We start from the raw sequence: 230,686 nt of genomic DNA on the forward strand, positions 1-230,686 counted from the left end.
CATGTCGGCTATTCCAAGAAGATCGTGCCGGTGGTCGTGGCCACCAACTGGGGCGGGGCGCTGCTCGCCTGGGCCTTCGCACCCTACTGGATGCTCCTGCTGCTGCTCGGGACCAGCGAGGCGACGGCGCTGCTCGGCGTTCTCGTCAGTCTCGCCTCGATCGGGCTGACGGTGCGGCTGATCTATGTCGCCACCGGCAAGGACATCGGCGGCGCATCCGCAGTGACGGCGCTGATGGTCGTCTGCTCGCTGGTCAGCTACGGCGCGGTCATGGACCTCACGGGCGTGCCGCTGGTCTGACCAGCGGTCAGGCTGGGTCGAGCACCGCCTTGAGGAATTCGCGTGTCCGCTCCTCCTTCGGCTCGCCGAAGATCGTCGCCGGCGTGCCTTCCTCGCAGATCGTGCCGCCGTCGAAGAACAGGATCCGGTCGGAGATCTCACGGGCGAAACGCATCTCGTGGGTCACCAGCAGCATGGTCAGGTCGTGCTCCTCGGCGAGATGGCGGATGACGTTGAGGACGTCCCCGACGAGCTCGGGATCGAGCGCCGAGGTCGGCTCGTCGAACAGCATCACCTTCGGCCGCATCGCCAAAGCCCGGGCAATGCCGACGCGCTGCTGTTGGCCGCCGGAGAGCTGGCCGGGAAACTTGTCCGCCTGATCGACCAGCCCGACCATGTCGAGCAGTTCCTCGGCGCGGTCGTTGGCCTCGGCCTTCGGCAGGCCGAGCACGGTGCGCGGCGCCTCGGTGAGATTGCGCCGCACCGTCATGTGCGGGAACAGGTTGAAGTTCTGGAACACCATGCCGAGCTTTTCGCGCATGTGGCGCAGATGCGCTTCCCCGGCCGGCTTCAGCTCGCCGCCGCTCTCCTCGTGCCACAGCGGCTCGCCTTCGACCCGGACGATGCCGTCGTCGATAGTCTCCAGCGTCATCAGGATGCGCAGCACCGTCGACTTGCCGGAGCCGGACGGGCCGATGATCGTCACCTTCTCGCCCGGTTGGACGCTGAAGTTCAGTTGGTCGAGGACGGTGACCGGCCCGAAGCGCTTGACGACATTCTGAAATTCTATGATCGGCTGGGTCATCGGAGCGGCAGCCCCCTCTTCGGCAGGTTCATGTCGAGCGCCCTGACGCCGGCGGCAGCGACGAGCGTCAGGATGAGGTAAAGACCGCCGACCATGGACAGCGGGATCAAATAGTTGAACGTCCGGTCGCCGATGATCTTGGCGACGTTGAGCATCTCGAGCACGGTGACGACGGACAGGATCGGCACGTCTTTCATCATCGAGACGAGATAGTTGCCGAGGGCCGGAATGATTCGCGGGATCGCCTGCGGCAGCACGATGCGGGTGAAGCTCCGGCCGGCGGCCATGTTCAGCGCCCGGCTGGCCTCGTGCTGGCCGCGATCGACCGCCTCGAGCCCGCCGCGATACACCTCCGAGATGTAGGCGCTGTATTGCAGGCCCAGCGCCAGCGCCCCGGTCATGAAGGCCGGCAGCACGATCCCGAATTCCGGCAGGACGTAATAGAGGAAGAACAGCTGCACCAGCAGCGGCGTGTCCCGCAGGAACTCCGCGATCGCCTTGGCCGGCCAGGAGATCAGCCGCGTCGGGGCCGCCTTGAGCACCGCGAGGACGAGCCCGAGGACCAGTGCGATGACGAAGCCGAGCGCCGTCGCCTGCAGGGTGACGACCATGCCCCAGAGCAGGATCGGCAGGATCGAGACAGCAAAGGCGAGACTGCTGGAAGTGTCCCATTCGTATCCGAACAGCATGGCTTACGCTCCCGTCCGGCGCCAGCGCCCGACCGAGCGCTCGAGCAGCTTCATGAACCCGGCGAGAACCAGCGCCATGCCGAAATACATCAGCAGCACCAGCGAATAGACGGTGACGCTGTCCTGGGTGAAATTGCGGATCTGTTCGGCCCGAAAGGCGAGGTCCGCGAGGCTGATCAGCGACACCAGCGCGGTATCCTTGAGGTTCTGGATGGCGAGATTGCCGAAGGTCGGCATCATCTCCGGAATCGCTTGCGGCAGGGCGATGCGCCACATCGCCTGGCGATCGGTGAAGTTGAGGGCCTTGGCGGCCTCGAACTGGTCGCCGTGCACCGCCTGCAGCGCGCCCCGGACGACTTCCGCCCCGTAGGCGCCGATATTCAGCGCCAGCGCCAGGATGCCGACGGTCACCGGATTGAAGCGCAGGTCTATGCCGGCCGCTTCGCCCGCCAGCGGCAGCGCGAAATACAGCCAGAACAGCTGCACCAGCAGCGAGGTGCCGCGGAAGATCTCGATATAGGAGACCGACAGCCAGCGGATGGCCGTGACGCGGGACAGCCGTCCGATCCCGAAGATGAAGGCGAGTGCCGCGCCGAGCAGCATCGAGGCGACCGCGATCTGCGCGGTGACGAGGGCGCCCTCAGAGAGCGGCCCGAGATAGGCTAACCATTCCATGCGTCAGTGTTCCAACCGGCCGGTGGCCGATCCTGACGGACGACCGAAATGCGCCGGCGAGCTTCCGCCCGCCAGCGCCCCAATTCTGTCTGTGCCCAACGATCAGCTGGAGGAGTCGCAGAGCTCCTGCGTCGTGCGCTGTCCCGACCCCTCGATGTCGGCCTCGGAGAAGCCGTAGCCCGAGAGGATTTCGCGCCACTCGTCGGTCTCCTTGAACTTCGTGAGCTCCTCGTTGAAGGCGTCGCGCAATTCGGTGGAGTCGCTGGCGAAGGCGAATGCGCCCCAGCTGCGGACTTCCGCTCCGTCGATCACCGGATCCTCGAACGAGCCGGCGCTCTCCACGCCGTCATCCTTGGCGGCCAGCTCGCTGACCGTCAGGCTGGTGGCGGCATACGCATCGGCGCGGCCGGTCGAGACGGTGGAGATCGCGTCGGCGTTGCTGGCGATCGTCACCATGCGGTCTTCGGGGACGCCGAGCTTCTGCAGCATCTCCAGCTGGTCGGCGCCGGCCATGATCGCCACCTTGCCGTCATTGTCGGCGAAGGCGTCGTAGCCGTGCAGATCCTTGGGATTGCCCGCGGCGACGAGCAGACCCTCGCCATAGGAGCTGTTGGGCTCGGAATAGATCACGCTCTGGCAGCGATCCGGCAGGACGGCCATCTCGGCGGCGGCGACGTCGAAGCGATCGGCGCGCAGGCCGGGGATCAGCGAGGAAAAGTTCGTGCTCGTCCACTCGATGTCGTCGATGCCCATCTGCTCGAAGACATGCCGCGCGACGTCTGGCCCGGCACCCTTCGCTTCGCCGCTCATGTCCATGTAGCCGTAGGGAATCTCGTTCGCGACCGCGACCCGGACCGTGCCGCTTTCCTTGATTTCGGCCAGCGTCGCTGCCGATGCGGCGCCGGCGGAAAGAATAGCAGCTGAAACAGCAGTTGACAGAAACGAATTGCGAAGAATATTTGTCATGATGACTCCATCTTGGACAGTCGTCCCGGCCGGAAAACCTGCAGACCTGATCGACAGGTGCATCGGGGAACGGTTGGTTAGCACAGAATATATAGCCCGAGCAGCCATCGCGGGGCCGGTCATTCTGGCTTCGATTGAGAGCGTCAGGATATCTGCTTTGAGATGTTTTTCAACCGCCGGATGGCAGAAAGGCGGCAGCACGGCGGCAAACAAGCGCCTCGGGCGGGGCTATCCCCTTGGGGCGAAAGGCGCGGAGACACTTCGCCGGAATATTTTCAGCGCGTGCCGGTAGGGGCCGTCTCGTCGCGTGCCGGCGTATAGGCCGGCAGAGTCCGCTTCGGCGCCGTGCCGTAGGTGATCTGCGTCAGATACAGCCCGTCCGGCGGTGCCACGGGGCCGCAGCGCGTGCGGTCGCGCGCCTCGAGCGCAGAGACCAGGTCTGCCTCGCTCCAGCGGCCTTCCCCGACCAGCTTCAGCGTGCCGGCGAAGGAGCGGATCTGGTTGTGCAGGAAGGACTGCGCCCTGGCATGGATGTGGATCTCGTCGCCCGGGCCGCGGACAACGTCCAGCTGCTCCAGCGTACGGATCGGGTTCTTCGCCTGGCAATGCGCCGAGCGGAACGTGTCGAAATCATGCGTGCCGACAAGGCGCTGCGCTGCCTGGTGCATCGCCTCGACGTCGAGCGACCGCGACACCCACCAGACCCGTCCGGCCAGCAGCGCCGGCGGAGCGCGGCGGTTGAAGATGCGGTAGAGATAATGCCGCTGGCGGGCGGAGAAGCGGGCGTCGAAATCGTCAGCGACGCGCTCGACCGCCAGGATCGACACCGGCGCGTCCCGCAGATGCGCGTTCAGCGCGTCGCGCACCACGTCCGTTTCCCAGTCGCGCGCAAGATCGAGATGCGCCACCTGGCCGGTCGCATGAACCCCGGCGTCGGTGCGGCCCGCGCCGAAAAGCGTCGCCGCCTCGCCGCTGAACCCGGCCATCGCCCGCTCGATCTCCTCCTGCACCGACAGATCCGCCTTCTGGCGCTGCCAGCCGCAATAATGCGTGCCGTCATATTCGATGGTGAGCTTGTATCGGGGCATCGGTGGGAGGCGCCCTTGCTGGCAAATTCGTTCGGCTCGGTTTCGAGCCCCTTACACGGATGCGGCGGTGACCGGAACCGCGTGGCCGTCTCGGCCCTACGGCGTGCCGGCCGCCACGAGCCCGGTTCCGGCCGCGACGGCAGTGCCGCGAAGCCATTCTTCCGCCGGCATCGGCCGGCCCCCCGCTCGCTGCAGCTCCAGAAGCCGAATTGCGCCCGTGCCGCAGGCAACGAGCAGCCGGTCGTCGAGCGTCGTGCCGGCGTCGCCTGAACCTGCCTCTGCCCGGGCGCGAAGGATCTTCACCCGCTCGGTGGGGCCGCCGAGCGTCATCTCGACAAACGCGCCCGGCGCCGGGGCAAACGCGTTGATCTTCCGCGCGATGCTTTCCGCTTCGCCGCCGAAGTCAATCGCCGCCTCGGCCTTGGTCAGCTTGCGGGCATAGACGGGCTCGCGGCCGGTGCGCGCGGCGAGGGTGTCCTGATCCTCGAAGGTGAGCGTGCCGGCCTCGAGCTTCGCCAGCGCCTCGACCATCAGCCGCGCGCAGATATCTGCCAAACGGTCGTGCAGCTCGCCCGCCGTCTCGGTCTCGCCGATCGGCGTCTCGGCGGTCAGGGCGACGGGGCCGGTGTCTAGACCGGCTTCCATCCGCATCACCATCATGCCGGTGACGGCATCGCCGGCCTCGATCGCCCGCTGGATCGGCGCTGCGCCGCGCCAGCGCGGCAAGAGCGAGCCGTGGCCGTTGAGGCAGCCGAAGCGCGGCGCATCGAGGATCGCCTGCGGCAGGAGCAGGCCGTAGGCGACCACCACCCCGACATCGAGACCAAGCGCCTCAAAGGATTCCACGTCGGCCGGGTCGCGGAAATTGATCGGGCTGCGCACGGCGAGGCCGAGTTGCTCGGCCGCCACCTGCACGGGCGATGGGGTCAGCGTCAGGCCGCGCCGGCCAGCCTGGCGGGGCGGCTGGGTGTAGACCGCGGCGACGTCGTGGCCTCCCGCGACGATCGCCTGCAGTGTCGGGACGGCGAAAGCCGGGGTCCCCATGAAGCCGACGCGCAGGCTCATCCTCAGGCCGTGGTCTTGCGGGCCGCCGCCTTGGTGAACTTCTTCACCACCATGTCGCGCTTCAGCTTGGAGATGTGGTCGATGAACAGGACGCCGTTGAGATGGTCGATTTCGTGCTGCAGGCAGGTGGCGAGGATGCCGTCCGCCTTCTCCTCGTGCAGCTTGCCGTCGAGCCCGAGATAGCGGACGGTCACGCCGGCCGGCCGCTCGACCTCGGCATAATAATCGGGGATCGACAGGCAGCCTTCCTCGTAGACGTTCATCTCGTCCGATTGGGCAAGAATCTCCGGGTTGAGGTAGACGCGCGGCGCCTTCTCTTCGTCCTCCTTGGCGACGTCGATGACGAGCAGCCGCAGCGGCTCGCCCACCTGGATGGCCGCGAGGCCGATACCGGGCGCGTCGTACATCGTCGCGAGCATGTCGTCAGCGAGGCTGTTGACCGCGGCATCGACGCGCTCCACGGGCTTGGACGCCTGGCGAAGGATCGGATCGGGGAGAATGATGAGGGGTCGGATCGTCATGGCGCTCAGGTAATCGCTGGCGTCAGGCCGGTCAATCGTACTTGCAGTCCGGGAGCTGCCGCGCTGGCTAGTTACGAATGGTCATGCGACGATGTTCCTGTTTTGATCCGATTCGTTTACGAATCGCCGCTAGGGTCGCGACATGGACAGTGCCGCTTTCGCCGATTACCTCGCCCGACCCGTCGGCAGCCTCTTCGGTCACCCGGTCATGCCGACCGAGATCGCGCTGGCCGGGATCGCCCTCCTGTTCTTCTTTCTCTGGCGCAGGGCCGCGCGTCTTGCCGGCCGGGCAGGCGAGGCAGCCGAGCGGGAGGCGGAGGCCGCCGACCGGCTGGACGCGGTGCTGAAGTCCCAGGCCGAGATCACCGGACGCATGCAGACCATGGCGGAAATCTTCGGCGCGCGTCAGGCGGACCTCACCCGCACGCTGGCCGAACGCTTCGACGGGCTCACCTCCCGCGTCGGGCAGTCGATCCTGCAGACGACGCACGACACCAAGGCCTCGCTCACGGCGCTGGCGGAGCGCCTCGCCGTCATCGACCGGGCGCAGGGCGAGATCCGCGGCCTCGCCGGCGAGGTCGTCCGGCTGCAGGACATCCTGGCCAACAAGCAGTCGCGCGGCGCCTTCGGCGAGGGGCGCATGCAGGCGATCGTCGCCGACGCGCTGCCGAGCGCCGCCTATTCCTTCCAGGCGACGCTCTCCAACGGCAAGCGGGTGGATTGCCTGATCCGCATGCCGAACGGCGCCCCGAGCCTCGCCATCGACGCGAAGTTTCCGCTGGAGGCGTTCTCGGCGCTGCGCGAGGCCGGCACCGATGATGCGCGGGCCTTTGCCGCGAGCCGCATGCGACGCGACATGGACGTGCATGTGAAGGCGATCGCCGAGAAATATTTGATCCCCGGGGAGACGCAGGACACGGCCTTCCTGTTCGTGCCCTCGGAAGCCGTCTTCGCCGATCTGCACGAGCATTTCGAGGACGTGGTGCAGAAGGCGCATCGCGCCCAGGTCGTCATCGTCTCGCCCTCGCTGCTGCTTCTGTCGATCCAGGTCGTGCAGGCAATCCTCAAGGACTCGCGGATGCGGGCCGAAGCCGGCCGCATCCAGCAGGAAGTTCGCCTCCTCGCGGAGGATCTGGCGCGTCTCGACGCCCGCGTCACGGCGCTGAAGGGCCATTTCGGCCAGGCCGGGCGCGACATCGACCAGATCCTCGTGTCCACCGACAAGCTCATGCGTCGGGGCGAGCGGATCGAGGCCGTCGGGCTGGGCGACGAGGCCGGCCCGAACGCCTTGCCGCCTAGGAGCGCCGCCGTCTGACGGGCCGGCAAAGCACTGAAGTCTTGTTCAACTTCGTGTGAGCGATTCACCGCACGGAAAATTGCATACGCAACCGTCTTAAGAAAAAGTAAAAGTCTTCCGCAACCAAACGAAACTGACCGCGTTACTTCGGCTGTCACCGTTTCGTCAAAAGGGGGATGACATGTGGCGCGGGGCCAAAATCTTGTTTGCAGCGACGGCATTGGCGGCAACGCCGGTGATGTCGCAGGCACCCGCCGCGCAGCCCTCCGAACTGGCGCTGGCCTATAACGCCCAGACGGACGCCGCCTTCCGCAAGGGGCTGCAGACGCGTCTTGCTTGGACCGGTGACTATGTCGGCGCTTTCGACGGCACCATCGGTGCAACCTCCCTCAGGGCTATCCGCGATTTCCAGGCCCGCCACGGCATGGCTGCGACCGGCATCATCGACGAGCCGATGCTGAAGCTGCTGGTGGACCTCTCCGACAACGCCCAGCGGAGTCTCGGCGCGACGCTGGTCGACGACGCGGCGACGGGCGCCCGGATCCTGCTTCCGCTTTCGCTGGCAGAGGATCGCGGCGAGACAGAAGTCGGCAATGTCTGGCGCTCGGCGGACGACGGCATCGAGGTCGAGACGATCCGCATCGCCGATACAGGCCAGACCCTCAACGGGCTGTTCGAGGTCCTGAGCGAGCCGACTGGCAGCCGCACCGTCTCCGATGCGACGTTCGGGGGAGAGTGGTTCGTTGTCCGCGGCAAGGAAGCCGGCAGGAGCTACTACATGCGCTTCGCCGCCCGCGGTACCGACCTTCGCGGCTTCTCGGCATCCTACGTGGCCGACGAAGCGGACCGCCTTGCGCCTTACGTCGTGGTCGCGTCGAATTTGTTCGACCCGTTCGCCGGCGAGCCGCAGGCTCCGGTCGTCGCCGCGAACGAGCCCAATCCCTTCTCTTCGCTCCTTGCCCGCAAGCGGGAGCAGGGCGCGGGCGGGGCCGCCGACGCGCGCTATGCCATGGCTTCCATCGATCCGGCCCAGCCGAACCTCTTCGAGGTACCCGGCGAGAGCGTGCCGCAGGAAGTGCCGCCGGCACCTGCCTTCGACATGGCCGGTTCCGGCTTCCTCGTCTCGCGCGACGGCTGGCTGCTGACCAACGCGCATGTCGTCAATGCCTGCACGACGGTTCTCGTCGGGCAGAGCGACGTCGTTTCGCAGACCATCATCGACCCGGCCAACGATCTGGCGCTGATCAAGGTCGACCGGGCGCTCGGCGAGCCGCTGGAGATTTCGACTGCGAAGCCCCGGCTCGGCGAAGACATCCTCGCCCTCGGTTTCCCGCTTCGCTCGATCCTGGCAGATTCGCTCAACGTCACCCGCGGCAACGTCTCCTCGCTCCTGGGGCTGATGAACGACGAGCGTTATCTGCAGATCTCGGCTCCCGTCCAGCCCGGCAATTCGGGCGGTCCGCTGATCGATCTCGCCGGCCGAGTCGTCGGCGTGGTGACGGCAAAGCTGAACGCGGTCGCGGTGGCGGATGCGACGGGCGACATCCCGCAGTCGATCAACTTCGCGATCCGTCCGGGCGCCGCGACGGCGTTCCTTTCGGCCAACGGCATCGAATTCGAACCGGCCGACCCGAACGAGGCGCTGGCCAGCGTTCCCGATGCCACGGCCGAGGTGAAGGACTCGATCTTCCCGGTCATCTGCGTCGGCGGGTAAGCCCTTCCGGTTTCACTCAAGGCCTTATCCGGCATCGCTGCGCGGAACGCCTTGCGGCGTTCGCCCGTTGCGCCTCGTATGGGGCTGGGCCTCGACGCAATTGGAGCAGATCATGGCCTACCAAGATTCCGACTCGACGCTGATCCGCGGTCAGCAAGACAAGGACACGCTCGAGCATATCGCGCTCGACGAGACCCGCGGGCCGGCGGACCGCAGCGACAGCGACACGCAGAGCCGGCGCGAGCGCGAAAGCGCCAAGGCGGGTATTGCGCCGAACGGCCAGGAGCAGATGGCGTCGATCTTCGAGCAGAATGGCGGCAGCGACGGCGACAAGTCGGTCGAGCCGGACAAAGGGAGCTCGCCTGCCGATGCGGATGAGGGGCTCGCCCAACGGGGCCGTTCGCTTCTCGGCGAGTAAGGACTTCCGGGAGGCAGTCGCCAATTCAGGCCGCGGCTTCGCCCCGGCCTGACCATCAGCGGATGGAGCGCAGAAACGTCTTCAAATCGTCGGTGACGTAGTCGATGTGTTCGCCGTCCCGGCCCTCGTGCTCCCAGATCTCGCCGAACGTCTCCTCGAGATTGTTCGGCACGATCAGCACGGTCTGCATGCCGAGCGCCTTCGGCACTACCAGGTTGCGCGCCAGATCCTCGAACATCACCGCGCGGCCGGCATCCACCCGATGCAGGCCCATGAACTTGTCGTAGGTCTCGCTCGCCGGCTTCGGCACCAGGCCGGCCGCCACCAGATCGAAGATATCCTCGAAATGGTCGAGAATGCCGAGCTGGCGCGCCGCCCTCTCGGCATGGCCGCGATCGCCATTGGTGAAGATGAATTTGCGGCCCGGCAGCGCCTTGATCTCGTCGCCGAGGCTCGGATCTGGGTCGATCCAGGAATAGTCGATGTCGTGGACATATTGCAGGAACGCATCCGGATCGACGTCGTGCTCCTGCATCAGCCCGCGCAGCGTGGTGCCGTAACGGCGGTAGAAATCCTTCTGGACGACCCGCGCCTCGTCCGGCGGCAGTGACAGGAACTCGGCGACGAATTCCGTCATCCGCAGGTCGATCTGCGAGAACAGGTTCGAGTGGCGCGGATAGAGCGTGTTGTCGAGGTCGAACACCCAGTCGCGCACATTGGCGAAATCCTGAGGCGTCGCCTCGGCCGTCTGGCGAATCGTGTTGTGTGCGGTCATGAATTCCGAGGGGTGCGAATCTAAGGCGGCCTTGCCAAGCGCCGCCGAATGGTGGAGCGGAAGCCTGAAGCAAACCTGACAGGTCCGCCGTGCCGCTCTGGATCCCCATTACCATCGCCGCCGCCTTCCTGCAAAACCTGCGCTCCGGCCTGCAGCGACAGCTCAAGGGGCGGATGGGGTCGACAGGCGCCACCTTCGCGCGCTTCGGCTTCGGCTTTCCCTTCGCCGTCCTCTATCTTCTGGCGCTGCTGGTCGTCGGCGATCCTTCCATCCCCACGCCCAACGCGACCTTCCTCGTGGCCGTTGCGGTCGGCGGCGTGGCGCAGATTCTCGCCACCTTCCTGCTCGTCTATCTCTTCGCCTTCCGCAACTTCATGGTCGGCACGGCCTATTCCAAGACCGAGCCGGTGCAGGCGGCGATCTTCGGCCTGATCCTGCTCGGCGAGACCGTCACCTGGCTTGCCTTCGCCGCGATCCTCGCCGGCGCCTTCGGCGTCGCGCTGATCTCGGTCGCGGGGCGCGGGAATGTCAGGATCGGCAAGGCGCTGTTCTCGCGCGAGGCGGGGATCGGCGTCCTCTCGGGCGCGCTCTTCGGTATCTCGGCCGTCTGCTTTCGCGGCGCGTCCCTGTCGCTGGAGGATGGCGGCGTGCTGATCCGGGCGGCGACCACGCTGGTCTTCGCGACCGGCATCCAGACGCTGGTGATGCTCGCCTGGATGCTGCTGCGCGACCGGGCCGAGCTCGCCGCCGTCGCGCGCGCCTGGCGGCCGGCGCTGCTCGTCGGTCTGGTCGGGGTGGCCGGCTCGGCCGGCTGGTTCACTGCGATGACGCTGGAGAAGGTCGCCTATGTCCGTGCGCTGGGCCAGATCGAGCTGGTCTTCACCTTCGCCTCGTCGGTGTTCTGGTTCCGCGAGAAGATCGCCCGGCTCGAGCTCGTCGGCTGCCTGATCATCGGGGCCTCGATCCTGACGCTGCTCGGCGCGGCGACCTGACGGGTCAGCGCACGATCAGCGTGCCCGCCCCGTGCTCGGTCAAAAGTTCCAGCAGCACCGCGTGGCGGGTCTTGCCGTTGAGGATGACCACGCCGTCGACGCCGCGGTCGATCGCCTCGATGCAGGTCTCGACCTTGGGGATCATGCCGCCGGAAATTGTCCCGTCGCGGATCAGGCTGCGCGCCTCGGCGACCGACAGTTCCTTGATCAGCTGACCGCTGCGGTCGAGAACGCCCGGCACGTCGGTGAGAAACAGGAGGCGCGAGGCCTGCAGCGCGCCGGCAATGGCGCCGGCGAAGGTGTCGGCGTTGATGTTGTAGGTGGCGCCGTCGCGGCCGGGCGCGACCGGCGCGATCACCGGGATCATCTCGGAGCGCGCCAGGAGGTCGAGCAGCGTCCGGTCGACCTCGACGGGTTCGCCGACGAAGCCCAGATCGATCACCCGCTCGATGTTGGAGTCGGGATCGACGACGGTCTTCCGGGCCTTCTCGGCAAAGACCATGTTGCCGTCCTTGCCGCAGAGCCCGATCGCCCACTCGCCCTCGGCGTTGATCAGCGCGACGATCTCCTTGTTGATCGAGCCGGCGAGGACCATCTCGACGATCTTCACCGTCTCCTCGTCGGTGACCCTCAGGCCGCCCTCGAAGCGCGACTCGATCCCCAGCTGGGTCAGCATGCGGCCGATCTGCGGGCCGCCGCCATGCACGACGATCGGGTTGATGCCGGACTGCTTGAGCAGGGCGATGTCGCGGGCGAAGGCCTTGCCGAGTTCGGGATCGCCCATGGCATGGCCGCCATACTTCACGACGACGGTCTTGTTCTCGTAGGCCTGCATGAAGGGCAGGGCCTCGGCGAGCACCCGGGCGCGGCTTTCGCCGTTTTCGGTGGAGGCTTGGGTCATGAACGGTCTGCCCTGCTTATGGCGTGCCGGCGGCTTCTAGCTGGAAACGGCGGGAAGCGAAACTACCCACGCGACGGCGCAGCAAAGACGGCGAGCTGCGCCAGAGTGTCGCTCGGGCGCGAATATGGCGAGAATCGCTGGCAGGGCGTGTTTCGCGGCCAACTTATCCTCAGGCGACATCCGAGGGAGCCCGCATGCCCACCATCTTCAACCGCCTGGTGCTTTGCGCCCTCTTCGTTCTCGCCGCCTTGCCCGCTTTCGCGCAGGACAGCTGGCTTCAGGCGCGGGCACCGGGCACGCATCTCCTGATGCGCCACGCGCTCGCCCCGGGGACCGGCGACCCGGCGGGATTCGCGTTGGGCGATTGCGCCACGCAGCGCAACCTTTCAGAGGCTGGGCGCCGGCAGGCGCGGCAGATCGGCGAGCGTCTGCGCAGCAACGGCGTTGCCGTCGATGTCGTGCTGACTAGCCGCTGGTGCCGTTCGAGCGAGACCGCCGAACTGCTCGGCGTCGGACCCGTGACCTCCGAGCCGGCGATCGACACGTTCTTCCAGAACCGCCAGACGGCGCCCGACCAGACCGCAGCGCTGAAGGCGCGACTCACCGGGCTCGACGCGGCCGGACGGAAGGCCGTGCTGGTCACCCATCAGGTGAACATCACCGCGCTGACCGACATCTTCCCGGCTTCGGGCGAGATCGTGCTGATCCGCCTCGATCCGGATGGCGGGATCGGCGTTGCCGGCCGCATCCGCCCGGAATAAAGCTCAGCCTTCCACCGCCCGTTTCACGTCGTCGATCGCCGCCGGGTCCTCGATCGTCGCCGGCATGTCGAATTCGTCCCTGTCGACGATCGCCTTCATCGTGCGCCGCAGGATCTTGCCCGAACGCGTTTTCGGCAGCCGATCCACCACGATGACGCGCTTGAACGCCGCCACCGGCCCGATCCGGTCGCGCACCAGGGCGACCAGCTCGCGCTCGATTTCCGAGCGATCCTGACGGCTGGCGTTCTTCAGGACGACGAAGCCGCAGGGCAGTTCGCCCTTCAGTTCGTCGCGCATGCCGATGACGGCGCATTCGGCGACAGCCGGATGGCCGGCGACCGCCTCCTCCATCTCGCCGGTCGACAGGCGGTGGCCGGCGACGTTGATGACGTCGTCGGTGCGGCCCATCACGTAGACATAGCCTTCCTCGTCGACGAACCCGGCATCGGAGGTCGAGTAGTAACCGGGATAGGCCTCGAGATAGCTTTCGCGGAACCGGTCGTCGGCGTTCCAGAGGCTCGGCAGCGCGCCGGGCGGCAGCGGCAGCTTCAGCGCGATCGCGCCCATCTCGTTGGCTTCGACCGCCTGGCCGAACGCGTCGAGGATCCGGATGTCGAAGCCCGGCATGGCGACGCCGGGACTGCCCCGCTTGACCGGCAAGAGGCCGAGCCCCTTCGGGTTAGCGGCGATCGGCCAGCCGGATTCCGTCTGCCACCAATGGTCGATCACCGGGCAACCCAGCGCCTCTTCGGCCCAGATCAGCGTCTCGGGATCGGCACGCTCCCCGGCGAGGAACAGCGCCTCGAATTTCGACAGATCGTAGCGCGCCGGCAGCTGGCCTTCCGGATCCTCCTTCCGCATCCCTCTTATCGCCGTCGGCGCGGTGATCAGGGCCTTGGCGCCATGCTCGGCAGCAACGCGCCAGAACGCTCCGGCATCCGGGGTGCCGACCGGCTTGCCCTCGTAGAGGATGGTCGTCGCGCCGCGCAGCAGAGGCCCGTAGACGATGTAGGAATGCCCGACCACCCATCCGACATCCGAGGCGCAGAAGAAGGTCTCGCCTTCGTCGGTGTCGAAGATCGCCCGCATCGACCAGGACAGCGCGATCATGTAGCCGCCATTGTCCCGCACCACGCCCTTAGGCTTGCCGGTCGTGCCGGACGTGTAGAGGACGTAGAGCGGGTCGGTCGCCTTGACTGGCACGCAGGGAACGTCCCGGCCTGCGTCGATCGCCGCCAGGCCCGCCGCGCGCAGGGCGGCCCAGTCATGGTCGCGGCCCGAGACCATGCTGCACTCGAGTTCCAGGCGCTGCAGGATGATCGTCGCGGAGACTTTGTGGGCGGCAAGGTCGATCGCCCGGTCGAGCAGCGGCTTGTATTCGACCTTACGGGTCGGCTCGAGTCCGCAGGATGCCGACAGGATCACCTTCGGCGTCGCGTCGTCGATGCGCGTCGCCAATTCCGGCGCGGCGAAGCCGCCGAACACCACCGAATGGATGGCTCCGACCCGCGCGCAGGCCAGCATGCTGACGATCGCCTCCGGCACCATCGGCATGTAGATGAGAACCCTGTCGCCCTTGCCGACGCCGAGATCGGCGAGGGACGCCGCGAGCGCCTGAACCTCGCGCAGAAGGTCGCGATAGCTGATGTGCCGCTGGCGCCCTGTGATGGCGGAATCGTGGATCACCGCGATGGCGTCGCCGCGCCCCGCCTCGACATGCCGGTCGAGCGCGTTGAAACAGGTGTTGCATTCGCCGTCCGGGAACCAGTGCCCGTAGACGCCGGCGGCAGGGTCGAAAGCCCGCGTCGGCTTCCGTGTCCAGGTGATGTCCTCTGCAGCGGCGAGCCAGAACCCCTCCGGGTCGCGGCGCCAAGTGGCATAGGTCTCGTGGTAGCGGCTGGTCATGCGGTTCCTCCCCGACGCGCCGCCGGCTTGCCGCCGGTCTTCGTGTCGCCCGCAATCTATCGGGCCGTCGAGCGGAACGGAACTGCTGCTTTCGCCTCAGCCACAACGTCGATAGCCGTCCGCAACGAGTGCGGAGTCACCCGGAAGCGACACCTTCTTCCCTAAGGGAATATTCGGCAGCGCACTGCGCTCTTTCCCGTTGCCAGAACCCCGCAGCCGCTGCAGCATCGATCCCCGTTCAGGTTGTGGGCGGGCCGGCAGATGTCGCGACGGACAGGAAGACGTGCTGCCTTGCTGGCCTTGATCCTCGCGGCCGCAACCGCGCCGACGGATGCGCTGGGCGGTGCCTGGACCCTGCCGAAAGGAACCGGCCAGGCGATCGTCACCGGCCTCTATTCGACGGCCGACAGCATCTTCGATGCGCAGGCAAATATCGCCGAGCGACCGGATTTCGAGAAGGGCACGGTCAGCCTGCTGCTGGAATACGGCCTGACCGACAGCCTGACCCTGCTTGGCACCGGGGAATTCGGCGGTGAGCGCGACGGCAACCTGCCGGCGGCGCGGCCTGCACTGTTCGACGCCTCGCTCGGCGCCCGCCTGGCTCTGTTCGAGGACAACGGGATCGTCGTCTCCGGCCAGCTCTCGGGCCGGCTGAAACGGGCCCAGGCCGTCGGCGACGAGGGCTTTGCCGGCCTCGACTGGACCGCGCCGCAGATCGAGCCGCGGCTGCTGGCCGGCTACGGCTTCTCGCTCGGGGACTATCCCGCCTTCGTCGACACCCAGGCCGGCTATCGCCTGGCACTCGGCGACGGTCCCGACGAGGTCAGGCTCGACCTCACCTTCGGCATCAGGCCGTGGGACGACATCCTGCTGCTGGCGCAAAGCTTCTCAACCATCTCCGCCGGCGGGGACGGCGATAGCTACGCCTATCACAAGACGCAGGGGTCGCTCGTCTACGATCTCAACGACCGCTGGTCCCTCCAGGCCGGCGCCTTCGCGACGGTCGCTGGCCACAACGCCTTGCGGGAGCGGGGGCTGATCAGCGCCGTCTGGTATCGCTTCTGACCGGGGCGCTGGGCACCAGCGTCGCGGGTGCCGCTTGCTTCGGCTGGCGAGCCGGACGGCGCGTTCCGGCCGCCGCTGGGCGGCTCTCCTGCGCTGCGCCGGGCTGCGCCGCCGGTGACACCCGCCCGCTCTTCGCCGATGCCGGCAGGAACAGCGCGACGACGCCGAGCACCGAGCCGGCCGCCAGTACGGCCGCCTGGCCGTCGAGCTCCAGCGTCCACAGCGTCAGGAAGCTCACCGTCAGCCACAGCACCGGCGCCAGCGCCAGCAGGAAGCGCCAGCGCGAGCGGGTGAAGGCGAGCAGCCCCAGCGTCGCCATGGCGGTCGGATCGGGCGCGAGGCCGAACCATTCGAGGCCGTCGAACGCGCGGCCGGTGGCGGACGCCACCAGCGGATGGACGAGCAGCGTGTGCATCGTGACGATCGTGGCGACCAGCGCCCGCGGCGAATTCCGGTCGACCAACGGTTCGAGCCGCCCGGCGAGGGTCCCAAGCAGAACGAGCAGTCCGGCCTGGCCGAAGAAGAGCCATGCCGGGTAGACCGCCGCCCAGTTGATCGTCGCGTAGACGCCGAGGAAGAACAGCGTGGCCGAGAGCGCGAAGGCGGCGGCCATCACCGCGGCGGCGATGCGCATGGCGGCCCAGACCTTCATCCTGATGGCCACGAGCGTTGCGAGCCCTGCCAGCACGGTCGCCGCCGGCAGCAGCCAGAACGCGCCGTTCATCTGGGCGAACAACCCCTCATAGGTGGCGGCGTCGAACAGCAGAAAGTCCTGGAGCCGGTAGGTCGTCAGATCATCGAGCATGGTTGGGCCTTACAGGCTCTCGAAGGCGCGCGCCATCTCCGCCCTGAGCGCCGCGTCCGGCATCGGGCCCTGCGCGGCACCCATGTTCTCGCGCAGATGCCCGACGCGTCGCGTCGCCGGGATCGCGACGGTGACGGCGGGATGCGACACGATGAACTTCAGCAGGAATTGCGGCCAGTTCGCTGCGCCGATCTCGGCCGCGACGGCCGGCAGCGGCGCGCTTTGCACCGCGTCGACCAGCGCGCCCTGGCGGAACGGCCGATTGGCGATCACCGCGATGCCGCGCTCGGCGGCCAGCGGCAGGAGCCGCGCCTCGGCCTCCCGGTCGGCGATGTTGTAGGTCAGCTGGACGAAGTCGATCGGCCGCTCGCGCATGATTGCCTCGATGTCGTCGTGCCTTCGCCCGTGCGAGGTGGTGATGCCGACATGGCCGATGCGCCCTTCCGCCTTCATCGCCTCGAGCGTGTCGAGATGGCCTTCCCAGCCGAGAAGATTGTGGACCTGCATGAGGCCGAAGCGCGGCACGCCCCAGAGCGCCTGCGTCTCGGCGATCTGCGCCGGGCCGTCGTCGGCATCGGATATCCATACCTTGTCGGCGGCAAACAGCATCTCGGGAATGCCGATCTCGCGCAGGCCATGGCCGACCGTCGCCTGGGCCGAGCCATACATCGGCGAGGAATCGATCATGCCGCCGCCCATTTCGAAGAAGGCGCGCATGACGTCGGTCCGCTGCGCCAGGGCTGCCGGATCCTCGCCGACATTGAAGGTGATCCAGGTGCCGAGGCCGATGACGGGGAGGGCCATGCCCGAGGACGGGATACGCTTGGCGAAGGGCGCCTCGGCTTGCGCCCGGGCGCCGCGCGGCCATGTCGCCAGGGCCGCTGCGCCCGCTGCCGCGCCACCGATGAAGCGCCGTCGATCCATTCCCGCCATCCCTGTCTCCTTGCTGAGTACGTGCCGTGCTGGTGCAACCGCCCCTGGCCAGCCAGGTTGCAGCCTCGGCCGCGTTCACCCGATCAACAGCACTTGACCAGCCGTGTCTCTGCCTGCGCCCGATGGCGCCGCGAGGCGCATTTTGAGTTGCGTAGCTCAACCAATCCCGGCTAGCGTCCGCGCCATGGAGGACCATCCGCAGAGTACCCTGGTCGACGTCGCCCGCGAGGCCGGCGTCTCGCGTGCCACCGTCGACCGGGTCATCAACGGCCGCCCCAACGTCAAGGCCAAGACCGTCGCCAAGGTCCGCGACGCGATGGCCAGGCTGCATTACCGGCCGGACCCGCTGGCGGCGGGTCTTGCGCGGCGCTCGCGCCATCGCTTCTGCTTCGTCCTGCCCACCGGCACCAACGCCTTCATGCAGGATCTCGCCTCCCACATCGCCACGATGGGCGACTGGCTGGCACGCAACCGCGCCTTCGTCGACCGGGTCGAGGTCGACGTCTTCGACCCGCAGGCGTTGGCGACGGCGCTCGACGAACTGCCCCGCGCCTATGACGGCGTGGCGGTGGTGGCGCTGGACGATCCGCTGGTGCGGGCCGCCATCGACCGGCTGGTCGCCGACGGCGTGCCGGTGGTGACGCTCGTCTCCGACGTGCCGGCCTCGCGGCGCCTGCGCTTCGTCGGCATCGACAACAGCGCCGCCGGCCGCACGGCGGCGATGCTGCTCGGGCGCTTCCTTGCCGGGCAGAAGGGCAGCGTCGGCGTCCTCGTCGGGTCGCTGTCGCTGCGCGACCACATGGAGCGCTGCTTCGGCTTCTCGCAACTGCTTGGCCGGGAGTTCCCCGGGCTTCGCATCCTGCCGGTCATGGAGATGCGCGACGACCGCGAACTTGCGGAGACGGCCGTGCGCGACCTCCTGAAGACCCACCCTGATCTCGTGGCGCTCTACAATGCCGGCGCCGGCAACCAGGGCGTCGCGACGGCGCTCAAAGCCGCACGCAAGACGCCGCGCCTCGTCTTCGTCGCGCATGAGCTGACGCCGCTCTCGCGCGAATTGCTGCTCTCGGGCACCGCCGACGCCGTGATTGCCCAGAACCCCGGACACGAGGCGCGCTCGGCCGCCCGACTGCTCCTGTCACGCGGCCTCGACGAGGCGATCATCGCCGAGCAGGAGCGGATCCGCATCGACATCTTCCTGCGCGAGAACCTGCCCTGATCGCCGGTTATGGAATTTTTTGAGCTACGCACTTCAAAACCTTCTGGGCCTGTGCGAGGGTCCGGGCACGTTTGGCGCGATGGGAGGAAATCGATCGCGCCGCCGATGGACAGGCGCCTGGGAGGGCAATCATGAAGACGATGAAGGGGCCGGGGATCTTCCTCGCCCAGTTCGCCGGTGACGATGCGCCGTTCAACGACCTGAAGTCGATCGCCGGCTGGGCCGCCGGGCACGGCTACAAGGGCGTACAGATCCCGACCTGGGACGCGCGGCTGATCGACCTGAAGAAGGCGGCCGAGTCCAAGGACTATTGCGACGAGATCACCGGCATCTGCCGCGAGGCCGGTGTCGAAATCACCGATCTGTCGACCCATCTCCAGGGCCAGCTCGTCGCGGTGCATCCGGCCTTCGACGAGGCCTTCGATGGTTTCGCCGCGCCGGAAGTGCGCGGCAACCCGAAGGCCCGACAGGCATGGGCGGTCGACCAGCTGAAGCTGGCGGCCAAAGCCTCGGCGAATTTCGGCTTCACCAGCCACGTGACCTTCCCAGGCGCGCTCGCCTGGCCATTCCTCTATCCCTGGCCGCAGCGGCCGGCCGGGCTGATCGACACCGCGTTCGAGGAACTGGCGAAGCGCTGGGTGCCGATCCTCGACGCGTTCGACGCGGCGGGATGCGACGTCGGCTACGAGATCCATCCGGGCGAGGACGTCTTCGACGGCGCCACGTTCGAGATGTTCCTTGAAGCCTGCGGCGATCATCCGCGCTGCCAGATCAACTACGACCCGTCGCATTTCGTGCTGCAGCAGCTCGATTACCTCGAATTCATCGACATCTACCACGAGCGAATCTGCGCCTTCCACGTCAAGGACGCCGAGTTCAATCCGACTGGCCGGCAGGGCGCCTATTCCGGCTACCAGCCCTGGGTGAAGCGGGCGGCCCGCTTCCGCTCGCTGGGCGACGGCCAGGTGGATTTCGCCGGCATCTTCTCCAAGCTCGCGGAACACGACTACGATTCCTGGGCGGTGCTCGAATGGGAGTGCTGCCTGAAATCGCCCGAGCAGGGCGCGGCCGAGGGCGCGCCCTTCATCGCCGCGCACATCATCGAGGTCACCGACAAGGCCTTCGACGATTTCGCCTCCGGTGGGACTGACGAGGCGGCCAACCGCCGCATGCTCGGCATCGGCGGCTGAGGGAGGGCGGCATGGCTATCGAAGGACGCGACGAGACCCACGCGCGGCGGATCCGCTACGGCATGGTCGGCGGCGGGCAGGGCGCCTTCATCGGCGGCGTGCACCGTATCGCCGCCCGCATCGACGACCGGTTCGAGCTCGTCGCCGGCGCATTGTCGTCGACGCCGGAAAAGGCCAAGGCGTCGGCCGCCGAGATCGGCCTCGATCCGGCGCGCAGCTACGGCTCCTACGAGGAGATGGCGACGGCCGAGAAGGCCCGCGAGGACGGCATCGAGGCGGTGGCGATCGTCACGCCCAACCACATGCATTTCCCGGTGGCCAAGACCTTCCTCGATGCCGGCTTCCACGTCATCTGCGACAAGCCGATGACGACGACGCTGGCCGAGGCGCGCGAGCTGGCCGCGATCGCCCGGGCATCGGGCAAGGTGTTCGTGCTGACCCACAATTACACCGGCTATCCGATGATCCGCCAGGCGCGGGCCATGGTGGCGGCGGGCGATCTGGGCGACATCCGCGTCGTCGTCGCCGAATATGCGCAGGACTGGCTAGCCGGACGCACCGAGGACACCGGCTCCAAGCAGGCCGGCTGGCGCGTCGACCCGGAAAAGGCCGGCGCCGGCGGCGCGATCGGCGATATCGGCACCCACGCCCACAACCTCGCCTGCTTTGTCACCGGCCTGAAGGTCGAGCGGCTATCGGCCGACCTCTCCTCCTTCGTCGAGGGCCGCCGGCTCGACGACAATGCCTCGATGCTGCTGCGTTTTGCCGGCGGCGCAAAGGGCATGCTCTGGGCGAGCCAGGTCGCGGTCGGCAATGAGAACGGGCTGACGCTGCGCGTCTATGGCGACAGAGGCGGGTTGGAATGGTGCCAGGAAGAGCCGAACAAGCTCTGGTTCACCCCGCTCGGCGAGCCGAAGCGCCTCCTGACCCGCAACGGCGCCGGTGCCAACGCCGCGTCGACGTCGGTGTCGCGCCTGCCGGCCGGGCACCCTGAAGGCTATCTCGAGGGCTTTGCGACGATCTACGCCGATGCCGCGGAACTGATCCGCGCCGCCGACGAAGGCCGCGCGCCGCCGGAGGGCCTCGCGCTGCCCACCATCGAGGACGGCATCGACGGCCTCGCCTTCATCGAGGCCTGCGTCGCCTCCTCGAAGCAGGACGGCGCATGGGTCGCGCTGTGAAACCCGCCGCCGCCCCTCTCCCCCCTTGTGGGGGAGAAAGCGATTTCATCGCCTTGGGGCCGCAGGTCCCAAGCGATAGAAATCGCAAGAGAGGGGCAACTGCGCCTTCTTTCGAGGGTGAGAGCGGCGATCTACGTCCGAAACCCCTCTCTTGTCTTTTCAGCGGTTTGGACCGCGCTGCGCTTGGCCCAATTCCGCGAAAAGACGTTCTCTCCCTCAAGGGGAGAGAGGGCGCTCTGTCTTGTGCCGGCGCCGCGAAGGTGCGCACGCAATGAGCGCCCGGCCCGCCCCGATCCTCGCAGCGCGCGGCGTGCGCAAGTCGTTCGGCCCGGTCGAGGTGCTGCACGGCATCGACTTCGCGCTGCGGCCGGGCGAGGTGCATGCGCTGGTCGGCGAGAACGGCGCCGGCAAGTCGACGCTGATGAAGTGCCTGGCGGGCTATCAGAAGCCGACGAACGGCGAGATCCTGCTCAACGGCGAGCCGATCGACTTCGCCGACAGCGAGGCCGCCGAGCACGCCGGGATCGTGCTCATCCACCAGGAGTTCAATCTCGCCGAACAGCTCTCGGCGGAGGCCAACATCTTCCTCGGCCGGGAGATCAAAAAAGGCTTCTTCCTCGACTGGAAGGCGATGCGCGAGAAGGCCGGGCAGCTCCTGCGCGAGCTCGGCACGCCGATCGACACGCGGCTGCCGGTGTCGCAGCTGTCGGTGTCACAGAAGCAGATGGTCGAGATAGCCAAGGCGTTGGCCCGGAACGCGCTCGTATTGATCATGGACGAGCCGACGGCGGTGCTGACGCTGCGCGAGGCCGAGGTGCTGTTCGCGCAGATCGACCGGCTGAAGGCCGACGGCGTCGCCATCCTCTACACCTCGCACAAGCTCGACGAGATCGCCCGGGTCGCCGACGAGGTGACCGTCCTGCGCGACGGCAGCTTCGTCGCCGATGCGCCGGTCGCCGAGATGTCACCCGACCGCATGGCCGAGCTGATGGTCGGCCGCCAGCTGAGCGATCTCTTCCCGCAAAAGGACCCGGATGCCGCAGCCGAGATCGTCCTCTCGGTCCGCGACTTTTCCGTCCCCGGCCATGTCGAGACGGCGAGTTTCGACCTGCGGCGCGGCGAGATCCTCGGCTTCGCCGGGCTCGTCGGGGCCGGCCGCACCGAGCTGATGGAAGGCATCATGGGGCTGCGCCCCGCCACAGGCACGATTCAGCGGAACGGCGCCACCGTGCGCATCCGCAACCCGAAGGACGCGACGGGGCATGGGATTGGCTACCTCACCGAGGACCGCAAGGGCTGCGGCCTGCTGCTCGGCTACGGCATGCGCGAAAACCTGACGCTGCTCGGCCTCGACCGCTTCTCCGGCATCTTCGTCGACGAGAAGGCCGAGGACCAGGCGCTGGACACGGCGATCAAGCGCTTCGACATCCGCGCCGGCTCGCGCACGATCCCGGTCGGCAACCTCTCCGGCGGCAACCAGCAGAAGCTGTTGCTCGCCAAGACCATGCTGGTCGAGCCGCAGATCGTCATCCTCGACGAGCCGACCCGCGGCATCGACATCGGTACCAAGCAGCAGATCTACAATTTCATCCACCAGCTCGCCGCCGAAGGGCGGGCCGTGATCGTCATCTCCTCCGAGATGTCGGAGGTCATCGGGCTCTGCCATCGCGTCATCGTCATGCGTTCCGGCCGGCTCAACGGCGAGGTGGCTGGAGACGACGTGACGGAGGAGGCCATCGTCCGCCGGGCCATGGGACTGGAAGGAAGTGCATCGCATGTCGGCTGAAGCCAGCTCCGTCGCAAAGCCTCGGAAGGGCGTGGACTTCCACGTGCTGGGGCCGCTGGTCGCGCTGGTGGCGCTGGTCATTCTCGGCATGTCGCTGAACGACCAGTTCCTGTCTTCCGGCAACGTCACCAACGTCCTCGCCCGCTCGGCCTTCATCGGCATCATCGCGGTGGGAGCGACCTTCGTCATCACCATCGGCGGGCTCGATCTGTCGGTCGGCTCGATGGCGGCCTTCCTCGCCGGCGTCACGATCATCATCCTCAACGCCCTGGTGCCGGTGCTCGGCATTGGCTGGAACACGATCATCGTCGGCATGGCGGCCTGTCTGCTGCTCGGCCTGGCCGCCGGTTTCCTCAATGGCATCCTGATCACCGTCGGGCGGATCGAGGCCTTCATCGTGACGCTCGGCACGCTCGGCATCTTCCGTTCGCTGGTGGTCTGGCTGGCCGACGGCGGCACGCTGTCGCTGAATTTCGAGCTGCGCGAGGTCTACCGGCCGGTCTATTACGGCGGCGTCGCCGGCATCGCCTGGCCGATCATCGTCTTCGCCCTCGTCGCCATCGCCGGCGAGATCGTCATGCGCAAGACCGCCTACGGGCGGCATGCGGCGGCGGTCGGCTCCAATGCCCAGGTGGCGCGCTATTCGGCGATCCACGTCGATCGGGTGCGGCTCGCCACCTACATGCTGCAGGGCATGCTCGTCGGCATCGCGACGATCATGTACGTGCCGCGCCTCGGCTCGGCCTCCTCGACCACCGGCATCCTCTGGGAGCTCGAGGCGATCGCCGCGGTGATCATCGGCGGCACCGTCCTGAAGGGCGGTTTCGGCCGCGTCTGGGGCACGGTCGTCGGCGTGGTGATCCTCAGCCTGATCGACAACATTCTCAATCTGACGGACCTCGTCAGCCCCTATCTCAACGGGGCGATCCAGGGCGTCATCATCATTCTGGCCGTCGTCTTGCAGCGCGGCCGAAAAGGCGCGGCTTGAATTCGCGTCGCAACCGGGAGGAATGACATGAAGAAACTGATGAAACTCGCAGGAGCAGGCTTGGTCGCCGCTTCGCTGGCGCTGCCGAGCCTTGCCACCGCGCAGGATGCCGAGCCGGTGACGATCGGCGTCTCGATTCCGGCGGCCACGCATGGCTGGACCGGCGGCGTGAACTTCCACGCCCAGCAGGCGATCGACAGCCTGAAGGAGACCTATCCGCATCTGGAGTTCGTCCTCGCCACGGCGGGTGACCCGGGCAAGCAGGTCTCCGACGTCGAGGACATGATGGCGACGCGCGACATCGACGCGCTGGTCATCCTGCCGTTCGAATCCGATCCGCTGACCGGGCCGGTGAAGCGCGTCGCCGATGCCGGCAAGTGGGTGACGGTGGTGGACCGGGGTCTCGCCCAGGAGGGCATCGAGGACCTCTACGTTGCGGGCGACAACACCGCCTTCGGCCGCGTCGCCGGCGAGTACTTCAAGGAGAAGATGCCCGACGGCGGCAAGATCGTCGCGCTTCGCGGCATTCCGACGACCATCGACAACGAGCGGGTCGAGGCCTTCGAGGCCGCCCTCGAAGGCTCGAACATCGAGATCATCGGGATGGAGCACGGCGACTGGAACCGCGACAAGGCCTTCGAGGTGATGCAGGACTTCCTGTCGCGCTTCCCCGAGATCGACGCGGTCTGGGCTTCCGACGACGACATGGCGCTTGGCGTCATCGAGGCAATCAACCAGGCCGGCCGCGAGGGCGACATGTGGGTGCTCGGCGGTGCCGGCATGAAGCAGATGATCGAGCGGGTGAAGGCCGGCGACGCCATGGTCCCGGCCGACGTCACCTACCCGCCGGCGATGATTGCCACGGCGATCCGGCTGACCGCCGACCGCTTCGTGTCGCAGGCGCCGATGGAAGGCCGCTTCATCATCGGCTCAGTGCTGGTGACCCCTGAAAACGCCGACCAGTATCTCTACCCGGACTCGCCGTTCTGATCGCGAGATCCGGTCCAGGCCCGCGATATCCCAGCGGGCTTCGGCCCGTCCGTCCGGGCACCGGCGGACGGGCCTTCGTCATCGGCGCGCGCCACATGGCGCTCGCTGCCACAAGCTGCATCGAACGGGCGCGCCGCGCCCCACTTCAGGAATTGCCGTCATGACCGCAGGAAACTTCTTCAGCCAGAGCCAGCCGATCGCCTTCGCCGGCACCGACAGCCGCGATCCGCTCGCCTTCCGGTTCTATGACAAGGACCGGATGGTGATGGGCAAGCGGATGGAGGATCATCTGCGCTTCTCCGTCGCCTACTGGCATTCCTTCACCTGGCCAGGCGGCGATCCCTTCGGCGGCGAGACCTTCAACCGGCCCTGGATGCACGGCGGCGATGTGCTCGGCCTTGCCAAGCAGAAGGCCGATGTCGCCTTCGACATGTTCCGCCTCCTCGACGTGCCGTTCTTCGCCTTCCACGACGTCGACTTCGCGCCGGAAGGCGAGACGCTGCAGCAGTCGATCGACAACCTGAAGGTCATCACCGACATCTTCGAGGAGAAGATGGCGAGCGACCGCGTACGCCTGCTCTGGGGCACCGCCAATCTCTTCTCGCACCGGCGCTACATGGCCGGCGCCGCGACCAATCCCGATCCGGACGTCTTCGCCTATGCCTGCGGGCAGGTGAAGGCGGCGCTCGACGCGACGCATCGCCTCAACGGCGAGAACTACGTCTGCTGGGGCGGCCGCGAGGGCTACGAGACGCTGCTCAACACCGACATGAAGCAGGAGTTGGACCAGCTGGGCAGATTCCTGTCGATGCTCGTTGACTACAAGCACAAGATCGGCTTTGCCGGCCCGATCCTGATCGAGCCGAAGCCGAAGGAGCCGACCAAGCACCAGTACGATTTCGACGTCGCGACCGTTTTCGGCTTCCTGCAGAAATACGATCTCCTCGCCGACGTGAAGATGAACATCGAGCAGAACCACGCCATCCTCGCCGGCCATAGCTTCGATCACGAGGTCAAGCTCGCCTACGCCCACGATCTGTTCGGTTCGCTCGACATCAATCGCGGTGACGATCTGCTCGGCTGGGACACCGACCAGTTCGCCATGGACGTCAAGGAGATCACCCTGGTCTTCCACGAGATGCTGCAGCATGGCGGCTTCACCACCGGCGGGCTCAATTTCGATGCCAAGATCCGCCGCCAGTCGATCGACCCGGACGATCTGCTGATCGCCCATGTCGCGTCGATGGACGTGTGCGCCCGTGGGCTGCTGGCAGCCGAGCAGATGCTGGCCGACGGCGCGCTGAGCCAGCCGCTGGCGGACCGCTATGCCGGCTGGCAGGGCGAGGAGGCAAAGGCGATGCTCGCCGGCGAACGCACGCTCGAGACGATCGCCGACCGCGCGCTCGGCCTCGACCCGCAGCCCCGCTCCGGCCGGCAGGAATATCTGGAAGGCGTGGTCAACCGCTACGTCTGAACTTGAAGAGCGGGGGGCGATGATGAGCGACTACATCGCGATCATCCACAAGGACGCCGGAAGCGATTTCGACGTCGCCTTTCCGGACTTTCCAGGGTGCGTCAGCGCCGGGCGGACACTCAACGAAGCCCGCGCGATGGCGGAGGAAGCACTGGCTCTGCATGTCGAAGGCATGCGGGAGCAAGGGTTGGCGTTGCCTCCCCCATCATCGCGGGAAGCGGTGATGGGGGATCGCCGTCACCGTGAAGGCGTCGCGATTCGGGTGGCGGCGCCCCGGGACGAACCCGCCTGATCAGCCAGCAGACAAAGGATATTCATGACCAACTATCTCGGGCTCGACCTCGGCACGTCGTCGCTGAAGGCGCTGATCATTGGCGAGGACCAGCGGCCGATCGCCTCGGTCTCCGTGCCGCTCACCGTCGAGCGTCCGCATTTTGGCTGGTCGGAGCAGGATCCGGCCGCCTGGATCGCCGCCTGCCAGACGGCACTGGAGCGACTGAAGACCGAGCATGGCGAGGCGCTCGCCGCTGTCGCCGGCATCGGCCTCTCCGGCCACATGCACGGCGCGACGCTGCTCGGCGCCGACGAGACGGTCCTGCGGCCCTGCATCCTGTGGAACGACACCCGCAGCCACCAGGAAGCGGCCGAACTCGACGACGACGAATCCCGCGCCATCACCGGCAACATCGTCTTCCCCGGCTTCACCGCGCCGAAGCTCCTTTGGGTCGCCCGCAACGAGCCGGAGATCTACGCCAAGGTCCGGCGCGTCCTGCTGCCGAAGGATTATCTGCGGCTGTGGCTGACCGGCGAGGCGGTGTCGGAAATGTCGGACGCCGCCGGCACGGCCTGGCTCGATACCGGCCGGCGCGAATGGTCCGGCCGGATGCTGGAGAAGACCGGCCTGTCGATCGACCACATGCCGCGACTGGTCGAGGGCACGGAAGTCTCCGGCCAGCTGCGCCCCGAACTCGCCACCCGCTTCGGCCTGACGCCGGGCATCGCGGTCGCCGGCGGCGGCGGCGACAATGCCGCGTCCGCCTGCGGCGTCGGCGTCGCCGAACCCGGCACCGGCTTCCTGTCGCTCGGCACCTCGGGCGTCCTGTTCACCGCGGTCGCCGGCTATCACCCGGTGCCGGAGACGGCCCTTCACACGTTCTGCCACGCCATTCCGGGCCTGTGGCACCAGATGGGCGTGACGCTCTCGGCCGCCGGCTCGGTCGAATGGCTGTCGCAGCTCCTGAAGGAAGAGCCGGCGGCCCTCACCGGCGCGCTCGGCGAGGAACTCGGCGAGCCGGGGCGGCTGGTGTTCCTGCCGTATCTCTCGGGCGAGCGGACGCCGCACAACGATGCCGACATTCGCGGCGTCTTCGCCGGGCTCGACGCGGGCAGCGACCGCGCGGCCATGACCCGCGCCGTGCTCGAGGGCGTCGCCTTCTCGATGCGCGACAGCGTCACGGCCGGCGGCGGCACGTCGCCGCAACGGCTGATCGCCGTCGGCGCCGGCTCGCGGTCTGCCTATTGGCTGAAGCTCATGGCGACGGTGCTGGATACCGAGATCGCGCTGCCCGAGGCCGGTGATTTCGGCGCGGCCTTCGGTGCCGCCCGGCTCGGCCTCTGCGCGGCGACGGGCGAGGATCCGAAGAGCGTGATGACCGAGCCGCCGATCGCGCGCCGCTTCACGCCGGATCGCGACAAGGCCGACGCCTACGCGGCAGCCTATGAGCGCTATCGCCGGCTCTACCCGGCAGTGAAGGCGGCGATGGCCGGCTGAACCCTTCGGGCACGCGATGCGTCGGAAACGGAATGCTCTAAGCAAAAGGGGCGCCCTCTCGGCGCCCCTTTTGCTTCAGTCCTTCATCGCGCCGGGGCCGGGCGTCGCGCCTGGCGGGCACTTGCCGAGGATGATCATCCCGAGGACCTCGTCCTTGGTGACGTCGCCGGTCTTGGCGCCGCCGACCACCTGGCCGTTCTTCATCACCACGACACGGTCGGCGAGGTCGAAGACGTCGTGAATGTCGTGGCTGATCAGGAAGATGCCGATATCTTCCTTCTTCAGTTCCTTGATCAGCTCGCCGACCTGCGCGGTCTCCTGCGGCCCGAGCGCGGCGGTCGGCTCGTCCATGATCAGGATCTTGGCGTTGAACAGGATCGCCCGCGCGATGGCCACTGACTGCCGCTGGCCGCCGGAGAGCGCCTTCACCGGCTCCTTGAAGCGGCGGAAATTGGGGTTCAGCCGGCCCATGACCTTGCGGGCCTCGGCCTCCATCGCGCCGTCGTCGAGCGTTCCCCAGGGTGTCAGGATCTCGCGGCCGAGAAAGAGGTTCGCCGCGGCATCCACGTTGTCGGCCAGCGCCAGCGTTTGGTAGATCGTCTCGATCCCGTAGGCCTTGGCGTCGCGCGGATTGCCGATCGCGGCGGCCTCGCCGCGCACGAAGATCTCGCCGCTGTCGCGCTTGTAGGCACCGGACAGGATCTTGATCAGCGTCGACTTGCCGGCGCCGTTGTGGCCGAGCAGGGCAACGACCTCGCCGGGATAGAGATCGAGCGAGGCGCGTTCCACGGCATGGATGCCGCCGAACGAGATCGAGATGTCCTTCAGCTCGACCAGCGGCGCACCGCTGCGATCGACCGTGTCCGGGTGGCCGGGCCCGTGATCGGTGATGGCCTCCATCGTCGTGCTCATCCGGCCCTCCTGCGATAGACGGTATCGATCCACACGGCGACGACGAGGACGATGCCGACGACGATCGACTGCAGCGGCGAGTCGACGCCGAGAAGCACCATGCCCGACTGCAGCGACTGCATCACCAATGCGCCCAGCATCGCGCCGATGATCGTGCCGGCGCCGCCCGCCAGCGACGTGCCGCCGATCACCGCCGCGGCGATGACGTAGAGCTCGTCGAGCGTACCGAGCGCGTTGGTGGCGGCGTTGAGGCGCGCGGTGGAGATGGCCGCGCCGAGGGCTGCAAGGGCGCCCATCAGCATGAACACCTTCATCAGCACCCAGCGCGTATTGATGCCGGCGAGCTCGGCGGCTTCGGGGTTGCCGCCGATGGCGAAGACGTAGCGGCCGAAGCGGGTGCGCCGGGCGACGAAGGTCATCACGATGCCGACCACGATGGCGATGAGCACCGGCACGGCGACGCCATAGCCGATCTGCAGCCCGCCTTCGGGCGCCTCGATGCCCTGCGCCTCGGCGTAGCGACGGGCGATCGCCGACGGCCAGTGATAGCTGTTGAGGATCCAGGCGGCGCCGAGGATGACGGCACCGGCGATCGCCGCCATCGTCGCCTCCGCCCATACCGGCCGGAGCGGGAAACCGAAGCGCACGCGGCGGCGGCGGGCCATGACCAGCGATATCGCGACGGCGACGCAGGCGACGAGGGCGAGAATCCACGTCCAGGTCTCGCCGAGCGATCCCGTCGCGCCGCCGCCCATCAGCCGGAACGTGTCGTCGAGCGGGGCGACGGTGCGCCCCGAGGTCAGCCACCAGGCGCCGCCCCGCCACACGAGCAGTCCGCCCAGCGTGACGATGAAGGCCGGTACGCCGAGAAACGCGATGACGTATCCCTGCAGGCCGCCGATGGCGATGCCGATCATGACGCCGACAGCCAACGTGATGATCCAGCTGAACGGGTTGTTGAAGCCGAGCAGGCCGGGCAGGATGTCGACCTGCAGCGCGGCCATGGCCATGCCGGTGAAGCCGAGGATCGAGCCGACCGAGAGGTCGATGTTGCGGGTGACGATGACCAGCACCATGCCGGTCGCCATCACTGCGATAGAGGCGGTCTGGACGGTGAGGTTCCACAGATTGCGCGGCGTCAGGAAAATGCCGCCGGACAGGAAGTGGAAGACCACCCAGATGACCAGCAGCGCTCCGACCATGCCGAGCATGCGCGTGTCGATCTCGGTAGCGCGGATGAAGCCTTTGAGGCCGCCTTCGCCCTTGGCGCCGCCGGCGGTGGCCGTGGGTCCGGTTGTCGCTTGGCTCATGCCCGCCTCCCTGGCGGAGCTACGCGGCGCTCCCGGCTCTTGCCGCGGGGATGACGCATGCTCGGCTCGTTGCTTCTTGCTTGAACGCTATCGGGATCGGCACCGTCCGTCACGTCCGGCGGCGCCTCTTGTCCTCGACGCGCATCGACGGCCGCCCAAAGGCGGCCGCCTTTCGCTATGTCTGTCGACGGCTCAGCCGCAGGCCGGGACCGACGCTGCATCGGCGCCCTGGCAGACCACGTCCTTCGACACCCAGCCGGCATCGATGATGGTGCCGAGGTTTTCCTGGGTGATCGCCATCGGCGTCAGGAAGATCGACTGCATCTCGACGCCGTTCGGCCCGTCGCTGAAGGTCGTGACGCCCTCGATCGCGCTCATCTCGGTGCCGTCGGCGAGCTCGATGGCGATTTCCGCCGCACGCTTGCCGAGCTCGCGGGAATCCTTCCAGACCGACACGGTCTGGGTGCCGCGGGCGATGCGGTTGAGCGCGGCGAAATCGGCGTCCTGCCCGGAAACCGGCACGGAGCCGGCGAGGCCCTGGGCTTCCAGCGCGGCGATGGCGCCGCCGGCGGTGCCGTCGTTCGAGGCGACGACGGCGTCGACCTCGTTGTTGTTGGCGGTCAGGATCTGTTCCATGTTCTGCTGGGCGTTGGCGGGCAGCCAGCCGTCCGTGTAGCTCTCGCCGACATTCTTGATCTTGCCGGAATCGATGGCTTCCTTGAGCACTTCCATCTGGCCCGAGAACAGGAAATCGGCGTTCGGATCGGCGGCGGAGCCCTTGATGAAGGCGTAGTTGCCTTCCGGTGCGACCTTGAGGACTTCCTGGGCCTGGATGCGCCCGACTTCCTTGTTATCGAAGGTGATGTAGAAGGCGTCCGGGTTCTCGATCAGCCGGTCGTAACCGACCACCGGAATGCCGTTGTTCGCCGCGGCCTCGACTGCCGGGCCGATGGCGTCGGAATCCTGCGCCAGGATGATAAGGGCGTCGGCGCCCTGGCTGATCAGCGACTCGACGTCCGTGAGCTGCTTGGCGGCCGAGGACTGTGCGTCGGCGGAGATGTAGGTGGCGCCGGCGGCCTCGAGCGCTTCCTTGATGGCAGCCTCGTCGGTCTTCCAGCGCTCTTCCTGGAAGTTCGACCAGGACACGCCGACGGTCTTGCCCTCCTGCGCGGCCGCAGATCCGACGACAGCCATCGAGAATACCGCGCCGGCAAGCGCGAGCTTCAGATTCTTCATGGATTTTCCTCCCGGCGCGCAAGCGCCCGATCATTCGACGACGGCCCGTTCTCCCGGCCGATCGAGACTTTTTCCAAGCCTCGGAAAAAATGGTGACAGCAAATCTCATCCGTGTCAACGTGGCGACCACAGGCCTTGGGAACCCGCCGGGAGAGCGGGCCTTCGGCGGGAGGAAATGCCGCAAATGCTGGCCAAGACCGATGCCGACGACGTGCGCGCCCACAATCGCCACGCCGTCATCGACCATCTGAGACGCACCCCCATTTCGACCCGCAAGGCGGTCAGCGAAGCAACCGGGCTTTCCGTTTCGGCCGCTTCGGCGATCGCCACCGCGTTGCTGCGCACCGGCATCCTCGAAGAGGTGGACGACGACGGGCGGACGGCGCGGCGCGGGCGACCCGGCAAGGCGCTGGCGCTGGCTGCTTCCGCCGCGACGGTGGCGATCGGCAAGGTCGCCGTCGGCGAGGTTTCGGTGCGATTTGCCGACTACGCCGGCAATGTCCGCGGCGAGGCGCGGCGCGAATGCGATCTCTCCGATCTCGGGCGAGACGAGATCGTCGCGGCGTTGCTGGCGCTGCTCGACGAGGCCGCCGGCGAAGCGCCGCGGCCTGCCTTCGGCATGCTCATCGTCGCCGTGCAGGGCAAGACCGACAGCGGCCTTTCCCGCATCCTCTGGTCGCCGGCGCTGAGGGCGCGCGATCTCGACATCGCGACGCCGCTCGCCGCCGCTACCGGCGCCCAGGTCCAGGTCTTCAACGACTGCTCGCTGATGCCCGAGGCGTTTCGCTGGACTCCCGACTTCAGCGGCCGCGACTTCGCCACCCTGTTCATCGGCTTCGGTGTCGGCATGGGACTTCGGCTCGGCGGCTCGACCTTCCAGGGCCAGCGCTCCTCGGCGGTCGAGTTCGGCCACATCAACCACATTCCCGGCGGCGCGCGCTGCCGCTGCGGCAATCACGGCTGCGTCGAAGCCTATGCCGGCGACTATGCCATCTGGCGCCGGGCACATGGAGAGGCGGATACGGTGCCGACGCGCCGCATCAGCGACGCCGACATGCATCGCCTGGCGGCGCTGGCCCGAGAAGGGCAGGGCGCAGCGGCGACTGCCTTCGAGGAGGCGGGGCTGGCCATCGGCTACGGGCTCGGCCGGGTCTTCGCGCTGATCGACCCGCTGCCGATCGTCTTCACCGGCTCCGGCGCCCACGCCATGGACCTGCTGGAGCCGGCGATCCGCCGCGGCATCAGCGAGAGCGCGATTGACGGCTCCGGCGCCGATACCGCCTTCTCGATCGCCGAGGACGTCGACCAGCTGATCTTCTCCGCCGCGACGGCGCATGCCCTCGCCGCGCTCGACGACCGCTTTGCCCGTTTCGCCGGAACCGAGATCGAGGAGGCCGCCTGATGCTGTGTCGTATCGCACTCGCGGCGTTGGCCGCCGGACTGGCGCTGCCCGCCTTGGCAGAGGAGCCGGCCTGGAGCGAGAAGACCATCCGCGAACGCCTCGACCAGTCGGCGATCGCCGGGCCGATCATGGGGGAGGCCCTCGAGGACCTGGCACTCAAGGGCAAGGACCTCTTCGAGGCGCGCTTCACCGTGCTGGACGGCGCCGGGCGGCCGAACGCGACGCAGGCGATCGTGCCGACGGCGACGCGGCGGCCGGCCGAGCATGCCTTCCAGCGCCTCGCCGGCCCCGACGCCAATGCCTGCTCCTCCTGCCACAACGAGCCGGTGACCGGCGGGGCGGGCGGCTTCGTCGCCAATGCCTTCGTCTCGGAAGGCTTCGAGAGCGCCGAATTCGACACGCTCGACCCGCAATTCTCCAACGAACGCGGCACCAACCATCTGTTCGGTGCCGGACTGGTCGAACTGCTGGCCCGCGAGATGACCGTCGAATTGCGTGCCGGTCGGGCGGATGCGCTGCGCCGGGCTCGCGCGACGGGGGAACCGGTGCGGGTCACGCTCGTCGCCAAGGGCGTCGATTTCGGCCGCATCACCGCGCAGCCGGACGGCTCGGTCGACCTCGCGGAGCTGGACGGCGTCGACGCGGACCTCGTCATCCGCCCGTTCACCCAGAAGGGCGTGATGACCTCGCTGCGCCAGTTCACCGTCAACGCGCTGAACCAGCACCACGGCATCCAGCCGGACGAGCGCTGGGGCGCGCGCTGGACCGGCACCCAGGATTTCGATGGCGACGGATATCCGGACGAGATAGGCGCCGGGGAAGTCTCCGCGATGGTGGCGTTTCAGGCGACGCTGCCGCCGCCGATCGAGGCGGCGCCCGACGACCCGGCGTGGCGGGAAGCCGCGAGGCGCGGCCGCGCCGTCTTCGCCGAGCTCGGTTGCGAGACCTGCCATCGCCCGGCCCTGCCGCTGAAGAGCCTCGCCTTCCAGGACCCCGGCCCGGTCGACCTTGCCGGCACGCTGCGCGAGGGGGACGTCGAGCGACCCGCCGTCTACGACCTGGCGACGCTTGAATGGGCGGCGCGTCTGCCGCGCAATGCCAACGGGGACGTGCTGGTGCCGCTGTTCGGCGACCTGAAGCGCCACCGCATCGCCGACACCCGCACCGCCGACCTCGGCAACGAGACGCTGGCCCAGCGCTTCGTCGAGCGCGACGTGTTCATGACCGCCGAACTCTGGGGCCTTGCCGACACCGCGCCTTACGGCCATCGCGGCGACGTCACCACGCTGGACGAGGTGATCCGCGCCCATGGCGGCGCAGCCGAGGCGGGCGCTTCCGGCTACCGGGAGCTGCCGGAGGCCGACCGCTCGGCGCTGATCGCCTGGCTGAAGACGCTGTCGGTGGGGGAGTGAGCGAGATGGGAGCCTCTCGATATCCGTCGGAAAGTGCCGAGCGAGTTACCCCCCTCTGTCCTGCCGGACATCTCCCCCACAAGGGGGGAGATCGGCTTGCCGCCGAAGCCGCATCTCTTTCTCGTGTGCCGATCTTCGGCGGTCTCCGCCACAGGATTTCGGCGGACGCTGAAGGCCGCTTTGCTTTCCGTGACACCGGGAGCGTGGGGGCTTTTGCAGAAGAGGGCGAGACGACGAAGCTGCCGATCTCCCCCCTTGTGGGGGAGATGCCCGGCAGGGCAGAGGGGGGTAGGTCGAACCCGCCCTTCGGACCGACTGGATTCTCCGCGCGGCTCCTTACGCGCTTGGCCATCGCAGCGCTTTGCGGCCTGACCGCCACGACGGCCCAAGCCGAAACCGCACCCGGCTTCGCCGCCGACACGCCGCTCTTCCATGAGGAGGCGAAGGCGGCGGGCATCGAGCATGTCTATGGCGGGCCGTGGGAGTTCTTCGTCGGGGGCGGCGGCGCCGCCTTCGACTGCAATGGCGACCGTTTCCCGGACCTGTTCCTGGCCGGCGGCGCGGGCGAGGGCAGCTTCTACGTCAACCGCTCGCAGGCAGGCGGGACGCTCGCCTTCGAGAAGATCGCGCAGCCCGTCGACCCGAAGGACCTCGCGAGCGTCACCGGCGCCTATCCGCTGGACGTCGACCAGGACGGGTTCGAGGACCTCGTGCTGCTGCGGGTCGGGGCGAACATCCTTCTCAAGGGCGGGCCCAACTGCCACTTCGAGAAGGCAAATTTCGGCTGGGGCTTCGAGGGCGGCCGCGCCTGGACGACGGCCTTCTCGGCGATCTTCGAGCCGGGCGCATCCTTCCCGACGCTCGCCTTCGGCAATTATGTCGATCGCGCCGCGCCGGGCTCACCCTGGGGCACCTGCGCCGACAACGTCCTGATCCGCCCGCGCGAAGGCGCGACCGGGGCCCCCGACTATTCCGAGCCGCTGGCGCTGTCGCCCGGCTACTGCGCCTTGTCGATGCTGTTCACCGACTGGAACCGCTCCGGCGAGCCGGCGCTGCGCATCACCAACGACCGGCAATACTATCGCGGCGGCGCCGAGCAGCTCTGGCGGCTCGAGCCGGACCGGGCGCCGCGCCCCTACCGCAAGGCGGACGGCTGGCAACACCTGTCGATCTGGGGCATGGGCATCGCCGAGGGCGACGTCGACGGCGACGGCACGCCGGAATACGCGCTAACCTCCATGGGCGACACCAAGCTGCAGTTCCTCGACCGCGAGTTCGAGGACGCGCCGACCTATCGCGACGAGGCCTTCGACCGCGGCGCCACGGCGCACCGGCCCTATGTCGAGGACCAGGGCAAGCCCTCGACCGGCTGGCACGCCGAATTCGCCGATTTCAACAACGATACCGCGCTCGACCTGTTCATCGCCAAGGGCAATGTCGAGGCGATGCCGGACTTCGCCGCCTACGACCCGGACAATCTCCTGATGGGCGGTTTCGACGGGCGCTTCACCGAACGCGGCGAGGCGGCGGGCCTGGCGCTCGACACCAAGGGGCGGGGAGCTTTGGCGACCGACTTCAACCTCGACGGTGCGCTCGATCTGCTCGTCGTCAATCGTGGGCAACCCGCCAGCCTCTTCCGCAACCGCGGCGCCGCGACCGCCTTCGGCACGCGCCCGCTCGGCAATTTCCTCGAGGTCTCGCTCGCCCAGAAGGGTGCCAACCGCGCCGCCCTCGGCGCCAAGCTGGCCGTAAAGATCGGCACCAGGACGCTCTACCGGACGGTACAGGTCGGCGGTGGCCATGCCTCGGGCCGTTCCGGCTTCGTGCATCTCGGCCTCGGCACCGCCGAGCGCGCCGAGGTGCGGGTGCAGTGGCCGGACGGCGCGTGGAGCCACCCCTACCGGGTCTTCGCCGACAGCTTCGTCCTGATCGAGCGCGACGCGCCGGCGGCGCGCTACTGGTACCCGGACGCCGATCGTCCGGCCTTCGGCAGCGACGAGGCGGCGGCGCGCTGAGACTGGCCCCGACCTGCGGCGGGGCAATGTGCCGCGGCAATCGGCGCAACCCTCGTGTTCTTGCGGCACTTACGGAAAAGTGAGCACTTCCGCTCGGCATGCGGCACTCACCATGGGACATCGGCTTTCTAGCTAGGTGTCCCGGGCGCTGTTCGGCGCGATCGGGACGGTGCCGTCGCGAAGGCTATCATCGAAAAGGAACTACCCGTGTTGCGAGTGCCGCCGGCAGACGACGAACTGTCATTCTCCCCGACAAAGGATCGCGAAGGTACCGGCCGTCCCCCGGCGCCGGTCGCGTCCGGAATGCCCGTCGCGCTGCGCCGGCTGATCGTGCTCGTCCTCAATGTCGCAACGCTGGTCGCACTGGCTGCCGGCGTGGTGACGCTGCTGTCGGCGGATGGCGTCATCGATGCGGCCGAATGGGTCATGCTGATCGGCTTCCTCCTGGCCACGCCGTGGACGGTGCTCGGCTTCTGGAATGCCGTGATGGGCCTCGTCCTGATGCATGGTCCGGCCGATCCGGCGCGCAGCGTCTATCCGTATTTCTCGGCCGGTCCGGCAGGACGCGTTCGCAAGCTGCACAGCCGCACCGCGCTGACCGTCTTCCTGCGCAACGAGGACCCGCGCCCGATCTTCGAGCGGATCGAGGCGATGCGCATCAGCCTCGAGCGCACCGGGCTGCGCGAGCATTTCCGCTTCTTCGTGCTCAGCGACACCAGCGAGCCGAAGGTCGCGCTCGCCGAGGAAGCCGAGTTCCAGCGTTTTGCCACGGTCTTTGCCGACGACGATCCGATGCGCCCGGTCTATCGCCGCCGCATCGACAATGTCGGCTTCAAGGCCGGCAACGTCCGCGATTTCCTCGATCAATACGGCGACGATTTCGAGTTCTACCTGCCGCTCGACTCAGACAGCGTGATGTCCGGCGACGTCATGGCGCGGCTGGTCGCGACGATGGAAGCCAATCCGCGCTTCGGCATCCTCCAGAGCCTCGTCGTCGGCACGCCCGCGACCAGCGGCTTCGCGCGCATCTTCCAGTTCGGCATGCGCCATGGCATGCGCTCCTTCACCATGGGCGCCAGCTGGTGGACGGCCGATTGCGGCTCCTACTGGGGCCATAACGCCGTCATCCGCACCGGCGCCTTCCGCGATCACTGCGAGCTGCCGATCCTGCCGGGTCGCGCCCCGCTCGGTGGCCACGTGCTCAGCCACGACCAGCTCGAGGCGGTGCTGATGCGCCGCGCCGGCTACGAGGTGCGGATCGTGCCGGTCGAGACGCAGAGCTACGAGACCAGCCCGCCGACGCTGCCGGAATTCGCCAAGCGTGACCTGCGCTGGTGCCAGGGCAACATGCAGTACTGGCGCTTCCTGCGCGCCTCGGGGCTGATGGCCATCAGCCGTTTCCAGATCCTGCAGGCGATCCTCATGTACATGGCCCCGCCCGCCTGGATCGCGATGACCATCGCCGCGACCGTGAAGGGTGTGACCGGCACGTTCGACCCGGCCTATCTGCAGCTCGGCCTCGGCCTGTTCCTGACCATCTTCGTGCTGTCCATCGCGCCGAAGCTCGCCGGCATGATCGATGTGCTGGCGACCCGCGGCGCCGTCCGCGCCTATGGCGGGCCGATCCGCTTCCTCGCCTCGGCGCTGATCGAGATCCCGGTGTCGATGCTGATGGCGCCGATCGTCGCGGTCTATGTCTCGCTCTTCCTCGTGGGCCTGCCGTTCGGACGCTCGGTGACGTGGAGCGGCCAGAACCGCGACAAGCTCGGTGTCGGCTGGATCTCCGCATTCAAGGCCATGTGGCCGCAGACGCTGCTCGGCTTCGCCATGGCGGCGGTGCTTTATGCGGCCAACCCGGTAGCGCTGCTCTGGGGCGCGCCCTTCGTCGCCGGCCTGTGCCTCGCCGTGCCCTTCACCGTCATCACGGCCTCTCCCGGCTTCGGGCGGATGGTGGCACGGGCGGGTCTCTTCGCGACGCCGGAGGAATCCATCCTGCCGCGGGTGCTGCGCGGGCTGATACCGATCGAGGCGCGGCCTTGGCGCGGTATCGACGCCCGGAGCTCCCCGATGCTTCCCGCTGCCGTCCCGCTGACGGCCAAGGCCGAAGCGGGTCGTCGCTGATGCGTCTTGGCGCGGAATTGCGCGGCTGGATCGGAATCCTGAGGAGCTTGCGCGTCTATCACGGCGATCAACGCCATCACGACGGGCTGGAGCGGCTTTACCGGCCGTTCGTCAGCCCCGGCGACCTTGTATTCGATATCGGGGCCCATGTCGGGGACCGGATCAAGGTGCTCCGACGTCTCGGCGCCCGCGTGGTCGCGGTCGAGCCGCAGCCGCGGCCGGCGCGCCTGCTGCGGGCGCTGTTCGGCCGCGACGCGTCCGTGACGATCGTCCAGGCCGCAGTGGATACGGTGCCCGGCATTCTCGAACTCAGGATCAACGGCGCCAATCCGACCGTGTCCACGGCCTCGGAAAAGATGGTCGCGGCTGCGGCGGGGCACGAAGGCTGGGGCAGCGAAGTCTGGGACGAGACTGTCCGCGTCGAGGCGACGACGATCGATCGGCTGATCGTCACCCATGGCGAGCCAGCCTTCATCAAGATCGACGTCGAAGGACTGGAGGACCGGGTGCTGGCCGGGCTGAGCCGGCCGGTCAAGGTGCTGTCGTTCGAATTCACCACGCTGCAGCGCGACGTGGCGCAGCGTAGCCTCGCCCGCGCTGGCGATCTGGGATATCGGCGCTTCAACCTCTCGCTGGGTGAGACCCACGAGATGGTTTTCGAGGAGCCATGCTCACAGGACGTGATGCGCGAGAAGCTGCGGGAACTTCCGGATGCGGCCAATTCCGGCGACGTCTACTGCTTCCGCGGCAGGGGACCGTGAGCAGGGCGGCGGCTCAGCCCTCGAACAGCTGGTCGAGCATGTGGCCGCCGCGCCTTGCCTTGGTCCGCAGATAGCCGGTATTCTGGGCCGTCAGCGGGCCGAGCACCGGCGTGCGCGAGACGACGTCGATTCCGCAGGCGCGCAAATAGGCGACCTTCAGCGGATTGTTGGTCAAAAGGTCGACGCGGCTGATGTCGAGGCCGGAGAGCATGGCCGCGGCCGCCTCGTAGCGCCGTTCGTCGGCGCCGAAGCCGAGCTGCGCGTCGGCGTCGATCGTGTCGAGCCCATCGCCCTGCATGCCGTAGGCGCGCATCTTCGCCGCGATTCCTGTGCCGCGACCCTCCTGGTCGAGATAGATCAGCACACCGCCGCCGCGTTCCTCGAGGGTCTTCAGGCCGCCACGCAACTGGTCGCCGCAATCGCATTTGAGCGAGCCGAACAGGTCACCGGTGATGCAGGACGAGTGAACCCGCACCGGCACCGGCTGGCGGCGGTCGGGATCGCCGACGACGATCGCCACCTGGTCGCGCTGCGCCAGGCCGCCGCGGAAGATCACGAACTCGGCCGCACCGATGCCCTTGAGCGGCACCTCGGTTCGCGCCACGACCTCGAACCGCCCGAGCGAGGCAAGATTGGCGGCCTCGAGGTCGCCGGGTTCGAGCGAGACGGCATCGGCGAAGGCCGGATTGTCCGGCGCCACCCTGCCGCACACCACGGCCGGCAGCAGCAGCGCCAGCCGCGCGGCCGAGGCGGCTTCGGCCTCCAGCGGCCCGCCAGAGCGCCAGTCGCCCAGCCGGAAGGCCCCGCGCAGATAGCCGAGATGGCAGGCCTCGGCGAAACCGACGCCGCCGAGCGGCACCAGCGCGCCGGTCGGCGCGGTGAGGCCGAGCACGGCTGCCCGCGTCGCGGTGAGAAACAGGTCGTGACGGTTGCCGACGGCCGCCGCGAAGGCATCGAAGCCGGTCTGGTCGGCGGCATCGAGAGCGAGCGCCGCGAGCATCGCGCCGTCCTCGCCGCGGATCAGCACCGGCCGACCATAGCGCAGCTCGGCCGCTGCCCGCTCGCAGCGGATCGCTGCCGTCGACCCGGCTGCCGGCAGAAGCGCCGGCACCGCGGCGGTCTTCGCGTTGATCATCATGTTGCCCATGGCCCGTCCTCGCCTGTACTCACGCACGCATGTCGGGTCTGCCGGCGCGTACGCCAGCAGTCGATGGGAGAAACATCGTCTTCGATCCGAAAACGGCGAGAGGCGAAGCGCCGCGTTGACGCAGATGTGCAAAGCCACAGTTTCATCGCTGTCTTTCCAGCGATCGTCGCGCCCTCCCAGGGATTAGCCTTTGCATTACAGACCTCTATCAGCTCCGACGATGCCGCGTTGTCCTGCGCGGGCGGACCGCTGCGGCCGCTTCCGGGGTTCGCGCGGAATGCTCACGACATCCGGCCAAGGGCGATGACGACACTTTGTCGCGCTTTCTGGCTGGAAGCCGAAGGCCGTGCCGCGCTCCAGGAATCCTTCCTGCCGGCGCCGGCGGAGGGCGAGATCCTCGTCGCGAGCCGGTTCGGCGCGATCAGCCGCGGTACCGAGGCGCTGGTGGCGGCCGGCAAGGTGCCGGAAGGCGAATACGGGCGCATGCGCGCGCCGTTCCAGGAGGGAGATTTCCCCTTTCCGGTGAAATACGGCTACGCGGTCGTCGGCGCCATCGTCGAAGGTCCGGCCGAACGGATCGGCGAGACGGTCTTCTGCCTCTACCCGCATCAGGATCGCTTCACCGTCCCGGCCGAGGCCGCCGTGCCGGTGCCGCGGGCTGTGCCGGCCGAGCGGGCGGTGCTGGCCGCCAACATGGAGACCGCCCTCAACATCGTCTGGGACGCGAAGATCGGGCCCGGCGACCGGGTTGCGGTGGTCGGCGGCGGCCTTGTCGGCATGCTGGTCGGCAGTCTCGCCGCTCGCATTCCGGCCTGTGATGTCACCGTGGTCGACAGCAACGCCGGCCGGGCGGAAATCGCCGCCGCGCTTGGCTGCGGCTTTGCCGCGCCCGAGGATGCGCCGACCGGATGCGACGTGGTGGTCCATGCCTCGGCCAGCGAGGCGGGCCTTGCCACGGCGCTCGGCTGCGCCGGCTTCGAAGCGCGGCTCGTCGAGGCGAGCTGGTACGGCGACCGTGCCGTCGCGGTGCCGCTCGGCGGCGCGTTCCACAGCCAGCGGCTCTCGATCGTCGCCTCGCAGGTCGGCCAGTTGCCGCCGGAGCGGCGCGCGCGCTGGGACTATCGCCGGCGCCTTGCCGTGGCCCTCGACCTCCTCGCCGATCTTCGGCTCGACATCCTGATATCCGGCGAGACGCGGTTCGCCGATCTCGCCGGCGCCTATGCCGGGATCCTTTCCGACCCGGCAACGCTCTGCCATCGCATCCGATACGACTGACCCGAAAGGACTGCCCATGTTCGCCGTCGAAGTTCGCGACCACATGATGATCGCCCACAGCCTGCCGCGCGAGGTATTCGGCCCGGCCCAGGGCATGCACGGGGCGACCTTCGTGGTCGACGCGGCCTTCTTCACCGAGGACATCGACGACGATGGCCTGGCCATCGACATCGGCCTCGCGACCCAGATCCTGTCGGAGACGCTGAAGCCGCTGACCTACCAGAATCTCGACGCGCTGGAGATCTTCAACGGCAAGGTGACGACGACGGAGTTCCTGGCGCGGCACATCTTCAAGGAGATCGCTGCGCGGATCGAAGCCGGCGCCCTCGGCACAGGCGGGCAGAAGGTCGTCCGCCTGAAGATCCAGCTGCACGAATCTCACGTCGCGCGCGCCTGGTACGAGGCCGATCTTTGACGCGACCGTTGGTCTTTGCCATTCCCGGCGACATCGAGACCCGAAGCGGCGGCTATGGCTATGACCGGCGGATGCTGACGGAACTTGGCGGCCTCGGCTGGAACGTGACGCACCTGGCGCTGCCCGGGAGCTTCCCGGCGCCGACCGAAAGCGACCTGGCAGCCACGGAAGCCGCGTTCGCCGCAATACCCGACCGGACGACGGTTTTGATCGACGGGCTTGCTTTCGGGACCATGCCCGACATCGCTCGGGCCGAGGCAGGCCGGCTGAGGCTCGTGGCGCTGGTGCACCATCCACTGGCCCTCGAGGCAGGGCTCTCGGCCGATCAGCGGGACAGGCTCGAGCGCTCGGAACGGTCGGCGCTCGGCTTTGCCAAAGCGGTGGTGGTGACGAGCCCTGCCACCGCAAGTGAACTTGTCGCCAACTGGGGCGTCCCGGCCGAGCGCCTCACCGTCGTGCTGCCCGGCACCGACGCGGCGCCGCGCGCCACCAGCAGCGACGGCGCGCCGGTAATCCTCGCCATCGGCACGCTGATCCCGCGCAAGGACCACGCGACGCTGGTCGCCGCGCTCGCCCGCCTTGCCCACCGTGACTGGCGCTGCCGCATCGTTGGCGGCATGGACGCCGACCCGGCGACGACTGCGGCGCTGCGCGACCAGATCGCCGCCAGCGGCCTTGCCGATCGCATCGAACTCGCCGGCGCCCTGCCGGACGTCGCGCCGGAATACCAGCGCGCGGACATCTTCGCCCTCGCCAGCCGCTACGAGGGCTACGGCATGGTCTTCGCCGAGGCGATGGCGAACGGCCTGCCGATCGTGGCCTGTCGGGCCGGCGCGGTGGGCGACGTCGTGCCCGAAGCGGCCGGCATCCTCGTTCCGCCGGGCGACGTCACCGCCTTTGCCGACGCGCTCGGGCGGCTGCTGGTCGACGCCGACCTGCGAACAACGATGGCCGCGGCCTCCCATGCGGCCGGGCAGAAGCTGCCCTCGTGGCGCCAATCCGCAGCGACCCTATCCGCAGCCCTGGAAGGAGTGGCCCGATGAGCGGCTTCGAAGCCCGCTGGCTGGATCTGCGCGAGCCGGCCGACATTGCCGCCCGCGACACCGGGCTCCTGGAAGCGGCGGCAGCGTATCTTTTAGCCAAGCCCCACGCGCTCGCCGTCGATCTCGGCTGCGGCACCGGCTCGACGCTGCGCACGCTCGGGCCGCTGGTCCCGGGCCTGCACTGGCGGCTGGTCGACAACGATCCGGCCCTTCTGGCCGAGGCAGAGCGGCGCCGGCCGGCAGGCAGCTCGGTCGAGACGGTGCTCGCCGATCTCGGAGATCTCGATGCGCTCGAACTGAGGCCAGCCCGACTCGCTACCGCCTCGGCCCTGTTCGATCTCGCGTCGAGGAACTTCGTCGCCGGCCTCGCAAGGCGCCTCTCGCGCGAGCGCATCGGCCTCTATGCTGCGCTGAGCTATGACGGGACGATCGCCTTCGACGTGCCGCATCCGCAGGACGCGGCCATGGTGGCGCTGTTCAACGCACACCAGCGCGGCGACAAGGGTCTCGGCCCGGCGCTCGGACCGGACGCGGGCGCCGTGCTCGCCGAGGAGCTTGCCGCTAAGGGCTTCGATGTCCGTACGGCGCCAAGCCCCTGGCGGCTCGACGCCAGCATGCCGGGGCTGCAGACGAAGTTCGTCGAGGGCATCGCCGCGGCGGTGCGCGAGACCGGCGAACTAACAGAGGCCGCGATTGCTGGCTGGCTCGATGCGCGGCTTGGCGTGGTGGCGTCGAGCGGCTGCCGTGTCGGCCACCTCGACGTTCTGGCCCTGCCGCGGTAGCCGCTAGAGCATGCGCTGCAGGGTCGGATCGCGTCGCAGCACATGGTGGTGCAGCACCCCGCCGATATGCAGCGCGAACAGGACGAGGATGCTCCAGCCGAGGAAGATGTGGATGCTCTTCAGCGTCTCCGCCGCGTCCGACTTGCCGATCGGGCTCCAGACGGTGAAGAGGCCGAACCAGTCGAGCGGGAAACCGAACGCGTTGGTCGTCAGGAAGCCGATCACCGGCTGGGCGATCAGCGCGACATAGAGCAGCGCATGCACCGCCGCGGCGGTGCGTGCCTCCCAGACCGGCAGCGGCGGCCCGGGCGGCGGCGGCCGCAGCAGCCGGACGGCGAGCCGCGCCAGCATCAGCCAGAGGATCAGGAAGCCGAGCGATTCGTGCAGCATGTAGAAGCTGAGCTTGGTGTCCTCGTTGATGAACTTGATCACCATGCCGAGCGGCCAGACGGCGAGGACCAGAACGGCGACCAGCCAGTGCAGGGCGCGGGAGACGACCGGGTAGCGGCGGTCCTCGGGCAGATAGGCATCGATCGGCGTCATCGGCGGGGCTCCGTGGCGGGAGGCTGAGTGAGCTTAACCGCAGATGGCTGCGCCGCGAAGCGCCGCATTGCCACGCCCGGTCATCATTGCGCCGCGTCGATCTCGGCGCCTGTCGGCATGGCGGACTGGGCGCCGACCCTCCGGCAGGCGAGGGAACCGGCAATCACCGCCCGGCGGGCCGCATCGGGGACGGCGAGTCCTGTCGCGAGCCCGGCCGCGAGCACGCCCACGAAGGTGTCGCCGGCGCCGGTCGTGTCGACCACGGTCACTTTGTGTGCGGCGATCCTGTTAAGCGGCGCGACAGGGTCGGCGAGGATCGCGCCTTCGGCGCCCAGCGTTGCGATAACCACGATGCCATGGCGCCCGGCCAGCGCGCCGGCCTGTTCGTCTGCGCCGCCAGCGGGAAGGCCCGCAAGCTCGGCAGCGGCTGCGAGCTCGGTCTCGTTCACGACCAGGCAGTCGGTCAGCGCCAGCAGCTGCTCCAGCGTGGCCGCATCGAGCTGGCGCGGCACCGGCGCCAGGTTGACGACCACCCGCGCCCCGCAAGCGCGAGCCTTTGTCGCCGCGGCGAGGTTTTCCGTGAGCGGCGTCTCCATCTGCAGCACGAGGACGCTTCGCGCATCGAGCCGCTCATCGCCCAGCGCCTCTGCGGTGAGACGGCCATTGGCGCCGCTGGCGACGGTGATGGCGTTCTCGCCGGCGGCGTCGATGCTGATGAAGGCGCATCCGGTACGGTCCGCCGCCTTCCGGATGGCGGCAGTGCCGATGCCTTCACCGGCGAGATTGTCGATGACCGCTCCGCCCAGCGCATCCTCGCCGACCGCGCCCACCATCGCGACGCGGCCTTCGCCGCCCAGCGCCCGCGCGGCGGCGACCGCCTGGTTTGCGCCCTTGCCGCCGAAGAGCTGGTCGTAGCCCGGCGCGAGCACCGTCTCGCCGGGACGAGGGATGGTCTCGACCCGGCAGACGAGGTCGACATTCAGGGAGCCGAACACCACGACCAGCGGCGTATCCGGTTGCTCGCTCATCGCCGGATCAACCCGGATGGCGATGGATCGGGTCAACCCAATAGACCGCCTCGGGCTTCTCGACCGGGTCGATATCGGGGATGTTGACCACCACGGCCTCGTTGTCGGAGCGCACCAGCACGCATTCGAGCGGCTCGCCGGGATCGGCGTTGATCTCCTGGTGCGGCACGTAGGGCGGCACGAAGATGAAGTCGCCGGGCCCCGCCTCGGCGACGAATTCGAGCCGCTCGCCCCAGCGCATGCGCGCCTTTCCCCGAACCACGAAGATGACGCTTTCCAGGGCCCCGTGGTGATGGAAGCCGGTCTTGGCATCGGGCTCGATCGTCACCGTGCCGGCCCATATCTTCTGGGCGCCGACGCGGGCGTGGTTGATCGCCGCTTGGCGGAACATGCCAGGCGTCTGCGCCGTATTCGGATCGAGCTGGTCGCCCTTGATGACGCGCACACCGTCATGCTTCCAGCGTGGCTCGTCGGGATGGGGTTCTGTCATCAGGCTCGTCCGCGGGTCGTGGTTGCGGCAAGGCTAGCGTGCCTGCCCGCCCAGCGAAAGCCTCGGCGGCGTTCGCCTCAGGCAGCCGCGGCGCACGCGGCGCAGCGGCCGCGCAACTCGATCGTCGTCTTGGCGACGGCGAAGTCGGCCTTCTTTGCCAGCGTCTCCAGCCGGTGGATCGTGGCCTCGTCGGACAACTCGAGCACCTTGCCGCACTGCTCGCAGATGGCGAACACCGCCGCATCGTGCTCGCCATGACCGTGATGGCAGGCGACGAAGGCGTTGAGGCTCTCCAGCCGGTGGACGAGGCCGATCTCCACCAGCTTGTCGAGCGCGCGATAGACCTGCAGCGGCGCGCGCAGGCCCTCTTCGCGCAGATTGTCGAGGATCGTATAGGCGCTCAGCGGGCTGCCGGCGCGGGTCAGGGCGGTGTAGACCAGCGACTGGTTGCGCGTCAGGTCGGGGTGCGTCGAAGTCATGACCGGGCTCCGGCTCTTGTCCTGCCGCGCAACGCCAAGGCCCAGCCTGCCAGCGGCGACAGGCTGATCAGGAACAGGAGCAGTGCGGCGACGACGATGGTCGGTCCCGACGGCGTGTCCCATTGCAGCGATCCGAAAAGGCCCCCGATGGCGGCGAGAACGCCGATCGCCGCGGCCAGCACCGCCATGCCCTCCGGGCTCACGGAGAACCGCCGTGCCGCGGCTGCCGGGATGATCAGCAGCGCGGTGATCAGGAGGACGCCGACGATCTTCATCGCGATGGCGATGACCGTCGCCATCAGGACCATGAAGATGAGGTTGGCGCGCTCGGGCCGCATTCCCTCCGCGGCCGCAAGATCGACATTGACCGTCGCGGCGAAGAGCGGCCGCCAGATCGCCGCCAGCACGGCGAGCACAAGGGCGCCGCCGCCGTAGATCAGCGCGATGTCGGTGCGCGAGACCGCGAGAATGTCGCCGAACAGGAGACCCATCAGGTCCACCCGCACCCACGGCATGAAGGCGATCACCACCAGACCGACGGCGAGCGCGGAATGCGACAGCAGGCCAAGCAGCGAGTCCGAGGAGAGCGAGGCGCGGCGCTGCAGCCACAGCAGCGCCAGCGACACGAAGGCCGCCACGACGAAGACGGCCAGCGTCACGTTGACCTGCAGCAGGAAGGCGAGGGCCACGCCGAGCAGCGCGGCGTGTGACAGCGTGTCGCCGAAATAGGCGAGCCGCCGCCACACGATGAAGCAGCCGAGCGGTCCCGCGACGAGGGCGACGCCGATGGCCGCCACGAAGGCACGGGCGAGAAATCCGTCAAGCATGGATGTCCTCGGGGCGCGGCGTCCTGGCGGCAGGTTCGGCGGCGGGATCGTGGTCAGCATGGTCATGCGCCGAATGATCGTGCCCGCCGGCGCAGCTGGCCGTCACGCTGCCGTCGGCCTGGCGCACCCGTCCGTCGGGCAGATGCGTGTGGTCGTGGTGGTGGCGATAGAGAGCCAGCGCGTCGGCCGTCCGGTCGCCGAACAGCCGGCGATACTCGTCGCTGGCTGCCACGACGCTCGGCGCGCCCTGGCAGCATATATGCCCGTTGAGGCAGATGACCCGGTCGGTGGCCGCCATCACCACGTGCAGGTCGTGGGAGATCAGCAGGATGCCGCAGCCGAGCTGGTCGCGGATCGTCACGATCAGCTCGTAGAGTGCGATCTCGCCGGAGAAGTCGACGCCCTGCACCGGCTCGTCGAGAACGAGCAGCTGCGGCTTGCGCGCGATCGCCCGTGCCAGCATGGCACGCTGGAACTCGCCGCCCGACAATTCGCGCACTTCCGCGTGGCGCAGATGCGAAATGCCGGTGCTCGCCAATGCGACGCCAACCTCGTCGGGGGTTAGGCGATTGGTCAGCTGCATGAAGCGCTGGACGGTGAGCGGCATCGTCCAGTCGACGGAGATCTTCTGCGGCACGTAGCCGACCCGCAGATCGTCCGCGCGCCGCGCGGTGCCCTCGGCTGGCAGCCAGATGCCGAGCGCCATCTTCGCCGTCGTCGATTTGCCCGAGCCGTTCGGCCCGATCAGCGTGACGATCTCGCGGGGCCGGACCTCGAGGTCGACGCCGCGCACCAGCCAACGGCCCGAGCGCTGCATGCCGGCACCGGCGAGCGATACGAGAGGAGAGGGAGAAGTCATCGTGACCGATATCTGGCGGATGCGCATGGGTGCTTGAGCTTCCCTATCTCATACGTTATAGCGTTACGCAATATTGTAACGTGATAACAAAACAAGCACTTGGAGCCTTGCATGGTCCGTCGTCTCGCCCTTTCGGCCTCGCTGCTGCTGGCCACCGCAGGGATCGCCAATGCCGCCCCGAACGTCGTCGTCTCCATCAAGCCGCTGCATTCGCTCGTCGCAGCGGTGATGGAGGGTGTGAGCGAACCGTCGCTGATCGTCACGGGTGCCGGATCGCCGCACAATTACGCGCTGAAGCCGTCACAGGCCGCTGCTTTGGAGGAAGCCGATCTGATCTTCTGGATGGGCCATGAGCTGGAGACGTTCCTGGAGCGGCCGGTCGAGACGATCGGCACCGGCGCCACGGTGGTGTCCCTGATCGACGCGCCCGGCCTCAAGCTCCTGCCGTTCCGCGAAGGCGGTGCGTTCGAGGCGCATGATCACGCCCATGAGGGGCGCGCGGCCGAAGCGGCGGGCGGTCACGATCATGCCCACGAGGAAGCCGCCGGCGAGACCCACGACCATACCCACGAAGCCGAGGCTGGCGGCGAGCATCACGACCACGCCCATGAGGCGGCGGCAGGTCATTCCCACGATGACGATCACGGGGCATCGGCTTCCGAGGCGACGCACGATCACGCTCATGAAGAACCGGCCGCGGGCCACGATCATGCGCACGAGGAGGCTGCTGCCGGCGCCGGCCACAATCACGACCGTTCGCACGGAGCGTCGGAAGGCGGCCACGACCACGGCGACTTCGACCCGCATGTCTGGCTCGATCCGCAGAATGCCAAGGCGCTGGCCGCGGCCATCGGCTCGGCGCTCGCCGCCGCCGATCCGGAGAATGCCGAACGTTACGCCGCCAACACCGCCACGCTCGACCAGCGGCTCGACGCATTGACGGCAGAGGTCGAGGCCCAGCTGGAGCCGGTGAAGGATCGCGGCTTCATCGTCTTCCACGATGCCTACCACTATTTCGAGGACCGCTTCGGGCTCGAGGCGGCCGGCTCGATCACCATCAACCCCGAGACGCCTCCGGGCGCCGAGCGTGTCACGGAAATTCAGGCGCGGGTGCGCGAGCTCGGCGCGACCTGCGTCTTCGCCGAGCCTCAGTTCGAGCCGCGCATCATCTCGGTCGTTACCGAGGGCACCGAGGCGCGCACCGGTGAGCTGGATCCACTGGGCGCTGCCATCGCGGACGGGCCGGAGCTCTATTTCGAGCTGATCGAAACGATGGCGGCATCGATGCGCGAGTGCCTCGCCGACCCCAGCTGACGCTCGGCGCAGCGGCGTGCACGGTCACAGATCCGTGCCGCCTGAGGTCAGCCATTGAGCCTTCACACCCCCTCGCGCTAAGTCGGATGGTCTCTGGCGATCGGACGTGGCGGGTAGCTGTCCCGCGCATCGTCCGGCCAGAGAGCATGGGAGGGGGAGAGCCATGGCCGACGATCGGACGATCGAGGAGTTCGACTACATCGTCGCGGGGGCCGGCTCGGCGGGCTGCGTCCTCGCCAACCGCCTGTCGGCGGACCCGCGCAACCGCGTTCTGCTGCTCGAAGGCGGCGGCAAGGACAACTGGATCTGGTTCCACATCCCGGTCGGCTATCTCTTCGCCATCGGCAATCCGCGTTCCGACTGGATGTTCAAGACGGTGCCGCAGGCGGGGCTGAACGGCCGGGCCTTGGCCTATCCGCGCGGCAAGACGCTGGGCGGCTCCTCGGCGATCAACGCCATGATCTACATGCGCGGCCAGGCCGCCGACTACGATCACTGGCGCCAGCTGGGACTTACCGGCTGGGGCTGGGACGACGTCCTGCCGGTGTTCAAGGACATCGAGGACCATGTCGACGGTGAGAGCGCCTTCCACGGCGCCGGCGGCGAATGGCGGGTCGAGCACCCGCGCATCAGATGGGAGATCCTCGACCGGGTGCGCGACGCGGCGGAGGCGGCGGGCGTGCCGAAGATCGCCGACTTCAACACCGGCGACAACGAAGGCTCGGCCTATTTCCAGGTCAACCAGAAGGGCGGCCGCCGCTGGAGCGCGGCACGCGGCTTCCTGAAGCCGGCCCTGCACCGCCCGAACCTGACGGTCGCCACCGGCGTGCTCATTGAGAAGGTCGCGATCGAGAATGGCCGGGCCGTGGCGGTTCATTACCGCAGGGACGGCGAGGCGATCGAGGCTCGGGCGCGGGCCGAGATCGTGCTGTCCGCCGGCGCCGCCGGCTCGCCGCTGATCCTCGAGCGCTCCGGCATCGGCGACGGCGAGCGCCTGCGCACCCACGGGCTGGAATGCCGTCACCATCTGCCGGGCGTCGGCGAGAATTTGCAGGACCATCTGCAGATCCGGCCGATCTACAAGGTCCATGGCATCAAGACGCTGAACTCCGAATACGCCAATCTTTTCCGCCGAGCGATGATGGGCGTCGACTATGCGCTGCGCCGCCGCGGGCCGCTGACCATGGCGCCGAGCCAGGTCGGCGCCTTCGTCAAATCCGCGCCACGCTACGCCACCGCCAATCTGGAGTTCCACTTCCAGCCGCTGTCGCTCGACGACTGGGGCGCCGGCCTGCACAAATTCTCGGCCTTCACGGCAAGCGTCTGCAACCTTCGGCCGACCAGCCGCGGCCGCATCCACATGTCGGGGCCAAATTTCGATCATCCGCCGGAGATCGACCCGAACTATCTCGCCACCGACGAGGATCGCGAGGTGGCGGTCGAGAGCCTGGAATGGGCCCGCCGCATCGTCGCCCAGCCGCCGCTCGCGCGCTTTCGGCCGGAGGAGTACAAGCCCGGCGCCCATGTCGCCTCGAAGGAGGAGATGCTGGTGGCGGCCGGCGCCCTCGGCACGACGATCTTCCATCCGGTCGGCACGGCCAAGATGGGCCCCGAGGGCGACCGCATGGCGGTGCTCGACGAGCGGCTGCGCGTGCGCGGCATTGCCGGCCTGCGCGTCGCCGACGCCTCGGCCATGCCCACCATCACCTCCGGCAACACCAATTCCCCGACGATCATGATCGCGGAAAAGGCGGCGCGAATGATGCTGGCCGACGGCAGATGAAACCATCCACGACAGAATCGGACGACGCATGCTCAATCGCCGCGAATTGGTTAAACTGGTCGGCGCGCTCCCCCTCCTGGCTACGACATCGGCCAGTGCGCGAGGCCCGCAGCCGAGCCCCATCCCGGTGAGCGACCATTTCGACGGCGAACGCTTCCATAATCCGGACGACACGCCGGCCAAGGGACTGCGTGACCTGTTGCGCTGGCAGTGGAGCGGTGAGCGAACCGAGTGGCCGGACGGCTACCCCAGTCCTTTTGCCCTCGATCGTCCTCCGGCACGAGTGGATGCCGGGATGCGCGTCGTCCTGGTCGGCCATTCCAGCTTTTTCATCCAGGGCGGCGGCCTCAACATCCTGATCGATCCGGTCTGGTCGGAGCGCGCCAGCCCGGTCGCCTTTGCCGGGCCGCGGCGCAGGAACGTGCCGGGGATCGCCTTCGACGACCTGCCGGCGATCGATGTCGTGCTGGTCAGCCACAATCACTACGATCATCTGGATCGAGCCACCCTTGTCCGCCTCCAGGAGCGAGACGCGCCGCTCTTCGTGACGCCGCTCGGCAATGACCGCGTCATTCACGGCCGCGCGCGTGACATGCGGATCGTGACCGCGGACTGGGGCGACACGGTCGAGCTGGGTTCGGGCGTTTCCGTCCGGCTCGAGCCCGCCCGCCACTGGTCGACGAGAGGCCCCGGAACCCGCAATCGCGCATTGTGGTGCGCCTTCACCCTGCTTGTTGTAGGCCGGACGCTCTATTATGCGGGCGACACGGGCTTCGGCGACGGCGACCAGTTCCGGCAGGCAGCGGCCAATGCCGGCCGGATCGACCTCGCGCTGCTGCCGATCGGGGCTTACGCGCCGCGGTGGTTCATGAAGGACCAGCACATCAATCCCGAGGAAGCCGTCCGCGCCTTCCAACTGCTCGGCGCGCGACAGGCGCTCGGCTGTCATTGGGGAACGTTCCAGCTGACCGACGAGGGTGTCGCGCAACCGGCTCAGGATCTGGCGGCGGCTTTGCAGGCGCGCGACATCCCGCCCGGCAGCTTCGTCGCCGCACGCCCCGGCCAGGTCTGGACGAGCGCGTAGCCGGCAGGAGCGGCGAAGCCCTCCTCGGCCACTCCCCGTTGCGCTAGAGCGAACGGAGACCTGCGCATCACGGGCTGCCAAAGGGCAAGCCTATCTCTTCGGCCGGCTCATGGACGCGGAGGCGATAGAGTCTCGCCTGAGAGCCGGCGGCTCCCAGCAGGGCGCGCTCGTCGGTTGAGGTGACACGGACACGGCTGCCGCAGCGCGGCCCGCGACCGTATGGATAACATCTCAGATGTTATCGTACCCGCTCGAAGACGATGGAGATGCGTGTCCCATCGGGACGCTGGAAGTTCTCGAACATGCGGTCGCCCTCGACGCGCAGTTGCAGCTCGCGCGTGGTCCTGACGCTGCCGATCCAGTTCGGAAAGGTCGACCCGGTGACGCTGTTACCCTCGAAGGCGCCGTCGTCGTCGACCGTGTAGGTGCCGAAGAAGCCGATGCTGCCGGCCATGGCCGCGGCGTTCTCCTCGGCCGTTCCTCCGCCGCGCACGCTGGACGCGAAGGGCGGAAGGTCACCATTGGTCAGAACCTCCACGAAGTGCATGTCGGGCGTGAACACCAGCATTCCGTTCGGCCTCTGTCCGTAGGCGGGAATACTGCCTCCTTCGCCTTCGATCTCTGCCGAGACCATCCGCCATGTCCCCAGCAACTGGTTCGGCGCTTGCGCTTCTGCCGACGTCACCGTGAGTAAAAGCCCGAGGAGCAGCCAACCGGCCAAATGCGTTGCGCCCGTCATCGCACCGTCTCCACCGCGATCGGCGCGTCGGCACCGAGGGCCTCGGCTTTCTGGGATCGTATCGCATCCAGACGCCGTTTCAGGGCTGTCTCGATATTCTCGTAGGCGGTGCTGCCGAGCGCCAGCCGCAACGCGGGACGCGCCGCATCCCCGGCGGCGATCATGGCGTCGACACTGCGCCTGGCATCACCCTTCACGACGAAGCCGCCACTGGCCAGGGCGCGACGGATGTCGCCGGACGGCGTCGCGTCGTAGATCGGCAGCGCGTCGGCACGATCCAGCCTCGCCGCGAAGTTCGTGGACGTCGGTCCCGGCTCGACGAGGACGAAGTCGATGCCGAAGGGCGCGACTTCCTGCGCCACCGCCTCGACGAAGCCCTCGATGCCCCACTTCGTCGCGTGGTAGAGGCTGAAATTGGGATAGGCGACCTGTCCGCCCTCCGAGGAGACCTGCATGATGCGCCCGCCCCCTTGCGCCCGCAGATGCGGCAGGCTCGCTCGGATCACCCGGATCGAGCCCACGAGATTGGTCGCGATCTGCCGGTCGATCTGCGTATCCGTCACTTCTTCGGCGGCCCCGAACAGTCCGTAGCCGGCATTGCTGACGATGACGTCGATGCGGCCCATCGCCTCGAAGGCATCGGCGATCGTGCGGTTGACGGCACCGGTATCCGTGACGTCGAGCACGGCCACGTGCAGTCGCTCGCGGTGCGATTGCGCGAGCTCGTCGAGGGCCTCCTTCCGGCGGACGGTCGCGACGACGCGGTCACCGCGGGCGAGAAGCTTTTCGCTCATGGTCCGGCCAAGGCCGGACGAGGCGCCTGTGATCAGCCAGGTCTTGTTCATGGAGATCTCCTTTTCATTGGTGACCCAGATCTAGCGATTCTCCTCCGGTGCGATTAGATCATCCAATCGGCATGGCCTCGTGAAGGATTTGCACCAATGCCCAGGCCAAGCCTGGCCGAACTCACGGCCTTCGCTGCCGTGGCACGCCACCGCAGCTTCCGGCAGGCCGCCGACGCGCTGGGAACTTCGCGGTCCGCCCTCAGCCACACGGTCATCGCGCTGGAACGCACGCTCAAGGTGCGTCTCCTCAACCGCACGACCCGCAGCGTGACGCCGACGGAGGCCGGTGGCGCGCTTCTGCGGCGGCTCGCGCCGATCCTCCGAGAGCTCGACGAGGCGCTGGATGCCGTGACGGGGGAGGCGGGTGCCCTCGGCGGAACGCTCCGCATCAATTGCGGCGCGGCTGCCGCAGAGTATCTCCTGCGCTCGGTGGTGCCGGTTTTTACTGACCGCTGTCCGGGCGTGGCCCTGGATCTCGTCACCGACGGCCGCCTGATTGACATCGTCGAGGCAGGGTTTGACGCCGGGGTCCGGCTGCGCGAGTCGGTGCCGCAGGACATGATCGCCGTCCCGTTCGGCGGGACGGTGCGGTTTCTGGCGGTCGCGGCGCCAGGCTACCTCGAACGTCACGGCATCCCCATCGCGCCGGAAGATCTTCGCCGACATCGCTGCATCCGCCATCGTCTGCCGAGCGGGAAGCTCTATCGCTGGGAGTTCGAGCGGCGAGGCGAAGAGATCGTCGTCGACGTTCCCGGAACGCTGACGCTCGACGACAATCGCCTGATGGCCGCGGCGGCAACCGACGGCCTCGGTGTCGCTTTCGTGCCGGGAGCATTCGCCGCAGCCGCTCTCCGTGAAGGGCGGCTGCGCGCGGTGCTGGAGGACTGGTGCCCGTCTTACCCGGGCCTATGCCTCTATTATCCGGGCCACCGCCACGTCCCGGCCGCCCTGCGGGCGTTCATCGATGTTCTGAAAGAGGTGGACGCCGCTTAACCCAGCCGGGACGGCAATCCGCCCATTCGGCCGCCCGCATAGACCGGGACGATGGAACGCCAGACTTTCTGCCTCTCCGGTCGGTAGGAGCGCGTCAAGCGAGCCTCCGCTTGGGTATCCGAAAGCAGCCGATGCCGGGGGCACGTACCGTCAGCCTGGGGGGAAGTATCGTCGCGCGTCTGCGCGAAGATAAGAACTTTGCGCGCAGGCATGACCATGGCTGCTCATTCAGATCCCAAGAGAAGTACCGCTCAAGACGATCGGCAGAGACACATCCGACTCGAAGCGTCCAAAGCGGTCCGTGGACTCATCAACGCACCTCCAATGTCAGAAGACCGCCGCCCGCCTCATTCAGCCGTGTCAGGTAGACGGACGGGTCGAGCACCTGGAACGGAAAATACAGCCCGGCCGGCGTCGGTGGATTCCCATCGAGCCCCGTCAGGCTTTCGAGGAGCATCGACACGCCCAGTGCCGTCAGCGGTGCCGCTCCCTGTGGATGGAAAACCGCATGGCAGGTGCGGAGCGACTGGCCCGAATGACTTCGCCCGCTGAGTTCGATGATGATCTCGGTCGACTTCGCTTCGCCGCGGCGGCGGCTGGAACTGACGCCGGTCGCAATGTTGAACTGGACGTTGGGCGCGCCGGTCGCGCTCGCCAGGCCGACGACGTCGATGGACGAGAAGCCGGAGGCTTCCATCGGGGTGCCGTCGATGGCGTGGAACGACGTCGTGGCATCGTCTTCGCTGCGCCAGACATAGGCGCCGCCCTGCCTCGTGAGCGCGGCCGGCATCATCCTGTGCAGGCGCTCGAAGTCCTCGGCCACGGCCGGACCGCCGCCATCCTCTTCGTCGACGAGTGCCCCGATGACGATGTCGTCGATCCGACCGTATGCTTTGGCCGCCTCGAGGGTCGCAACCGTCGTCGCGCCGACCAGCCACTCATAGCCGAGAACGACGGGTGCCGCCGTCGGCTTCAGCATGAAGCTCCCGATCTCGGGGGCGATCTCGTAGATGCCCGAGGAAATGCCGAGATGCGGCACGCTCCGCGCCAAGGCGAACCGTAATCCGGCAAGGCGATCGTCCGAATAGAAGACGGCGACGGCGCGAACCGGGCGGTCGCCGAGGCCGAGATCGTCGGCGGTCGGGTCGAGAACGACGCCCTCCGCCTTTCCCAGCTCGGCAGCCGCTTGCCGGCCCTTGGCAAGGTCGCGACCGCCGATCAGCAGCGGGAGATCGGGGTGGCGGGACCGCAACTCGCGTGCGCTCAGGCGCCCGATCGCGCCGTAGCCTCCCATCAGAAGGATCGGATCCGGTGACATGGCAATTTTCCTTTCCCGACATATAACCTACGAAAGGTAGGTGAGAAATGCATAACCTACTTTTGGTAGTTTATGCAAATGGGGCGGACCGGATGCGCAGTGCGATCGAAAAGGGGACCAGAGAAAAGGGTTCGCGCAGGCTGTCGAAGGCCGTGCGTCGACGCCAGCTACTCGACACGGCGCTCCGCATCGTCCGGAAAGAGGGAGCGGATCGCCTGACGCTGGGCCATCTCGCCGCGTCCGCAGGCGTCTCCAAGCCGGTCGCCTACGATCATTTCGGCACCCGCTCGGTCCTGCTCATCGAACTCTACCGATGGATCGACACGGAGCGGGTGAACGCGTTCCGCGACGCCATGGCCACGGGGAACCGGAGCTTCGAAGAAACGGCCGGTATGCTCGCCGCCGCCTACATCGACTGTGCGGCCGACATGACCGACGAGTTCCATTCCGTCGGCGCCGCTCTCGCCGGCAGCGAGGAAAAGGCGGCGGTCTTCCAGGAATTGCTGGACCACTCCGTCCAGATGTTCGTGTCCGTCCTGACGCCATTCGGCGCTTTATCGTCAGAGGAGTTGGAGCGGCGTTGCGTCGGCCTCGTCGGCGCGGGCGAGGCCCTGTCGGCGGCCGTGGTGCGCGGCAAACTCGACAGGAGCGAAGCCGAGGGGGTCTTTGCGTCCATGATCAAGGGCAGCCTGGATGAGCGCCCGGCCTGAACCGGCACAAGCCCGGACCCTAGCGTGCCGGTGCGGCCGATCCGTGCGGCATGCAGAAACGGCTCGCCGTGCTGATCCTGTTCGTAGCATCAAGGGCGACCAGCCCGTTCTGACACACGTAGATCGGGTTGGCGCTGGGGGTTGCGGCGTAGCGCCGATTAACCAGGACCTGCCAGGGGCCGGGTCCGAGGAACGCCTCGCGCGGGACCCACTCGACGACGCGTTCGAGCCGCTGATCTTTCGAGCCGCTGGCAACCGCCGTCGCGATGAACTTCATGAGGCGGGGGCGGAGGGCTAGCCCCGGCGCGCTGCCTCGCTCCACTCCGGACGGGAAGATTTCGAATTCGTCCAGTCGCGGGCGCCGACGGGGGCGGACGTTCGGAAGCGGAGGGGAGGGCCACCGAGTTGATCGTTCGACCTAAGGCGAGGGCGATCTGAGAGCTGGCATGCGTCTCGTCTCCGTCTTCCTTCACTACCGCGACGCCTGGTCGAACGCCTCTCTCGCAGCCTCGACCCGACCTAAGTTCGCCTCCGCCCATATCCAGACGCCGCAGAAGGCTGCGCTCAGGCTGGCTCCCAGGTCCGTCAGCCGGTAGTCGACCCGCGGCGGCACGACGGCATGCACCGTTCGCGTCACCATCCCGTCGCGTTCCATCTGCCGAAGCGTCTGCGTCAGCATCTTCTGGCTGATGGCCCCGACATGGCGCGACAACTGGGTGAAGCGCAGCTCGCCATGCTCTGTCAGGACCTCCAGGACGATCATCGTCCACTTGTCGGCGACGCGGCCGATCAAGTCGTTGACCAGCGCCTCTACCTTCGGGTCGCTGTCGGCCGGCGGTGCGCTTTGCGCGATGCGCCGCGCCTTGCTGATGGTCGTCTCGTCGAATGGCAGGCCGGACATCCCAACGCTCTCCTTTTGGTGCGTATGGATATTTTGGGTGCCTTCTTTCTATCACATCGCAGATTGGCCAGTTGAGGTCCATCGAACCGCAACGGAAGGCGCGTATCATGAAGCAGACGGGAAACACCATCCTCATCACAGGCGGCGGCTCGGGCATCGGCGAGGCGCTGGCCCACCGATTCCACGACAAGGGCAACACCGTGATCATCGCGGGACGCCGCCAGGAGGCGCTCCAGCGAGCCTGTTCCGGGCGCGAGCGCATGTATGCCATAACGCTCGACGTGGAGAGCGCGGATGGCGTCGCCGACTTCTCCGCCCGGCTGCTAGCTGCCCACCCGACGCTCAATGTCCTCGTCAACAATGCGGGCATCATGCGCTACGAGGCGCTGGACCGCTCGCGCGACCTGACGGATACCGAGGCGACGATCACCACCAACCTGCTTGGCCCCATCCGGCTGACCGACGCCCTGATCGACCACCTCTGCGCGCAGCCTGACGCGGCCATCGTCAACGTCACGTCGGGCCTCGCTTTCGTGCCGCTCGTCGCAACGCCCACCTACAACGCCACGAAGGCGGCCATTCACTCCTACACGATCTCGATGCGCGAGGCGCTCAAGGGCCGGGTCGAGGTGATCGAGCTGGCGCCGCCCGCCGTCCAGACGGCCCTGACCCCCGGACAGGAAACCCGCGCCGCCTATCTGCCGCTCGCTGACTTCGCGGACGAGGTCATGACACTCTTCGCCCAGGAACCAACCCCGAGCGAAATCCTCGTGGAGCGCGTGCACTTCCAGCGCTTTGCCGAGGCGGAAGGCCGCTTCGACGAAACGCTCGCCCGCTTGAACGAAATGGCTGCCAAGGCGCGAGGAGACTGAGAAGACCGACTGGCGCCCGCTTCCGCATCGTTGCGACCGAAGCGGAAGTTCGAAACCCGCCCGTCCCGTCGCTGGCGCCGACGGGACGGGCGGAGTTTCAGAAGCGACGGCTCTTCACCGCTGCAGCCCCGATACGTCCCTCATAGGGTTCTCGAAGCACTTCCAGCCTCGCGGGAGTGCTCCCTCGAACGCCACACCTGCGCTTGTCATGGCGATTGGCGCTACGGGCAAAGGCGCCTCGTCGAACCGGCCGAGATTGCCGCCGGTCGCAGACGCCTATTGGAAGAAGCGATGGGATTGTTCGCAAGGTAATCTACGAAGTGCAGCGCTAGAGCCCGTCGCGGATCGGGCGTGGCAGGAACTTGCCCGAACTGATTCAGCTGGGCTTTAAGCGTGGACGCGCTGCATTGTAGTCGGTTACCCCGGTGCGCCGGCTTTGCCCGCGCATGGGCGAGAGACGAGACAGCGTCTCCTTGAGAAGCGCGTCACGCAGGCGGCCAAAAGGGAGCCGCAACTGCGGAACAAGCAGGCCGACGTGAGCGTACGGTGGACACGGCCATGCCGCCATCTGCTGCTGCGGCAAAAGCAGCATTTATCGATAGTTGAATGGTGCGCCCGAAAGGATTCGAACCTCTGACCCCCAGATTCGTAGTCTGGTGCTCTATCCAGCTGAGCTACGGGCGCGCTCGGCACACGCTTGAAGCAAAGCGTCTCGTGCCGATGCCGGGCTAACTAGCCGCTCGGGCGGATGATTGCAAGCAGGAGCGGGGCAAAATTCCGGGAGGATCGTCCGGGCCTCGTCTGCGGACGGGCAGGCGAGGGGTTCGCTCGCCCTTCGGCTTCAGACCCGCCGCCATGGGCAAGGGATGGTTCGCGTGCCGGAAGATCCCGAGCCGAGGGCGCCCGCAACGCACCGCCCGAGGCCGGGATCGAGGCCGCGCGACGACGGTTGCGGCTGGTTCCCACCCATGCGGCCCATTCCGGTCCGGTGCAGCCGGCGTCGGCGCGTCAGCCGGGCCGGTCCTCGCCAGCCAGTTCGTCTGCCCGCGCCGGCAGGTGGATCTCGAAGCGGGTGCCGGGCAGACGGCGTTCGGCGAGCGCGATACGGCCGCCATGCGCCTGGACGATCTCGGCGACGATGGCGAGACCGAGGCCTGTGCCGCCGGTGCGGGCCGAGCCCTGGAACGCCTTGAAAAGATTCTCCCTCGCCCGCGCCGGCAGGCCCGGCCCGGTGTCCTCGACGCTGATCAGCACCTCGTCCTGCGGCTCGGGCCTGGCGCCGACGGTGACGCGCCGCACCAGCGAGGGAAGGTCCGCCGCGTCGCCTTCCAGCGCCTGGACGGCGTTGCGACAGAGATTGACCAGCACCCGGTGGAACTGTCCCGGGTCGACGGCGATCTCCAGCGTGTCAGGGATGGCGTTGACGAGCTCGATGGGACCGCCCTCCGGCGGCGCCACCACCTCGAACACGTCGTCCACCAGCCGCGCCAGCCGTACGGCGCGCTTGGCCGGCGGGCTTTCTATCGCCCGGCCGTAGGACAGCACCGACTGCGTGTAGCTGAGCGCCCGGTCGAGGCTGCGCACCAGCGGCGGCACGACCTTTTGCACCCGCGGGTCGGGCACGTCCGCCAGCCGGTCGGAGACCATCTGCGCCGAGGCGAGGATGTTGCGCAGGTCGTGGTTGATCTTGGCGACGGCGAGGCCGAGATCGGCGAGGTGGCGCTGTTCGCGCAGTGTCCCGGCGAGCCGCGCCTGCATGACGGCCAGCTCCGCCTCGGCGGTGCCGATCTCGTCGCCCCGTCCGCTCGGCTGGATGATCCGGCTCGGGTCGGCCGGGTTCTGGCCGAAGCGGATCATCGCACCGGTCATCGCCTGGATCGGCCGCACCAGATAATAGCTGATCGCCGCATAGACGAGCAGCGCGGCGAAGGAGGCGATCGCCAGCGACAGGAACAGGATGTTGCGCGAGTAGATCAGCATGTCGCGCCTGAGCGGGCGTTCCGACATCACCACTTCGGCCACCAGCGTGCCGTCGCCGACAGGACCGTAGACGCGCATCGTTCGGTCGCTGCCGAACAGCAGCGTATCGAAGGCGCCGAGGACCATCGGCACGGGGTTGCGGTCGGCGAGGTCGATCTGCAGGCCGGCGACGTCGATCGTGTCGGCCCGGGCGATCAGCCGCGAGGCGCCGCCCTCGACGATCGCCACCAGCATGGCGTCGAGGGCGACGAGCAGGCTGGCGCCCTGGTCGGCCTCGAGCGCGGCGCCGATCGGCGCGTCGCCGCCCTCCGAGGCAACGCCGGCGACGGCAGCCGTCTCCAGCTTTGCCTCCAGCCAGCTTTCCCGGAAATTGGCGATCGACGGCACGAAGATCAGAACTTCGGCGAGCATGACCGCGAGCATGGTGATCACGAGAAGACGTCGGGACAGCCGGCGGCGCCCGGTGCGAGGCGGACCCTGCACCGGCGTCGTATCGTCGGCGGGACTGTTCACCGGTTGCTGCAATGAAGTGCCGTCCCCTCGCCCTTCGTCAGGTCGCGGCGAGAAGCTTGCGGCCCCGCCCCGGCGCTTTCAGCCGAATCGCCGCAGAAGGGCGACCGCACGGCGCACGAAGGGGCGCCGCGTGTAGGGCACATAGTAGGAAGTCGCAGCGCGTTTGCCAATTTCCGAGAGCGTCGGGTAGGGCGAGACGTAATCCCGCAGATCGCCGGCGCTCAGGCCCTTCCCGATGGCGAGGGACAGGAGATTTGTGATCTCGTCGGCGGCATGGCCGACGACCCCCGCTCCGACGAGCCGCCCACGCCGCCCCACGACGAGCTTGATCAGTCCTTCGGTCCGGCGCTCGGTCTGGGCCCGGTCGTTCTCGCCGTAAGGCCATGTCAGCAGTTCGGTCGTGATGCCCTGGGCGTCGGCCTCGACCGCGGTAAGACCCACCTGCCCGAGCGGCGGATCGGTGTAGGTGACACGCGGCAGCGTGTCGCGCGGGGCGCGGATCGGCAGCCGGAAAAGGATCGCCCGGACGACCAGCCCGGCATGCAGGTTGGCCAGATGGGTGAATTGCGGCCCGCCGGCGATGTCGCCGATGGCATAGGCCCGTCGGTTGCTGGTGCGCAGGTCCCGGCCGACCTTGATGCCGCGCCGGTCGTAGTCGATGCCGGCCGCCTCGAGATTCAGGCCTGCGACGTTCGGGGCCCGGCCGACCGCAACGAGGAGATGCGAGCCCTCGATCGTGGCCGTCGATCCGTCGCGGCGTTCGACCTGGATCTGGATCCTGCCCGCTTCGCCTTCGACGCGGACCACTTTCGTGCGCTCCTCGATACTGACCCCCTCGGCCCGCAACCGGTCGAGGACGACGGCGGCGAGATCGGCGTCCTCGCGGCCGAGTGCCGTCTCGCCGTCGATCACGGTGACCGCTGCGCCGAGGCGGCGATGCGCCTGCGCCATTTCAACCCCGATCGGCCCGCCGCCGATGATCACCAGATGGTCCGGGCAGGTGGTCAGGCCGAAGATCGTCTCGTTGGTGAGATGCGGTGTCGCCGACAGCCCCTCGATCGGCGGCACCAGCGGCGAGGAGCCCGCCGCGATGACGAAGCGGCGCGGCCGCACCAGGCGGCCGCCGGCGGAAACCGTGCGCGCGTCGACGAACTCGGCACTGGCCTTGAGGACGGTCACACCCAGGCTCTCGAAGCGCTCGACCGAGTCGTTCGGCGCGATCGTTGCGATGACGTCGGCGACGTGGCGCTGAACCGCGGCGAAATCGATCTGCGGCTCGCCGGCCGACACGCCGAAGCGGGGCGCTTCCCGGATCGTTGCCGCATGGTTGGCGGCGGCAAGCAGCGCCTTGGAGGGGACGCAGCCATAGTTCAGGCAGTCGCCGCCCATGCGGCCGCGCTCGATCAGCACGACGGGCACGCCGAAGGCAGCCGAGGCGGCCGCGGTGGTCAGGCCGCCGGAGCCGGCACCGATGACGCAGATGTCGGGGGTCAGGATCTCCGCCATGAGCGATCAGTCTCCTTGCGTCTCGACCTTCGTCTCGGGGCGCCGGTTCCGGAGATAGGTCTTCTTGAGGATCAGTCCGAGCACCGCGAGGGCGCCGAGGCCGATCAGCGCGTAGGTCATGTCCATCGTCACCAGCTTGGCGAGCGTGATCTCGCCCTTGCCGGCCTTGGCCAGCGCCTGGTTGATGCCGCTGCCGAGGAAAGCATAGACCATCGAGCCCGGAATGATCCCGAGAAAGGTGCTGGCGACATAGGTCCGCAGCTTCACGTCGAAGAAGGCGGGCGCGAGGTTGACCGCGACGAAGGGCAGCACCGGGGTCAGCCGCAGGACGAGCAGGTAGGCGAAGGCGTCGTCGCGGAACCCTTCGGCGAAACGGGCGAGCGAACTGCCGGCGCGCCGGCGCAGCACGTCGCCGAAGGCATGCCGGGCGGCAAGGAACAGCGCCGTGGCGCCGATCGTCGCGCCGATGACGGTCAGCGTGCCGCCGAGAAGCCAGCCGAACAGGAACCCGCCTGCCACCGTGAAGATCGCTGCCGCCGGGAAGGCGACGGCGACGAGGATCGCGTAACCGGCGATGAACCCGGCCGATGCGACGAACAGGTGATCCATGACGAGACTGCGCAACGATTCGCGGCTGTCGAGAAACGCGTGCAGCGAAATCTGCCGATGCAGCCCGGCGGCGTAGGCGACGAGCAGCGCAGCGACGATGATCGCCAGCGGCGCGAAGCGCCAGATGGTCGCCCGAGGCCGTGCGCCGTCCGCGGCGTCCGTGCTTTCCGGCTGTGCGAGGGGATCTCGTGATGACATGCTCGGTCCAGTTTTCAGGCTGGCAGGTTGGGCAACTGCCGCCTATAGGCAAGGGCGATGACGCGATCGTCGCGAGGATCACGCGGGATTGAACCGGCCGGTTCCGCCGACCGGTGATTGACTTTTCCGGCCGGCTCTTCCAATAAGCCCCCATACGAGCGGGCAGCGTCCGCGCGACAATGGATGCGCGCTCGCTTTCCGCCCTGACATCCATACTCGGAAACGACGAAGGGCCGCGCAATCGGGCGCGGAATCGCCACGATGAAACGTACCTACCAGCCGTCCCGCCTTGTTCGTAAACGCCGTCACGGGTTTCGTTCCCGCATGGCGACAACCGGTGGCCGCAAGGTGATCGCGGCGCGCCGCGCTCGCGGCCGCAAGCGGCTCTCGGCCTGACCTGACGTCGGCTGTTGGACGAGCGTCCGATGGCCGTCGGCAGAATGCGCAAGCGCGCCGAGTTCTTGGCCGCGCGCCGGGGCCGACGCCTGAACGGCCCCTGCTTCTTTATCGAGGCGCGAAACCGGGGCGACGGAACTGATCCGCGCGTCGGGCTGACCGTCACCAAGAAGGTCGGCAACTCGGTCGTGCGCAATCGTATCCGTCGTCGCCTGCGCGAGGCGATACGACTCGGCGCCGAGACCGAGATGGTTCCCGGCTTCGACTATGTGATCGTCGCCCGGCGCGAGGTCCGCGACATGCCCTTCGCCGCGTTGAAGGACGAGTTGTCCCGGCGGCTCGCTCGGACGAAACAGCCGCAAGGCGAGCCGGCGACGGCCAAACGGCGCGATCCGGAGCGTCGATCGGGGTCTGACTGATGCAGAACAACCGCAACTTCCTGATCGCCATGGCGCTGTCCATCGCCGTGCTGGTGGGCTGGCAGTTTCTGGTGATGGCGCCGCGCATGGAGGCGCAGCGCCAGATCGAGACCAGCGAGAGCGCCGCGCCGCAGAACCCGGGATCGCTGCAGACGCCGCAGACGCCCGCCGGTACCCCGCAGGACCCGGTCACCGCACCGGCCGGACGCGAGAGCGTCGTGCCGGGCGGCGACGTCGCCGCGCCCGAATCGCTCGGCCGCGAGCAGGCGCTGGCGACGACGCAGCGAATCGCGATCGACACGCCGGCCGTCTCCGGGTCCATCAACCTGACCGGCGCCCGGCTCGACGACCTTCGACTCAAGAACTATCACGAGACCGTCGACGACTCCTCGCCGACGATCGTCCTCCTGTCGCCCGAGCAGCTGGCTACCGGCTATTTCGCCGAATTCGGCTATCTCGGCCAGAACGCCGGCACGCTTCCCGGGCCTTCCACCGTATGGGAAGCCGAGGCGGGCACGACGCTGACCCCATCGACCCCCGTCACGCTGACGACCACCAACGGTGCCGGCGTGACCTTCAGCCGGCAGATCTCGGTCGACGACAAGTTCATGTTCACGGTGGAGGACACCGTCCAGAATGCCGGGGAGGCGCCGGTTACGGTGTCGCCCTACGGCCGGATCGCGCGGTACGCCAAGCCCGAGTCTGCGTCGATCTTCGTGCTCTTCGAAGGCCTCATCGGAGTGTTCGGCGAGGACGGCCTGTCGGAAGTGACGTTCTCGTCCATCGAGGATGACGGCCGCTATACGCCGCCGGCGGCCTCCAGCGGATGGATGGGCATCACCGACAAATACTGGGCGACGACGCTGGTCCCGGAGGCCGGCCGGCCATTCCAGTCGCGCTTCCTCTATCTGACGGGCCAGCGCTCGCATTATCAGACGGAATATGTTTCCGACCCGCTGACGCTCGCCCCGGGCGCTTCGGTCACCACCACCACCCGGACCTTCGCCGGGGCCAAGGTGGTCGGCGACATCGACGCCTACGAGGAGACGCTCGGCATCCAGCAGTTCGGCCAGCTGATCGACTGGGGCTGGTTCTATTTCATCACCCGGCCGATGTTCTTCGCCATCGACTGGTTCTATGCCCTGCTCGGCAATTTCGGCCTGGCCATCCTCGCCGTCACCGTCGTCCTGAAGCTGATCTTTTTCCCGCTCGCCAACAAGTCCTACAAGTCGATGGCCCGCATGAAGAACATGCAGCCGAAGATCATGGAGCTGCGCGAGCGCTACAAGGACGACCGCCAGAAGCAGCAGCAGGAGATGATGCGGATCTACAAGGAGGAGAAGATCAATCCGGCGGCCGGCTGCTGGCCGATCCTGATCCAGATCCCGGTCTTCTTCGCCCTCTACAAGGTCCTTTACGTGACGATCGAGATGCGTCACGCGCCGTTCTTCGGCTGGATCCAGGATCTGGCCGCGCCTGATCCGACCAGCCTGTTCAACCTCTTCGGGCTGATCCCGATCGATGTCCCGACCTTCCTGATGGTCGGTGTCTGGCCGATCCTGATGGGCATCACGATGTTCGTGCAGATGCGCCTCAACCCGACGCCGCCGGACCCGACGCAGCAGATGATCTTCACCTGGATGCCGGTGATCTTCACCTTCATGCTGGCGTCGTTCCCGGCTGGTCTGGTGATCTACTGGACGTGGAACAACTTCCTGTCGATCCTCCAGCAGGGCGTCATCATGAAGCGCAACGGCACCAAGATCGAGCTGTGGGACAACCTCAGGGGCATGTTCCGCAAGAAGGCGCCAGAGAGCTGATCGCCGCGCCGGCCGGCGGCAGAAACAGTCTGCCGGCCAGCGAACGGAGGGATCTTCGATGCATGGTCCTGATCCGGCCGATCCCTATCCGATGCGTGGACAAAACCGGGTCGGCTTTCTCAAGCCGCTGGTGAGTCACCCCCAGATCAAAATTGGCGACTACAGCTACTACGACGATCCGGACGGTCCGGAACGGTTTGTCGAGACATGCGTCGGCCATCTCTATCCCGAGCTCGGTGATCGTCTTGTGATCGGGCGGTTCTGCGCGATAGCTTCCGGTGTGCGGTTCATGATGAACGGCGCGAACCACGCGTTGACCGGCCTCTCGACCTATCCGTTCAACATCTTCGGGAACGGCTGGGAAAGTGGCTTCGACGTCGCCACGATCCAGGCCGGGATCCGGGGTGACACGGTTGTCGGCAACGATGTGTGGATCGGCGAACGCGCCACGATCCTGCCGGGCGTGTCGATTGGCGACGGCGCCATCGTCGCGAGCTTCGCCGTCGTGTCGCGAGACGTCGAGCCCTATGCTGTCGTTGCGGGAAACCCGGCGCGCGAAATGCGCCGGCGCTTCGACCCGAGGACGGTTGAGCGGCTGCTGAGCGTCGCATGGTGGAACTGGCCGGCCGAGAAGATCACCCGCAACCTCGACCGGATCCGGGGCGGCGATATCGAAGCACTGGAGAAGGCCCGATGAGCGTGACGAACGAGAACGCCGAAGGGCCGGCCATCGAAGCCCCGCCGCCTGCCGATCACCGGTTCTTCGCCCGCCCGTGGGTATTCGTGCGCGGCGTGCCCGCGATGAAGTTCCTGCCGCCGGAAGGCCCGCCCGAGATTGCCTTTGCCGGACGCTCGAACGTCGGCAAGTCGTCGCTGATCAATGCGCTGCTCGGCCAGAAGGGCCTGGCGCGGACGTCGAACACGCCGGGTCGGACGCAGGAGCTCAACTTCTTCGTGCCGGACGGCTACGGCGGCGAGACGCTGGAGCTGCCACCGATCGCCCTCGTCGACATGCCGGGCTACGGCTACGCCAAGGCACCCAAGGACAATGTCGACGCGTGGACGCGCCTCGTTTTCTCCTATCTGCGCGGCCGGGCGAGCCTGAAGCGTGTCTTCCTGCTGATCGATGCGCGGCACGGCATCAAAAAGAACGACGGCGACGTCATGGACCTGCTCGACAAGGCCGCGGTTTCCTACCAGATCGTCCTGACCAAGATCGACAAGATCAAGCCGCCTGCGGTCGTGAAGCTGCTCGAGGCGACCGCCCTGGGGATCGCCCGCCATCCCGCGGCCTTTCCGCGGATTCTCGCAACCTCGTCGGAAAAGACCGTCGGCCTCGACGAACTGAAGGCCGAGATCGCCTCGCTGGCGGATTGACGCCGCGTCAGGCGCCCGGCGGCAGTAGCCGCTTGCGGATCCGCTCCTCGATGCGCCGCCGCACGTCGCGATAGGCATCGAGGATCTGCTCCCGGCTGCCCGTGGCAGCGGAGGGATCGGGCATCGGCCAGAACTCGACCTCGACCGACGACGTGCCGGTGGCGTCGAGGGCGACGTGATGGGCTTCCGGCGCCATGGTGACGATCAGGTCGAAATAGCTGTCCTCGAGATCCTCGAAGCGCTGCGGCCGCCGCTCCCCGAGATCGAGCCCCTGTTCCGACAGGACGATGTCGACGAACGGGTCGCGCTGGCCGCTGCGGACCCCGGCCGAAGCGATGTAGACCGAAGCCGGCAGGATTGACCGGGCGAGCGCCTCCGCCATCGGCGAGCGGATGGCGTTCATGCCGCACAGGAACAGCACCGAGCTCGGCAGCGGCTTGGAGTCGGCCGGCTCGCTCATCGACGAGGCCCGGACTTGGTCGAGGCCGCAGGGAGGCCGCAAAACGTCGTGGTCTTGCTCGGCCGCGCCACGGCCGTCAGCTCCGCCAGTGCAGGACGCAGATCAGCGTGAACAGACGGCGGGCGGTGTCGAGGTCGACCTCGATCTTCCCCTTCAGCCGCTCCATCAGCGTCTGCGACCCGTCATTGTGGATGCCACGCCGGCCCATGTCGATCGCCTCGATCTGTTGCGGGGTCGCGCTGCGGATCGCTTCGTAATAGCTGTCGCAGATCAGGAAATAGTCCTTGATCACCCGACGGAACGGGGTGAGCGACAGGATGTGGGTCGCCACCGCCTGGCCGGCTTCGTCCTTCACGTCGAAGACCAGCCGCTTGTCGGCGAGCGACAGCTTCAGCTTGAAGCGCCCGTCTGCCGCAGCGCCGGCGGGCACGAAGTGGTTCTCCTCAATGAGGTCGAAGATAGCCACGGCCCGCTCGTGCTCGACATCGGGCGTGGCGCGGCCGATCGTCTCGTCGAGTTCGACGTCGATCAGCCGGCCGCCGGTCTGTGCTTCGGGATGTGCCATCACCGGCTCAGAGATTCAGTCGGATGGAGACGGAGCGGCCATGCGCGTCGAGGCCTTCGACACGGGCGAGCTCCATCGCAGCGGGGCCGAGCGCCCGCAGCTGCTCCGGCCCGAGCTTCAGGACCGAGGTGCGCTTGACGAAGTCGAGCACCGACAGGCCGGAGGAGAACCGCGCCGAGCGGGCGGTCGGCAACACGTGGTTGGAGCCGCCGACATAATCGCCGATGACCTCCGGCGTGTGGCGGCCGAGGAAGACGGCGCCGGCATTGCGCAAACGGGCGAACAGCGTCTCGGGGTCCTCGACCGCGAGTTCCAGGTGCTCCGGCGCGATCCGGTCGGACAGGGCAGGGGCGGCATCGAGGCTCGGCACCAGGATGATGGCGCCATGGTCCCGCCAGCTCGCGCGCGCGGTCTCGCCGCGCGAAAGCTGACCGAGCTGGCGCTCGACGGCGCCGGCGACGGCATCGGCAAAGGCGGCATCGTCGGTGATCAGGATCGACTGCGCCGCCGCGTCGTGCTCGGCCTGGCTGAGCAGGTCGGCGGCGATCCAGTCCGGATCGTTGTCGCCGTCGGCGATGACCAGGATTTCCGAGGGGCCAGCCACCATGTCGATCCCGACCGTGCCGAAGACCCGGCGCTTGGCCGCCGCGACATAGGCGTTGCCGGGCCCGACGATCTTGGCCACGGGCGAGATCGTCTCGGTGCCGTAGGCAAAGGCGGCGATCGCCTGGGCGCCGCCGATCCGGTAGATCTCGTCGACGCCGCAGAGCCGTGCGGCCGCCAGCACCAGCGGGTTGAGCGCGCCGCGCATCGCCGGCACGGCCATGGCGATGCGCTCGACGCCGGCGACCTTCGCCGGTATGGCGTTCATCAGCACCGAGGACGGGTAGCTCGCCGTGCCCCCCGGCACGTAGAGCCCGACCGATTCCACCGCGCTCCAGCGACTGCCGAGCTCGACGCCGATATCGTCCACATAGCGGTCGTCGACCGGACGCTGGCGCTCGTGGTGGCTCTTGATCCGCTCATAGGCGAGCTCGAGGGCGGCAAGCGTCTCGGGCGCGGTGGCGGCATGGGCCGCCTCGATCTCTTCCGCCCCGACACGCAGCGTCGAGGCAGTCAGCTGGAGTTCGTCGAAACGCGCGGTGAGGTCGATCAGCGCGGCGTCGCCCTCGGCGCGCACGCGGGCGATGATGTCGCGGACGGCATCGTCCACGTCGGCGGACGCTTCCCGCTTGGCACCGAGCAGCGCCCGGAAATCCGCCTCGAATCCGGCGTCCGTGCTGTTCAATCTCGATGGCACCGCGGCAATCCCTCTCTCTCGGTCGCCGAAGGGACCTCAACGCCCCGCGGCCCCCGCACTATGCGTTAGGGTCGGAACGATCATGATCCGGGCGGGCGTCGGTGCTCCAGGCGCCACCGATATCGGCGAGCTGTGCCTCGATCACCTCGACTTCCAGCCTTATCGCGGAGCCGCCGGCAAAGACAAGCTCGACGGTTCCGGACGGCGCAGCGGCTTCGGTGAACCGGATCGCCAGCAGCACCAGCACCTGTTCGCCTGCCGTCACATCGAGGTTGAGGCGCTGCACCGAGCGTACCCGATCGAAATGCAGCACCGAGCGCCGCCGCTCGTAGCTTCCCTTGCCGAAGAGCCGGAAACGGCCGCGGTCCTTGGCCGACTCCCAGACGAAGCGGTTCATCTCCATGACGAACTGCCCCGCCCGCGAACGGAAGTGGCAATCCTTCAGCTTGACGACCGCGTCCTGGCAATGGGCCGAGAGGATCGCAAGGTCGTCGGTGTCGACGGCGAGAAGGCGCAATTGGTCCATGTCGCGCGGCAATCCATTCCTGGTGAGGCCAGAGCGGCCCGTGTCAGCATGACGCGCCGCACATAGCGCGACCGGAACCGATAACAACGCGTCACAAGCCAGCCTGCGGGTACTTCAACGCTTACGGGCGCCCGTTGCCGAGCGTTAACCCTTTCCCCCTATCATCGCCGGGCAGCGATCACGAGACGGGGCGGGACGAGTTCAGATGCAGGACGAACGCGGCGGTTTCGAAGGTCAGCTCCGTCCGACCGCGGCGCGGTTTCAGGCGCTGGACGGCCTGCGCGGCATCTGCGCCCTGCTCGTGGTGCTCTTCCATGCGCCGGTCTCCGGCGCGGTCTACGAGTCGAGCTTCTTTCGCCATGGCTTCCTGTTCGTCGACTTCTTCTTCGTCCTGTCCGGCTTCGTCATCGCCCACGCCTTCCACGACAGTCTCCGGGACAAGCGGAACGGGTTCGATTTCCTGCGCGGCCGGCTGTTCCGGGTCTATCCGCTGCATCTCTTCATGCTGGCGCTCTTCGTCGGATTCGAGCTGTTCCTCCTGCTCACCCGCGGCCCCGGCGATGCGTTCCAGGGCGGCAACGACCCGGTGGCGCTCGTCCACAATCTCCTGATGACGCACTCCTTCGGCGTCCTCGACACGCTCGGCTGGAATTATCCGAGCTGGAGCATCTCCGCCGAACTCCTCGCCTACGGGCTTTTTGCGCTGGTGGTCGTCACGGTGCCGCGCGCCCTGCTGCCGATTATGGTGCTCTGTATCGTCGCCGGCATCGTCGTGATCGGCGCGGCGGAAGGCACGATCGACACGACGGTCGGCTATGGCTCGCTGCGCTGCCTGATGGGATTCTCGCTTGGCGTCATCGTCCGGCTGGTGCTCTGGCCGCGCACCGAGCAAGCCGTGCCGGCGGACCAGGGGCTGGTCTGGACCCTGACGGAACTCGCCGCCGTGGCGATGGTGGCGGTGTTCGTCACGGCGCTCGGCGGCACGATCCTGTCGCTGGCCGCGCCCTTCGTCTTCGCCTTCGCGCTCTACATCTTCGCCCATGAAGGCGGGCTCGTCAGCCGGCTGCTGCGCTCGAAGCCCGCGATCTATCTCGGTCTCGTCTCCTACTCGGTCTACCTCACCCACGCCTTCGTCATCTCCCGGGTCGAGAACGTCGCCACCGTCGTCGCCGGCAGGACCGGCTGGGAAATCTTCTCGACCGGCCTCGACGGCAAGCGCCTGCTCGGCGCCACGGAAGGCCAGGCGCTGCTGGCGCTCGGCCTGATCGTCCTCGGCACACTGGTCCTCAGCGCGCTCACCTGGCGCTTCGTCGAGCGGCCCGGCATGGCGCTCGGCCGGCGCCTGCGCGAACGCCAGGCCCGCACGGCACGGGTGGAGCGGACACTGGCCGGGGGCGCCAGACTGTCAGCCGCCGACTGAACGTCTCATCGCTGCAGCCTGTGGCAGGACAGCAGCCGCAGACCGGCGACAGCCATCCACAGGATCATCCAGATCGGGTTGGCGCGTTCGAAGAGAAAGCTCTCGAGAAACGAGTTGAGCAGCAGGAAGGCGAGGATCATCAGGAACATGTCGGCAAGGCGCTGGTCCTCTGGCGCGTTGCCGATCCTGACGTAGTCGCGCAGGGGCAGAAGGACGAGAACCAGCACGGCGAGGCAGAGGCCCGGCCAGCCGGTCGCCAGCGCGACGTCGAGAAAGCCGTTATGGCCGTTGGGACTGGAGCGCGTATCCCAGGCGAGCTCGAAATTGCGCTCCGCGCCGTAGGCGACATTGGTCTGCCAGAAGGAGTTCAGTCCGAAGCCGGTCCATTCCCGTCCCTGGAAGAGCTCCAGGGCGAACCGCCAGAGATCGGTTCGGCCGGTGAATGTCGTGCCGGGAAGGACGGCCTGGAGGATGGAGTCGAGCGTTGGCGACAGCACCGTGCCCAGCGTCAGCAGGGCCATCGCGGCAACCGCCCCGCCGACCGCGATCGCCGGCAGCAGCCTTCCGCCGAACAGCCGCAGGCCGATGACCAGGCAGGCGACAGCCGGCAGCAGGGCCGTCGCGGTCTTCGAGCCCGTCTTGAGGACGAAGAGCACCGACAGGCCGGCGATCAGCAGCCCTGTCCAGCGCTGGCCCGACCGGAACAGATAGAGCCCGCAGAAGAACAGCGCCCCCATCACCGCGCCGGCGACGTTCTTGTGGCTGTAGATGCCGCGCCAGAGGCCGGCGTGCTGCGGCTCCGTGCCGCCGCCGTCATGGATCGCGACGCCCGGCATGGCGACGATGCCGACATAGGAGAGGCCGAGGACGGCGAGCGCCGCGATGGTGAGGCAGATCCGGAAGGAGCGGGCGTCGCGCGGCAGCGACAGCGCGCCGGTGACGGCGATCATCGCCAAGATCGTGAAGGCGGCCGTCCGCAGCGCGTTCTGCGGGCTGAGGGCGAACAGCGCGCTGACCACCAGCCACGCCGCCATCAGCAGCCAGGCCGGTCGGAGCAGAGACAGCGCCACGGCCCGGCCCGTGAACATCAGGTGTCCGGCCAGAGCCACGGCCGCCAGGGCGGAATAGCCGACCTGATTGACGATATCGCCGGCGTCGCGGCTCCCCTCGAAAGAGACCGCGAACGGCGAGAACGTCATCAGCAGCAGCGTCAGCAGGCCAGCGCCGAGCACGAGACGCGTGGCGTCGACCAGCCAGGCGCTGGCGGTGCCGTGGCCGGCCGTCTCAGTTCTGGTCGGGACGGCGGTATTGCTCATTGACGATCCCGAATTCGGCGAGCAGCCGGCCTATCGCCACCTGCATCGGATAGAGGCCGGCGACGGCCGAGCCGGTGCGGGCGGCGAGCGCCGCCGACCGGAAGGGCGAGGCGGCGAGCAGGGCAGCGCTTTTGGCGAAGCGTCGTGCGCTGCCGCGGCGGCCGCCCTGGCGGCGGCGCTCGATGATGGAGGACAGCGCGCCGTTGCGCATGCCGCGGGCATTGAGCCAGGAGAACTCCATCCGGCGCGGCGGCGTCGTCTCGTGGACCGGCGCCTCGGCGCACCAGCCGAAGGTGAAGCCGCGCTCCCGGCAGCGCGAATAGAAGTCGCTGTCGCCACCGCCGATGAAGTTGAAGGCGGTGTCGAGGAAGGGCGCGCCCATCGTCTCCAGCACCTGGCGGCGGATCAGCACGTTGCCGGAGGAATAGAGGATCGGCACGGGGCCGGTGACCGCGTAATGCGGGACGAACACCGGGTGCCTCAGGAGCCGGCGGCCGGCTTCCTTCTCGAAGACCGGAATCTGGGGGCCGCCGACAATGTCTGCCGGTAGCTTCTCCGCCGTCGCGACGAGGCGCACCAGCCAGTCAGGGCCGGCTATCTCGTCGTCGTCGATCACGGCGAGGTAGCGCATCGACGGAAATTGCTCGAGGGCGGTCGACCAGCCGGCATTGTAGGCCGAGCAGTTGCCGCGCGCATGGGCGGTGATGACCAGCCCGGCGAGGGCTCCCTCGGCGAACAGCGGATCGGCGGCACGGCGGCCTTCGCCGCCCTCGGCGTCGTTCTCGATGACGATCACCGCGAAGCGCTGGGACGTCACCTGCGCCTGCAGCGACGCCAGGGTGCGCAGGAGATGCTCCGGCCTTCGAAAGGTCGGCAGCGTCACCACGACGTCGATGTCATCGCCGGACAGGCCGGGGGATACCCGTTCGATGCTGACGGCTTCGGACATTCGGCTACCGCTGATGGACGATCGTCCCCGATCAACAACAGAAGAAGGTGAAGAAACCATCGCCCCGATGGCGCCATCGGCGCTGTTCTCGCGATTTTCGCCCGCGCCGGTCTGCTAACGCGTATTTGCAGGGTGGGATTAGGGCAATGGCAATCTCGGGCTGCGATCCTGGGTGAGATCCGAGGCGGACCGGGATGGGTAGACCTGTGCATCTTCTGTTCGTTTCATCGCTGCTGCCGACGGAGAACCCGACGACCGGGTTCGAGATCGCCAACCAGGCGATCATCGCCGCCTACCGTCGTCAGGGGGTCGAGCTGAGCTTTGCCGGGTTCCGCCGTCGCGGATCCGGTGAGGCCGCCGCGGCAGGGAGCGAGGCGATCTGCCTCGGCGACATCGCGCTGGAAAATGCTGGCGCCGGCCGTGCGCAGAAGGCGCTGTGGCTCGCGGGCGCATTGGCGAGGGGGCTGCCGGTGACGGCCGCCAAGCTCGCGGGCCTGTCGCGGCGCGCGCTGCTCGCCCGGCTGGCCGAGGCGGGGCCCATCGACGGACTGGTGCTCAACTCGCTGCAGATGCCCTCCGCCTATCCGTTCCTGACAGAGTTTCCGGCGATCTTCATCGCCCACAATGTCGAGCACCGCTCGGCCGAGGAGAACGCTGCCAACGCCGGTCGCCGGACAACGCGGCTTCTCTATCGCCGCGAGGCCGCCCTGCTGCAGCGCGCCGAGCAGCGGCTCTGCCGCGAAGCTGCCGTCGTGCACACGCTGAGCGCCGAGGACGGCGCCGGCCTCGGCCTTGCGGGCAACCCGAAGTGCCTGCCGCTGGTGCTGACCGTCGGCCGCAGGCAAACGGTCGATGATGGCCACCGCGATCACGATATCGGGCTGATCGGCACCTGGAGCTGGGCGCCGAACCGCGTCGGCCTCGACTGGTTCCTTGGCGAGGTGGTGCCGCGCCTGCCAGGCGATCTCACCGTCGCCATTGCCGGCCGGCTCGACGGGCCGCCGCCGGCCACGCCGACCAATGTCGCGTTTCTCGGCCGGGTTGACGACGCGCAACGCTTCGTGCGCGGCTCGCGGGTCTTGGCGCTCGCCACCAGGGGCGGCACCGGCGTGCAGCTGAAGACCATCGAGGCGTTCGAGGAGGGCATGCCGGCCGTTGCGACGCCGCAGGCCCTGCGCGGCGTCGCAACGCTGCCGCCGAACGTCGACGTTGCCGACGATCCGGCGGAGTTCGCCGCATTGCTGGCCACACGCGTCGCGGCGGAACGGGCCGGCGCCGATATCCGGCTCGACGGCAGCGCCTTCGCCGCCTCGCAGCAAAAGGGGCTGGACGCCGGCATCGCCGCCGGGCTCGCGCTGTTCTCCCGGGGGCTCGCATTGTCGCGCAGCGTGACGGGAACGGATGGAGGGCTCCAGCCGGCCTTCGTCGGGAGCGCGAATTGACCGCGCTGACGCAGCCGCGATCGGCCGCCCCGTTGTCCCAGGCGATGATGCCGGTTCGAATGATCGCCGGCGTTGCGGTCGCCGACGCTACGGCAGGCACGGTCATCGCCGCGCTCGGCGCCTCGCTCGCCGCCGGGCAGATGACGCGCCTCGCCTTCGTCAATGCCCATTGCGTCAATCTCGTCCGCCGCGACCCGCGCTACCGAGATGCGCTGGCGCAGTTCCTGGTTCTGCCCGACGGGATCGGGATCGAGATCGCCGGGCGAATCCTCCACGGCGCGCCGTTTTGCGAAAACCTCAACGGCACCGATTTCGTGCCGCGTCTGCTCGCCTCGCTGCGCGAACCCCTGCGCGTCGCGCTGGTCGGCGGATCGCCCGGCGTCGCGGAACGTGCGGCGGCCAAGCTTGCCGCTTCCATCCCGGCGCATGTCTACCTGCCCATATCCGACGGTTATTTCGGCGCGGATCACGCCCCTGTGCTGGCATCGCTGACGACCGCGCGTCCGGACATCGTGCTCGTCGCGATGGGCGTGCCGGGTCAGGAGCTGTTCATCGCCGATCATCTCGACGACCGGCATGGCCGGCTCTTCATCGGCGTCGGCGCGCTGTTCGACTTCCTCGCCGGCAATGTCGCGCGCGCGCCGCGGGCCGTTCGCGCGCTGCGGCTCGAATGGCTCTGGCGGCTCGGGCTCGAGCCAGGCCGGCTGTGGCGCCGCTACATTCTCGGCAATCCGCTCTTTCTGCTGGAGATCTTGCGCGATAAGTTGCGGCGGAATCGGACCGCGGCCTGACGTCAGCCGGTGGGTGATGTCGGAGGAAGCTTGCAGACAGCCATCGTAACGTCGAGCTATCGCGGCGACTTAGAGCGATGTCGGCTGCTCTGCGAGAGCATCGACCGCCGCGTTACGGGCCACACCCGCCATCTGATCCTCGTCGAGTCGCGGGACGTGGCCTTGTTCCGCGGCCTTGCCGGGCCGCGTCGCGAGATCGTCGACGAGCGCGACCTGCTGCCCTTCTGGCTGCGCCCGTTTCCCGACCCGCTGTCGCTTGGCCGACGACGCTTCTGGCTGTCGCCGATGGGCCCGCCGCTACGCGGCTGGCACGTGCAGCAGCTGCGCCGCATCGCCATGGCCGCGGCGCTCGATGAAACGGTGATGGTGTCGGTCGATTCCGACGTCGTGTTCCTGCGGCCGTTCGATGTCGGCTGGTTCCACGAAGGCGAGAAGGTCCGGTTTTACCGTCGGCCCGGCGCTCTCGCGGCTCTCGAACCGGGCGCCCGCGAGGAGCATCGCAAATGGTCCCGCAAGGCCGGACAACTGCTTGGCATCGACCGCCCGGAAGAGACTGACACGGGCTACATCGCCACGCTGATCGCCTGGCGCAGCGACACGGTGCGCGAGATGCTCGGCCGCATCGAGAGCCGGACCGGGCGTTCCTGGGCGTCGGCGCTCGCGGCGACGCGCACCTTGTCCGAATGCACCCTCTACGGCCGCTTCGTCGACGAGATCGAGGCAAGGCCGGATCGGCATTCGCCGGGCGATGTCAATCTCTGTCACATGTATTGGACGGGGCAGGCCCTTGGCGCCGAGGCCCTGCACGACTTTGCCGCCGATCTCGAACCGCATCAGGTCGCGGCCGGCATCCAGTCCTTTACCGGAACCGACCCGGCGCTCATTCGCCGGGCTGCGGGGCTGGCGTGACCGGCCGCGTCATTCGAGGCGGTCGCGACCAGTCCAGCGCGGCATAGGTCGCAGCCGCCGAAACGATCCACAAGGCAAAGAACAGGCCGTTGAGGCCGAGCACCCAGCTCTCGGTCGTCGGCATCGTGCGCAGCAGCATCACCAGGAAGCCTGCCTTGATCAGGCCGACGATCGCCAGGATCAGGGCGCGCAACGTGGTCTTGCCCCGGGCGTAGAGCAACTCGCTCTCGTATTCGATGAGGTTGCGGAACGCCGGCACGGTGAGGGCGATGAGAACGAGCGGCGCCGCATCCGAGACATTCTCGCCGAGCGCCGTCGGGAAGACGTGCAGGAAGCCCCCGAGGGCCGCGAGCCCGGCGATCGAGACGATCGCGACGCCGGCCTCGACGCCCCAGCGCACCGGCCAGCGGCTGAGCAGCGTCGGGTTGCGCATCATGCGCTGCACGATCATCGTGTTGAACGAGCGGATCGGCAGCGCCGTCAGGTCGATCAGGCGCATCAGGATGGCGTAGATGCCGGCCGCCTGCGGGCCGCCCAGCGACAGCACCAGCAGCTTGTCGAGCTCCGACTGCAGATAGAAGATCACCTCCGCGCCGGCCACCGAGACGCTGTCGCGCCAGCGCGCCAGATAGAGGTCCGGGCGGAAACGCAGGCGCTGGCGCGGATAGTAGACGATCACCGCGAGGATCGCCGCCACCGCGTTGGCGCCGAGATAAGCCAGCGACCAGGTCGCCAGCGAACCGCTGCCGAGAAACAGGAAGCCAACCGCCGCCGCCGCCCGGATCGCCGAGCCGGCGATGACGATGACCGCGCCGCGGGCGAAACGGCCGAGGCCGTTATTGACGATGGTCACGATCTCGAGGCTGCGCCAGAACAGCACCTCGGCGGCGACGACAGCGGCATAGGCGCCGACACCCATCTCGCCCTTGAAGAAGGCGAGGTAGAAGCCGGCGGCCGCAATCGCGACCAGCGGCAGCGACAGGGCGAAGGCCGCGAGCAGCCCGGCCGTGTAGGCGCCGATCAGACGCGCTCGGCCGGTCGCCACGCGGTAGAGCGGCGAGACGAAGCCGAAGCCGGCGATGCGCGACAGGACGATGCCGGTGGCCGATGCCGTGGCGAAGAGGCCGAAATCGCCGACCGACAGCGCATTGGCGATGCAGACGAAATAGGCCAGCGACAGGACCAGCCGCCCGGCCGAGCCGGACAGCAGCGAAACGTAGTCGCGCACGAGGTTTAGGTTGCCCTTAAGCCTTCCCGTCCAGACTGCGATCGGCGCCATTCACGATTCCTGGAGTAGGGCACTTCGATGATCACGCATCGGCGTCTTGCCGCGCGTCGCTCGGCCGCAGCCGGCGCCGCGATTGTGCCGGAATATCCCCCGGCCGCCCATCCCACCAGTAAGGCCGCACCCTTAACGCGGCGTTCCTTCATGGCCGCGGGCGCCGGGCTCATGTTGACCGGCACCGCCGGTCGCAAAGCCCATGGCAAGTCCGAAGCCGCCGCGCCGCGCCGCGTTCCGCTCGGCGGCGCCATTCAGGCCGAATACTTCGACGCAGACCCGGCCTATCGCCAGGCGTTTCTCGACCATTGCGATCTCATCATGCCGATGAACGAGCTGAAGTTCGATCAGATACGCCCGGCGCGCGACGCCTGGAATTTCGAGCCGGCCGACCGGCTGGTCGAGTTCGCCCTGGCGAACGGCCGGCAGTCGCGCGGCACCTGCCATGTCTGGTGGAATGCGTTGCCCGCCTGGGTCGAGGCGATCGACGACGCGGGCGAGGCCGAGGCCGTGCTGGTCGAGCATGTCGAGCGGGTGACGGACCGCTATCGCGGCAAGCTCGCCGGCTGGGACGTCGTCAACGAGGTGATCGCCAACGATCCGCAGCAGGAGGGGCCGCTGCGGCGCACGGACTGGCTGCGCAAGCTCGGGCCGCGGCACATCCCGATCGCCTTTGCGGCGGCTGCGAGAACCGATCCGGCGACGCGCCTGGTGATCAACGACTACGATCTGGAATTCGTCGGCCCGCGCTTCGATGCACGCCGCGACGTGATGCTCTCCATCGTCCGGCAGTTGCAGGACGGCGGGGTCGAGGTGCACGGCGTCGGGATGCAGGGGCATCTCTACGCCGACCGGGAGATCGACAAGCCAGCGCTCGAACGCTTCCACCGCGAACTGGGTGCGCTCGGCGTCGGCCTGCTGGTCACCGAGCTCGACGTGATCGACTGGCACAGCCCTGCAGACCCGCAGACGCAGGACGCGACCGCCCATCGGCTGGTCTCGGACCTGCTCGACGCGCTGTTTGCCTGGAAGCCGCCGGAGGCGGTGATCGTCTGGGGCATCAGCGACCGCTACAGCTGGATCCCGGCGGTCCTGCCGCGGCCCGACGGCGCCCCGGATCGCCCCTTGCCGCTCGACCGTGATATGGTACCGAAGGAATGGATGCGGCTGCTGGACGAGCGGTTGAGGCGCGGTGATTGAAGCCGCTGCGCCTTAACCGTTTATTGAGCATAAAGCGCGATTTTGGCGGCTCGGGGCGATCCTGTTGTAGGACCGCTTGGCGAAGCGGTGGCAGTCCATGTTCTCGAATACCGACAGTCCCGGCACCCTCCACGCACCGCGCCACGATCGCCGGGCCGCCCAGCCCGTTCCGTCATCGACGCTTCTCGACCCGGTCTACATCATCCGCTCCGTCTGGGCGTCGAAATGGCTGATCGCCTTTACCACCGTTGTCGGGATCATGATCGCGGTCGCCGTGGCGCTGTCGACGCCCAAGCAATACACCGCGACGACCGCGATCCTCGCGGATCCGCGTGACATCAAGGTCGTCGCCAACGAGGTGACACCGAACGGCCTGCCGTCCGACGCCACGTTGGCGCTGATCGAGAGCCAGATGGCGGTGATCTATTCCAACGACGTGCTGGGCCGGGTCGTCGACGAGGCGGACCTCGTATCCGATCCCGAGTTCAACGGCACGGCGGAGACGACCTTCGGATCGCTGACGGCCTGGTTCAACGGCCTTTTCGGTGACCAGCAGCAGGTCACCACCCGTCGCCGCCTGCAGACCATCGCCAATTTCCGCCATGCCACCACCGTCTCGCGCGATCCGAAGAGCTTCGTCCTCAATCTGAGCGTCGAGACGTGGGACCCGGAGAAGTCCGCGCAACTGGTCAACCGCGTCGCCGAGACCTTCATAGACCAGCTCGGACGGGTGCAGTCCTCGACGGCACGGCGGGCCAGTGATGCGCTCTCCTCCCGTCTAGCGGAACTGCGCCAGTCCGTCGTCGAGGCCGAGCGCGCGGTCGAGGAGTACAAGTCGGCAAACGGGCTGGTGGGGGTCGGCGGCCGCCTCGTCGATGACGACTATATCCTGCGCATGAACGACCAGCTGGCGCGTTCTCGCAGCGACATCACGGCGCTTCGCGTCCGGGCCGAGCAGATGGCCAATGCCAGCGTCGACGCCGTCGTCGAGGGCTCCTTTCCGGAGGAACTCACCTCGGAGGCCTTGAGCCGGCTGCGCAATACCTATTCGGAGCTGTCGCAGCAGAGGGCGAGCCTGGCCGTGACGCTGGGGCCCAGGCACCCCCAGCTGCTGGCCAGCGAGCAGGCGCTGGATTCGGCCCGCAACGCGATCCGCCAGGAGGTCAACCGTATCGTTGCCGCGGCGCAGACCGAACTGTCGCGCGCCGAGGAGACCAATCGCAATCTCACCGCACAGATCAACGAGCTCAAGACCAAGCAGGTCGCCACCAGCGAGTCCTTCGTCAAGCTGCGCGAGCTCGAGCGCGAGGTGGAGGCATCGAGGGCGGTCTACGAGGCCTTCCTGCTCAGGGCGCGTGAGACCGGCGAGCAGGAAATGCTGAATACCGCCAATGTCCGCGTGATCTCCTCGGCCACCCCGCCGCTGGAGCCCTCCAGCGTTTCCCGCCGGGCGGTCGTCATGGTCGGGGCAATTCTCGGTCTCATGGCCGGCATCGGGCTGGCCGTCCTGTGGGCCATCATCATGCTCGTCCGCAGCATGCCGGCGGCGCGCGCGGCCGCCCCTGCGGCGCCGATTCCCACCAGCCTACGCCTTCCGGATGCAACGACCGGGTTCCGCCCGACGGTGCTTGCGGGCGCAAGCGACATGCGCCGGGAGCGTCCGGCCAACGACCGTGAGGATGCCGTAAAAAGCGATGCCGGGCACCGGGCCGAAAGGCAGGAGGACCCCGCCGAGCCGCATGATCCGGAAACGGCGCCCGGACCGGAGGCCTCGGTGGCGGCGGACTTGCCGGCGGAAGAATCGCGATCGGGCGATGCCCGCGAGCCGGAGCGGGAAGAAGCCCCGACCGAACGCCGCCGGACGTTGCGGGAGCGCATCCAGGCGCTCGCCGAGGAGCATCCGGCGCCAGCCAATCCGAGCCTCGCCCTGATCGAGGAGGACGCCGAGGTCGAGCGCCTCCAGGAAGACATTGCGGCGGTCAAGCGGCACATCGCCGAAATCCGCAGCCGGCGCCAGGCCATCTGAGGCCGCTCGCCGCCTGCAGCCTGAAGAATAGCGTCAGAAGACGCTGGCGCCCTGATCGGCGGTGCCGACCGTTGCCCGGAACGCGGCGAAGAGTTCGCGGCCCATGCCGAACTCGTTGGCCGACAGATCCGGCTGCTCGGGCATGCGTGCCTCGAACTCGGCAGCGTCGACCAGCACTTCGAGCGTGCCGGCCTCGCCGTCGAGCCGGATCAAGTCGCCTTCGCGGATCCGGGCGATCGGCCCGCCGGCCTTGGCCTCGGGGGTCACGTGGATCGCCGCCGGCACCTTGCCGCTGGCGCCCGACATCCGCCCGTCGGTGACCAGCGCGACGCGGTGGCCGCGATCGAGCAGGACGCCGAGCAGCGGCGTCAGCTTGTGCAGTTCCGGCATGCCGTTCGACTGCGGTCCCTGAAAGCGCACGACGGCGACGAAATCGGTGTTCAGGTCGCCGGCATCGAAGGCTGCCTTGAGGTCGTTCTGGTCGTGGAAGATCTTCGCCGGCGCCTCGACGACGCGCCGCTCGGGTTTCACCGCCGACACCTTGATCACGGCCTTGCCGAGATTGCCGGTCAGCATCCGAACGCCGCCATTCGAGGAGAAGGGCTGGTCCGCGGTCGTCAGCACCTTCGGATCGCCGCTGTCGCGCGGGGCATCCGCCCGGATCACCGACTGCCCGTCGATCCCGAGCTTGGCCTCGACGGCGTAGGCGCGCAGCCCGGCGCCCCAGGCCGTGCGCACGTCGTCATGCAGCAGACCGCGGTCGAGGAGTTCGCGGATCAGGAAGCCCATGCCGCCGGCGGCGTTGAAATGGTTCACGTCGGCAAGGCCGTTCGGATAGACCCGCGCAAGCAGCGGCGTCACGTCCGACAGGTCCGAGATGTCCTGCCAGCTGAGCTTGATCCCGGCGGCTGCGGCCATCGCGACGAGATGCATCGTGTGGTTCGTCGAGCCGCCCGTGGCATGTAGCCCGACGACGCCGTTGACCACAGCCCGCTCGTCGACGACGAGGCCGGCCGGCGTGTATTCGTTGCCGAGCGCGGTGATCGACAGAGCCCGCCGCGTCGCCTCGCGGGTCAGCGCGTCGCGCAGCGGCGTGTTGGGGTTGATGAAGGACGAGCCCGGCGTGTGCAGGCCCATGATCTCCATCAGCATCTGGTTGGAGTTGGCGGTGCCGTAGAAGGTGCAGGTACCGGGGCCATGGTAGGATTTCGACTCCGCCTCGAGCAGCGCGTCCCGTCCCACCTTGCCCTCGGCGTAGAGCTGGCGGATCCGGCTCTTCTCGTCGTTCGGCAGGCCGGATGTCATCGGCCCGGCCGGGATGAAGATCGCCGGCAGATGGCCGAAGGTGAGCGCCGCGATGACGAGGCCGGGCACGATCTTGTCGCAGACCCCGAGATAGACGGCGGCATCGAACATGTCGTGGCTGAGGCCGACGGCCGTCGCCATGGCGATGACGTCGCGGGAGAACAGCGACAGCTCCATCCCGGCCTGGCCCTGGGTAACGCCGTCGCACATTGCCGGAACGCCCGATGCGACCTGCGCGGTCGCGCCGACGGAGCGCGCCGTCTCGCGGATGATCTCCGGATAGCGCTCGAAGGGCTGATGCGCCGACAGCATGTCGTTATAGGCGGTGATGATGCCGAGATTGGGCGTGGCGCCCTCCGACAGCCGCGCCTTGTCCGTGGGCCCGCAGGCCGCGAAGCCATGGGCGAGATTGCCGCAGGTGAGCGTCGAGCGCTTCGGGCCATCGGCGCCCTTCCTGCGGATGCGGGCGAGGTAGGCGTCCCGCGTCGGCGCCGAGCGCTCGCGGATGCGATCGGTGATCTCTTCGATGCGGCGGTCTGCGGTCATCGTCAGGACCTCCAGTTCAAGCGGTTTCAGGGCGCCCAGAAAACGGCCAGGAGCTCGTCTCGCGGGGCGCGGAGCACGGCGCGTACCGGCATCTTGTCGACCGGACCCGGCTGGAGGGCCGCCTCGTAGACGGCAAGCTTCTCGTCGCCCTCGATATGGAGAGCGAGGAACCGCGTGTCCACGATCAGCGGCAGAGTGAGGGTCACGCGTGGCTCGACGGCGGCGGGCGCGCGGATCAAGGCGACCGGCTCGTCTGTGTCGGGGTCGATCGCGCGATCGAGATGATCGGCCCCCGGGAAGAACGAGGCTGTGTGGCCGTCGGCACCCATGCCGAGCACCGTCACGTCGAACGGACGGGCAAGCCGCAGGAAGCGCATCCGCAACTCATCGGCGACGTCCTCCGGCGCGGGGGCCTCGAGGTAGAACGGCAGGAACTGCGCCCTGGCGGCATGGCCGGTCAGCAGATGCCGCCGCACCATGGCAGCATTCGACCGTTCGTCGGTCTCCGGCACCCATCGCTCGTCGACCAGCGTGACGGTGACGCAGCCCCAGTCGATCTCCGTTTCCGCCAGGCGCTCCAAGAAGCGTTTCGGGGTCGAGCCGCCCGATACGGCAAGCGTGGCAGCGCCGCGCGTCGCGATCGCGCCGGCAAGGACCGCGGCGACGCCCGCGGCCAACGCCTCGGCGAGATCCTCGCTGGACCCATAGGAGTGAAAGGCCGGGGAGAGGGTCATGACGCGCTCAGTCCGGCTCGTGCCAGGTGCGGCCGTCCCGCTCGATCAGCGCGACGCCCGAGGAGGGACCCCAGGTTCCGGCAGTATAGCCCTGCGGCTTCATCCCCTTTTCCTCCCATCCCTGCAGGATCGGGTCGACCCATTCCCACGCGGCCTCGACCTCGTCGCGACGCATGAACAGGGTCTGGTTGCCGCGGATGACGTCCATCAGCAGTCGCTCGTAGGCATCAGGATTGCGCACCCCGAAGGATGCGGCAAAGCTCATGTCGAGCGGCACGTGCCGCAGCCGCATGCCGCCAGGGCCGGGGTCCTTGATCATCAGCCACTGCTTGACGCCCTCGTCGGGCTGCAGCCGCATGACCAGCTGGTTCTGGATGACGTTGCCAGCCGAGCCCGCGAAGATGTTGTGCGGGATCGGCCGGAAGGTGACGACGATTTCCGACATGCGCTCCGACAGGCGCTTGCCGGTGCGCAGGTAGAACGGCACGCCGGCCCAGCGCCAGTTGCCGATCTCCGCCTTGATCGCGACGAAGGTCTCCGTGTCGCTGGCGCTGTCGCCGAGATCTTCCAGATAGGAGCGGACCGCCGCTCCACCCGTCGCGCCATGCTTGTACTGGCCGCGCACGGTGCGGGTCTCGACATTGCTCTGGTCGATCGGGCGCAGCGCCCGCAGCACCTTCAGCTTCTCGTCGCGCAGCGCGTCCGAATCGAGCGAGGACGGCGGCTCCAGCGCGACCAGGCACATCAGCTGCACGATATGGTTCTGCACCATGTCGCGCAGCGCCCCGGCCTTGTCGTAGTAGCCGGCGCGGCCTTCGAGGCCGACGGATTCGGCCACGGTGATCTGCACGTGGTCGATATGGGCCGAGTTCCAGACCGGCTCGTAGAGCGCATTGGCAAAGCGCAGCGCCATCAGGTTCTGGACGGTCTCCTTGCCGAGATAGTGGTCGATGCGGAAGACCTGCTCCTCGCTGAAGTGCCGGCCGATCGTCTCGTTCAGCGCCCGGGCCGATTCGAGGTCGCGGCCGACGGGCTTCTCGACCACCAGCCGGCTCTTGTCTGTGGCAAGGCCCTTTTCGGCGATTCGTGTCGCGATGTCGGCGAACAGCGCCGGCCCGACCGCCAGGTAGAAGGCGCGGATGCGCGACGGGTCGGCCTCGTCGAGCAGGGCGCGCAGGCTGTCCCAGCCACCATCGGCCCGCGCGTCGATCTGGCGGTAGTACAGCCTCGAGAGAAACCGTTCGACCGAGGCATCGTCGATGTCCGCCGCGCCGACATGCTGGCGCAGCGCCTCGCGGGCGAAGGCGCGGTAGTCGTCGTCGCTGATCTCGCTGCGCGAGGCACCGATGATCCGTGCGTCGGCAGGAATCTGACCGTCATGGTCTCGATGGTAGAGAGCCGGCAGGAGCTTGCGCTCCGCAAGGTCTCCATTGCCACCGAAAACGACGTAGTCGAAAGGCTCGACCGGAATGATCTGGCTGGACATGCTGTGTCCCTTGTCGAAAAGCGACGCGATCGCGAGGGATCAGCCCGCTCTTTAGTCTAATCGATTGAATAATTCCACCGCTGAGAAAAAATCCCGGACGCCGTCGTCGAAGCGTCCGGGAAGCGGGAATGTATCAGGCGATCCGGCTCAGACAGCGGCCGATTTGCCGCCCTTCGCCCGCGCCAGCGCCGCCAGCATCTGGTGATCGGCAAAGGGCTTCTTGATCGATTCCACCGCGCCGGCATCCGCCGGCAGGTCCAGCGCCTCGCCGTAGCCGGTGACGAAGATGAACGGGATGTTCTTGCGGTTCAGGGGTCCGACCAGGGCGAAGCTCGTCTCGGATCCGAGATTGACGTCGAGCATGGCCATGTCCACGGCTTCCGCGTCGATGATCGCGAGGGCGTCGGCGACGCTGGCTGCGGTGAAGACCTTCGCGAGGCCCGCGTCGAGCAGGATCTGCTCCGCATCCAGTGCGATGATCATGTTGTCCTCCACGATGAGGGCGCTGAGGCCGTGGAGGCTGCCGGTTTCGGTCATTGTGGCCGCTGTCTGGGGGGCTTCCCCGATGAGGGGGCGCTGCGACGCGCCGTCCCGGAGTTGATAGTGAGAGGCCGGCAGGCCGAAACGCGCGGACAAGCCGGATAGATGATAGCTGACCTCGGCTTCGCCGCCGAGATCGTGAGGGATCGAGCGCTCGATGATGGTCGAGCCGAAACCGCGCCGGCTCGGTGGGGCGACGGGCGGTCCGCCCGTCTCGCGCCAGTCGATCCGGCACATGTCGTCGGCGTCGATATGCCAGGCCACCGTGACGGAGCCGCTGGAATCGGAGAGCGCGCCGTATTTCGCCGAGTTCGTTACCATTTCGTGGAAGACCAGCGCCAGCGTCGAGAAGGCCCGCGCCTCGACATGGATATCGGGTCCCTCGAGGCGTACGCGCCCGGCCTTGTTGCCGATATAGGCCTGCACCTCGGTCTGGATGATCTCCGAAAGGTCCTGCGCGGCAAAATTCTGCTTGGTGATCTGGTCGTGGGCACGGGCCAGCGCCTGGATGCGGCCGCCGATGATCGCCGCGAACTCGTCCACGGAGCGAACGCCGGGCCGGCTCTGCACGATCAGCGCGCGGATCAGGCTGAGGATGTTGCGGACCCGGTGGTTGAGCTCGGCGATCAGCAGTTCCTGCCGCTGGGCGGCGAGCGACTGCCGGCGTTCGGTCTCCTCGTTGAAGCGCAGCAGCACTTCGAGGATCGAGACGCGCAGCGTCTCGGCCGCCTTGTGCTCGGCCTCGGTAAAGGCCTGGGACTTGCCGCGCACCGTCTCCTGCCAGGCCTCGAAACTCTTGCGCGGCGACAGGCGCGGCCCGTTCGGCCCGAATGCCCCGATCTTCGATGCGGGATCGCCCGCCCAGTGGATCGTCTGCACGAGCTCCTTGCGGAAGAACAGCAGATAGTCGCGCGGCGACCGCGAGATGGGAATGGCAAGGACGCCGGCGACCCGGTCGGCGTAATTCTCGGCCGGGGGATGCACGGCGGCCAACTCGTCGGTGGCATAGATCCGGCTGGCCGCGGCCCGGTTGAGGAAGCGCGCCAGGGCCGGCATGTCGTCGGGCAGGGGGCAGTGGCCGAAGCTGCGCGCGGTGCCCTTGGCGTACACGGCAAATCCGTCGCAGGGCACGATCTGCCGCAGGTCGTCGGCGAAATCCGCCAGTGCCTCGACCGACGGCGTCGCCGAGACGATCTTGCCGACGAAGCGGTCGTGCAGGTCACGCACCTTCTCCTCGGCGCGCCGCTGCTCCTTCTGCAGCCGCGCCTCGATGATCAGGGAGATCATCTGGCCGAACAGCTCGGTGGTGCTCCGCAGTTCCATCGCCAGGTGACGGGCCGAATAGTGGTGCAGTGCGAACAGGCCCCAGAGCCGGCCGTCGATGACGATCGAGATCGAGAACGAGGCTGAGACGCCCATGTTCTTCAAATACTCAATGTGGATCGGCGAGACTGCGCGCAGTAGCGACAGCGACAGGTCCAGCGCCTCGCCGTTCGGATCGAGGCCCGGCTCGATGGGGACCGGCTCTGCGAGCACGTCGGCGATGATGCGGATCTGGTTGCGCACGTAGAGGGCGCGGGCCTGCTTTGGAATGTCGGTCGCCGGATAATGCAGCCCCAGGAAGCTTTCGAGACCGCTGCGCGCCGATTCCGCGACGACCTCTCCCGAATTGTCGTCGGCGAAGCGATACAGCATCACCCGGTCGAACCCGGTCACGGCCCGAAGCTGCCGCACACTCTCACGGAACAGGCCGCTGAGATCGTCGGTCCGCTGGATGCGTGCGATCAGGCTCTTGACCAGCGTGCCGGGATTTGTGGACGGGCCCTCGGCGGACGGCTCCGCCTCGATGACGATCGAATGCCCGCTGACATGGACAGCCACGTCGAACAGCCGGCCGGTGCCCAGAAGATCGAAGCCGAACAGCCTCTCGGAGCCCTCGTTGTGGGTGAGGAGTTGCAGCCGGCCGCGGATTGCGTGCATCGCGCTGGCCGGCAGCAGCGCATCGAGCGGCTCGCCCAGCAAGGTGTCGGGTGAGCCGTCGACGAATGCCCCGACATTGGCAGAGACGTGCTGGATCAGCCAGTCCATGGACGCGGCGACGAGAAAGCCGAAGCCCTGGATCCGGCCAAGCTGATGAATTGGCTCGCGGTCGCAATTGGTCAGGTCGACGGCGAACTGCGTGGGGTCGTCGCTGTGGCTCAAGACGTGGCGGCCTCCGGGTTGCGCGCGGCCCATGCGAACGCGGCTTCGAACAGGGCGAAGGCGGTTTGTGCCGCAGCGAGTGCCCGTTGCCGTGCCGTCTCCGAGATGACCCGGCCGGACAGGGCGGTCATGCGCTCCCCGAACGCGTCGGGGCCGGACGCGCCGGCCAGATAGGCCGTCGTGATGCCCGGCCAGCGGCGTGTTAGATCCTTCGTGATGAACTCCCGATGAATGAACCGGGCGCCCAGCCGCGAGCCGTCCAGTACGTAGATCAGCCCTGCCGCTTCCGGCAGATCCGGGCGGTTGAGTGCAAGAGGTTCCATGAGCACGGGAGCGAGACCCATAGCCCGCATGTCCTGCGACAGCATCGGCAGCAGCGATTGCCGCCGTGCGAGGAGCGGATCGTCCAGGCGTTGCGCCATCTGCGCAAGCACCGGCTCGATAGCCATGTGGCAGGCGTGGCTCATGCGGATGAAGCGGTGGTAGTCCGAGGCGTCGGGGGCCTCGGTCATTCGGGCGAAATGGCTGTCGAGGCGCTGATGCGGGGTTTCTGTCGCGTGCCGCAGCAGGGCGCGCAGGGGCGCGCCTGCCCGGGCACTCGCCAAGCCGGGATTCGCAACAGGACAGGAAGCCGCATCGTTCATCAGATCCAAGGGAATGCCTTGATAAGGCAAGTCTTTCAAGGCCGTGTCAGGCAGCAACGCAACCCCGCGCAGAGGTCTCCCGCTGTTGGCGGGCTGACAGATGGTGCCTCGCTTTCGCCTTCGCCAGTCCGGCAGCACGCATGTCGCGAACGGCGAACACCGGTTGCGCGTTGCAACTTTCTCGAAAGCGCTGATCTGACTATGGAATTGGGGTCGCGAAGATTCTGGGTCGGTCGGGAGTTGCGAACACGACTCCGGAAATATTCCCCTGTCACAAACGCTTAGCCGGAAACGGAAAAAGTCACGTTCGCCGACGTCAAAGCCGGTCGCGCAGCGAGAACCACGTCATTGCCATGAACAGCAGCGGCGACCGCCATCGCCTTCCGCCGGGAAAGGCCGGGATCCGCAGCGCCTCGAACGCCGCAAGCCCATCGCGATTGCTGCCGGTGACACGGTCTGCGTAGAGACGACCGGCGAAGTTGGCCAGCATCACCCCGTGGCCCGAATAGCCGCCGATCGAGGTGATTCCCGGCTCCACTTCCCGGACATAGGGCAGGCGTTCCATGGTGATGCCGACCGAGCCACCCCAGGCATGCGTCAGCCGGACCTCCTTCAGCTGCGGATAGACCTCGCCGATCTGCCGTCGCAAGTGACGCGTCATGTCGCCGGTAGCGGCGGTATACGCTTCCCGTCCGCCGAACAGCAGCCGCCCGTCGCCGCTCTTGCGGAAGTAGCGGACGACGAAGCGGGAATCGGCGCAGGCCTCGCCGCCCGGAAGGATCGCGTCGGGATCGGCCAACGGCTCGGTCGCGCCGATGAACGAGCCGATCGGCATGACATGCGCGTCGACCTTCGCGTTGAGACCGGTGCCGTAGGCGTTGACGGCGATCAGCGCCCGATCGGCCGTGACCTCGCCGGCGGCAGTGTGGGCGATTACCCGCCCGTCCCGGTGTTCCAGCTTCTCCACGTGCGTTGCCTCGAACAGCAGCGCGCCGGCCGACGCGGCGGCCCGCGCACTGCCGACGACGAGCTTCATCGGGTTGATGTGTCCTGTGCCGGTATCGCGGATGCCGCCGAAATAGCGTGTCGAGCCGAGCCGTTCGGCGGTCTCCGCCGCATCCATGAAGTGCGCGTGCGGATAGTCGTAACGCGTGGCGAGATCCTCGACCTCTGCCCTGTATTCGTCCAGATGCCGTCGCCGGTGCACGACGTTCAGCTGGCCGTGGCCGAGATCGACGTCGATGCCGTTGTCGGCGATGAAGTCGAAGAGATTGGCCTTGGCGTCTTCTCCGAGGTCGAACAACGCCTTGGATCGCTCGAACCCGTACTCGGCCTCGATCTCCTTGGGCCAGAGCCGCTGCCCGGTGCCCATCTGCCCGCCATTGCGCCCGGAGGCGCCGTCGCCGAAGCGGTGGGCTTCCAGCACCGCGACCCGGACGCCGCGCCTTGCCAGATGCAAGCCCGCCGACAGGCCGGTGAAGCCGCCGCCGACAACGACGACGTCCACCGAGAGGCTCTCGGTCAGTGCCGGATAGGATGGGCGCTCGACGCTGTCCTCGTACCAGGAGCGTCCCGGCGCGATGGGAGACTGGTAGGGGTTCAAGGCCTCAGACCTGCAGCAGCAGGAACTCGCGCTCCCAGGGGCTGATCACCTGCATGAAGGTCTCGTGCTCGCCGCGCTTGATGCCGGCATAGGTGCCGACGAAGGACCGGGAGAACACCTCGTGGAAGGCCGTCTCGCACTCGAAGGCGGCGACCGCCTCGAGCAGGCCGCGCGGCAGCGAGATCCCACCATCCTCGTTGACCGTCTGGTCGGTCGGCTGGTCCGGGTCGAGCGCGCCCACCATGCCGAGATAGCCACAGGCGAGCGAAGCCGCGATGGCGAGATAGGGATTGGCGTCGGAAGAGGGCAGGCGGTTCTCCACCCGGCGGCCGGCCGGATCCGAGGTCGGCACACGGAAGGCCGTGGTGCGGTTGTCGTAACCCCACGCCGTGTTGGTCGGCGCACTCATCCCGTAGGTCAGGCGGCGATAGGAGTTCACGTACGGCGCCATCATGATCAGCGCCGCCGGCACGTAGCGCTGCATGCCGCCGATGAAGTGGAAGAACAGCTCCGAGGGGGTGCCGTCCTCGTTGGAGAAGACGTTGCGGCCGGTCCGCGCGTCGTTGACGGACTGGTGGATGTGCATCGCCGAACCCGGCTGGCCCTGGATCGGCTTCGCCATGAAGGTCGCGTAGATGTCCTGGCCAAGCGCCGCCTCGCGGATGGTGCGCTTGAACATGAACACCTGGTCGGCGAGCTCCAGCGGGTCGCCGTGGCGCAGGTTGATCTCGAGCTGGGCGGCGCCCTCCTCGTGGATCAGCGTGTCGATCTCCAGCCCCTGCCGGTCTGAGAAGTCGTAGATGTCGTCGATGAGCTCGTCGAACTCGTTGACGCCGCCGATCGAATAGGACTGGCCGCTCTGGATCTGCCGGCCGGAGCGCCCGATCGGCGGCACCAGCGGATAATCGGGATCGACGTTCTTGGAGACGAGGTAGAACTCGATCTCGGGCGCGACGACCGGCTTCCAGCCGCGGTTCTCGTAAAGCGCCATGACGCGCTTCAGGACGTTGCGCGGCGTGTAGCCGACGGCGGCGCCCGACTGGTCGACGAGGTCGCAGATCACCTGCGCCGTCGGATCGTTCTCCCACGGCACCAGCGCCAGCGTCGAGAGGTCCGGCACCAGCTTCAGGTCGCCGTCATTCGGTGAATAGCGGAACTCGCCGCTCTCTTCGGGATACTCGCCGGAGATCGTGTGCATGAACAGCGCCGAGGGCAGCGCCAACGACGTCTCGCCGACGAACTTCTTCGCCGGCATCATCTTGCCGCGCGCAACGCCTGCCAGGTCCGGCGTGATGCATTCGAGATCCTCGATATCCCGGGCGGCCAGCCACTCGGTCGCTTCCTGCATCGAGCGCACGCCGCGCTTGGACTCCAGGAAGGCGCGGGTCTCGTCCGGCGACAGCTTCAGATGGCCGATGTCGCGTTTCACCGGCATCGGCGCGCCCTTGATCGGGCTTGCCTCATTGCCGCTGCCTTTCGGGCGCGGGGCGCGGCGGTCGAGCCGCGCGGGAACCGGGGAACGGGGCGGTTTCGTCCTTGTCGTGTCGGGCATGCAGTCCTTCGCGGGCCATTCGGCGCAGGCGCGAGCATAGCCGGCCACGCAAGGCGAGGGAAGGCGGAACGGGCCGCGATGATGCGCGGCCCGTTGTTTCCCCCGTCCTGGCGTGGTGAGACGATCGTCGCCTCAGGTGCCGGTCTTGACCACCACCGGAATCAGCAGGTCGCCCCAGTTGCCGTCGCCGCCGTGATGGCGGGCCGAGCGCACCAGTTCGACCGAAACGCCAGACTCGACCGCCTTCATCACCGACTGGTTGAGCCGGTGCAGGTCGTTGGCGAGCATGCGGATCGCCGCCTGTTGCGCCTCGTCCATCGCCGAGGACTGCTCCTCGGCACGTTCCTTCACCCGGGTACGCGGGCGGTCTTCGCTATGGCTGATCGTAGCACTCATCGTTTCTCTCCCAATTGTCCTTGCCGAATGATCCCGGGCGGCGACCCGCTACCCGGGATGTCGAGCCTATTCCGCCGCTTCGCTCATCGACGCGCCGGCCTTGAACTGCGCGCTCTCGGTGGATTCGCCCATCGCGGTCGTCGAGGACCGACCGCCGGTGATCGCCATCGACACGGCATCGAAATAGCCGGTGCCGACCTCGCGCTGGTGCTTGGTAGCGGTGTAGCCGTCGGCCTCGGAGGCGAACTCGGCCTCCTGCAGTTCCGAATAGGCGGCCATCTGCCGGTCCTTGTAGCCGCGCGCCAGCTCGAACATGCCGTGGTTCAGCTGATGGAAGCCGGCGAGCGTGATGAACTGGAACTTGTAGCCCATGGCGCCGAGCTCCTTCTGGAACTTGGCGATCGTCGCGTCGTCGAGGTTCTTCTTCCAGTTGAAGGACGGCGAGCAGTTATAGGCAAGAAGCTGGTTCGGGTGCTCCTTGCGCACCGCCTCGGCAAAGCGCCTCGCTTGGTCGAGATCCGGCTTGGAGGTCTCGCACCAGATCAGGTCCGAATAGGGGGCGCAGGCGATCGCCCGGGCGATGCAGGGCTCGAGTCCGTTCTTCACCCGGTAGAAGCCCTCGGGCGTGCGGCCCGCGTCGTAGTCGACGAAGGGCTGGTCGCGCTCGTCGATGTCGGATGTGATCAGCTTCGCCGCCTCCGCGTCGGTGCGGCAGATCACCAGCGACGGCACGCCCATTACGTCCGCCGCAAGCCGCGCCGCCGTCAGGTTGCGGATATGCGCCTGGGTGGGGATCAGCACCTTGCCGCCGAGATGGCCGCATTTCTTCTCCGATGCCAGCTGGTCCTCGAAATGGACGCCCGCGGCGCCCGCCTCGATGAACGCCTTCATGATCTCGAAGGCGTTGAGCGGGCCGCCGAAGCCGGCCTCGGCATCGGCGACGATCGGCGCGAACCACGTGTCGACCGACATCGAGCCCTCGGCGTGCTCGATCTGGTCGGCGCGCTGCAGCGTGCGGTTGATGCGCCGGCAGAGCTCGGGCGCTGCATTGGCCGGGTAGAGCGACTGGTCGGGATACATCGACGAGGCGGTATTGGAGTCGGCGGCGACCTGCCAGCCGGAGAGGTAGATCGCCTTGAGGCCCGCCCGGACCTGCTGCATCGCCTGGTTACCGGTCATCGCGCCGAGCGAATTGACGAAGTCCTCCGAATGGATCAGCTGCCAGAGCCGGTTCGCCCCATTCTCGGCCAGCGTGTAGCGGATCTGCATGGAGCCGCGCAGCCGCTGCACGTCCTCGACCCCGTAGTCGCGGGTAACGTTGTCGAAGCGGCCTTCTGGGGCCGAGGGAACCAGGTTGTAAAAATCAGTCATGACGGGCGATCCTCCGTATCGATCAGCGACGCCGTTACAATGTGCGACAGCGTTCGAAGCAGAAGATGTCAGCTGCCGGCTGCGCGTCCCAGCCGTATCCGCCCTTCAGAGCGGGGAAATCGGGTCGTCTTGTCGAAGCTCATACAAGCGGCGCTTGTAAGCTTGTCACAGCTGTCATAGAATTTGATCGCGGGGCTGCGGTCTGACGCACTGCTGCCGTGGCCTGTGGCGGCGCCGCCACAACACTTCGAATTTTCGCTAAATCACCATCCCGCAACACAAATTGGCCGCTCCATCAGATGATTCGAAACTTCCTTCTGCGAACGTCCACCCAGTGTTCGGTGAACGAGCGAACGGATGATGGAGCGAACGATGCGTGCCGTGCGTACCGTGTTGAGTCTGCTGGGGCTGATCCGCGACGAGTCGCGGCGGCCGTACCGTCCGGAGCGCTATTACATGCGCGGTCCCGGGCCTGCCTGCCTGCGCCGGATGCAGAGCGGCGGACCGCTGGCCCACTAGGAGCGACGACGCTTCGGCGGGGCGTCTTGCGCAGGGTCGCCTGCGCGCAATGCCGCCGGAACGGCCGGCGCTGATGGCCGAGAACAAGATCTTCGCCGGCCCGCGCATCCGCCGCATCCGCAACGGCCTCGGCCTGACGCAGACGGCGATGGCCGAGGCACTCGGTATCTCGCCGTCCTATCTCAATCTCATCGAGCGCAACCAGCGCCCGCTGACCGTGCAGCTGATCCTCAAGCTGTCGCGCACCTACACGGTCGATTTCAGCGATCTGCAGGGTGGCGAGAAGCAGAGTTCGCTCCCCGAGTTGCGCGGGGTTTTCTCCGACCCGTTGCTGTCGGGGGAACTGCCGGGCGAGCAGGAACTGCTGGAAGTGGCGGATGCCGCGCCCAACGCCGCGGCCGGGATCGTCAAGCTCTACCGCGCCTATCGGGAGCAGCAGGCCCGGCTGACGGACTTGTCGGTGCTGCTCGCCCGCGAAGGACGCGAGACCCGGCTCGCGGGAACAAGGCTGCCGATCGACGAGGTCCACGAGACCTTCGAGACCCGGCCCAACCATTTCCCGGCGATCGAGACGGCGGCGGAGCATTTTCACCAGGCGCTGGCCCCCGGCGACGATCTGATGGCCGCGCTGAAGGCGTGGCTGCGCAGCGAGCACGACGTCTCGGTTCGGGTGCTGCCGGTGCAGACCATGCCGAACTGGCGCCGGCGCTTCGATCGCCATTCCCGCCGGCTGTTCCTGTCGGAGCGGCTGGCACCGGCCGACCGCCTCCGCGAGACCGCGATGGAGGCCTGCCTCCTCGCCTTCGGCGACGTGATCGCGGCCGAGAACGAGACCTTCGGCTTCTCCAGCGACGAGGCGCGCCGGCTCGGCCGCTTCGAGCTGCTGCGTTATGCGGCGCACGCCTTGATGATGCCCTACGCGGCGTTTCAGTCCGCTGCCCAGCGCGCCGCTTACGACGTCGACGTGCTGCGCGGCCGCTTCCAGGTCTCGTTCGAGCAGGCAGCCAACCGCCTCACCATGCTGCAGCGTCAGGCCGCGCCCGGCCTGCCGTTCTTCCTGCTCGAGGTCGACAATGCCGGCAACCGCTTCCGCCGCGCCGGCGCCCGCGGCTTTCCGGTCCAGCGCTTCGGGGGCGACTGCCCGAAGCTGCCGATCCATGCCGCCTTCGCGCAGCCGGGGCAGATCCTCGTCGAGGCGGCGCAGATGCCGGATGGGGCGGAATTCCTGCTGGTCGCGAGGACCCTGGAAGGTCTGCAGGCGGGATTCGAGGAGCGGCCGCGGCGCACGGCCATTCTTCTAGGCTGCGACATCGGGTTCAAGGACGAGACCGTGTACGGCCGCCATCTGGGTGCCAAGCCGGTTCCGACGGCAATCGGCCCGGCCTGTCGGCTCTGCGAGCGTCAGGGGTGCCTGGCGCGGGCCGAACCGCCGCTGACCCGCCCCCTCGGTCTCGATGAAATGGTCACCGGTCTGTCAGCGTTTGACTTCCAGTAAGCGCAGAGCCACATCCGGCCTGCCACCGGCGAGTGTCGCAAATTCGTCATGAAACCGTCGGACGGCAGATTGGCTGGCTCTCACCAGCAGTCGCAAGGCATCTGACCTGAGTGAAGTGAAGTCATGGACAAGCCTGTCAGCCAGCAGAAACTGAAGACCGAAGGCCTCGAGGACACGCTGACCCGCGAGGGGTTCGTCGCCCGGTCGGTACAGCGCCTCGTCGACGGCGCGGAAAAGCTCAACCTCCGCCACTCCGCCGTCGGCAACCCGCCGGTTTTCCCGACCGATGCCTTTCCCTGGGCCCGCGAGGTCGAAGCCGAATGGCGGCTGATCCGTGAGGAGCTCGACAAGGTACTGGTGCGCAAGGGCGAGCTGCCGGCGTTCCACGAGATTTCATCGGAGGTGCGTTCGATCTCCTCGGATCAGAACTGGAAGACCTTCTTCCTCTGCGGCTATGGCATCAAATCGGAGGAGGCGATCCGCCAGTGTCCCGAGACCTGGCGGATTCTGCAGAAGATCCCGGGCCTCAAATCGGCGATGTTCTCGATCTTCGAACCGGGCAAGCACCTGCCGCCGCATCGCGGACCCTATAACGGCGTGCTGCGCTTCCACCTCGGGCTGATCGTCCCCGACCAGCCCGACAAGGTCGGCATTCGCGTCGACGACCAGACCTGCCACTGGGAGGAAGGCAAGGCGCTGATCTTCGACGACGCTTACGAGCACGAGGCCTGGAACCACTCGAACGAGGTTCGGGTCGTGCTTTTCGTCGATTTCGAGAAGCCTTTGACCTTTCCCGCCAGCCTGACCAACAAGGCGGTGCTGAACCTGGCGGTCTTCACCCCCTTCATCCGCGAGGGCTACAAAGCCCATAAAGCCTGGGAAAAGCTGTTTTACGGTGAGGGCACCAAGCACCGCTAGGCGAGAGGAGCGCCGGTCGATGACGATGCGCATGGACAGTCTGCAGTGGCGGTCGATGACCAGCGCCGATCTGCCAGGCGTCGCCGCGCTCGCGGACCGGATCCACCCGTCGCTGCCTGAGGACGTCGCGGTCTTCGCCGACCGGCTCCACCTTTTCCCGCAAGGCTGCCTGGTGCTCGACGATGGGGAGGGCGGCTGTCTCGGCTACGCCGTCGGGCATCCCTGGACCCAGGGCCCGCCGCCCAAGCTCGACATCGGGCTCGGCTCGCTGCCGCAACCGGCCGACTGCTTCTATCTCCACGACGTCGTCGTCGCTCCCGAGGCCCGCGGCCACGGCCTGGCGGAGCCGGCGGTCGAGCGCCTGCTGGAACTGGCGGCGGGTTATCGCTGTGCGGCGCTGGTTTCCGTTTACGGCACCGCGCCGTTCTGGTCGCGTTTCGGCTTTGTCGAGTCGGCCGGGCGGCTCCCGCCGGGGGCTCTGGCCTCCTATGGAGCGGACGCGCGCTACATGATGCGAATGGCGCCGGTCTGAGCACGCCCCCTCGTTAGGCAAACGTCATCAATCGGGACTGGAAATACCGGTGCCGATGCCCTTATGGTCGCTGCCACCACATGCTGGTGTTGCGGGCGGCCACCCTGGCGGCCCGGACCGGTCACCGCAAACAGGGGGCTTCGTCGATGAAGCAGTATATATTCGGGGCAGCGATTGCGGCCATTGCCATGACGCTGGCGCCCGCCAGCGCCCAGGAACGCGTCGTCAACGTCTATAACTGGTCGGATTACATCGACGAATCGATCCTCGCCGACTTCACCAAGGAAACCGGCATCCGCGTCGTCTACGACGTGTTCGACTCCAACGAGATCGTCGAGACCAAGCTGCTGGCCGGCGGCACCGGCTACGACATCGTGGTGCCGACCGGTACGTTCCTCGCCCGCCAGATCCAGGCCGGCGTGTTCCAGCCGCTCGACAAGTCGAAGCTCACCAACTGGGACAATCTCGACCCGCAGGTGATGGAGCGCCTGGCCCGCTACGACCCGGAAAACCAGCACGCGATCAACTACATGTGGGGCACGACCGGGCTCGGGCTGAATGTCGCCATGGTCAGGGAACGTCTCGGCGAGGATGCGCAGCTCGACACGTTCGATCTGCTGTTCGACTCCGAGACCGCGACCAAGCTCGCCGATTGCGGCATCTACGTGCTCAACACGCCCGAGGAAGTGGTGCCGGCAGCACTGAACTATCTCGGTCTCGATCCGAATTCGAACGAGCGGGAAGATCTCGACAAGGCGCAGGAACTGCTGCTCTCGATCCGCCCCTATGTCCGCAAGTTCCACTCTTCCGAATATATCGAGGCGCTCGCCAACGGCGACATCTGCATGGCGCTCGGCTGGTCGGGCGACATCCTCCAGGCGCGCGATCGCGCGGCCGAGGCCGCGCAGGGCGTCGAGATCCAGTACGTGATCCCCGAGGAAGGCGCCGTGACCTGGCTCGACAACATGGCGATCCCCGCAGACGCGCCGAATGTGGAAGAGGCACACGAGTTCCTCAACTACATCATGCGGCCCGAGGTGATCGCCAAGGCGACCAATTACGTGAACTACGCCAACGGCAATGCCGCCTCGAAGGAATTCGTCAACAAGGACATTCTGGAGGATCCGAGCGTCTATCCGCCGGAGGAGACGGTCGGCCGGCTCTATGCGATCGACCCGAAGGACCCGGCTGCACAGCGCCTGCAGACCCGGCTCTGGACCCGCGTCGTCACCGGCCAGTGACAGGCTCGAGCGAAAGCCGGGGCGGCAACGCCCCGGTTTCCGGCATCCTCTTGCGGAGGCATCCCCCACGATGAAGGCGCAGTCGCTTGGCAGCATCCGCAAGAGCTTTGCGCCCTGGGCCGATCCCACTCAACAGCCCTATATCGAGTTCGAGGGAGTCACCAAGGACTTCGGCAACTTCACCGCGGTCGACGACCTGACGCTGTCGATCTACCGGCGGGAGTTCTTCGCGCTGCTCGGCGCGTCCGGTTGCGGCAAGTCCACGCTACTGCGGATGCTCGCGGGCTTCGAAACGCCGACGAAAGGTCGCATTGTCCTCGACGGCGAGGACCTGACCGGCACGCCGCCCTATCGGCGGCCGGTGAACATGATGTTCCAGAGCTATGCGCTGTTCCCGCACATGAGCGTCGAGAACAACATCGCCTTCGGCCTGAAGCAGGAGGGCATGGGCAGGGGCGAACGCGCCGATCGCATCGCCGAGGTGCTGAAGCTGGTCAAGCTGGAGCCCTATGCCGCCCGCAAGCCGCACCAGCTCTCCGGCGGCCAGCGCCAGCGCGTGGCGCTGGCGCGCTCGCTCGCCAAGCGGCCGAAGGTGCTGCTGCTCGACGAGCCGCTGGGCGCGCTGGACAAGAAGCTGCGCGAGGAGACGCAGTTCGAGCTGACCGACCTGCAATACGAGCTCGGCATGACCTTCATCGTCGTCACCCACGACCAGGAGGAGGCGATGACCATGGCCGACCGCATCGCCATCATGGAAAAGGGCCAGATCGTCCAGCTGGCCACGCCGCCGGAAGTCTACGAGGCGCCGGCCTCGCGCTTCGTGGCCGACTTCGTCGGCAGCGTGAACCTCTTCGAAGGCAAGGTGGTGCGCAAGGATGCCTCCCGGATCGTGCTGGAGGCGCCGGGCGGCGGCGAAATCGTGGTGGATTCCACGGCTCCCGCCGAAATCGGCGAGACCGCCTGGTACGCGGTGCGGCCGGAGAAGCTGCGGATCTCGGCAGAGCCGATCGAGGGCGCCAACGTCCTCGCCGGCGAAGTCTGGGAGATCGCCTACTTCGGCGACATGACGTCGTTCCACATCCGGCTCGACAACGGCCAGATCGTGCGCGTCTCGATGATCAACCGGCACCGTTTCAGCCCGCTGCAGCTGACCTGGCACGAACGCGCCTATGTCGCCTTCGATGCCGACGCCGGCCTGCTCCTCAACCGATAGAAGCGAGGATCGCGGGCGATGGCAGCAGCAAGAACGAGCCTCTTCAAGCGCGTCGTCATCGCCGTGCCCTATCTCTGGCTCGCCGCGCTGTTCCTCGTGCCGTTCCTCATCGTCTTCAAGATTTCGGTGTCGAACATCGCGACGGCGATCCCGCCCTATACGCCGACATTCGGCGATCCCACGACCTGGGTGGAGTCCCTCGGCGAGCTCACCTTCGACAATTATCGCTGGATCGTCGACGACGCTCTCTACATCAACGCCTACGTCTCCAGCCTGATAATCGCCGGCATCTCGACGTTCCTGGCGCTGCTGATCGGCTATCCGCTGGCCTACGGCATGGCGCGTGCGCCGATCGGCCTGAGGCCGCTGCTGGTGATGCTGGTCATCCTGCCGTTCTGGACGAGCTTCCTGATCCGCGTCTACGCCTGGATCGGCATCCTCAAGCCCGAGGGGCTGCTGAACCAGTTCCTGCTTTTTCTCGGCGTCATCGACACGCCGCTGATCATCACCAACACCCACACGGCGATCTACATCGGCATCGTCTATTCCTACCTGCCCTTCATGGTGCTGCCGATCTACGCCAGCCTGGAAAAGATGGACGACACGCTGCTGGAAGCCGCCGCCGATCTCGGCTCGACGCCGGCGCGGGCGTTCTGGCGGATCACCTTCCCGCTGTCGCTGCCCGGCGTCCTCGCCGGCTGCTTCCTGGTCTTCATTCCGGCGGTCGGCGAATTCGTCATCCCCGACCTGCTCGGCGGCTCGCAGACGCTGATGATCGGCAAGACGCTCTGGCTGGAGTTCTTCAACAACCGCGACTGGCCGGTCTCTTCCGCCGTCGCCATCGTTCTGCTGCTGCTGCTGGTCGTGCCGATCATGATCTTCCAGAGGGTCCAGGCCCGGCAGGAGAATGCCGCGTGACCCGCCGCTGGTCCGGATTCAACGTCGCCTCGGTCGTCGTCGGCTTCGCCTTCCTCTACCTGCCGATCGTGCTGCTGATCATCTACTCGTTCAACGAGTCGCGGCTGGTGACGGTCTGGACGGGCTTTTCGACCCGCTGGTACGTTCAGCTGTTCAACAACCAAGGCCTGATGGACGCGGCCTGGGTGACGATCCGCGTCGGGCTCCTGTCGGCGACCGTGGCCACGGTCCTCGGCACGCTCGCGGCGCTGGCGCTGACCCGCTATACCAGTTTCCGCGGCCGCATGCTGTTCACCGGCATGGTCTTCGCGCCGCTGGTGATGCCGGAGGTGATCACCGGCCTGTCGCTGCTGCTTCTGTTCGTCGCCATCGACTTCGATCGCGGCTTCTGGACCGTGACGCTAGCGCACATCACCTTCTCGATGTGCTTCGTCGCCGTTGTCGTGCAGTCGCGCCTGGTTTCGATCGATCGCTCGCTGGAAGAGGCCGCGATGGATCTCGGCGCGACGCCGTCGCGCACCTTCCTGTCGATCACCCTGCCGATGATCTGGCCGGCGGTCTTTGCCGGCTGGATGCTCGCCTTCACCCTGTCGCTGGACGACCTGGTGATCGCCAGCTTCACCTCCGGGCCGGGAGCGACGACCCTGCCGATGAAGATCTACAGCCAGGTGCGGCTGGGTGTGACGCCGGAGATCAACGCCGTCTGTACGATCCTCATCGCCATCGTGACGCTGGGGGTCATCCTCGCGGCGCTCGCCAACAAGCGGAGCGCCTTCGTCAGGCAGCGCGACGAGCGCCTGGCCGCGGCAGGCAACTGACGTCCTGGCGCTGCTGTCCGTCAGTCCCGGCAGTCGCAGGAGCGCTCGTGAGCGGCTTCGATGGCCGCGAAGGTGCGCTCCATCGCTGCGAGCATCGGGTCCTCTCCCGACGCCGGACGGTGGGCCAGATAGTCCAGCACCTCTATAGCCGAAAGCGCCGCGACCAGGGCGCGGCGGGTCTGTGCATCGCTTGCCGGGCCCGTCGCTGCTGCAATGGTGGGCTGCAGGGCGGCGAGTCGCGTCAGTACCGGGCGCGGCTGCGCGGATTCCGCCTCCTCCCCAGCGTCGCCCATGTCCTCCTCGGCCTGGCCGGCCACGAGTTCCCGCTGCTGCGCAAGTTCTAACAGCCCGTCGATGGCGGCAAGACGGTCGGCGTCGGTGTCGAGCGGTATGGGAGCGGTCATGGCCAGTGGCGGCAGGTCGGGGTCGATCCGCGGGCCCTGGATGTCCTTCTCGGACGAATGGGTCTGCATCGGATCGATCGCCGGATCGCGCTCCAGGCCACGCGCCGGTCGGAAATCGACGATCGAGAGAAGCAGGTTGCGCAGAGGCGGCGCGTAACGGGGCAGGGGCGCAGGACGCGCGGCCGCGTGAGCCGCCCGGATCGCCTGGCGTGTGGCGGCCATCTGCGCCGCCACCAGCGCCCCGCCGTCCGTCGCCCCGCCGCCGACGCGGGCGATCTGGGCCCGCAGCACGGCGAGGTACTCGCCGACGCCGCCGCAGAGGAACGGTGTCTTCTCCTGCGAAAGATAGTCGCCGAGTTCGGTGGTCACACGGTCCGCCAGCCAGCGGCTGTCTGCGCTCGCCTGCCAGGATGGACGGCCACGACCGCGGGCAAGGCCGCTGGCCTCCTTCAACGCCGTCATCTCCTCCCGGCTTCTCGGCCTGCTCGGCGGCGGGAACACGAAGGCGCCCGGCATGGCTCCGTCGCCCTTGAAGGCGACGGTCCGCGCGGCTTTCAGGGCGGCATATTCGTCGTCTCCGATGGATGAGAGTGCGGCGTGGTAGCGCTCGGGGCAGGACGCATCAGCGGCCGCGGCGGGGGCGAGCGGGGCCAGAAGCGCCGACAGGGCGGCTACGGCGAGCACGCGGGCGGATATCGTCATGCGCAAGCATCCGTGGATGGCCGGACGGGATGTCGCCGAGGACCATCGACGGGGACAGCCAATGCTCTATCGCGACGTCACGTCCGGGTTGGGCCAATGGCCTGCCATGGTGAAGGCGACTGGTTTCGATGTGGTGAACTCCCCGTTGACCGATGCGGTCATCGGAGAGGCAGTGTCGAACGTCCCGCGGATCCGCATCTCGTGGGTCAGGGCGGAAACCACCCCCGCTGCCTGCACGGTCCCGGTGCCGCTGGCGAGCAGGAACTCCCGCAGATGCACCCGCGGCCCGAACGAGGCGAGGCGGGCCTCGAGCCGGGTGAAGGGCACGGTCGCGCCGGATGTCCCCTCGAGCAGGGCACGCGCCCCCGGGCGGCGGAAAACGTCGGGGTCGAAGCCGGTGAGGATGCCGTTCTGCGTCCTGACCTTGGCGTCGAACTGGACGTTGCGCATGATCGAGCCCCAGTCGGTCACCGGCGTCGTCATGTCTGCAGAAATATCGGACCGTCCGCTTAAGCCCACGAGGTCGATCTCGAGTGCCGCGAACAGGGCCGTGGTATCCACCCCTGCCAGGGCGAAATGGCCGATCGCCTGCGGCGGTGTCTGATCGGCTTCGAAGACGACGTTCGCCTGGCCACGGCCGCCCAGCAGCATCGCGTCGCCGATGTCGATCGTCGCTTTTCCGTCGGCCACCAGCAGTGCCGCGGCGACGTCTTCGGCCGCCACGTTGCCGAGCGTCGCGCGCTCGGCCGAAACGCGGAGGTCGAGGCCGACCTCCCGGGTGAAACCGACATCGATCTTGCGGGCCAGATCGAAGGGATCGTCGGGCAAGGGCGCAACCGCTCCCACGAGGGGCGAGAGGTCGAGATTCTCGAAGGCGAGCGTGCCGCCCACCGTGGGGGCATCTTCGGCAAAGCGCGCCTCCAGGGCGCCCCGACCGCTGCTGCCAGCGATGCGGACGCTGGCGTTCTGCAGATTCGCCTCGACCCCGGCGAAGACCAGATCGCCTTCCACCGACATCGCGCCGACATCGGGCACCGGCGCGCCGGGTTCGGCGAACCACTCGATGCTGCGGCTGAGAGAAGGGCTGTCCAGCCGGACGCGACCTGTGATGCCAGCGTTCTCGTCCAAGCTGGCATGCCCGTCGAAGTTGGCGGCGAGCGTCGGTGACGACATCTCGAAGTCGATGCTGCTCGAACCCCCGTTCAGCAAGGCCTTCTTCGATCCGACCTTGATGCGCAAATTCGTCGTGTCGCCATTCCAGACGAAGCTTCCGGTTGCATCGAGGCCGTCGCCGACCGCGCTGCGATTGATCAGGATGTTGGCATTGCTAAAGCCGGAAGGTCCCGCCTGCCGACTGTTGCGGAAGACGCCTTGGCGAATATCGACCGTCCGCGCACGTGGCAGTCGGGCCAGCAGACGGCCTGCCACGGCCCGGGGGCCATCTGCCGAAGCGGCCGCCGGTGCTTCGGCAGACTCGGTCGCTTCACTTGTCGCCGAATGAAATTCCGGCCGAATCAGCACCAGCCGTGAGATGCTGGCCCTGCCGAACAGGGCATCGACGGGATCGAGGTCCGCGACCACCCGCTCCACGCGCAGTGATCCACCGCCATCCATGCGCAGGCGGTCGGCGCTGATTCGGGTGTTCGGCAGGAGCGAATAGCTGACCGGACCCTCTATCAGCACGGTCCCGCCCGCCGCCCGTTCGAGCTCCGCCACGAGCATTCGCCGCGCCTCGCCCGATCCGAGCGAAAGCTGCGGCAGGACGACGATGGCGGCGATGACAAGGGCGAGCACGCCCAGTGCCGCGCCCAGGCGCACCCGACGTTTCGCGAACGGATCGGCCGCTCCATCGCGCCTGTCTCGGGGGGAGGACCGCGTCACAGAGTATCCTTTTTCAGCCACGCCTTTTGTAATCGTCCTAAGCTCCAGAAGCAAAGCCTCGAGCTGGGAGCGTCCCTGCGGGGCGGCGCCGTTCCGAACGTTGCCAATGCAGAGGCCATATGGCACCAGCAAGGCGTCGGCAGAGGGAGGATGACGATGGGCGGCAGGCTGCTATGGACACCAGATGCAGCGCGTATCGCGCGCCATCCGATGACCGTCTTCGCCACCACCGCCGCCGAGCGGCACGGCGTGAGCCTGCCTGACTATCCCTCGCTGCATGCATGGTCCGTCGACCGCCGCGCCGACTTCTGGTCTGCGGTCTGGGATTACTGCAACGTCCTCGGCGAGCGCGGCGAGGCAGCCCTTATGCCCGGCGCGACCATGCGCGACGACCGCTTCTTCCCTGATGCGCGGCTCAACTTTGCCGAGAACCTCCTCGCCCATGCCGGACAAGGTTCGCCTGATCGGGACGCGATCGTCTTTCGCGGCGAAGATGCGGTGCACCAGCGACTTTCCTGGCGCGACCTGACCGATCTCGTCTCCCGCTTCGCGCAGGCCTTTCGCGCCGAAGGCATTGTGGCCGGTGACCGCATTGCCGCAATGATGCCGAACCTGCCGGAAACCGTCGCCGCGATGCTCGCTGCGGCCTCGATCGGGGCAGTGTGGTCATCCTGCTCGCCGGATTTCGGCGAGCGCGGCGTGCTCGATCGCTTTGGCCAGATCGAGCCGAAGCTGCTGATCTGCTGCGACGGCTATTACTATGCCGGCAAGCGCATCGAGATCGCCGAGAAGCTCGGCCCGATCACCGCCAGCCTGGCGCCGCAACGGACCATTGTCGTGCCGTATCTCGGCACTGCCGAGGCTGTCGCAGCGACGGTGGCCAACGGCATCACCATGGCGGACTTCCTTGCGCCGTTCGCCGCGGCGCCCATCGAATACGAGCGTCTGCCGTTTTCGCACCCGCTCTACATCCTGTTCTCCTCCGGCACGACCGGCGTGCCGAAATGCATCGTGCATTCGGCCGGCGGAACGCTGCTCCAGCATCTGAAGGAGCATCGGCTGCATTGCGGCTTCGGGCCGGATGCGCGCGTCTTCTACTTCACCACCTGCGGCTGGATGATGTGGAACTGGCTGGTCTCGGCTCTCGCGACGGGGGCTACGCTGTTGCTCTATGACGGCTCGCCCTTCCATCCGCGCCCGTCGGTGATCTTCGACTACATGGCGGAGGAGCGGGCCAGCTTCCTCGGCACCAGCGCCAAGTTCATCGACGCGGCGCGCAAGCAGGGGCTCCTGCCGCTCCAGACCCACGACCTCTCGGCGCTCGAGATGCTGGGCTCCACCGGCTCGCCGCTGTCGCCGGAAAGCTTCGAATACGTCTACGGGGCGATCAAGCCGGACGTCCACCTCGCGTCGATGTCCGGCGGCACCGACATCGTGTCCTGCTTCGTGCTCGGGGTGCCGTTGCTGCCGGTCCATGTCGGCGAGATCCAGGGTCCCGGCCTCGGCATGGCGGTTGAGGTCTGGGATGAAACCGGAAGGCCCCTGGCTTCCGGCAAGGGCGACCTGGTCTGCACCAAGGCGTTCCCGTCAATGCCGATCGGCTTCTGGAACGATCCTTCCGGCGAGCGCTACAAGAGCGCCTATTTCGACCAGTTTCCCGGCGTCTGGTGCCACGGCGACTTTGCCGAGTGGACCGAGCACGGCGGCATCGTCATCCACGGCCGCTCGGACGCCACGCTGAACCCGCAGGGCGTGCGGATCGGGACGGCCGAAATCTACAATATCGTCGAGCAGATGGAGGAGGTGGTCGAGGCGATCTGCATCGGCCAGCCCTGGGACGACGACGTGCGGGTCGTCCTCTTCGTGCGGCTTTCGAACGGCGCCAACCTGACGGATGAGCTTTCCGGGCGGATCAAGGCGGCGATCCGCCACGGCGCATCGCCGCGCCACGTGCCGGCCAAGATCCTCGAGGTGGCCGACATCCCGCGCACCAAATCCGGCAAGATCGTCGAACTGGCGGTGCGCGAGGTGGTGGAGGGACGGCCCGTCCGCAACAAGGAGGCGCTGGCCAACCCGGACGCGCTGGCGCTGTTCGCCGATCGCCCGGAACTGCGAAGCTGATCCAGATCCGCAATCTTGCCACGAGGCCCGCCGGTCGGTGCCTCCCTGACGAAAAACGCCGGCCCCAAAGGGCCGGCGCAGGTGTAACCGGATTGCTGAAGGGCGATTACTGAGCCTGGGTCTGCAAGCCCTTGGCCTCTTCGACGGCCGTCATGCAAGCATCCTCGTCGCCCTGTGCGAGGGCGGCTTCTGCCCGCTCGATAGCGTCCTGGAAGCCGTTGTCGGAGCCGGCAGCAGCCGTCGCGGTGCCCGCAGCGCCGGTGGTGCCGGCCTGTCCGCCAGCGGCCGTATCAGCGCCGGTCTGGCCAGCGGCAGCGGTTTCGGCGCCGGCCTGCTGCGACTGCGCGTCCTGGCTGGACATCGCGGTTTCGGCGCTGGCGTCGTCCTCCATCGGCATGGTCTGGCCGTCCTTGGCGATCTCACCACTCTGCTGGCCGGCATCGGCCTGCTGAGATGCGCCGGCCGACGCGCTGGTGCCGGTCGGAGATGTCGTCGCACTGTCGGTGGCCGAAGCAGTGCCTGTGGACGGCGTGGTCGCACCACCGGTTGCCGAGGCAGCCCCGGCCCCGCCCGTTGGTGCCGTCGTACCAGTGGCAGCAGTGTCGTCGGTCTGTAGCGGCGCCGTGCTGCCGTCCTTGGAGACCTCGCCCGAGGCATCGACCCCGGCGCCGGTCTCGAAATTCGTGGTCGTGCCTTCGGCCGGTCCGCTATCGGCGGCGCCGCCGATGGACGCGGTAACGTCGCTGTTCTGCAGCTGCGCGATTTCCTCGCGGCAGTCGGCAGAGGCTACAGTGACGGGGAGGGCGAAGAGGGCAACGCCCCCGAGCAAGATCGATAGACGTGTCATTCCCGTGTTTCCTCTTATCGTTGGCTTGGACAGAGGAAACGCCGTGTCAACTTCACGGTTCCGTAATTGCCGCGACAGGATGCTTGCCGACGACCGGAACAAGCCGCTGCCGTTTCATCGATGCCGGAAGGGCGGTCAGCTCTGATCGGACTCGTGGAGGATCGAACGGGTCAGCAGGATCACCGGCAGGATTCCGACCAGAACGATCATCAACGCCGCGACGGCGCCGTCTTCGAACGCGGCGCGCGAAGTCTGCGCGTAGACGAAGGTCGCCAGCGTGTCGAAATTGAACGGCCGCAGCAGGATCGTCGCCGACAATTCCTTGGCGGTGTCGACGAAGACCAGCAGGAACGCCGTCAGCAGCGCCGGGCGCATCAGCGGCAGAAGGATCTGCCGAAGCGTGCGGCCGGGGCTGCGCCCGAGCGTGCGGGCCGCCATGTCGAGATGGGGGGAGAGCTTGGAGAAGCCGCTCTCGATCGCGCCGTGTCCCATCGCCATGAAGCGCACGAAACAGGCATAGACGATGGCGAAGCCGGAGCCCGACAGCAGGAGCCCGGTGGATACGCCGAACCATTCGCGCATGCGCGCATCGACGAAATTGTCGAAGGCGGCGAGCGGGATCAGGATCCCGATGGCCAGCACCGTCCCGGGCACGGCGTAGCCGAGCGCACCGACCCGCACCAGCGCCGAAAGCCGGCGGCTGCGCGTCAGCCTTATGCCGTAGGCCATGAAGAAGCCCGCGGCGACGGTCAGCAATCCCGCCGAGCCGGCGATCATCACGGTGTTGCGGAGCGCACGCCAAAGCTGCGGATCGCCGAGCTGCGACGTCCGGCTGAGGGCGTAGTCGCCGAGCACGTAGAGCGGGATGCCGAAACCGGCGACGATCGGCAGGAGGCAGATCGTTGCCGCCGCCAAACCCTTCCAGCCGGAAAGTGCCTCGCGGCCGGTCTGCGGCCGGTCGCCGCGATGAATGGTGAAGCGCTGCTGGCGCCGTGCCAGGCGCTCGATGACCACCAGCAGCACGATGACCACCAGCATCATCAGGGCGATCTGCGTCGCGCCCTGAAGGTCGCCGCGGTTCAGCCAGGTTGAGTAGACCGCGAAGGTCAGCGTCCGAACGCCGAGAAATTCCACCGCGCCGATGTCGTTGATCGCCTCCATCAGGGCGAGCGCGATGCCGACGGCGATCGCCGGCCGGGCCATGGGCAGCAGAATCTTCAGGAACACGGCGGCGCGCGAGGCGCCGAGGGTCCGCGCCACGTCGCCAGCCTTGCGCCCCTGCATGACGAACACCATCCGTGCCGTCAGGAAGATGTACGGGTAGAGGACCGAGGACAGGACGAACACCGCCCCGCCCAGCGACCGCACGTCCGGGAACCAGTAGTCGCGGCGTGTCTGGAAGCCGAAAAGCTCTCGGATCGCGCCTTGCACCGGCCCGGTGAAATGCAGGAACTCGACGAAGCAATAGGCGGCGATGTAGGTCGGCACCGCCAGCGGCAGGACCAGCGCCCAGGCGAAGGTGCGGCGGAACGGAAACTGGAACGTCGCGACCAGCCACGCCGTCACGACGCCGGTCGTTCCCGCGACGATGGCAATGCCGAGCATCAGCAGCAGCGTGATGCGGCTCGCCTCGGGCAGGATGGTCTGGGCCAGGTGGGCCCAGTTGGTCGAGCGGCCGGTGAGGGCGATCACGACCAGCGCGGCGATCGGCAGGATCACCGTCAAGGAGACCAGCGCCGCCCCGACGAGATAGGAACCGTCCGGCCGCCGCCGGAAGCGGAAGCGTTGCCGGGGGACCGGGGTGAGCAGGGGCGCGGAGACGGACATGCGGTCGCGGCCTAGGCCGGCTTCTGAATGCGGGAGGCCAGGCGGCTGGTGCGGCGAAGCGCCGTCCGGCCGAGCGGTCCATCAGACAAGCGTGCGCCCGGGACCGATGTGGCCCGGGCGCTGATGGTGGCGGTTGGCAAGAGCCGGATCAGCTCTGCGGGCCGCTGTCGTAGCCGACTTCGTCGACGATCTCGGACGCCTTGGTGCGGTGCTTGGCGATTTCGGCCAGCGGCATGTCGTCGACCTTCAGCTCACCGAACGACGTGACCACTTCCGACGCCGCGATGCCGGGCTCGAGCGGATACTCGTAGTTCAGCTCGGCATAGATCCGCTGCGCTTCGTCGCCCGAGAGAAATTCCATCAGCTTCAGCGCGTTTTCCTTGTTCGGCGCGTTCTTGGCGAGCGCGATGCCGGAGATGTTCACGTGCGTCCGGCCGTTGTCGAAGGTCGGCATGACGACCTTGATGGCGTCCGCCCATTCCTTCTGCTCCGGCTCCTTCTCGTTGTTCATCATCAGGCCGACATAATAGGTGTTGCCGATCCCGATATCGCACTCGCCGGCTGCGATCGCCTTGGCCTGGTCGCGGTCGCCACCCTCGGGACGTCCTGCGAGATTGTCGCGCAGCCCCTCGACCCACGTGCGGGCCGCCTCTTCGCCGTGATGGGCGATATAGGCGGCGATCAGCGCGATATTGTACTGGTGCTGCCCGGAGCGCGTGCAAAGACGCCCCTTCCATTTCGGATCGGCGAGTTCCTCGTAGGTGATCGGCTCGTCTCCGACCCGGTCCTTCGACGCGTAGACGACGCGGCCGCGGGCGGTGAGGCCGAACCATTCGTTCTCGGTGTCGCGGAACGCGGCGGGAATGTTCTCTTCCAGCGTCTGGCTCTCGACGGCCTGGACCACGCCGGCCTGCTTGGCGGCATCGAGGCGGCCGATATCGACCGTCATGATCAGGTCGGCAGGCGAGTTGGCGCCCTCGGCGGCGATGCGCTCCTCGAGTCCCTTGTCGATGAAGATCGTCGCCGTGGTCAGCCCGGTCTCTTCGGTGAACGCGTCGAGTACCGGCTGGATCAGGTCCGGCTGGCGCGAGGTATAGATGTTGACGTCCTGGGCCTGCGCGGAAGCGGCGGCGAAGGTCGCTGCGACCAGGGCGGACGTGGCCAGCAGGCGGGCCGGACGGGCGATCGATCTGAAATGCATGAAAAGCTCTCCCTCTGACTGCGAAGGTTTGCCTTCGTCAGCGATTGGCGGATCTCGGCGGATGCTCAACCGGTCCGGTATCGGACGGGAATTCCGCGGCTGGTGCCGGCCAGAAATGGACGTCGCCGACGCCCGTTTCATGCACGAATAGTGCCGAAAGTGCAAGCAACGGCTGCCAGAAATGCCAACAATATCAATGGATTAGAGGAGTTCTAAAGTTGAATCGTTCTAAACTAGATTGCGGCGCTCAGGAATCTTTGCCCTAGCTGGCAAGAACCCTTTGACGGGGAAACAGAATTTCCACCAGCGTTCCCTCGCCGGGCGTCGAGGAAATGGTGAAGTTCGCCCGGTTGGCTTCGGCCATCGCCTTGGTCAGAGGCAGGCCGAGCCCGGTTCCTTCGCCCCGTCGGCGCGATGTCGGGTTAACCTGCTGGAACGGTAACATCGCGATCTCGATTTCGTGTTCGGTCATCCCGATGCCGCTGTCGCGGAATCTGAGGGCGACGTCGCCCTCCGCCACGTAGCTGGTCGACACGATGATCTGCCCGCCCGGCGGCGTGAACCGGATCGCATTCGAGACGAGGTTCATGGCGATCTGCCGGATCGAGCGGTGGTCGGCGACGACCGGCGGCACCGAGGAGGGAAGGTTGGAGCGTACCAGCACCCGCTCGCGATTGGCCTGCGGCTGCATTAGCGCCACCACTTCCGCCATGACTGCGTTCAGCGACACCGCCTCGAAGGAAAGATCGAGCTTGCCCGCCTCTATCTTGGAAATGTCGAGGAGGTCGTTGACGAGGTCGAGCACGTGGTGACCCGACCGCTTGATGTCCTCCAGATATTCCAGATAGCGGTCGTTGCCGATCGGTCCGAAGCATTCGGTCGCCATGACGTCGGCAAAGCCGATGATGGCGTTCAGCGGCGTGCGCAATTCGTGGCTGACATTGGTGAGAAACTGGCTCTTCTGCACGCTTGCCGCCTCGGCCTGGCGGCGGGCGCTGGTCAGTTCCTCCTCGACGCGCTTCCAGTGGGCGATGTCGCGGATCACCGCGCACCAGCCGCGGTCGTCGGGCAGCGGCCCGAGCGTGATCGACAATGGGATGAAGCCGCCCTGTGCGACCCGGCCGATCACCTCGCGGCCTTCGTTGACGATCGCCGAGGCGCCGCCTTCGCGAAGGCTCTCCAGATACTCCATCGTCGCCTTCTGGCTCTCATGGGCGAAGAGCGTGACGAAGGGGCGTCCGGCGCTGTCGTTCTCGGCGATCCCGAAGAGCGCGTGCGCCGACCCGTTCATCGACCGGATGTTGCCGGCGGAATCGATGAACACCACCCCGTCCGTCGCCGTGTCGAGGACCGTGCTCAGCTCCCGCACTTCATGACGGAGCCGCTTGACCTCCTCGTCTTGCGCCGGCTCGTCGCGCTCCATCTCCCCACGCAGGGCCGCCACGCTGGCGCCGGGCGAGGCGAAGAAGGACATGACGAGGCAGGATCGCCCGGCGATGGTCGAGCGCTGCATATGGGTGCGCACGGCGATCGTCTCGCCGGTGACGCGGCGGATCGTCAGCTCGCCCGCCACCGCGTCGTCGCGGTCGGCAAAGAGATGCGCCAGCCCTCCTTCCGCCTCCAGCGCGCCGACGCTCTCATAGCCGGTCAGGTCGAGGAACTCGCGATTGCCGTAGGCGAGGGCTTCCCGGGCCTGCACTAGCACCGGCAGCGGCAGATGCGCGTAGACGGTCGCCAGCTCTTCGATGAGCCGGCGATCGGATTCGGCGAGGAGCGCCGCCTGTTCGGCCTCGTCCGCCTCGTCGTCCTCATCGCCTGCCGGCACCGACGCCGAGTCCGGTGCCGCCGCAGACTCCTCCGTGACCGGCCCCTCGCGCCGATCCTGCTCGACGGCCTCTTCGGCGAAGGTCTCGATCCGCTGCGCCGCCATCCGGACGGCCTGTTCCAGCCCGCGCGGCGCTTCGTCGTCGGAGAGCGTCTGTCCGATGCGGCGGAACGCCTCTTCCTCGGCCTGGCTGAGCGCGCCATCCCGCGGGCGGCGACGTTCCTCCAACCGGATCACCTTGGGTACGGCCTCGCCATCCTGGCGCCGCTCCGCCGCGGGGCGTCGACCGAAGGGCGTCACCTCATCCGGCGTGGTCGCAAAATCCTCCGGCACCTCGTCCCGGTCGGACGGCGCGGACTCGTTGTTGCCGGGCGCCACGCCTGCCAGGGCGAGGCCGAGCTTCTCGGGATCCGCGACGGCCTCGGCGAGACGGACGATGCCGAAGCCACGAAAGCCGTCGAAGCTGCGGTCGCGGGCATAGACCGGCAACGCCGCGAGATCGACCGGCGCCTTGCGGTCGGAATTCTCCACCGGCCAGTGGATGACCCGGCCGGACCAGGTGTCCCGGCGCTCGAGCAGCTGCGCCACCTCGCCGTCGGGATCGAGGCCGTAGGCCCGAGCGACATCGGCGAAGCTGCGATCGACCACGTCGGCCGAACGCGGCCCGACGGCTGCGGCAAATTCCGGCGAGAGGGAGCGGAAGCGCCCGTCGCTGTCGATCCGCCAGACGAACCGGACCGAAGCGATATCGAAGCGCGGATCGAATGGTGCGCTCGCGGCGTCATGACGCGTTGCCGCCTCGTTCGCTTCGTCGTCTGCCACGGCAGCCGCCTCGGGGGACGCGTCTTCCTGATCGAGGGGATCGGCCGGGGCGTCTGCAACCGGCAGGTGGGAGAAGTCGCCATCCGTCGCCGGCAGCAGGTCCGGCTCGGCGAGGGCAGGTTCTTCCGCGGCAACGGGATCGATCGACGCCGGCTCCTCCACCGGCGACATCTCCTCATCCGTATCGCGTGTCTCGATCAGCGGTAATTCATCGCACTCGGATGACGGTGGCTCGACGGGTTCGTCCGGTTCTGCGACCGTCACCGCCGGACCCCAGACGGAGCGCAGAGGGCGCAGGCCAGTGGGCGCCGGGTAGCCAGAAGCGTCGGACGCAGGTCCCTCGCACCGCGAATCCTCGGCGCCGTGCGGTGCCTGCGCCTCGTCTTCGGCAGCCTCGCCCTCCTGCTGCTTCCGGCCGTTCACCGACCCGGCGATCTCGACGGGCGGATCCTGCGTTTCTCTCGGGGTCGACTGGTTTGCCGCTTCGACCGGTGCCGACTCGCTTGCAGGATGGCGGGCATACCAGCGTGTCAGGAGCGCGCTCATCCCCGTCTTGCGGCGATCCGGGGCGACATTCTCAGGCGCCCGTGCCGATTCTTGATGCGGATTTTGTGCACCGGCGGTGTGGGGCGTCTCGCCGGGCACCGGTTCTGCGGCGGCATCCGTCCTGTAGACGAGGACATGGTCCTCGCTCAGCCGCGCCAAGCCCAAGGGGTCGGCCTGCTCGATGAACCGGAAGGCTTCGCCCGACGCCAGGAAGCCGGGGACGGCTGCGTCGTCCAAAACGATGCCCGGCGCATTCTCGCCGGAAAAACACCCGCCGTCCGGCGTCCAGATCTCGCCGAGCGGCATGCCGGTTTCGACCAGCAGGCGCCGGGCAGCTGCTTCCACCGTTTCCGCCGAAGCTGACGAAGCGGGGAGCGTGACCAGCACCAGTTCGCCGTGCTGCTCAAGGTCGAGGCGGGCCACGCTGGCGTCAACCAGCGCGCCGCCGGGGCTGCGCAGCCGCACGGCCGTGGCGCCGGCCGCGAACATCCGCGCCGAGGCACGAAGCTGCCGCGCCGCCGCAGAAACGGGAGCGGCATCGCCGGACAGTCGAGGGCCGGGGGAACCGATCTGGAAGAAGGCCGCGCCGTTCGTGTTGGCCCACACGAGTTCCGAGAGGTCGGGTTTGAACACGGCAAGGCCGGCGCCGATGGCGTTTGCCTGGCGCGTTCTAGGATGTGCCATGATCGCGAGTGCGAGGGGCACCGTCGATGTCGCCATGAGCAACGCTTCCAACCTTGCCGTCGAATTGCGCCTCAGCGCATTCCGCACCTCTTCGGGGCCGATGTTAACAGTCGATTCATAATAGCGACCGGCCCGTGAATCCAGAATCTTCGGCTTTTCGACCGATCAGTCGGTCCAAAGGGTTAACGGCCGAAGGGCCCGCCGGATCTCGCTTATGTTGCACTGCACAAAAATTGTTGCTATTGAAATAGGCAGCCGCGCCATAGGATGGGCCGCGGCACGAGACCGAGAGGAGACAGTCGATGGCAGACCAGAAGAATACCGCGAACGACCCCTTCGCCATGCCGAATCCGCAGGCGATGATGGCCGGCATGGACCCGGCGCAGATGTCGGAAGCCTTCCGCGCCATGACGCAGAAGTCGATGGAGCAGTCCAAGGAAGCCTATGGCCGGATGAAGGCTGCCGCCGACGAGGCGACCAAGGCGCTGGAATCGACCATGGAGAATGTCCATCAGGGCTCGCTGCAGCTGTCCAAGAAGGCGATCGACGCTATGCGCAGCAACGCCGAGATGGGCTTTCAGCACCTCGACAAGATGATGTCTGCCAAGTCCTTCGCCGAAGTCATCGAAATGCAGACCGCCTATGTGCGCAAGCAGGTCGAGATGGTGACGGACCAGGCCAAGGACATGCAGAAGCTCAGCCAGTCGGTGGCGCAGGAAATGATCAAGCCAGGCCGCGACGCCTTCCAGAAGGCCAGCAAGACCAGCTGATGCTTCACCCGGCGGCGGACGTCCCCAGGGGCCTCCGCCCGTCGGGCAGATAACCCGCCGCCCAAGGGGGCGGCGGATTACCGCTCTGAAGTCCATGGCCACCGCCGTTCGGACTGCGGCGGTGATGCCCGAGGCCAGGTCGCACCGGCCCGGCGGGCGCGCTATCCTGCCGACACGGCCCGGATGGGCTTGCGTGCGGCGCCGAAAGATTTTATCTCGTCGGTTCGCGGACGAAAGTCCGCCGTGCGGTTGTAGCTCAGTTGGTTAGAGCGTCGGATTGTGGCTCCGGAGGTCGGTGGTTCGAGACCACCCAACCGTACCATTCAAAAGCCCATAAAGTCGGTTAGTTGGACAAGCCCGCCCAGGTCTCCGGGTGGCTTCCTGTCTGAGCCCGAGGCTCTTCCCGTCGCCCTTGAGCACGACGTCCGTCGCGCTTTGGACGGCGGGTCATGACGACCTGAGCCACCTCGGCGTCACCCCTTCGCGAGGCTGGCGTGGCGCTCGTCTTCGCCTGCGGCGGGGGCATAGCTTGTGGCATCGCGCTCTGGTCGTCGGCCTGCTTCCGCAGGCACCTGCTTCCGGTCGTGTCCTCGGACACGCGATCCCTCTCGTCGTCCGCTATCCGCTGTACATCGTCACCGGGAAAAACATGGGAGCAATCGCGGTAACCGCGTTGATCCGTGCCCTTAGACGCGTCGATCAGTAGCGGGCCCGCTCGTCGCCATGCGCCGATCACCGAAGGTCCATGAGCTCCTGGCAAGGCTTCGAGAACTTTCGCGCAGAATCGCGGAGGCAGCTCTTGATGGTCAGCGGATTGAGGCCGTCACATATTTCTCGCATCTCCTGCTGGCAAATATGAGCAGTCGCCCAGAAGGATCGGCACGTTGAAGAGAGCTGAGAGCTGTTTCTTTCGACGCAATCCGTAATCGCATCCGGGGTCAGCCGCCATGGGCGTAGGCACAGTGACCTTATTTCCGCTCCGCAGGCGTCTTTGACAACCGGCGAGAAGCCCGCTGCTTCAACTGCTCGCGTTGAGCCTATGGTGATGATCCCGCATAAAAGGAGGAATGAAAGAACCTCAAGAGCTCGATTGCCGATTTTTGAAATCGACCCGGCGTGATTACTATTTATCATCAAGGTCCGCCGAATTTAATGTGCAGCAGAGAATGCATTCGTCTTTACCAGCCATCCCCGGCTTTGAAGCTCGCGCCTGGCAGAAGCGGAGGCGCTTCCGGATATCCAGATTTCCGGTTTGAAACCCTCTCTGCGCGGTTCCTTGAGCGCCAGGGTGAGCTCGGAAAGCTGCGCCGCATTTCCTGATGTCCAGAAGAGTTCGTCGGATGCGAAGAATGCGACTCTTCGGCCATCATCTAGCGCGAGCACCGGAACGTCCTCGACGACTGCCGCGTTCGCGGCCCGCGCCCCGTCGAACGGCTGTTGCGCCATGTAGGCCATGGTATGTAGCGCCGCGAATGCACCGTGTCTGGTTCTGCTGTCCGGGATGGAGGAGGCGAGTGCGTCGAGTCCGGGAGTTCCGGAAAGCCTTTCCAGGAATCCGACGGCCTGTGTTTTCTCCGATGGCGTGAGTTTGTCGGCTAACAGGAAGCGCTTGATGACGCCTTCGGAGATCCCGAGCCTCTGAAGGCGCTTTCGATTGGCTGCGGCCATATCGTCAGCTGCCATATCCAGATTTTCCGTGGCCCAGGATTCGAGGGTGCCCAATCCGGAAATCACCGTACCGGCTTCGCCCGTGACGAAGCCCAGCGCCCTGCTGGCGCCAAAACCGCCTGCGGCAGAATACGACGCGACCTCGTCAAGTTTCTGCGAAAGTGGGACGAAATGCGTATAGGGATCGACCTTCAGTGCCTCTGCGATCCGCCGCCGTTCTTTCGGCCTGTCCACGATCTTCTCGATCAAGCTATCGCTCTCGCGATCGGGCCCGCGTTTTTCCGGCATCCGGAAAGCGGTGACGACTTCTCCCGCTTGCGAAAGACCGCGTTGGACCGCATGGAATCGTCGTTCGAAGTTTCCGCGGGTTGCCCGTGCGGCTCCGATCGGATTGGACACGGTGGTGAACAAGCCTTTTACGGGCGCTATGACGGCGCCGCCTGCGGCTCGAGCGAATTCGACTGGCGGTGAGTAATTCTTGAGCATGTTCAAGGCCTGCAGCTCATGAACATGCTTTTTCGCCGGGCCGTCACCAACCACCGTGTAGGTCCCGTACTCCGTTTCGAACGTGTAGACGTGGAACCGGCCGTCGCTCGCCACCTTTGGCCGCACTGTGTAGCCTTGGCCGGCGTGCGCTGTTCCCAACAGCATCGAGGCCGAGTTCGCTTTTGGAACTTCGCTGCGGGAACTGGTCGTGGGAGGCGCTGCCGTCCGAGCCGCCGCGGTGACGGGTGCATAGTCGAACATCAGGCCGTCGGTACTGCTGCTGGTGCAACCCGCGAGGAAGACGAGGACCGCAACCGAGCCGGATTTCCGCAATCTGCAAAACACCGTTGAGGTGCCCTTAACGGCCCTGGGAGAGTTCCGGGTAGAAGAAGTCTCATCGGGTGCGGCGCTCCGTTTTCTGCTTGTTGTGGTCCCGGATGATTGCGCCAACATTACCGCCACCGCTCGTGTCGAGCGGTAACCCTTATCGCAGGGCGACCTGATCATGATGGCCGGCGCGCGCCGGCCGAGATCGTCACGCGGGTACTGCGTGCTGAGGTTTGGTTGTGCCGGACCGGGAGAACGGCAGAGCCTCAGTTCCAGCTCTGCCAATACCTTATCCCAGGAATCCATCCATGACGGAGGCACGTAATGCCGCCGCAATGGAAGCTCCCGAAGCTATGGGCGAATGCGGGCGGCCGTCATGAAGCTGCGGTCGCTTCCGTAATCAGCCCCGCCGCGATCGCGGCACAGCGTTGAAGATGGGGCCTCGTCTCGGCGACCGCCTCACGAGCGGGTGTGTCCCCGGTCGGCGGGCGCTGCCAGCCCCACGACGAAAACAAAGAGAACCTCATTCATGGCAAAAGCAGCGGCTCATGGTTCAGGAACGGGTGCAGGGGAGGCTCATCCCGCGAACGGGATGGGGCGCATCTGGGCGGACAGTCAGATGCATGCGCCTGCGCCGGAAGCGACGGCCAGAGTACTGATCGTCGAAGACGATATCGAGATCGCCGTAATGCTGGGCGAAGCCCTCTTCGAGAGCGGGTATCATCCGGTGGTGGCGGATACGGCCGTCGTCATGGACCGGATCCTTCGGCGGCAGTCGTTCGACTTGATCATCCTCGATGCCATGCTCCCAGGAGAGGATGGGTTCAGCATCTGCCGCCGCCTGCGTGCAGCCGCATCGACCCCGATCATCATGCTCACGGCGTTGCGCGAAGAGGTCGACCGCATCGTGGGGATCGAGCTTGGTGCCGACGACTACATCACGAAGCCCTTCAGCTCCCGCGAATTGCTAGCCCGGATTCGAGGCCTCTTGAGGCGATCGGCGTATGGGCCGGAACATCGTGACCGTCGAGAGCCGCTGACATTCGAGGGATGGCGGATCGACCCGGTGTCGCGCCAGCTCCGCAATTCCAAGAACGTCCATGTGTCGATGACGACCGCGGAGTTCGATGTGCTTTTGGCATTCTGCCGCAACCCCGGGCGAGTGCTGTCCCGCGACCAGCTACTCGGCATGACTCACGCGGGTCTCGCCGGACCCGTCGAGCGAAGCATCGACGTGCATGTCAGCCGGGTGCGCCAGAAGATCGAGTCGAATGCCCGCGAACCGACGCTGATCAAGACCGTACGCCTCGGCGGCTACATCTTTACGCCCGACGTGGCGCCAGTTTGATGCGCTCCTGGTTCCTGTCTGGCTCGATCAGGCGGCAGATCACCGCGCTGGCGATCGGCCCGGTCATCTTGGTGGCGTTGATCGCCCTGGTGACCCAGCCTCTGTGGCCGCAAGTCTACGAAAGTACGTCCTACGCGGAGAAGACGGCGGTTCAGATCGAGACGGTTGTCGACCAGGTGCGGATGTCGGACCGGCCGGGCCAGGTCGCCGCGATCCTGGATGCCGCCAGCAAGACTGGACTGCGGGTAGAACCGGTATGGCTGACCGAACTCGAGGACTCCTCGCAACCATCGACGGCTAGGGGCGACGTTCGTGATCGGGTGCGCGCCGATCTTCCGGCGTCGATGCATCCTGTCTTGCGCGACAGGACCCGGAGCGGCGAACTTTCCGACGTCATCGTGGTGCGGGTGGACCCGGACACGGCCCTGGCGTTCTCGCCCGCTCCCGCCGGAGAGGACTCCTTCATCAGCGACAAACAAATCAACTTCATGTTGAAGTCGTTGATCGTCCTCCTGCCGGTTCTAGCGTCGTCCTGCTACGCAGGCTGGCTGATCACCGCGCCGCTGATGCGGTTTGCCGACGCTGCGCAATCGATCGGTCCCGACACCGGCCATGACCGACCCTTCGAGGAGGATGGCTCGCTTGAGATGCGTCAGCTCGCCGCCGCTCTCAACGACATGCGCAGCCGAGTACGCGAAATGCTGAAGGACCGCACGAATATGCTGCGCGCCATCAGTCACGATCTGCGCACGCCGCTGACGCGCCTGCGAATGCGGGCGGAGCGGTCGACGCAACCGGAGTTGTCGGCGGCGATGCTGAATGACATCCGGCGGATCGATGAGATGATCCACGAGACGCTGACGTTTCTCAGCAAGGACGTCTCCGCCGAACGTCCGATCAACGCAGATCTTCCGAGCCTTCTGCGCACCATCTGCTCCGACTTTTCCGACCTGGGCTTTTCCGTAACCTACGAAGGGCCTGAAAAATCCGTCTATCCTTGCAGGCCGAAGGCATTGGCGCGGGCCATAACCAACCTCGTCGACAACGGCACCAAGTTTGGCGACACCGTAATCGTCAGCCTGACCGTTCCTCCGACCGGCGAGGTGCAGATCGATGTGAGCGACAATGGGCCAGGTGTCCCGGAGGAGCTTCGCCGAAAGGTGCTGGACCCGTTCTTCAAGGCCAGTTCCGCCCGAACCGCCAACCAAGGCGGTGGCTTCGGGTTGGGGCTGTCCATCGTCGAGGACATCGTCAGGGGCCATGGGGGTTCGATGCAGTTGCTGGAATCGCGATCCGGCGGCCTTACCGTCCGCGTGGAGCTTCCAAGCATCGGGCCAGAAACGCGGGAGCCGATGCCCCGGCACGTTCTGGGTCGCCGACAGACGGCCTAGGCAGGGGTGCCTCAGAACAGGTCGCCCTGGCCACCGGCGTCAGGGGCCCGTCGCGGCGCGCGGGGCTTTGGCCTCGGTGGCGCCGGCGCCACCGCAGTCGCCGCCGCATCGCCGGTCGCGACAGCTGCCCGGCGCTCCCGTCCGGCAAACTCCACCTCGAAATGAATCCCTGGTTCCAGACCGCTCGCACGCACGATCGGCACATCGCCGGGCCCGCGGATGATGGCGTAGCCGCGCTCCAGCACCCGCCGCGGATCGAGGCTGGTCGCCACCCGCCAGGCCGCCGCGAGGCGCTGGCGTCGCGCATCGGCATTCCGGGCCGCGGCCACAGCCAGCCGTTCCCCGAACGCATCAAGCCTCAGACGGGCGGCTTCGCTGCGGGCGCGGATCATATGCGGCTGCAGATGCGCCGCGACGCGGTCGAAACGCTGGCGCCGGGCCACGACCAGCGCCTGCACGGCATGCGCCGCGTGGCTCTCGTGATGGCGAAGGTCGGCGCGCTTTTCGCGCAGCATCGAATCGAGCGTCTTGGGCGTCAGGCGCGACGCGATCTCGCCATAGGCGCGGCGCTTGTCGCCGACCGCGACGCGCAGGCACTGGCCGAGCGACGTCGTCGCCTCGTCGAGGCGCCGGCGCGGCAGGGCCAGCAGCATGTCGGGCGTCGGCAGCGCGCGGGCCGTGGCGGTGACGGCCCTGCGCTCCTGCTCGAGCCGGCGCGAGATCGCCCCGGCGTGGCGGGCGTGAAGGTTCGCGAGATTGGCGAGCAGGTCGGCTCGAACCGGCACCGCCATTTCCGCGGCGCCGGTCGGCGTCGGCGCGCGGCGGTCGGCCGCATGGTCGATCAGCGTCCAGTCGGTCTCGTGCCCGACCGCGGAGATAAGCGGGATCGCGGAGGCGGCCGCCGCACGCACCACCGCCTCGTCGTTGAAACCCCAGAGATCTTCCAGGCTGCCGCCGCCGCGCGCGACGATGATCACGTCCGGCCGCGGGATCGCGCCGCCCGGCTCGATGGCGTTGAAGCCGGCGATCGCCTCAGAGACTTCGGCGCCCGACGTCTCGCCCTGGACCCGCACGGGCCAGACCAGGATATGCACCGGGAACCGGTCGGCGATGCGATGATGGATGTCGCGGATGACCGCGCCGGTAGGCGAGGTCACGACGCCGATGACGCGCGGCAGGAACGGCAAAGCGCGCTTGCGCTCCGGCGCGAACAGGCCCTCCGCCTCCAGCTTGCGCTTGCGCTCGGCGAGCAGCGCCATCAGCGCGCCGGCGCCGGCCGGCTCGATCGTCTCGATCACGATCTGGTATTTCGACGAGCCGGGGAAGGTGGTCAGCCGCCCGGTGGCGATGACCTCCAGCCCTTCCTCCGGCTTGAAGCCCAGCTTGACGAAGGCGGTGCGCCAGACGACGGCGTCGATGCGGGCCTTGTCATCCTTGAGGCAGAAATAGGCGTGGCCGGACGAATGTGGGCCACGATAGCCGGAAATCTCGCCGCGCACCCGGACATGGCCGAAGGCATCCTCGACGGTACGCTTCAGCGCGCCGGAGATTTCCGAGACCGTGTATTCGGCAACGTTGGAGACGGCGGATTCGACGGAGAGGCTCATGGCGTCACTGTGCGGCTTGCGCGGCCGGGGTCAAGGCCGCGGCGCCCACGGCTTTGGCACCGGGCGCCGGTTACTTGACCAGCGAGACCATGCCGCGCGCCCGCTGCGGCCGCCCGGTTCGCGTGTCCGGCAGATGCGAGGGGCGTGCCTGGCTCTCCGGCGGCGCGAGATTGGCGAGGCTTTCGCGAATGTGCTCGACCAGCGCGGAGACAACCGGCCCGTCGGCGCTGCGCGAGCGGATGACGCCGATCTCGGTGTCCATCAGCGTCGGGAAGTTGTCGTATTCGCCGAGGATCCGCATGCCGGGGCGCAGGGCGCATTCCGGCAGCACGCTGATTGCAAGGCCCGAGAGCACCGCGGAGGTGACGATCTGCGCCGACCAGGAGGTGAAGAGCACCTTGTAACGGCGGCCGATCCGGTCGAGCGCGGCGCAGCCCTGGGTCCGCCAGACGCAGTCCGGCCGCCCCAGCGCCAGCGGCAGCACCGGCTCGTTGTGGGTATCGTGCGAGGCGGAGGCGACGAAATGCAGCGGTTCGCGCCGCACGATCTCGGGCAGCTTCGCGCCGGGATAGCAGTCCGACACGAGGGCGACGTCGAGCCGGCCCTTCTCCACGTGTTCGGTGAGGTTGGAGGATGGCTCGCAGGCGATCTGCAGCTCGACCAGCGGGTTGGAGCGGGAGAAGCGCGCCAGGATCTCCGGCAGGAAGCGCTCGGCATAGTCGTCCGGCAGGCCGATCCGGACATGGCCCTGCATGGCGTCCTCGTCGAACGCCGACAGCGTCTCCTGGCTCAGCGCCATCATCCGCCTGGCGTAGGCGAGCAGGCGCGAGCCGTCGTCGGTGATGCGGATCGTCCGGCCGGTGCGTTCGAACAGGCTGACGCCGAGGCGATCCTCCAGGCGCCGCATCTGCATCGAGACGGCGGACTGGGTCTTGAACACGTCGTCGGCGGCGCGGGTGAAGCTGCCGGCGTCGACGATGGCGACGAAGGTTCGGAGCTGGTCGAGATCGAGCGGGGCAGTCATCGGCTTTCCCATCACTGAGAATGATGCTTCATATTACGAACATTCGTTGGTCTAATCAATCGACGCCAATTACCTTCATTCTTGTCAGGAACAACTCGGGGGTCGGACCGGTCGACACGCCGCAAGGCGTGGCGTCGCCGCCCCCGCTTTTTCCGGCGTTCACATGGCTGCGAAAAGGAGACCAAGCCATGACCATCATCCATAAGCCCCTCTGGGATGCACCCGCTGCCTCGATCCGTCAGGCGGGAAAGACGGTATTCGGCGCAGCCAGCGCGATCGTCAGGACGATGGGTAATCGCCGCGCAGCGCGCCGACTGAGCGAGATGCCGGATTATCTCCTGACGGACCTCGGCATCCGCCGCGATGACGTGAGCGAAGCGTTGCATGCGGACTGGCATCAGGACCCGACCTATCGGCTGGCGATGGCCGCGGCCCGCCGCCGGCGCGGCCTCGCCGACTGAAATCTCAGCTTCGGCGCCTCAGACGCCGGAGCCCTCCGCTTCATCGACGGTCGCCGGCGACAGCAGCAGCTTGTCGATGCGGCGACCGTCGAGATCGACGACTTCCACCGTCCAGCCGTTCCACGCGAAGCGGTCGCCGACTTCGGGAATCGCCCCGAAGCGGTCCAGGGCAAAGCCCGCGACGGTCTGGTAGTCGCGGGCCTCGGGAAAACCGAAATCCGGCAACGACGACGCGACCGCGTCCACCGACATCGTCGCGTCGACCAGCCACGATCCGTCCGGCCGTTGCACCATTGCGGGTTCTCCCTCGGGAGTTTCCGGCAGCGTGCCGGCGATGGCGACAAGGATGTCGGTTGGCGTGACGATCCCCTCCAGCGAGCCGTATTCGTCGAGCACCACGGCGAGATGGATCTGCGTCGTCCGGAAACGGTCGAGCAGCTTCAGGATCGGCATCGTCTCGTGGACGTAGAGCGCCTCGCGCATCGCCGTGCTCAGATCGATCGTGCCGTTCCGGCGCTGCTGTTCCAGCAGGTCCTTGGTCTGAACCAGCCCCACCACGTCGTCGCTGTCGGTATCGATCACGGGAAAGCGCGAATGTCCCGCCGCGATGATCTCGTCGAGGACGATCTCGGCGGGATCGTCGAGATCCACCCATATAACGTCCGGTCGCGGCACCATGATGGAACGAACGGTGCGGTCGGCGATGCGGATCACCCCTTCCAGCATCTGCCGTTCCTTGGGCTTGAAGACGCCGCTGACAGTGCCCTCGGCGATCATTGCCCGAACGTCTTCCTCGGTCACTGCGCCGCTATTGTCGCCGCTCGAGCCGAGCAAGGAGGACACCGCCTCCGTCGAGACCCGCAGCAGCCAGACGAGCGGTGCGCCGATCCGCGCCAGAAGGCTCATGAACGGCGCGACGAAGGCCGCGATCTGCTCGGCCCGACGCAGCGCGAAGCGCTTCGGCACCAGTTCGCCGAAGACCAGCGACAGATAGGTGATCGCCACGACGACGATGATGAAGGCCGCCGTCTCGGCGTAGGGGCCGACCAGCGGCCAGTCCACCATGACCGCCGCCAGCGGAGCGGCCAGAACCGATCCGCCATAGGCGCCGGCGAAGATGCCGACGAGGGTGATGCCGACCTGCACGGTCGAGAGAAATCCCGTCGGGTCCTCGGTCAGGCGCAGCGCCGACTTGGCGCCGCGGCGGCCCTCCTTGGCCATCTGTTCCAGCCGCGAGCGGCGCGCCGAGACCAGCGCCAGTTCCGACATCGCGAAGAACCCATTGAGCAGAATGAGGAAGAGGATGATGGCAATTTCGACGATGGGCACTGGTCAGTCCGGCAACGAGGGTTCGGGGGTCTTTGAACGGATGTCAGCCGGTCTCGCGATCGCCGCCGCCGTAACGGCGGAAGATCGCCATCATCTGCTGCGCGTAGTCGTCCTGAAGCTGCTCGCCGGCCTTGACCGGATCGTCGGGTACTGGCTTGCCCGCCCGCGCGGCGCCGGCATCGGGGCTGCTCTCTGCCGCCTCGTCCTGCGGGGTCTCGGCAGGGGTCATGCCGCGCAGGAAGCCGCCCATCATCGCCTCGAAGGGAAGAAAGGCGGCGAGAGGATCGGCCGGCGGGGCGGTCGGCTCGGCGCTCGGCTGCGCCGGGGCCGCCGCGCCGGTGGGCGGCAGCCACGGCATCTCGCCCTTCAGCGCATTGCCGAACAGATTGCTCAGATATTCCGACCCCGTTGCCTGTGCGGGGTGGCGGCCGTCACCGGCATCTGACGGCCGGCCGAGTGCCTCCATCGCATTCGCCCCGCGGCGCATCATCTCGGCCATGGCGGCGGAATAGTTGCCCTCAGCCAGACCTTTGGGCTGGTTGCGCGCGGCGTTGACCATCATCGTCTGGACCATGGTCTGCATGGTCAGGATCGACAGATTGCGCATCAGGGCCTCGACCGTATCGGGGGCGACGCCGCTGGCCATCGAGACCTGGCGCGACACCGCGGCGGCCAGATCCCCCGAACCGAACAGTGCGGCGGCGAGGTCGCGTGCGGCCTGCGTCTGCGCCAGCGCCGGATCGGTCAGGCCGTTGGCGTTCCAGAATGGGCGAAAGTGATGCGAGAGGCTGGCCCAGGCGGCCGGATCGAGCATCGCGCGCTGCAGCGCCAGCGTGAAGGCGGGGGCGAGCGCATCGGCCGTCTTGCGCATCTCCTGCTGCGACAGCTTGAACGAGTCGGCAAGGCGAAAGGCGGCAAGGCCGGAATCGCCCGCAGTCAGCCAGTCGAAGAAGTCGGTCATTGCGATCCCGGTTCGCAGCGTGCCTCGGCGCGACCGCCGAACGATGCCCAAACATGCAGATGGTGCGCCAACGGCGCCAGCCAAGCATGAATCGGTCGCGCACGCATCTATTTCCCGCCAGTGGGATGCAGTGATCGCCGTCCGACGCCGGATCTCAGTAGGTGAGATGCTTGAAAACCCGCTCCATCGACCGGTCCCACTGCTCCTCGTAGAGCCGGACCAACTCCTCGCCGGAGGTCGTGCCGCGGGCGACGACCTCCTCCAGCGGCGCCAGGAAATGGCTTTCGTCGTTGCCTTCCTCGTTGCGCCGGTTGCGGGCGACGAGGCCCTGGCGTGCCAGCCGGACGGTCTCGCGGGCAAGGTCGAGGACGGTGCTGTCCCGGAACGGCGTGCGGAAGCCGCTTCGCGGCACTTCAGCGCGCATCGCTGAGACTTCCTCGAAGGTCCAGTCGCGGGTGAATTCGTCGACGGCCTGAAGGGTCGGACCGTCGTAGAGCAGCCCGACCCAGTAGGCCGGCAGCGCGCAGATCCGCCGCCACGGACCGCCATCGGCGCCGCGCATCTCGATGAAGGTCTTCAGCCGCACGTCCGGGAACAGCGTCGAGAGATGGTTGGTCCAGTCGCCGAGTTGCGGCTCGGGATCGTCGATCCGGCCCTTCAGGGCGCCGTCCATGAACTGGCGGAAGGTGACGTCGGTGGTGTCGTGGTAGCGGCCGTGGCGGGTGACGAAATACATCGGCACGTCGAGTGCCCACTCGACATAGTCGCGATAGGTGAAGTCCGGCTTGAACACGAAGGGCAGGAGGCCGGCGCGCTGGTTGTCGACGTCCGACCAGACATCGGAGCGCCACGAACAGAGACCGTTGGGCTTGCCCTCGGTGAAGGGCGAATTGGCGAACAGCGCCGATGCCACCGGCTGCAGGCGCATGCCGACCTGCATCTTGCGGCGCATGTCGGCCTCGTCGGCAAAGTCGAGATTGACCTGGATCGTCGCGGTCCGCAGCATCATGTCGAGGCCGCGCGTGCCGACCTTCGGCATGTAGTTCCGCATGATCGCATAGCGCGATTTCGGCATGATCGGCGTCTCGGCGAGCGTCCAGGTCGGCGAGGAGCCGATGCCGAGGAAGCCGATGCCGAGATCCTTGGCGACGGCGCGCACTTCGGCGAGATGCGCGTTGGATTCGCGGCAGGTCGCGTGGATCGTCTCCAGCGGCGCGCCGGAGAGCTCGAACTGGCCGCCCGGCTCTAGCGAGATCGCGCCCTGGCCGTTGCTGCCGTAGAGCCCGATGATCTTGCCGTCGTCGACGATGGCTTCCCAACCGGACAGCGCCTTCATGCGCTCCAGGAGCGCCGCGATGCCGCGCTCGCCCTCGTAGGGCACGGGAGAGAGGTCCTCGGTGTAATAGCCGAACTTCTCGTGCTCGGTGCCGATCCGGAACGCGCTCTCGGGCTTCTCGCCGGACTTCAGATGCGCCGTCAGGTCCTCGACCGAGGAGACCGGCGTCAGATCGGTGGTGTCGCGCGCCATGGCATTCCTTTTCCTTCGGTCGATATCCGGCGCGGATCTCTAGAAGACCCGGGCGGAGCCGCAACGGGTTGCCCAATGACGCGTGCGAACGCAAGAGGCTTTGCCGTTGACGGTGCGGCCTCTATCGAAGCCTCAGCCCTCGCGCCAGTCCCCGACCGCCGCTTGCAGGACGGCGAGCGCTGCGACGGCAGCCGTGTCGGCCCGCAGAATCCGCGGCCCGAGCGACATCACCGTGACGAAGGGCAGGGCGCGCAATGAGGCCCGCTCGTCCTGCGAAAACCCGCCTTCCGGGCCGACGAGCAGGGCCAGCCTACCGGGCGGCATCGACCGCAGCGTCTCGATGGGGCTTTCTGCCTCCTCGCGTTCGTCGCAGAAGATCAGATGCCGGGCAGGGTCCCAGCCGGCTAGCAGCGTGCCGAACCCGATCGGCTCCCGGCAGTCGGGGATGGACAGGATGCCGCACTGCTCTGCGGCTTCGACGGCGTTGGCGCGCATCCGGTCGATATTGATGCGCGAGGCCTGGACGTGCTGCGTCATCACCGGCTGCAGCGTGCCGGCACCCATCTCCACCGCCTTCTGCACCATGTAGTCGAGGCGGGCATGCTTCAGCGGCGCGAAGAGATAGAGAAGGTCCGGTGCGGGGATCTGGTCCCGGGTCCGCGCGAGCGGAACGAGGTCGAGCTTCTTCTTTGCCGGCTTCCGAAGTTCGCAACGCCATTCGCCGTCGCGCCCGTTGAAGGCGAGGACTGTGTCGCTTTCACCGAGCCGCAGCACGTTGAGAAGGTAGTTGGCCTGCACGGCAGTCGCCGCGATGGCTTCGGCATCGGCGAGATCGGACTCCACGTAGAGTCGCGGGCTCTTGAAGTCGTGGCTTGGCATTTCGGTCCCCGCTGCTGCACACCCCTCATGCCGGAACTCGCCGGACGGGTCGAGGGGACAACTGCGGAGGGAGCCAATGGCGGGAATTCGGCTAGCCGGAAGCCCAAGTGGAGTTCAGGTCCCGACAACAGCATACCCGCATCGGGACCTGTAAAGGGCAGGGTCAGCCGGAGAGCTCCCGGCGATAGGCGACGTTCAGATCGGGCCGTCAATGCGGCTTGGCGAGATCGGGTCGGAAGCCGGAAACGTCTCGTCCAGCGCCTCGTCGAGTTCTTCCTCGTCCGTCATCAGCCCTTCCTCGATGTCCTCCGCAGAGCGCTCGTCCGTATCGGGGGTCTCGCGCTCGACGCCTTTGTCGACGCCTTCCTGCGAACGGTCCCGGGGACCGGTGCCTGCCATGACCTGTTGCTGATGCGTCGTCATCGTATTCACTCCTGTGTGTCGCCGAATGAACGGTACGCGCGGTCCGACGTTCCGTACGGGCCTCTGGATCTTCTCAGGACAGCGCCGGACGCCGTGCAAAGGCTGCCGCGATCCCGGCGCCGATCAGGAAGGTGCCGCCCAGCCGGTTCAGGGAACGCAGGAAGCGCTTCTGGCGCACGAGACGGCGGGCCCGGCCGGCGATCAGCACGTAAAAGAGCGCGTTGAGAATGCCCAGCACGACGAACACGGCGACGAGAACCACCGCCTGCGGACCATAGGCTTTGCCAGGATCGAGGAATTGCGGCACGAAGGCCACGAAGAAGACGATGCCCTTCGGATTGAACAGCGTCACCAGGAACGCGTCGCGGAAGACCCGCGCCGAAAGCCTCTTGGCAGGCGGGAGATCTCCGGCTTCGTCATTCGTCGAGAGTGAGGTGGGTGATCGCCACATGCGCATGCCGATCCAGACGAGATAGGCGGCGCCGGCCCATTTCAGCACCATGAAGGCGGTGGCGGAGGCCGAGAGAAGGACGCCCACACCAGCCAGCGACAGGCCGGCGGCGAGGAGATCGCCGAGGCCGACACCGGCAATGCTGGCGAGCGCCACCGATCGCCCATGGGCCAGCGCCTGGCCGACGACCATCACGATGGTGGGCCCCGGGATCGCCAGCACGATCAGCGAGGCGAGCGCGAAGGCTGCGAGGGTGGCGGGTTCGACGGGTATGGTGACGGCTCCCTGAGGACTGCGACAGCAATCCACCGGCGTCGCCCCCGGTCAAGACACGTCGGCTCCTTCAGCCGACGATGATGATGTGCAGGGCCCGGGGCCCGTGTGCGCCGAGCAGCAGCACCTGCTCGATGTCGCCGGAGCGAGACGGCCCGGTGATGAAGTTCACCGACCGGGGCATCCTGCCCTCGCCGTAGCGCTGGCGCAGCGCCGGGAACAGCGCCTCCATGTCGCCCTCGATGTCGGCGGCCCGGATCACCACGATGTGGTTCTCCGGCAGGAAGTTCAGGCTGGTGGGGTTCTCCTGTCCCGAGACGAGGCAGAGCGTGCCGGTCTCGGCGATCGCCGCCTCGGCATGCGACAGCGCGTTGAGGTCGTTGCCGTCGCTGGCGCCGCGGCGGATCGTCAGCGCCGTCGCCTCGAAATCCGCGCCGGCGATGCGCGGGTCCTCGCAGAGCCGCAGGTCGGCAGGGAAGTTGTTCTCTCGCAACCAGCGCGAGACTTCCGCGGGGAGCTCGCCATAGCCGCCGATCCGCGCCGTCGTGGCGTGGACCTTCTCGGCCATGGCGATGAACAGCGCCACCTGCTCGTCGTGCGGCAATTGTCCGCGCCGGGGCACGACGCCCGGCGCCTTGCCGGCGAGCCGCGCATCGACGATCCGCTGGCGTTCGGGATCGTGCGGCCGGCCGCCATTGGCGCGGCGGATGCGGCCGAGGATCGCGTCGCGGGTCGAGGCGCTCAATGTTTGGCTCCGTTCGTGCGCGCGGCGTATTGCTGCATGAAGGTCTTGCCCTCCGGGGCCGGCAGGTCGCGCCATTTCGTCCAGCCGCCGGCGAGCGGCAGCGAGGCGAAGCGGCGCTTCGATCCGCCGGCGCGGTTCAGGAGCGGCATGGCGATGGAGACTGCCGCCCGGTAGAGCTTCGGATGCCGCGCGAAGAACGCCCAGACGCGGAGCCCGGCGCGCTGCGTCGTCGGCTGCAGATGGCTCTCGAACTCCTTCTCGCGCCAGTGCCGCATCATCTTCGGCAGCGGGATGCGCATCGGGCAGACGCTCTCGCAACGGCCGCAGAAGGTCGAGGCGTTCGGCAGGTGCCCGGCCTTCTCGACGCCGATCAGCGACGGCGTGAGCACCGCGCCCATCGGCCCCGGATAGACCCAGCCGTAGGAATGGCCGCCGACCGCATGATACACCGGGCAGTGGTTCATGCAGGCGCCGCAGCGGATGCAGCGCAGCATGTCCTCGAACTCCGTGCCGAGCATGTTGGAGCGGCCGTTGTCGATCAGGATGACGTGGTACTCGTCGGGCCCGTCCGGATCTTCCGGGCGCTTCGGCCCGGTCGACAGCGTCGTGTAGACGCTCATGTCCTGACCGGTGGCCGAACGGGCGAGGATCCGCAGGATCTGCGCCATGTCCTCCAGGGTCGGCACCAGCTTCTCGATCGAGGCGAGGACCACGTGGCACTTGCCGAGCAGCTGGGTGAGGTCGCCATTGCCCTCGTTGGTGACGATCACCGAGGAGCCGGTTTCGGCGATCAGGAAGTTGGCGCCGGTGACGCCGATATCGGCCTCACCGTATTTCTGGCGCAGAATCTGCCGCGCCTCGCCGAGCAGCATCTCCGGCTCGACCAGGCTGCGCATCGGGTCGAGATCGACGTGGACCCGGCGGAAATCGGCCTCCACCTGGTCGCGGTTGACGTGCACGGCCGGCGCGATGATGTGGCTCGGGTGCTCGCCGCGCAGCTGGATGATGTATTCGCCGAGATCGGTCTCGATCGGGACGATGCCGTTCTTCTCGAGGAAGGCGTTGAGCCCGATCTCCTCGGAGATCATCGTCTTGCCCTTGGTGACGGTCTTCGCCTTCCGGCGCCGGGCGATGTCGAGGAAGATCTGGTTGGCGTGGTCGGCATCCTCGGCGAAATGCACGATGCCGCCGCTGGCCTGCACCTTGGCGACATAGGCCTCGATATAGAGGTCGAGATGCTTCAGCGTGTGGTTCTTGATGGCCACCGCATTGTCGCGCAGCGCATCGAACTCCGGCAGCGCGTCGACCGCCTTCTGCCTTTTGTCGATGAAGCCGCGCTCGACATTGCCGAGCGCCCGCTGCAGGTCGACATCGGCGAGCGCCTTGACGGAATTGGCCTTGAACGTCTGTGAGGTGATCTGCATCGGGCGGGCCTATTCGAAAGCGTGGTCGCGGCGCGGCGTCATCGGTCAGCGACGGCCGGCGGCGAAGGAGAGCGGAGCCGTTGCGGAGCGGTCGCTCACAGCTTGCCGCCGATCGGCGGCGCGTCGGTCATTCCCGCCAGCACCTCCGCGACGTGCCGGACCTCGACGGCAATGCCCTCGCGCTTCAGCTTGCCGTCCATGTTCATCAGGCAGCCGAGGTCGCCGGCCAGCAGCATGTCGGCGCCGCTCATCCCGACATTGCGGGCCTTCTTGGTGACGATGGCGTTGGAGATGTCGGGATATTTCACGCAGAACGTCCCGCCGAAACCGCAGCAGACTTCGGCATCCTTGAGTTCGGCAAGCGCCAGCCCGTCGACGCTCTCCAGCAGCATGCGCGGCTGCCGCTTGATGCCGAGCTCGCGAAGGCCGGAGCAGGAATCGTGGTAGGTCGCGGTGCCCGAGACCTGCGCGGTGACTGTCGTCATGCCGCGAACGTCAGTAAGGAAACTGACCAGTTCGTGGACCTTGTCGGAGAAGGCGGCGACGCGCGTCTCCCAGGCCGGATCACCAGCGAAGAGCTCCGGATAATGCTTCTTCAGCATGGCGGCGCACGAGCCCGACGGGGCGACGACATAGTCGAATCCCTCGAACGCCGCGATCACCTGCTCGGCGATGGCGCGTGTGTCGGCCCGGTCGCCGGAATTGTAGGTCGGCTGGCCGCAGCAGGTCTGGGCCGCAGGCACGCTCACCGTACAGCCGGCTTCCTCGAGAAGCTTGATGGCGGCAAAGCCGACGCTCGGCCGGAAGAGATCGACGAGGCATGTGACGAACAGCGCGACGCGGGGCTGCCCGGCATGGGAAACGGCATTCACGTTCAAGGGCTTCTCCCTGGCGAGGTCCGATCCCCGCTTATGTCAGGCCGCTGTTCTGAGCCGGTTTTGCGGCGGGTGCAAATCAGTCTTGGTATCCGCCCCCGCCATCGGCTAGCAAGAGCGGCACGGCAAGGGGACTGAAGATGAGCGGGATCACATTGCGCAAGGCCTCGTTCGACCGTTTCCCCGCCGATCCGCGCCGTGCGGCCGTGCTGGGCGAACTGCACGCCCGGCCGTTTCCGCTGATCAAGCCGCCGCGGGTCCTGGTTGTCCTCGCCTTCATGATCGAGGACCACGGCCAATCGGACCTCGCGGTGCTTTCGGATCTGTCGACGCGTCAGGGCGTGCCGCCGCCGGCCGCCGGTGCGCGAACCCATTCCTTCGCCTTTGGCAAGGGTAAGCTGCGCTGGGAACGCCATACCGAATTCTCCACCTATTCATGGGACGGGCCGCCGCCCGAGGGCTTCGGCGACGCGGTCGGCGGCCACCCGTTCGGCTCCGAGTTCCGGGCGCCGGGTCTGTTCATCGCCGGCGTCCGCATCGAGCTGCGACCGGACGACGCGGCAGGGCAGGCGGCGCTGGAGAGCTTCGACAAGACCAGCTTCTGCTTCTCGACAATGGAAGGCGGGCTTGCCCGCGCCGCCACCGATTTTCGGCAGGACGGCGACGGATTGACGCGGATGCTGGTGCTCGCCGACGATCTGCCGGCGCCGCGGGCCGGTGCGCTGGCCATGCGCCTCGTCGAGATCGAGATCTACCGTACGCTGGCGCTGCTCGGCCTGCCGCTCGCCCAGTCGGTCGGACCGGCCATCCAGGCCCTCGAGGGCCAGCTGATGACGATCACCGAGGAGATGACGAGCGGCACCGAGGACAGCCGCAACCTGCTTCAGGAGATCACGCTCGCTGCCGCCCAGGTCGAGGCGTCCGCCGCCTCGGTGCTCTATCGCTTCGGTGCCAGCCGCGCCTATGACGAAATCGTGCGCGAGCGGCTGGGCGCTGTCGGCGAGCAGCCGATCGTGGGCCAGGAAAGCTGGAGCGCCTTCCTGAAGCGGCGCATGGGTCCGGCGATGCGCACCTGCCGCGCCATCGAGGAGCGACAGGCGGGCCTTTCGGAGAAGCTGAGCCGCGCCGCGAATCTGCTGCGCACCCGCATCGACGTCGAGCTGGAGCACCAGAATCGCGACCTCCTGTCTTCGATGGACCGGCGGGCGCGGCTGCAATTGCGGCTGCAGCAGACCGTCGAGGGCCTCTCCGTCGCCGCCATCGGCTACTACGTCGTCAGCCTATTCGGCTACATCGCCAAGGCTATCGAGCACGAGGGCTCGCCGGTTTCGGCGACGGTCATGACGGCCCTGTTCGTGCCCGTTGCGCTCCTCGTCGTCTGGCTCGTCGTGCGGCGGCTGCGCATTACCCACATGAAGGGCAGCGGCGAAGACGGGCACTGATGCCGCACGCCGGGATGCAGTGTGTGGACGCGGCCGGGCCGGACGCCTAGTTTCGAAGCGAACCGGGAGTGAGACAATGGCCGTCATGATGCCGAAGCCATCGCAGGCGATCCTCGCGCGTCGCGCGGCGATCGTTGGCGCCTTGCGAGCCATCGTGCCAGGCGAGGGCGTCGTCGATGCCGCCAACGAAATGGCGGTGTTCGAATCGGACGGCCTCACCGCCTATCGCCAGATGCCGCTCGTCGTGGTGCTGCCCGACACGGTCGCTCAGGTCGCGGCGGTCCTTGCCTATTGCCACGCCAACGACATTCCGGTGGTGCCGCGGGGCTCGGGAACCTCGCTGTCGGGCGGGGCCCTGCCGCTGGAGGACGGCGTGCTGCTCGTCCTGTCGAAGTTCAACAAGGTCATCGAGATCGACTACGACAATCGCTGCGCCGTCGTGCAGCCGGGCGTCACCAATCTCGGCATCACCAAGGCCGTGGAGGGTGAGGGCTTCTACTACGCGCCGGATCCGTCGTCGCAGATCGCCTGCTCGATCGGCGGCAACGTCGCGGAGAACTCCGGCGGGGTCCACTGCCTCAAATACGGCCTGACCGCCAACAACGTCCTCGGCATTGAGTTCGTCACCATTGAGGGCGAGGTGATGCGGCTCGGCGGCAAGCATCTCGACGCCGAAGGCTACGACCTTATCGGGCTGATGACCGGCTCGGAGGGGCTGCTCGGGGTCGTCACCGAAGTGACGGTGCGCATCCTGCAGAAGCCGGAGACGGCGCGCGCCGTGCTGATCGGCTTTCCGACCTCCGAGCAGGCCGGCGAATGCGTCGCCGCCATCATTGCCAAGGGCATCATCCCGGGCGGCATGGAGATGATGGACCGGCCGGCGATCCACGCCGCCGAGGACTTCGTCCATGCGGGCTACCCGCGTGACGTCGAGGCATTGCTGATCGTCGAGCTCGACGGCCCGGGCGCCGAGGTCGACCATCTGCTCGCAGAGGTGGAGGCGATCGCCAACGCCAATGGCGCGGTGACCTGCCGGGTCTCGCAGTCGGACGAAGAGCGCGCCGCCTTCTGGGCTGGCCGCAAGGCGGCGTTCCCGGCCGTCGGGCGCATCTCGCCGGATTATTACTGCATGGACGGCACGATCCCGCGCAAGGAACTGCCGAAGGTGCTCGCCGGCATGAAAGCGATGTCGGAGAAATACGGCCTGCGCGTCGCCAATGTCTTCCATGCCGGCGACGGCAATCTACACCCGCTGATCCTCTACGACGCCAACAAGGAGGGCGAGCTGCACCGGGCCGAGGAATTCGGCAACGACATCCTGCGCCTGTGCGTCGCCGTCGGCGGCGTGCTCACCGGCGAGCATGGGGTGGGCGTGGAAAAGCGCGACCTCATGCCGGAAATGTTCAACGAGGACGACCTGAAGCACCAGCAGCGGGTCAAATGCGCCTTCGACGCCAAGCACCTGCTCAACCCGGGAAAGGTCTTCCCGCAGCTCCACCGCTGCGCCGAGCTCGGCCGCATGCATGTCCACAAGGGGCAGGTGGCCTTTCCCGATCTGCCGAGGTTCTGATGGCGGGGTATTTCTGATGAGCGCGATCGAGGAACTGGAGCGCCGCAACGAGACTCGTTTCGATGAGCGCGCTTTCGTGGATTTTCTCAAGTCGATCGAAGGCCGGTCGGGCTGGGACGGCGGGCGCTGGGAACTGATTGACGGGGTACCGATCGACATGCCGCCAGCCACCTTGCGTCACGGTGCGATCGCGCGCGTCTTCGAGCGTCTTCTGGCATCCGCGCTGAGCCAGAAGGGCTTGCCGCTCGAAGCGACTCGGGAAGTTGGCGTCAGCCATCCCTCCGACGCGACCTTCCGCCCGGTCGCCGATGTGGTCGTCTTCGATCCGGCGGAGGAGATGGCGTCTGGCGGCGAGCGGTTTCTCAAGAGCTGCCGGCTGGTGGCCGAGGTGCTTTCTCCCTCCACCGAGCCCTACGATCTCGTCTTCAAGCGACGCCGCTATACCGAACTGCCGGACTGCCGCCACGTCCTGATGATCGAGCAGGAACGCATGCGCGTTCGCCACTGGTCTTTCCGAAACGGCTGGGCGGAGAGCATCTACGACAAGCCGGACGACCGGATCGAGCTTCCCGAGTTCGGCTTCGCCTGTATTGTCCGCGACCTCTACACCCGGACCGACCTCGCATGAGCATTACCCAGACCGCCTTGCATCCCTCCACTTCCACGCTGCGCCCGACGACCCCGGAAGAGGTTCGCGAGATCGTCGCAGCCGCCATTTCCGCCGAAGAACCGCTGGCGATCGAGGGCCATGGCTCCAAGCGCGGCCTCGGCCGCCCCGTCCAGGCGGCGCGTACCCTGTCGCTGGCCGCCATGAGCGGTGTCACGCTTTACGAGCCGGAGGAACTGGTCCTCTCGGCTAGGGCCGGCACCCCGATCGCCGAGATCGAGCAACTGCTCGACGACAACAACCAGCGCCTGGAATTCGAGCCGCTCGACTATGGCCCGCTGCACGGGCGGGAGCCGGGGCTAGGCACGCTCGGCGGCGTCATCGCCTGCAATCTCGCCGGTCCTCGCCGCCTGAAGCAGGGCGCGGCGCGCGATCACATCCTCGGCGTCGCCGCTGTGTCGGGCCGCGGCGAGATTTTCAAGTCCGGCGGCCGGGTGGTGAAGAACGTCACCGGCTACGACCTCTCCAAGGGTCTCACCGGCTCGTTCGGCACGCTGGCGGTGATGACCGACATCACGGTCAAGGTTTTGCCGAAGAGCGAGACCGAGACCACCCTGGTGCTGCGGGGCCTCGACGACGCCGCCGCGGCCGGCGCGATGGCCGCTTCCATGGGCTCCTCGGCGGAAGTGTCGGGCGCGGCCCACCTGCCGATGTTCGTCGCCGCGCGGGTCGCCGGCGGTACGCTCGGCAAGGAGGCCGCGACGCTGATCCGGCTGGAGGGGTTCGGCCCCTCGGTCGAGGCGCGCGCCGCGCATCTGGGCGCGGCCCTCTCGCGCGTCGCTCCGCTGGAGCGGCTGGAGGCAGACGCCTCCCGCGCGGTCTGGCGCGACGTGCGCGACGTCCGGCCCTTCGCCGACGGCACGGCCAAGCCGGTCTGGCGGCTCTCGGTCACGCCGACGCGGGGGCACGAGATCGTCATGAGCCTGCGCATGCAGACCGCCATCGACGCCTTCTACGACTGGCAGGGCGGGCTGGTCTGGATGCGGATGGAGGGCGAGCCGGACGCATCCCTCGTCCGCGAGACGATCCGCCGTTTCGGCGGTGGCCACGCGACGCTGGTGCGGGCGTCCGAGCCGGTGCGCGCGGCGACCGAGATCTTCCAGCCGCAGCCCGGTCCGCTGGCCGGCCTGACGCGGCGGCTGAAGGAGCAGTTCGACCCGCAGGGCGTGCTCAATCCGGGCCGGATGGGGTAATGTGTGCATTATGCACGGCCGCGAGGCCTCCACGGCAAGGCCGCATGAACCGTGTCCTGTTGGACGAAGGCGTGCCACGCGAATTGGCGAAGGCCACCGCTATCACCAGGGTCATCGCAAGCTTGAGTCCCGCACGTGCGTTCCTCCTTCGACCGGACGGAACCCTGGTCGCAGATTTCGGCCCTTCTTCTCCAGCGCCGCGAGCCTATTGAATGCAAACAACCTTCTCCCCCGCCCAGCTTGCCGATCCGGAAATCGCCCATTCCGAGGGGATCATCCGCAAATGCGTGCATTGCGGCTTCTGCACCGCGACCTGCCCGACCTATGTGACGCTCGGCAACGAGCTCGACAGTCCGCGCGGGCGCATCTACCTGATCAAGGAGATGCTGGAAAACGACCGGCCAGCCGACGAGAAGACCGTCAAGCACATCGACCGCTGCCTCTCGTGCCTCGCCTGCATGACCACCTGCCCGTCGGGGGTGAACTACATGCACCTCGTCGACCATGCGCGCACCCATATCGAACGGACCTATCGCCGGCCGCTGGTTGACCGGATGATCCGCCGGGTGCTGGCGATGACGCTGCCCTATCCGGGCCGCTTCCGGGCGAGCCTGACGATGGCGCGGATCGCGCGGCCGCTGGCGCCACTCTTCGCCGCGGTGAAGCCGCTGAAGCCGCTGGCCGCCATGCTGAAGCTCGCGCCCGCCGCCGTGCCCCCGCGCTCCGCCGTCAACGAGCCCGGCGTGCATCCGGCATCCGGGCCGCGCCGCGGCCGCGTGGCGATCCTGCGCGGCTGCGCCCAGTCGGTGCTCGACCCGAAGATCAACGAGGCGACGGTGCGGCTACTGGGGCGGCTCGGCGTCGAGGTGGTGGTGCCGGAGGGCGAGGGCTGCTGCGGCGCGCTCGTCCACCACATGGGCCGGGAGGACGACGCGCTGGGCTTCGCCCGCCGCAATGTCGACGTCTGGAGCCGCGAGATCGCCGCGGGTGGGCTCGACGCGATCATCGTCACCACGTCGGGCTGCGGCACGACGATCAAGGATTACGGCCACATGCTGCGGCTCGACCCGGCCTATGCCGAGAAGGCCGCGCTGGTGTCGTCGCTGGCGAAGGATGTCACCGAATATCTGTCCGGGCTCGACCTGCCGCTGCCGGCCAACGCGACCGATCTCGTCGTCGCCTATCATTCGGCCTGTTCGATGCAGCACGGCCAGAAGATCACCATGGCGCCGAAAGTGCTGCTGGCGCAGGCCGGATTCACCGTCCGCGACGTGCCGGAGGGGCATCTGTGCTGCGGTTCGGCCGGCACCTACAACATCCTGCAGCCGGAGATCGCCGCGACGCTGCGCGACCGCAAGGTGCGCAATATCGCGAGCATTGCGCCACAGGCGGTAGCAACCGGCAATATCGGCTGCATGACGCAGATCGGCTCGGCGACGGCGATCCCCATTCTCCACACGGTGGAACTGCTCGACTGGGCCTTTGGCGGTGAAAGGCCGGCAAGTCTTGCCGGCATCGAGCCACGCTCCCAGCCGGCCCTGGTCGCCGCGGAATAGGTCTCGACGCAAGAAGGCCCGCCGTCGCCGGCGGGCCTTTCGTGAGAGACGGCTGTATCGCGAATCAGCCGCCGAAGATTGCCGTCAGGATGTTCGACTGAACCGGGCCGAGATCGGCATAGACGTTCTTCGGGCCTTCGCCACGCGGGCCGATGACGATCACCTTGGTACCGTTCGGCACCCGCGAATACAGGTGCTCGACGTCCTCGTTCATCATCCGGACGCAGCCCGACGACATGTTCTGGCCGATCGTCCAGGGCTGGTTGGTGCCGTGGATGCGGAACAGCGAGTCGCGGCCGCCGCGATAGAGATACATCGCCCGCGCGCCGAGCGGGTTCGCGGGGCCGCCTGCCATGTAGGCGGGCAGGATACGGCCCTTGGCGCGCTCGCGCTTGATCATCGCCGCCGGCGGGGTCCAGCCCGGCCACTCCGCCTTGCGGCCCACCTTCATGTTGCCCGACCAGCCGAAGCCTTCCTTGCCGACGCCTACGCCGTAGCGGGTCGCCATGCCGGCGCCCTCGACGAAATAGAGATATTTGCGCTGCGAATCGACGATGATCGTGCCGGGGGCCTCTTTCGTCTCGATCCGCACCTGCTTGCGCATGAACGCCGCCGCGGGACGGCGCTGCTGCACGGCGCGCGTTTGCGACAGGGCCTCGGCGCGCGCGGGGCTGACGGTTTGCCAGCTATTGGTGGCGTAATCATAGCGGCGGGTCTCCTGCGCGCCTGCCTCGACGGTCAGGAGAAGCGCCAGGGCGGCTGCGATGCCGGCACCGATCTTGGCTGATGTCATGCTGTTTTCCTCATACAGGCGGAGCGGCTCTCCAGCGGCGCCGCAACGAGATGCTGCCATGGTCCGGACCGGCTGTCGCCGGCCCGTCATCTGATCGGTGGGTCCTGGATCAGATGTTCCTCGGTGGTGTTGCCGTTAGCGCACGACGACTTTCGTGCCGACGCCCACCCGCTCGTAGAGCTCCATCACGTCCTGATTGCGCATCCGGATGCAGCCGGAGGAGACCGACTGGCCGATCGTCCAGGGCTGGTTGGTGCCGTGGATGCGGTAGAGGGTGGAGCCGAGATAGAGCGCCCGCGCGCCGAGCGGATTGGCCTCGCCGCCTTTCATGTGGGCGGGCAGGATGCGGCCGTTGCGGCGCTCCCGCGCGATCATCTCCTTCGGCGGCGTCCAACCCGGCCATTCGGCCTTGCGGGTGATCGGATGCCGGCCCTTCCAGGCAAAGCCCGGCTTGCCGACCCCAACACCATAGCGCCGCGCCGTGCCGCCCTTGCCGACATGGTAGAGAAACTTCGAGCCGGTATCGACGACGATCGTCCCCGGCTTTTCCTTGCCGTGATAGGCGACGTCCTGCGGCAGGTAGACCGGATCGACATGGTGCTGCGGCACCATCTGGCGCGGTCGCTGCAGTGCCACCTGCTGGGGCTGGCTGGGATGGAAGCCGCGGCGCACCACGCCCTGCGTGCGGCGAGGGTCGACGACCACCGGGGCGGGGTAGCGCACGACGCGCCGCGCGCCGGCCGGTTGCTCGCGAAGCACCGGCCGCGCCCGTCCGACGGCGACCGGCCGGGCGCCAAGCACAGCACCTGAGAGATTGTTGGTCGGGCTGTTCATGTGCGGCCGGCGGTAGCCCGGCACGACGCCGCTGCCCGGCGACAGCTGCAGGATCCATTCGCCGCGCAGCGCCGGAGAGACCTCGACCCCGCGCTGCTGTGCAAAACTCGTCGTCGGATGCCCGATGACGGCCGCAAGGGCTGTGACGGCCATCAATGAAAAAATGCGTCGCATGGCGGATCCTCGTTCCGTTGTTTGGAGCAAGCACGCTCCGCAACCGGTCTCGGCCACAGCTTCGCCGCAAAGCCCGACCGAACGGTAAATGCCGCAAGGAGATGGCAGCACGGTTCTCGAAACCAAATCATAGGGTTAACAAGCCGTATCTGCCGCCGTCCGACGCTCGGTTGGAGCCGGGCATTGGATCGTGAGACGCTTTTTGGTCACACCCGTCCCCATCAGCGACCCGACGGGGCCAGAACTTATTGTGCAGTGCAGCATAAATGTTAGATTGTTGACGCTGGGTCTTCCCGGCGAAGGCCGATCAGAGCCGCAGAGGGAAAACGCCAACAGGGCAGTTCGGGCCGCTACGGCGCGCCCGGGGATCAACCTCGACACGGCCGCCGAACGCGGCTCCTGGAGCATTCCATGATCGCTCTTACCCTGATCGTCTGCCTCAACGCCGCCCCGGCCAATTGCCAGTCCGAGAACGTCGCCTTCGACGGCTCCATCATGCAGTGCGCCATGTTCGGCCAGGCGGCCGCCGTCCAGCACCTGCAGGGGCGGCCGAAATGGCACCTGAAGCGCTATCGCTGCGATACGCGCCGCTTCACGGACGCCTGACGCCGTCACCGCCGGTCCGCGAGTGAGGCGGGGCAACAGGCGGGACGCGCTTGCCGTCTGCGGTTAGCGATCATGCGAGCTACGCGCAACGGGGGCTCCCAGGCTCCGTCCCCCATCTTGTCAGCGTCCGGCCCGCCTGCGATGACGGTTGTCATGAGCGAGCCCCTCGATTCACCGCCCGGCCTGTCGGAAGGCCCCGACGGGCGTCTGCGCTGTGCCTGGCACGGCAGCGACGAGGCCTATCGGCGCTACCACGACGACGAGTGGGGCCGGCCGACGGCAGATGACGACCGCCTGTACGAGAAGCTCTGCCTCGAGGGGTTCCAGGCGGGCCTCTCCTGGCTGACGATCCTGCGCAAGCGCGAGGCGTTCCGCGAACTCTTCCACGGCTTCGCCGTCGACCGCGTCGCGGCGATGGACGAGGACGACATCGCGCGGATCGTCCTCGACGCGCGGATCATCCGCCATCGCGGCAAGATCGTCTCGGCCATCAACAACGCCCGCCGCACCCAGGCGGTGCAGGCGGCGCACGGCTCGCTGGCCGCCTTCCTCTGGGCGCACGAGCCGCCGGCCTCGGAGCGGCCGGAGAGCGTCGACTGGGAATGGCTGCGCGCCAACCCCGTGACCCCCGCCGCGACGCGCCTGTCGAAGGCCCTGAAGCAGGCCGGCTTCACCTTCGTCGGCCCCACGACGGTCTACGCCTTCATGCAGTCGATGGGCTTCGTCAACGACCATGTCGAGGGGTGCTGCGTGCGCGACGAGTGCGCGGCCGAGCGGGCGGCGTTCGTGCGACCGGCATCGGCGTAGGACTGCCGCCGAAAACAAGCGATTGTGCTTGTAAGTCGCCCGGACAAGCACCGCCTCGACTCAGTTCGGCTTGTAGATACCTCGGTCCATAGCATAGAGCGCCATGCCGGCGTGGCCCGCCTGCGGAAAGTGCTGCGATTTTGCTATCTCTTCGATCATCTGGCGTGCGGCCTGCGGGGCAATAGGTCGCGTAGCCTGAGCCGCATTGAGACGGACCTGCCAATTCGCGTGCCCATAGAGCGCAAGCAGCGCCCGGCGCTGGTCGCCTTCGCGGCGTTCCAACTCGTCCTCAACCGCCAAGGCCTCATCGTAGAGCCGATTGAATTGACCGACGAGATTTTCCAGCAGGGCCCTGTCCTGCGCCACCCCGATTTCGGAGTAGCGGGCGATCAGTTGTTCGATCGTCATTTCGCCGCGCTTCGCTCGCGTCATGGTTTCAACACTCCAAAACGCCGCAGGGCGGAAAATCCTATCTCCATCCGTTCCTCCCAGCTTGTCCCCCGCAAATAGCTCCTGGGTGACCGTCCGCCGAAGTTTGGGTTCTTGGAACTAAACCACGCCGTAATTTCCTCGTATCGGTATCGTGGATCCGCACGAGATTATCATAGCCGTTGATCATCGACTGCGGGTAGCCATCCTGCTCGGCGGATGTTTTCTCGACGATGTGGTGGACGTGGGTGCCGTCCCTGTCGGCCTCGGCTTTTACCGCGCGGCGCAGATCGTCGAGCGGGCGCGGTTCGTCGAGCGCGGATCATCCGGCATCGCGGCAAGATCGTCTCCACCATCAACAATGCACGCCGCACCTTGGCCATCCGGAAAACGCACGGCTCGCTGGGCGCATTCCTCTGGGCGCACGAACCGCCGGCCTCGGAACGACCAGCGGCGGTCGACTGGGAATGGCTGCGGGCCAACCCCGTGACCCCCGCCGCCACGCGCCTGTCGAAGGCGCTGAAGCACGCCGGCTTTACCTTCGTCGGCCCGACCACGATCTACGCCTTCATGCAGTCGATGGGCTTCGTCAACGACCATGTCGAGGGGTGCTGCGTGCGCGACGAGTGCGCGGCCGAGCGGGCGGCGTTCGTGCGACCGGCATCGGCGTAGGACTGCTGCCGAAAACAAGCGACTGTGCTTGTAAGTCGCCCGGACAAGCACCCTCTGTAGGCGCCGTAATGCTCATCGAGCTTGAACTCGTTTGGGCGAGGCTCATCCAGACACAGTCATCAAGGAGTCCAGAGAGCGTGGCCGAACCCAGCGTCGGAGTGCCAGCGTGATCCCCTTACTCCGGTATGTAGGTTCCCCGCTCCAGCGCATTCAGCAAACCGATCGCGTCGGCGGCTTGGGGATATTCGCGCCGGGCATGGATCAGTCGAAGCGTCTCTCGCGCCTCGTCCGGCAGAACCGCGAGAGTTGCGATGGCAGCGTTCAAACGGACCTGCGGTTTGATATGATCGAATAACGTCCGTAGCACCCTACGCTGATCGCCCTTCCGCAAGCGCAATTCGTCTACGAGCGCGAGATAGTCGTCCACAAGGCGATTATATCGGCCGTGATCATCCTCGTCGACCGCATGAGATTGGGAAAGACTCACGTCAAGAAACGCTTGGATGAGCTGTCCAACTGAGCAGGACCGATAGTCTTTTTTGGTCATTTGAGCAGGCCTTTTTCACGCAGTTGCTCGAGGCCCATCAAGAAGCGTTCCTCCCAGCTACGACCACGGAGAAAGTTCCGAGGAGACTGCCAATCATATCGAGGATTGCGTCTCTGATACCAAGCCGAGATTTCCTCGTGCCGGTATCGTGGATCCGCACGAGATTATCATAGCCGTTGATCATCGACTTCGGGTAGCCATCCTGCTCGGCGGATGTTTTCTCGACGATGTGGTGGACGTGGGTGCCGTCCCTGTCGGCCTCGGCCTTTACCGCGCGGCGCAGATCGTCGAGCGGGCGCGGTTCGTCGAGCGCGGTTTCGATCTCGTCGAAAAAGCCGGTGAGATAGCCAACGGCCTCCAACGCGCGGGCCGCCAACGCGATACGCCGCTCCGGCAGACGACGAAGCGCCCGCAGCAACCACAGCGCCCAGCGCTTGGCGACACGATTGCGCGCCGTGTCCGTTCCCGGATCGCGCTTCGGCAGTTCCGGCGGGTCCTCCATCGGCGGGCCGCCATTGTGGCCGATGCGGGGCTTCGGCAGCTTCAGGCGCGGACTTTTCGGCGGCGTCCTGGGCGATCCTCCGGCTGCCGGTGTCGTCCTCGGGCCGGGGATATCGATCTGCAGGGGCTTGCCGCCGCCTCCCCGCCGCCAGCGGCCGGAGATGCGCCCACTGCCCCTGGGATGCCGCACCTGGCTGGGGTCGAAGCCGGCCTTGAAGGCTAGCGATTTCAGCCGCAGCGCCGCCACGGTGACGCGCAGGCCAGCGATCTCTGCGCGCAGGCTGCTCAGAGGCAGGCTCGTCGCCGCACTGTCCACTGTGGCCTCTCGTCTTCCCATGCCTCGCCATCGACCGCCTCGATGCTACGGGGACCCGCGAGGGGTGGGGATTACATCTTTAGCCGTGCTGTTCCTGGCTTGCCTTCGTGGCGGTTAGGATAGCCCGGCGCAGCGCCCCAGAGCGCCGCGTCGGGCAGCGGGCGGGACTGGCGGGGATTGGCCTTGTCGGCCGTAACTTATCTGCTCCGCACGCTCATCTAAGATTGTCCACGACCTTGTTGGATGTTGGCGCCCTTGTCGTCGAGGGCGGTGCGGTCACCTCCTTCGATGCCACGATGCGCGATACTCTTCGAGGATGCTGCGGACCGACAGGACCCCGGTGCTCCATTCGCCCAAGCGCGCCCTCCGGTTCTGGCTTTGCACTTGAACGCCGGCGATTGCCCTCGCCCTTCCTCCCGTCGTCATCCCCGGGCTTGACCCGGGGACCCATTCCAAATCGTCCAAGCTGCCGTTCACCGCGCAGAACGCCTGCTTGGCGTCCCTCTGCTACTCTCTCCCGAAGCGGCGGCTGCACCGTCGAGGCCTGGATCCTCGGGACGGGGCCCGAGGATGACGACCTTGTTGGGTGTCGGGGCCGACCCGCCCCCCCACACCCCCTTGCCTTGCCGAAAACCGGAGCACGCGGTAGGGGAACGCCGCAGGGACGCGGCCTCTGGCGCCCGTCGAACCTCCTCCGGAATGCAATCATGGCCGACAAGAAGAAGAAACCGACCAGGGTCAACGCACGGCTGCCGCGAGGTTTTGTCGATCGCGACGCGGCCGATCTGCGCGCCCAGGATGCGATGCTGGCGACGATCCGCCGGGTCTACGAGACCTATGGCTTCGAGCCGGTCGAAACGCCGATGTTCGAATATACCGACGCGCTCGGAAAATTCCTGCCCGATGCCGACCGGCCGAACGAGGGCGTGTTCTCGCTGATGGACGACGACGAGGCGTGGATGTCGCTCCGCTACGACCTCACCGCGCCGCTCGCCCGCTATGTCGCGGAGAATTACGAGACCCTGCCCAAGCCCTATCGCAGCTACCGTGTCGGCCATGTCTTCCGCAACGAGAAGCCGGGGCCGGGCCGCTTCCGCCAGTTCATGCAGTTCGACGCCGACATCGTCGGCGCGCCGAACGTCTCGGCCGATGCCGAGATGGCGATGATGATGGCCGACACGATGGAGGCGCTGGGGATTCCGCGCGGCCAGTACGTGATCCGGGTCAACAACCGCAAGGTGCTGGACGCGGTTCTGGAGGCGGTCGACCTCGGCGGCGAGGAGAATGTTGGAAAACGCCTAACGGTGCTGCGGGCGCTCGACAAGCTCGACAAGTTCGGCGTCGATGGTGTGGTGGCGCTATTGAGCGTGAAAGGCCGGCGAGACGAGTCAGGCGATCATACACCTGGCGCCGGTTTGGATGATGAGCAGATCACGACTCTGCTAAACATCATTGGTTGGAATGAGCCCAACTCCGGCGCGAAGAGCTCAGCAAATGATGCGCTGACCGTGGCCAACTTGAAGGACGCGCTGATCGCTGCGGGCGTCTCGGATACAGGCGCAGATGAGCTGAACGACATCAATTCGATGGTCGCTGCCGCTGGCTACGACGACGGCCGCGTTCGTATCGATCCCTCCGTCGTCCGCGGCCTCGAATACTACACCGGCCCGGTCTTCGAGGCGGAGCTGCTGTTCGACGTGGTCAACGAGAAGGGCCAGAAGGTGCAGTTCGGGTCGGTCGGTGGTGGCGGGCGCTATGACGGGCTGGTGTCGCGCTTCATGAGCCAGCCGGTGCCGGCGACGGGCTTTTCCATCGGCGTCTCGCGGCTGATGACGGCGCTGAAGAATCTCGGCCGGCTGGAGGCCGCCGAGCGGCCCGGCCCGGTGGTCGTCACCGTCATGGACCGCGACCGCATGGCGGACTACCAGGCGATGGCCGCGAAACTGCGCGCCGCGCTGAACACCGACGCGGACGGCAACCCGACCGCCGAGCCGGTGCCGGTCGAGGTGTTCCAGGGCAATCCGAAGCAATTCGGCAAGCAGCTGCAATATGCCGACCGCCGCAACGCCCCGGTGGTGATCATCCAGGGCGGCGACGAGAAGGCGGCCGGCAAGGTCCAGGTCAAGGACCTGATCGAGGGCAAGAAGATCGCCGAGACGATCGAGGACAATGCCGAATGGCGCGAGGCCCGCGCCGGCCAGGAACTGGTCGACGAGGCGGACATGGTCGCGGCCGTGCGCGCTATCCTCGCCCGCCACGCAGGGCAGGCCTGAGACGGTGAGCGACACCGCCGCGATCCCGTTCGAGACGGCGCTGGGCGCGCTCTTCGCCGCGCGCGGGACGGAGCGCGTGCGCGTGCCGATCATCCAGCCGGCCGAGCCCTATCTCGACACGGCCGGGGAGGCCTTCCGCCGCCGCATCTTCATGACCCGCGGCGAGGCCGGCGAAAATCTTTGCCTGCGGCCGGATTTCACTGTGCCGGTCTGCCGCGACCATGTCGCCAGGGCCCAGCAGCTGCCGCGCCGCTATTCCTATCTCGGCCTGGTCTTCCGCCAGCGCACGGGCGGGCCGGCGGAGTTCTTCCAGGCCGGGATCGAGGATCTCGGCGAGGAGAACCGCGCGACGGCGGATGCCCGGGCGCTTGCCGACGCGCTGGCGGGCCTGGCGGCCTGCGGCGTCGAGGCCGCGGCGCAGGACATCGTTCTCGGCGACCAGGGCCTGTTCGAGGCGTTCCTGCGCGCGCTCGGCCTGCCGGAAGGCTGGCAGCGGCGGCTGATCCGAACCTTCGGCCATGACGACCAGCTGGAGGCGGCGCTGAAGGCGCTGGCGAGCGGCGGCGCGGCAAAGCTCGAGAACGTCGAACCCGACATGCTGGATCTGGCGCGCCAGCGGGAGGAGGGCGCGCTGACTCGGGCGATCCGCCGCCGCATGGACGAAGCGGGTCTGCCGACGCATGCCGGGCGCTCCCCCGGCGAGATCGCCGCACGGCTGATCGAAAAGGTCGCAGTCGCCGAAGCGCGGCTGAGCGAGGCCTCGCTCGGCCTGCTGCGGCGCTTTCTTGCGGTCGATTGCCCGCTGGCGGAAGCCGCCGATCGGCTGCGGGCGCTGGCGGAAGAGGCCGGGCTCGATCTCGGCCGGGCGCTGACCGTCTTCGAGACGCGCAACCTGGCGCTGCTCGCCGCAGACGTCGACCTCAAATCCGTCCGCTATCGGGCCGCCTTCGGCCGGCCCATCGACTATTATACGGGGCTGGTCTTCGAGGTCCGGGCGCACGGCTCCGACCAGCCGCTCGCTGGCGGCGGCCGCTACGACCGGATGATGACGATGCTCGGCGCCGCCGAACCGATTCCGGCCGTCGGCTTCTCGCTGTGGCTCGACCGGATCGGCGATGCGCTCACGGGGGATGCGCGATGAGCGTGACGCTGGCGATCCCGTCCAAGGGCAGGCTGAAGGAAAAAGCGCTGGCGGCACTGGCGCAGGGCGGCATCGACGTCGCGCCGGCCGCCGACGAGCGCAGCTACCGGACCGTGGTGACCGGTGCGCCTGGGCTCGAGGTGCTGCTCTTGTCGGCCTCGGAGATCGCGCGGGAGCTCCGCGACGGTGCGATCGATTTCGGCATTACCGGCGAAGACCTGATCCGCGAGACCATGACGGAGCCGCAGGACGCAGTGGAGATCGTCGCGCGGCTCGGCTTCGGCCAGGCCGACGTGGTGGTCGCCGTCCCCGATGCCTGGCTGGATGTCGAGACCATGGAGGATCTCGGCGACGTCGCGGGCTCCTGGCGCACGCGCCATGGCAGGCGGCTGCGGGTCGCGACGAAATACTGGCGGCTGACGCAGAGCTTCTTCACCCGCCGCCACGGCATCCAGAGCTATCGTATCGTGGAAAGCCTCGGCGCCACCGAAGGCGCGCCGGCCGCCGGCTCTGCGGACATCATCGTCGACATCACGTCTACCGGTTCGACCCTGACGGCGAACCATCTGCGGATATTGTCGGACGGGTTGATCCTGCGGTCACAGGCGTGCCTGGTGCGCTCGCTGGTCGGGCGCCGCGACCCTGAGGACGCGGCGCTGGCCGAGAGGTTCGCGGCGCGGTTCCGCTAAAGGCGGGCACCGCGCCGTTCGATCAGGCGTAGCGGCTTTCGCGCTTGGTCTTGTCGACGGCCAGCGCCCCGGCGCCGGAGCCGGCGAGGACGAGGAAGCCACCGGCGAGCGCGATGTTCTTGAGCAGCGCGCTCTGCTCGCCGAGATGCGCGATGACGCCGGTCGCCACGCAGAACAGCGCCAGCGCGATGGCGACGACCCGAACCTGATAGCCGGCGAGGATGGCGAGCCCGCCAAACAGCTCGAAGGCACCGACCAGGTAAGCCATGACCAGCGGCGCGGGGAAGCCGAGGCTGGCGAGATAGCCCGAGAAGCCCGCGGCGCCGACCAGCTTGCCGAAGCCGCTGACGATGAAGATGACCGAGAGTAGAACCCGGCCGGCAAGGATGAGATGAGGGTTCATGCGAAGTCTCCGATTGCCCGAGGGGCAAAAGACCCCTTCGTTTCGACAGACGGCAAAATAAACGGTCTTTGGGCGAAATGCAGCCGGCGCGACAGCCGACGAATTGTCAACTGAAATCGATACAATCGAGATCGGAAGGGTGACGGCACTGCGCGCCGCCACCTGCCGCAAACATGTGCCGTCAGCCCGGCCGGATCATCGCCGCTGGGTCGACGATGCGGTCGTAGTCCTCGCCCGACACGTGGCCCGAGGCGATCGACTCGTCGCGCAGGGTCGTGCCGTTCTTGTGTGCCGTCTTGGCGATATGGGCGGCCTTGTCGTAGCCGATGCTCGGGGCGAGCGCCGTGACCAGCATCAGCGACTGCTCCATCAGGCTCTTGATCCGCGGCTCGTTGGCCTCGATCCCGTCGACGCAGTTCTCGGCAAAACTTTCCATGCCGTCGGCGAGCAGGCGGATCGACGTGAGCACCGCCTTGGCGATCACCGGCTTGAAGACGTTGAGCTCGAAATGGCCTTGGGATGCGGCGACCGTCACCGTGGTTTCGTGGCCGAAGATCTGCGTGGCGACCATGGTCAGTGCTTCGGCCTGGGTCGGATTGACCTTGCCCGGCATGATCGAGGAGCCCGGCTCGTTGGCGGGCAGGTTGAGCTCCCCGAAGCCCGAGCGCGGGCCGGATCCGAGGAAGCGGATGTCGTTGGCGATCTTCATCAGGTCGGCAGCGAGCGTGTTCAGCGAACCGTGGAAGAACGTCAGCGCCCCATGCGAGGCCAGCGCCTCGAACTTGTTCTCGGCGGTGCGGAACGGCTCGCCGGTGAGCGTGGCGATCTCCGCCGCGACGGCGACGTCGAAGCCTTCCGGCGCATTCAGCCCGGTGCCGACGGCGGTACCGCCCTGGGCGAGCGCGTAGACGCCGTCCAGCGCGTCGGCGATCCGCTTCTTCGACAGCTGCAGCGCCGCCGCATAGCCGGAGAATTCCTGGCCCAGCGTCACCGGCGTCGCATCCTGCGTATGGGTGCGGCCGATCTTGATGATGTGGGCGTATTCCTTCGCCTTGGCATCGAGCGAACGATGCAGCCGGTCGAGCGCCGGCAGCAGCAGCTTCCGCGTTTCGAGCACCGTCGCGACATGCATGGCGGTCGGGAACACGTCGTTCGACGACTGGCTCATGTTGACGTGGTCATTCGGGTGGATCGGCTGTTTCGAGCCCATCGTCCCGCCGAGCATCTCGATCGCCCGGTTGGAGATCACCTCGTTGACGTTCATGTTGGTCTGGGTGCCGGAGCCGGTCTGCCAGACGACCAGCGGAAAGTGGTCGTCGAGCTGGCCGGCGATGATCTCGTCGGCGGCCTTCTCGATCGCATCGGCGACCGCGCCGTCGAGTCGGCCCATGGACGTGTTGACCCGGGCAGCAGCCTTCTTGACCAGCGCCAGGGCGGTGATCAGCGGCATCGGCTGGCGATCGCCGCCGATCCGGAAATTGTTCCGCGAGCGCTCGGTCTGCGCCCCCCAGTAGCGGTCCGCGGCAACGTCGATCGCGCCGATGGAATCAGTCTCGCGCCGTGTCTGGCTCATGCCCACCTCCAAATCTGTCGCGGCCGCGGCAAAGGCGGCCGGCCGGGGATAACTATTCCGCTTCGCGTGGAATCGGAACCCCCGCAAGGGCTGGAGGACGCCGGGAAACGCCCGCCGGTCGATCAAGCCAGACCTGCTGTGCGGTGCGGGAAGATGAAATGTCTGCGTTACTGATAAATCAGTTTTGAGCCGATGTGACCGGTCCGCCTCTTCAGTTACGATCAACGCGTCCACAGTTTCCACTCGCCAACAGAACAACGGATCTTGACGCGGCGACTGGGTCAGCCGGCGGCCAACGGGATATTGTCTGTTGTGGGTCGAGAAAAATAAAGGGAGGTCAAGGAATGAAGCGGATCGTAGCAGCAGGTGCGGCAATTATACTTTCGGTGGCGCCGGCGTTGGCGGTGACCGTGCACAACCGCGACGACGACACGAGGCAGGTGACGTTCGACAAGGGAGCAGACGAGGTGATGCATCCGGTGGAGGCCGGCACGTCGGTGACCGAGCCCTGCCCGGAAGGCTGCGCGGTGCGGGTCGCCGGCCGCGGCCATGATTTCCTTGCCGAGGACGGCGACATGCTGGCGATCGACGACATGGTGATCACGCGCGACACGGAAGCGCTGGAGGTCGACAACCGCTAGCCGGGGCAGGGGAAGCGGCGGAAGCCGCAACACATGAGCCGCCGCCGCGGCGGCTCATGTCAGGCGGGACGAATCATCCCGCCGGGCAATGGGCGCCGGTGGCTGCCCAGGCTTCGTAGAGGGCGCCGAACTCTTCCTGCGTGCCCGGTACCTTCTCTCGGCCGGCACCCGGCTCCCAGCCCCAGCCGACCAGATCGTCCGAGGCCATGTGCTCGACCAGCTCGGCGAGCGACTTGCCGCCATTGCGGTCGACATCCTTGATCTGTTCGCAGATCTCGCCGAGCGAGCGGCCTTCCCAGGCCATCTCGATCGGGGCGAGGTGCCAGTTCGGGTTGCCGGGGATCGACTGGATGCCCTCGGCCTGGGCGACGAGCCCGACATTCTCCGGCCCGTGGCAGGTGTTGCACTGCATGCCGACGGCGCCGAAATTCGCCTCGCCCCGCACCACCGGCGGCTGATGTGGATGCATGTCCAGGCCCTGCAGCGGCCGGTTGCCCGCCGGGTGGCAGTTCACGCAGCGCGGATGCAGGAGCACCTTGCCGGTCTCCTCGAAGATCGCCACCGACCGCGCCGCCTCGTCGGCGATGTTATCGAAATCGGACACTGGGCGCAGCGACTGCTCGCCCTGCGGCTGTGTCGATACCGCAGGCGTCGACGGTTCGGGCGCGCCGGGCGCGCGCTCCTGCGCGACGGCTGATGCCGCCACCGCGAGGCCGAACGCGAGCGCGATGCCGGTCAGGCGACCGGCAAGGATTGTCTGTGACGTCACGAGTCTGGTCCTGTTGTTCACGACGTGAGGCCGCCGACGATCGGCAGGCGGCGAACGGGCTGGCCGGTCAGGCGACGCCAGGCATTGGCCACAGCCGGCCCGATCGGGGGCACGCCCGGCTCGCCCACTCCGGTAGGCGGCTCGCTGGACTCGATGATCGCCACCTCGACCTCAGGCATCTCGTCGATCCGCAGCGAGCGATAGTCGTGGAAGTTCGACTGCATGATCTTGCCGCCATCCCCGAGCGTGATCTGGTCGAACAAGACGGCGCCGAGGCCGTAGCCGATGCCGCCTTCCATCTGCGCCCGGATCACGTTCGGGTTGACCGCGACCCCGCAATCCACCGCGCACCATACCTTGTGGACGCGCGGCCCACCGTCGGCGCCGATCGAAACCTCGGCGATCTCGGCGACGTAGGTATTGAAGCTCTTGTGGACCGCAACGCCACGCTGACGCCCGTCGGGGACCGGCGAGCCCCAGTCGGCGAGTTCGGCGACCCGCTTCAGCACGCCCGTATGGCGCGGATGTTCCGACAACAGCGCCAGCCGGCCGTCGACCGCGTCCTTGCCGCCGCGCTCAAGCAGCTCGTCGATGAAGGTCTCGACGGCAAAGCCGGTATGGGTATGCCCCACCGAGCGCCACCAAAGGGCGGGCACCTGCAGCTCGGTCTGGTGGGCGCGCACCCTGAGATTGGGGATGGTGTAGGGAAGGTCCGACGCGCCCTCGACGGTCGTGTCGTCGAGCTCGGTCTTCTTCATGATCGACTGGCCGGCGATCACCTGGTCCCAGGCGACGATGTTGCCCTCCGCGTCGATCGCCCCCTTCAGCGAATGGACGTAGATCGGCCGGTAGAAGCCGCCGCGAATGTCGTCCTCGCGGGTCCACATGTGCTTGATCGGGCGGTTCATGCCGGAGGCCGCGAACACCGCCGCCGCTTCCCGCATGTAGGGCGAGCCAAACTGCGCGCGCCGGCCGAAGCTGCCGCCGGCGAGCTGCGTGTGGATGCGCACCATGGCGGGATCGACCCCGCAGGTCTCGGCGATCGCCGCCTTGTCCTGGCCCGGGAACTGCGAGCCGGTATAGCAGTCGATCGAGCCGTCATCGGCGCGGACCAGCACGGCGTCGAGCGGCTCCATCGGGGCGTGGGCAAGGAACGGGAACACCAGCTCCGATTCCAGTCGGGTGATGCCGTCACCGGACAGCGCCGCCTCGACGTCGCCATTGTCGGTCGCGCCCAGCAGTTCGCCGCCGATCAGCCGGCGGTAGTCGTCGTAGATTTCCTCGCTCGAGCGCGATTCCGCGGCGGCGAGGTCCCATTCGATGGTCAGTGCCGCGCGGCCCTTCAGCGCCGCGAAGGTGTTCTCGGCATAGATCGCGATGCCTTGAGGCACCCGCTTGACGTCGACGACGCCGGCGACCTGACGGGCGGCGCTGTCGTCGTAGCTCTTCACCGTGGCGCCGAAATGCTCCGGATGCGCGACCATGGCGATCAGCATGTCGTCGGCGAGGACGTCGAGGGTGAAGATCGCCGTGCCGTCAGTCTTGGCCGGCGTGTCGAGCTTCGGCCGGTCCTTGCCGATCAGGACGAAGTCCTTCGGGTCCTTCAGTGCCGGGTTGGCGGGCGGCTCCATCGTGGCGGCCTTGTCGGCGAGTTCGCCGAAGCCGGTTTCCCGGCCGCTGGCGGCGTGGCTGACGCGGCCCTTCGAGACAGTGATCTCGCCGGCGGGCACGTCCCACATCTCAGCCGCCGCCGCGACCAGCATGGCCCGCGCCGTCGCGCCGGCGACGCGCATCTGCTCCCATGAGTTGGCGATGGCGGTTGAGCCGCCGGTGCCCTGTAGGCCAAAGGCGAGGTTCTTGTAGATCTCGTCGTCGGCTGGCGCCGCGGCAGCGCGCATCTGGCCCCAGTCGGCATCGAGCTCTTCGGCGACGATCGTGGCGAGGCCGGTATAGGGGCCCTGGCCAAACTCGATGTGCTTCGACAGGATGGTCACAGTGCCATCCGTCGCGACGCGCACGAAGGCGTTGAGGTTCTGCACCGGACCCACGGCATCGGCCGGCGTGCCCTTGAGCAGGGCGCTCGCCGCGAGCGACCTCGTCGCCAGCGCCACGCCGATGACGAGCCCGGTACCGGCCAGGAAGCTGCGCCGGGAGACCTTGATGTTCTGAATGCCCATGGCTCAGCCCTCCAGCGTGTCGGCGGCGTCGTGGATCGCCTGCCGGATGCGGACATAGGTCGCGCAGCGGCAGATATTGCCTGTCATCGCGCCGTCGATGTCTTCATCCGTCGGCTTCGGATTGAACTGCAGCAGCGAGACGGCGGACATGATCTGGCCGGACTGGCAATAGCCGCATTGCGGCACGTCGATCGCCCGCCAGGCCGCCTGCACGGCCTCGGCCTCCGGACCTTCCAGACCCTCGATCGTGGTCACGCTGGACCCGTCGACCGTGGAGATCGGGGTCACGCAAGAGCGCAGGGTCATCCCGTCGAGATGCACGGTGCAGGCGCCGCACTGGGCGATGCCGCAGCCGTATTTGGTGCCGGTCAGGCGTTCCGCGTCTCGAATGACCCAGAGCAACGGGGTGTCGGGATCGCCGTCGAACGTCTTTTCCTGGCCGTTGAGCGTGAATGTGACCACGGGAGCCCCCTTTCGGTCGGCTGCAGGGAATGTCGCCGCAAGGCGCGTCCGCTGTGATTGGATTTGTTCCAGTCTAGCCGATGTCCGAAAAACAGCAATGGCTTCAAAGCCCGTTGCTGCCATGCGTAAGGCAGGCTTGCTGTCTCGCAGGCCGGGTTTGGCGCCGCGCTCGCCGGCGAGTCGGGAGACATCCATTGCCGGCCACGAAAAAAGGCCGCCCCCGGAAGGGGACGGCCCGCATGCATGTCGGTAGGTCGGGGTTAGCTGATCTGGTCTTTGACCGCGTCCTTGACCTTGCCGTAGTTCTTCTGGGTCTTGCCTTCGACCTGATCGACTTCGCCTTCGGCCTCAAGCCGCTCGTTGCCGACTGCACGGCCCGCGGCTTCCTTGATCTTGCCGCCGAATTCCTTGGCGCCGCCCTTGATTTCGTTCTTGTCGACCATGGGATCACTCCTTGTCCGATGCCGGCATAGCTGCCTGGCTTGTAGGCGGATAAACGGTTCTTCCGACTTATGGTTCCGGCAAACAGACCGAAGGCTTACCAAAGCAATCCGACGATCTGGGTCACCGCCAGGCCGCATACGAGGATACCGACGGCGCGCAGCAGGATCGTTTCCGACACGTGACGCACGATGTAACCCGCAAAGGGTGCAGCCACGACACCGCCAACGATGAGGCCGAGGACGGCAAGGCCGTGGACCCGCAGGTCGCCCGCCTCTTCCCAGTGGCCGGTGGCAAGGGCGAACACGAACGTGAGCGACACCGACAGGGTGATCAGGAATTCCGCCGCATTGACGCTGCCGATCACAAAGCGCGGCGCCCCACCGGCACCGAGCAGGCCGGAGGTGACGATCGGTCCCCAACCGCCTCCGCCGATGGCATCGAGGAAGCCGCCGCAGGCGGCCAATGGCGCGACGGTGCGCCGTGACACCGGCCGGCTCGGGAACTTCCGGAACGAACGCGACAGCAGATACAGGCCGATCACGCCCAGATAGGCGGCGACATAGGGACGGACGACATCGCCGGAGAGCCCGGTCAGGATGTAGGCGCCGGTGACCCCGCCCAACACGCCGAACGGCACCAGCCGCCAGAACAGCGTCCAGTCGATATTGCGGTGGACGAGATGCGCTGTGCCGGAAGCGGCGGTGGTGAACAGCTCGGCGGCATGGACCGAGGCCGAGGCGGCGGCAGGCGCAACGCCGAAGGACAGCAAGACCGTCGACGAGACGACGCCGTAGGCCATGCCGAGGGCGCCGTCGACGAGCTGGGCGAGGGCGCCGACCGCGAGAAACAGAAGAAAATCGTCCATGAGATACCCGGCAGTTGGTGACGCGCCACAGTAGGCGATTCCCGCTTGCGGGACAGGAAGGAACATCCTGCCGGAGCCCCGCAAGCGACACGCGCTGTGCGTTGTCATCCACTGCCGGAGCCGGGAATTTCTGCAGCGCCAAAACGCGGCGACGGCGTTGCCCGACAAAAAAGGGGCCCGGCGAATGCCGAGCCCCTTTCGATAGTCCGGATGGACCGGTCGGTCGGACTTTAGAAGTCCATGCCGCCCATGCCGCCCATGCCGCCGCCCATGCCGCCCGGCATGCCGCCGCCGGCCGACTCCTTCTTCGGAGCCTCGGAGATCATGGCTTCGGTGGTGACCAGGAGGCCTGCGACCGATGCCGCGTCCTCGAGAGCCGAACGCACGACCTTGACCGGATCGACGATGCCCATCTGGATCATGTCGCCGTACTCGCCGGTCGCGGCGTTGTAGCCGAACGTGACGCTATCGTTGTCGAGGATCTTGCCGACGATGATCGAACCCTCGGCACCGGCGTTGGTGACGATCTGGCGGAGCGGAGCCTGAAGAGCGCGGCGCACGATGGTGATGCCGGCTTCCTGGTCCTGGTTGTTGCCCGTGATCGTCAGCGCGTTGGAAGCGCGCAGCAGAGCCACGCCGCCGCCGGCAACGATGCCTTCTTCGACGGCCGCACGGGTCGCGTTGAGGGCGTCGTCGACGCGATCCTTCTTTTCCTTGACCTCGACCTCGGTCGCACCGCCGACGCGGATGACCGCGACGCCGCCAGCGAGCTTGGCCAGGCGCTCCTGGAGCTTCTCGCGGTCGTAGTCCGAGGTGGTCTCCTCGATCTGCGCCTTGATCTGGCCGACACGGGCCTTGATCTGCTCGGACTCACCGGCGCCGTCGACGACGGTGGTGTTTTCCTTGGTGATCGAGACCTTCTTGGCGCGGCCGAGCATGTCCAGGGTGACGTTCTCAAGCTTGATGCCGAGATCCTCGGAGATGACCTGGCCGCCGGTGAGGACGGCGATGTCCTCGAGCATGGCCTTGCGGCGATCGCCGAAGCCCGGTGCTTTGACGGCAGCGATCTTCAGGCCGCCACGCAGCTTGTTGACGACGAGCGTGGCCAGGGCCTCGCCTTCGACGTCCTCGGCGATGATGACCAGCGGCTTGCCCGACTGGACGACCTGCTCGAGCACCGGCAGCAGCGCCTGCAGGTTCGACAGCTTCTTCTCGTGCAGGAGGATGTAGGCATCCTCGAGCTCGGCGACCATCTTCTCGGCGTTGGTCACGAAGTACGGCGACAGGTAGCCGCGATCGAACTGCATGCCCTCGACGACTTCGAGCTCGGTCTCGGCGGTCTTGGCTTCCTCGACGGTGATGACACCCTCGTTGCCGACCTTCTGCATCGCCGAAGCGATCATCTCGCCGATTTCGCGCTCGCCATTGGCCGAGATCGTGCCGACCTGTGCGACTTCGTCGGAGGTCTCGATCTTGCGGGCCGCGGCGGCCAGCGCCTCGACGACCTTCAGGACGGCCATGTCGATGCCGCGCTTGACGTCCATCGGGTTCATGCCCGCTGCGACGGCCTTGCCGCCTTCGCGAACGATCGCCTGGGCCAGAACCGTGGCGGTCGTGGTGCCGTCGCCGGCCTTGTCGTTGGTCTTCGAGGCCACTTCGCGCACCATCTGGGCGCCCATGTTCTCGAACTTGTCCTCGAGCTCGATCTCCTTGGCGACGGTGACGCCGTCCTTGGTGATGCGGGGCGCGCCGAAGGACTTGTCGATGACGACGTTACGGCCCTTCGGGCCGAGGGTCACCTTCACCGCGTCGGCGAGGATGTCGACGCCGCGCAGCATGCGCTCACGCGCGTCGCGGCCGAATTTTACTTCTTTAGCTGCCATGGTCTTTATTCTCCCGGGCGCGCCATCGAAGGCCGCGCCGTTGTGAATTTCGTGAAGGAAAGGATCCGAGGGTCGCTGGCTTTAGCCGACGACGCCCATGATGTCGGACTCTTTCATGATCAGGAGGTCTTCGCCGTTCAGCTTGACCTCGGTACCGGACCACTTGCCGAAGAGGACGCGGTCGCCGGCCTTGACGTCGAGCGGCACGACCTTGCCAGCTTCGTCGCGGGCGCCGGAGCCGACGGCGACGATCTCGCCTTCCTGGGGCTTCTCCTTGGCCGTATCCGGAATGATGATGCCACCGGCGGTCTTGGCTTCGGACTCCACCCGGCGTACCACGACGCGATCGTGCAGGGGACGGAAGTTCACAGCTGCCATGTTCGTTTGAACCCTTCTTGGACGATACGGCCGGACCCCTGAGGCGTCCGGCTCGAAGCATTTGGCACTCCCCTAGGGAGAGTGCTAACAACCCGGAGATAGTGCGAGCGGGCCCTCCGTGTCAAGCTTCGTGAGCGATCGGGCGCGCGGATCGTGCGAGGCGGCTTCGCCGCATTGGCTTGACCATCCGCCGGCCCGCCTCTATCGCCACCCGATCCCCCAGGAGAGCCGGACTGCCATGGACATGTCGACGAAAAGCCCGGCCCGCCGGATCGATTCCCTCGCGGAAGTCACCGGCGCCTATGACGCAATCTTCTGCGATGTCTGGGGCGTCGTTCACGACGGCCTGACCAAGAAGCGTCCTGCCGAGGCGGCGCTGACGGCGGCGCGGCAGGCGGGGCTCAAGGTGGTGCTGCTGACCAACGCGCCCCGGCCCGCCGCCGCTGTGGCCGGCCAGCTCGATTCCCTGGGTTTCTCGCGCGATGCTTACGACGCCATCGTCACCTCGGGCGACGCCACCGGAGCGCTGCTCGGGGAATTGGGGGGGCCGGTCTTCCACATCGGGCCGGCGCGCGATTTCGATCTCTTCGAGGGACTTTCACTCGACAAGGTCGACGAAGAACGGGCCCATGCCGTGGTCGCGACGGGGCTGTTCGACGACGAGACGGAGACGCCGGCCGACTATGCCGAAATGCTCGCGCGGCTCGCCGCTCGCGACCTGCCGATGGTCTGCGCCAATCCCGACATCGTGGTCAATCGCGGCGACCGGCTGATCTTCTGCGCCGGCGCGCTCGCCCGCGACTACGAAGCGCTCGGCGGCACGGTCCGGCTCGCCGGCAAGCCGCACCGGCCGATCTACGATCTCGCCTCGCGGGTGGTCGGCGGCATCGACCGCTCGCGCATCCTGGCCGTCGGCGACGGGCTGATGACCGACGTTGCCGGGGGCAATCGCTTCGGGATCGACGTCCTCTTGATCACCGAGGGAATCCACGGGGCGGAACTCGGCGGGCCCGACGCTGCGTCCCATACCATTGCGGCGATGCTGGCGGAAAAGGGCCTTGCGGCGAACTACCTGATGGCGGATCTGCAGTGAGCCGAGGCGCGCTGGCGCGACTGTCGTCTGTTGCGGACATGCCGGCCGAATTGGCGGGCGGCGTAGTCGCCGTCGGCAATTTCGACGGGGTGCATCGCGGCCACCAGGCGGTGCTCGCCGCCGCCCGGCAGATGGCCGAAGTCGACCGGCGACCATTGGTCTGCCTGACTTTCGAGCCGCACCCGCGCACCGTCTTCAACCCCGATCGGCCGGTCGCCCGGTTGACGCCTGCCCCGATGAAAGCCCGCCTGATCGAGGCGCTCGGCTTCGACGCGGTGGTCGAGCAGCCCTTCGACCGCGCCTTCGCGGCACTCGATCCCGACCGTTTCGTGAAAGACGTGCTGGTCGAGAGCCTGCAGGCGACTCACGTCGTCGCTGGCTTCGACTTCCATTACGGCGCCAAACGCGGCGGCACACCGGCAACGCTCGCGGCCGCCGGGCGCCACAGCGGCTTCGGCACGACCCTCGTGCCGGCGCTGCTCGATGCCGGCGGCGAAACGGTCTCATCGAGCCGCATCCGCGCGCTGCTGGAGCGCGGCCAGGTGGACGAGGCGGCGTCCCTGTTCGGCTATCGCTGGACGATCCGCGGCACCATCGGCAAAGGCGCGCAGATCGGCCGCACGCTCGGCTACCCGACGGCCAACATGGTTCTCGAGCCGGAGACGCTGCTGGCGCATGGCATCTACGCGGTGCGCCTTCGCCGTGCCGATGGCAGGCTGCATGACGGGGTCGCGAGCTTCGGCCGCCGCCCCACCTTCGACGACGGCGCGGCGCTGTTCGAGACCTTCCTGTTCGACTTCTCCGATGATCTCTATGGCGAGACCGTCGACGTCTCGATCGTTGCCCGTCTGCGGGGGGAGGAGCGCTTCGACAGCGCCGAAGCCCTGGTCGCGCAGATGGACCGGGACAGTCTCGCGGCGAAGACGCTGCTCGCCGCGGTCCGTCCGCTCAGCGATCTTGACCGGGCCATCGCCTTTTGATGCGTTCGTCCCGCTTGTCGTCGTCCGGCGTCGCGTGCCCCAGCATGAGGGCGAACCCGACCTGAACGCCCGCGAATGTCAGGCCGAGCAAGTAAACCAGCAGCGCGAAGGCGAGCAGTCCGATATCGGACGCGCGCAGCACGGTGCCGAAGCGGCCGATATCGGCCAGCGCCAGTATGGAGACGAAGACGGCAGCCGCGGCAAAACCGATCAGGGCATTGCGCAACAGGAAGCGGAGCAGTTCCGGCATGGCGGCCACCGCGTTGGGCGCACGCATCGGCGCCCGCCTGCCATCCCAACTAGGCTCCGCAGGCAGCGCGGCAATCGCGTCTCCGCGGGTGGTCGCCCGGCAGCGATCCGGCATTCTTTCCTTCGCCGCGCGGAGTTGCTAAAGCCAGCCCCATGTTGGGTCCGTGCATATCGCCCGTCGCGAGACGAATTAGCCGCCCGGCCTTCTGATCGGCTCGCCCGAGTCGGGGAAGGACCGGGACGCTTCGCCTGTCCGCGCCTGACACTCCATTTCTCGCGCCGCCTCTTTCGCGCGGCGAACGACACGGTTGAACCGCATCATGTCCGACATCGATACCAAGCCCGGCTCGCAGCCAGCCCCCGCCGACGCCGTCGACTATTCCAAGACGCTTTTCCTGCCCGAGACGGAATTCCCGATGCGGGCTGGCCTGCCGCAGGCCGAGCCCGCCTGGATCGCGCAATGGGACGCGATGGACCTCTACGGCACGCTGCGAAAGGCCTCCGCCGGCCGGCCGAAATACGTGCTGCACGACGGCCCGCCTTACGCCAACGGCAACCTCCACATCGGCCACGCGCTCAACAAGATCCTCAAGGACGTCATCACCCGATCGTTCCAGATGCGCGGCTACGACGCCAATTACGTGCCCGGTTGGGACTGCCACGGCCTGCCGATCGAGTGGAAGATCGAGGAGGCCTACCGCGCCAAGGGCAAGAACAAGGACGAGGTCCCGGTCAACGAATTCCGCCAGGAATGCCGCGAGTTCGCCGCCCACTGGGTCGGCGTGCAGTCCGCCGAATTCCGCCGCCTCGGCGTCGAGGGCGACTTCAAGAACCCGTACCTGACCATGGCCTTCGGGGCGGAGTCGGTGATCGCCGGCGAACTGCTGAAGTTCGCCATGTCCGGCCAGCTCTATCGCGGCTCCAAGCCGGTCATGTGGTCGGTGGTCGAGAAGACGGCGCTCGCCGAGGCCGAGGTCGAATACGCCGACCACGAGAGCGACACGATCTGGGCGAAGTTCCCGATTGTTCCTCAGAATATCGTCGTAGACCGCGTCACCGGGGAGACCTCTCCTGGCGACGCGGAAGCGAGGACCCGACAGGATCTCTGGAATGCCTCGGTCGTCATCTGGACGACGACGCCCTGGACGATCCCCGGCAACCGCGCGATCGCCTTCTCGCCGCGTGTCGCCTACGGCCTCTACGAGGTGACGGCGCCTGACGATGCCGAGAACCCGCGTTGGGCGGCATTCGGCGAAAAGCTTGTGCTCGCCGATGCATTGGCCGCCGACGTCTTCGCCAAGGCGCGCGTCCCGGAAGGGGGCTATCGGCGCGTTGCCGATGTCTCGGCAGTCGATCTCGCTGGCCTCGTCGTTGACCATCCACTCAAGGGCCTCGGCTACACCTTCCCCGTACCGCTGCTCGAGGGCGATCACGTCACCGAGGAGGCGGGCACCGGCTTCGTCCACACCGCGCCCGGCCATGGCCGCGAGGATTTCGACGCCTGGATGGGGGCGCGCCGCGACCTGGAAGCGCGCGGCATCGACACGGCGATCCCCTTCACCGTCGACGACGACGGCTTCTACACGAAGGACGCGCCCGGCTTCGGCCCGGACGCGCCGGAAGGGCCGGCCCGCGTCATCGACGACAAGGGCAAGAAGGGCGACGCCAACAAGCGCATCATCGACGCGCTGATCGCTTCGGGCAACCTCCTCGCCCGCGGCCGGCTGAAGCATTCCTATCCGCACAGCTGGCGATCCAAGAAGCCGGTGATCTTCCGCAACACGCCGCAATGGTTCGTCCACATGGACAAGGACCTCGGCGGCTATGGAATGGGCGGCACCGCAGGATCGGGCGCTGCCCCTCTCCCGAACCGGGAGAGGGTGGATGCGAGCGGCATCGAGCAGCCGGGTGAGGGCGTGAAGGGCGCGGGCTCCAACGAGGATACGCTGCGCGGCCGCGCCCTCCAGGCCATCGAGGAGACCCGTTTCGTGCCGGCCTCGGGCCAGAACCGGCTGCGCGGCATGATCGCCGACCGGCCCGACTGGGTGCTTTCGCGCCAGCGCGCCTGGGGCGTGCCGATCTGCGTCTTCGCTAATACCGACGGCGAGATCCTCAAGGACGAGGCGGTCAACGCCCGCATCCTCGAGGCCTTCAACGAGGAGGGCGCCGATGCCTGGTTCGCCGAGGGCGCCAAGGAGCGCTTCCTCGGCAACGAGCACGACGGGGCCAAGTGGACGATGGTCCGCGACATTCTCGACGTCTGGTTCGACTCGGGCTCGACCCACGCCTTCTGCCTGGAGAAGCGGCCGGACCTGAAATGGCCCGCCGACCTCTATCTGGAAGGCTCCGACCAGCACCGCGGCTGGTTCCACTCCTCGCTGCTGGAAAGCTGTGGCACCCGCGGCCGGGCGCCCTACGACGCCGTCCTCACCCATGGCTTCGTCATGGACGAGGAGGGGCGCAAGATGTCGAAGTCGCTGGGCAACGTCGTGACGCCCCAGGACGTCATCAAGCAGTCCGGCGCCGACATCCTGCGGCTCTGGGTGGTCTCGTCGGACTATTCGGAGGACCTGCGCCTCGGCAAGGCGATCCTGCAGACCAATATCGACTCCTATCGCAAGCTGCGGAACACGCTGCGCTGGATGCTCGGCACGCTTGCCCACGACCGCGGCGACGAGGTGGCGCTCGCAGACATGCCGGAACTCGAGCGGCTGATGCTGCACCGACTGGCCGAACTCGACGAGATCGTCCGCAAGGGCTACGATTCCTTCGACTTCAAGCGCATCAGCCGAACGCTGCTCGACTTCATCGTGGTCGAGCTCTCGGCCTTCTATTTCGACATCCGCAAGGACTCGCTCTATTGCGATCCGCCGTCGGCGGTGCGCCGCAAGGCCTCGCTACAGGTCGTGCGGATCATCTTCGACCGGCTGGTCACCTGGCTCGCGCCGATGCTGCCCTTCACCATGGAGGAGGCCTGGCTGTCGCGCTATCCGCAGGCGCAGTCGGTGCATCTGGAGCAGTTCCGGCCCGCCGATCCCGCCTGGCGCGACGACGCGCTGGCGGCACGCTGGCAGAAGCTGCGCCGCATCCGGCGCGTCGTCATGGGAGCGCTGGAAGAGAAGCGGCGCGACAAGATCATCGGCTCCTCGCTGGAGGCGGCCCCGGTGGTGCATGTCGCGGACGCGGAACTGCGCGCGCTGGCGACTTCGGTCGACTTCGCCGAGATCGCCATCACCAGCGGCCTGACCATCTCGGCCGAGCCCGCGCCGGCGGATGCCTTCACGCTCGCCGATACGCCGGGCATCGCGGTCGTCTTCCACAAGGCCGAGGGACGCAAATGCGCAAGGTCATGGAAGATCACCGACGATGTCGGCTCCGATCCGGAGTACCCGGACGTCACGGCCCGCGACGCCGAGGCGCTGCGCGAGCTCAAGGCGCTCGGATTGCTGTCGGCGGCGTGAATTCATCGAGGCGGGCAGGGTGGGTGACGCCGGCCTTGCTTGCCAAGGTCCGGCGCGCGTCCTAAGACACGGCTCGGAATTTCGCCAGATTTGCCTGTCATGGGCGGGTTTCGATCGTCTGGGTCGAGGGGAATGGGCCCGAGCGAACACTGACCGGCTAGGGGGCCGCAAGCGATGATTTCAGCCACCATGCGAAGGGCAGTCTGCGCCGCGACGCTGCTCGCGGCCGCCCCGGCGCTGACCGGTTGTCTCGGCCCCACCTACGGGACCGGGAAGTCGCAGGGCGAGACCTTGTTCGACGACCTCAACAACGTCGTGTCGCTGGGCGGCAGCAAGACCGGCGAGATCGCCTACAGCCCGCGCCCGGAACTGGTGCGTCCGGAGAATACCTCCGTCCTGCCGGCGCCGCAGCCCACTCGCAACACGACGAGCGACCCCAACTGGCCGGAATCGCCCGAGCAGCGTGCCGCCCGCCGACAGGCGGCCGCATATCAGGGCGACGGCCCCGTGCCCGCCGACATTGCCTCCGCCCGCAAGGAAGGCGTGACTCAGGCCTATCTCGATCGCACGAGGGGCAGCGGCTACGACTTCACCCGTGACGACGATCCGCAGCTCCTGTCGCCGGACGAGTTGAGGGGGCGCGGCGAACTGGTGCGCGAGCGGCTCAAGGCATCGCAGCAGGGCAGCCCAACCCAGCGGCGCTATCTGAGCGAGCCGCCGCTCGACTATCGCAAGCCCGCCGCCTCCGCACCGGTGGGCGAGCCCGGCCTTGACGAGAGCGTCAAGGAGCGCCGTATCCGCGGCGCCAGCAACGACGGCCTCGGCTCGAAGATCCGGAACCTGTTGCCGTTCTGATCCGCACGCCCGCCGTCAGCGCCGCTGCCGGAAGAAATCCCTGAGCAGCGTCGCGCTCGCCGTCTCGGCGATGCCGGAATAGACGTCCGGTGCGTGGTGGCAGGTGGGCTGCGCGAAGAAGCGCGGGCCCGATTCCACCGCGCCGCCCTTGGCATCCACCGCCCCGAAATACAGGCGGCGGATCCGCGCGAAGGAGATCGCCGCGGCGCACATGGCGCAGGGCTCGAGCGTGACATAGAGATCGCAGCCGGTCAGCCGTTCCGAGCCGAGCGCGGCGCAGGCCGCCCGGATCGCCAGCATCTCGGCATGCGCGGTCGGATCGTTGCGAGCGCGGGTCTCGTTGCCTGCTTCGGCCAGCACCACACCGTTCCTGACGATGATCGCGCCGACGGGTGTCTCGTCCCGTTGGGCGGCCAGGCGCGCTGCCGCGACGGCCCGGTCCATGAAATTCGCGCCTGCCACGCTGCGGTTCCTCTCGCTCGTTTGCCGGCGACCTGTTAGAGCACAGCCAAACGCTGGATCGGCGCGTCTGCCGTCGATGGTCCGGACAGCTTCGGCTGTCGCCGTGATTCTCACTGGAGCGGCCAGCCGATCCGATACAACTTTGACCCCGCAGGGATCTGCCGGCCGTGAGGCCGCCAGCAAGGGCGAATACCATGAGCGATACGACGAACGGCGACGACAGGAAAGGCCGCGGCGCCGGCGGCAAGGGCGGCCGTGGCGGGAAGCAAGGCGACGGCCCGCGCCGCCCCGCCGGTGCCAGGCCGGCGGGTGGCAAAGGCCCGGATCGCGGTGAGCGACCCGCGCGTGGAGCGTCCAAAGGCGGCCCGGCACGGCCGCCGCGTGACGGTGACCGGCCGCGCGACAATGATCGGCCGCGCGCCGAGCGCCCCGCGCGCGCCGATGGCGATCGGCCGAAATCCTTCCGTTCCCGCTCCGACGGCGACGCTCCCGCCCGGGGCCGCGACGAAGCACAGGGTGGCAAGCCGCCGTTCAAGCCGCGCAGCCGCGGCATGCTCTCGCATGGCGGCAGTGCCGGCGAAGGTCGCGCCGAGCGGCCGCGCAGCTACGGCCGCCTGCAGCACGACGGACCGAAGGACGAGCGCAAGCCGCGTCCGATGGGCGACGAGCGCAGGCCGCGCACCGCCGGCGGCGCGGGTCGTGACGGCGGATCGAAGCGGCCGCCGCACGCTGCACAAGAAGTCGATGCCACCGGATCGATGCGGATTGCCCGCCGTCTCGCCCGCGCCGGCATCGCCTCGCGCCGCGACGCCGAGGGCATGATCGCCGACGGCCGCGTTCGGGTGAACGGCAAGGTGCTCGACACCCCGGCGCTGGACGTCACCGGCCAGGATATCATCGAGGTGGATGGCTCGCCCTTGCCGGCCATCGAGCGCACGCGCCTCTGGCTGTTCCACAAGCCGGCCGGGACGGTGACCACCAATCGCGATCCGGAAGGCCGGCCCACGGTCTTCGACCGGCTGCCGGGCGACATGCCGCGGGTCCTGTCGATCGGGCGGCTGGACATCAGCACCGAGGGGCTCCTGCTGCTGACCAACGATGGCGGCCTTGCCCGGGTCCTGGAGCTGCCCTCCACCGGCTGGCTGCGGCGCTACCGCGTGCGGGCGCATGGGGCGATCTCCCAGGCCAAGCTCGACGAGCTGCGCCAGGGCATCGCCATCGACGGGGTCTTCTACGGCGCCATCGAGGCGACGCTGGATCGCGAGCAGGGCGCCAATGTCTGGCTGACGCTCGGCCTGCGCGAGGGCAAGAACCGCGAGGTCAAGCGCGTGCTCGGCCATCTCGGCCTCGACGTGAACCGGCTCATCCGCCTGTCCTTCGGGCCGTTCCAGCTGGGCGACCTGAAGGAAGGTGCCGTTCAGGAGATCAAGGGAAAGATGCTGCGCGAGCAGCTGGGCGAGCGGCTGATCGAGGAGGCGGGCGCCGACTTTGAGGCGCCGGTGACCAACGTCTTCTCCAACAAGCCGGTCCAGGCCGAGGAGCCGGGCCCTGATCTCCGCCCCAAGCGCCGCGGCGACTGGGTCTCGGCCAGCGAGACGGCACCGAACAAGAAGAAGGTCCGCGAGGCAAGGCGCGACGACGCGCTCGGCCGGCTCGACACGCGCTCGCCACGCGGCGATCGCGACGACCGATCCGCCCGCAAGCCGGCCGGCGGCCGGCCGGAGCGCGGCGATCGTCCCGGACGTCCCGAGCGAAGTGGCCGCGACGAGGGCGACCGGCGGACGGGCAGCCGTTTCGACGGACCGAAGAAATCCTTCGGCGACCGCGATGCCGGCGACAACGACCGGTCGCCGGCCAAGAAGCCCTTCGGCGAGCCGAAGCGTTCGGCCAATGTCTGGATCGCGCCGGGCGCCCGGCCACTCGGGGCACGCAATGCTCAGGCGGCGCAGAACCGCGCGGCCGGGGAACGGCCGGGCAGCGACCGGCCGCGGGGCGATCGCCCGTCGCGGGGACGCCCGTCGCCCACAGATCCGAGCAAGCGCGCCGGCAAGCCCGGTGGCCGGCCGAAGCCGGGCGGTGCGACGCCGCCGCGGCGTCCCCGGAAGGACTGACGCATGCGCATTGTCGGCGGCGAGTTTCGCGGTCGCCGCCTGGCAACGCCCGCCGGCGACGCGATCCGGCCGACCAGCGACCGCTATCGCGAGACGCTGTTCAACATGCTCGGCCATCGCCCGGGTTTTGTCCTGGACGGGGCACGGGTGCTCGACCTGTTCTCCGGCACCGGCGCGCTGGGAATCGAGGCGCTGTCGCGCGGCGGCCGCTTCTGCCTGTTCGTCGAAGAAAGCGCCGAGGGCCGCGGCCTGATCCGCCAGAATGTCGAGAGCTTCGGCCTGCAGGGCCGTTCGCGGATATTCCGCCGGGACGCGACAAGGCTTGGCCCGCCCGGCACGGTCGAGCCCTTCGACCTGCTCCTGGCCGACCCGCCCTATGGCAGGCGGCTCGGCGAGGCCGCACTCGCCTCGGCGCTGGCAGGCGGCTGGCTGAAGCCCGGCGCCGTCGTGGTGCTCGAGGAGGCCGCGTCGGCGCCGTTCGACGTGCCGCCCGGGCTGCGGCTCGAGGAAGCCCGGGTCATGGGCGAGACGGTGCTGCGGTTCCTCGTCGCGGACGCGGCCGAAGGCGACCTAACTAAACCGTAATTGGCCTCGAATCCTGCGATCCGCCATTATGCGGCTCCCGACCGGGCGACCGCGTCCGGCAGATGCGGACGAGACGCAACAGCGAGGCACTCCCCACCGATGACTGATTTCCCGCGAATGTTTGCCCTGTCGGCGAGCGCGCTCGCCCTTGCGCTGGTCCTGCCGGTCGCACCGGCTGCATGGGCCGAGACGGTTGCGGCGCCGAGGAGCGAGACGGTCGCCCAGCAGCCTGGCGCGACCGAGGCGCCCGAGAGCACGGAAGCCAAGCAGGATGCGGCGCAGGTCTCTTCCTTCACGCTCGATAACGGCCTGCAGGTCGTTGTCCTGCCCGACCACCGTGCGCCGATCGTCACGCAGATGGTCTACTACCGCGTCGGCGCCGCCGACGAGGCGCCTGGGGAGAGCGGCATCGCCCATTTTCTCGAGCATCTGATGTTCAAGGGCACGACCAACCACCCGGCAGGCGAGTTTTCCGGCGCGGTCGCCGATCTCGGCGGGCAGGAGAATGCCTTCACCTCGTCCGACTACACCGGCTACTACCAGCAGGTGCCGGCCGAGGCGCTGCAGATGGTGATGGAATTCGAGGCCGACCGGATGGCGAACCTTGTCCTGTCGGAGGAAGCCGTCCTGCCCGAGCGCGACGTCATCCTCGAGGAGCGACGGATGCGGGTGGACAACGATCCGTCCTCGCAGCTCCAGGAGATCGTCCAGGCGACGATGTTCCTGAACAGCCCCTACGGCACGCCCGTGATCGGCTGGCGCTCGGAGATGGAACAGCTGAGCCGCGACGACGCCATCGCCTTCTACGACAAGTACTATACGCCGAACAACGCCATCCTCCTGGTGGCCGGCGACGTGACCGAGGCAGAGGTGCGCCGGCTTGCCGAGGAGACCTACGGGAAGGTCGAGCGTCGCGCCGAGCCGGGGGAACGGGTTCGCCCCGTCGAGCCGGAGCCGCTGGCGGCGCGGTCGGTGACCCTGAGCGACCCCCGCGTTACCCAGCCCTCGGTGCAGACGCTCTATCTGGTTCCCTCCGATACCACGGCCGAGAACGGCGAAGCCGAAGCGCTCGATCTCCTTTCCGACATCCTGGGCGGCGGCACGACCAGCCGGCTCTACCGATCGCTGATCGTCGACAAGGGCATCGCCGCTCAGACCGGTGCCTATTACGGCGGAACCGCCCTGAAGGAGGGCCAGTTCGCCGTCTACGGCACGCCGCGCGGCGAAGCGAATATCGAGGAAGTCGAGGCGGCGATCGAGGCCGAGATCGCCGATATCGTCGAGAACGGCGTCAACCAGGAAGAGCTCGACCGGGCCAAGAACCGGGTCCGCAAGAACGTCATCTACCTGCGCGACAGCCAGACTGCCATGGCGCGCCGCTACGCCGCGGCGCTTTCGACCGGCCGGACCATCGCGGATGTCGAGGCATGGCCGGAGCGCATCGAGGCGGTGACCGTTGAAGAGGTCAACGCCGTGGCACGCAAATATCTGCAGCCGCAGCGTTCGGTGACCGGCTATCTGCTGCCGGAAGCCTCCGACGATACCCGCTCCTGATGTTCAGCTTCGCCCGAAGGAACAGACCGTTGAAGCCATTCGCCCACACCGTTGCCGTGCTCGGCCTTACGCTGACCACCGCCGTCATCTGCGCGTTCCCCGCCGCCGCCGTCGAGATCGAGGAAGTCACCAGCCCTGGCGGCATCAAGGCGCTGTTGGTCGAGGACTACACCAACCCGCTGATCGCGATGAAGTTCGCCTTCAAGGGTGCGGGCTCGACGCAGGATGTCGACGGCAAGGAAGGTACCGCCAATCTGATGTCGGGCCTGCTCGACGAGGGGGCGGGCGACATCCAGAGCCAGGACTTCCAGGCCCGGCTCGACGATCTCGGCGTTTCCCTCAGCTATGACGCGAGCCTCGACGATTTCTCCGGCAATTTCCGCACCATCACCGAGTTCGGCGACGAGGCCTTCGAGCTCCTGCGCCTGTCGGTGAACCAGCCGCGCTTCGACGAGGAGCCGGTGGCCCGCATCCGGGGCCAGATCGCCGCCGGCATCGTCGCCGACGAAAACGACCCCCAGAAGCTGGCAGGCGAGGCGTTCCGCAACACGGTCTTCGCGGGACACCCCTATTCCCGGCCCAGCGAAGGAACGCTCGAAAGCCTCACGGCGGTTACCGCACCGGACCTCAAGGAGTTCCGCGACCGGACCTTCGCGCGCGACAATCTCTATGTCGGCGTCGTCGGCGCGATCAGCCCGGAAGAGCTGGGTGCCAAGCTCGACGAAGTGTTCGGCGAACTGCCGGAGACGGCCGAACTCAACGATGTGCCGAACACGGAACCGGTGACCGGCAAGACGGTCGCCGTCGAGCTCGCCGTGCCGCAGACGACGATCCAGCTGGCGCTTCCCGGCGTGATGCGGGATGACGACAAGTTCTTCGCCGCCTATCTGGTGAACCACGTGCTCGGCGGTGGCAGCTTCACGTCCCGGCTTTATCAGGAGATCCGCGAGAAGCGCGGCCTTGCCTACGGGGCCGGATCATGGCTCGCGAGCTACGATCACGCGGCACTGCTCGGCATCAACACCGCCACCCGCGCGGACGCCGCCGAGGAGAGCGTCCGGATCATCCGGGAGGAACTGAAGCGCATGGCGGAGGAGGGGCCGACAGAGGAGGAACTCGCCAAGGCCAAGACCTACGTCAAGGGCGCCTATGCCATCCAGAACCTCGACTCCTCCTTGGCTATCGCCTCGACCCTCGTCGGCATCCAGCTCGACGATCTCGGCATCGACTATATCGACCGCCGACAGGAACTCATCGACGCGGTGACGATGGACGAGGTGAAGGAAATGGCGAGGCAGCTTCTGTCCGTCGAGCCTGCGGTCATCACGGTCGGTCCCGCCGGAGCCTGACGCGATGGGCGAATTCGCGCTGGCGCTCGGCGGCGGGGGCGCCCGCGGCATCGCCCATATCCACGTTCTCGAGGCGCTGGACGAGCTCGGCGTGACGCCGAGCCGTATCGTCGGCTCCTCCATCGGCGCCGTCATGGCGGCGGGCTATGCCTCCGGCATGTCGGGTGCCGAAATTCGCGGGTTTGCGCTCGAGACCTTCGCCCGCAAGCGGGAAGTCCTCGCGCGGCTCTGGCGGACCCGCCCCCTCAGCTTCCAGGATTTCGTCGAGGAGGGTGGGTTCCGGCTCGGCCAGCTGAATGCCAGACGGGTCCTAGCCGCCTTCCTGCCCACCGACCTGCCGCCGAATTTCGAGGATTTGCGGATACCGCTCGGGATCATGGCGACGGATTTCTACGAGCGGCTCGAGTGCGAGATCGATTCCGGTGATCTCCTCAGCGCCCTCGCCGCCTCCTGCGCCTTGCCGGCGATCTTTCGGCCGGTCCGCCGCAAGGGCCGCGTCCTGATCGACGGCGGCATCTTCAACCCGTTGCCCTTCGACCGGCTCTGCGACAAGGCCGATATCGTCATCGCGGTCGACGTCAATGGCGGCCCGGAGGGCGATGGCAGCGGCCTGCCGACGCCTATGGAGGCGATGTTCGGTGCGACGCAGCTGATGATGCAGTCGATCATCGACACCAAGCTCAAGCTCCGTGCGCCGGACCTGCTGCTGCGCCCGCCCGTCGATCATTACCGCGTCCTCGACTTCCTGCTGACACGGCAGATCCTCGAAGAGACCGCATCCTTCAAGGAGGACGCCAAGCGGGCTATCGACCGGCTGCTCGGCAGGGCGGGACGGCACGCCGAGGCACAGGAACCAGGCGGCCAGACAGCGGCGTAGTCCGGCATCGCACGACCGGAACTGCCTGTCGCAATCTATTCATAGCCTGGACCGTGTAAAACCCGGAACGTCGGGCTCTCCCGCCGGTTGTTCTCCTGTCCCAACTGGAGAATTTCCCATGTTCATGCGCGTAGACAAGCTGCAGGCCGAGTTGCCTGCGCCGAAACGGGCAGACCCCAATGCCGCTGCGGCTCTGCAGGAGCTGCTCGGCGGCAAGTACGGCGAGATGTCGACCCTCGGGAACTACATGTTCCAGAGCTTCAACTTTCGCTCCAAGGAAAAGCTGAAGCCCTTCTACAGCCTGGTCGCTTCGATCACCGCCGAAGAGCTCGGCCATGTCGAGCTGGTCTCGAACGGCGTCGCCATGCTGAACAATGGCCCCGACAAGAAGGACGGCGACGTCGGCGACGGCGGCGACATCTCCGGCGCGCCCTTCGAGGACATGAAGGACATCCGCCTCGCGGCCGCCTTCCTGTCCGGTGGCGGCGGCTCGATGCCGGTCAATTCGAACGGCGTTTCCTGGAACAACGACTTCATCACCACGACGGGCAATGTCGTCGTCGACCTGCTCCACAACTTCCATCTCGAATGCGGCGCGCGGCTGCACAAGCTGCGGGTCTACGAGACACTGACGGATCCGACCGGCCGCGAGGTCTGCGGCTATCTGCTGGTGCGCGGCTCGGTCCACGCCCATGCCTATGCCCTGGCGCTGGAGAAGATCACCGGCGTGAAGATCAAGGACTTCCTACCCACGCCGAACATCCCGCTCGGCAAGATCCCCGAATGCCAGAAGTATCTCGACGAGGGGTCGCATCGCCGGCTCTATACGTTCAGCCCGGGCGACTACAAGGAAATGGCCGGCATCTGGGGCAATGGCGAAGTCGCCCTGCCGGACGATCCGCAGGGCGAACTGGAAGTCGTCGACGGCATGCCGGAAGGCGGCAAGATCCACCAGCTGACGGGCGTGCCTTCGGCCTTCACGCCGGACTATGCGCCGGAGGAAATGTTCGAGATCGCCCAGAAGCTCTACAAGAAGTCGCGCTGACACGGTTATGGCGGGGCCTTCGGGCCCCGCTGCTCATGTCACGGCAGGTTCACGGTCCGGGCTGCCATGCTTGCCGAAGGCATGGCGGGGCACCGGGCACGTCATTCGGCCTGCCGCGCCACTTCTTCCAGGAACCGCATCAGCCCCGTCTCGACCCGCGTCAGACCTTCCCGCTGCCGGCCCTTCAAGAGATCCTTCGGCAGCCGTTCGGCCTCGAAAGCCTCGACGATCTCCGGGTGGACGTAGGACGAGCGCGCAACCGCCGGTGTATTGCGCAGCACCTGCGAAACCGAGCGCATCGCCTTGGCGACGGCACGCTTGCGCTTGGAGTCGGTATCGGCGCCCTCGGTTTCCTCGATCAGATAGCGCAGCGCCTCGGCGGAGCCGTGGAAGGTGCGGAAATCCTTCGCCGAGATGCGCGCCTGCGCGGCTTCCCGCAGATACTCGTTGAGCAGGTTGGCGGTCAGCTCGCGCTGCTTCTTCTTCGCATCCGGGAACCTGAACAGGCGCTGCCCCTTGCCTTCGCGCACGCGCTGCAGCGAACGCACGAGCGCCTTGTCGGCGATCTCGATGCGATTCTCCTTGTTGGATTTGCCGACGAACTTCAACACCGCCACCTTCTTGACGATGCGCAGGTTCTGTTTGCGCAGCGAGGCGACGCCGCGGCCGCCGTCCTCGGCGTATTTCTCGTGTCCGGGGCGCATGGCCGCCACGTCGATGAGCCGCGTCGCGACGGCGGAGGTGCTGAGCCGGTCGACCGTGCGGCGGCGCAGATCCTTGGCGATCCGGCGCCGCAGTCGCGGCAGGGCGCGCCCGAAGCGCAGCAGCCGCTCGGTCTTGACGGCATTGCGGACGTTTACCCAATCGTCGTGGTAGCGATATTGCAGCCGGCCTTTCTCGTCACGGCCGATCGCCTGGATGTGGCCGTTCTCCTCGACGCAGATCCGCACGTTGGTCCAGGCCGGCGGGATGACCAGCGCCTTGATGCGCGCCTTCAAGCGCTTGTCGATCACCTTCTCGCCGCTGCTGAAGCACACCTTGTGACCCTTGCCGCTGCGGCGCCGCTCGATCGCGAACAGCTCAGGGTCCACCATTGTCAGACCGAAGCGTTCGGCATGTTGGGCAAGTTTCAGGTTCATGGAAGGCGCGTACCAGGACCGGAATGGTCATCGCGTGAACGCCGCCCAAAACGCCATGGTTCCTGGCTGTTCCGCGCCGTTTCGTTGGCCGGGCGTGAGGGCGCGGCCGCTCCGGTCAGTCCGGCCGCGGCTTGTAGTCGGTGAGATGCTTCAGCGAAAAGCGCCGAACCCGTCGCCGACGGCGCGAGAGGTTGCCCATTTCCTCCGATTGTCGCGGTTCATCGTTGTCCGGCAGCGGCTTGGCCGGTGAGGCTATCTGCCGCGGCTTGATCAGCGGCTCGGGTGTCACCGGTCGAGTCGTCATCATGTCGTTGCCGGCATAGAGGCCCTCGACCTCCTGCAGCTTCAGCCGTTCGATGTCGCGCGCTCGCACGTCCTCGACGATGCGTTCCGCCAGCGAGTCGTCGATGCCGAGCCCGGTCAGCGTCTCGCCGCCGAAGACCAGAGCCGATTCCACCGTCTCGCGGATCTCGAAGTCCACCCCGCGCGCCCGCAGCGACAGCGCGTGGGCACGGTCGTACGAACGCACGTAGAGGCTGACATTGGGGAACTCGGATCGAATCAGATCAACAATGCGGTCCGTGGTTTCCCGCTTGTTGGTGCAGACGGCGACGAGTCGCGCCTTGCGGATGCCGGCAGCCTCCAGCACCTCCTTGCGCATCCCGGAGCCGAAATAGATGCGGAAGCCGAAAAGCGTGGCGTTGCGAATGCGCTCGGCCGAGGAATCGAGGATGGTCACGTCGATGCCGCTGGACAGCAGTACCTGGGCGACGATCTGGCCGAAGCGCGAGAAGCCGATCATCAGGACCTCCGAGCCGGCGCCGTCGAAGTTCTCCTCGAGGGTCTCCGCCTCGCTCTCGCGCGTCGCGAGCTGGCCGAGATAGGTGGCCAGCGGTGTCAGCGCCATCGAGAGGGTGATGATGGCGATGAGGAGCGAGGCGGTCTCGACCGAGAAGATCCCCACCGCGGTGGCAGCACTGAACAGTACGAACCCGAACTCGCCGGCCTGGGCCAGCAACGCCGATACCCGGGCCGCCGTCGCATGCGACTCGCCGGAAGCTCGAGCCAGGCCGTAGAGCAGGGCAGCCTTGACGATCATCAGGAGCGGCGTCGCGACGAGGATCGCGAGCCAGTATTCGATGATGCCCGCTATATCCACCGACAGGCCGACGCCGATGAAGAACAGGCCGAGCAGCAATCCGCGGAACGGCTCGATATTGGCTTCCAGCTCGTGCCGGTAGGTGGATTCGGCCAGCAGCACGCCGGCGATGAACGCGCCCATCGCCATCGAGAAGCCGGCAGCCGCCATCAGCAGCGCCGATCCGAGGACGACGAGCAGGGCCGCCCCGAGCATGACTTCGCGCGCACCGGACGTCGCGACGATGCGGAACAGTGGGTTGAGGCAGTAGCGTCCGACGAGGACGAGGGCGACGACGGCGCCGATCGACATCGCGACCCGCACGGGATCGAAGCCGGCCCCCTGCGCGAACGGCGCCAGGAACGGCAAAACCGCGAGCAGGGGCACCACCGCCAGATCCTGGAACAATAGTACCGAGAAACTGGTCTCGCCGTGGCGGGTGTTGGTCTCGCCCGCCTCTTCGAGCAGCTGCAGCCCGAAGGCCGTGGACGACAGAGCAAGACCGAAGCCGATCACGATGGCCGCTTGCCAGGCCGACATGAAGGCGTAGGCCGCCGCGCCGAGCACCAGTCCCGTCACCAGCACCTGCGCGAGGCCCACCCCGAAGATCTGCCGACGCAGCGCCCAGAGACGGCCTGCCTTCAGCTCCAGCCCGATGATGAACAGGAGGAATACGACCCCCAATTCCCCGACGTGGAGGACTTCCTCGCCGTCCAGTACGAGCCGCAGCACCGGGCCCATGACGATGCCGGCGGCGAGATAGCCGAGCACGGTTCCCAGTCCGATCCACTTGAACAGCGTCGCAGCGACGATGCCGCCGCCGAGAAGGATCAAGATCTCCAGGAAGAGGGGTGTGGATGCTTCCAAGCGGGTGCTCGTAAAGGCGCGGGTGGGGGGCGACCGAGGGGCCGCTGTCGCAACCCCGCATCTTGATGGGCGTCGCGTCGCACAATAGATGGTCTCCAGACGAAAACCAGCAGGCACAATCATGGACAATGACACGGCGCGGCTCCTGACGGTCGCCGAGCGGCTCATCGAGACCGCGCGAAAGGCCGGAGCGGACGCGAGCGACGTGGCCGTGATGCGCTCTTTCGGCCGCTCCGCGTCGGTACGCCTCGGCAAGGTCGAGGATACCGAAAGCGCCGAGAGCGAAGGGATCGCCCTCCGGGTGTTCGTCGGGCGCCGCGTCGCCACCGTTTCGGCAGACATCGCCGCCGACATCGAGCGCTTGGCCGAGCGGGCCGTCGCCATGGCCAAGGTGTCGCCGGAGGATGCCTTCGCCGGTCTCGCCGATCCCGCGCGACTCGCCAGGGACGATCTCGACCTCGATCTTTACGATCCGACGGACATCGCTGCACCCGATATGGTCGACCAGGCAATGGCCATGGAAGATGCGGCCCGTGCCGTCGCCGGCGTGACGAACTCCGGCGGTGCCTCGGTCTCCGCCGGTGCTTCGGGGCTGGTGCTGGCGACCTCCACCGGCTTTGCCGGGCAGCGGATGCGTTCCGGCTTCTCCCGCTCGGTCAGCGTCATCGCCGGCGAGGGCGTCGGCATGCAGCGCGACTATGATTTCGACTCGCGAATCCACGCCGCCGATCTTGATATACCCGCCGCGATCGGCCGGCGCGCCGGCGAGCGGACCGTTCGCCGCCTCGCTCCCGGCAAGGTGCCGACCGGGCGCTACCCGGTGATCTTCGATCCGCGCATCGCCCGCGGTCTGATCGGCAGCCTCGTCTCTGCGATCAATGGCGCGGCGATCGCCCGCGGCACCAGCTTCCTCAAGGACCGGATGGGCTCGGCGGTACTGCCCGCCTCCTTCACCGTCACCGACGAGCCGCTGCTGCGGCGCCGGCCGGGGTCGCGGCCCTTCGACGGCGAGGGCGTGCGTGGCGAGACGCTCAGCCTGGTGCGCGACGGCATTCTCGAAAACTGGATCCTCGACTCGGCGACGGCTCGCGAACTCGGACTTGAGACCAATGGCAGGGCCTCGCGCTCGGCGGGCGGTGTCTCCCCCTCTTCCAGCAACGTGATCGTCTCCCCCGGAACGATGACGCCGGGCGAACTCGTCCGCGACACCTTCTCGGGACTCTACATCGACGAACTGATCGGCCATGGTGCCGACCTCGTCACCGGCGACTACAGCCGTGGCGCCTCGGGTTACCTGATCGAGAATGGAGAGATCACCACCCCGGTCTCGGAAATGACGATCGCCGGCAATCTGAAGGACATGCTGCTGTCGCTGACCGCCGCCAACGATCGCGACGAACGCTTCTCGATCGTGGCACCGACGCTTCGGATCGATTCGATGACCGTGGCAGGGCGGTGATTTGACCGGCTTCTCCGAAGACCTGGCGCTGATCAGCGGGGCGGCGAAGGCCGCGGGCGACCTTGCCATGCGATATTTCCGGCAGGATCCCAAGGTCTGGTGGAAGGAAGGCAACTCGCCGGTCAGCGAGGCCGACTACGCCGTCGATGCACTGCTGAAGCAGACCCTGCTGGACGCGCGGCCCGACTATGGCTGGCTGTCGGAGGAGATGGTGTCCGCCGACATGCGCGACGTCGGGTCGGCGCGCTTCTTCGTGGTGGATCCGATCGACGGCACGAGGGCCTTCCTGCGCGGCGAGGACACCTGGTGCGTCTCGGTGGCGGTGGTTGAGAACGGGCGGCCCGTCGCCGGCGTGATCGCGGCGACCGCGCTGGGCGAGCATTTCGAGGTGACGGCCGACACGCCGACGCGGATGAACGGTGCCGTCTGCGCGGTTTCCTCACCCGGCCCGGAAGATGCCCTCCGGCTTGCGGTTCCCGACAGCATGCGCAAGCGTCTGCACGAAGCGGCCGGGAGCACGGTGCTTCTCGAGAAGGCCGTACCGTCGCTGGCCTATCGCCTGGCGCTCGTCGCCTCGGGCCGGATCGACGGCACGCTCGTGCGTCCGCGTGCCAACGACTGGGACATCGCCGCCGCCGACTTGCTGATCGAGCGGGCAGGCGGGCTCTTGTCCGATCGACATGGCGACGCCAGCCTTTACAGAAGCCATGGCAAGAGGCATGGCCTGTTGATCGCGTCGTCGCTGAGTGCCCGAGATCGGGTGCGCCGGCTCGCAGGCGTGATACCGGATCGAACCGAAGAGACCTGAGCGAGGATTGTCGCCATGGAAGATCAAGCGCCGAAGCAGCTTCTCCATCTCGTCTTCGGCGGCGAGCTGAAGGACCTGCGGGCGGTCGAGTTCAAGGATCTGGAAAGCCTTGATATCGTCGGAATTTTCCCGGACTACGCCTCGGCTCTCTCGGCCTGGCGCAGCAAGGCACAACAGTCCGTGGACAACGCCTCGATGCGCTATTTCATCGTTCACATGCACCGGCTGCTGAGCCCAGGCCAGGCGTGACCGACCCTTTTGCCCCGAGCGCCTACCGCCATGACGGGTGAGATCATGGCCGAAGACAGGATCGGAATGCAGGCTGGTTCGCCCGAACGTCACTCGCTCGGCAGGCGGTGGCGGAAGTCGCTGCGCCGGGTTCTCCGCCGGGTCATCCGCGGTCGCCTCGCCACGTCCGTCATCGGCGCGATCATCTATTCCGGCCTGCGCTTCGTCCATGCGACGCAGCGCCAGGCGCCGGGGTCCAGTGACTGGCGGGGCGACCTGACGACTTCGCATCCCGCCATCGTCGCGCTTTGGCACGGACAGCATCTGCTGGCGCCGTTCTTCCGCCCTGTCGAACTTCCCTATGTGGCGTTGTTGTCGCGCAGCCGCGACGCCGAATTGAATGCCAACGTCGTGGAGCGATTCGGCATCGACACCGTGCGCGGCTCCGGCGGCCGCGCCGGCGCCGATCGGTCGCAGAAGGGCGGGGCACGGGCCTTGATCGCGCTGCGCCGACGTCTCGCCGACAAGATGGGCGTCTGCATGATCGCCGACGTGCCGAAGGGAACGCCTCGCGAGGCGGGGCAGGGTATCGTCATGCTCGCGAGGATTTCCGGGCGGCCCGTTCTGCCGAGCGCGGCGGTGACAAGCCGCCGTTACGTCGTGAAGAGCTCCTGGGACAGGACCGCGTTGCCGCTTCCCTTCGGCCGGATCGCCGTCGTGGTCGGTGATCCGATCCACGTCCCGCACGATGCGGACGAGGCTGTGATGGAGGCCAAGCGGCGAGAGATCACGCAGGCGATCGAAGCGGCGAACCTTGCCGCCGAGCGCCTGGCGCGAGGCGCATCGTGAGCGATCCGCTCGCCCGTGCCGCCCTGGCTGCCTACCGGTTCGCGGGGGCGCTCGCCTATCCGTTGCTCGGCCCCTATGTCGGCTACCGCGTTTCGCGCGGCAAGGAGGATTCCGGCCGGCGTCGCGAGCGCTACGGCTATGCCAGTGTCGATCGGCCGGAAACCGGGCCGATGGTCTGGGTCCACGCTGCGAGCGTCGGCGAGAGCGTCGCCGTGACGCCGCTGGTCCGGGCGATCGCGGCGGACGGGATCAACGTGATCGTCACCACCGGCACGATGACGTCGGCCAAGCTCGTCGACGAGCGCCTGTCCGACTGTGCGGTCCACCAATATGTCCCGCTCGACCTGAGACCGTCGGTCGGCCGCTTCCTCGATCATTGGCGCCCGGACGTCGCGATCATCGCCGAGAGCGAGATCTGGCCGATGACGCTGCTCGAACTCGCCCGCCGCCGCATCCCACAGGTCCTCGTCAATGGCCGGCTGTCGGACCGCTCGTTCCGGCGCTGGAAGGCGGCGCCCTGGATGGCCGAGGCCCTGCTGGAAAAGCTCGCCCATGTCGTGGCGCAGTCGGAGGTCGACGGCGAGCGGTTCCGCCTGCTCGGCGCGCATGCGGTGACGGTCGCCGGCAATCTCAAGGCCGACTCCGAGCCGCCCCCCTGCGTGGTGGAGGATCTGGCCGAACTGCAACGGGCGTTCGGCAGCCGGCCGCGTTGGGCCGCGCTGTCGACCCATGCCGGCGAAGAGGAACTGGTGGCGGCCGCCCACAAGCGGATCGCCGAGCGCCATCCCGGGCTGCTGACGATCCTCGTGCCCCGGCATGCCGAGCGCGGCGACGCCATCGAGAAGCTGCTCACCGATGCCGGGCTGGTCGTCGCGCGGCGCAGCCGCGGCGAGACGCCGGATCATACCACCGATGTCTTCCTCGGCGACACGACCGGCGAGATGGGCCTCTACCTGCGGCTGACCGAGATCGCCTTTCTCGGCAAGTCGCTGGCCGGTGAGGGTGGGCAGAACCCGCTCGAGGCGGCGATGCTGGGCACGGCGGTGCTCTCTGGCCGCTATGTCCAGAACTTCCGCGACTCCTACCAGCGTCTCCTCAAGAATGGCGGCGCGCGCATCGTGCGGGACGGCGAGGCCCTCTCCGAGCATGTCGAGCAGCTGCTGGACGAGCCGAAGACGCTGCAACGGATGGCGGTCGCCGCCGGCGAGACGGTCGAGGAGATGCGCGGCGCCCTGTCGCGCACCATGCAGGCGCTGCAGCCATTCCTGCATCCGCTGAAACTCTCGATCGGGCTCGAACAGCGGGGCCAGGCCGCCTGGCGGCGATGATGCACCGCGAGACGCCGCCGTTCTGGTGGCGCGAGCGGTCCATCGCCGCGCGGCTGCTGGCGCCGGCGGCTTACGTCTACGGGCGCGTTGCCGGCCGCAATCTGGCGAAGGGCAAACGTGCCGATGTCGGCGTCCCGGTCCTGTGCGTCGGCAATTTCACCGTCGGCGGGGGCGGCAAGACGCCCACGGCGATGGCGCTGGGCCACGCTGCCCGCGCGGCAGGCTTCACACCCGGCTTCGTGTCGCGCGGCTATGGCCGCGCCGGCCGGGCAGCGGTGCTCGTCGACCCCGCCCACCACTCCTCCGCCGAAGTCGGCGACGAGCCATTGCTGCTCGCGACCGTCGCCCCGACGGCCGTTGCCGCCGACCGCAAGCGCGCCGCCGCGATGCTCCGCACCGAGCGGGGCGTCGATTTCATCATCATGGACGACGGCTTCCAGAGCGCGCATCTGCAGATCGACTACGCGCTGATCGCGGTGGACGCGCGGCGCGGCCTCGGCAATGGCGCGGTGATCCCCGCCGGACCGCTGCGGGCGCCGCTCATTGACCAGATCCGCGCCGCCGACGCGCTGCTGGTGATCGGTCCGGGCGCGGCGGCCGATCCGCTCATCCGTCGCACGGCGCGGGCCAACAAGCCGGTCTTCGAGGCAGCGATCGTGGCGCCGGATGGCGAGCGCTTCCGCGGCATGCGGATACTCGCCTTCGCCGGCATTGCCGATCCCGGCAAGTTCTATGACAGTCTTGCGGAGCTGGGAGCGGAAATCGCCGAGACACGGGATTTTCCCGACCACCACGTCTTCTCTAAGACCGACATGGACGAGCTCTCGGCCGCCGCCTGGCGATCCGGCCTGCAACTCGTCACCACCCGCAAGGACGCCGTGCGGCTGTCGACCGGCGGGGAGGCGACGAGGCTGTTCATGAAGGAATGCGAGGTGCTGGACGTGGTGCTCGGGTTCCAGCCGCCGAGCCTTGGCGCGCGCATCATCCGCGACACGCAGCGGGCCTTCCGGCGCCGTCAATACGGCTGAGCCCGAAGCGGCAACCGGCCGGTCAGGCGCCGGGATGCGTCTCGCGCTCGCGCCGGAACGCTGCTTCGGCGTCCACATAGGCTTCCTGGCGGGCGACGCTCCAGTAGCGCAAGAGATCGAGCGGGATCGCCTCGCCGGTCACGGCGCAGCGGACATAGGAGCCGGCGCGGAGCACCTGGAAGTCGGGCGTGGCGTATCTGAGGATCGCCTCGCCGCCGCTGTCCATGCGGTTCATCGAAATTCTCCGCTTCTCGGCCGGGCGCGTCGTCATCGGGCACGCGGCGGCATTGCCCGTCTGTCCTATGAGGGCTCGGCCGCAGCGTCAATCGCTGGGTCCAGCCGGGCCGCAATGCGATCAACGCCGGCCGAACATCTTCTCGATGTCGGCGAGCTTCAGCGCGATGAAGGTCGGGCGGCCGTGATTGCACTGGCCGGAGCCCGGCGTCGCCTCCATGTCGCGCAGGAGCGCGTTCATCTCTTCCGGGCGCAGGGCCCGCCCGGCTCGCACCGAGCCGTGGCAGGCGATGGTCGCTGCGACGTGGTCTATGCGGCTTTTCAGCGTGCCGGCGGTGCCGAGATCGGCGAGTTCGTCGGCGATGTCGAGGATGAGCCGCCGGCAGTCTACCTGGCCGAGGATCGCCGGCGTTTCGCGCACGGCGACCGCGCCCGGACCGAAGCGCTCGAGCGCGAGGCCCAGCTGGCCCAGCGGCTCGGCATGCTCGGCCAGCCGCTCGGCGTCGTCCTCCGGCAGGTCGACGATCTCGGGGATCAGCAAAAGCTGCGAGGCGAGCGTCTTGCCGTGCAGCGCCGTCTTTAGCGCCTCGTAGACCAGCCGCTCGTGCGCCGCGTGCTGGTCGACGATGACCATCCCGTCCTCGGTCTCGGCGACGATGAAATTGCCGTGCAGCTGCGCCCGCGCTGCGCCGAGCGGGTAGCGCCGCTCGGCGCCGGCTTCCGCTTCGATTGGGTCTGACCGCTGCGCAGGCGCTTCGCGGTCGATCGACCCTTTCACCGCGTCGTTCTCCAGCGGGCGAAAAGGCGAGGCCGCCGCGCTGTAGCGCGCCTGGTCGGGCGAGGCGAATCCGCCGGGGGCGAAGCCGTCGAAGCGACGGGGTGCCGCAGGTGGTGCGATGTCTGGCCGGAAGCGATCCATCAGGCCGCTGGCGCCGGTGGTCGTGGCGCGCAGGCCCGCCGCCGTGAAGGCCTGGCGGATCGCGCCGACGATCAGGCCGCGCACCAGGCCGGGATCGCGGAACCGCACGTCGGCCTTGGCCGGGTGGACGTTGACGTCGACGAGGGCCGGGTCGATGGTCAGGAACAAGACGGCCACCGGATGCCGGTCCCTGGCCATCACGTCGGCATAGGCGCCGCGTAGCGCCGACAGGATCAGCCGGTCACGCACCGGCCTGCCGTTCACATAGACATATTGCGCCAGCGCGTTGCCGCGGTGGAAGGTCGGCAGGCCGGCGAAGCCATCGAGCTGCACGCCTTCGCGTTCTGCTGCGATGGCGATGGCGTTGGCGCCGAAATCCTTGCCGACCACCGCCTCGATGCGCCGCAGGCTGTCGCGGCCGTCGACCGCCTCGAACACCGTCTGGGTGCGGTCGGGACCGGCGAGCTCGAATCGCACGTCCGGGAACGCAATGGCGAGGCGCCGGACGATCTCGGTGATCGCCGCGCCTTCCGCCCGGTCGCTCTTCAAGAACTTCAGCCGGGCCGGCACGGCGTGGAAGAGGTCGCGGACCTCGACCACCGTGCCGCGCGACAAGGCCGCCGGGCGCGGCCCGCTGCTCCGGCCCCCGTCGACGGCAATCTCGAAGGCTTCCGCCGCGCCGGCGACGCGGGACTTCACCGTCAGCCGCGCGACCGACCCGATCGAGGGCAGCGCCTCGCCGCGAAAGCCGAGTGTTTCGATGGCGTCGAGGCCGCCGGAAAGCTTGGAGGTGCAGTGCCGCCGCACCGCCAGCGGCAATTCGTCGGCGGCGATGCCGCTGCCGTCGTCGGTGACGCGCAAGAGGCTCTTGCCGCCGGCGGCCGTGGCGATCTCGATGCGCCGCGCGCCGGCGTCGAGCGCGTTCTCGATCAGTTCCTTGGCGACGCTCGCCGGCCGCTCGACCACTTCGCCGGCGGCGATCTGGTCGATCAGGGCATCGGAGAGCTGGGCAATCGCCATGGGGCTTCGGCTGATGGTCGGAGTGCGCGGTCGCCCGCCTGGGTCCCGTGTCTATCGCGGCCAGGCGGTGCGGGCAAACGACGGCGCCGCGTGCCTGTGGACGACGCGCTGTCTCAGGCGCGTTCCTCGAGCATGACGTAGACCGACCGGCCCTCGACGATCAGCGTCTCGCCGGCATCCACCACGCATGGTTGCTCCTGTGGCGCATCGGAACGGACATGCAGGCAGAAGCGATGGCCGGGGCGCGGCGACGGCAGCGTCACCATCGCGGGCGCGTGCGTAGCGTTCAGATAGATCACCGCCCGTTCGCTCTCGTCCTCGGCCGCGCGGCACGGCGCATAGACCGACATGCCGAGGAAGCGGCGTTCGCCATCATCCCAGTCGGCCTCGCCCATCACCGCGCCATCCTCGCGCAGCCACGCGACGTCCGGCACGCCGCCGTCATCGACCGGTGCGCCGGTCAGGAAGCGGTCGGCGCTCAGAGCCGGGTGCTCGCGCCGCAGCCGGGAAAGCCGCCCGGTGAAGTCGATCAGCGTCTGGTCGGCCTTCTCCCAGTCCAGCCACGAAATCTCGTTATCCTGGCAGTAGGCGTTGTTGTTGCCGCGCTGGGTACGGCCGAACTCGTCTCCGGCGACGATCATCGGCGTGCCGCGCGACACCAGCAACGTCGCCAGCAGCGCCCTTATGTCCTTGCCGCGCGCCTCGATGATCGCCGGATCGTCGGTCTCGCCCTCGACACCGTTGTTCCAGGAATGATTGTCGTTGTGGCCGTCGCGATTGTCCTCGCCGTTGGCCTCGTTGTGCTTCTCGGCATACATGACGATGTCGGCGAGGGTGAAGCCGTCATGCGCCGCGATGTAATTGACGCTGGCCGACGGGGCCCGCCCGTCATGGTTGTAGATGTCGGCGGAACCGGCAAGCCGCGTCGCCAGCGCCCCGGTCATGAAGCCGGCGCCCTTCCAGAACTGCCGGACGTCGTCGCGGAACCGGTCCTGCCATTCGAACCACGGTTTGGGAAAATTGCCGACCTGGTAGCCGCCCGGCCCGACATCCCAGGGCTCGGCCACATGGATGCGGTCCTTCAGCAGCGGATCTGCGGCGACCATCCTGAAGAACGGTGCGTCGGTCGAGAAGCCGCCATCGACGCGGCCGAGCACGGTGGCGAGATCGTAGCGGAAGCCGTCGATGCCCGTGGTCTCGACCCATGTCCGCAGCACGTCGACGAACATCTTGGCGACCGGCGCCTTGTCGGCCGCCATGGTGTTGCCGGTGCCGGTGTCGTTCAGCATGAAGGCCGGCTCGCCCTCCGGGTGGCGGTAGTAGAGCAGATTGTCGAGGCCGCGATAGCTGATCGTCGGGCCGGTCTCGTCGCCCTCGCCGGAGTGGTTGAAGACGACGTCGAGCAGCACGCGGATGCCGCGCGCATGCAGCGCCTCGACCGTGCGGCGGATCTCGGCGAGACCGCCGGGCGCAAGCCGCGGATCCGGCGCCATGTGGGTGATCGGGTTGTAGCCCCAGGCATTGGTGAGGTTCAGATGGAGCAGATGGCCTTCGTCGATCCAGGCGGCAAGCGGCATCAGCTCGACCGTCTCGACACCGATCTTCTGCAGGTGGTCGAGCAGGTAGGGCTCGGCCAGCGCCGCGACGGTGCCGCGGATCGTGGCGGGCACGTCCGGATGGCGCTGGGTGAAGGCGCGAACCTGCATCTCGTAGGTGAAGCCCGGCGTCGCGAAGGGCAGCGGCGCGGCGTCGCGCGCCAGATCCGTGACCACCGCCCGCGGCACGAAGGCGGCGCTGTCCAACTCGCGCTCCGGTGGCGCGGTCAGCGCCGGCGTGTAGACGAACGGCCGGTCGAGCTGGACCGCATAGGGGTCGACCAGCAGCTTGGAATAGTCGAAGCGGTGGCCGGCCTCCGGCTCGAACGGCCCGACGGCCCGCAGCCCGTAGCGGGCGCCGGCGGCAAGCCCCGGCACGAAGCCGTAGCGCGTACCCCCATTGCGGCCGGGCAGCGGCAGCCTGTCGGTTTCGAGGCTCCCCGCCTCGTCGAACAGGCAGAGATGGATCTGTTCGGCATTTTCCGAATAGACGGCGAAGTGGACGCCGTCCGCATCGATCGTCGCGCCGAGCGCGGTCGGCCTGCCGCGCTCGGCGGTGATGTCGTAGGTCATGGGCTCGTCGCTGCGATCAGGTGATGACGTCGGGATGAGTCCGGCCCGTGCGCTTCCTGATCTCGCCGATCGCGTCGGCGGTGTCGACGAGTTCCTTCAGCGCGATTTCCGGCGCCGTGGCATGGCGCGCCGGGTCCTTCTCGTAGCGCTCGATATAGACCCTGAGCGTCGCGCCCTGGGTGCCTGTCCCCGAGAGGCGGAACACGATGCGCGAGCCGCCGGAGAAGACGATGCGGATGCCCTGGCCGGTGGCGACGGAGCCATCGATCGGGTCCTTGTACGAGAAATCGTCGGCTTCCGAGACGACGAGCGTGCCGAAGCGCTGGCCGGCCATCGAGGCGAGCCGGTCGTGCAGCGATTCCATCAGCCCCTCGGCCGCGCCGGAATCGATCTCCTCGTAGTCGTGGCGCTGGTAGAAGGTGCGGCCGAACTCGGCCCAGTGGCTCTCCACCACGGCCCGAACGCTCTCGCGGCGCGCCGCGAGGATGTTGAGCCAGAGCAGCACCGCCCAGAGCCCGTCCTTCTCGCGCACATGATCGGAGCCGGTGCCGGCGCTTTCCTCGCCGCAGATCGTCACCTTGCCGGCGTCGAGCAGCGTGCCGAAGAACTTCCAGCCGGTGGGGGTCTCGTAGAGGCCGATGCCGCGCTTCTCGGCGACGCGGTCGGCGGCCTGGCTCGTCGGCATGGAGCGCGCGATGCCCGCGATGCCGCCGGCATAGGCGGGCGCCAGCGGCGCGTTGGCGGCGAGGATCGCCAGCGAATCGGACGGCGAGACGACGATGCCCTTGCCGACGATCAGGTTGCGGTCGCCGTCACCGTCCGAGGCCGCACCGAAATCCGGACCGTCCGGCGCCATCATTTCCTTGATCAGGTCCGCGGCATGCACGGCGTTCGGATCGGGGTGGCCGCCGCCGAAATCCGGCAGCGGCACGCCGTTGATCACGGTGCCGCGCGGCGCCCCAAGGCGGTTCTCCAGGATCTCCCTTGCATAGGGCCCGGTCACCGCATGCATGGCGTCGAAGCGCAGCGTGAAGCCCGAGGCGATGAGATCGCGGATCAGGGCGAAGTCGAACAGGCTTTCCATTAGTTCGGCATAGTCCGCGACCGGATCGACCACCTCGACGACCATGTCGCCCAGCCGGCTCTCCCCGATGCGCGAGATGTCCGGCGCCGTCTCGGCCCAGACGCGGTAGCGCGTCAGCGCCGAGGCCTTGGCGAAGATCGCTTCGGTGATGCGCTCCGGCGCCGGGCCGCCATTGGCGATATTGTACTTGATGCCGAAATCGCCATTCGGCCCGCCGGGATTGTGGCTGGCGGAGAGGATGATGCCGCCGGCGGCGCCGCGCTTGCGGATGAGGTGCGAGGCGGCGGGTGTCGACAGCAGCCCACCGCGGCCGACGATGACGCGGCCGTAGCCGTTGGCGGCCGCCATGCGGATCGCCAGCAGGATGACCTCGCGGTTGTAGAAGCGTCCGTCGCCGCCGACCACCAGCGTGTCGCCGTCGCCGGTCGCGACCGCGTCGAAGATCGCCTGCAGGAAGTTCGCCGCATAATGCGGCTGCTGGAAATGCGACACCTTCTTGCGCAGGCCGGACGTGCCCGGCTTCTGGTCGTCGAAGGGCTTGGTGGCGATCGTCTCGATCATCGTCAGTCTACTCTCTCGTGAGATCGCGGAAGAGATCTGCGTAGATCCGGGCGCTGGCGCGCCAGGACACGTCCGCGTTCATGGCCGAAACCTGCATGCGTCGCCAGCCCTTGGGGTCGGCATAGAGCTTGAGGGCGCGATCGACCCCGTCCATCAGGGCCGGGCCGGTCGGGGGACCGAAGATCACGCCGGTTGCCACGCCTGCGGCGGCCGCGGCGTGGTTGGCGTCGATCACCGTATCGGCGAGGCCGCCGACACGGGAGACGAACGGGAGGCAGCCATAGCGCAGGCCATAGAGCTGGGTCAGTCCGCATGGCTCGAAACGGGAGGGGATCAGGATGGCATCGGCGCCGGCCTGCACCTGGTGCGACAGCGCCTCGTCATAGCCGATCCGCACGCCGATGCGGTCGGGATGGCGGGCGTGGGCGGCGAGGAACTGTCCTTCGATCGCCGACTCGCCGGAGCCGACGACGACCAGGCGGGCGCCGCGCGCGACGATCGCGTCACAGGCCTCGGCGACAAGATCGAGCCCTTTCTGCCAGGTGAGCCGGCTTACCACCGCGAGAATCGGCCCGTCCTCGCGATGCAGCCCGAACTCGGCTTCGAGCGCCCGCTTGTTGCGGGCGCGCGGCTTCAACGCCTTGGAACTGTAAGGACAGGCGATGACGGGATCGGTCGCGGGGTCCCAGACGCTTGTATCGATGCCGTTGACAATGCCGACGAGCCGATTGCCTCGCCCGCGCAGGAGGCCGTCGAGACCCATGCCGCCACCGGGCGTCAGGATCTCGTCGGCATAGGTGGGGCTGACCGTCGTCACGAGATCGGCGGCGTGCAGGCCGCCCTTGAGGTAGCCGACATTGCCATAATACTCGACGCCCTCGAGCGACCAGGCGGCAGCCGGAAGGCCGAGGGAATCGAACACCGAGCTCGGATAGCTGCCCTGGAAGGCGAGGTTGTGGACCGTCACCACCGTCTTCGGCCGCGGCCGGTTCGACACCGCGAGATAGACCGGGGTGAGGGCGGCCTGCCAGTCATGCGCCTGTACGATGTCCGGCAGGAAGCCGGGGATGGCACCTTGCGCAATGGCAGCGCCGGCGCGGGACAGGGCGGCAAAGCGAGCCCAGTTGTCCGGATGGTCGAAGCCGCCGGCCGTCACGTAGGGTCCGCCGGAGCGGTCGTAGAGATGCGGCGCGTCGAGGACCAGCAGTTCGAGCTCGCCGAGTCGAGCCCCGATCACCACGGCCGGCCCGCCGAACAAATCCTCGAAGCGGCAGAGCGTGTCGCCCGGGCCAATCTGGCGCATCACGTCCGGATAGCCGGGCATCAGCGTCCGCACGGCGATGTCGTGCTCGGCCAATGCCAGCGGCAGGGCCCCCGCCACGTCGGCGAGGCCCCCCGTCTTGATCAGCGGAAACACCTCCGAGGCGACGGAGAGCAGGCTGAGGCTCATCAGTAGGACAGCCTGTCGATCATCGGCTTGGTGACCAGGCAGATGCCGCTTTCGGTGCGGCGAAAGCGCTTGGCGTCCAGTTCCGGATCCTCGCCGATGACCAGCCCGTCCGGGATGTGGACACCGCGGTCGATCACCGCCTTGGTGATGCGGGCGTGGCGGCCGATATGGCACTGCGGCAACACGACGGCATGGTCCAGCATCGAATAGGACCGCTGGCGCACGCCGGTGAACAGCAGCGAGCGCCGCAGCGAGCCGCCGGAGATGATGCAGTCGCCGGAGACCAGCGAGGAGACGGCGGAACCTCGCCGATCCTCCTCGTCATGCACGAACTTCGCCGGCGGCACGGTCTCGGCATAGGTCCAGATCGGCCAGTCGCGGTCGTAGATGTCGAGCGGGGGGATGATGTCGGTCAGGTCGATATTGGCCTGCCAGTAGGCGTCGACCGTCCCGACGTCGCGCCAGTAGGCCTCGTTGTCGGGCTCGTTCGCCGAGCGCACGACGGAGCGGTTGAAGCGGTGGGCATAGGCGACGCCATGGCGGACGATATGCGGGATGATGTCCTTGCCGAAATCCCGGTTGGACGTCGTGTCGGCGGCGTCGCGCCGCAACTGGTCCATGAGGAAATGCGTCTCGAAGACATAGATGCCCATCGAGGCCAGCGCCGTGTCGGGCCGGCCCGGAATCGCCGGCGGGTCCGCCGGCTTCTCGATGAAGTCGGTGATCCGGTCCTTCTCGTCGACATGCATGACGCCGAAGCCGCTGGCTTCCATGCGCGGCACTTCCAGGCAGCCGACCGTCACGTCCGCATTGGAGTCCACGTGCTGCTGCAGCATGAACTCGTAGTCCATCTTGTAGATGTGGTCGCCGGCCAAGATCACGATGTAGCGCGGGGCGTAGTCCTCGATGATGTCGATGTTCTGGTAGACCGCGTCGGCGGTGCCGGCATACCACTGGTCTTCCGAGACGCGCTGGCTCGCCGGCAGGATGTCGAAGCTCTCGTTGCGGCCGGGCCGCAGGAAGTTCCAGCCGTTCTGCAGGTGTCGGATCAGGCTGTGGGCCTTGTACTGGGTGGCGACGCCGATCCGGCGGATGCCGGAATTGATGGCGTTGGACAGCGCGAAATCGATGATCCGGGTCTTGCCGCCGAAGAACACCGCCGGCTTGGCGCGCGCGTCGGTGAGTTCCAGAAGCCGGCTGCCCCGGCCACCGGCCAGCACGTAAGCCATGGTGTCACGCGCCAGTGGCGCGATTCGTCGGTTCTCAGGCATTCTTTTCCCTCCCAAGGCGGCGGTGGGGCTCCCCGTCCATCACGCTGCCCGAAGACAGGCGTGATGGCGCGCTCGTGATCTGTCGTGTCCCCAGACGCCAGTCAGTACGAGATAGCGCCCGGCGTGCAAGCGGCTACGCCGGGAAAGAACGCTCGTCGGGAAAGGTCCCGGAACGCTAAAGCCTCAACCTTCCCTATCGGGGCCCGCCTTCCAGATGTCCCGTGCATACTCGCGGATGGAGCGGTCGGAGGAGAACCAGCCCATGCGCGCGGTGTTGTGGACGGCCTTGGCCTGCCATTCGTCCTGCTGCGTGTACAGGCCGTCGAGCGCGCGCTGGGTGTCCCAATAAGCCCGGAAGTCGGCGCAGATCATCCACCAGTCGTTGTTGTAGAGATTGGACACCAGCGAGTGGAAGCGCGACGGGCTGTCCGGGCAGAACAGGCCGGACGAGATCGCGTCCAGCGCCTCGCGCAGCATCGGCTCGTTGTCGATGATCGAGCGGCCGCTATGGGCCTCGCGGCGGCGCTGCGCCACCTCGCTGGCGGTGAGCCCGAAAATGAAGATGTTGTCTTCACCGACATGCTCCAGCATCTCGACATTGGCGCCGTCCAGCGTGCCGATGGTCAAGGCGCCGTTCAGCGCGAACTTCATGTTGCCGGTGCCGGAGGCTTCCAGTCCGGCGGTCGAGATCTGCTCCGACAGGTCCGCCGCCGGCATGATGATCTCGGCAAGGCTGACATTGTAGTTCGGGATGAACACCACCTTCAGAAGGTCGCGCACCGCCGGATCGGCGTTGATCACCCGCCCGACATCGTTGGCAAGATGGATGATCTCCTTGGCCTGCACGTAGCTCGGCGCCGCCTTGCCGGCGAAGATCTTCACCCGCGGCGTCCAGTCGCGCTCGGGATGGGAGCGGATCTGGTCGTAGAGCGCGATCGCCTCGATGATGTTCAGGAACTGGCGCTTGTACTCATGGATGCGCTTGACCTGGATGTCGAAGATCGCGCCCGGATCGACGCTCGTCGCCATCCGCTCGCCGATGATGTTGGCGAGGCGCTCCTTGTTCTGCCGCTTGACGGCTGCGAAGCGCTCCCGGAAGCCGGCGTCGTCGGCCAGATGGTCGATCTCGATGATCTTCTCGATGTCGTCCAGGAAGCCGGGGCCGATCGCCTCGGTGATCAGCCCGGTGAGGCCGGGATTGGCCTCCATCAGCCAGCGCCGCGGCGTCACGCCGTTGGTCTTGTTCTGGATGCGGTCCGGATAGAGTGCGTGAAGGTCGCGGAACACCGTCTGCTTCATCAGGTCGGTGTGCAGCGCCGAGACGCCGTTGACCGCGTGGCTTCCGACAAAGGCAAGCTGGCCCATGCGCACACGGCGCCCGTTGCCTTCGTCGATCAGCGAGATCGCCGCCACCTGGCCGTCGTCGTAGCCGTGCTCCTGGGCCGCCTCGCGGATGATTCCGGTATTGATCGCGTAGATGATCTGCATCTGCCGGGGCAAGAGCCGCTCGAACAGGTGGATCGGCCAGTGCTCCAGCGCTTCCGGCAGCAGCGTGTGGTTGGTGTAGGAGAAGGTGGCGCGGGTGATCTTCCACGCCTCGTCCCACTCGAAGCCATGCACGTCGATGAGGAGCCGCATCAATTCGGCGACAGAGACGGCGGGATGGGTGTCGTTGAGCTGGATGGCCACCTTGTCGGCGAGGTTCGACAGATTGTCGTTCTCCTCGAGATGGCGGCGGATGATGTCCTGCAGCGACGCGGAGGAGAAGAAATACTCCTGCCGCAGGCGCAGTTCCTGGCCCGCCTGATGGGAGTCGGCCGGGTAGAGCACCCGGGTGATGGCCTCGGCCTTGTTGGATTCCACCAGCGCCCCGATGTGATCGCCCGAGTTGAAGGCGTCGAGCAGGATCGGGTCGAGCGCCTGCGCGCTCCACAGGCGCAGCGTGTTCACCTGGCGCCCGCGCCAGCCGACCATCGGCGTGTCGTAGGCGACCGCCAGCACGCGCTCGGCGGGCCGCCAGACCTGCCGCGACGGCCGGCCCGGCTCTTGGATGGTCGAGACCTTGCCGCCGAAGCCGATTTCGTAGCTGGCGTTGCGGCGCTCGAATTCCCACGGATTGCCGTGGACCAGCCAGGTCTCAGGCAGTTCCACTTGGGCGCCGTCGGCGATCTCCTGGCGGAAGAAACCATGCACGTAGCGGATGCCGTAGCCGTAGCCGGGAACGCCCGTGGAGGCCATCGACTCCATGAAGCAGGCGGCGAGCCGCCCGAGGCCGCCATTGCCGAGCGCCGCGTCCGGCTCCAGTAGCTCGATCATGTCGAGTTCGACGCCATAGCGCGACAACGCCTCGCGCACCGGCTCGGTGAGGCCGAGATTGTTGATCGCGTCGCGCAGCATGCGGCCGATCAGGAATTCCATCGAGAGATAGCAGACCCGCTTGCCGCCTTCTTCCGCGAAACGGTCGGCCGACTCGAACCAATGGTCCATGATCCGGTCGCGCACCGCCAGCGTCGTCGCGCGCAGCCAATCGTACTTGCGGGCCGAGGCCGGATTCTTGCCAATCGAGTAGGTGAGCTTCTCGACGATCTGCCTGGCCAGCGTGTCCGGATCGTTCAGCCGCGGCTCGGGCTTCAGGACACCATTGCCATTCAGCGGGGCCTCGTGGGTCTGGACCGGTGCGGACATCAGTTACCTCTTATTTTCCGGATGGCGTCGACGAGACCGGCGGTCGAGCCGTCGCGGCCCTCGGCCGTCGCCTCGCCGGTGACGACGGGCACCAGCCTGTTGGCGAGTTCCTTGCCGAGCTCGACGCCCCACTGATCGAAGGCGTTGATCCCGAAGAGCTGGGCCTCGACGAAGACGCGATGCTCGTAAAGCGCGATGAGCCGGCCGAGCATTGCCGGGTCGAGAAGCGGATACAGGATCGTCAGTGATGGCCGGTTCCCGGCAAACACCCGATGCGGCGCGATCGCCTCGGCTTCCGCCGGCGATTTGCCGGCGTCGAGAAGCTGCTGGCGCGCCTCGGCGAGATCGCGCCCGCGCATCAGCGCCTCGCTCTGGGCGAGGCAGTTGGCGAGCAGCAGATCCTGATGGATCCGCATCGACGCCGGCTCGTGCGCCAGGGCGCCGACCAGGAATTCCACCGGCACGACGTCCGTGCCCTGGTGAAGCAGCTGGAAGAAGGCGTGCTGGCCGTTGGTGCCGGGCTCGCCCCAGACCACCGGGCCGGAGATCGGCACCGGCTCACCGTCGAGCCCCACACGCTTGCCGTTCGATTCCATGTCGAGCTGCTGCAGATAGGCAGGAAAGCGGGCGAGGCGCTGATCGTAGGGGATGATGGCGCGGGTCGGGTAGTGGCAGAGCGCGCGGTGCCAGTAGCCGATGAGGCCGAGCAGCACCGGCAAATTGGCTTCCAGCGGCGCCGTCCGGAAATGCTGGTCGATGTCGCGGCCGCCGGCGAGGAACTCCCGGAACCGGGCGCTGCCGATCGCCAGCATCAGCGGCAGGCCGATCGCCGACCAGAGCGAGTAGCGCCCGCCGACCCAGTCCCAGAAGCCGAACACCCGGTCCTCGGCAATGCCGAACTCGGCCACCTTGTCGAGCGCCGTCGAGACCGCGGCGAAATGCGCCCCCACCGCGTACTCGCCGAGCGCGCCGACGAGCCATTCGCGAGCGGTTGCGGCGTTGGTCATCGTCTCGATGGTGGTGAAGGTCTTGGAGGCGACGATCACCAGCGTGGTCTCGGGATCGAGCTTCGCCAGCGTGTCGGCAATGTGGGCGCCGTCGACATTCGAGACGAAATGCGTCCGCGGCCCGTCGTGGTAGGGGGCGAGCGCCAGCGTCGCCATCGCGGGGCCGAGATCCGATCCGCCGATGCCGATATTGACGATGTCGGTGATGTTCCTGTCGGTGGCGCCGCGCAGCTCCCCGGTGCGAATACGCTCGGCAAAGGCTGTCATCGCCTTGAGCACGTCCTCGACGGCGCCGCTGACCGGGTTGCCGTCGGCGCGGTAGCCGTCCTTCGGCTCGCCGCGCAGGGCGACATGCAGCACCGCCCGGCCTTCCGTCGCGTTGATCGGCGCGCCGGCGAACATTGCGTCACGCCGGGCCTCCAGCGACCGGGATCGCGCCAGATCGAGCAGGGCGCGCAGGATTTCCGCGTCGATGGCGGTCTTGGAGAAATCCAGCAGCAGATCGCCGTGACGCGCCGAAAAGCGCGTGAAGCGATCCGGGTCGGCGGCGAACAGGGCGCGCGGGCCCTTCTGCATGGCGGCTGCCGTCAGGGTCGCCAGATCCGCCTCGGGGCGGGGTTCTTCAGGCCTCATCCACAGGCTCCTGTGCCGCAGTCCGACGCGCGGCAGATTTCGAGAGCCGGCTAGCCGTCCCTTTAGGCCGGTTCGTCCAGCGTGGCAAACAGTCTCGTCGAAAATTGTGATGGCAATTCATGCAGATTGGAAGCCTGCCTGAATCTTGATCCGACGAAGCCGGGAGGGCTTTGCGGCCGCTCCCGCTTCTTGTCCGGCGACGATCAGTCGATCGTGACGGTCTTCACGTTCATGAAGGCATGCATGCCCTCGCCGGAAAGCTCGCGCCCATAACCGGAGCGCTTGACCCCGCCGAACGGCAGGCGCGGATCCGATGCGGTCATGCGGTTGAAATTGGTCGCGCCCTGGTCGAGCTCGCGCACGAACCGCTGCTGCTCCGCCGGCTCGTTCGTCCAGACCGATCCGCCGAGGCCAAACTCGGAATCGTTGGCCAGCGTGATCGCCTCGTCGGCATTGCGGACCTTGAAGAAGATCGCGCAGGGACCGAACAGCTCCTCGCGATAGGCGGGTGCCGCTTCCGGGACGTCCGCGATGATCGACGGCTGGAAGAAATAGCCCGGACCCTCGGGCGAGCCGCCACCCGTGACCAGCTTCGCCCCGGCCTTGACGGAACGGCCGATCTGATCGCCAAGATCGTCGACGCTGGAGGGCAGCGCCAGCGGACCCATGCCGGTATCGGCATCCATCGGGTCGCCGAGCTTGATCGCCTCGACCTTCTCGCGGTAGCGGCCGAGATAATCCTCGTAGACGTCCTCGTGGACGATGAAGCGCTTGGCGGCGATGCAGCTCTGGCCGTTGTTCTGCATGCGGGCGACGACGCCGACTTCGGCGGCCTTATCGAGGTCGGCGGAGGGCATGACGATGAACGGATCGGAGCCGCCGAGCTCCAGCACCGTCGGCTTGAGCTCCGAACCGGCGACCGCGGCGACGGCGGAGCCGGCACCCTCGCTGCCGGTGAGCGTCGCGGCGCGGATGCGCGGGTCGCGCAGGATGCCCTCGACCCGCTTCGACGAGACGAGGAGGGTCTGGAACACGCCCTGCGGCGCGTCCGCCTCGAGGAGGATTTCCTCAATCTTCAGGGCGCAGAGGCTGACATTGGAAGCATGCTTCAAGATGCTGACATTGCCGGCCATGATCGCCGGCGCGGCAAAGCGCAGGGCCTGCCAGAACGGAAAATTCCACGGCATCACCGCGAGGATCGGTCCCATCGGCAGATACGCGACGTAGTTCTGCTTGGCCGGTCCGTCACGGTGATCATCCGCCAGCAGGCGCTCGCCATGGTCGGCATAATAGCGGCAGCCGGTCGCGCATTTCTCGACTTCGGCGACCGCTTCCTTCAGGCGCTTGCCCATCTCCAGCGTGGCGATCCGCGCCAGCTCGTCCTTCCTGGCCTCGAGCAGGTCCGCCGTGCGACGCAAGAGATCGGCGCGGCGGCTGAAGGGCGATCGCCGCCAGTCGGCGAAAGCCGCGTCGGCATTCGCCAACGCATGCTCGACCTCCTTGTCGCTGTGCTCGGCAAATTCCTCGATCGTCTCGCCGGTGGCCGGATTGATGCTCGTCGGCATGGGATGCTCCTGGTTCACGAGATCGCGGCGCATTCGATGCCGCAGTCGGCGCCACAAATAGGCGGCCGGCGGCGATTCGGAAGGGCGGGCTGCCTGCAACGCAGCAGAGTTGAACCCAGGACGGATTGTCGTGCGGAAGCGACAGGCCGAGGGGGCGCTAGAACTCGCCCTCGTAGAACACCCCGACCTCGCCGCCCCCCTGAGCATCCACCGCGCCGCGGGCCTTGAGACCGGCGCCGAGATCGAGGTCGATCGAGACCCGGCCGGTCGAATCGACGCCGAGATAGGTGTTGTCGTTGATATAGCGTCCGACGCCGACCGCGGTCTGGCCGTCCTCCGTGGTGCGGATGTCGAGATCGTCGACGCCTAGCTGCGCGCGCAGATTCTCCAGAAGGCCGGTGGAGCCGCCGACGCCGGCCAGCGACGCAGCGGCTTCGGCCAGCTGGGCGATCTGCAGCGGCGACAGGTTCGACGTGCCCTGGTCGAAGATCAGCCGGGCCAGCACCTCGTCCTGGGGCAGCGCCGGGCTCGAGGAGAAGGTGAAGCTCGGATCGTTCGCCGGTCCGGTGACCGCAATGTTGACGGTGACATCGCCGGTATCGGACTGAGCCAGGAGGTCGAGCGTCGGGATCAGCGCACCGGTGAAGCTCAGCCGGCCGCGCTCGAAGTCGAGGCGCCGGCTGAGGATGATGAATCGGCCCCGCTGGAGCTCGAAGCCGCCGACGATGCTCGGCGCGTTGGCCGGGCCGGTGATCTGGATCGTGCCGCCGAGTTCGACGTCGAGACCGCGGCCGCGCACGAAGACCCGGCTCGGGGCGTTGAAGGTCAGATCGAAGGCGATGCCGCCTTGCGAAGCGCCTTGGCCGCGGTTCGGGAACAGCTCGCGCTGCTGCTGCAGCACTGCGGGGCTGGCATTGACGTGGGTGACGTCTATCCGCGCGAGCGAGCCCGGCAGGTTCTCCGGCACCAGGACGTTGATCTCGGTGGCGTTGATCGTGCCCGCCAGCAGCGGGGTCTGAGTAAGCGGCCCGGTCAGCGTGAGGTCGGCGCTGAGCCGCGCACCGATCAGCTCGCCGTCGCTGTAGCGGCCGTCGACGAGACGGATCGTCAGGTCGGCGGGAAACCCGTTCGACAGGCCGACGCTGCCGCCGATCGACAGCTGACCGCCGGACGAGAGGTTGGCGCTGAAGGACCGGATCGTCGCCGTCTGGCCATTGAGCGCGATGGTGGTCGCGATGCCGTCGACGGCGATGTTGGTGCCGGTATCGACGAAGCGTGAGCCGGCGGTGGAAATCGTGCCGACAACGTTCGGGGTGCTGGCGGGGCCGGTGACCCGCGCGTCGATCTGCGCCGTTCCCTCGAGGGAGCGGCCGCCTTCGGCGAGGATGCTGTTGGCGAGCGACAGGGGCGCGGTGCCGACGAGGGCGAGGTCGAGCTGCGGGGTGCCGGCCAGATTGACCGAGCCCGCGGCCCGGAAGTCGATGCCGCTGCCGGTCAGCGTCGTCGTGGTGGTGACGGCGTTGCCGGTGTACTGACCGTTACTGGCGATCGACAGCGCGCCGACGCCGGCGTCGCGGGTCTGCTGGATCGAGGCGCCGGTGATGGCGACATCGTAGGTGACTGAAGGGCTGGAGGGCGATCCCGCCGCCCGGATCGTGCCGCTGATCGTGCCCTGCGGCGCGATACCGGGTGCGGCGGAGCCGGCGATGGAAGCCGGCACGTTGTTGATCTGGGCCGTCAGGTTCAGCGCATTAGGGCCAGCGGTGCCGGTGACGTCGATCGAACCGCCGCCGATCGCGACATTCGCCCGGTCGAGCCGGAGCGTGCCGCCGGCATACTGGCCGGCGACCGTGCCGTTCACGGCTGGCGCGCCCGCGGCGCGACCCTGGGCAACGGAGATGTTCGCCAGCGCGATGTCGAAGCCGGCGTTCGGATTGCTGATCGAACCGGTTGCCGTCGCTGTCCCGTCGATCGTGCCCTGCGCCCCGAGCCCGTCGACGAAGCCGTTGGCGAGGCCCACCGGGAACCGGGTGATCTGGACGTTGAGATCAAGTAGCTCGCCGACCGTGCCGCGCGCGGTGAGCGAGCCGTCGCCGACCGTGACATCGGCATTGGCAATCGTCGCGGTGCCGTCGGCATAGGAGCCCGCAACGTCGAGCGACAACGGCGCGACGCCGGACTGGGCGATCTGCCGGCTGGTGATGCCGGTGCCGGTCAGGTCGAAGCTCGCCTGCGGGTTGGAAAGCGAGCCGGTCGCCGTGCCGCTGCCCGAAATCGTGCCCTCGGCGTTCAGCCCCTCGACGAAGCCGTTGGCAAGGCCCACCGGCAGTTCCTGTAGGCGGAGATCGATGTCGAGATTCTCGCCGATCGTACCCGAAGCCGACAGCGAGCCGTTGCCGACGGACAGGTCCGCATTGGCGATGGTCGCCGTGCCGTCGGCATAGGAGCCGGCGACGTCGAGCGAGAGCGGCGCGACGCCGGACTCGGCGATCTGCCGTGTGGTGATATCCGAGCCGCTGAGGGTGAATTGGGCGCGTGGGTCGGACAGCGAGCCGGTCGCGGTGCCGTTGCCGGAGATCGTGCCCTCCGCCGCGAGATCCGGCAGGTAACCGTTCACCAGACCGACCGGCAGCTGGTCGGCCGAAAGCTGCAGGTCCAGCTGCTCCCCGACGGTGCCGCTCGCGGTCAGCGAGCCTTCGCCGACATTCACGCGTGCGGTGTCGAGGTTGAGCGTGCCGTCGGCAAGGCGGCCTGAAGCCGTGAGCTCGAGCGGCGCGATGCCGCTCGCTTCGATGCCATCGGCGGTGATGCCGGAGCCGGCAAGATCGAAGCTGGCGGTCGGGTCGGACAGCGTGCCCGTCGCGCGGGCGGTGCCGGAGATGGTGCCCTCGGCGCCGAGCCCGTCGACGAAGCCGTTGGCGAGGCCGACGGGGATGTTGTTGACGTCGACCGCGACATCGAGGGTCTCGCCGATCTGGCCGGATGCGGTGAGCGAGCCGTCGCCGACATTGACCACGGCGGTTTCGAGGTCGGCGGTGCCGTTGGCGTAGCTGCCGGCAAGCCGCAGATCGAGCGGTGCGACGCCGGATTCGGCGATTTCCTGCGTCGTGATGCCGCTGCCCGACAGGTCGAAGGTCGCCGCCGGATCGGACAGCGACCCGCTGGCGCTGGCCGTTCCGGAAATGATGCCCTCGGCGTCGAGACCCGGCACGAAGCCGTTGGCGAGCCCCACCGGCAGGTCGTTGGCGCGCAGCGCCAGATCGAGCGTTTCGCCGATCGTGCCGGAGGCGGTGAGCGATCCGTCGCCGACCGCGACATTGGCTTCGGACAGATCGAGCGTGCCCTCGGCGTAGGAGCCGGAAAGGTCGAGCGTCAGCGGCGCGATGCCGGCAGCCGCGATCTCCTCGGCGGTGATCTCGCGGCCCTCGATGTCGAAGGTTGCGGCCGGGTCGGCGCGCGGGCCGGTGACGCTTGCCGTGCCGGAGACGGTGCCGGCCGCGTCGAGCCCGTCGACGAAGCCGTTGGCCAGCGCCACGGGCACGTTGTCCATCGCAACGCTGACGTCGAGCTGCTCCCCGACCGAGCCGTTGGCGACGATCGACCCGTCGCCGAGGTCGACCCGCGCGGTCTCGAAGGTCAGAGTTCCGCTTTCATAGGTGCCGGCAAGCACCGCCTCGACCGGCGGGACATTGGCGGCGCGCGACTGGCCGACCGCGAGTTCGGTGGCGTTGATCGAGAAGCGTGCCGCCGGATCCGACGCGGCGCCGGAAATATCGGCGGAGCCGTCGATCCGCCCGGCAGCGGCAAGGCCGGGCACGAACGGATTGGCGATGGCGGCGGGCACGGCCTCGAGCCTGAGCGCGAGGTCGAGCGTCTCGCCGGCCGTGCCGGCGAGCGATACCGTGCCGTCGCCGGTTTCGAGAAGGATTTCCGGCAGTGTCGTCGTGCCGTCGGCGATGCGGATCGTCACCGGCTCGCGCAGCCGTACGGCAGCATCGGGGATTTCGGCTTCGAGGCGCTCGAGGGCGATCAGCGTGGTGCCAGGCTCGAAGCTGGCACTGCCTTCGAGGCGGAGCGGCACCCCATTGAGTTCGGCCGTGGCCGCGAGACCGGTTGCGTCACCCTCGCTGGTGAGGTCGACCGCCAGATAGCGCACCGAAAGGCCCGCCGCATCGATCGCCTCGGCACTGACGCGCCCTGCGGGCTTCGGCGTTCCCAGATAGTCGCCGACCGCAAGGTCGATGATCGCCGCCTGCAGCGTGTTGCCGGCAAAGCCGATGCTGTCGCCGGCAAGGTCCAGCGTCGCTACCGGCATGTCGTCGCCGTCGACCGACAGCTCGATCGTGCCGTTGACGTCGCCCGATGCGTCGACGCCGCCGAGAGCCGCCAGCGGTCCGATATCCTCGACATCGACGCTCAGCGTCCCGACCGGAGCGAAGGCATCGGTCAGTGTCAGGTCGCCGGTAATCGCGTTCGGGCCCTGGCGGATGGCGAGGCCGTTGATCCGGCGTTCGCCGTCGGCGAGGGTTTCGAGTTGCGCGGCGCCGGACAGCGGCTGGCCGTCGAGCGTGCCGGTGATCTCCACCGTACCGGCGGGAGCGCCGGCGTCGAACGTGCCGCGCGCCGAAACGCTGAGGTCGGCGAGCTCCCGGCCGTTGATGCTGAGCCCGTTGCCGGAAATCTGGAGGTCGACGTCCGGCTGTTCCACCGGACCGGATGCCGTGAGCGAGAAGGTCGCCGCGCCGGAGAAGGCGGAATTCACCGCCCCAGCCTGCTGGAGCTCGCCATCGATATCGGCGGTGACGGTGCCGCCCGACAGCGCGGCGCTGCCGCCGATCGTCAGACCTTCGCCGCGTACCGACAGGTTCTCGGCCGAGATGCCGGCATCCGGGGTGCGGGCGAAGCGGCCGGACACCGCGAGTTCGTCCCCGGCCAGCGGGATCATGGCCGCCGACAGCGCGGCTGTCTGAAAGGCCGACTCCAGCGCGAGGTCGAAGACAGCGAAATTCAGCGCGGCTGTGCCCTGCAGATCGATCGATGCGACATCGGTGGTCGCCCGGCTCGGGTTGAAGACCAGCCCCTCCGCAGTCAGCGCACCGTCGACGGAAAGGCGCAGCGGTCCGGTGAGGAAGCGGTCGGCGAGACCTTCGGGAGCTGCGACCTCCGTCGCCGTCGCCTCGATGGCCAGCGGTCCCCGCAGGCCGGAGATGTCGAACCCGGCGCTGGTGAGCGTGGCGTCGACGCCGGTCGCGACATATTCGCCGTAGCCGGCGCGCGGCAGCTGCGCAGTGACGTTCAGGCCGGCGGCGTTCAGCGCGCCGGTGATCCGGCCTTCCAGCCCGGCGACCTCCAGCTCGGTCGCACCGGGCGGGGTGCCGAAGGAGAAGGGGATCGGGCTGCCGTCCCGCGAGGCGACGGATACGGTCAGGTCGTTGCCCGCGCCGGCAAGGTCCAGCGTGCCGGATGCCGTTGCGGCCAGAGCGTCCGATGCCAGCTCGGCCTGGTCGACGACATAAAGACCGTCGTTGCGCGCCAGCATCTGCACGTCGAGATTGGCGCCGCCGGCGACGTAGCGCGCATAGGCCTCGGGCACGAAGCGTTCGGCCGCGACGCTGAGCGAGGCTGCGACGCGGCGGCCGTCTTCGGCGCCGTCGACACGCGCCGTCAGCGTCGCTGCGGGCTCGCCGCCGACGGTGAGCGAGCCGTTTGCCATGAAGGCGGACAAAGGCCCGGAGCCGTTGATCGTGAGTTCCACCGCCGGCCGGTCCGGGATGTCGAGCAGCGTGGCGACGAGGCCGCCGGCCGGTTCGCTCGCCGCGATGTCCAGCCGCAGCTGGTTCTGGTCAGGTGCGTATCCGATATCGAGCGCGACCTGACCCGGCTGATCGAGCCGATCGATGTTCGCCCGCACGGCCAGGCTGGTGGGATCGGCGGCCAGCGTGAGGCTGCCATTGGCCCGCAGCCGCGCCTGCGTGCCCGCGATCGGGGCGCCGAGGACGAATTCCTCGATCGCCAGATTGCGAATGCTGGCGGTGATCGAAGGCAGGGAGAAGCCCGAGGCCTCCTCCTCCGCTGTCTCGGGCTGGCCCGTCGGCAGGCGTTCGAGCACGATCTGGCCCGCCGTCAGGTTTTCGATCGACAGGTTGGAGCGCACCAGCGCGAAAGGCGACCAGTCCATCGCCAGATCGCGGGCCGTCAGGAACGTGCCCTGCGGATCGCTCACGGTGACGCTGCCGATGCGCAGGCGTCCCGTCAGCGCGCCGGAAAGGCCCTCGATCTCGACCTGCATCGTGTCGGTCGAGATGAAGTTCTCGAGCCGGGTGGCGAGGAACTGCTGGGCCTCGGCCGGCCGCGCCGACAGCAATGTCGAGAGGGCGACGAGGGCGAGGAGGAGGGGGGCGAAGCGACGCATCAGAAGGCCTGACCGATGCCGGCGTAGATCTGGTAGCTCGCATCGCGCGGACCCGGGTCGAGCGGGATGGCGACGTCGAGCCTGATCGGCCCGAAGCTCGTCAGATAGCGGGCGCCGACGCCGGCGCCGATCTTGAACTCGGAAAAGTCGGGGACGAGGTCGTCGCCGACCGTCCCGACATCGATGAAGGGTACGATCTGGATGTTTTCGGTGACGCCGATGCGCGCCTCCGCCGAAGCCTCGAAGAGTGACAGGCCGCCGGTCGGCGTATCGGTGAAGACCTCGTTGAAGCCGGGGGGCGCAAAGGACGGATAATACGGTCCGACCGACTGGAACTCGTAGCCGCGCACCGAGCCGCCGCCGCCGGCGAAGAAGCGCCGGTCGTTCGGGATGTCGGCGAGGTCGGCGCCGAAGATCGTGCCGTAGCCGACCCGGCCTGCGAGGATGAAGCGGTCGCTGTCGGAGAGCGAGAGATAGCTGCGCCCATCCAGGCGCGTCTTGGCAAAGGGCGTCTCGGTGTTGAAGCCGTAGGTCGGCTCGACCAGGGCCTGGGCATAGAAGCCCTCGGTCGGGTTCAACTTGTTGTCGCGGTTGTCGAACGTGTAGGTGATCGGCAGCGACGCCAGCAGATAGTCCTGCGTGCCGAGATAGTCGGTGATTTCCTCGTACTCGCCCCGCAGGATGACCGAGAGCGTCTGGTTGGCGTCGATCTCGTATTCGACGCCGCTGGTCGCAGCGTAGCTCACCCGGTCGTAGGCCAGGGGCTGTTCGCTCTTGGCTTCGAGCGAGCCGACATAGACCGAATTGGGGCCGAGCACGCCCGGCTTGCGGAAGACCAGCGAGGCGGCATAGTCGAAGCCGTCCGTCTCGCGCGCCTCGTTGGATATCGCGGTGGCGCCGATGCGAGAGACCGACGCGTCGAGCCGGATCGATTCGGCCCGGCCGAACAGGTTGCGGTGGCCGACATAGCCGGAGGCACCCGCGCCGGCGGTGTTGGAGTAGGTCGCGCCGACGCCGTAAAAGCCGAACTTGCGCTCGCCGACCTCGATCTGCACCGGCAGGGACCCGTCCGCCGCCTGCGCCCGCGCCTCCCTGACGGTGACGCTGGAAAAGACGTCGAGTTTCAGCAGCCGCTCGCGAGCCGCGGCGAGATCTTCGGGCGAGAAGACCTCGTCCGCCTTGACCCCCGCCATGTAGGCGATGAAGCCGGGATCGACGTCCTCTGCCCCCTCGACGAAGGTTTGCCCGAATGGCACCGGGTTTCCGGGCGCGAGGTCCACGTCGTATTCCAGCCGGTTGGTGGCGGCATCGGCGATGATGTCGCGATCGGTGACGGCGACGAAGGGACGGCCCTGCTCGCGCAGTTCCCGAAAGAGCCGCGCCTCGCCGTCCAGCACGTCGGCGGAACCGGCGGAGGCGCCGGGGGCCAGCCCGAATCGGGCCGGATCGACGGGGATGCCCTGCGTCGAGACCGAGACGCGTCCCAGCGTGTAGAGCGGGCCGGGCCGCACCCGGATCGAGACCGGGACGGGGCGCGACGTGTCGAATGCAGCGTCCGGCGGCAGGTCGACGATGTTGCGGCCTTCGATGAATATATCCACCAGACCGTCATAGCGGGCGTTCTCGAACAAGGCAGCGACCAGCCGCCGCCTGTCGTTGCGGGCCCGCGACAGGAGTCCGAGCGAGCCGGAAACGGCCTCGTCCTCGCCGGAGATGAGCGTCGAGGCGCTCCGAAGGCTGGATTCGATCGACCCGTCGTCGCCTGGCGCCGGGGCCACCGTCAGGTTTACCGTGTAGCGGATCGGATCGATGATATCGGCGTCGGGGGCCTCGTCCTCGAAGAAGCGGAAGCCGAAGATCTCGAACGCGGCGGCCGGGCGTGGGCTGCCGGCCACGAGGCAAGAGCCGGCCGCCAGCATCACCAGCTTCGCGCAGGAGTTGACCCTATAATGCAATAATTCGCTTCCCGCTGCCGCCCGAACTCGCTGCCGGGGAACAGAACCGACCCACCGTCACGCCATCGCGACGGCGACATCGTTCGTGCGGTCGAATTTCTCCCCCTGCAGCTCTTAGCATGGCGGGAAATCGTGAAATAACAACTACAAGCCGTTACTTGATGCCGTCCTGACGCATCGCCGCAGCCATTCCGCTGGCGGCTTGTGCCGCAACGGTCACAGCTGCCGCAGCGTCCGGAAGGCAGGCGAGACATCTCGTCGCGCCCACACTGCCCGGCGCCCTCCGAGGCATCGGCGACATTCGCGGCTGGCAGACGCCGCGCCGTGGATGCCCGCCGCGGCTCAATGGAATGGTTCTGAAAAGCGCTTGAAGCCGTCTCGGAGAGAGGGCACTGTCGCCATCCAGAGCGCGCCCCTCGTCGAAGGCGCGCCGCAAAACACAACCGGCCCGGCACGTCGAGCGACACGCCGGGCCGTCGGTTCCCGGGGGAGGGTTCTATGAGCGAAGTGACGATGACGGTGAACGGACGGGAGATGACCGGTACGGTCGAGGACCGCACGTTGCTGGTCCAGTATCTGCGGGAAAATCTGGGACTGACCGGGACCCATGTCGGCTGCGACACCTCGCAGTGCGGCGCCTGCGTCGTGCATGTCGACGGAAAGGCGGTGAAGGCCTGCACCATGCTGGCGGTGCAGGCGTCGGGATCCGCCGTGACCACCATCGAGGGGCTGGCGAACGGCGCCGAGCTGCATCCCGTGCAGGCGGCTTTCCGCGAGCATCACGGCCTGCAATGCGGCTTCTGCACGCCGGGCATGATCATGACGGCCGTTGACATCATCGGCCGGCACGGCAGCGACCTCGACGAGCATACGGTCCGCGAGGAACTCGACGGCAACATCTGCCGCTGCACGGGCTACCACAACATCGTCAAGGCGATCCTGGCCGCCGCAGGCGCCGGTGAGCCGCAGCGGCTCGCCGCCGAATAGGCGGCCGAGCGGCAGGACGTTGAGATCATGAACGGCCGGATCGCCGGAGGAGGCGCTCCCTAGCCGGTTTTCGAACACTGGGAGGTTTCGGAATGGGTATCGAAGGTATCGGCGCACGGGTCCTGCGCAAAGAAGACAAGCGTTTCATCACCGGTCACGGCCGCTATGTCGACGACATGGTCGTGCCGGGCATGAAATACGCGGCCTTCGTTCGCTCCCCCTATGCCCATGCCACCATCGCCGGGATCGACGTGGCCGCGGCCGAGTCGATGCCGGGCGTCATCGGTGTCCTCGTCGGGGAGCAGTTGCAGGGCGACGGCATCGGCAACCTGATCTGCGGCTGGGGCGTCTCTTCGAAGGACGGCTCGCCGATGAAGATGGGCGCCTACCCGGCGCTCGCCGTCGGCACGGTGCGCCATGTCGGCCAGCCGGTGGCGGTCGTCGTGGCGGACACACGGCTGCAGGCCCGCGACGCGGCCGAAGCCGTGGACGTCACCTACCAGGAACTGCCGGTCGTCGTGCAGGCGACCGATGCGCTCAAGGAGGGCGCGCCGCAACTGCATCCCGAGGCTCCCGGCAACCTGATCTTCGACTGGGAGCTCGGCGATCGCGAAGCGACCGACCGGGCCTTCGAGCGGGCGGCACACGTCACGAAGCTGCACATCGTCAACAACCGCCTGGTGCCGAACCCGATGGAGCCGCGCGCCGCGCTCGGCCACTATGACATGGCGGACGATCACTACACCTGCTGGACGACGTCCCAGAATCCGCATGTCGCCCGGCTGGTGATGAGCGCCTTCTACAATGTGGCGCCGGAGCACAAGCTGCGGGTCATCGCGCCGGATGTCGGCGGCGGCTTCGGCTCGAAGATCTACATCTATCCGGAGGAGATCGTCTGCCTCTGGGCATCCAAGCGCACCGGCGTCCCGGTCAAGTGGACGTCCGACCGCTCGGAGGCTTTCCTCACCGACGCGCATGGCCGCGACCACGTCACCGAGGTCGAGATGGCCTTCGACGCCAACCAGCGAATCCTCGGCCTGAAGGTCGACACGGTCGCCAATCTCGGCGCCTACATGTCGCTGTTTTCCTCGGCGACCCCGACCTATCTCTACGCGACGCTCTTGTCCGGCCAGTACGACATCCCGGCGATCCACGCCAATGTCCGCGCCGTCTACACCAACACCGTGTCGGTGGACGCCTATCGCGGCGCCGGCCGGCCGGAGGCGACCTACGTCCTGGAGCGGACCATGGAGACGGCGGCCCGCGAGTTGGGGATCTCTCCGGCGGAACTGCGCCGCAAGAACTTCATCCGCACCTTCCCACACCAGACGCCGGTCATCATGAACTATGACGCCGGCGATTTCGACGCCAGCCTCGACGCCGCCATGGCGGAGGCGGACGTCGCCGGCTTCGAGGCCCGCCGCGCCGAGGCGAAGGCCCGCGGCAAGCTGCGCGGCCTCGGCATGAGCTGCTACATCGAGGCCTGTGGCATCGCCCCGTCCAAGGCCGTCGGCTCGCTTGGCGCCGGGGTCGGCCTCTGGGAATCGGCCGAGGTCCGGGTCAATCCGGTCGGCACGATCGAGATCCTCACCGGCTCCCACAGCCACGGCCAGGGCCACGAGACCACCTTCGCCCAGCTCGTCGCCGAGCGCTTCGGCCTGCCGGTCGACAACGTCCAGGTCATCCACGGCGACACCGACAAGGTGCAGTTCGGCATGGGCACATACGGCTCGCGCTCCGGCGCGGTCGGCATGTCGGCGATCGTCAAGGCGCTCGACAAGGTCGAGGCCAAGGCCAAGAAGATCGCCGCCCACGTGCTGGAGGCGGACGCCGGCGACATCGTCATCGAGAACGGCGAGGTGAAGGTCGCCGGCACCGACAGGAAGCTCGCCTGGCACGAGGTCTGCCTCGGCGCCTATACCGGCCATAACCTGCCGGACGGCATGGAGCCGGGCCTCAAGGAGGGCGCCTTCTACGACCCGACCAACTTCACCTTCCCGGCTGGCTGCTACATCTGCGAGGTCGAGGTCGACCCCGACACCGGCACGACCGAGATCATCCAGTTCGTCGCCGCCGACGATTTCGGCCGGGTGATCAACCCGATGATCGTCGAGGGCCAGGTGCATGGCGGGCTTGCCCAGGGTATCGGCCAGGCGCTGCTCGAGGGCACGCGTTACGACGACACCGGCCAGCTGGTGACGGCCTCCTACATGGACTATGCGATGCCGCGCGCCTGGGACCTGCCGATGTTCAAGGTCTCGACGTCTGAGACCCTCTGCCCCGGCAATCCGCTGGGCATGAAGGGCTGCGGCGAGGCCGGCGCGATCGGCTCGCCGCCGGCGGTGATCAATGCCATCACCGACGCGATCGGCAACAACGACCTGTCGATGCCGGCGACCCCGGAGAAGGTCTGGCACGCGCTCCACGCCGTCGCCTGAGCAACAAGGATTTGCCGGCGGCGCGATGCCGCCGGCGGGGCTCGCCGCCCCTTCGATTTCAACTCTTGCGCCGCGCGGTCGGCCTTCTTGCCGACCCGGCGCCGAACGGAGCAGATCCATGTACGAGACCGTCTATCATCGTCCGACCTCGCTGGAATCCGCCGTGGCACTCATTGGCGAGAGCGGCGGCGAGGGCAAATACATGTCCGGCGGACAGACGCTGATCCCGACCATGAAGCAGCGCCTCGCCGCGCCCTCGGCGCTGGTGGACCTGCGCCACGTTCCGGAGCTGAAAGGGATCGAGGTCAATGGCCGCTCGATCCGCATCGGCGGCGGCACGACCCACGCCGAAGTCGCCCGGCATGAGGGCATCAAGAGCGCCTGTCCCGGCGTCAGCGAGCTGGCCGGCCTGATCGGCGATCCGGCGGTGCGCCATCTCGGCACGCTCGGCGGCTCGATCGCCAACAACGATCCCGCCGCCGACTATCCGGCCGCCATGCTGGCGCTCGGCGCGACGATCCATACGAACCGTCGCGAGATTCCGGCGGGCGATTTCTTCCTCGGCCTGTTCGAGACGGCGCTCGAGGAAGACGAGATCGTCACCGCCGCCTCCTTCGAGGCGCCCGATCGCTGCGGCTACGAGAAGTTCCGCAATCCCGCATCGCGCTATGCCATGTGCGGCGTGTTCGTCGCCCAGCGCGGCACCGACGTGAAGGTCGGCGTGACGGGGTCCGGCTCGAACGGCGCCTTTCGCTGGGAAGCGGCAGAACAGGCGCTTTCCTCGAACTTCGACGGCTCGGCGCTGGCCGATCTTTCCGCCGACGAAGGCATGATGATGTCCGACATGCACGGCACATCGGCCTATCGCGCCAATCTCGTGAAGGTCGTCACCAAGCGCGCCGTCGCCAAGGCCGCGGCGCACGGATGATCGCCGGCGTCGCCATCGGCGACGCCAAATCTCGCGACGCCGCCTTCGGGGCGGGAGCGATGGTTCCCGTCCCGGTTGAAGCGGGCCGTGGCCGTGGTAGTCTGCACATTCGGCCGTGTGGAGGTCCCGGTGGGTTCACCGCGGGCGCGGCTGTCGGGAGGAACAACATGAAGACGACGACTTGGCTCGGCGCGAGCCTCATCGTGCTCGCGGCAGGCAGTGCCAGCGCGCAGGATTATCCGACGCAACCGATCACGATGGTCGTGCCGTTCGCAGCCGGTGGCCCGACGGATACCGTCGCGCGGCTGATCGCCGAACCAATGTCCCGTGAGCTCGGACAGCAGATCGTGGTCCAGAACGTCGCCGGCGCCGGCGGCACGCTCGCCGGGACGCAGGTGGCGAATGCCGAACCGGACGGCTACAAGATCCTGATCCACCATATCGGCATGTCGACGGCCCCGACGCTCTACCGCAATCTACCTTACGATCCGACGACGGATTTCCTGCCGATCGGCCTGGTCACCGACGTGCCGATGACCGTCATCGGCCGCAAGGATCTGGCGCCGACGACGATGGCGGAGCTGATCCCCGTCATCAAGGAGCAGGGCGACCAGCTCACCTACGCCAATGCGGGAATCGGGGCTGCCTCGCATCTGTGCGGCCTGTTGCTGATGACGGCGCTCGACACGCAGATGACGACCGTGCCGTACCAGGGTACGGGCCCCGCGATGACCGATCTCATCGGCGGTCAGGTCGACCTGATGTGCGACCAGACCACCAACACGACCGGCCAGATCAAGGGCGGTGAAGTGAAGGCCTACGCGGTGACGACGAAGGAGCGCCTCGACGCGCTGCCGGACGTGCCGACCACCGCGGAATCGGGCCTTCCGGATTTCGAGGTCAGTGTCTGGCACGGTCTCTACGCGCCGGAAGGCACGTCGACGGAGATCGTCGAGCAGGTCTCGGCGGCCCTGCAGAAGGCCCTGGCGGACGAAACCGTCATTGCCCGGTTCGGCGATCTGGGAACGGCGCCCTCCTCACAGGAAGAGGCAACGCCCGCCGCGCATGCGGAACGCCTGACGTCGCAGATCGAGCTGTGGCGCCCGATCATCGAACAGGCCGGCGTCTACGCCGATTGATCGGCCGCAGCAATCATGTCGGTGGAGCGTGGCGCAGCGCTGCCGCTCCACCGTGAACCGTCCGCTGCTCGGAACGTAGAGTGACCCTTCACAAATCTGCGCGCGATCTTCTGGCAGGCGGCATCTTCGTCGCCTTCGGCCTGGCCTTCGGCTATGCGAGCTACGGCTATGATCTCGGGACCCCGCTGCGCATGGGGCCGGGCTTCTTCCCGCTGGCGCTGGCGGGATTCCTCGTCCTGCTCGGGCTGGTGATCGCCCTGGCCGGCGTCCGCAATACAGAAGACGCGCCGCTCGGCGCCTTCCCGGTGCGCGGCTTCGTGCTGATCATCGGCGCGTTGATGGTCTTCGCGCTGACGATCAAGGGGCTCGGCCTCGCGCCGGCGCTCTTCCTGACCGTGCTTCTGGCGGCCTTCGCCAGCCGGCGGACCAAGCCGCTGGCCGGACTGGTCATGGCGGTCGCGCTGCCGGCCTTCTGCATCGCGGTGTTCATCTACGCGCTGCGCGTACCCGTTCCCTTGTTCGGCCCCTGGTGGCCGATGTGACCCGGATCGCGTGATGGATCTTCTCGTCAACCTCGCGCTTGGCTTCGACACCGCGCTCACCCCGGTGAACATCTTCTACTGCTTCCTCGGCGTGCTGCTGGGCACGCTCGTCGGCGTCCTGCCCGGCATCGGCCCGACGGCGACCATCGCCATGCTCTTGCCGATCACGCTCAGCCTGTCGCCGGTGACCTCGCTGATCATGCTCGCCGGCATCTATTACGGCGCGCAATATGGCGGCTCGACCACCGCGATCCTGATCAACCTGCCGGGTGAATCCTCCTCCGCCGTCACCGCCATCGACGGCTACCAGATGGCGCGCAAGGGCAGGGCCGGGCCGGCGCTGGCCACGGCGGCGCTGGGCTCGTTCTTCGCCGGTACGGTCGCGACGCTGATCCTCGCGGTGGCGGCGCCACCGCTCGCCCGCATCGCCCTGCAGTTCGGCGCGCCAGAATATTTCTCGCTGATCGTGCTCGGACTTCTCGCCTCGATCGCGCTGGCGCACGGCTCCGTCGTCAAGGCATTGGCGATGATCGTGCTCGGCCTGCTGCTCGGCATGGTCGGGCAGGACATCTATACCGGCCAGCCGCGCTTCACCTTCGGCTATTTCGAGCTGTTCTCGGGGATCAATTTCGTCTCCGTCGCAGTCGGCATGTTCGGCATCGCGGAGATTCTCCGCAATCTCGAGAACGAGCAGACCCGCTCTGCTCTGAAGCAGGCGATCGGGCGGCTGTGGCTGACGCGCGACGACTTCCGCCGCGCCACCGGCCCGGTGCTCCGCGGCACGGCGCTCGGCTCGATCCTTGGCGTGCTGCCCGGCGGCGGCCACGTCCTTTCGTCCTTCGCGTCCTATTCGATGGAAAAGCGGATGTCGAAGACCCCGGAGGAATTCGGGCAGGGCGCGATCGAGGGTGTCGCCGGGCCGGAATCGGCCAACAACGCCGCGGCGCAGACCTCCTTCATCCCGCTGCTGACGCTCGGCATCCCGGCCCATCCGGTGATGGCGCTAATGATCGGCGCCTTCATCATCCAGGGCATCACGCCGGGACCGAACGTCATCAACGACGAGCCGGCGCTGTTCTGGGGCATCATCGCCTCGATGTGGATCGGCAATCTGATGCTGGTGCTGCTCAACCTGCCGCTCATCGGCCTGTGGGTGAAGCTCCTGAGCGTGCCCTACAACGTCCTGTTCCCGGCCATCGTCGCGTTCGCGGTGTTCGGAACCTACACGATCAACCTCAACGTCTTCGACATCTACGCCATCGTCTTCTTCGGCATCCTCGGCTATCTGCTGATCAAGCTCGGCTGTGAACCGGCGCCCCTGCTGCTCGGCTTCGTGCTTGGACCGCTGCTCGAGGAGCATTTCCGCCGTGCCATGATCATCGCCCGCGGCGACCCGATGATCTTCATCGAACGTCCGATCAGCGCCGGCCTGCTCGCCGTGGCGGTGCTGGCCGTGGTGATCGCGCTGCTGCCGTCGATCCGCCGCAAGCGCGACGAGGTCTTCGTCGAGGAGGACTGAGACCGCCTTCAATCAGGCCGGATGGCTGCGCGTTTTGCCGCAGCCGCCCGTTCGCTCTGGCGGAACATTTCAGGAACGGTATGTTGGCCTGATGGCCAAGACCACCCTCATCGACAAGCTCGCGATCCTCTCCGACGCCGCCAAATACGACGCCTCCTGCGCCTCCAGCGGCTCGACTCGCCGGGATTCGGCCAAGTCGAAGGGCATCGGCTCGACCGAAGGCTCCGGCATCTGCCATGCCTACGCGCCGGACGGGCGGTGCATATCGCTGCTCAAGATCCTGATGACCAATTTCTGCGTCTATGACTGCGCCTATTGCGTCAACCGGTCGTCGTCCAACGTCCCGCGCGCCCGCTTCACGGTGGAGGAGGTCGTGCAGCTGACGATGTCATTCTACCGGCGCAACTACATCGAGGGACTGTTCCTCTCCTCCGGCATCATCCGCAGCTCCGACTACACGATGGAGGAGATGGTGCGGATCGCCCGCAAGCTGCGGCTGGAGGAGAACTTCGCCGGCTACATCCATCTGAAGACGATCCCCGATGCATCGCCGGCGCTGATCGAAGAGGCAGGGCTTTTCGCCGACCGCCTGTCGATCAACATTGAGCTGCCGACCGATGCGACGCTGGAGGCCTTCGCGCCGGAGAAGAAGCCGCGCGACATCCGCCGCGCCATGGGGCATCTGCGCGCCAAGATCGAGGAGCACAAGGGTGAGAAGCGGGATCGTGCCAAGCCCGCGCGCTTCTCGCCGGGCGGCCAGTCGACGCAGATGATCGTCGGCGCCGACGGCTCGGACGACGACCACGTCCTCGCCCGCTCGGAAAACCTCTACGGCAACTACCGGCTGAAGCGGGTCTATTATTCCGCCTTCTCGCCGATCCCGGACGCGTCGAGCCGGCTGCCGCTCGGCAAGCCGCCGCTGATGCGCGAGCACCGGCTCTACCAGGCCGACTGGCTGATGCGCTTCTACGGCTTCGACCGCGGCGAGATCGTTGCCGGCGGCGAGGCGGGCATGCTCGACCTTGCCATCGACCCGAAGCTCGCCTGGGCGCTGAAGCACCGTGAGCGCTTCCCGGTCGACGTCAACCGCGCCGACAAGGAGACGCTGCTGCGCGTGCCCGGCCTCGGCACGCGCGCCGTCGACCGCATCCTCTCGACGCGCCGGCACCGGACGCTGCGGATCGACGACGTGGCACGGCTCTGCCAGTCGGTCGCCAAGGTCCGCCCCTTCATCGAGGCGCTGGACTGGACGCCGGGCGCTGCGACGGACAGCGCGGGCCTGCGGGAGCGGTTCCTGCCGAAGGTGCGGTCACCGGCGCAGATGGAGTTGTTTTGAGGGGGCGATGCGCCCGCATGTCAACTCGCATCCGACGGCTGGAGCATTGTGCCACGGTGCCCAACAAGGTCGTCATCGTCGGGCCCCATCCCGAGGATCCATGCTTCCGCGCGGTAATGGCCTGTCCGTATGAGGAACGTTCGAAGGGACGCCTCAGCCGGTCGGGCAGGTCGTGAGCAGCGTGCGGGAATGGGACTGGATCCTCGGGACGGGGCCCGAGGATGACGCCGACGGAGATGTCGCAGCTAGCCGGTAAGTTCAGCGACGTTCTGACGAGAACGGGAACAAGTCCGTTCCGCGCCAAGTTGAGATTTCCACCCAACTCATCGGTCGTCCATGTTCACCGCCCCGCTCTCCTTCCCCGCCGACTTCGACGGCTGGCGTATCGCTTCCCGCACAGCGCTATCCCTCGGTGTTCCGCCCGAAGAAATGAGCTTCACCGTCGGCGAGGAAGCCCCCGGCCTTTTCGCCGAACCGCTCCCGCTGCCGCCCGCCAGCGCTTCCCAACCGACCGTGCCGAAAGCGTTTCCGGAGCTGGCAGCCAAACTCGTCTGCCACGCCGATGCCGACCGCTTCGTCTTCGCCTACCGGCTGCTCTGGCGGCTGCAGACGGAGAAGCAGCTGCTGGAGATCGCGTCCGATCCCGACGTCATCCGGGCGCGGGAAATGGAAAAGGCGGTGCGCCGCGACAGCCACAAGATGAAGGCCTTCGTGCGCTTTCGCGAGATCGAGGATCCCGAGCTCGGCCGGCACTACGTCGCCTGGTTCGAGCCGTTCCACCACATCGTCGAGCTGACCGCGCCGTTCTTCGCGCGGCGCTTCGCCGGCATGGTCTGGACGATCCTGACTCCGGAGCGCTCGGTGCACTGGGACGGCTCGGACCTGTCCTATTTGCCGGGCGCGACGAAGGACATGCGGCCCAAGGACGACGACATGGAGGCGCTCTGGCTCACCTATTACGCCTCGATCTTCAACCCGGCGCGGCTGAAGGTGAAGGCGATGCAGGCCGAGATGCCGAAGAAATACTGGGCGAACATGCCCGAGACCGCGCTGATCCGGCCGCTGATCGAGGGCGCCGAGGCCGCGTCGCGGCGGATGATCGAAACCGCGCCGACCCTGCCGGGTTTACGACATGAACGCCAGATGGAGCGGGAGCGGATGGCAAGACCGGTTCCGGCGGAAGCATCGGCAGAACGCATCCGGCACGCCGATCTCGATGCCGCGCGAGACCAGGCGAAGCACTGCAAGGCCTGTCATCTCTGGGAGCCGGCGACGCAGACCGTGTTCGGCCGCGGCCCGGCTGACGCGCCGGTGATGTTTATCGGTGAACAGCCGGGCGATCAGGAGGATCTTGCCGGCGAGCCGTTTATCGGCCCGGCCGGCAAGGTATTCGACCAGGCGCTGGCGGCGGCCGGGATCGACCGGACCCGGGCCTACGTCACCAATGCGGTCAAGCATTTCAAGTTCGTGCCGCGCGGCAAACGGCGCATCCATGCCAAGCCCAATGCCGGCGAGGTCCAGGCCTGCCGCTGGTGGCTCGACACCGAGCGGGAACTGATCCGCCCGAAACTGGTGGTCGCCTTGGGCGCGACGGCCGCGGCCGCGGTGCTCGGCCGGACCGTGACGATCCGCGATACGCGCTCGAAGCTGATCGACCTCGATGCGGCGACGAAGCTGCTCGTCACCGTCCACCCGTCCTACATCCTGCGCCTGCCGGATGCGGCGGCGCAGGCCCAAGAGAGCGCGGCATTTACCGCCGACATGGCGCTGGTGCGCGCGACTGTGCCGGAACTGGCGCTGGCGGCCTGATCAGCCGATCAGCACGCTGCGGATGATCAGGCCGAGAAGGCTGACCACGGCGATGCCGCCGAGCCAGAGCAGCACAAACCAGCCGATCCGCTTCCACAGGCTGTCCGGCGCCTCGCGGGGCTCGCCTTGCGGCCGGGTCAATGGTGGTAGCCTTCGCCCTCGACGACCTTGCCGCGGAACACCCAGTAGGCGTAGCCGGTATAGATCAGGATCATCGGGATCAGCACCGAGGCGCCGACCAGCAGGAAGATCAGCGAGGCGTCAGGCGCGGCGGCGTCCCAGATGGTGATGTCCGGCGGGATGATGTTGGGATAGAAATTGATGCCAAGGCCGGCGAAGGCGAGGACGAAGATCGTCAGCGCCGACAGGAACGGCCGCACGTGCTTGCCGCGTGCCAGCGAACTGAACAGGCTGAAGGCCGCGAAGGCGAGCATGATCGGCACTGGCGCGACGTAGAAGATCAGCGGGAAGGTGAACCAGCGCACGTAGAACTCGGCGTCGAGGAACGGCATCCACAGGCTGACGAGACCGATCAGCACCAGCGTGCCGATGCCGGTGATCCAGGCGAAGCGATTGGCGATGTCGTGCAGTTCCCCTTCGGTCTTCATCACCAGCCAGGTGGCACCGAGCAGCGCGTAGCCGACGACGACCGCGACGCCGGTCATCAGCGAGAACGGCGTCAGCCAGTCGAACCAGCCGCCGGCATAGGCCCGGCCATCGACGTCGATGCCCTGGACCAGCGTGCCGAGCGCGATGCCCTGGCTCAGCGCCGCCACGACCGAGCCGATGAAGAACGAGACGTCCCACATCCAGCGGCCTCGCACCGTCCGGAAGCGGAACTCGAAGGCCACGCCGCGGAAGATCAGCGCCAGCAGCATGGCGATGATCGGCGCATAGATCGCCGGCATGATGATCGCGTAGGCCAGCGGGAACACCGCGAACAGCCCGCCGCCGCCGAGGATCAGCCAGGTCTCGTTGCCGTCCCAGATAGGCGCCACCGTGTTCATCGCCGTGTCGCGGTTCTCGTGGCGCCCGAGCAGCGGGAACAGGATGCCGGTACCGAGGTCGAACCCGTCGAGGATGACATAGGCGATGACGGCGAAGGCGATGATGAACGCCCAGAGTACGGCGAGGTCCATGGTCGTCTCCCTCAGCTCTCAGCCGGTTCGGGCGTGTTGCGCCCCTCGAGCGAGGGCGCCGGCGTGATGCCGGCTGCCCGTGTCGGCTGGTGCGGCGGGCTATCCTCCTCGAACGGAGTCGGCGTCTTGCCCATCAGGCGCAGGATGTAGAACGTCCCGGCGCCGAACAGCAGGAAGTAGACGATGACGAAGGCGACGAGCGACGTCCCGACCGCTTCCGCCGCGATGGGCGAATGGCTCTCGGACGTGCGCAGCAGGCCGTACACGGTGAAGGGCTGGCGCCCGACCTCGGTGGTGATCCAGCCGGCGATGACCGCGACGAACCCCATCGGCCCCATTGCGAGCATCGCCCGCTGCAGCCAGGTGCTCGAAAAGAGCGAGCCGCGATAGCGCTTGAACAGCGACCAGAGCCCGATGCCGAGCATGGCGAAGCCGATCGCCACCATGACCCGGAAGCTCCAGAACACGATCGTGGCGTTCGGCCATTCGTCGCGCGGGAAGGCGTCGAGCCCCTGCACCACGCCATCGAGCGAATGGGTCAGGATGAGCGAGCCGAGATAGGGCACGTCGACGGCATAGTCCGTCCGTCCCGTCTCCATGTTGGGGATGCCGAACAGCGTCAGCGGCATCGAGCCGTCGCTGTTGGTCTCGAAATGCCCCTCGATGGCGGCGATCTTGGCGGGCTGGTGCTCCAGCGTGTTCACGCCATGGAAATCGCCGGCGACGATCTGCATCGGCGCGACGATGGTCGCCATCCACAAGGCCATCGAGAACATCAGCCTGGCATGGGCGTTGGCCCGGTCGCGCAGCAGGTGGAATGCCGCGACCGCACCGACGACGAAGGCCGTCGTGAGATAGGCCGCCAGCACCATGTGGACGAGCCGGTAAGGGAAGGACGGGTTGAAGACGATCGCCCACCAGTCCTCGGGGACGAACTGCCCGACCTCGTTGATGCCGTAACCCGCCGGCGTATGCATCCAGGAATTGACCGAAAGGATCCAGAAGGCCGAGAAGCAGGTGCCGATCGCCACGACCAGCGTGGCGGCGAAATGCAGCTTGGGGCCGACGCGCTTCTGGCCGAACAGCATGATGCCGAGGAAGCCGGCCTCGAGGAAGAAGGCGGAGAGAACCTCATAGGCCATCAACGGACCGAGGATCGGCCCGGTCTTGTCGGAGAACACCGACCAGTTGGTGCCGAACTGGTAGCTCATGGTGATGCCGGAGACGACGCCCATGCCGAAGCTGAGCGCGAAGATCTTCACCCAGTAGTTGAAGGTCTCCATGTAGACCGCCCGGCCGGTGGCGAGGAACAGACCCTCGAGCACCGCCAGATACGACGCCAGGCCGATCGTGAAGGCCGGAAAGATGATGTGGAAAGAGATCGTGAAGGCGAACTGGATCCGGGCGAGGAGGACGGGGTCGAAGCCTTCGAACATGGCGTAGCCTACGGTTCTCATGCGGTGTGTGCACGGACTATAGGCGTTGTGCGGCGCGAAAAATAGCACGTTGCGACCATTCGCCGGGGTGGCCTGCAAGGGCGGTGCCGGTTCTGGTGCGCGCCACGGGCGATTGTTTTGGCTGTTCCTGCTGCTGTCTTGATCGTCGGTTCCGCTGTTATAGAGGCTGAGGATGGTGCAGCGGGAGGCAGGGCATGGACGAGGAGCGAAAGCGGCAGGACCTGGTGGCGATCTTCCAGGAGGCGGTCGCCGCGGCGCATCCTGCAGGGATACTGGCGCCGCATCTGCCGCCGCCCCCCATCGGTCGCATCGTGATCCTCGCCGCTGGCAAGGCCGCCGCCTCGATGGCCGCGGCAGCGGTGACCCATTACCGTGACAGCCAGAGCGTGCCCGAAGACCGGTTGGTCGGCCTTGCGGTGACGCGCGATGGCTACGCGCTGGACGCCGGTCCGATCGCGGTGGTCGAGGCTGGCCATCCGCTGCCCAACGCCAGGGGCCTCGAAGCCACCGGCCGGGTGCTGGAACTCGCCGGTTCCGCCGGCCCCGACGACCTCGTCCTCGCGCTGATCTCCGGCGGCGGCTCGGCCAACTGGCTGTTGCCGGCCGAAGGCGTCAGCCTTGCCGACAAGCAGGCGGTGACGCGGGCCTTGCTGCGCAGCGGCGCCGGCATCGGCGAGATCAACTGCGTGCGCAAGCATCTGTCGCAGGTCAAGGGCGGGCGCCTGGCCGGGGCCTGCGGCGGCGCGCCGCTGGTGACGCTGGCGATCTCGGACGTGCCGGGCGACGATCCGAGCGTCATCGCCTCCGGGCCGACCGTGCCCGACGCGACGACGCTGGCCGACGCGCGGGCGATCGTCGAAAGACGCGGCCTCGACCTGCCGGAATCCTGCCGCGCGGCGCTGGCCTCGGACGCCAACGAGACGCCGAAGCCAGGCGATCCGGCCTTCGCCGCGACGAATTACACCATCATCGCGACACCGGCGGCTTCGCTCGAGGCCGCGGCGAAGGCGGCTTCGGCGCTTGGCTACCGCGTCGAAAGCCTCGGCGCCGACGTCGAGGGCGAGGCGCGTGACGTGGCTGCCGAGCATGCCAGGATGGCGCTGGCGGCGAAGGCGCGCGGCGAGCGCGTCGCGATCCTGTCGGGCGGCGAACTGACGGTGACGATTCGCGGCGAAGGCGAGGGCGGTCCGAACCAGGAATATGCCCTGGCGCTGGCCATCGCCCTTTCCGGCGCGCCGGACATCGCCGCCCTGTCGGGCGACACCGACGGTACCGATGGCGGTACCGGACTGTCCAGCGACCCCGCCGGCGCCTTTGTCCTGCCGGACACGCTGGAACGGGCGAAGGCCGCCGGCATCGACCCGGCGGCGTGCCTCGCCGCCAACGATTCCACCCGATTCTTCCGCACCATCGGCGATCTCTTCGTGCCGGGGCCGACTCACACCAACGTCAACGACTGCCGGATCATCCTGGTCGACTGACGGCGTTCCTGTGGACAGAGGCCGGTCTTTGCCGAAGCCCGGCCAAGCAGCGTGCTAGGGTCGCTCGCAAGACGACGGCGGCTGCGCCCCGTCCGAACCACCTGACCCTCACGCGGAAAGACTGTCCATGACGGTTGCCGTCGATCTCGGCACGACCCACACCGGCGAACCGGCGGAGCTCGATCTCGAGGAGCTGCTGTCGACGCGCCTGCTCGTCCAGGGCAATTCCGGGTCCGGCAAGTCGCATCTGCTACGCCGCCTGCTGGAGAAGAGCGCCGGATGGGTGCAACAAGCGGTCATCGATCCGGAGGGCGATTTCGTCACGCTCGCCGAGCGCTACGGCCACGTCGTCGTCGACGCCAACCGCACGCCGGCGGAACTCACCCGCATCGCCGCTCGGATCCGCGAGCACCGCGCCTCGGTGGTGCTGGATCTCGAAGGCCTCGACGCGGAAGTGCAGATGCTGTGCGCCGCCGCCTTCCTCAACGGCCTGTTCGATGCCGACCGCGCCCACTGGTTTCCGATGCTGATCGCCGTCGACGAGGCGCATCTCTTCGCGCCGGCGATGGCGGGCGAGCATTCCGACGAATCGCGGCGCGCATCGCTGGGCGCGATGACCAATCTGATGTGCCGCGGCCGCAAACGCGGCCTTGCCGGGGTCATTGCCACACAGCGCCTCGCCAAGCTGGCCAAGAACGTCGCCGCCGAAGCCTCGAACTTCCTGATGGGGCGGACCTTCCTCGATATCGACATGGCCCGCGCCGCCGATCTCCTCGGCATGGACCGCCGCGCGGCGGAGCGCTTCCGCGATCTCGAGACCGGCAATTTCGTCGCGCTCGGACCGGCTCTGTCGCGCCGGCCGGTGGCGATTCGCATCGGCCCGGTGGAAACGGCGGGACGCAGCGGCCGGCCGTCGCTGCTGCCGCTGCCGGAGACGCCGCGCGCGGCGATGGAGGATCTGATCTTCACCGCCGGGGCCAGCGAGGCGGCACCGGAGCGCCGGCCCGCGCCGCGTCCGCAGGCAGCGCCGGTCGCCACCCGCGAGCTGATGGAGCGGGTCGCCGCCGCGCCGGCCCTGGCGGCCGCCGTCGAGGCGGTGGACGACGATCCGCGTTCGCCGGAGGAGCGTGCGGCGGCGGTCGACCAGATCTTCGCCGAGATGCTGGAAGACCCGGACGCAGCGTTCCGCCCCGTCCCGGTGCTCTACCAGGAGTTCCTCACCCACTGCCGGCTGAAGCGGCTGCGCGGCGTCGAGACCGACATGGCCGCCTTCCGTCGCCGGCTGTCGCTGGCGCGGGCCGGCGTTTCGGCGGAGACCGAGGACGAGGCTTGGCAGGAAGTGATCGAACGCGCCGGCGACCTGCCGGAGGAGATGCAGGGCGTCTACATGATGCTCGCCCGTGCCGCCCGCGACGGCGCGCAATGCCCCTCGGATGCGGCGCTTGCCCAGGCCTATGGCAGCCATTCCCCGTCGCGCGGGCGCTTCCTGCTCGGCTTCATGGCCGAGCGCGGGCTGATCACCACCGAGGCGGACTTCCGCGGAAACCGGGTGGTCAGTATCGCGGGAACGGACTGGCGGACGTGCCTGCCGCAGGTCCGGCTGGATGCGCTGGACGAGGCGCGGGCGCGCCGGGCCGAACGGCTGGCGCGCGGAACGAGCTGACCAGGATCAGATATCGACGCCGAACAGCCGCAGCGTGCCGATGACGAAGCCGTCCTTTATGGCGAAGGCGATCGTCGCCTCGAGCGCGAGAGCGATGAGCACCGTCATCCATGCCGGGAGCTTTGCCGCGGCGAGGAAGCCGAGCGCGACGAACAGCGTGTCGCCGATCGCGTTGAGGATGGAATCTCCGAAATAGGGCACCGCGTTCGTGGCGTTGCTGAACAGCTCGATCAGCACCGGCGTGTTCTCCATCGCCTCCCAGGCCGCGCTCGAAGCCACCGCCACGACCAGCTTGGCGCCGGTCGCCCAATGCGGCTTCATGGCGTGGACGAAGCCGAAAAGGGCCATTCCGAAGATGACGTGGAGGGCCGAATACCAGTCGGAGAACTGCTGGCTATTCTCTTCTGCCGTCAGCGCACCCTGCCACAATTCGACGGTGCCGCAGGGACAGACCCAGGGCCGCCCCATCGCCCGCAGCCAACCCACCATGAACAACAGCAGCACCGCGATCACCGCAGCGCGCCCGAGCAGCGTCGCCACCCGCTCGGGCGCGAGGGAAGCCGATTGCGAGTTCGCGTCGCTCATGCGGCGCGGCTCGCGCCACGCGGCCCGAGGACTGGCTGGCGTCTGATGGCCCGGCGTGAGATCAAGGTGCGGCTTTCGAGGCAGGCGTGGCGAGAGAACGGCAGTGCTGGTTTCGCAATCGTCTCGGGCGCATATGGCGCAAATCGTCGAGCTCGCCAACCGGAAACGGCCGGGGCCGAAAAGCACGCAGGGCGCAACACTTCCATGACATCGCGTCACGGACGATCGGCGGGTAATCGATGTCACATGTCGTGCTGATCTGCCCCCCGTTTCATAGCCATCTCCGGGTCTTCGAGGCATTGGGCGGCGAGCTGCTGCGTCGTGGCCATCGCGTGACGTTTCTGCTCAACGCCGGGGCCTCGCCGTCGGCGGGGCCGGCGGGCCTTATGCGCAGGGAGACGAGCCCCCGCACAGGCCGCGATCTCGATGCCCTGCTGGCCCGCGCCGCCCGGCCGACAGGGCCGCTGGGCATCCTGCGGACCGTCGCCGACGCCGCCGAACTCACCGACGAACTCTGCCGCGACGGACCGGCGATCCTCAGGGAGATCGGCGCCGATGCGATCGTCGGCGACGCGATGGAGCCGGCAGCCGGCCTCCTCGCCGCGCATCTCGGACTGCCGCATGTCTCGGTGTCTGCCGCCTTGCCGGTGCATGACGACCCGGCCGTGCCGCTTCCCTTTCTTTCCTGGCCGTACGATCCGAGCGAGAAGGGTCTGAAGCGAAACCGCGGCGGCCAGCGTGTCGCGCGCCTCCTGCTCACGCGCCAGCGGCGGACCATCGCGCGCTGGGCGGAGGCGTTCGGGCTGCGGCCGCATGATGGGCTTGCCGACTGTCTCTCGATGACGGCGCAGATCTCGCAGCTGGTTCCAAGCTTCGATTTTCCCCGCCAGCCCGCGTCCCATCGCCACATGGTGGGCCCGCTTCGCACGGCCCGGCCCGTGGAAATCGCCAATGACGATGCCGGGGGAAGCCGGCCGCTGGTCTTTGCCTCTCTCGGAACGTTGCAGGGCCACAGGGCTTCGATCTTTCGTGCCGTGGCGCAGGCATGTCGCGAGCTCGGCGTTCGCTGCGTAATTGCGCATTGCGGCGGCCTGAGCCCTAGCGAGGCCGGCCGCATCGAGGCCGATCTGGTCACCGACTTCGTGCCGCAGGAGAAGATCCTCCGCAGCGCCTCGGTTTGCGTTACCCATGCCGGAATGAACACGGTGCTGGATTCCCTGGCGGCGGGCGTGCCGATGCTGGCGGTTCCGATCGCCTTCGATCAGCCCGGGATCGCCGCCCGGATCGTCCATCACGGCGTCGGGGAGCGGCTGTCCCGCGTCCTCGTGTCGCCGGGCCGGGTGAAGGCATCTCTTGCTCGGCTGCTCGCAGAGGCTAGTTTCAGGAACAAGGCGAGCGCCATCGGGCGCGACATCGCGGCATCCGGCGGAGTAGCTCTCGCAGCGGACATCGTGGAGGAGGCGATTCTCGGCAAGCTGTCGCGAATCGGAACAGGGCGGAACTGATGAACGGCGGCGCGGACAGAACGATCGACGTCGCCTTTGTCGGCGGCGGGCTGGCGAATGGTCTCGCCGCCTACCGGCTGGCGACGACGCGCCCGGATCTGACGATCCGTCTCTTCGAGGCAGGCGCGGCGGTTGGCGGCAACCACACCTGGTCCTATCACGAGGGCGACCTCGGCCCCGGCGGGCATGACTGGCTCGCGCCCTTTGTCACTTATCGCTGGAACGCCTACGAAGTGCGGTTCCCGGAACGAAGCCGCCGGGTCGGCACAGGGTATCGCAGCGTCGCGTCGGAGCGCTTCCGAGAGGTTCTGGAGGCGACGCTGGGCGACGCGATCGAGACGGGCGCGCCGGTCCGCGACGTGAAGCCCGACCGGGTCGTGCTCGACGGCCGCGTCGTAAAGGCCCGCTGCGTGATCGACGGGCGCGGCCACTCCCCGAGCCCGCATCTGCGGCTCGGCTTCCAGAAATTCCTCGGCCAGGAGATCGAGCTGACAACGCCGCACGGCCTGCCGCAGCCGATCATCATGGACGCAACCGTCGCCCAGGCCGATGGCTATCGCTTCGTCTACGTCCTGCCGCTGACGCCGACCCGGCTGCTCGTCGAGGACACCTACTACGCCGACGGCCCGGATCTCGACGAGGACCGGCTGCGCGGATCGATCGATACGTATCTGAAGGCCCATGGCTGGGTCGCCCGCACGGTGCTCCGCGAGGAGCGGGGTGTCCTGCCGATCGCCATCGACGGCGATATCGAGGCGTTCTGGGAGGACAAGAACGGCGTTGCGGCCAGTGGCCTCGCCGCCGGCCTGTTCCATCCGACGACCGGCTATTCGCTGCCCGACGCGGTGCGGCTCGCCGACCTGCTGGCCGGCCTGCCGGAGCTTTCCAGCGCGGCAGTCTTCGCTGCGACACGCCAGCATGCCGTCGATACGTGGCATTCGCGCGGCTTCTTCCGCATGCTCAACCGGCTGCTGTTCTTCGCCGGGGTTTCCTCAAAACGGTACAAGATCCTGCAGCATTTCTATCGCCTGCCCGACCCGCTCGTTTCCCGCTTCTACGCGGCGCAGTTGCGGACCTTCGACAAGGTCAAGATCCTGACCGGCCGCCCGCCCGTGCCCTTCGGCAATGCGCTGAAGGTTCTGGCGCGCCATCGCCTGACCGGGGAGCTGGCATGACCGGCTTCGCGAACGGCGCTGGCGGCGCCCGGCCGAGCGCCATCGTCGTCGGCTCGGGCTTTGGCGGGCTGGCGCTCGCGATCCGCCTGCAGTCGGCGGGCTTCAGCACCACGCTGATCGAGAAACGCGACAAGCCCGGTGGGCGGGCCTATGTCTACGAGGATCAGGGCTTTACCTTCGACGCGGGCCCGACGGTGATCACCGATCCGGCCTCGCTGGAAGAACTCTTCGCGGCCTCGGGCCGACGCATGGCCGACTATGTCGAGCTGCTGCCGGTCTCGCCCTTCTACCAGCTGCGCTGGGAGGACGGCGTCAGCTTCGACTACGTCAACGACCAGGACTCGCTCGACCGGCAGATCGCCGCCCTCAACCCGGCCGACGTCGCCGGCTACCGCCGCTTCCTCGCCTATTCGAAGGAAGTCTACCATGAGGGCTACGAGAAGCTCGGCACGGTGCCGTTCCTCTCCTTCCGCGATATGGTTCGCGCCGGGCCGCAGCTCGCGCGGCTGCAGGCCTGGCGGAGCGTCTATGCCAAGGTTGCCGAATTCATCGAGGAGGAGCATCTCAGGCAGGCCTTCTCGTTCCACTCGCTGCTGGTCGGCGGCAATCCGTTCGCAACGTCCTCGATCTACGCGCTCATCCATGCGCTGGAGCGCCAGGGCGGCGTCTGGTTCCCGCGCGGAGGCACCGGCGCGCTGGTGCGCGGCCTCGTCAGGCTGTTCGAGGAGATCGGCGGCCGGATCGAACTGTTGGCGGAAGTCGCCAAGATCGAGGTCGAGGGCGGCCGCGCGAAGGCCGTGCTGCTCAAGGACGGCAGGCGCTTTGCCGCCGACGTCGTCGCCTCCAATGCCGACGTCGTCCACACCTACGACACGCTGCTGGCCGGGAATGCGCGCGGCAAGGCGGAAGCCAAGCGGCTCAAGGGCCGGCGCTTCTCGATGTCGCTCTTCGTCATCTATTTCGGCCTGAAGACCCATCGGCCGGACATCCAGCACCACACGGTCTGCTTCGGCGCGCGCTACCGCGACCTGATCTCCGAGATCTTCAAGGGGCCGAAGCTCGCCGACGATTTCTCGCTCTACATGCACAATCCCTGCGTCACCGATCCGTCGCTCGCACCGGAGGGCGCCGGCAGCTTCTACGTGCTGTCGCCGGTGCCGCATCTCGGCAATGCCGACATCGACTGGGACGTCGAGGGGCCACGCTACCGCGACCGCATCCTCGACTATCTCGAGGAGCGCTACATTCCGAACCTCAAGGCAGACCTCGTGACGAGCCGCATCTTCACCCCGTTCGACTTCCGCGACGAACTCAACGCGCATGTCGGCTCGGCCTTCTCGCTCGACCCGGTGCTCACCCAGAGCGCCTGGTTCCGGCCGCACAACCGCGACCGCGACATCGCCAATCTGTATCTGGTGGGGGCGGGGACCCATCCGGGCGCCGGCGTGCCGGGGGTCATCGGCTCGGCCAAGGCGACGGCCGGCCTGATGATCGCCGATGCCGGGCTCTGAGGCAGCGATGTCGGTTTTCACGCCCCTGTCCCTACCGCTCGATCCGGCCGCACGTGCGGACCTCGCCGCCATGGCGGAGGACGCCATCGCCAGAGGGTCGAAGAGCTTTGCCGCCGCCGCCAAGCTCTTCGACCCGGAGACACGGCGCAGCGCGATGATGCTCTATGCCTGGTGCCGGCATTGCGACGACGCGATCGATGGACAGGTGTTGGGCTTCGCGCGACGGCCCGATCTCGAGGCCTCGCGGCCGGACGAGCGCATGGCGAAGCTGGAGAGCGAGACGCTTGCGGCGCTGGCGGGTCGGCCGACCAGCGATCCCTGCTTCAAGGCGATCGGCGACGTCGCGGCACGGCACCGGCTGCCGCCGGAACTGCTGGTTCAGCACCTTGCCGGCTACCGGATGGACGTCGAGGGTCGGCGCTACGAGACGATCGCCGACACGCTCGACTATTGCTACCACGTCGCCGGCGTGGTCGGCGTCATGATGTCGATGGTCATGGGCGTGCGGGAGGAGGCGACGCTCGACCGGGCCTCCGATCTCGGCATCGCCTTCCAGCTGACCAACATCGCGCGCGACATCGTCGAGGACGCGCGCGCCGGCCGGATCTATTTGCCGGAGGAGTGGCTGGCGGAAGCCGATCTTCGCCCCGGCGATGTCGTCGATCCGCGCCAGCGCCCGGTCGTGGCGCTGCTGGCGAACCGGCTGGTCGATCTAGCAGAGCCGTATTACGCCTCGGCGTTCCATGGCCTGAAGGACTTGCCGCCCCGCTCTGCATGGGCGGTCGCCACGGCCCACGGCGTCTACCGGGAAATCGGCTTGCAGGTGAAGGCGCTGGGCGCTTCGGCCTGGGACCAGCGCGTTTCCACCGGCCGTCGCCAGAAGCTTCGCCATGTCACGCTCGGCGCCGCAAGGGCAGCGATGTCGCGCCGCGCCAAGCCGCAGCCGCGCTCGGCGGCTCTCTGGACCAGGCCGCGGCTCGGCGACGCTTAATTCAGGGCAGGGACTGAAAGGCTCATTGGCCGTCCATTCGCAGCGGAATCAGTGTCTTGTGGCGCTGGCGTCGGTTCCGCTCTCGCCACGCCGCTCCGCCGCGACCGTGCCTTCGGTGCGCAGCTGCCGGGTCAGCTTGTCGATCGGCGGGGCGTAGAGGAAGCCGAAGGAGACGCCGCCATCCTTGCCCTTGACCGCGTGGTGCAGACGGTGCGCCTGCACCAGGCGCTTTGCGTAGCCCTTATGCGGGATGTGCCGGAACGGCCAGCGCTGGTGCACCAGCCCGTCATGGACGATGAAGTAGAACGCGCCGTAGAGCGTGATGCCCGTCGCCACCGCGCCGACCAGCGGGTAGCCGTAGTTGGCGATGACGAAGAGCAGGATCGCGAAGGCGGCGAAGACCACCGCGTAGAGATCGTTCTTCTCGAACCAGCCTTCGCGTTCCTCGTGATGCGACTGGTGCCAGCCCCAGCCCCAGCTGTGCATGATGTATTTGTGCGCAGCCCAGGCGAAGACTTCCATTCCGAGGAAGACCGCGAAGGCGATGGCCACCAGTACCGGCCAGTCCGTCATGTTCATGCCCATCCTGCCTATCTGGCTCCGGCTTCCTGCTCGCGCAAGCCGGTCTCGCTGCCGGCCGCCTCGGCCATGCGGGCGCGCAGCGTCGTATCGAAGATCGCGCCGACCAGTATATGCAGCCGGCCGGCGGGGCCGAACACGTCGTTCAGCCGCGCATGCGCAGTCTCCACATGCCGGTCGATCCGATGCACGACGGATGGCCGCCCGAGCATCGAAACGATGGTCGACTTGCCGATATCCTTGCCGATGTCCTTGCCGATGGTAATCGCGCTGGAGCCGCCATCCAGCAGGTCGTCGAGCAGCTGGAAGGCGTGACCCAGTTCGGCCGCGAACTCCCGCAGCCGCGACCGCGTGGTGGCGTCTGCCCCGGCGACGACAGCGCCGATCTCCACCGCGGCGGAGAACAGCGAACCGGTCTTCAGGCCGTTCGCGACGGCGATGTCGGCGACCGGGCGTGCGGCGCGCCCGCCGCGCAGATCCTCGAACTGGCCGCCGACCAGGCCGCTCACCCCGACGGCGCGGGTCAGCAGGCGGATACACTCGGTCCGTGCCGCTGGCGGCAGTGTCTCGATCGTCGTCAGCATCTCGAAGGCGCCGGCCAGCACGCCGATAGAGGCCAGCACGGCGACGTCCTCGCCATAGGTGATGTGCACGGCCGGCTGGCCGCGCCGCATCGTCGCATCGTCCATCGACGGCAGGTCGTCGAGGATCAGCGAGGCGGCATGCACCATCTCTACCGCACAACCGGCGTCGATCGCGGGGGCGAGGTCGCCGCCAAGATCCTCGGCGGCAATCGCGGTCATCAGCGGCCGCAGCCGCTTGCCGGGCGCCAGAACGCTTGCCGCGATGGCGGCGTCCAGCTGTGTCTGGCCCGGGATGGCACGCGGGATCAGGTCGGCCAGCCGCTGGTCGATCTTGCGGACATAGACGGCAACGCCGCTCTTGAGGTCCACTGTCATGGCGAGACGACTGCCTTGGAGTCAAACAAACTTGTCACTGTCCATTCGTACACGAAATCCGATAGGGAATGCTAACACGAACCGACCGGGATGCGACCGCCAACGGCCGTTGAGATTACAACTGCGACGATAGGACTGGGATGCGGGTGACGAAACGGGACGAATCGTCGTCGACGGCCGATATCGGAGCGCGCAAGAGCGACCATCTCGACATCGTGCTCGCGCCCTCGCTCGCCTCGCAGCGCGTTGCCAGCGGTCTCGATCGCGTGGTCTTCGAGCACGTCGCACTGCCCGAGCTGTCGCTCGCCGAGATCGACCTGTCGACCCGGTTCCTCGGTCGGCGCCTGCAGGCGCCGCTCCTGATCAGTTCGATGACCGGGGGGCCGGAACGTGCGGCCCGCATCAATGCCCACCTGGCCGAAGCCGCCGAGGAACTGGGCATCGCGCTTGCCGTCGGCTCGCAGCGCATCGCACTGGAAGGAAGGGCGTCCGGCGGCCTCGATGGCTCGCTGCGGCGCCTCGCGCCGAGCATTCCCATCCTCGCCAATGTCGGCGGTGCCCAGCTCGTCCTCGGCTACGGCCGCAGCGAGGCCGAGCGCGCCGTCGAGATGATTGGCGCCGACGCGCTGATCATCCATCTCAATCCGCTGCAGGAAGCGCTGCAGGAAGGCGGCGACACCGACTGGCGCGGCGTGATGGCGGCGATCGAGGCGCTCGTTGCCGTCCTGTCGGTCCCTGTGGTGGTCAAGGAGGTCGGCGCAGGAATATCCGGGCCGATTGCCCGACGCCTGGCCGATGCAGGTGTTTACGCCATAGACGTCGCCGGAGCCGGCGGCACCAGCTGGGCTGCCGTCGAGGCCGAGCGCGCAGCCGAGCCCGCGCATCGCGACACCGCGCTGCTCTTTGCCGGCTGGGGCATCCCGACCGCCGACGCCATTCTCGATGTCCGCGAGGCCTGTCCGGAAACGCTCGTCATCGGCTCCGGCGGGATCGCCAGCGGGCTCGATGTCGCCAGGGCGATTCGCCTCGGCGCCGATCTTGCGGGGCAGGCGGCGGCGAGCCTCGCCAGCGCCGACCATTCGGCGGAGGCCACGTCGCTGCATTTCCGGACGGTGATCGCCCAGCTGCGGGTGGCCTGCTTCTGCACCGGCTCGGCGAACTTGGCGGCCCTGCGCCAGGCGCGCCTGGTCGCGCCAGCGACTACGGCCTGAGCAGGCGTTCTTCGGCCGGGAGCTGCTCCGGGGCTCCGCCATGCGAATCGGCCGGGTAGAGCCGGTCGATCAGCGGCAGATGCCGCGCACCGCGCTGCACCAGAAAATCCATGAAGGCGATTTCGGCCGGTGCCGTCATCCGCTCGCGGCGGCTGACCCCGTACCATTTGCGCCGGATCGGCATGTCGGCGACGTCGAGGATCACCAGTCGCCCCATCTCGACCTCGAAGGCGATCGTGTGAGCGGAGATGAAGGCGATGCCGAGGCCTGCCATCACGGCCTGCTTGATCGTCTCGTTGGAGCCCATTTCGGCCGAGGCGGCTTCCAGGCCGCCCGGATATTCGGCAAAGAAGATCTCGAGCGAGGAGCGCGTGCCGGATCCCGGCTCGCGGATGATGATCGTCTCTTCGAGCAGCCGTTCCCGGCTGATGTCCCGCATGGTCGCCAGCGGGTGGTCCGGCGGCGCGATCATCACCAGCGGGTGGTCGCCGAAGAAGGTGGCCGTCACCGGAAACTCGACCGGCGGGCGTCCCATCAGCGCGATGTCCGAATGGTATTCCTTCAAATCGGCAATGATCGCCAGCCGGTTGCCGACCGTCAGCTTGATCTCGATGTCGGGGAAGGACTGGCGGAATGCCGCGATCAGCCGCGGCGCGAAATACTTGGCCGTCGATACGGCGCCCAGCCGGATGGTTCCGGAGCGCACGCCCTTGATAGCCCCGACCTCGTCGCCCAGGGCCCGCAGGCTCGTCTCGACAGCGTTCG

At 67.6% G+C, this 230,686-nt stretch carries 196 protein-coding genes, 2 tRNA genes and 1 pseudogene (2 of these 199 running past the window's edge); 98 read left to right on the plus strand and 101 right to left on the minus strand.

All coding sequences use genetic code 11. From position 1 onward, the window contains the following. Positions 1-300, plus strand: the 3' portion of a protein-coding gene (locus GGR03_RS08800) for a hypothetical protein (protein ID WP_183207953.1). 291 nt of this gene lie to the left of the window's left edge; the window shows 300 of its 591 coding nt (coding positions 292-591); its start codon lies off the left edge, out of view; its stop codon occupies positions 298-300. A 7-nt stretch (positions 301-307) separates the two neighbouring features. Here GGR03_RS08800 and ehuA read toward each other — a convergent pair whose 3' ends face one another. From ehuA to def, 7 genes are all read right to left on the minus strand, one after another. Further along, positions 308-1,084, minus strand: a complete 777-nt coding sequence (gene ehuA / locus GGR03_RS08805; protein WP_183207271.1) for an ectoine/hydroxyectoine ABC transporter ATP-binding protein EhuA — start codon at positions 1,082-1,084, stop codon at positions 308-310. Then, positions 1,081-1,773 carry an ectoine/hydroxyectoine ABC transporter permease subunit EhuD gene (gene ehuD / locus GGR03_RS08810; protein WP_183207272.1) on the minus strand — a complete coding sequence of 231 codons (693 nt, stop codon included), beginning with the start codon at positions 1,771-1,773 and terminating at the stop codon, positions 1,081-1,083. The genes ehuA and ehuD overlap by 4 nt, the downstream gene beginning before the upstream one ends. A 3-nt stretch (positions 1,774-1,776) precedes the next feature. Then, a complete protein-coding gene (ehuC, locus tag GGR03_RS08815; protein WP_183207273.1) occupies positions 1,777-2,448 on the minus strand; it encodes an ectoine/hydroxyectoine ABC transporter permease subunit EhuC in 672 nt (223 codons plus the stop codon). Between the two features lie 102 nt (positions 2,449-2,550). Further along, a complete protein-coding gene (ehuB, locus tag GGR03_RS08820) occupies positions 2,551-3,627 on the minus strand; it encodes an ectoine/hydroxyectoine ABC transporter substrate-binding protein EhuB (protein WP_343058684.1) in 1,077 nt (358 codons plus the stop codon). A gap of 62 nt (positions 3,628-3,689) precedes the next feature. Next, positions 3,690-4,502: a tRNA pseudouridine(38-40) synthase TruA gene (gene truA / locus GGR03_RS08825; protein WP_183207274.1), complete on the minus strand. Its 813-nt coding sequence runs from the start codon at positions 4,500-4,502 to the stop codon at positions 3,690-3,692. A gap of 96 nt (positions 4,503-4,598) precedes the next feature. After that, a complete protein-coding gene (gene fmt, locus GGR03_RS08830; protein ID WP_183207275.1) occupies positions 4,599-5,567 on the minus strand; it encodes a methionyl-tRNA formyltransferase in 969 nt (322 codons plus the stop codon). A gap of 2 nt (positions 5,568-5,569) precedes the next feature. Next, positions 5,570-6,088, minus strand: coding sequence for a peptide deformylase (gene def, locus GGR03_RS08835; protein ID WP_183207276.1), 519 nt, complete (start codon positions 6,086-6,088; stop codon positions 5,570-5,572). Positions 6,089-6,230: 142 nt separating this feature from the next. On the opposite strand from def, the gene GGR03_RS08840 reads away from it, so the two are divergent. From GGR03_RS08840 to GGR03_RS08850, 3 genes are all read left to right on the plus strand, one after another. Continuing rightward, entirely contained in the window at positions 6,231-7,403 is a 1,173-nt protein-coding gene (locus GGR03_RS08840; protein WP_183207277.1) for a DNA recombination protein RmuC, read from the plus strand. A 184-nt stretch (positions 7,404-7,587) separates the two neighbouring features. After that, positions 7,588-9,099, plus strand: a complete 1,512-nt coding sequence (locus tag GGR03_RS08845) for a serine protease (protein ID WP_246367755.1) — start codon at positions 7,588-7,590, stop codon at positions 9,097-9,099. 100 nt (positions 9,100-9,199) lie between these two features. Then, positions 9,200-9,517, plus strand: a complete 318-nt coding sequence (locus tag GGR03_RS08850; protein ID WP_183207279.1) for a hypothetical protein — start codon at positions 9,200-9,202, stop codon at positions 9,515-9,517. Positions 9,518-9,572: 55 nt separating this feature from the next. On the opposite strand, the gene GGR03_RS08855 is transcribed toward GGR03_RS08850, so the two are convergent. Beyond that, a complete protein-coding gene (locus tag GGR03_RS08855) occupies positions 9,573-10,292 on the minus strand; it encodes a pyrimidine 5'-nucleotidase (protein ID WP_183207280.1) in 720 nt (239 codons plus the stop codon). Positions 10,293-10,381: 89 nt separating this feature from the next. Between GGR03_RS08855 and GGR03_RS08860 the strand changes: the two genes are divergently transcribed. Continuing rightward, on the plus strand, positions 10,382-11,284 hold the full coding sequence (locus GGR03_RS08860; protein ID WP_183207281.1) for an EamA family transporter: 903 nt from the start codon (positions 10,382-10,384) through the stop codon (positions 11,282-11,284). A gap of 4 nt (positions 11,285-11,288) precedes the next feature. Here the strand turns inward: GGR03_RS08860 and argB are convergent, their stop codons facing one another. Continuing rightward, positions 11,289-12,185, minus strand: a complete 897-nt coding sequence (gene argB / locus GGR03_RS08865) for an acetylglutamate kinase (RefSeq protein WP_183207282.1) — start codon at positions 12,183-12,185, stop codon at positions 11,289-11,291. A 194-nt stretch (positions 12,186-12,379) separates the two neighbouring features. Between argB and GGR03_RS08870 the strand changes: the two genes are divergently transcribed. Continuing rightward, the gene (locus GGR03_RS08870) at positions 12,380-12,946 is read left to right on the plus strand and encodes a histidine phosphatase family protein (protein WP_183207283.1); all 567 of its coding nucleotides are present in this window, start codon (positions 12,380-12,382) and stop codon (positions 12,944-12,946) included. Between the two features lie 3 nt (positions 12,947-12,949). Here the strand turns inward: GGR03_RS08870 and GGR03_RS08875 are convergent, their stop codons facing one another. Then, complete coding sequence (locus tag GGR03_RS08875; RefSeq protein ID WP_183207284.1) at positions 12,950-14,851, minus strand: AMP-binding protein; 1,902 nt, start codon at positions 14,849-14,851, stop codon at positions 12,950-12,952. A 291-nt stretch (positions 14,852-15,142) separates the two neighbouring features. Between GGR03_RS08875 and GGR03_RS08880 the strand changes: the two genes are divergently transcribed. Then, a complete protein-coding gene (locus GGR03_RS08880; protein ID WP_183207285.1) occupies positions 15,143-15,916 on the plus strand; it encodes a hypothetical protein in 774 nt (257 codons plus the stop codon). On the opposite strand, the gene GGR03_RS08885 is transcribed toward GGR03_RS08880, so the two are convergent. Next, positions 15,891-16,721: a DUF6064 family protein gene (locus GGR03_RS08885; RefSeq protein WP_183207286.1), complete on the minus strand. Its 831-nt coding sequence runs from the start codon at positions 16,719-16,721 to the stop codon at positions 15,891-15,893. The genes GGR03_RS08880 and GGR03_RS08885 overlap by 26 nt on opposite strands. Positions 16,722-16,730: 9 nt before the next feature. Next, positions 16,731-17,645, minus strand: a complete 915-nt coding sequence (locus GGR03_RS08890) for an aldo/keto reductase (RefSeq protein WP_183207287.1) — start codon at positions 17,643-17,645, stop codon at positions 16,731-16,733. 193 nt (positions 17,646-17,838) lie between these two features. Here GGR03_RS08890 and GGR03_RS08895 point away from each other — a divergent pair, with 193 nt between their 5' ends. The 9 genes from GGR03_RS08895 (at position 17,839) to xylB (ending at position 28,253) form a co-directional block, all read left to right on the plus strand. Beyond that, the gene (locus tag GGR03_RS08895) at positions 17,839-18,873 is read left to right on the plus strand and encodes a LacI family DNA-binding transcriptional regulator (protein WP_183207288.1); all 1,035 of its coding nucleotides are present in this window, start codon (positions 17,839-17,841) and stop codon (positions 18,871-18,873) included. Positions 18,874-19,004: 131 nt separating this feature from the next. After that, positions 19,005-20,063 carry a sugar phosphate isomerase/epimerase family protein gene (locus tag GGR03_RS08900; RefSeq protein ID WP_183207289.1) on the plus strand — a complete coding sequence of 353 codons (1,059 nt, stop codon included), beginning with the start codon at positions 19,005-19,007 and terminating at the stop codon, positions 20,061-20,063. A gap of 11 nt (positions 20,064-20,074) precedes the next feature. Further along, positions 20,075-21,244 carry a Gfo/Idh/MocA family protein gene (locus tag GGR03_RS08905; RefSeq protein ID WP_183207290.1) on the plus strand — a complete coding sequence of 390 codons (1,170 nt, stop codon included), beginning with the start codon at positions 20,075-20,077 and terminating at the stop codon, positions 21,242-21,244. Between the two features lie 271 nt (positions 21,245-21,515). Then, positions 21,516-23,030, plus strand: coding sequence for a sugar ABC transporter ATP-binding protein (locus tag GGR03_RS08910; RefSeq protein WP_183207291.1), 1,515 nt, complete (start codon positions 21,516-21,518; stop codon positions 23,028-23,030). Beyond that, positions 23,020-24,018 carry an ABC transporter permease gene (locus GGR03_RS08915; RefSeq protein WP_163042928.1) on the plus strand — a complete coding sequence of 333 codons (999 nt, stop codon included), beginning with the start codon at positions 23,020-23,022 and terminating at the stop codon, positions 24,016-24,018. Before GGR03_RS08910 ends, GGR03_RS08915 begins: the two co-directional genes overlap by 11 nt. A gap of 27 nt (positions 24,019-24,045) precedes the next feature. Further along, the gene (locus GGR03_RS08920) at positions 24,046-25,008 is read left to right on the plus strand and encodes an ABC transporter substrate-binding protein (protein WP_183207292.1); all 963 of its coding nucleotides are present in this window, start codon (positions 24,046-24,048) and stop codon (positions 25,006-25,008) included. A 160-nt stretch (positions 25,009-25,168) separates the two neighbouring features. Beyond that, positions 25,169-26,482 (plus strand): xylose isomerase, encoded by a 1,314-nt coding sequence (gene xylA, locus GGR03_RS08925; RefSeq protein ID WP_183207293.1) that lies wholly within the window; start codon positions 25,169-25,171, stop codon positions 26,480-26,482. A gap of 22 nt (positions 26,483-26,504) precedes the next feature. Then, complete coding sequence (locus tag GGR03_RS08930) at positions 26,505-26,774, plus strand: type II toxin-antitoxin system HicB family antitoxin (RefSeq protein WP_183207294.1); 270 nt, start codon at positions 26,505-26,507, stop codon at positions 26,772-26,774. A gap of 24 nt (positions 26,775-26,798) precedes the next feature. Further along, positions 26,799-28,253 (plus strand): xylulokinase, encoded by a 1,455-nt coding sequence (gene xylB, locus GGR03_RS08935; protein ID WP_183207295.1) that lies wholly within the window; start codon positions 26,799-26,801, stop codon positions 28,251-28,253. A 75-nt stretch (positions 28,254-28,328) separates the two neighbouring features. Here the strand turns inward: xylB and GGR03_RS08940 are convergent, their stop codons facing one another. From GGR03_RS08940 to xylF, 3 genes are all read right to left on the minus strand, one after another. Next, positions 28,329-29,153 carry an ATP-binding cassette domain-containing protein gene (locus GGR03_RS08940; protein ID WP_246367834.1) on the minus strand — a complete coding sequence of 275 codons (825 nt, stop codon included), beginning with the start codon at positions 29,151-29,153 and terminating at the stop codon, positions 28,329-28,331. 8 nt (positions 29,154-29,161) lie between these two features. Further along, the gene (locus GGR03_RS08945; RefSeq protein WP_183207297.1) at positions 29,162-30,475 is read right to left on the minus strand and encodes a sugar ABC transporter permease; all 1,314 of its coding nucleotides are present in this window, start codon (positions 30,473-30,475) and stop codon (positions 29,162-29,164) included. A gap of 192 nt (positions 30,476-30,667) precedes the next feature. Continuing rightward, entirely contained in the window at positions 30,668-31,711 is a 1,044-nt protein-coding gene (xylF, locus tag GGR03_RS08950) for a D-xylose ABC transporter substrate-binding protein (RefSeq protein WP_183207298.1), read from the minus strand. A gap of 184 nt (positions 31,712-31,895) precedes the next feature. On the opposite strand from xylF, the gene GGR03_RS08955 reads away from it, so the two are divergent. The 5 genes from GGR03_RS08955 (at position 31,896) to GGR03_RS08975 (ending at position 39,422) form a co-directional block, all read left to right on the plus strand. Then, the gene (locus tag GGR03_RS08955; protein ID WP_246367757.1) at positions 31,896-33,113 is read left to right on the plus strand and encodes an ROK family protein; all 1,218 of its coding nucleotides are present in this window, start codon (positions 31,896-31,898) and stop codon (positions 33,111-33,113) included. Continuing rightward, entirely contained in the window at positions 33,113-34,525 is a 1,413-nt protein-coding gene (locus tag GGR03_RS08960) for a di-heme oxidoredictase family protein (protein WP_183207300.1), read from the plus strand. The genes GGR03_RS08955 and GGR03_RS08960 overlap by 1 nt, the downstream gene beginning before the upstream one ends. Before the next feature lie 344 nt (positions 34,526-34,869). Further along, positions 34,870-36,540, plus strand: a complete 1,671-nt coding sequence (locus GGR03_RS08965) for a CRTAC1 family protein (RefSeq protein WP_343058685.1) — start codon at positions 34,870-34,872, stop codon at positions 36,538-36,540. A 207-nt stretch (positions 36,541-36,747) separates the two neighbouring features. Next, positions 36,748-38,661 (plus strand): glucans biosynthesis glucosyltransferase MdoH, encoded by a 1,914-nt coding sequence (gene mdoH / locus GGR03_RS08970; RefSeq protein WP_252920177.1) that lies wholly within the window; start codon positions 36,748-36,750, stop codon positions 38,659-38,661. Positions 38,662-38,708: 47 nt separating this feature from the next. Continuing rightward, positions 38,709-39,422, plus strand: a complete 714-nt coding sequence (locus GGR03_RS08975) for an FkbM family methyltransferase (RefSeq protein ID WP_246367759.1) — start codon at positions 38,709-38,711, stop codon at positions 39,420-39,422. Positions 39,423-39,435: 13 nt separating this feature from the next. Here the strand turns inward: GGR03_RS08975 and ribA are convergent, their stop codons facing one another. After that, complete coding sequence (gene ribA / locus GGR03_RS08980; protein ID WP_343058686.1) at positions 39,436-40,569, minus strand: GTP cyclohydrolase II RibA; 1,134 nt, start codon at positions 40,567-40,569, stop codon at positions 39,436-39,438. A 303-nt stretch (positions 40,570-40,872) separates the two neighbouring features. On the opposite strand from ribA, the gene GGR03_RS08985 reads away from it, so the two are divergent. Genes GGR03_RS08985 through GGR03_RS09000 form a run of 4 tightly spaced genes read left to right on the plus strand, consistent with a single transcriptional unit; the run spans position 40,873 to position 44,084 of the window. Then, on the plus strand, positions 40,873-41,844 hold the full coding sequence (locus tag GGR03_RS08985; RefSeq protein ID WP_183207302.1) for a zinc-dependent alcohol dehydrogenase: 972 nt from the start codon (positions 40,873-40,875) through the stop codon (positions 41,842-41,844). 16 nt (positions 41,845-41,860) lie between these two features. Next, complete coding sequence (locus GGR03_RS08990; RefSeq protein WP_183207303.1) at positions 41,861-42,259, plus strand: 6-pyruvoyl trahydropterin synthase family protein; 399 nt, start codon at positions 41,861-41,863, stop codon at positions 42,257-42,259. Continuing rightward, positions 42,256-43,302, plus strand: a complete 1,047-nt coding sequence (locus tag GGR03_RS08995) for a glycosyltransferase family 4 protein (RefSeq protein ID WP_183207304.1) — start codon at positions 42,256-42,258, stop codon at positions 43,300-43,302. Before GGR03_RS08990 ends, GGR03_RS08995 begins: the two co-directional genes overlap by 4 nt. Continuing rightward, the gene (locus tag GGR03_RS09000; protein WP_183207305.1) at positions 43,299-44,084 is read left to right on the plus strand and encodes a class I SAM-dependent methyltransferase; all 786 of its coding nucleotides are present in this window, start codon (positions 43,299-43,301) and stop codon (positions 44,082-44,084) included. Before GGR03_RS08995 ends, GGR03_RS09000 begins: the two co-directional genes overlap by 4 nt. Before the next feature lie 3 nt (positions 44,085-44,087). Here GGR03_RS09000 and GGR03_RS09005 read toward each other — a convergent pair whose 3' ends face one another. The 6 genes from GGR03_RS09005 to GGR03_RS09030 form a co-directional block, all read right to left on the minus strand. Next, positions 44,088-44,627, minus strand: coding sequence for a cytochrome b (locus GGR03_RS09005; protein WP_183207306.1), 540 nt, complete (start codon positions 44,625-44,627; stop codon positions 44,088-44,090). An 83-nt stretch (positions 44,628-44,710) separates the two neighbouring features. Further along, entirely contained in the window at positions 44,711-45,655 is a 945-nt protein-coding gene (locus GGR03_RS09010) for a ribokinase (RefSeq protein ID WP_246367761.1), read from the minus strand. Positions 45,656-45,662: 7 nt separating this feature from the next. Continuing rightward, positions 45,663-46,145, minus strand: a complete 483-nt coding sequence (locus tag GGR03_RS09015; RefSeq protein ID WP_183207307.1) for a cupin domain-containing protein — start codon at positions 46,143-46,145, stop codon at positions 45,663-45,665. A gap of 77 nt (positions 46,146-46,222) precedes the next feature. Next, positions 46,223-46,624, minus strand: coding sequence for a Fur family transcriptional regulator (locus GGR03_RS09020; protein WP_183207308.1), 402 nt, complete (start codon positions 46,622-46,624; stop codon positions 46,223-46,225). Then, the gene (locus GGR03_RS09025) at positions 46,621-47,451 is read right to left on the minus strand and encodes a metal ABC transporter permease (RefSeq protein ID WP_183207309.1); all 831 of its coding nucleotides are present in this window, start codon (positions 47,449-47,451) and stop codon (positions 46,621-46,623) included. The genes GGR03_RS09020 and GGR03_RS09025 overlap by 4 nt, the downstream gene beginning before the upstream one ends. Next, complete coding sequence (locus GGR03_RS09030; RefSeq protein WP_281378981.1) at positions 47,444-48,337, minus strand: ATP-binding cassette domain-containing protein; 894 nt, start codon at positions 48,335-48,337, stop codon at positions 47,444-47,446. Before GGR03_RS09030 ends, GGR03_RS09025 begins: the two co-directional genes overlap by 8 nt. An 84-nt stretch (positions 48,338-48,421) precedes the next feature. Between GGR03_RS09030 and GGR03_RS09035 the strand changes: the two genes are divergently transcribed. The 3 genes from GGR03_RS09035 to GGR03_RS09045 all read left to right on the plus strand — a co-directional run bounded on the left by GGR03_RS09035 (position 48,422) and on the right by GGR03_RS09045 (position 52,491). Next, the gene (locus GGR03_RS09035) at positions 48,422-49,624 is read left to right on the plus strand and encodes a zinc ABC transporter substrate-binding protein (protein ID WP_183207310.1); all 1,203 of its coding nucleotides are present in this window, start codon (positions 48,422-48,424) and stop codon (positions 49,622-49,624) included. A 163-nt stretch (positions 49,625-49,787) separates the two neighbouring features. Further along, positions 49,788-51,407, plus strand: coding sequence for a GMC family oxidoreductase (locus GGR03_RS09040; RefSeq protein ID WP_183207311.1), 1,620 nt, complete (start codon positions 49,788-49,790; stop codon positions 51,405-51,407). A 28-nt stretch (positions 51,408-51,435) separates the two neighbouring features. Next, complete coding sequence (locus tag GGR03_RS09045; RefSeq protein WP_183207312.1) at positions 51,436-52,491, plus strand: MBL fold metallo-hydrolase; 1,056 nt, start codon at positions 51,436-51,438, stop codon at positions 52,489-52,491. Between the two features lie 238 nt (positions 52,492-52,729). Here GGR03_RS09045 and GGR03_RS09050 read toward each other — a convergent pair whose 3' ends face one another. Continuing rightward, on the minus strand, positions 52,730-53,212 hold the full coding sequence (locus tag GGR03_RS09050) for a lipocalin-like domain-containing protein (protein WP_343058687.1): 483 nt from the start codon (positions 53,210-53,212) through the stop codon (positions 52,730-52,732). Positions 53,213-53,226: 14 nt separating this feature from the next. Further along, entirely contained in the window at positions 53,227-54,075 is an 849-nt protein-coding gene (locus GGR03_RS09055) for an SDR family oxidoreductase (RefSeq protein ID WP_183207314.1), read from the minus strand. Positions 54,076-54,171: 96 nt separating this feature from the next. Between GGR03_RS09055 and GGR03_RS09060 the strand changes: the two genes are divergently transcribed. Continuing rightward, complete coding sequence (locus GGR03_RS09060) at positions 54,172-55,068, plus strand: LysR family transcriptional regulator (RefSeq protein WP_183207315.1); 897 nt, start codon at positions 54,172-54,174, stop codon at positions 55,066-55,068. 310 nt (positions 55,069-55,378) lie between these two features. Here the strand turns inward: GGR03_RS09060 and GGR03_RS09065 are convergent, their stop codons facing one another. Next, positions 55,379-56,386: an NAD(P)-dependent oxidoreductase gene (locus tag GGR03_RS09065; RefSeq protein WP_183207316.1), complete on the minus strand. Its 1,008-nt coding sequence runs from the start codon at positions 56,384-56,386 to the stop codon at positions 55,379-55,381. Positions 56,387-56,478: 92 nt separating this feature from the next. Here GGR03_RS09065 and GGR03_RS09070 point away from each other — a divergent pair, with 92 nt between their 5' ends. Then, positions 56,479-57,096, plus strand: coding sequence for a TetR/AcrR family transcriptional regulator (locus tag GGR03_RS09070; protein WP_183207317.1), 618 nt, complete (start codon positions 56,479-56,481; stop codon positions 57,094-57,096). A 19-nt stretch (positions 57,097-57,115) separates the two neighbouring features. Here the strand turns inward: GGR03_RS09070 and GGR03_RS09075 are convergent, their stop codons facing one another. Both GGR03_RS09075 and GGR03_RS09080 read right to left on the minus strand, forming a co-directional pair. Next, complete coding sequence (locus tag GGR03_RS09075) at positions 57,116-57,373, minus strand: hypothetical protein (RefSeq protein ID WP_183207318.1); 258 nt, start codon at positions 57,371-57,373, stop codon at positions 57,116-57,118. 195 nt (positions 57,374-57,568) lie between these two features. After that, positions 57,569-57,997 (minus strand): winged helix-turn-helix transcriptional regulator, encoded by a 429-nt coding sequence (locus tag GGR03_RS09080; protein WP_183207319.1) that lies wholly within the window; start codon positions 57,995-57,997, stop codon positions 57,569-57,571. Positions 57,998-58,104: 107 nt separating this feature from the next. Between GGR03_RS09080 and GGR03_RS09085 the strand changes: the two genes are divergently transcribed. After that, complete coding sequence (locus tag GGR03_RS09085; protein ID WP_183207320.1) at positions 58,105-58,869, plus strand: SDR family oxidoreductase; 765 nt, start codon at positions 58,105-58,107, stop codon at positions 58,867-58,869. Positions 58,870-59,476: 607 nt separating this feature from the next. Here GGR03_RS09085 and GGR03_RS09090 read toward each other — a convergent pair. The 4 genes from GGR03_RS09090 to GGR03_RS09105 form a co-directional block, all read right to left on the minus strand. Next, positions 59,477-59,553 (minus strand) — tRNA-Arg (locus tag GGR03_RS09090). 324 nt (positions 59,554-59,877) lie between these two features. Next, complete coding sequence (locus tag GGR03_RS09095; RefSeq protein WP_183207966.1) at positions 59,878-61,272, minus strand: sensor histidine kinase; 1,395 nt, start codon at positions 61,270-61,272, stop codon at positions 59,878-59,880. A 168-nt stretch (positions 61,273-61,440) separates the two neighbouring features. Then, positions 61,441-62,868, minus strand: a complete 1,428-nt coding sequence (locus GGR03_RS09100) for a dihydrolipoyl dehydrogenase family protein (RefSeq protein WP_183207321.1) — start codon at positions 62,866-62,868, stop codon at positions 61,441-61,443. Positions 62,869-62,874: 6 nt separating this feature from the next. Next, complete coding sequence (locus tag GGR03_RS09105) at positions 62,875-63,675, minus strand: TVP38/TMEM64 family protein (protein ID WP_183207322.1); 801 nt, start codon at positions 63,673-63,675, stop codon at positions 62,875-62,877. 261 nt (positions 63,676-63,936) lie between these two features. Here GGR03_RS09105 and rpmH point away from each other — a divergent pair, with 261 nt between their 5' ends. Genes rpmH through yihA form a run of 5 tightly spaced genes read left to right on the plus strand, consistent with a single transcriptional unit; the run spans position 63,937 to position 67,687 of the window. After that, positions 63,937-64,071 carry a 50S ribosomal protein L34 gene (rpmH, locus tag GGR03_RS09110; protein ID WP_163042899.1) on the plus strand — a complete coding sequence of 45 codons (135 nt, stop codon included), beginning with the start codon at positions 63,937-63,939 and terminating at the stop codon, positions 64,069-64,071. Positions 64,072-64,100: 29 nt separating this feature from the next. Then, positions 64,101-64,490, plus strand: a complete 390-nt coding sequence (gene rnpA / locus GGR03_RS09115) for a ribonuclease P protein component (protein WP_183207323.1) — start codon at positions 64,101-64,103, stop codon at positions 64,488-64,490. Continuing rightward, positions 64,490-66,310, plus strand: a complete 1,821-nt coding sequence (yidC, locus tag GGR03_RS09120) for a membrane protein insertase YidC (RefSeq protein WP_183207324.1) — start codon at positions 64,490-64,492, stop codon at positions 66,308-66,310. The genes rnpA and yidC overlap by 1 nt, the downstream gene beginning before the upstream one ends. Positions 66,311-66,368: 58 nt before the next feature. Continuing rightward, on the plus strand, positions 66,369-67,007 hold the full coding sequence (locus GGR03_RS09125; protein WP_183207325.1) for a CatB-related O-acetyltransferase: 639 nt from the start codon (positions 66,369-66,371) through the stop codon (positions 67,005-67,007). Then, positions 67,004-67,687: a ribosome biogenesis GTP-binding protein YihA/YsxC gene (gene yihA / locus GGR03_RS09130; protein ID WP_183207326.1), complete on the plus strand. Its 684-nt coding sequence runs from the start codon at positions 67,004-67,006 to the stop codon at positions 67,685-67,687. The genes GGR03_RS09125 and yihA overlap by 4 nt, the downstream gene beginning before the upstream one ends. Before the next feature lie 7 nt (positions 67,688-67,694). Here the strand turns inward: yihA and GGR03_RS09135 are convergent, their stop codons facing one another. The 4 genes from GGR03_RS09135 to GGR03_RS09150 form a co-directional block, all read right to left on the minus strand. Further along, on the minus strand, positions 67,695-68,147 hold the full coding sequence (locus tag GGR03_RS09135; RefSeq protein ID WP_183207327.1) for an arsenate-mycothiol transferase ArsC: 453 nt from the start codon (positions 68,145-68,147) through the stop codon (positions 67,695-67,697). 76 nt (positions 68,148-68,223) lie between these two features. After that, complete coding sequence (locus GGR03_RS09140; protein ID WP_183207328.1) at positions 68,224-68,712, minus strand: UPF0262 family protein; 489 nt, start codon at positions 68,710-68,712, stop codon at positions 68,224-68,226. Positions 68,713-68,719: 7 nt separating this feature from the next. Then, entirely contained in the window at positions 68,720-70,012 is a 1,293-nt protein-coding gene (gene hisD, locus GGR03_RS09145) for a histidinol dehydrogenase (RefSeq protein WP_183207329.1), read from the minus strand. A 58-nt stretch (positions 70,013-70,070) separates the two neighbouring features. Next, the gene (locus tag GGR03_RS09150; RefSeq protein WP_183207330.1) at positions 70,071-70,538 is read right to left on the minus strand and encodes a DUF2948 family protein; all 468 of its coding nucleotides are present in this window, start codon (positions 70,536-70,538) and stop codon (positions 70,071-70,073) included. A 205-nt stretch (positions 70,539-70,743) separates the two neighbouring features. On the opposite strand from GGR03_RS09150, the gene GGR03_RS09155 reads away from it, so the two are divergent. Next, the gene (locus GGR03_RS09155; RefSeq protein WP_183207331.1) at positions 70,744-71,958 is read left to right on the plus strand and encodes an acyltransferase family protein; all 1,215 of its coding nucleotides are present in this window, start codon (positions 70,744-70,746) and stop codon (positions 71,956-71,958) included. A 5-nt stretch (positions 71,959-71,963) separates the two neighbouring features. Here GGR03_RS09155 and GGR03_RS09160 read toward each other — a convergent pair whose 3' ends face one another. Both GGR03_RS09160 and GGR03_RS09165 read right to left on the minus strand, forming a co-directional pair. Then, the gene (locus GGR03_RS09160) at positions 71,964-73,274 is read right to left on the minus strand and encodes an O-antigen ligase family protein (RefSeq protein ID WP_183207332.1); all 1,311 of its coding nucleotides are present in this window, start codon (positions 73,272-73,274) and stop codon (positions 71,964-71,966) included. After that, the gene (locus GGR03_RS09165) at positions 73,243-74,223 is read right to left on the minus strand and encodes a glycosyltransferase family 2 protein (RefSeq protein ID WP_183207333.1); all 981 of its coding nucleotides are present in this window, start codon (positions 74,221-74,223) and stop codon (positions 73,243-73,245) included. Before GGR03_RS09165 ends, GGR03_RS09160 begins: the two co-directional genes overlap by 32 nt. 194 nt (positions 74,224-74,417) lie before the next feature. On the opposite strand from GGR03_RS09165, the gene GGR03_RS09170 reads away from it, so the two are divergent. From GGR03_RS09170 to GGR03_RS09180, 3 genes are read left to right on the plus strand one after another with little or no spacing between them, the layout of a single operon-like run. Next, a complete protein-coding gene (locus GGR03_RS09170; protein WP_183207334.1) occupies positions 74,418-75,665 on the plus strand; it encodes a glycosyltransferase family 4 protein in 1,248 nt (415 codons plus the stop codon). Next, positions 75,662-76,456: a WecB/TagA/CpsF family glycosyltransferase gene (locus GGR03_RS09175; RefSeq protein WP_246367765.1), complete on the plus strand. Its 795-nt coding sequence runs from the start codon at positions 75,662-75,664 to the stop codon at positions 76,454-76,456. The genes GGR03_RS09170 and GGR03_RS09175 overlap by 4 nt, the downstream gene beginning before the upstream one ends. A gap of 30 nt (positions 76,457-76,486) precedes the next feature. Continuing rightward, a complete protein-coding gene (locus tag GGR03_RS09180) occupies positions 76,487-77,365 on the plus strand; it encodes a DUF6492 family protein (RefSeq protein ID WP_183207335.1) in 879 nt (292 codons plus the stop codon). Here GGR03_RS09180 and GGR03_RS09185 read toward each other — a convergent pair. Continuing rightward, positions 77,337-78,644: a lipopolysaccharide biosynthesis protein gene (locus GGR03_RS09185; RefSeq protein ID WP_183207336.1), complete on the minus strand. Its 1,308-nt coding sequence runs from the start codon at positions 78,642-78,644 to the stop codon at positions 77,337-77,339. The genes GGR03_RS09180 and GGR03_RS09185 overlap by 29 nt on opposite strands. A 171-nt stretch (positions 78,645-78,815) precedes the next feature. Here GGR03_RS09185 and GGR03_RS09190 point away from each other — a divergent pair, with 171 nt between their 5' ends. Both GGR03_RS09190 and GGR03_RS09195 read left to right on the plus strand, forming a co-directional pair. Then, positions 78,816-79,844 (plus strand): endo-1,4-beta-xylanase, encoded by a 1,029-nt coding sequence (locus GGR03_RS09190; protein ID WP_246367767.1) that lies wholly within the window; start codon positions 78,816-78,818, stop codon positions 79,842-79,844. 97 nt (positions 79,845-79,941) lie between these two features. Next, positions 79,942-81,870 carry a GumC family protein gene (locus GGR03_RS09195; protein WP_183207338.1) on the plus strand — a complete coding sequence of 643 codons (1,929 nt, stop codon included), beginning with the start codon at positions 79,942-79,944 and terminating at the stop codon, positions 81,868-81,870. A 33-nt stretch (positions 81,871-81,903) separates the two neighbouring features. On the opposite strand, the gene edd is transcribed toward GGR03_RS09195, so the two are convergent. The 9 genes from edd to aceA all read right to left on the minus strand — a co-directional run bounded on the left by edd (position 81,904) and on the right by aceA (position 94,249). After that, positions 81,904-83,721: a phosphogluconate dehydratase gene (gene edd, locus GGR03_RS09200; RefSeq protein ID WP_183207339.1), complete on the minus strand. Its 1,818-nt coding sequence runs from the start codon at positions 83,719-83,721 to the stop codon at positions 81,904-81,906. 26 nt (positions 83,722-83,747) lie between these two features. Next, a complete protein-coding gene (gene pgl / locus GGR03_RS09205; protein ID WP_183207340.1) occupies positions 83,748-84,455 on the minus strand; it encodes a 6-phosphogluconolactonase in 708 nt (235 codons plus the stop codon). A gap of 7 nt (positions 84,456-84,462) precedes the next feature. Further along, positions 84,463-85,941, minus strand: coding sequence for a glucose-6-phosphate dehydrogenase (zwf, locus tag GGR03_RS09210; RefSeq protein ID WP_183207341.1), 1,479 nt, complete (start codon positions 85,939-85,941; stop codon positions 84,463-84,465). A gap of 147 nt (positions 85,942-86,088) precedes the next feature. After that, the gene (locus GGR03_RS09215) at positions 86,089-88,683 is read right to left on the minus strand and encodes an HWE histidine kinase domain-containing protein (protein ID WP_246367769.1); all 2,595 of its coding nucleotides are present in this window, start codon (positions 88,681-88,683) and stop codon (positions 86,089-86,091) included. Continuing rightward, positions 88,680-89,384 (minus strand): biliverdin-producing heme oxygenase, encoded by a 705-nt coding sequence (locus GGR03_RS09220; protein ID WP_183207343.1) that lies wholly within the window; start codon positions 89,382-89,384, stop codon positions 88,680-88,682. Before GGR03_RS09220 ends, GGR03_RS09215 begins: the two co-directional genes overlap by 4 nt. Positions 89,385-89,643: 259 nt before the next feature. After that, a complete protein-coding gene (locus GGR03_RS09225; protein ID WP_183207344.1) occupies positions 89,644-90,930 on the minus strand; it encodes an NAD(P)/FAD-dependent oxidoreductase in 1,287 nt (428 codons plus the stop codon). Between the two features lie 4 nt (positions 90,931-90,934). After that, positions 90,935-92,365 carry a glutamine synthetase family protein gene (locus GGR03_RS09230; RefSeq protein WP_183207970.1) on the minus strand — a complete coding sequence of 477 codons (1,431 nt, stop codon included), beginning with the start codon at positions 92,363-92,365 and terminating at the stop codon, positions 90,935-90,937. A gap of 249 nt (positions 92,366-92,614) precedes the next feature. Further along, positions 92,615-92,878, minus strand: coding sequence for an SMc00767 family acetate metabolism repressor (locus GGR03_RS09235; RefSeq protein ID WP_183207345.1), 264 nt, complete (start codon positions 92,876-92,878; stop codon positions 92,615-92,617). Positions 92,879-92,944: 66 nt separating this feature from the next. Beyond that, a complete protein-coding gene (gene aceA, locus GGR03_RS09240) occupies positions 92,945-94,249 on the minus strand; it encodes an isocitrate lyase (protein WP_183207346.1) in 1,305 nt (434 codons plus the stop codon). 592 nt (positions 94,250-94,841) lie between these two features. Between aceA and GGR03_RS09245 the strand changes: the two genes are divergently transcribed. The 7 genes from GGR03_RS09245 to GGR03_RS09275 all read left to right on the plus strand — a co-directional run bounded on the left by GGR03_RS09245 (position 94,842) and on the right by GGR03_RS09275 (position 101,903). Then, positions 94,842-96,263 (plus strand): helix-turn-helix transcriptional regulator, encoded by a 1,422-nt coding sequence (locus GGR03_RS09245; protein WP_183207347.1) that lies wholly within the window; start codon positions 94,842-94,844, stop codon positions 96,261-96,263. Positions 96,264-96,386: 123 nt separating this feature from the next. After that, entirely contained in the window at positions 96,387-97,181 is a 795-nt protein-coding gene (locus GGR03_RS09250; protein WP_183207348.1) for an aspartyl/asparaginyl beta-hydroxylase domain-containing protein, read from the plus strand. Between the two features lie 19 nt (positions 97,182-97,200). Continuing rightward, entirely contained in the window at positions 97,201-97,713 is a 513-nt protein-coding gene (locus GGR03_RS09255; protein ID WP_246367770.1) for a GNAT family N-acetyltransferase, read from the plus strand. A gap of 146 nt (positions 97,714-97,859) precedes the next feature. Continuing rightward, positions 97,860-98,954, plus strand: a complete 1,095-nt coding sequence (locus tag GGR03_RS09260; RefSeq protein WP_183207349.1) for a polyamine ABC transporter substrate-binding protein — start codon at positions 97,860-97,862, stop codon at positions 98,952-98,954. A gap of 70 nt (positions 98,955-99,024) precedes the next feature. Continuing rightward, complete coding sequence (locus tag GGR03_RS09265) at positions 99,025-100,167, plus strand: ABC transporter ATP-binding protein (RefSeq protein WP_183207350.1); 1,143 nt, start codon at positions 99,025-99,027, stop codon at positions 100,165-100,167. An 18-nt stretch (positions 100,168-100,185) separates the two neighbouring features. Beyond that, on the plus strand, positions 100,186-101,085 hold the full coding sequence (locus GGR03_RS09270) for an ABC transporter permease subunit (protein ID WP_183207351.1): 900 nt from the start codon (positions 100,186-100,188) through the stop codon (positions 101,083-101,085). Further along, positions 101,082-101,903, plus strand: a complete 822-nt coding sequence (locus tag GGR03_RS09275; protein ID WP_183207352.1) for an ABC transporter permease subunit — start codon at positions 101,082-101,084, stop codon at positions 101,901-101,903. The genes GGR03_RS09270 and GGR03_RS09275 overlap by 4 nt, the downstream gene beginning before the upstream one ends. Positions 101,904-101,923: 20 nt before the next feature. Here the strand turns inward: GGR03_RS09275 and GGR03_RS09280 are convergent, their stop codons facing one another. Then, positions 101,924-103,009: a hypothetical protein gene (locus tag GGR03_RS09280; protein WP_183207353.1), complete on the minus strand. Its 1,086-nt coding sequence runs from the start codon at positions 103,007-103,009 to the stop codon at positions 101,924-101,926. 66 nt (positions 103,010-103,075) lie between these two features. Further along, the gene (locus GGR03_RS09285) at positions 103,076-104,827 is read right to left on the minus strand and encodes an AsmA family protein (RefSeq protein WP_183207354.1); all 1,752 of its coding nucleotides are present in this window, start codon (positions 104,825-104,827) and stop codon (positions 103,076-103,078) included. 219 nt (positions 104,828-105,046) lie between these two features. Here GGR03_RS09285 and GGR03_RS09290 point away from each other — a divergent pair, with 219 nt between their 5' ends. After that, positions 105,047-107,011 carry an acetoacetate--CoA ligase gene (locus GGR03_RS09290; RefSeq protein ID WP_183207355.1) on the plus strand — a complete coding sequence of 655 codons (1,965 nt, stop codon included), beginning with the start codon at positions 105,047-105,049 and terminating at the stop codon, positions 107,009-107,011. A 106-nt stretch (positions 107,012-107,117) separates the two neighbouring features. On the opposite strand, the gene GGR03_RS09295 is transcribed toward GGR03_RS09290, so the two are convergent. The 4 genes from GGR03_RS09295 to GGR03_RS09310 all read right to left on the minus strand — a co-directional run bounded on the left by GGR03_RS09295 (position 107,118) and on the right by GGR03_RS09310 (position 114,799). Then, a complete protein-coding gene (locus GGR03_RS09295; RefSeq protein ID WP_183207356.1) occupies positions 107,118-107,858 on the minus strand; it encodes a hypothetical protein in 741 nt (246 codons plus the stop codon). A 135-nt stretch (positions 107,859-107,993) separates the two neighbouring features. Then, a complete protein-coding gene (locus GGR03_RS09300) occupies positions 107,994-109,685 on the minus strand; it encodes an ABC transporter permease (RefSeq protein WP_183207357.1) in 1,692 nt (563 codons plus the stop codon). 148 nt (positions 109,686-109,833) lie between these two features. Then, on the minus strand, positions 109,834-110,886 hold the full coding sequence (locus GGR03_RS09305; protein WP_183207358.1) for a Fe(3+) ABC transporter substrate-binding protein: 1,053 nt from the start codon (positions 110,884-110,886) through the stop codon (positions 109,834-109,836). A gap of 262 nt (positions 110,887-111,148) precedes the next feature. After that, entirely contained in the window at positions 111,149-114,799 is a 3,651-nt protein-coding gene (locus GGR03_RS09310) for an ATP-binding protein (protein ID WP_183207359.1), read from the minus strand. A 266-nt stretch (positions 114,800-115,065) separates the two neighbouring features. On the opposite strand from GGR03_RS09310, the gene GGR03_RS09315 reads away from it, so the two are divergent. Together GGR03_RS09315 and GGR03_RS09320 are read left to right on the plus strand one after the other, a co-directional pair. Continuing rightward, a complete protein-coding gene (locus tag GGR03_RS09315; RefSeq protein ID WP_183207360.1) occupies positions 115,066-115,533 on the plus strand; it encodes a phasin in 468 nt (155 codons plus the stop codon). Between the two features lie 245 nt (positions 115,534-115,778). Then, a tRNA-His gene (locus tag GGR03_RS09320) sits at positions 115,779-115,855 on the plus strand. An 827-nt stretch (positions 115,856-116,682) separates the two neighbouring features. On the opposite strand, the gene GGR03_RS09325 is transcribed toward GGR03_RS09320, so the two are convergent. Beyond that, a complete protein-coding gene (locus GGR03_RS09325) occupies positions 116,683-117,948 on the minus strand; it encodes a hypothetical protein (protein WP_183207361.1) in 1,266 nt (421 codons plus the stop codon). Positions 117,949-118,606: 658 nt separating this feature from the next. On the opposite strand from GGR03_RS09325, the gene GGR03_RS09330 reads away from it, so the two are divergent. Together GGR03_RS09330 and GGR03_RS09335 are read left to right on the plus strand one after the other, a co-directional pair. Then, entirely contained in the window at positions 118,607-119,362 is a 756-nt protein-coding gene (locus GGR03_RS09330; protein ID WP_418885031.1) for a response regulator, read from the plus strand. After that, positions 119,362-120,753 (plus strand): sensor histidine kinase, encoded by a 1,392-nt coding sequence (locus tag GGR03_RS09335; protein ID WP_246367771.1) that lies wholly within the window; start codon positions 119,362-119,364, stop codon positions 120,751-120,753. The genes GGR03_RS09330 and GGR03_RS09335 overlap by 1 nt, the downstream gene beginning before the upstream one ends. A gap of 11 nt (positions 120,754-120,764) precedes the next feature. Here GGR03_RS09335 and xseA read toward each other — a convergent pair whose 3' ends face one another. Further along, complete coding sequence (gene xseA, locus GGR03_RS09340; protein WP_183207363.1) at positions 120,765-122,360, minus strand: exodeoxyribonuclease VII large subunit; 1,596 nt, start codon at positions 122,358-122,360, stop codon at positions 120,765-120,767. Between the two features lie 70 nt (positions 122,361-122,430). Then, positions 122,431-123,384 carry a LysR family transcriptional regulator gene (locus GGR03_RS09345; RefSeq protein WP_183207364.1) on the minus strand — a complete coding sequence of 318 codons (954 nt, stop codon included), beginning with the start codon at positions 123,382-123,384 and terminating at the stop codon, positions 122,431-122,433. Between the two features lie 188 nt (positions 123,385-123,572). On the opposite strand from GGR03_RS09345, the gene GGR03_RS09350 reads away from it, so the two are divergent. Beyond that, complete coding sequence (locus GGR03_RS09350; RefSeq protein WP_183207365.1) at positions 123,573-123,845, plus strand: YjiS-like domain-containing protein; 273 nt, start codon at positions 123,573-123,575, stop codon at positions 123,843-123,845. A gap of 18 nt (positions 123,846-123,863) precedes the next feature. Here GGR03_RS09350 and GGR03_RS24735 read toward each other — a convergent pair whose 3' ends face one another. From GGR03_RS24735 to GGR03_RS09395, 9 genes are all read right to left on the minus strand, one after another. Beyond that, on the minus strand, positions 123,864-125,174 hold the full coding sequence (locus tag GGR03_RS24735) for a hemolysin family protein (RefSeq protein ID WP_183207366.1): 1,311 nt from the start codon (positions 125,172-125,174) through the stop codon (positions 123,864-123,866). Positions 125,175-125,217: 43 nt separating this feature from the next. Then, positions 125,218-126,135, minus strand: a complete 918-nt coding sequence (locus tag GGR03_RS09360; RefSeq protein ID WP_183207367.1) for a hypothetical protein — start codon at positions 126,133-126,135, stop codon at positions 125,218-125,220. A gap of 154 nt (positions 126,136-126,289) precedes the next feature. Next, the gene (locus GGR03_RS09365) at positions 126,290-127,663 is read right to left on the minus strand and encodes a glutamate--cysteine ligase (RefSeq protein ID WP_183207368.1); all 1,374 of its coding nucleotides are present in this window, start codon (positions 127,661-127,663) and stop codon (positions 126,290-126,292) included. A gap of 132 nt (positions 127,664-127,795) precedes the next feature. Next, positions 127,796-128,542: a 16S rRNA (uracil(1498)-N(3))-methyltransferase gene (locus tag GGR03_RS09370; protein ID WP_183207369.1), complete on the minus strand. Its 747-nt coding sequence runs from the start codon at positions 128,540-128,542 to the stop codon at positions 127,796-127,798. A gap of 195 nt (positions 128,543-128,737) precedes the next feature. Continuing rightward, entirely contained in the window at positions 128,738-128,965 is a 228-nt protein-coding gene (locus tag GGR03_RS09375) for a hypothetical protein (protein WP_183207370.1), read from the minus strand. A gap of 73 nt (positions 128,966-129,038) precedes the next feature. Next, positions 129,039-129,689 (minus strand): LysE family transporter, encoded by a 651-nt coding sequence (locus GGR03_RS09380; protein WP_183207976.1) that lies wholly within the window; start codon positions 129,687-129,689, stop codon positions 129,039-129,041. 70 nt (positions 129,690-129,759) lie between these two features. Further along, complete coding sequence (locus GGR03_RS09385) at positions 129,760-130,434, minus strand: LutC/YkgG family protein (protein ID WP_183207371.1); 675 nt, start codon at positions 130,432-130,434, stop codon at positions 129,760-129,762. After that, complete coding sequence (locus GGR03_RS09390; RefSeq protein ID WP_183207372.1) at positions 130,431-131,858, minus strand: LutB/LldF family L-lactate oxidation iron-sulfur protein; 1,428 nt, start codon at positions 131,856-131,858, stop codon at positions 130,431-130,433. Before GGR03_RS09390 ends, GGR03_RS09385 begins: the two co-directional genes overlap by 4 nt. 95 nt (positions 131,859-131,953) lie before the next feature. Next, positions 131,954-132,736, minus strand: coding sequence for a (Fe-S)-binding protein (locus GGR03_RS09395; RefSeq protein ID WP_210292070.1), 783 nt, complete (start codon positions 132,734-132,736; stop codon positions 131,954-131,956). A gap of 137 nt (positions 132,737-132,873) precedes the next feature. On the opposite strand from GGR03_RS09395, the gene GGR03_RS09400 reads away from it, so the two are divergent. From GGR03_RS09400 to glcF, 5 genes are all read left to right on the plus strand, one after another. After that, positions 132,874-134,175: a DUF3422 family protein gene (locus GGR03_RS09400; protein WP_183207373.1), complete on the plus strand. Its 1,302-nt coding sequence runs from the start codon at positions 132,874-132,876 to the stop codon at positions 134,173-134,175. 76 nt (positions 134,176-134,251) lie between these two features. Then, complete coding sequence (locus GGR03_RS09405; RefSeq protein WP_183207374.1) at positions 134,252-135,745, plus strand: FAD-linked oxidase C-terminal domain-containing protein; 1,494 nt, start codon at positions 134,252-134,254, stop codon at positions 135,743-135,745. Between the two features lie 16 nt (positions 135,746-135,761). Then, positions 135,762-136,373, plus strand: a complete 612-nt coding sequence (locus tag GGR03_RS09410; protein WP_183207375.1) for a Uma2 family endonuclease — start codon at positions 135,762-135,764, stop codon at positions 136,371-136,373. After that, the gene (gene glcE, locus GGR03_RS09415) at positions 136,370-137,605 is read left to right on the plus strand and encodes a glycolate oxidase subunit GlcE (RefSeq protein ID WP_183207376.1); all 1,236 of its coding nucleotides are present in this window, start codon (positions 136,370-136,372) and stop codon (positions 137,603-137,605) included. Before GGR03_RS09410 ends, glcE begins: the two co-directional genes overlap by 4 nt. Positions 137,606-137,817: 212 nt before the next feature. Continuing rightward, positions 137,818-139,161 (plus strand): glycolate oxidase subunit GlcF, encoded by a 1,344-nt coding sequence (gene glcF / locus GGR03_RS09420; RefSeq protein ID WP_183207377.1) that lies wholly within the window; start codon positions 137,818-137,820, stop codon positions 139,159-139,161. A gap of 64 nt (positions 139,162-139,225) precedes the next feature. On the opposite strand, the gene GGR03_RS09425 is transcribed toward glcF, so the two are convergent. Both GGR03_RS09425 and GGR03_RS09430 read right to left on the minus strand, forming a co-directional pair. Next, positions 139,226-139,954, minus strand: coding sequence for a L,D-transpeptidase (locus tag GGR03_RS09425; RefSeq protein WP_183207378.1), 729 nt, complete (start codon positions 139,952-139,954; stop codon positions 139,226-139,228). Between the two features lie 135 nt (positions 139,955-140,089). After that, entirely contained in the window at positions 140,090-140,962 is an 873-nt protein-coding gene (locus GGR03_RS09430; RefSeq protein ID WP_246367773.1) for a L,D-transpeptidase, read from the minus strand. 411 nt (positions 140,963-141,373) lie between these two features. On the opposite strand from GGR03_RS09430, the gene GGR03_RS09435 reads away from it, so the two are divergent. Both GGR03_RS09435 and GGR03_RS09440 read left to right on the plus strand, forming a co-directional pair. Beyond that, positions 141,374-141,568: a hypothetical protein gene (locus GGR03_RS09435; protein WP_183207379.1), complete on the plus strand. Its 195-nt coding sequence runs from the start codon at positions 141,374-141,376 to the stop codon at positions 141,566-141,568. Positions 141,569-141,721: 153 nt separating this feature from the next. Next, positions 141,722-142,375: a DNA-3-methyladenine glycosylase I gene (locus tag GGR03_RS09440; RefSeq protein ID WP_183207380.1), complete on the plus strand. Its 654-nt coding sequence runs from the start codon at positions 141,722-141,724 to the stop codon at positions 142,373-142,375. 60 nt (positions 142,376-142,435) lie between these two features. Here GGR03_RS09440 and GGR03_RS09445 read toward each other — a convergent pair whose 3' ends face one another. Continuing rightward, positions 142,436-142,807 (minus strand): DUF2019 domain-containing protein, encoded by a 372-nt coding sequence (locus GGR03_RS09445; RefSeq protein ID WP_183207381.1) that lies wholly within the window; start codon positions 142,805-142,807, stop codon positions 142,436-142,438. Positions 142,808-143,119: 312 nt separating this feature from the next. On the opposite strand from GGR03_RS09445, the pseudogene GGR03_RS09450 reads away from it, so the two are divergent. Continuing rightward, positions 143,120-143,476 (plus strand): annotated as a pseudogene (locus GGR03_RS09450) (DNA-3-methyladenine glycosylase I); the annotation flags it as partial. 175 nt (positions 143,477-143,651) lie between these two features. Here GGR03_RS09450 and GGR03_RS09455 read toward each other — a convergent pair. Further along, on the minus strand, positions 143,652-144,023 hold the full coding sequence (locus GGR03_RS09455; RefSeq protein WP_183207383.1) for a DUF2019 domain-containing protein: 372 nt from the start codon (positions 144,021-144,023) through the stop codon (positions 143,652-143,654). A 37-nt stretch (positions 144,024-144,060) separates the two neighbouring features. Continuing rightward, positions 144,061-144,840, minus strand: coding sequence for a hypothetical protein (locus GGR03_RS09460; protein ID WP_183207384.1), 780 nt, complete (start codon positions 144,838-144,840; stop codon positions 144,061-144,063). A 707-nt stretch (positions 144,841-145,547) separates the two neighbouring features. On the opposite strand from GGR03_RS09460, the gene hisS reads away from it, so the two are divergent. From hisS to hisG, 3 genes are read left to right on the plus strand one after another with little or no spacing between them, the layout of a single operon-like run. Continuing rightward, on the plus strand, positions 145,548-147,113 hold the full coding sequence (hisS, locus tag GGR03_RS09465) for a histidine--tRNA ligase (RefSeq protein ID WP_183207385.1): 1,566 nt from the start codon (positions 145,548-145,550) through the stop codon (positions 147,111-147,113). A 4-nt stretch (positions 147,114-147,117) separates the two neighbouring features. Then, positions 147,118-148,254, plus strand: coding sequence for an ATP phosphoribosyltransferase regulatory subunit (locus GGR03_RS09470; RefSeq protein WP_252920181.1), 1,137 nt, complete (start codon positions 147,118-147,120; stop codon positions 148,252-148,254). After that, a complete protein-coding gene (gene hisG, locus GGR03_RS09475; RefSeq protein WP_183207387.1) occupies positions 148,251-148,943 on the plus strand; it encodes an ATP phosphoribosyltransferase in 693 nt (230 codons plus the stop codon). Before GGR03_RS09470 ends, hisG begins: the two co-directional genes overlap by 4 nt. A gap of 22 nt (positions 148,944-148,965) precedes the next feature. Here hisG and GGR03_RS09480 read toward each other — a convergent pair whose 3' ends face one another. Beyond that, positions 148,966-149,346, minus strand: coding sequence for a DoxX family protein (locus GGR03_RS09480; RefSeq protein WP_183207388.1), 381 nt, complete (start codon positions 149,344-149,346; stop codon positions 148,966-148,968). Positions 149,347-149,527: 181 nt separating this feature from the next. After that, the gene (gene fumC / locus GGR03_RS09485; RefSeq protein ID WP_183207389.1) at positions 149,528-150,919 is read right to left on the minus strand and encodes a class II fumarate hydratase; all 1,392 of its coding nucleotides are present in this window, start codon (positions 150,917-150,919) and stop codon (positions 149,528-149,530) included. A gap of 344 nt (positions 150,920-151,263) precedes the next feature. Here fumC and GGR03_RS09490 point away from each other — a divergent pair, with 344 nt between their 5' ends. Continuing rightward, a complete protein-coding gene (locus GGR03_RS09490; protein WP_183207390.1) occupies positions 151,264-151,560 on the plus strand; it encodes a hypothetical protein in 297 nt (98 codons plus the stop codon). A 73-nt stretch (positions 151,561-151,633) separates the two neighbouring features. Here the strand turns inward: GGR03_RS09490 and GGR03_RS09495 are convergent, their stop codons facing one another. The 7 genes from GGR03_RS09495 to groES form a co-directional block, all read right to left on the minus strand. Further along, complete coding sequence (locus GGR03_RS09495) at positions 151,634-152,329, minus strand: Isoquinoline 1-oxidoreductase subunit (RefSeq protein WP_252920182.1); 696 nt, start codon at positions 152,327-152,329, stop codon at positions 151,634-151,636. Positions 152,330-152,346: 17 nt separating this feature from the next. Continuing rightward, the gene (locus GGR03_RS09500; RefSeq protein ID WP_183207391.1) at positions 152,347-154,506 is read right to left on the minus strand and encodes a xanthine dehydrogenase family protein molybdopterin-binding subunit; all 2,160 of its coding nucleotides are present in this window, start codon (positions 154,504-154,506) and stop codon (positions 152,347-152,349) included. 3 nt (positions 154,507-154,509) lie between these two features. Then, positions 154,510-154,968: a (2Fe-2S)-binding protein gene (locus tag GGR03_RS09505; protein ID WP_183207392.1), complete on the minus strand. Its 459-nt coding sequence runs from the start codon at positions 154,966-154,968 to the stop codon at positions 154,510-154,512. 260 nt (positions 154,969-155,228) lie between these two features. Further along, positions 155,229-155,411 carry a CsbD family protein gene (locus GGR03_RS09510; RefSeq protein ID WP_183207393.1) on the minus strand — a complete coding sequence of 61 codons (183 nt, stop codon included), beginning with the start codon at positions 155,409-155,411 and terminating at the stop codon, positions 155,229-155,231. A gap of 95 nt (positions 155,412-155,506) precedes the next feature. Continuing rightward, positions 155,507-156,277, minus strand: a complete 771-nt coding sequence (locus GGR03_RS09515; protein ID WP_183207394.1) for a sulfite exporter TauE/SafE family protein — start codon at positions 156,275-156,277, stop codon at positions 155,507-155,509. Positions 156,278-156,507: 230 nt separating this feature from the next. Continuing rightward, positions 156,508-158,160: a chaperonin GroEL gene (gene groL, locus GGR03_RS09520; protein ID WP_183207395.1), complete on the minus strand. Its 1,653-nt coding sequence runs from the start codon at positions 158,158-158,160 to the stop codon at positions 156,508-156,510. An 81-nt stretch (positions 158,161-158,241) separates the two neighbouring features. Then, positions 158,242-158,538 carry a co-chaperone GroES gene (groES, locus tag GGR03_RS09525; RefSeq protein WP_163042826.1) on the minus strand — a complete coding sequence of 99 codons (297 nt, stop codon included), beginning with the start codon at positions 158,536-158,538 and terminating at the stop codon, positions 158,242-158,244. A 238-nt stretch (positions 158,539-158,776) separates the two neighbouring features. Here groES and GGR03_RS09530 point away from each other — a divergent pair, with 238 nt between their 5' ends. Both GGR03_RS09530 and GGR03_RS09535 read left to right on the plus strand, forming a co-directional pair. Next, complete coding sequence (locus GGR03_RS09530) at positions 158,777-159,631, plus strand: TIGR01459 family HAD-type hydrolase (protein WP_183207396.1); 855 nt, start codon at positions 158,777-158,779, stop codon at positions 159,629-159,631. Next, positions 159,628-160,611 (plus strand): bifunctional riboflavin kinase/FAD synthetase, encoded by a 984-nt coding sequence (locus GGR03_RS09535; RefSeq protein WP_183207397.1) that lies wholly within the window; start codon positions 159,628-159,630, stop codon positions 160,609-160,611. Before GGR03_RS09530 ends, GGR03_RS09535 begins: the two co-directional genes overlap by 4 nt. Here GGR03_RS09535 and GGR03_RS09540 read toward each other — a convergent pair. Then, the gene (locus GGR03_RS09540) at positions 160,580-160,888 is read right to left on the minus strand and encodes a hypothetical protein (protein WP_183207398.1); all 309 of its coding nucleotides are present in this window, start codon (positions 160,886-160,888) and stop codon (positions 160,580-160,582) included. The genes GGR03_RS09535 and GGR03_RS09540 overlap by 32 nt on opposite strands. 292 nt (positions 160,889-161,180) lie before the next feature. Between GGR03_RS09540 and ileS the strand changes: the two genes are divergently transcribed. After that, entirely contained in the window at positions 161,181-164,321 is a 3,141-nt protein-coding gene (ileS, locus tag GGR03_RS09545) for an isoleucine--tRNA ligase (protein ID WP_183207399.1), read from the plus strand. Between the two features lie 174 nt (positions 164,322-164,495). Then, a complete protein-coding gene (locus GGR03_RS09550; protein ID WP_183207400.1) occupies positions 164,496-165,176 on the plus strand; it encodes a hypothetical protein in 681 nt (226 codons plus the stop codon). A 15-nt stretch (positions 165,177-165,191) separates the two neighbouring features. Here GGR03_RS09550 and GGR03_RS09555 read toward each other — a convergent pair whose 3' ends face one another. Then, positions 165,192-165,620 (minus strand): nucleoside deaminase, encoded by a 429-nt coding sequence (locus tag GGR03_RS09555; RefSeq protein ID WP_183207984.1) that lies wholly within the window; start codon positions 165,618-165,620, stop codon positions 165,192-165,194. A gap of 674 nt (positions 165,621-166,294) precedes the next feature. On the opposite strand from GGR03_RS09555, the gene GGR03_RS09560 reads away from it, so the two are divergent. The 6 genes from GGR03_RS09560 to GGR03_RS09585 all read left to right on the plus strand — a co-directional run bounded on the left by GGR03_RS09560 (position 166,295) and on the right by GGR03_RS09585 (position 173,159). After that, positions 166,295-167,749: a pseudouridine synthase gene (locus GGR03_RS09560; RefSeq protein ID WP_425486709.1), complete on the plus strand. Its 1,455-nt coding sequence runs from the start codon at positions 166,295-166,297 to the stop codon at positions 167,747-167,749. Positions 167,750-167,752: 3 nt separating this feature from the next. Continuing rightward, positions 167,753-168,334 (plus strand): 16S rRNA (guanine(966)-N(2))-methyltransferase RsmD, encoded by a 582-nt coding sequence (gene rsmD / locus GGR03_RS09565; protein WP_183207402.1) that lies wholly within the window; start codon positions 167,753-167,755, stop codon positions 168,332-168,334. 99 nt (positions 168,335-168,433) lie between these two features. Further along, a complete protein-coding gene (locus tag GGR03_RS09570; protein ID WP_246367775.1) occupies positions 168,434-169,888 on the plus strand; it encodes a M16 family metallopeptidase in 1,455 nt (484 codons plus the stop codon). After that, complete coding sequence (locus GGR03_RS09575) at positions 169,888-171,237, plus strand: M16 family metallopeptidase (protein WP_183207403.1); 1,350 nt, start codon at positions 169,888-169,890, stop codon at positions 171,235-171,237. Before GGR03_RS09570 ends, GGR03_RS09575 begins: the two co-directional genes overlap by 1 nt. A gap of 4 nt (positions 171,238-171,241) precedes the next feature. Continuing rightward, complete coding sequence (locus tag GGR03_RS09580) at positions 171,242-172,114, plus strand: patatin-like phospholipase family protein (protein WP_183207404.1); 873 nt, start codon at positions 171,242-171,244, stop codon at positions 172,112-172,114. Positions 172,115-172,232: 118 nt separating this feature from the next. Then, on the plus strand, positions 172,233-173,159 hold the full coding sequence (locus GGR03_RS09585) for a manganese catalase family protein (protein WP_183207405.1): 927 nt from the start codon (positions 172,233-172,235) through the stop codon (positions 173,157-173,159). A gap of 101 nt (positions 173,160-173,260) precedes the next feature. On the opposite strand, the gene GGR03_RS09590 is transcribed toward GGR03_RS09585, so the two are convergent. Together GGR03_RS09590 and GGR03_RS09595 are read right to left on the minus strand one after the other, a co-directional pair. Continuing rightward, on the minus strand, positions 173,261-174,298 hold the full coding sequence (locus GGR03_RS09590; protein WP_183207406.1) for a DNA topoisomerase IB: 1,038 nt from the start codon (positions 174,296-174,298) through the stop codon (positions 173,261-173,263). A 115-nt stretch (positions 174,299-174,413) separates the two neighbouring features. Next, complete coding sequence (locus GGR03_RS09595) at positions 174,414-176,303, minus strand: monovalent cation:proton antiporter-2 (CPA2) family protein (protein ID WP_246367779.1); 1,890 nt, start codon at positions 176,301-176,303, stop codon at positions 174,414-174,416. 121 nt (positions 176,304-176,424) lie between these two features. Here GGR03_RS09595 and GGR03_RS09600 point away from each other — a divergent pair, with 121 nt between their 5' ends. Genes GGR03_RS09600 through lpxK form a run of 6 tightly spaced genes read left to right on the plus strand, consistent with a single transcriptional unit; the run spans position 176,425 to position 182,003 of the window. Continuing rightward, the gene (locus tag GGR03_RS09600) at positions 176,425-177,762 is read left to right on the plus strand and encodes a TldD/PmbA family protein (protein ID WP_183207407.1); all 1,338 of its coding nucleotides are present in this window, start codon (positions 176,425-176,427) and stop codon (positions 177,760-177,762) included. Between the two features lies 1 nt (position 177,763). Continuing rightward, positions 177,764-178,570, plus strand: coding sequence for a 3'(2'),5'-bisphosphate nucleotidase CysQ (locus tag GGR03_RS09605; protein ID WP_246367781.1), 807 nt, complete (start codon positions 177,764-177,766; stop codon positions 178,568-178,570). Between the two features lie 15 nt (positions 178,571-178,585). Further along, positions 178,586-178,819 (plus strand): DUF4170 domain-containing protein, encoded by a 234-nt coding sequence (locus GGR03_RS09610; RefSeq protein ID WP_183207408.1) that lies wholly within the window; start codon positions 178,586-178,588, stop codon positions 178,817-178,819. A gap of 45 nt (positions 178,820-178,864) precedes the next feature. Continuing rightward, on the plus strand, positions 178,865-179,647 hold the full coding sequence (locus GGR03_RS09615) for a lysophospholipid acyltransferase family protein (protein WP_246367783.1): 783 nt from the start codon (positions 178,865-178,867) through the stop codon (positions 179,645-179,647). Continuing rightward, on the plus strand, positions 179,644-180,975 hold the full coding sequence (waaA, locus tag GGR03_RS09620) for a lipid IV(A) 3-deoxy-D-manno-octulosonic acid transferase (protein WP_183207412.1): 1,332 nt from the start codon (positions 179,644-179,646) through the stop codon (positions 180,973-180,975). The genes GGR03_RS09615 and waaA overlap by 4 nt, the downstream gene beginning before the upstream one ends. After that, complete coding sequence (gene lpxK, locus GGR03_RS09625; RefSeq protein ID WP_246367785.1) at positions 180,975-182,003, plus strand: tetraacyldisaccharide 4'-kinase; 1,029 nt, start codon at positions 180,975-180,977, stop codon at positions 182,001-182,003. Before waaA ends, lpxK begins: the two co-directional genes overlap by 1 nt. Before the next feature lie 22 nt (positions 182,004-182,025). Here the strand turns inward: lpxK and GGR03_RS09630 are convergent, their stop codons facing one another. The 11 genes from GGR03_RS09630 to GGR03_RS09680 form a co-directional block, all read right to left on the minus strand. Next, a complete protein-coding gene (locus GGR03_RS09630) occupies positions 182,026-182,238 on the minus strand; it encodes a DUF2093 domain-containing protein (RefSeq protein ID WP_210292072.1) in 213 nt (70 codons plus the stop codon). A 120-nt stretch (positions 182,239-182,358) separates the two neighbouring features. Beyond that, positions 182,359-184,176 carry a DNA mismatch repair endonuclease MutL gene (mutL, locus tag GGR03_RS09635; protein ID WP_183207416.1) on the minus strand — a complete coding sequence of 606 codons (1,818 nt, stop codon included), beginning with the start codon at positions 184,174-184,176 and terminating at the stop codon, positions 182,359-182,361. A gap of 113 nt (positions 184,177-184,289) precedes the next feature. Continuing rightward, entirely contained in the window at positions 184,290-186,344 is a 2,055-nt protein-coding gene (gene glgX / locus GGR03_RS09640; RefSeq protein WP_183207417.1) for a glycogen debranching protein GlgX, read from the minus strand. Between the two features lie 16 nt (positions 186,345-186,360). Then, positions 186,361-187,989, minus strand: a complete 1,629-nt coding sequence (locus GGR03_RS09645) for an alpha-D-glucose phosphate-specific phosphoglucomutase (RefSeq protein WP_183207418.1) — start codon at positions 187,987-187,989, stop codon at positions 186,361-186,363. 7 nt (positions 187,990-187,996) lie between these two features. Continuing rightward, a complete protein-coding gene (gene glgA / locus GGR03_RS09650; protein ID WP_183207419.1) occupies positions 187,997-189,439 on the minus strand; it encodes a glycogen synthase GlgA in 1,443 nt (480 codons plus the stop codon). Next, positions 189,439-190,710, minus strand: a complete 1,272-nt coding sequence (gene glgC, locus GGR03_RS09655) for a glucose-1-phosphate adenylyltransferase (protein WP_183207420.1) — start codon at positions 190,708-190,710, stop codon at positions 189,439-189,441. Before glgC ends, glgA begins: the two co-directional genes overlap by 1 nt. A gap of 183 nt (positions 190,711-190,893) precedes the next feature. Next, complete coding sequence (locus GGR03_RS09660) at positions 190,894-193,395, minus strand: glycogen/starch/alpha-glucan phosphorylase (protein WP_183207421.1); 2,502 nt, start codon at positions 193,393-193,395, stop codon at positions 190,894-190,896. Beyond that, the gene (gene pgi / locus GGR03_RS09665; protein ID WP_183207422.1) at positions 193,395-195,035 is read right to left on the minus strand and encodes a glucose-6-phosphate isomerase; all 1,641 of its coding nucleotides are present in this window, start codon (positions 195,033-195,035) and stop codon (positions 193,395-193,397) included. Before pgi ends, GGR03_RS09660 begins: the two co-directional genes overlap by 1 nt. Before the next feature lie 203 nt (positions 195,036-195,238). Next, the gene (locus GGR03_RS09670) at positions 195,239-196,600 is read right to left on the minus strand and encodes an NAD-dependent succinate-semialdehyde dehydrogenase (RefSeq protein ID WP_183207423.1); all 1,362 of its coding nucleotides are present in this window, start codon (positions 196,598-196,600) and stop codon (positions 195,239-195,241) included. A 157-nt stretch (positions 196,601-196,757) separates the two neighbouring features. After that, positions 196,758-203,012 carry a translocation/assembly module TamB domain-containing protein gene (locus GGR03_RS09675; protein WP_183207424.1) on the minus strand — a complete coding sequence of 2,085 codons (6,255 nt, stop codon included), beginning with the start codon at positions 203,010-203,012 and terminating at the stop codon, positions 196,758-196,760. Further along, complete coding sequence (locus GGR03_RS09680) at positions 203,012-204,967, minus strand: autotransporter assembly complex protein TamA (RefSeq protein WP_246367787.1); 1,956 nt, start codon at positions 204,965-204,967, stop codon at positions 203,012-203,014. Before GGR03_RS09680 ends, GGR03_RS09675 begins: the two co-directional genes overlap by 1 nt. A gap of 498 nt (positions 204,968-205,465) precedes the next feature. Here GGR03_RS09680 and GGR03_RS09685 point away from each other — a divergent pair, with 498 nt between their 5' ends. The 8 genes from GGR03_RS09685 (at position 205,466) to GGR03_RS09720 (ending at position 215,665) form a co-directional block, all read left to right on the plus strand. Continuing rightward, on the plus strand, positions 205,466-205,954 hold the full coding sequence (locus GGR03_RS09685; protein WP_183207426.1) for a (2Fe-2S)-binding protein: 489 nt from the start codon (positions 205,466-205,468) through the stop codon (positions 205,952-205,954). 92 nt (positions 205,955-206,046) lie between these two features. Then, positions 206,047-208,392: a xanthine dehydrogenase family protein molybdopterin-binding subunit gene (locus tag GGR03_RS09690; protein WP_183207428.1), complete on the plus strand. Its 2,346-nt coding sequence runs from the start codon at positions 206,047-206,049 to the stop codon at positions 208,390-208,392. A gap of 118 nt (positions 208,393-208,510) precedes the next feature. Then, positions 208,511-209,320, plus strand: coding sequence for an FAD binding domain-containing protein (locus tag GGR03_RS09695; RefSeq protein WP_183207430.1), 810 nt, complete (start codon positions 208,511-208,513; stop codon positions 209,318-209,320). Between the two features lie 167 nt (positions 209,321-209,487). Next, entirely contained in the window at positions 209,488-210,459 is a 972-nt protein-coding gene (locus GGR03_RS09700; protein WP_183207432.1) for a tripartite tricarboxylate transporter substrate binding protein BugD, read from the plus strand. 80 nt (positions 210,460-210,539) lie between these two features. After that, positions 210,540-211,001, plus strand: coding sequence for a tripartite tricarboxylate transporter TctB family protein (locus GGR03_RS09705; protein ID WP_183207434.1), 462 nt, complete (start codon positions 210,540-210,542; stop codon positions 210,999-211,001). A gap of 13 nt (positions 211,002-211,014) precedes the next feature. Continuing rightward, positions 211,015-212,520 carry a tripartite tricarboxylate transporter permease gene (locus GGR03_RS09710; protein WP_183207437.1) on the plus strand — a complete coding sequence of 502 codons (1,506 nt, stop codon included), beginning with the start codon at positions 211,015-211,017 and terminating at the stop codon, positions 212,518-212,520. Positions 212,521-212,611: 91 nt separating this feature from the next. Further along, positions 212,612-213,856 carry a putative DNA modification/repair radical SAM protein gene (locus GGR03_RS09715; RefSeq protein ID WP_183207438.1) on the plus strand — a complete coding sequence of 415 codons (1,245 nt, stop codon included), beginning with the start codon at positions 212,612-212,614 and terminating at the stop codon, positions 213,854-213,856. A gap of 336 nt (positions 213,857-214,192) precedes the next feature. Continuing rightward, positions 214,193-215,665 (plus strand): UdgX family uracil-DNA binding protein, encoded by a 1,473-nt coding sequence (locus tag GGR03_RS09720; protein ID WP_183207440.1) that lies wholly within the window; start codon positions 214,193-214,195, stop codon positions 215,663-215,665. Here GGR03_RS09720 and GGR03_RS09725 read toward each other — a convergent pair whose 3' ends face one another. Genes GGR03_RS09725 through GGR03_RS09735 form a run of 3 tightly spaced genes read right to left on the minus strand, consistent with a single transcriptional unit; the run spans position 215,666 to position 218,240 of the window. Then, entirely contained in the window at positions 215,666-215,806 is a 141-nt protein-coding gene (locus GGR03_RS09725; RefSeq protein WP_183207442.1) for a DUF2474 domain-containing protein, read from the minus strand. After that, positions 215,803-216,804 carry a cytochrome d ubiquinol oxidase subunit II gene (gene cydB, locus GGR03_RS09730; RefSeq protein ID WP_183207444.1) on the minus strand — a complete coding sequence of 334 codons (1,002 nt, stop codon included), beginning with the start codon at positions 216,802-216,804 and terminating at the stop codon, positions 215,803-215,805. The genes GGR03_RS09725 and cydB overlap by 4 nt, the downstream gene beginning before the upstream one ends. Positions 216,805-216,815: 11 nt before the next feature. Continuing rightward, the gene (locus GGR03_RS09735; protein WP_183207996.1) at positions 216,816-218,240 is read right to left on the minus strand and encodes a cytochrome ubiquinol oxidase subunit I; all 1,425 of its coding nucleotides are present in this window, start codon (positions 218,238-218,240) and stop codon (positions 216,816-216,818) included. 215 nt (positions 218,241-218,455) lie between these two features. On the opposite strand from GGR03_RS09735, the gene GGR03_RS09740 reads away from it, so the two are divergent. Together GGR03_RS09740 and GGR03_RS09745 are read left to right on the plus strand one after the other, a co-directional pair. After that, on the plus strand, positions 218,456-219,742 hold the full coding sequence (locus GGR03_RS09740; protein ID WP_183207446.1) for a glycerate kinase type-2 family protein: 1,287 nt from the start codon (positions 218,456-218,458) through the stop codon (positions 219,740-219,742). Between the two features lie 127 nt (positions 219,743-219,869). Beyond that, positions 219,870-221,405, plus strand: a complete 1,536-nt coding sequence (locus GGR03_RS09745; protein ID WP_183207448.1) for a helicase HerA domain-containing protein — start codon at positions 219,870-219,872, stop codon at positions 221,403-221,405. A gap of 6 nt (positions 221,406-221,411) precedes the next feature. On the opposite strand, the gene GGR03_RS09750 is transcribed toward GGR03_RS09745, so the two are convergent. Next, complete coding sequence (locus GGR03_RS09750; RefSeq protein ID WP_183207450.1) at positions 221,412-221,990, minus strand: DUF2585 family protein; 579 nt, start codon at positions 221,988-221,990, stop codon at positions 221,412-221,414. Between the two features lie 239 nt (positions 221,991-222,229). On the opposite strand from GGR03_RS09750, the gene GGR03_RS09755 reads away from it, so the two are divergent. Genes GGR03_RS09755 through GGR03_RS09770 form a run of 4 tightly spaced genes read left to right on the plus strand, consistent with a single transcriptional unit; the run spans position 222,230 to position 227,172 of the window. Beyond that, entirely contained in the window at positions 222,230-223,495 is a 1,266-nt protein-coding gene (locus GGR03_RS09755) for a glycosyltransferase (protein ID WP_183207452.1), read from the plus strand. Next, positions 223,495-224,670, plus strand: a complete 1,176-nt coding sequence (gene crtY / locus GGR03_RS09760; protein ID WP_183207454.1) for a lycopene beta-cyclase CrtY — start codon at positions 223,495-223,497, stop codon at positions 224,668-224,670. The genes GGR03_RS09755 and crtY overlap by 1 nt, the downstream gene beginning before the upstream one ends. Continuing rightward, positions 224,667-226,181, plus strand: a complete 1,515-nt coding sequence (locus GGR03_RS09765; protein ID WP_183207456.1) for a phytoene desaturase — start codon at positions 224,667-224,669, stop codon at positions 226,179-226,181. The genes crtY and GGR03_RS09765 overlap by 4 nt, the downstream gene beginning before the upstream one ends. A 7-nt stretch (positions 226,182-226,188) precedes the next feature. Then, a complete protein-coding gene (locus GGR03_RS09770) occupies positions 226,189-227,172 on the plus strand; it encodes a phytoene/squalene synthase family protein (RefSeq protein WP_210292073.1) in 984 nt (327 codons plus the stop codon). 48 nt (positions 227,173-227,220) lie between these two features. On the opposite strand, the gene GGR03_RS09775 is transcribed toward GGR03_RS09770, so the two are convergent. Both GGR03_RS09775 and GGR03_RS09780 read right to left on the minus strand, forming a co-directional pair. Further along, complete coding sequence (locus GGR03_RS09775; RefSeq protein WP_210292074.1) at positions 227,221-227,751, minus strand: sterol desaturase family protein; 531 nt, start codon at positions 227,749-227,751, stop codon at positions 227,221-227,223. Between the two features lie 11 nt (positions 227,752-227,762). After that, positions 227,763-228,710, minus strand: coding sequence for a polyprenyl synthetase family protein (locus GGR03_RS09780; protein ID WP_183207457.1), 948 nt, complete (start codon positions 228,708-228,710; stop codon positions 227,763-227,765). Positions 228,711-228,850: 140 nt separating this feature from the next. On the opposite strand from GGR03_RS09780, the gene fni reads away from it, so the two are divergent. Further along, positions 228,851-229,921 carry a type 2 isopentenyl-diphosphate Delta-isomerase gene (fni, locus tag GGR03_RS09785; RefSeq protein ID WP_183207459.1) on the plus strand — a complete coding sequence of 357 codons (1,071 nt, stop codon included), beginning with the start codon at positions 228,851-228,853 and terminating at the stop codon, positions 229,919-229,921. Here the strand turns inward: fni and GGR03_RS09790 are convergent. Then, positions 229,911-230,686: the 3' portion of a LysR family transcriptional regulator gene (locus GGR03_RS09790; protein WP_183207461.1), read on the minus strand. Its footprint extends 211 nt past the window's final position; only the last 776 of its 987 coding nucleotides appear in the window; its start codon lies beyond the right edge, outside the window; its stop codon occupies positions 229,911-229,913. The two genes, fni and GGR03_RS09790, sit on opposite strands and share 11 nt — an antisense overlap.

It is taken from the genome of Aurantimonas endophytica (assembly GCF_014196845.1).
Classification (GTDB): domain Bacteria; phylum Pseudomonadota; class Alphaproteobacteria; order Rhizobiales; family Rhizobiaceae; genus Aurantimonas; species Aurantimonas endophytica.

Bases quoted from the DNA above. Each gene is read 5' to 3' on its own strand.
- glgA (WP_183207419.1), bottom strand. From the start codon at position 189,439: ATGAGCCTCAGCCTGCTCTCCGTCGCCTCGGAGGTGTTTCCGCTGATC.
- GGR03_RS08945 (WP_183207297.1), bottom strand. From the start codon at position 30,475: ATGAGCCAAGCGACAACCGGACCCACGGCCACCGCCGGCGGCGCCAAG.
- GGR03_RS08840 (WP_183207277.1), top strand. From the start codon at position 6,231: ATGGACAGTGCCGCTTTCGCCGATTACCTCGCCCGACCCGTCGGCAGC.
- def (WP_183207276.1), bottom strand. From the start codon at position 6,088: ATGACGATCCGACCCCTCATCATTCTCCCCGATCCGATCCTTCGCCAG.
- ileS (WP_183207399.1), top strand. From the start codon at position 161,181: ATGTCCGACATCGATACCAAGCCCGGCTCGCAGCCAGCCCCCGCCGAC.
- GGR03_RS09425 (WP_183207378.1), bottom strand. From the start codon at position 139,954: ATGACATCAGCCAAGATCGGTGCCGGCATCGCAGCCGCCCTGGCGCTT.
- yihA (WP_183207326.1), top strand. From the start codon at position 67,004: ATGAGCGTGACGAACGAGAACGCCGAAGGGCCGGCCATCGAAGCCCCG.
- GGR03_RS08910 (WP_183207291.1), top strand. From the start codon at position 21,516: ATGAGCGCCCGGCCCGCCCCGATCCTCGCAGCGCGCGGCGTGCGCAAG.
- ehuD (WP_183207272.1), bottom strand. From the start codon at position 1,773: ATGCTGTTCGGATACGAATGGGACACTTCCAGCAGTCTCGCCTTTGCT.
- GGR03_RS09265 (WP_183207350.1), top strand. From the start codon at position 99,025: ATGAAGGCGCAGTCGCTTGGCAGCATCCGCAAGAGCTTTGCGCCCTGG.
- GGR03_RS08895 (WP_183207288.1), top strand. From the start codon at position 17,839: ATGGAGGACCATCCGCAGAGTACCCTGGTCGACGTCGCCCGCGAGGCC.
- aceA (WP_183207346.1), bottom strand. From the start codon at position 94,249: ATGACTGATTTTTACAACCTGGTTCCCTCGGCCCCAGAAGGCCGCTTC.
- groL (WP_183207395.1), bottom strand. From the start codon at position 158,160: ATGGCAGCTAAAGAAGTAAAATTCGGCCGCGACGCGCGTGAGCGCATG.
- GGR03_RS09160 (WP_183207332.1), bottom strand. From the start codon at position 73,274: ATGAGCAATACCGCCGTCCCGACCAGAACTGAGACGGCCGGCCACGGC.
- GGR03_RS09510 (WP_183207393.1), bottom strand. From the start codon at position 155,411: ATGGTCGACAAGAACGAAATCAAGGGCGGCGCCAAGGAATTCGGCGGC.
- ribA (WP_343058686.1), bottom strand. From the start codon at position 40,569: ATGGGCAACATGATGATCAACGCGAAGACCGCCGCGGTGCCGGCGCTT.
- GGR03_RS08875 (WP_183207284.1), bottom strand. From the start codon at position 14,851: ATGACCAGCCGCTACCACGAGACCTATGCCACTTGGCGCCGCGACCCG.
- GGR03_RS09765 (WP_183207456.1), top strand. From the start codon at position 224,667: ATGACCGGCTTCGCGAACGGCGCTGGCGGCGCCCGGCCGAGCGCCATC.
- GGR03_RS09190 (WP_246367767.1), top strand. From the start codon at position 78,816: ATGTTGACCGGCACCGCCGGTCGCAAAGCCCATGGCAAGTCCGAAGCC.
- GGR03_RS09025 (WP_183207309.1), bottom strand. From the start codon at position 47,451: ATGCTTGACGGATTTCTCGCCCGTGCCTTCGTGGCGGCCATCGGCGTC.
- glgX (WP_183207417.1), bottom strand. From the start codon at position 186,344: ATGACCTACGACATCACCGCCGAGCGCGGCAGGCCGACCGCGCTCGGC.
- GGR03_RS09390 (WP_183207372.1), bottom strand. From the start codon at position 131,858: ATGCAGATCACCTCACAGACGTTCAAGGCCAATTCCGTCAAGGCGCTC.
- GGR03_RS09065 (WP_183207316.1), bottom strand. From the start codon at position 56,386: ATGTCACCGGATCCGATCCTTCTGATGGGAGGCTACGGCGCGATCGGG.
- hisS (WP_183207385.1), top strand. From the start codon at position 145,548: ATGGCCGACAAGAAGAAGAAACCGACCAGGGTCAACGCACGGCTGCCG.
- GGR03_RS09365 (WP_183207368.1), bottom strand. From the start codon at position 127,663: ATGGCGCGCGACACCACCGATCTGACGCCGGTCTCCTCGGTCGAGGAC.
- GGR03_RS09430 (WP_246367773.1), bottom strand. From the start codon at position 140,962: ATGCGACGCATTTTTTCATTGATGGCCGTCACAGCCCTTGCGGCCGTC.
- GGR03_RS08915 (WP_163042928.1), top strand. From the start codon at position 23,020: ATGTCGGCTGAAGCCAGCTCCGTCGCAAAGCCTCGGAAGGGCGTGGAC.
- GGR03_RS09335 (WP_246367771.1), top strand. From the start codon at position 119,362: ATGCGCTCCTGGTTCCTGTCTGGCTCGATCAGGCGGCAGATCACCGCG.
- GGR03_RS09155 (WP_183207331.1), top strand. From the start codon at position 70,744: ATGCAGGACGAACGCGGCGGTTTCGAAGGTCAGCTCCGTCCGACCGCG.
- GGR03_RS09715 (WP_183207438.1), top strand. From the start codon at position 212,612: ATGGCCAAGACCACCCTCATCGACAAGCTCGCGATCCTCTCCGACGCC.
- GGR03_RS09075 (WP_183207318.1), bottom strand. From the start codon at position 57,373: ATGAAGTTCATCGCGACGGCGGTTGCCAGCGGCTCGAAAGATCAGCGG.
- GGR03_RS09255 (WP_246367770.1), top strand. From the start codon at position 97,201: ATGACGATGCGCATGGACAGTCTGCAGTGGCGGTCGATGACCAGCGCC.
- GGR03_RS09045 (WP_183207312.1), top strand. From the start codon at position 51,436: ATGCTCAATCGCCGCGAATTGGTTAAACTGGTCGGCGCGCTCCCCCTC.
- GGR03_RS08985 (WP_183207302.1), top strand. From the start codon at position 40,873: ATGACGACACTTTGTCGCGCTTTCTGGCTGGAAGCCGAAGGCCGTGCC.
- GGR03_RS09375 (WP_183207370.1), bottom strand. From the start codon at position 128,965: ATGACGACGCATCAGCAACAGGTCATGGCAGGCACCGGTCCCCGGGAC.
- glcE (WP_183207376.1), top strand. From the start codon at position 136,370: ATGAGCATTACCCAGACCGCCTTGCATCCCTCCACTTCCACGCTGCGC.
- xylA (WP_183207293.1), top strand. From the start codon at position 25,169: ATGACCGCAGGAAACTTCTTCAGCCAGAGCCAGCCGATCGCCTTCGCC.
- crtY (WP_183207454.1), top strand. From the start codon at position 223,495: ATGAACGGCGGCGCGGACAGAACGATCGACGTCGCCTTTGTCGGCGGC.
- GGR03_RS09700 (WP_183207432.1), top strand. From the start codon at position 209,488: ATGAAGACGACGACTTGGCTCGGCGCGAGCCTCATCGTGCTCGCGGCA.
- GGR03_RS09270 (WP_183207351.1), top strand. From the start codon at position 100,186: ATGGCAGCAGCAAGAACGAGCCTCTTCAAGCGCGTCGTCATCGCCGTG.
- rpmH (WP_163042899.1), top strand. From the start codon at position 63,937: ATGAAACGTACCTACCAGCCGTCCCGCCTTGTTCGTAAACGCCGTCAC.
- GGR03_RS09325 (WP_183207361.1), bottom strand. From the start codon at position 117,948: ATGTTCGACTATGCACCCGTCACCGCGGCGGCTCGGACGGCAGCGCCT.
- GGR03_RS09125 (WP_183207325.1), top strand. From the start codon at position 66,369: ATGCATGGTCCTGATCCGGCCGATCCCTATCCGATGCGTGGACAAAAC.
- GGR03_RS09140 (WP_183207328.1), bottom strand. From the start codon at position 68,712: ATGGCACATCCCGAAGCACAGACCGGCGGCCGGCTGATCGACGTCGAA.
- GGR03_RS09295 (WP_183207356.1), bottom strand. From the start codon at position 107,858: ATGACACGTCTATCGATCTTGCTCGGGGGCGTTGCCCTCTTCGCCCTC.
- GGR03_RS09630 (WP_210292072.1), bottom strand. From the start codon at position 182,238: ATGAACCGCATGGACAGCGGCGGCGAGGCGATCCTCAGATACGCCACG.
- GGR03_RS09230 (WP_183207970.1), bottom strand. From the start codon at position 92,365: ATGCCGGTGAAACGCGACATCGGCCATCTGAAGCTGTCGCCGGACGAG.
- GGR03_RS09370 (WP_183207369.1), bottom strand. From the start codon at position 128,542: ATGCCAAGCCACGACTTCAAGAGCCCGCGACTCTACGTGGAGTCCGAT.
- GGR03_RS09750 (WP_183207450.1), bottom strand. From the start codon at position 221,990: ATGAGCGACGCGAACTCGCAATCGGCTTCCCTCGCGCCCGAGCGGGTG.
- GGR03_RS09080 (WP_183207319.1), bottom strand. From the start codon at position 57,997: ATGTCCGGCCTGCCATTCGACGAGACGACCATCAGCAAGGCGCGGCGC.
- GGR03_RS09745 (WP_183207448.1), top strand. From the start codon at position 219,870: ATGACGGTTGCCGTCGATCTCGGCACGACCCACACCGGCGAACCGGCG.
- GGR03_RS08940 (WP_246367834.1), bottom strand. From the start codon at position 29,153: ATGGAGGCCATCACCGATCACGGGCCCGGCCACCCGGACACGGTCGAT.
- groES (WP_163042826.1), bottom strand. From the start codon at position 158,538: ATGGCAGCTGTGAACTTCCGTCCCCTGCACGATCGCGTCGTGGTACGC.
- GGR03_RS09250 (WP_183207348.1), top strand. From the start codon at position 96,387: ATGGACAAGCCTGTCAGCCAGCAGAAACTGAAGACCGAAGGCCTCGAG.
- fmt (WP_183207275.1), bottom strand. From the start codon at position 5,567: ATGAGCCTGCGCGTCGGCTTCATGGGGACCCCGGCTTTCGCCGTCCCG.
- GGR03_RS09015 (WP_183207307.1), bottom strand. From the start codon at position 46,145: ATGACAGAACCCCATCCCGACGAGCCACGCTGGAAGCATGACGGTGTG.
- GGR03_RS09515 (WP_183207394.1), bottom strand. From the start codon at position 156,277: ATGGACGATTTTCTTCTGTTTCTCGCGGTCGGCGCCCTCGCCCAGCTC.
- truA (WP_183207274.1), bottom strand. From the start codon at position 4,502: ATGCCCCGATACAAGCTCACCATCGAATATGACGGCACGCATTATTGC.
- yidC (WP_183207324.1), top strand. From the start codon at position 64,490: ATGCAGAACAACCGCAACTTCCTGATCGCCATGGCGCTGTCCATCGCC.
- GGR03_RS09555 (WP_183207984.1), bottom strand. From the start codon at position 165,620: ATGGACCGGGCCGTCGCGGCAGCGCGCCTGGCCGCCCAACGGGACGAG.
- argB (WP_183207282.1), bottom strand. From the start codon at position 12,185: ATGACCCAAGCCTCCACCGAAAACGGCGAAAGCCGCGCCCGGGTGCTC.
- GGR03_RS09570 (WP_246367775.1), top strand. From the start codon at position 168,434: ATGACTGATTTCCCGCGAATGTTTGCCCTGTCGGCGAGCGCGCTCGCC.
- GGR03_RS09345 (WP_183207364.1), bottom strand. From the start codon at position 123,384: ATGACTGCCCCGCTCGATCTCGACCAGCTCCGAACCTTCGTCGCCATC.
- GGR03_RS09060 (WP_183207315.1), top strand. From the start codon at position 54,172: ATGCCCAGGCCAAGCCTGGCCGAACTCACGGCCTTCGCTGCCGTGGCA.
- GGR03_RS09775 (WP_210292074.1), bottom strand. From the start codon at position 227,751: ATGAACATGACGGACTGGCCGGTACTGGTGGCCATCGCCTTCGCGGTC.
- GGR03_RS09410 (WP_183207375.1), top strand. From the start codon at position 135,762: ATGAGCGCGATCGAGGAACTGGAGCGCCGCAACGAGACTCGTTTCGAT.
- GGR03_RS08885 (WP_183207286.1), bottom strand. From the start codon at position 16,721: ATGCTCGATGATCTGACGACCTACCGGCTCCAGGACTTTCTGCTGTTC.
- GGR03_RS09305 (WP_183207358.1), bottom strand. From the start codon at position 110,886: ATGCATTTCAGATCGATCGCCCGTCCGGCCCGCCTGCTGGCCACGTCC.
- GGR03_RS09195 (WP_183207338.1), top strand. From the start codon at position 79,942: ATGTTCTCGAATACCGACAGTCCCGGCACCCTCCACGCACCGCGCCAC.
- GGR03_RS09740 (WP_183207446.1), top strand. From the start codon at position 218,456: ATGGACGAGGAGCGAAAGCGGCAGGACCTGGTGGCGATCTTCCAGGAG.
- GGR03_RS09085 (WP_183207320.1), top strand. From the start codon at position 58,105: ATGAAGCAGACGGGAAACACCATCCTCATCACAGGCGGCGGCTCGGGC.
- pgl (WP_183207340.1), bottom strand. From the start codon at position 84,455: ATGACCCTCTCCCCGGCCTTTCACTCCTATGGGTCCAGCGAGGATCTC.
- GGR03_RS09615 (WP_246367783.1), top strand. From the start codon at position 178,865: ATGGCCGAAGACAGGATCGGAATGCAGGCTGGTTCGCCCGAACGTCAC.
- GGR03_RS09005 (WP_183207306.1), bottom strand. From the start codon at position 44,627: ATGACGCCGATCGATGCCTATCTGCCCGAGGACCGCCGCTACCCGGTC.
- GGR03_RS09310 (WP_183207359.1), bottom strand. From the start codon at position 114,799: ATGGCGACATCGACGGTGCCCCTCGCACTCGCGATCATGGCACATCCT.
- GGR03_RS09100 (WP_183207321.1), bottom strand. From the start codon at position 62,868: ATGGCGGAGATCCTGACCCCCGACATCTGCGTCATCGGTGCCGGCTCC.
- GGR03_RS09560 (WP_425486709.1), top strand. From the start codon at position 166,295: ATGGGCGACGAGCGCAGGCCGCGCACCGCCGGCGGCGCGGGTCGTGAC.
- xylB (WP_183207295.1), top strand. From the start codon at position 26,799: ATGACCAACTATCTCGGGCTCGACCTCGGCACGTCGTCGCTGAAGGCG.
- GGR03_RS09690 (WP_183207428.1), top strand. From the start codon at position 206,047: ATGGGTATCGAAGGTATCGGCGCACGGGTCCTGCGCAAAGAAGACAAG.
- GGR03_RS09755 (WP_183207452.1), top strand. From the start codon at position 222,230: ATGTCACATGTCGTGCTGATCTGCCCCCCGTTTCATAGCCATCTCCGG.
- GGR03_RS08900 (WP_183207289.1), top strand. From the start codon at position 19,005: ATGAAGACGATGAAGGGGCCGGGGATCTTCCTCGCCCAGTTCGCCGGT.
- fumC (WP_183207389.1), bottom strand. From the start codon at position 150,919: ATGAGCCAGACACGGCGCGAGACTGATTCCATCGGCGCGATCGACGTT.
- fni (WP_183207459.1), top strand. From the start codon at position 228,851: ATGCGGGTGACGAAACGGGACGAATCGTCGTCGACGGCCGATATCGGA.
- GGR03_RS09530 (WP_183207396.1), top strand. From the start codon at position 158,777: ATGGACATGTCGACGAAAAGCCCGGCCCGCCGGATCGATTCCCTCGCG.
- GGR03_RS09030 (WP_281378981.1), bottom strand. From the start codon at position 48,337: ATGCGCATCCGCCAGATATCGGTCACGATGACTTCTCCCTCTCCTCTC.
- GGR03_RS09575 (WP_183207403.1), top strand. From the start codon at position 169,888: ATGTTCAGCTTCGCCCGAAGGAACAGACCGTTGAAGCCATTCGCCCAC.
- GGR03_RS09435 (WP_183207379.1), top strand. From the start codon at position 141,374: ATGATCGCTCTTACCCTGATCGTCTGCCTCAACGCCGCCCCGGCCAAT.
- GGR03_RS09550 (WP_183207400.1), top strand. From the start codon at position 164,496: ATGATTTCAGCCACCATGCGAAGGGCAGTCTGCGCCGCGACGCTGCTC.
- GGR03_RS09770 (WP_210292073.1), top strand. From the start codon at position 226,189: ATGTCGGTTTTCACGCCCCTGTCCCTACCGCTCGATCCGGCCGCACGT.
- GGR03_RS09735 (WP_183207996.1), bottom strand. From the start codon at position 218,240: ATGTTCGAAGGCTTCGACCCCGTCCTCCTCGCCCGGATCCAGTTCGCC.
- ehuA (WP_183207271.1), bottom strand. From the start codon at position 1,084: ATGACCCAGCCGATCATAGAATTTCAGAATGTCGTCAAGCGCTTCGGG.
- GGR03_RS09645 (WP_183207418.1), bottom strand. From the start codon at position 187,989: ATGATCGAGACGATCGCCACCAAGCCCTTCGACGACCAGAAGCCGGGC.
- GGR03_RS09315 (WP_183207360.1), top strand. From the start codon at position 115,066: ATGGCAGACCAGAAGAATACCGCGAACGACCCCTTCGCCATGCCGAAT.
- GGR03_RS08855 (WP_183207280.1), bottom strand. From the start codon at position 10,292: ATGACCGCACACAACACGATTCGCCAGACGGCCGAGGCGACGCCTCAG.
- GGR03_RS09580 (WP_183207404.1), top strand. From the start codon at position 171,242: ATGGGCGAATTCGCGCTGGCGCTCGGCGGCGGGGGCGCCCGCGGCATC.
- glcF (WP_183207377.1), top strand. From the start codon at position 137,818: ATGCAAACAACCTTCTCCCCCGCCCAGCTTGCCGATCCGGAAATCGCC.
- GGR03_RS09400 (WP_183207373.1), top strand. From the start codon at position 132,874: ATGAGCGGGATCACATTGCGCAAGGCCTCGTTCGACCGTTTCCCCGCC.
- GGR03_RS08890 (WP_183207287.1), bottom strand. From the start codon at position 17,645: ATGGATCGACGGCGCTTCATCGGTGGCGCGGCAGCGGGCGCAGCGGCC.
- GGR03_RS09610 (WP_183207408.1), top strand. From the start codon at position 178,586: ATGGAAGATCAAGCGCCGAAGCAGCTTCTCCATCTCGTCTTCGGCGGC.
- GGR03_RS08955 (WP_246367757.1), top strand. From the start codon at position 31,896: ATGCTGGCCAAGACCGATGCCGACGACGTGCGCGCCCACAATCGCCAC.
- GGR03_RS09585 (WP_183207405.1), top strand. From the start codon at position 172,233: ATGTTCATGCGCGTAGACAAGCTGCAGGCCGAGTTGCCTGCGCCGAAA.
- GGR03_RS09590 (WP_183207406.1), bottom strand. From the start codon at position 174,298: ATGAACCTGAAACTTGCCCAACATGCCGAACGCTTCGGTCTGACAATG.
- GGR03_RS09135 (WP_183207327.1), bottom strand. From the start codon at position 68,147: ATGAGCGAGCCGGCCGACTCCAAGCCGCTGCCGAGCTCGGTGCTGTTC.
- pgi (WP_183207422.1), bottom strand. From the start codon at position 195,035: ATGAGGCCTGAAGAACCCCGCCCCGAGGCGGATCTGGCGACCCTGACG.
- GGR03_RS08870 (WP_183207283.1), top strand. From the start codon at position 12,380: ATGCCCACCATCTTCAACCGCCTGGTGCTTTGCGCCCTCTTCGTTCTC.
- GGR03_RS09695 (WP_183207430.1), top strand. From the start codon at position 208,511: ATGTACGAGACCGTCTATCATCGTCCGACCTCGCTGGAATCCGCCGTG.
- GGR03_RS08920 (WP_183207292.1), top strand. From the start codon at position 24,046: ATGAAGAAACTGATGAAACTCGCAGGAGCAGGCTTGGTCGCCGCTTCG.
- lpxK (WP_246367785.1), top strand. From the start codon at position 180,975: ATGCACCGCGAGACGCCGCCGTTCTGGTGGCGCGAGCGGTCCATCGCC.
- GGR03_RS09245 (WP_183207347.1), top strand. From the start codon at position 94,842: ATGGCCGAGAACAAGATCTTCGCCGGCCCGCGCATCCGCCGCATCCGC.
- GGR03_RS09720 (WP_183207440.1), top strand. From the start codon at position 214,193: ATGTTCACCGCCCCGCTCTCCTTCCCCGCCGACTTCGACGGCTGGCGT.
- GGR03_RS08990 (WP_183207303.1), top strand. From the start codon at position 41,861: ATGTTCGCCGTCGAAGTTCGCGACCACATGATGATCGCCCACAGCCTG.
- GGR03_RS09675 (WP_183207424.1), bottom strand. From the start codon at position 203,012: ATGCGTCGCTTCGCCCCCCTCCTCCTCGCCCTCGTCGCCCTCTCGACA.
- GGR03_RS09280 (WP_183207353.1), bottom strand. From the start codon at position 103,009: ATGACGATATCCGCCCGCGTGCTCGCCGTAGCCGCCCTGTCGGCGCTT.
- edd (WP_183207339.1), bottom strand. From the start codon at position 83,721: ATGACCGCAGACCGCCGCATCGAAGAGATCACCGATCGCATCCGCGAG.
- GGR03_RS09070 (WP_183207317.1), top strand. From the start codon at position 56,479: ATGCGCAGTGCGATCGAAAAGGGGACCAGAGAAAAGGGTTCGCGCAGG.
- GGR03_RS09035 (WP_183207310.1), top strand. From the start codon at position 48,422: ATGGTCCGTCGTCTCGCCCTTTCGGCCTCGCTGCTGCTGGCCACCGCA.
- GGR03_RS09150 (WP_183207330.1), bottom strand. From the start codon at position 70,538: ATGGACCAATTGCGCCTTCTCGCCGTCGACACCGACGACCTTGCGATC.
- hisG (WP_183207387.1), top strand. From the start codon at position 148,251: ATGAGCGTGACGCTGGCGATCCCGTCCAAGGGCAGGCTGAAGGAAAAA.
- GGR03_RS09455 (WP_183207383.1), bottom strand. From the start codon at position 144,023: ATGACCAAAAAAGACTATCGGTCCTGCTCAGTTGGACAGCTCATCCAA.
- GGR03_RS09660 (WP_183207421.1), bottom strand. From the start codon at position 193,395: ATGTCCGCACCGGTCCAGACCCACGAGGCCCCGCTGAATGGCAATGGT.
- GGR03_RS09780 (WP_183207457.1), bottom strand. From the start codon at position 228,710: ATGACAGTGGACCTCAAGAGCGGCGTTGCCGTCTATGTCCGCAAGATC.
- GGR03_RS09170 (WP_183207334.1), top strand. From the start codon at position 74,418: ATGGGTAGACCTGTGCATCTTCTGTTCGTTTCATCGCTGCTGCCGACG.
- GGR03_RS09260 (WP_183207349.1), top strand. From the start codon at position 97,860: ATGAAGCAGTATATATTCGGGGCAGCGATTGCGGCCATTGCCATGACG.
- GGR03_RS09235 (WP_183207345.1), bottom strand. From the start codon at position 92,878: ATGAGTGCTACGATCAGCCATAGCGAAGACCGCCCGCGTACCCGGGTG.
- GGR03_RS09500 (WP_183207391.1), bottom strand. From the start codon at position 154,506: ATGGGCATTCAGAACATCAAGGTCTCCCGGCGCAGCTTCCTGGCCGGT.
- GGR03_RS09490 (WP_183207390.1), top strand. From the start codon at position 151,264: ATGAAGCGGATCGTAGCAGCAGGTGCGGCAATTATACTTTCGGTGGCG.
- GGR03_RS09540 (WP_183207398.1), bottom strand. From the start codon at position 160,888: ATGCGTGCGCCCAACGCGGTGGCCGCCATGCCGGAACTGCTCCGCTTC.
- GGR03_RS08905 (WP_183207290.1), top strand. From the start codon at position 20,075: ATGGCTATCGAAGGACGCGACGAGACCCACGCGCGGCGGATCCGCTAC.
- GGR03_RS08930 (WP_183207294.1), top strand. From the start codon at position 26,505: ATGAGCGACTACATCGCGATCATCCACAAGGACGCCGGAAGCGATTTC.
- GGR03_RS09685 (WP_183207426.1), top strand. From the start codon at position 205,466: ATGAGCGAAGTGACGATGACGGTGAACGGACGGGAGATGACCGGTACG.
- GGR03_RS09350 (WP_183207365.1), top strand. From the start codon at position 123,573: ATGACCATCATCCATAAGCCCCTCTGGGATGCACCCGCTGCCTCGATC.
- rsmD (WP_183207402.1), top strand. From the start codon at position 167,753: ATGCGCATTGTCGGCGGCGAGTTTCGCGGTCGCCGCCTGGCAACGCCC.
- glgC (WP_183207420.1), bottom strand. From the start codon at position 190,710: ATGCCTGAGAACCGACGAATCGCGCCACTGGCGCGTGACACCATGGCT.
- GGR03_RS09095 (WP_183207966.1), bottom strand. From the start codon at position 61,272: ATGCTCGCGGTCATGCTCGCCGAAGTTCTGATCTTCGTGCCGTCGATC.
- cydB (WP_183207444.1), bottom strand. From the start codon at position 216,804: ATGGACCTCGCCGTACTCTGGGCGTTCATCATCGCCTTCGCCGTCATC.
- GGR03_RS09440 (WP_183207380.1), top strand. From the start codon at position 141,722: ATGAGCGAGCCCCTCGATTCACCGCCCGGCCTGTCGGAAGGCCCCGAC.
- GGR03_RS09040 (WP_183207311.1), top strand. From the start codon at position 49,788: ATGGCCGACGATCGGACGATCGAGGAGTTCGACTACATCGTCGCGGGG.
- xylF (WP_183207298.1), bottom strand. From the start codon at position 31,711: ATGAAGAATCTGAAGCTCGCGCTTGCCGGCGCGGTATTCTCGATGGCT.
- rnpA (WP_183207323.1), top strand. From the start codon at position 64,101: ATGGCCGTCGGCAGAATGCGCAAGCGCGCCGAGTTCTTGGCCGCGCGC.
- zwf (WP_183207341.1), bottom strand. From the start codon at position 85,941: ATGTCCAGCCAGATCATTCCGGTCGAGCCTTTCGACTACGTCGTTTTC.
- GGR03_RS09330 (WP_418885031.1), top strand. From the start codon at position 118,607: ATGGGGCGCATCTGGGCGGACAGTCAGATGCATGCGCCTGCGCCGGAA.
- GGR03_RS09480 (WP_183207388.1), bottom strand. From the start codon at position 149,346: ATGAACCCTCATCTCATCCTTGCCGGCCGGGTTCTACTCTCGGTCATC.
- GGR03_RS09185 (WP_183207336.1), bottom strand. From the start codon at position 78,644: ATGGCGCCGATCGCAGTCTGGACGGGAAGGCTTAAGGGCAACCTAAAC.
- GGR03_RS09105 (WP_183207322.1), bottom strand. From the start codon at position 63,675: ATGTCATCACGAGATCCCCTCGCACAGCCGGAAAGCACGGACGCCGCG.
- GGR03_RS09055 (WP_183207314.1), bottom strand. From the start codon at position 54,075: ATGAACAAGACCTGGCTGATCACAGGCGCCTCGTCCGGCCTTGGCCGG.
- ehuC (WP_183207273.1), bottom strand. From the start codon at position 2,448: ATGGAATGGTTAGCCTATCTCGGGCCGCTCTCTGAGGGCGCCCTCGTC.
- mutL (WP_183207416.1), bottom strand. From the start codon at position 184,176: ATGGCGATTGCCCAGCTCTCCGATGCCCTGATCGACCAGATCGCCGCC.
- GGR03_RS09000 (WP_183207305.1), top strand. From the start codon at position 43,299: ATGAGCGGCTTCGAAGCCCGCTGGCTGGATCTGCGCGAGCCGGCCGAC.
- GGR03_RS09290 (WP_183207355.1), top strand. From the start codon at position 105,047: ATGGGCGGCAGGCTGCTATGGACACCAGATGCAGCGCGTATCGCGCGC.
- GGR03_RS08960 (WP_183207300.1), top strand. From the start codon at position 33,113: ATGCTGTGTCGTATCGCACTCGCGGCGTTGGCCGCCGGACTGGCGCTG.
- GGR03_RS09010 (WP_246367761.1), bottom strand. From the start codon at position 45,655: ATGAGCGAGCAACCGGATACGCCGCTGGTCGTGGTGTTCGGCTCCCTG.
- GGR03_RS09020 (WP_183207308.1), bottom strand. From the start codon at position 46,624: ATGACTTCGACGCACCCCGACCTGACGCGCAACCAGTCGCTGGTCTAC.
- GGR03_RS09360 (WP_183207367.1), bottom strand. From the start codon at position 126,135: ATGACCGACTTCTTCGACTGGCTGACTGCGGGCGATTCCGGCCTTGCC.
- GGR03_RS09670 (WP_183207423.1), bottom strand. From the start codon at position 196,600: ATGCCGACGAGCATCAATCCGGCCACCGGCGAGACGATCGAGGAATTT.
- GGR03_RS09165 (WP_183207333.1), bottom strand. From the start codon at position 74,223: ATGTCCGAAGCCGTCAGCATCGAACGGGTATCCCCCGGCCTGTCCGGC.
- GGR03_RS09405 (WP_183207374.1), top strand. From the start codon at position 134,252: ATGGCCGTCATGATGCCGAAGCCATCGCAGGCGATCCTCGCGCGTCGC.
- GGR03_RS09710 (WP_183207437.1), top strand. From the start codon at position 211,015: ATGGATCTTCTCGTCAACCTCGCGCTTGGCTTCGACACCGCGCTCACC.
- GGR03_RS09600 (WP_183207407.1), top strand. From the start codon at position 176,425: ATGGACAATGACACGGCGCGGCTCCTGACGGTCGCCGAGCGGCTCATC.
- GGR03_RS09445 (WP_183207381.1), bottom strand. From the start codon at position 142,807: ATGACGCGAGCGAAGCGCGGCGAAATGACGATCGAACAACTGATCGCC.
- GGR03_RS09300 (WP_183207357.1), bottom strand. From the start codon at position 109,685: ATGTCCGTCTCCGCGCCCCTGCTCACCCCGGTCCCCCGGCAACGCTTC.
- xseA (WP_183207363.1), bottom strand. From the start codon at position 122,360: ATGAGCCTCTCCGTCGAATCCGCCGTCTCCAACGTTGCCGAATACACG.